The sequence below is a fragment of the Armatimonadota bacterium genome (genome assembly GCA_016789105.1).
In the GTDB taxonomy this organism is placed as follows: Bacteria; Armatimonadota; Fimbriimonadia; order Fimbriimonadales; family Fimbriimonadaceae; genus UphvI-Ar2.
This window is the reverse complement of the sequence record JAEURN010000004.1, coordinates 1-230,686: the sequence shown is the minus strand read 5'-3', so window position 1 is coordinate 230,686 and position 230,686 is coordinate 1. Positions and strand designations below refer to the sequence as shown.

General features: G+C 58.2%; 225 protein-coding genes, 4 tRNA genes and 1 CRISPR repeat array (1 of these 230 cut by a window edge). Of the genes, 102 read left to right on the top strand and 127 right to left on the bottom strand.

Annotation, left to right across the window (positions count from 1 at the left end):
• From atpF to JNM28_04005, 6 genes are all read left to right on the top strand, one after another.
• Positions 1–186, top strand: the final stretch of a protein-coding gene (atpF, locus tag JNM28_04030; protein MBL8067594.1) for a F0F1 ATP synthase subunit B. Its footprint begins 447 nt before the window's first position; only the last 186 of its 633 coding nucleotides appear in the window; the start codon falls outside the window, past its left edge; the stop codon is at positions 184–186.
• Positions 186–740, top strand: coding sequence for an ATP synthase F1 subunit delta (gene atpH / locus JNM28_04025; GenBank protein MBL8067593.1), 555 nt, complete (start codon positions 186–188; stop codon positions 738–740). Before atpF ends, atpH begins: the two co-directional genes overlap by 1 nt.
• 21 nt (positions 741–761) lie before the next feature.
• Entirely contained in the window at positions 762–2,309 is a 1,548-nt protein-coding gene (locus JNM28_04020; protein MBL8067592.1) for a F0F1 ATP synthase subunit alpha, read from the top strand.
• Between the two features lie 19 nt (positions 2,310–2,328).
• The gene (atpG, locus tag JNM28_04015; GenBank protein MBL8067591.1) at positions 2,329–3,195 is read left to right on the top strand and encodes an ATP synthase F1 subunit gamma; all 867 of its coding nucleotides are present in this window, start codon (positions 2,329–2,331) and stop codon (positions 3,193–3,195) included.
• Positions 3,196–3,248: 53 nt separating this feature from the next.
• Positions 3,249–3,650 (top strand): hypothetical protein, encoded by a 402-nt coding sequence (locus tag JNM28_04010; GenBank protein ID MBL8067590.1) that lies wholly within the window; start codon positions 3,249–3,251, stop codon positions 3,648–3,650.
• Positions 3,651–3,718: 68 nt separating this feature from the next.
• The gene (locus JNM28_04005; protein MBL8067589.1) at positions 3,719–4,624 is read left to right on the top strand and encodes a hypothetical protein; all 906 of its coding nucleotides are present in this window, start codon (positions 3,719–3,721) and stop codon (positions 4,622–4,624) included.
• Here the strand turns inward: JNM28_04005 and JNM28_04000 are convergent.
• The 3 genes from JNM28_04000 to JNM28_03990 form a co-directional block, all read right to left on the bottom strand.
• Positions 4,621–5,061, bottom strand: coding sequence for a hypothetical protein (locus JNM28_04000; GenBank protein MBL8067588.1), 441 nt, complete (start codon positions 5,059–5,061; stop codon positions 4,621–4,623). The genes JNM28_04005 and JNM28_04000 overlap by 4 nt on opposite strands.
• Before the next feature lie 89 nt (positions 5,062–5,150).
• Entirely contained in the window at positions 5,151–5,741 is a 591-nt protein-coding gene (locus tag JNM28_03995; protein MBL8067587.1) for an RNA polymerase sigma factor, read from the bottom strand.
• Between the two features lie 143 nt (positions 5,742–5,884).
• Positions 5,885–6,811 carry a serine hydrolase gene (locus JNM28_03990; protein MBL8067586.1) on the bottom strand — a complete coding sequence of 309 codons (927 nt, stop codon included), beginning with the start codon at positions 6,809–6,811 and terminating at the stop codon, positions 5,885–5,887.
• Between the two features lie 153 nt (positions 6,812–6,964).
• Here JNM28_03990 and JNM28_03985 point away from each other — a divergent pair, with 153 nt between their 5' ends.
• Positions 6,965–8,050 (top strand): DUF4623 domain-containing protein, encoded by a 1,086-nt coding sequence (locus JNM28_03985; GenBank protein MBL8067585.1) that lies wholly within the window; start codon positions 6,965–6,967, stop codon positions 8,048–8,050.
• Between the two features lie 58 nt (positions 8,051–8,108).
• Here JNM28_03985 and JNM28_03980 read toward each other — a convergent pair whose 3' ends face one another.
• The gene (locus JNM28_03980; protein MBL8067584.1) at positions 8,109–9,140 is read right to left on the bottom strand and encodes a beta-lactamase family protein; all 1,032 of its coding nucleotides are present in this window, start codon (positions 9,138–9,140) and stop codon (positions 8,109–8,111) included.
• Positions 9,141–9,222: 82 nt separating this feature from the next.
• Positions 9,223–10,953: a M61 family metallopeptidase gene (locus JNM28_03975; protein MBL8067583.1), complete on the bottom strand. Its 1,731-nt coding sequence runs from the start codon at positions 10,951–10,953 to the stop codon at positions 9,223–9,225.
• A 221-nt stretch (positions 10,954–11,174) separates the two neighbouring features.
• On the opposite strand from JNM28_03975, the gene JNM28_03970 reads away from it, so the two are divergent.
• The gene (locus JNM28_03970) at positions 11,175–11,954 is read left to right on the top strand and encodes a PAS domain-containing protein (protein ID MBL8067582.1); all 780 of its coding nucleotides are present in this window, start codon (positions 11,175–11,177) and stop codon (positions 11,952–11,954) included.
• Here JNM28_03970 and JNM28_03965 read toward each other — a convergent pair.
• Positions 11,951–12,859: a hypothetical protein gene (locus JNM28_03965; protein ID MBL8067581.1), complete on the bottom strand. Its 909-nt coding sequence runs from the start codon at positions 12,857–12,859 to the stop codon at positions 11,951–11,953. The two genes, JNM28_03970 and JNM28_03965, sit on opposite strands and share 4 nt — an antisense overlap.
• 803 nt (positions 12,860–13,662) lie before the next feature.
• On the opposite strand from JNM28_03965, the gene JNM28_03960 reads away from it, so the two are divergent.
• Entirely contained in the window at positions 13,663–14,496 is an 834-nt protein-coding gene (locus JNM28_03960) for a tryptophan 2,3-dioxygenase (protein ID MBL8067580.1), read from the top strand.
• Between the two features lie 34 nt (positions 14,497–14,530).
• The gene (locus tag JNM28_03955; GenBank protein ID MBL8067579.1) at positions 14,531–15,715 is read left to right on the top strand and encodes an aminotransferase class V-fold PLP-dependent enzyme; all 1,185 of its coding nucleotides are present in this window, start codon (positions 14,531–14,533) and stop codon (positions 15,713–15,715) included.
• Here the strand turns inward: JNM28_03955 and JNM28_03950 are convergent.
• The 7 genes from JNM28_03950 to JNM28_03920 are packed head-to-tail and all read right to left on the bottom strand — an operon-like array spanning position 15,712 to position 21,029.
• Positions 15,712–16,419: a GDSL family lipase gene (locus JNM28_03950; GenBank protein MBL8067578.1), complete on the bottom strand. Its 708-nt coding sequence runs from the start codon at positions 16,417–16,419 to the stop codon at positions 15,712–15,714. The genes JNM28_03955 and JNM28_03950 overlap by 4 nt on opposite strands.
• A gap of 17 nt (positions 16,420–16,436) precedes the next feature.
• Positions 16,437–17,171 carry a GDSL family lipase gene (locus JNM28_03945; GenBank protein ID MBL8067577.1) on the bottom strand — a complete coding sequence of 245 codons (735 nt, stop codon included), beginning with the start codon at positions 17,169–17,171 and terminating at the stop codon, positions 16,437–16,439.
• Entirely contained in the window at positions 17,168–18,100 is a 933-nt protein-coding gene (locus tag JNM28_03940) for a redoxin domain-containing protein (protein MBL8067576.1), read from the bottom strand. Before JNM28_03940 ends, JNM28_03945 begins: the two co-directional genes overlap by 4 nt.
• Positions 18,101–18,103: 3 nt before the next feature.
• On the bottom strand, positions 18,104–18,721 hold the full coding sequence (locus JNM28_03935) for an N-acetylmuramoyl-L-alanine amidase (protein MBL8067575.1): 618 nt from the start codon (positions 18,719–18,721) through the stop codon (positions 18,104–18,106).
• 4 nt (positions 18,722–18,725) lie between these two features.
• Positions 18,726–19,100 (bottom strand): DUF423 domain-containing protein, encoded by a 375-nt coding sequence (locus tag JNM28_03930; protein ID MBL8067574.1) that lies wholly within the window; start codon positions 19,098–19,100, stop codon positions 18,726–18,728.
• Positions 19,093–20,181, bottom strand: coding sequence for an aromatic ring-hydroxylating dioxygenase subunit alpha (locus tag JNM28_03925; protein ID MBL8067573.1), 1,089 nt, complete (start codon positions 20,179–20,181; stop codon positions 19,093–19,095). The genes JNM28_03930 and JNM28_03925 overlap by 8 nt, the downstream gene beginning before the upstream one ends.
• Before the next feature lie 2 nt (positions 20,182–20,183).
• A complete protein-coding gene (locus JNM28_03920) occupies positions 20,184–21,029 on the bottom strand; it encodes an alpha/beta fold hydrolase (protein MBL8067572.1) in 846 nt (281 codons plus the stop codon).
• A gap of 71 nt (positions 21,030–21,100) precedes the next feature.
• Between JNM28_03920 and clcA the strand changes: the two genes are divergently transcribed.
• Positions 21,101–22,666 carry a H(+)/Cl(-) exchange transporter ClcA gene (clcA, locus tag JNM28_03915; protein MBL8067571.1) on the top strand — a complete coding sequence of 522 codons (1,566 nt, stop codon included), beginning with the start codon at positions 21,101–21,103 and terminating at the stop codon, positions 22,664–22,666.
• Positions 22,666–23,700, top strand: a complete 1,035-nt coding sequence (locus tag JNM28_03910) for a DUF2156 domain-containing protein (GenBank protein MBL8067570.1) — start codon at positions 22,666–22,668, stop codon at positions 23,698–23,700. The genes clcA and JNM28_03910 overlap by 1 nt, the downstream gene beginning before the upstream one ends.
• Here the strand turns inward: JNM28_03910 and uvrB are convergent.
• Together uvrB and JNM28_03900 are read right to left on the bottom strand one after the other, a co-directional pair.
• On the bottom strand, positions 23,697–25,790 hold the full coding sequence (uvrB, locus tag JNM28_03905) for an excinuclease ABC subunit UvrB (protein MBL8067569.1): 2,094 nt from the start codon (positions 25,788–25,790) through the stop codon (positions 23,697–23,699). The two genes, JNM28_03910 and uvrB, sit on opposite strands and share 4 nt — an antisense overlap.
• Positions 25,791–25,866: 76 nt before the next feature.
• On the bottom strand, positions 25,867–27,954 hold the full coding sequence (locus JNM28_03900) for an EAL domain-containing protein (GenBank protein ID MBL8067568.1): 2,088 nt from the start codon (positions 27,952–27,954) through the stop codon (positions 25,867–25,869).
• A 149-nt stretch (positions 27,955–28,103) separates the two neighbouring features.
• Between JNM28_03900 and JNM28_03895 the strand changes: the two genes are divergently transcribed.
• The 5 genes from JNM28_03895 to JNM28_03875 all read left to right on the top strand — a co-directional run bounded on the left by JNM28_03895 (position 28,104) and on the right by JNM28_03875 (position 33,488).
• On the top strand, positions 28,104–28,973 hold the full coding sequence (locus JNM28_03895) for a sulfurtransferase (protein ID MBL8067567.1): 870 nt from the start codon (positions 28,104–28,106) through the stop codon (positions 28,971–28,973).
• Positions 28,973–29,389 (top strand): SufE family protein, encoded by a 417-nt coding sequence (locus JNM28_03890; protein ID MBL8067566.1) that lies wholly within the window; start codon positions 28,973–28,975, stop codon positions 29,387–29,389. The genes JNM28_03895 and JNM28_03890 overlap by 1 nt, the downstream gene beginning before the upstream one ends.
• 8 nt (positions 29,390–29,397) lie before the next feature.
• The gene (locus JNM28_03885; protein MBL8067565.1) at positions 29,398–31,173 is read left to right on the top strand and encodes a family 10 glycosylhydrolase; all 1,776 of its coding nucleotides are present in this window, start codon (positions 29,398–29,400) and stop codon (positions 31,171–31,173) included.
• A gap of 54 nt (positions 31,174–31,227) precedes the next feature.
• On the top strand, positions 31,228–31,650 hold the full coding sequence (locus JNM28_03880; GenBank protein MBL8067564.1) for an OsmC family protein: 423 nt from the start codon (positions 31,228–31,230) through the stop codon (positions 31,648–31,650).
• 80 nt (positions 31,651–31,730) lie between these two features.
• Positions 31,731–33,488 carry a serine/threonine protein kinase gene (locus JNM28_03875; protein ID MBL8067563.1) on the top strand — a complete coding sequence of 586 codons (1,758 nt, stop codon included), beginning with the start codon at positions 31,731–31,733 and terminating at the stop codon, positions 33,486–33,488.
• Between the two features lies 1 nt (position 33,489).
• Here JNM28_03875 and JNM28_03870 read toward each other — a convergent pair whose 3' ends face one another.
• Positions 33,490–34,740 (bottom strand): alpha-L-fucosidase, encoded by a 1,251-nt coding sequence (locus JNM28_03870; GenBank protein ID MBL8067562.1) that lies wholly within the window; start codon positions 34,738–34,740, stop codon positions 33,490–33,492.
• Between the two features lie 75 nt (positions 34,741–34,815).
• Between JNM28_03870 and JNM28_03865 the strand changes: the two genes are divergently transcribed.
• Positions 34,816–34,903, top strand: a tRNA-Ser gene (locus tag JNM28_03865).
• A gap of 160 nt (positions 34,904–35,063) precedes the next feature.
• Complete coding sequence (locus JNM28_03860) at positions 35,064–35,693, top strand: hypothetical protein (GenBank protein ID MBL8067561.1); 630 nt, start codon at positions 35,064–35,066, stop codon at positions 35,691–35,693.
• On the opposite strand, the gene lnt is transcribed toward JNM28_03860, so the two are convergent.
• The 8 genes from lnt to JNM28_03820 all read right to left on the bottom strand — a co-directional run bounded on the left by lnt (position 35,683) and on the right by JNM28_03820 (position 44,276).
• Positions 35,683–37,155: an apolipoprotein N-acyltransferase gene (gene lnt / locus JNM28_03855; protein ID MBL8067560.1), complete on the bottom strand. Its 1,473-nt coding sequence runs from the start codon at positions 37,153–37,155 to the stop codon at positions 35,683–35,685. The two genes, JNM28_03860 and lnt, sit on opposite strands and share 11 nt — an antisense overlap.
• A complete protein-coding gene (locus tag JNM28_03850; protein ID MBL8067559.1) occupies positions 37,136–37,756 on the bottom strand; it encodes a histidine phosphatase family protein in 621 nt (206 codons plus the stop codon). The genes lnt and JNM28_03850 overlap by 20 nt, the downstream gene beginning before the upstream one ends.
• A gap of 12 nt (positions 37,757–37,768) precedes the next feature.
• Positions 37,769–38,647 carry a hypothetical protein gene (locus JNM28_03845; GenBank protein ID MBL8067558.1) on the bottom strand — a complete coding sequence of 293 codons (879 nt, stop codon included), beginning with the start codon at positions 38,645–38,647 and terminating at the stop codon, positions 37,769–37,771.
• 2 nt (positions 38,648–38,649) lie between these two features.
• Positions 38,650–40,149 carry an AAA family ATPase gene (locus JNM28_03840; protein ID MBL8067557.1) on the bottom strand — a complete coding sequence of 500 codons (1,500 nt, stop codon included), beginning with the start codon at positions 40,147–40,149 and terminating at the stop codon, positions 38,650–38,652.
• A 128-nt stretch (positions 40,150–40,277) separates the two neighbouring features.
• Positions 40,278–41,132 (bottom strand): hypothetical protein, encoded by an 855-nt coding sequence (locus JNM28_03835; protein MBL8067556.1) that lies wholly within the window; start codon positions 41,130–41,132, stop codon positions 40,278–40,280.
• Positions 41,133–41,223: 91 nt separating this feature from the next.
• A complete protein-coding gene (locus JNM28_03830; protein ID MBL8067555.1) occupies positions 41,224–42,318 on the bottom strand; it encodes a dipeptide epimerase in 1,095 nt (364 codons plus the stop codon).
• Positions 42,319–42,324: 6 nt separating this feature from the next.
• Positions 42,325–43,041: a hypothetical protein gene (locus tag JNM28_03825; GenBank protein MBL8067554.1), complete on the bottom strand. Its 717-nt coding sequence runs from the start codon at positions 43,039–43,041 to the stop codon at positions 42,325–42,327.
• Between the two features lie 53 nt (positions 43,042–43,094).
• Positions 43,095–44,276, bottom strand: coding sequence for an amidohydrolase (locus JNM28_03820; GenBank protein MBL8067553.1), 1,182 nt, complete (start codon positions 44,274–44,276; stop codon positions 43,095–43,097).
• Between the two features lie 131 nt (positions 44,277–44,407).
• On the opposite strand from JNM28_03820, the gene JNM28_03815 reads away from it, so the two are divergent.
• The gene (locus JNM28_03815; GenBank protein MBL8067552.1) at positions 44,408–44,779 is read left to right on the top strand and encodes a TfoX/Sxy family protein; all 372 of its coding nucleotides are present in this window, start codon (positions 44,408–44,410) and stop codon (positions 44,777–44,779) included.
• Positions 44,776–45,219, top strand: coding sequence for a hypothetical protein (locus JNM28_03810; protein ID MBL8067551.1), 444 nt, complete (start codon positions 44,776–44,778; stop codon positions 45,217–45,219). The genes JNM28_03815 and JNM28_03810 overlap by 4 nt, the downstream gene beginning before the upstream one ends.
• A gap of 3 nt (positions 45,220–45,222) precedes the next feature.
• On the opposite strand, the gene sucC is transcribed toward JNM28_03810, so the two are convergent.
• Complete coding sequence (gene sucC, locus JNM28_03805; protein ID MBL8067550.1) at positions 45,223–46,374, bottom strand: ADP-forming succinate--CoA ligase subunit beta; 1,152 nt, start codon at positions 46,372–46,374, stop codon at positions 45,223–45,225.
• 153 nt (positions 46,375–46,527) lie between these two features.
• Between sucC and JNM28_03800 the strand changes: the two genes are divergently transcribed.
• Positions 46,528–46,992, top strand: coding sequence for a zinc-ribbon domain-containing protein (locus JNM28_03800; protein MBL8067549.1), 465 nt, complete (start codon positions 46,528–46,530; stop codon positions 46,990–46,992).
• Between the two features lie 3 nt (positions 46,993–46,995).
• On the opposite strand, the gene nuoI is transcribed toward JNM28_03800, so the two are convergent.
• The 3 genes from nuoI to JNM28_03785 all read right to left on the bottom strand — a co-directional run bounded on the left by nuoI (position 46,996) and on the right by JNM28_03785 (position 48,759).
• Positions 46,996–47,445: an NADH-quinone oxidoreductase subunit NuoI gene (nuoI, locus tag JNM28_03795; protein ID MBL8067548.1), complete on the bottom strand. Its 450-nt coding sequence runs from the start codon at positions 47,443–47,445 to the stop codon at positions 46,996–46,998.
• Positions 47,442–48,032 carry an NADH-quinone oxidoreductase subunit B gene (locus tag JNM28_03790; GenBank protein MBL8067547.1) on the bottom strand — a complete coding sequence of 197 codons (591 nt, stop codon included), beginning with the start codon at positions 48,030–48,032 and terminating at the stop codon, positions 47,442–47,444. The genes nuoI and JNM28_03790 overlap by 4 nt, the downstream gene beginning before the upstream one ends.
• A gap of 121 nt (positions 48,033–48,153) precedes the next feature.
• A complete protein-coding gene (locus JNM28_03785; GenBank protein MBL8067546.1) occupies positions 48,154–48,759 on the bottom strand; it encodes a PEP-CTERM sorting domain-containing protein in 606 nt (201 codons plus the stop codon).
• Between the two features lie 146 nt (positions 48,760–48,905).
• Here JNM28_03785 and JNM28_03780 point away from each other — a divergent pair, with 146 nt between their 5' ends.
• The 3 genes from JNM28_03780 to JNM28_03770 all read left to right on the top strand — a co-directional run bounded on the left by JNM28_03780 (position 48,906) and on the right by JNM28_03770 (position 51,374).
• Positions 48,906–49,631 (top strand): GNAT family N-acetyltransferase, encoded by a 726-nt coding sequence (locus JNM28_03780; protein MBL8067545.1) that lies wholly within the window; start codon positions 48,906–48,908, stop codon positions 49,629–49,631.
• Positions 49,632–49,756: 125 nt separating this feature from the next.
• Positions 49,757–50,554, top strand: a complete 798-nt coding sequence (locus JNM28_03775) for a helix-turn-helix transcriptional regulator (protein ID MBL8067544.1) — start codon at positions 49,757–49,759, stop codon at positions 50,552–50,554.
• Between the two features lie 133 nt (positions 50,555–50,687).
• Positions 50,688–51,374, top strand: a complete 687-nt coding sequence (locus JNM28_03770; protein MBL8067543.1) for a DNRLRE domain-containing protein — start codon at positions 50,688–50,690, stop codon at positions 51,372–51,374.
• Between the two features lie 11 nt (positions 51,375–51,385).
• Here the strand turns inward: JNM28_03770 and JNM28_03765 are convergent, their stop codons facing one another.
• Together JNM28_03765 and JNM28_03760 are read right to left on the bottom strand one after the other, a co-directional pair.
• A complete protein-coding gene (locus JNM28_03765) occupies positions 51,386–51,526 on the bottom strand; it encodes a hypothetical protein (protein MBL8067542.1) in 141 nt (46 codons plus the stop codon).
• Positions 51,527–51,688: 162 nt separating this feature from the next.
• Positions 51,689–51,895, bottom strand: a complete 207-nt coding sequence (locus tag JNM28_03760) for a hypothetical protein (protein ID MBL8067541.1) — start codon at positions 51,893–51,895, stop codon at positions 51,689–51,691.
• Positions 51,896–51,962: 67 nt separating this feature from the next.
• Here JNM28_03760 and mfd point away from each other — a divergent pair, with 67 nt between their 5' ends.
• The 7 genes from mfd to JNM28_03725 all read left to right on the top strand — a co-directional run bounded on the left by mfd (position 51,963) and on the right by JNM28_03725 (position 59,870).
• Positions 51,963–55,508: a transcription-repair coupling factor gene (gene mfd / locus JNM28_03755; GenBank protein MBL8067540.1), complete on the top strand. Its 3,546-nt coding sequence runs from the start codon at positions 51,963–51,965 to the stop codon at positions 55,506–55,508.
• Between the two features lie 176 nt (positions 55,509–55,684).
• Positions 55,685–56,485, top strand: a complete 801-nt coding sequence (locus JNM28_03750) for a PEP-CTERM sorting domain-containing protein (protein ID MBL8067539.1) — start codon at positions 55,685–55,687, stop codon at positions 56,483–56,485.
• Between the two features lie 143 nt (positions 56,486–56,628).
• Complete coding sequence (locus JNM28_03745) at positions 56,629–57,378, top strand: prepilin-type N-terminal cleavage/methylation domain-containing protein (GenBank protein MBL8067538.1); 750 nt, start codon at positions 56,629–56,631, stop codon at positions 57,376–57,378.
• A gap of 65 nt (positions 57,379–57,443) precedes the next feature.
• The gene (locus tag JNM28_03740; GenBank protein MBL8067537.1) at positions 57,444–57,734 is read left to right on the top strand and encodes a DUF1844 domain-containing protein; all 291 of its coding nucleotides are present in this window, start codon (positions 57,444–57,446) and stop codon (positions 57,732–57,734) included.
• Entirely contained in the window at positions 57,731–58,117 is a 387-nt protein-coding gene (locus tag JNM28_03735) for a hypothetical protein (protein ID MBL8067536.1), read from the top strand. The genes JNM28_03740 and JNM28_03735 overlap by 4 nt, the downstream gene beginning before the upstream one ends.
• The gene (locus JNM28_03730) at positions 58,114–59,025 is read left to right on the top strand and encodes a hypothetical protein (GenBank protein ID MBL8067535.1); all 912 of its coding nucleotides are present in this window, start codon (positions 58,114–58,116) and stop codon (positions 59,023–59,025) included. Before JNM28_03735 ends, JNM28_03730 begins: the two co-directional genes overlap by 4 nt.
• A 14-nt stretch (positions 59,026–59,039) precedes the next feature.
• Positions 59,040–59,870, top strand: a complete 831-nt coding sequence (locus tag JNM28_03725; protein MBL8067534.1) for a M48 family metalloprotease — start codon at positions 59,040–59,042, stop codon at positions 59,868–59,870.
• Positions 59,871–59,928: 58 nt separating this feature from the next.
• Here JNM28_03725 and JNM28_03720 read toward each other — a convergent pair.
• Positions 59,929–60,005, bottom strand: a tRNA-His gene (locus tag JNM28_03720).
• A gap of 150 nt (positions 60,006–60,155) precedes the next feature.
• Between JNM28_03720 and JNM28_03715 the strand changes: the two genes are divergently transcribed.
• Both JNM28_03715 and JNM28_03710 read left to right on the top strand, forming a co-directional pair.
• On the top strand, positions 60,156–60,719 hold the full coding sequence (locus tag JNM28_03715) for a ribonuclease HII (GenBank protein MBL8067533.1): 564 nt from the start codon (positions 60,156–60,158) through the stop codon (positions 60,717–60,719).
• Positions 60,716–61,048 carry a YraN family protein gene (locus JNM28_03710; GenBank protein MBL8067532.1) on the top strand — a complete coding sequence of 111 codons (333 nt, stop codon included), beginning with the start codon at positions 60,716–60,718 and terminating at the stop codon, positions 61,046–61,048. The genes JNM28_03715 and JNM28_03710 overlap by 4 nt, the downstream gene beginning before the upstream one ends.
• Here the strand turns inward: JNM28_03710 and metG are convergent.
• Positions 61,045–62,991, bottom strand: a complete 1,947-nt coding sequence (metG, locus tag JNM28_03705) for a methionine--tRNA ligase (protein MBL8067531.1) — start codon at positions 62,989–62,991, stop codon at positions 61,045–61,047. The two genes, JNM28_03710 and metG, sit on opposite strands and share 4 nt — an antisense overlap.
• Before the next feature lie 126 nt (positions 62,992–63,117).
• On the opposite strand from metG, the gene JNM28_03700 reads away from it, so the two are divergent.
• The 3 genes from JNM28_03700 to JNM28_03690 are packed head-to-tail and all read left to right on the top strand — an operon-like array spanning position 63,118 to position 66,063.
• The gene (locus JNM28_03700; protein ID MBL8067530.1) at positions 63,118–63,579 is read left to right on the top strand and encodes a hypothetical protein; all 462 of its coding nucleotides are present in this window, start codon (positions 63,118–63,120) and stop codon (positions 63,577–63,579) included.
• Positions 63,579–64,436: a hypothetical protein gene (locus tag JNM28_03695; GenBank protein ID MBL8067529.1), complete on the top strand. Its 858-nt coding sequence runs from the start codon at positions 63,579–63,581 to the stop codon at positions 64,434–64,436. The genes JNM28_03700 and JNM28_03695 overlap by 1 nt, the downstream gene beginning before the upstream one ends.
• Positions 64,426–66,063 carry a hypothetical protein gene (locus JNM28_03690; GenBank protein ID MBL8067528.1) on the top strand — a complete coding sequence of 546 codons (1,638 nt, stop codon included), beginning with the start codon at positions 64,426–64,428 and terminating at the stop codon, positions 66,061–66,063. Before JNM28_03695 ends, JNM28_03690 begins: the two co-directional genes overlap by 11 nt.
• On the opposite strand, the gene JNM28_03685 is transcribed toward JNM28_03690, so the two are convergent.
• From JNM28_03685 to JNM28_03660, 6 genes are all read right to left on the bottom strand, one after another.
• Positions 66,060–67,196 carry a DnaJ domain-containing protein gene (locus JNM28_03685; GenBank protein ID MBL8067527.1) on the bottom strand — a complete coding sequence of 379 codons (1,137 nt, stop codon included), beginning with the start codon at positions 67,194–67,196 and terminating at the stop codon, positions 66,060–66,062. The two genes, JNM28_03690 and JNM28_03685, sit on opposite strands and share 4 nt — an antisense overlap.
• Positions 67,189–68,445 carry a type II secretion system F family protein gene (locus JNM28_03680; GenBank protein ID MBL8067526.1) on the bottom strand — a complete coding sequence of 419 codons (1,257 nt, stop codon included), beginning with the start codon at positions 68,443–68,445 and terminating at the stop codon, positions 67,189–67,191. Before JNM28_03680 ends, JNM28_03685 begins: the two co-directional genes overlap by 8 nt.
• Positions 68,446–69,792 carry a type II secretion system F family protein gene (locus JNM28_03675; GenBank protein ID MBL8067525.1) on the bottom strand — a complete coding sequence of 449 codons (1,347 nt, stop codon included), beginning with the start codon at positions 69,790–69,792 and terminating at the stop codon, positions 68,446–68,448.
• A 72-nt stretch (positions 69,793–69,864) separates the two neighbouring features.
• Positions 69,865–71,049, bottom strand: coding sequence for a PD40 domain-containing protein (locus tag JNM28_03670; protein MBL8067524.1), 1,185 nt, complete (start codon positions 71,047–71,049; stop codon positions 69,865–69,867).
• A gap of 51 nt (positions 71,050–71,100) precedes the next feature.
• The gene (locus JNM28_03665; GenBank protein ID MBL8067523.1) at positions 71,101–72,090 is read right to left on the bottom strand and encodes an NAD(P)-dependent glycerol-3-phosphate dehydrogenase; all 990 of its coding nucleotides are present in this window, start codon (positions 72,088–72,090) and stop codon (positions 71,101–71,103) included.
• A 41-nt stretch (positions 72,091–72,131) separates the two neighbouring features.
• The gene (locus JNM28_03660; GenBank protein MBL8067522.1) at positions 72,132–73,160 is read right to left on the bottom strand and encodes a hypothetical protein; all 1,029 of its coding nucleotides are present in this window, start codon (positions 73,158–73,160) and stop codon (positions 72,132–72,134) included.
• A gap of 219 nt (positions 73,161–73,379) precedes the next feature.
• On the opposite strand from JNM28_03660, the gene rpsO reads away from it, so the two are divergent.
• From rpsO to JNM28_03610, 10 genes are all read left to right on the top strand, one after another.
• Positions 73,380–73,661, top strand: coding sequence for a 30S ribosomal protein S15 (rpsO, locus tag JNM28_03655; GenBank protein ID MBL8067521.1), 282 nt, complete (start codon positions 73,380–73,382; stop codon positions 73,659–73,661).
• Between the two features lie 26 nt (positions 73,662–73,687).
• Entirely contained in the window at positions 73,688–75,994 is a 2,307-nt protein-coding gene (locus JNM28_03650; GenBank protein ID MBL8067520.1) for a polyribonucleotide nucleotidyltransferase, read from the top strand.
• A 117-nt stretch (positions 75,995–76,111) separates the two neighbouring features.
• The gene (locus JNM28_03645; protein ID MBL8067519.1) at positions 76,112–76,588 is read left to right on the top strand and encodes a hypothetical protein; all 477 of its coding nucleotides are present in this window, start codon (positions 76,112–76,114) and stop codon (positions 76,586–76,588) included.
• Positions 76,524–77,624: a hypothetical protein gene (locus tag JNM28_03640; GenBank protein ID MBL8067518.1), complete on the top strand. Its 1,101-nt coding sequence runs from the start codon at positions 76,524–76,526 to the stop codon at positions 77,622–77,624. The genes JNM28_03645 and JNM28_03640 overlap by 65 nt, the downstream gene beginning before the upstream one ends.
• Positions 77,625–77,743: 119 nt before the next feature.
• On the top strand, positions 77,744–78,190 hold the full coding sequence (locus JNM28_03635; protein MBL8067517.1) for a hypothetical protein: 447 nt from the start codon (positions 77,744–77,746) through the stop codon (positions 78,188–78,190).
• Positions 78,187–79,218, top strand: coding sequence for a hypothetical protein (locus JNM28_03630; protein ID MBL8067516.1), 1,032 nt, complete (start codon positions 78,187–78,189; stop codon positions 79,216–79,218). Before JNM28_03635 ends, JNM28_03630 begins: the two co-directional genes overlap by 4 nt.
• A 196-nt stretch (positions 79,219–79,414) precedes the next feature.
• Positions 79,415–80,623 (top strand): NAD(P)/FAD-dependent oxidoreductase, encoded by a 1,209-nt coding sequence (locus JNM28_03625; protein ID MBL8067515.1) that lies wholly within the window; start codon positions 79,415–79,417, stop codon positions 80,621–80,623.
• Positions 80,624–80,712: 89 nt separating this feature from the next.
• Positions 80,713–81,189, top strand: coding sequence for a hypothetical protein (locus JNM28_03620; GenBank protein ID MBL8067514.1), 477 nt, complete (start codon positions 80,713–80,715; stop codon positions 81,187–81,189).
• 4 nt (positions 81,190–81,193) lie between these two features.
• Positions 81,194–82,219 (top strand): hypothetical protein, encoded by a 1,026-nt coding sequence (locus tag JNM28_03615; GenBank protein MBL8067513.1) that lies wholly within the window; start codon positions 81,194–81,196, stop codon positions 82,217–82,219.
• 52 nt (positions 82,220–82,271) lie between these two features.
• Positions 82,272–82,589, top strand: a complete 318-nt coding sequence (locus JNM28_03610) for a hypothetical protein (GenBank protein ID MBL8067512.1) — start codon at positions 82,272–82,274, stop codon at positions 82,587–82,589.
• A 387-nt stretch (positions 82,590–82,976) separates the two neighbouring features.
• On the opposite strand, the gene JNM28_03605 is transcribed toward JNM28_03610, so the two are convergent.
• Together JNM28_03605 and acs are read right to left on the bottom strand one after the other, a co-directional pair.
• Positions 82,977–83,762 (bottom strand): hypothetical protein, encoded by a 786-nt coding sequence (locus JNM28_03605; GenBank protein MBL8067511.1) that lies wholly within the window; start codon positions 83,760–83,762, stop codon positions 82,977–82,979.
• An 85-nt stretch (positions 83,763–83,847) separates the two neighbouring features.
• Complete coding sequence (acs, locus tag JNM28_03600; protein ID MBL8067510.1) at positions 83,848–85,818, bottom strand: acetate--CoA ligase; 1,971 nt, start codon at positions 85,816–85,818, stop codon at positions 83,848–83,850.
• 59 nt (positions 85,819–85,877) lie between these two features.
• On the opposite strand from acs, the gene JNM28_03595 reads away from it, so the two are divergent.
• From JNM28_03595 to JNM28_03585, 3 genes are read left to right on the top strand one after another with little or no spacing between them, the layout of a single operon-like run.
• Entirely contained in the window at positions 85,878–86,543 is a 666-nt protein-coding gene (locus JNM28_03595; GenBank protein MBL8067509.1) for a hypothetical protein, read from the top strand.
• Between the two features lie 9 nt (positions 86,544–86,552).
• A complete protein-coding gene (locus JNM28_03590; protein ID MBL8067508.1) occupies positions 86,553–87,080 on the top strand; it encodes a hypothetical protein in 528 nt (175 codons plus the stop codon).
• A complete protein-coding gene (locus tag JNM28_03585) occupies positions 87,061–87,564 on the top strand; it encodes a sigma-70 family RNA polymerase sigma factor (protein ID MBL8067507.1) in 504 nt (167 codons plus the stop codon). Before JNM28_03590 ends, JNM28_03585 begins: the two co-directional genes overlap by 20 nt.
• Here the strand turns inward: JNM28_03585 and JNM28_03580 are convergent.
• Positions 87,537–88,574 (bottom strand): beta-lactamase family protein, encoded by a 1,038-nt coding sequence (locus JNM28_03580; GenBank protein ID MBL8067506.1) that lies wholly within the window; start codon positions 88,572–88,574, stop codon positions 87,537–87,539. The genes JNM28_03585 and JNM28_03580 overlap by 28 nt on opposite strands.
• A gap of 106 nt (positions 88,575–88,680) precedes the next feature.
• On the opposite strand from JNM28_03580, the gene JNM28_03575 reads away from it, so the two are divergent.
• Genes JNM28_03575 through JNM28_03560 form a run of 4 tightly spaced genes read left to right on the top strand, consistent with a single transcriptional unit; the run spans position 88,681 to position 92,425 of the window.
• Complete coding sequence (locus JNM28_03575; GenBank protein ID MBL8067505.1) at positions 88,681–89,592, top strand: prepilin-type N-terminal cleavage/methylation domain-containing protein; 912 nt, start codon at positions 88,681–88,683, stop codon at positions 89,590–89,592.
• 43 nt (positions 89,593–89,635) lie between these two features.
• Positions 89,636–90,448, top strand: coding sequence for a sulfite exporter TauE/SafE family protein (locus tag JNM28_03570; protein MBL8067504.1), 813 nt, complete (start codon positions 89,636–89,638; stop codon positions 90,446–90,448).
• 40 nt (positions 90,449–90,488) lie between these two features.
• Positions 90,489–91,034, top strand: a complete 546-nt coding sequence (locus JNM28_03565; protein ID MBL8067503.1) for a rhodanese-like domain-containing protein — start codon at positions 90,489–90,491, stop codon at positions 91,032–91,034.
• Positions 91,031–92,425: an MBL fold metallo-hydrolase gene (locus tag JNM28_03560; protein MBL8067502.1), complete on the top strand. Its 1,395-nt coding sequence runs from the start codon at positions 91,031–91,033 to the stop codon at positions 92,423–92,425. Before JNM28_03565 ends, JNM28_03560 begins: the two co-directional genes overlap by 4 nt.
• Before the next feature lie 34 nt (positions 92,426–92,459).
• Here JNM28_03560 and JNM28_03555 read toward each other — a convergent pair whose 3' ends face one another.
• Positions 92,460–93,308 (bottom strand): polyphosphate kinase 2 family protein, encoded by an 849-nt coding sequence (locus JNM28_03555; protein ID MBL8067501.1) that lies wholly within the window; start codon positions 93,306–93,308, stop codon positions 92,460–92,462.
• An 80-nt stretch (positions 93,309–93,388) separates the two neighbouring features.
• Between JNM28_03555 and JNM28_03550 the strand changes: the two genes are divergently transcribed.
• The 3 genes from JNM28_03550 to JNM28_03540 all read left to right on the top strand — a co-directional run bounded on the left by JNM28_03550 (position 93,389) and on the right by JNM28_03540 (position 98,411).
• Positions 93,389–93,766 carry a DUF4870 domain-containing protein gene (locus JNM28_03550; GenBank protein MBL8067500.1) on the top strand — a complete coding sequence of 126 codons (378 nt, stop codon included), beginning with the start codon at positions 93,389–93,391 and terminating at the stop codon, positions 93,764–93,766.
• Between the two features lie 78 nt (positions 93,767–93,844).
• The gene (locus JNM28_03545) at positions 93,845–96,712 is read left to right on the top strand and encodes a S9 family peptidase (protein MBL8067499.1); all 2,868 of its coding nucleotides are present in this window, start codon (positions 93,845–93,847) and stop codon (positions 96,710–96,712) included.
• A 250-nt stretch (positions 96,713–96,962) separates the two neighbouring features.
• The gene (locus JNM28_03540) at positions 96,963–98,411 is read left to right on the top strand and encodes a hypothetical protein (protein ID MBL8067498.1); all 1,449 of its coding nucleotides are present in this window, start codon (positions 96,963–96,965) and stop codon (positions 98,409–98,411) included.
• 28 nt (positions 98,412–98,439) lie between these two features.
• On the opposite strand, the gene JNM28_03535 is transcribed toward JNM28_03540, so the two are convergent.
• Together JNM28_03535 and JNM28_03530 are read right to left on the bottom strand one after the other, a co-directional pair.
• A tRNA-Ser gene (locus tag JNM28_03535) sits at positions 98,440–98,528 on the bottom strand.
• 43 nt (positions 98,529–98,571) lie between these two features.
• Positions 98,572–100,545 carry a DUF255 domain-containing protein gene (locus JNM28_03530; GenBank protein ID MBL8067497.1) on the bottom strand — a complete coding sequence of 658 codons (1,974 nt, stop codon included), beginning with the start codon at positions 100,543–100,545 and terminating at the stop codon, positions 98,572–98,574.
• Positions 100,546–100,580: 35 nt separating this feature from the next.
• Here JNM28_03530 and gatC point away from each other — a divergent pair, with 35 nt between their 5' ends.
• Genes gatC through JNM28_03500 form a run of 6 tightly spaced genes read left to right on the top strand, consistent with a single transcriptional unit; the run spans position 100,581 to position 105,016 of the window.
• The gene (gene gatC, locus JNM28_03525; protein ID MBL8067496.1) at positions 100,581–100,871 is read left to right on the top strand and encodes an Asp-tRNA(Asn)/Glu-tRNA(Gln) amidotransferase subunit GatC; all 291 of its coding nucleotides are present in this window, start codon (positions 100,581–100,583) and stop codon (positions 100,869–100,871) included.
• Positions 100,816–102,327: an Asp-tRNA(Asn)/Glu-tRNA(Gln) amidotransferase subunit GatA gene (gatA, locus tag JNM28_03520; protein ID MBL8067495.1), complete on the top strand. Its 1,512-nt coding sequence runs from the start codon at positions 100,816–100,818 to the stop codon at positions 102,325–102,327. Before gatC ends, gatA begins: the two co-directional genes overlap by 56 nt.
• A gap of 12 nt (positions 102,328–102,339) precedes the next feature.
• Entirely contained in the window at positions 102,340–103,194 is an 855-nt protein-coding gene (locus tag JNM28_03515; protein ID MBL8067494.1) for a hypothetical protein, read from the top strand.
• Positions 103,191–104,024 carry a 4-(cytidine 5'-diphospho)-2-C-methyl-D-erythritol kinase gene (gene ispE, locus JNM28_03510; GenBank protein ID MBL8067493.1) on the top strand — a complete coding sequence of 278 codons (834 nt, stop codon included), beginning with the start codon at positions 103,191–103,193 and terminating at the stop codon, positions 104,022–104,024. Before JNM28_03515 ends, ispE begins: the two co-directional genes overlap by 4 nt.
• Positions 104,003–104,734 carry a nucleotidyltransferase family protein gene (locus tag JNM28_03505; protein ID MBL8067492.1) on the top strand — a complete coding sequence of 244 codons (732 nt, stop codon included), beginning with the start codon at positions 104,003–104,005 and terminating at the stop codon, positions 104,732–104,734. The genes ispE and JNM28_03505 overlap by 22 nt, the downstream gene beginning before the upstream one ends.
• A gap of 3 nt (positions 104,735–104,737) precedes the next feature.
• On the top strand, positions 104,738–105,016 hold the full coding sequence (locus JNM28_03500) for a hypothetical protein (protein MBL8067491.1): 279 nt from the start codon (positions 104,738–104,740) through the stop codon (positions 105,014–105,016).
• Positions 105,017–105,023: 7 nt separating this feature from the next.
• Here JNM28_03500 and JNM28_03495 read toward each other — a convergent pair whose 3' ends face one another.
• From JNM28_03495 to JNM28_03480, 4 genes are all read right to left on the bottom strand, one after another.
• Positions 105,024–105,191: a hypothetical protein gene (locus JNM28_03495; protein ID MBL8067490.1), complete on the bottom strand. Its 168-nt coding sequence runs from the start codon at positions 105,189–105,191 to the stop codon at positions 105,024–105,026.
• On the bottom strand, positions 105,184–105,498 hold the full coding sequence (locus JNM28_03490; protein ID MBL8067489.1) for a hypothetical protein: 315 nt from the start codon (positions 105,496–105,498) through the stop codon (positions 105,184–105,186). The genes JNM28_03495 and JNM28_03490 overlap by 8 nt, the downstream gene beginning before the upstream one ends.
• 22 nt (positions 105,499–105,520) lie before the next feature.
• Entirely contained in the window at positions 105,521–105,613 is a 93-nt protein-coding gene (locus JNM28_03485; GenBank protein MBL8067488.1) for a hypothetical protein, read from the bottom strand.
• A 131-nt stretch (positions 105,614–105,744) separates the two neighbouring features.
• Positions 105,745–106,344 carry a sigma-70 family RNA polymerase sigma factor gene (locus tag JNM28_03480; protein MBL8067487.1) on the bottom strand — a complete coding sequence of 200 codons (600 nt, stop codon included), beginning with the start codon at positions 106,342–106,344 and terminating at the stop codon, positions 105,745–105,747.
• Positions 106,345–106,457: 113 nt separating this feature from the next.
• Here JNM28_03480 and JNM28_03475 point away from each other — a divergent pair, with 113 nt between their 5' ends.
• Positions 106,458–106,823 (top strand): hypothetical protein, encoded by a 366-nt coding sequence (locus tag JNM28_03475; GenBank protein MBL8067486.1) that lies wholly within the window; start codon positions 106,458–106,460, stop codon positions 106,821–106,823.
• Between the two features lie 48 nt (positions 106,824–106,871).
• On the opposite strand, the gene JNM28_03470 is transcribed toward JNM28_03475, so the two are convergent.
• The 5 genes from JNM28_03470 to fabD form a co-directional block, all read right to left on the bottom strand.
• Positions 106,872–107,741: a tyrosine recombinase XerC gene (locus JNM28_03470; GenBank protein ID MBL8067485.1), complete on the bottom strand. Its 870-nt coding sequence runs from the start codon at positions 107,739–107,741 to the stop codon at positions 106,872–106,874.
• A gap of 4 nt (positions 107,742–107,745) precedes the next feature.
• Entirely contained in the window at positions 107,746–109,008 is a 1,263-nt protein-coding gene (fabF, locus tag JNM28_03465; GenBank protein MBL8067484.1) for a beta-ketoacyl-ACP synthase II, read from the bottom strand.
• A gap of 25 nt (positions 109,009–109,033) precedes the next feature.
• The gene (acpP, locus tag JNM28_03460; GenBank protein MBL8067483.1) at positions 109,034–109,267 is read right to left on the bottom strand and encodes an acyl carrier protein; all 234 of its coding nucleotides are present in this window, start codon (positions 109,265–109,267) and stop codon (positions 109,034–109,036) included.
• A 118-nt stretch (positions 109,268–109,385) separates the two neighbouring features.
• Positions 109,386–110,132 carry a 3-oxoacyl-[acyl-carrier-protein] reductase gene (fabG, locus tag JNM28_03455; GenBank protein MBL8067482.1) on the bottom strand — a complete coding sequence of 249 codons (747 nt, stop codon included), beginning with the start codon at positions 110,130–110,132 and terminating at the stop codon, positions 109,386–109,388.
• Positions 110,129–111,058: an ACP S-malonyltransferase gene (gene fabD / locus JNM28_03450; GenBank protein ID MBL8067481.1), complete on the bottom strand. Its 930-nt coding sequence runs from the start codon at positions 111,056–111,058 to the stop codon at positions 110,129–110,131. The genes fabG and fabD overlap by 4 nt, the downstream gene beginning before the upstream one ends.
• 87 nt (positions 111,059–111,145) lie before the next feature.
• Between fabD and queF the strand changes: the two genes are divergently transcribed.
• Entirely contained in the window at positions 111,146–111,493 is a 348-nt protein-coding gene (gene queF, locus JNM28_03445; GenBank protein ID MBL8067480.1) for an NADPH-dependent 7-cyano-7-deazaguanine reductase QueF, read from the top strand.
• Here the strand turns inward: queF and JNM28_03440 are convergent.
• Positions 111,490–112,671, bottom strand: coding sequence for a hypothetical protein (locus JNM28_03440; protein MBL8067479.1), 1,182 nt, complete (start codon positions 112,669–112,671; stop codon positions 111,490–111,492). The genes queF and JNM28_03440 overlap by 4 nt on opposite strands.
• 93 nt (positions 112,672–112,764) lie before the next feature.
• Here JNM28_03440 and JNM28_03435 point away from each other — a divergent pair, with 93 nt between their 5' ends.
• The 3 genes from JNM28_03435 to JNM28_03425 all read left to right on the top strand — a co-directional run bounded on the left by JNM28_03435 (position 112,765) and on the right by JNM28_03425 (position 116,974).
• Positions 112,765–114,156, top strand: a complete 1,392-nt coding sequence (locus JNM28_03435) for a hypothetical protein (GenBank protein ID MBL8067478.1) — start codon at positions 112,765–112,767, stop codon at positions 114,154–114,156.
• Between the two features lie 275 nt (positions 114,157–114,431).
• Positions 114,432–116,528 carry an HD domain-containing protein gene (locus JNM28_03430; protein MBL8067477.1) on the top strand — a complete coding sequence of 699 codons (2,097 nt, stop codon included), beginning with the start codon at positions 114,432–114,434 and terminating at the stop codon, positions 116,526–116,528.
• A gap of 74 nt (positions 116,529–116,602) precedes the next feature.
• Complete coding sequence (locus JNM28_03425) at positions 116,603–116,974, top strand: PilZ domain-containing protein (GenBank protein MBL8067476.1); 372 nt, start codon at positions 116,603–116,605, stop codon at positions 116,972–116,974.
• 82 nt (positions 116,975–117,056) lie between these two features.
• Here JNM28_03425 and erpA read toward each other — a convergent pair whose 3' ends face one another.
• Positions 117,057–117,431: an iron-sulfur cluster insertion protein ErpA gene (gene erpA, locus JNM28_03420; GenBank protein ID MBL8067475.1), complete on the bottom strand. Its 375-nt coding sequence runs from the start codon at positions 117,429–117,431 to the stop codon at positions 117,057–117,059.
• Between the two features lie 178 nt (positions 117,432–117,609).
• Here erpA and JNM28_03415 point away from each other — a divergent pair, with 178 nt between their 5' ends.
• The gene (locus JNM28_03415) at positions 117,610–117,858 is read left to right on the top strand and encodes a 4Fe-4S binding protein (GenBank protein MBL8067474.1); all 249 of its coding nucleotides are present in this window, start codon (positions 117,610–117,612) and stop codon (positions 117,856–117,858) included.
• Here the strand turns inward: JNM28_03415 and JNM28_03410 are convergent.
• Both JNM28_03410 and JNM28_03405 read right to left on the bottom strand, forming a co-directional pair.
• Positions 117,855–118,511, bottom strand: a complete 657-nt coding sequence (locus JNM28_03410; protein ID MBL8067473.1) for a hypothetical protein — start codon at positions 118,509–118,511, stop codon at positions 117,855–117,857. The genes JNM28_03415 and JNM28_03410 overlap by 4 nt on opposite strands.
• A 62-nt stretch (positions 118,512–118,573) precedes the next feature.
• Complete coding sequence (locus JNM28_03405; protein ID MBL8067472.1) at positions 118,574–119,230, bottom strand: PilZ domain-containing protein; 657 nt, start codon at positions 119,228–119,230, stop codon at positions 118,574–118,576.
• A gap of 89 nt (positions 119,231–119,319) precedes the next feature.
• On the opposite strand from JNM28_03405, the gene JNM28_03400 reads away from it, so the two are divergent.
• Together JNM28_03400 and lon are read left to right on the top strand one after the other, a co-directional pair.
• A complete protein-coding gene (locus tag JNM28_03400) occupies positions 119,320–119,892 on the top strand; it encodes a MarR family transcriptional regulator (GenBank protein ID MBL8067471.1) in 573 nt (190 codons plus the stop codon).
• Positions 119,893–119,922: 30 nt separating this feature from the next.
• Positions 119,923–122,268 carry an endopeptidase La gene (lon, locus tag JNM28_03395; protein ID MBL8067470.1) on the top strand — a complete coding sequence of 782 codons (2,346 nt, stop codon included), beginning with the start codon at positions 119,923–119,925 and terminating at the stop codon, positions 122,266–122,268.
• A 102-nt stretch (positions 122,269–122,370) separates the two neighbouring features.
• Here lon and nadA read toward each other — a convergent pair whose 3' ends face one another.
• Genes nadA through JNM28_03365 form a run of 6 tightly spaced genes read right to left on the bottom strand, consistent with a single transcriptional unit; the run spans position 122,371 to position 128,334 of the window.
• Entirely contained in the window at positions 122,371–123,543 is a 1,173-nt protein-coding gene (nadA, locus tag JNM28_03390) for a quinolinate synthase NadA (protein MBL8067469.1), read from the bottom strand.
• Positions 123,474–125,396 (bottom strand): 1-deoxy-D-xylulose-5-phosphate synthase, encoded by a 1,923-nt coding sequence (locus JNM28_03385; GenBank protein MBL8067468.1) that lies wholly within the window; start codon positions 125,394–125,396, stop codon positions 123,474–123,476. The genes nadA and JNM28_03385 overlap by 70 nt, the downstream gene beginning before the upstream one ends.
• 30 nt (positions 125,397–125,426) lie before the next feature.
• Positions 125,427–125,882: a GAF domain-containing protein gene (locus JNM28_03380; protein MBL8067467.1), complete on the bottom strand. Its 456-nt coding sequence runs from the start codon at positions 125,880–125,882 to the stop codon at positions 125,427–125,429.
• Positions 125,875–126,774 carry a hypothetical protein gene (locus JNM28_03375; GenBank protein MBL8067466.1) on the bottom strand — a complete coding sequence of 300 codons (900 nt, stop codon included), beginning with the start codon at positions 126,772–126,774 and terminating at the stop codon, positions 125,875–125,877. The genes JNM28_03380 and JNM28_03375 overlap by 8 nt, the downstream gene beginning before the upstream one ends.
• Complete coding sequence (locus JNM28_03370) at positions 126,767–127,696, bottom strand: HTTM domain-containing protein (GenBank protein MBL8067465.1); 930 nt, start codon at positions 127,694–127,696, stop codon at positions 126,767–126,769. The genes JNM28_03375 and JNM28_03370 overlap by 8 nt, the downstream gene beginning before the upstream one ends.
• Positions 127,693–128,334 (bottom strand): hypothetical protein, encoded by a 642-nt coding sequence (locus JNM28_03365; protein ID MBL8067464.1) that lies wholly within the window; start codon positions 128,332–128,334, stop codon positions 127,693–127,695. Before JNM28_03365 ends, JNM28_03370 begins: the two co-directional genes overlap by 4 nt.
• Before the next feature lie 59 nt (positions 128,335–128,393).
• Between JNM28_03365 and nadB the strand changes: the two genes are divergently transcribed.
• Positions 128,394–129,890, top strand: coding sequence for an L-aspartate oxidase (gene nadB, locus JNM28_03360; protein ID MBL8067463.1), 1,497 nt, complete (start codon positions 128,394–128,396; stop codon positions 129,888–129,890).
• Positions 129,891–129,902: 12 nt separating this feature from the next.
• Here nadB and JNM28_03355 read toward each other — a convergent pair whose 3' ends face one another.
• From JNM28_03355 to JNM28_03330, 6 genes are all read right to left on the bottom strand, one after another.
• On the bottom strand, positions 129,903–131,678 hold the full coding sequence (locus tag JNM28_03355) for a hypothetical protein (GenBank protein MBL8067462.1): 1,776 nt from the start codon (positions 131,676–131,678) through the stop codon (positions 129,903–129,905).
• Complete coding sequence (locus JNM28_03350) at positions 131,650–133,647, bottom strand: hypothetical protein (GenBank protein ID MBL8067461.1); 1,998 nt, start codon at positions 133,645–133,647, stop codon at positions 131,650–131,652. The genes JNM28_03355 and JNM28_03350 overlap by 29 nt, the downstream gene beginning before the upstream one ends.
• Before the next feature lie 121 nt (positions 133,648–133,768).
• Positions 133,769–136,576, bottom strand: a complete 2,808-nt coding sequence (locus JNM28_03345) for a hypothetical protein (GenBank protein MBL8067460.1) — start codon at positions 136,574–136,576, stop codon at positions 133,769–133,771.
• 97 nt (positions 136,577–136,673) lie between these two features.
• Entirely contained in the window at positions 136,674–138,611 is a 1,938-nt protein-coding gene (locus JNM28_03340; protein MBL8067459.1) for a hypothetical protein, read from the bottom strand.
• Positions 138,612–138,852: 241 nt separating this feature from the next.
• Positions 138,853–139,392 carry a dephospho-CoA kinase gene (locus JNM28_03335; protein MBL8067458.1) on the bottom strand — a complete coding sequence of 180 codons (540 nt, stop codon included), beginning with the start codon at positions 139,390–139,392 and terminating at the stop codon, positions 138,853–138,855.
• An 81-nt stretch (positions 139,393–139,473) separates the two neighbouring features.
• Positions 139,474–141,099 (bottom strand): S1 RNA-binding domain-containing protein, encoded by a 1,626-nt coding sequence (locus tag JNM28_03330; GenBank protein MBL8067457.1) that lies wholly within the window; start codon positions 141,097–141,099, stop codon positions 139,474–139,476.
• Between the two features lie 137 nt (positions 141,100–141,236).
• On the opposite strand from JNM28_03330, the gene JNM28_03325 reads away from it, so the two are divergent.
• Together JNM28_03325 and JNM28_03320 are read left to right on the top strand one after the other, a co-directional pair.
• Positions 141,237–142,154: a hypothetical protein gene (locus JNM28_03325; protein MBL8067456.1), complete on the top strand. Its 918-nt coding sequence runs from the start codon at positions 141,237–141,239 to the stop codon at positions 142,152–142,154.
• Positions 142,151–143,566 carry a glycosyltransferase family 39 protein gene (locus tag JNM28_03320; GenBank protein MBL8067455.1) on the top strand — a complete coding sequence of 472 codons (1,416 nt, stop codon included), beginning with the start codon at positions 142,151–142,153 and terminating at the stop codon, positions 143,564–143,566. Before JNM28_03325 ends, JNM28_03320 begins: the two co-directional genes overlap by 4 nt.
• On the opposite strand, the gene JNM28_03315 is transcribed toward JNM28_03320, so the two are convergent.
• From JNM28_03315 to purE, 4 genes are read right to left on the bottom strand one after another with little or no spacing between them, the layout of a single operon-like run.
• Positions 143,557–144,102, bottom strand: a complete 546-nt coding sequence (locus JNM28_03315; GenBank protein MBL8067454.1) for a ComEA family DNA-binding protein — start codon at positions 144,100–144,102, stop codon at positions 143,557–143,559. The two genes, JNM28_03320 and JNM28_03315, sit on opposite strands and share 10 nt — an antisense overlap.
• Positions 144,103–144,130: 28 nt before the next feature.
• Positions 144,131–144,946 carry an alpha/beta fold hydrolase gene (locus tag JNM28_03310; protein MBL8067453.1) on the bottom strand — a complete coding sequence of 272 codons (816 nt, stop codon included), beginning with the start codon at positions 144,944–144,946 and terminating at the stop codon, positions 144,131–144,133.
• A gap of 1 nt (position 144,947) precedes the next feature.
• A complete protein-coding gene (locus tag JNM28_03305; GenBank protein MBL8067452.1) occupies positions 144,948–145,805 on the bottom strand; it encodes a bifunctional 5,10-methylenetetrahydrofolate dehydrogenase/5,10-methenyltetrahydrofolate cyclohydrolase in 858 nt (285 codons plus the stop codon).
• Between the two features lie 9 nt (positions 145,806–145,814).
• Positions 145,815–146,306 carry a 5-(carboxyamino)imidazole ribonucleotide mutase gene (gene purE, locus JNM28_03300; GenBank protein ID MBL8067451.1) on the bottom strand — a complete coding sequence of 164 codons (492 nt, stop codon included), beginning with the start codon at positions 146,304–146,306 and terminating at the stop codon, positions 145,815–145,817.
• Positions 146,307–146,461: 155 nt separating this feature from the next.
• Between purE and ftsZ the strand changes: the two genes are divergently transcribed.
• Positions 146,462–147,592 carry a cell division protein FtsZ gene (gene ftsZ, locus JNM28_03295; protein ID MBL8067450.1) on the top strand — a complete coding sequence of 377 codons (1,131 nt, stop codon included), beginning with the start codon at positions 146,462–146,464 and terminating at the stop codon, positions 147,590–147,592.
• A 109-nt stretch (positions 147,593–147,701) separates the two neighbouring features.
• On the opposite strand, the gene JNM28_03290 is transcribed toward ftsZ, so the two are convergent.
• From JNM28_03290 to JNM28_03280, 3 genes are read right to left on the bottom strand one after another with little or no spacing between them, the layout of a single operon-like run.
• On the bottom strand, positions 147,702–148,511 hold the full coding sequence (locus JNM28_03290; protein MBL8067449.1) for an NADPH-dependent oxidoreductase: 810 nt from the start codon (positions 148,509–148,511) through the stop codon (positions 147,702–147,704).
• On the bottom strand, positions 148,511–149,098 hold the full coding sequence (locus JNM28_03285; GenBank protein MBL8067448.1) for a hypothetical protein: 588 nt from the start codon (positions 149,096–149,098) through the stop codon (positions 148,511–148,513). The genes JNM28_03290 and JNM28_03285 overlap by 1 nt, the downstream gene beginning before the upstream one ends.
• 8 nt (positions 149,099–149,106) lie before the next feature.
• Positions 149,107–149,436, bottom strand: coding sequence for a hypothetical protein (locus tag JNM28_03280; protein ID MBL8067447.1), 330 nt, complete (start codon positions 149,434–149,436; stop codon positions 149,107–149,109).
• Between the two features lie 47 nt (positions 149,437–149,483).
• Between JNM28_03280 and JNM28_03275 the strand changes: the two genes are divergently transcribed.
• Positions 149,484–150,407 carry a carbohydrate kinase family protein gene (locus tag JNM28_03275; protein MBL8067446.1) on the top strand — a complete coding sequence of 308 codons (924 nt, stop codon included), beginning with the start codon at positions 149,484–149,486 and terminating at the stop codon, positions 150,405–150,407.
• On the opposite strand, the gene dapF is transcribed toward JNM28_03275, so the two are convergent.
• Together dapF and JNM28_03265 are read right to left on the bottom strand one after the other, a co-directional pair.
• Positions 150,389–151,240, bottom strand: a complete 852-nt coding sequence (dapF, locus tag JNM28_03270; GenBank protein ID MBL8067445.1) for a diaminopimelate epimerase — start codon at positions 151,238–151,240, stop codon at positions 150,389–150,391. The genes JNM28_03275 and dapF overlap by 19 nt on opposite strands.
• Complete coding sequence (locus JNM28_03265) at positions 151,240–153,210, bottom strand: hypothetical protein (protein MBL8067444.1); 1,971 nt, start codon at positions 153,208–153,210, stop codon at positions 151,240–151,242. The genes dapF and JNM28_03265 overlap by 1 nt, the downstream gene beginning before the upstream one ends.
• 201 nt (positions 153,211–153,411) lie before the next feature.
• Here JNM28_03265 and JNM28_03260 point away from each other — a divergent pair, with 201 nt between their 5' ends.
• Positions 153,412–153,648: a MerR family transcriptional regulator gene (locus tag JNM28_03260; protein MBL8067443.1), complete on the top strand. Its 237-nt coding sequence runs from the start codon at positions 153,412–153,414 to the stop codon at positions 153,646–153,648.
• On the opposite strand, the gene JNM28_03255 is transcribed toward JNM28_03260, so the two are convergent.
• Positions 153,645–154,529 carry an FAD-dependent thymidylate synthase gene (locus JNM28_03255; protein MBL8067442.1) on the bottom strand — a complete coding sequence of 295 codons (885 nt, stop codon included), beginning with the start codon at positions 154,527–154,529 and terminating at the stop codon, positions 153,645–153,647. The genes JNM28_03260 and JNM28_03255 overlap by 4 nt on opposite strands.
• A gap of 95 nt (positions 154,530–154,624) precedes the next feature.
• On the opposite strand from JNM28_03255, the gene JNM28_03250 reads away from it, so the two are divergent.
• Positions 154,625–155,080: a hypothetical protein gene (locus JNM28_03250; protein ID MBL8067441.1), complete on the top strand. Its 456-nt coding sequence runs from the start codon at positions 154,625–154,627 to the stop codon at positions 155,078–155,080.
• Here the strand turns inward: JNM28_03250 and JNM28_03245 are convergent.
• From JNM28_03245 to JNM28_03230, 4 genes are all read right to left on the bottom strand, one after another.
• Entirely contained in the window at positions 155,077–155,673 is a 597-nt protein-coding gene (locus JNM28_03245; GenBank protein MBL8067440.1) for an aminodeoxychorismate/anthranilate synthase component II, read from the bottom strand. The two genes, JNM28_03250 and JNM28_03245, sit on opposite strands and share 4 nt — an antisense overlap.
• 293 nt (positions 155,674–155,966) lie before the next feature.
• A complete protein-coding gene (gene typA / locus JNM28_03240) occupies positions 155,967–157,790 on the bottom strand; it encodes a translational GTPase TypA (GenBank protein ID MBL8067439.1) in 1,824 nt (607 codons plus the stop codon).
• Between the two features lie 100 nt (positions 157,791–157,890).
• Positions 157,891–158,328 (bottom strand): nuclear transport factor 2 family protein, encoded by a 438-nt coding sequence (locus JNM28_03235; GenBank protein MBL8067438.1) that lies wholly within the window; start codon positions 158,326–158,328, stop codon positions 157,891–157,893.
• An 18-nt stretch (positions 158,329–158,346) separates the two neighbouring features.
• On the bottom strand, positions 158,347–158,772 hold the full coding sequence (locus JNM28_03230; protein ID MBL8067437.1) for a hypothetical protein: 426 nt from the start codon (positions 158,770–158,772) through the stop codon (positions 158,347–158,349).
• Positions 158,773–158,918: 146 nt separating this feature from the next.
• On the opposite strand from JNM28_03230, the gene JNM28_03225 reads away from it, so the two are divergent.
• Positions 158,919–160,154, top strand: a complete 1,236-nt coding sequence (locus JNM28_03225; GenBank protein ID MBL8067436.1) for a DUF1501 domain-containing protein — start codon at positions 158,919–158,921, stop codon at positions 160,152–160,154.
• A 74-nt stretch (positions 160,155–160,228) separates the two neighbouring features.
• Here JNM28_03225 and lipB read toward each other — a convergent pair whose 3' ends face one another.
• The 8 genes from lipB to pyrR form a co-directional block, all read right to left on the bottom strand.
• Positions 160,229–160,861: a lipoyl(octanoyl) transferase LipB gene (lipB, locus tag JNM28_03220; GenBank protein MBL8067435.1), complete on the bottom strand. Its 633-nt coding sequence runs from the start codon at positions 160,859–160,861 to the stop codon at positions 160,229–160,231.
• On the bottom strand, positions 160,858–162,666 hold the full coding sequence (locus tag JNM28_03215; protein ID MBL8067434.1) for an adenylate/guanylate cyclase domain-containing protein: 1,809 nt from the start codon (positions 162,664–162,666) through the stop codon (positions 160,858–160,860). Before JNM28_03215 ends, lipB begins: the two co-directional genes overlap by 4 nt.
• A 110-nt stretch (positions 162,667–162,776) precedes the next feature.
• Positions 162,777–163,046, bottom strand: coding sequence for a hypothetical protein (locus JNM28_03210; protein MBL8067433.1), 270 nt, complete (start codon positions 163,044–163,046; stop codon positions 162,777–162,779).
• Between the two features lie 62 nt (positions 163,047–163,108).
• Positions 163,109–164,077 (bottom strand): D-glycero-beta-D-manno-heptose-7-phosphate kinase, encoded by a 969-nt coding sequence (locus tag JNM28_03205; protein MBL8067432.1) that lies wholly within the window; start codon positions 164,075–164,077, stop codon positions 163,109–163,111.
• 5 nt (positions 164,078–164,082) lie between these two features.
• Positions 164,083–164,844, bottom strand: coding sequence for a hypothetical protein (locus tag JNM28_03200; protein ID MBL8067431.1), 762 nt, complete (start codon positions 164,842–164,844; stop codon positions 164,083–164,085).
• Positions 164,825–166,150: a dihydroorotase gene (locus JNM28_03195; GenBank protein MBL8067430.1), complete on the bottom strand. Its 1,326-nt coding sequence runs from the start codon at positions 166,148–166,150 to the stop codon at positions 164,825–164,827. Before JNM28_03195 ends, JNM28_03200 begins: the two co-directional genes overlap by 20 nt.
• A complete protein-coding gene (locus JNM28_03190) occupies positions 166,147–167,064 on the bottom strand; it encodes an aspartate carbamoyltransferase catalytic subunit (GenBank protein ID MBL8067429.1) in 918 nt (305 codons plus the stop codon). The genes JNM28_03195 and JNM28_03190 overlap by 4 nt, the downstream gene beginning before the upstream one ends.
• On the bottom strand, positions 167,061–167,603 hold the full coding sequence (gene pyrR / locus JNM28_03185; GenBank protein MBL8067428.1) for a bifunctional pyr operon transcriptional regulator/uracil phosphoribosyltransferase PyrR: 543 nt from the start codon (positions 167,601–167,603) through the stop codon (positions 167,061–167,063). Before pyrR ends, JNM28_03190 begins: the two co-directional genes overlap by 4 nt.
• 112 nt (positions 167,604–167,715) lie before the next feature.
• Between pyrR and JNM28_03180 the strand changes: the two genes are divergently transcribed.
• Positions 167,716–167,940, top strand: coding sequence for a hypothetical protein (locus tag JNM28_03180; GenBank protein MBL8067427.1), 225 nt, complete (start codon positions 167,716–167,718; stop codon positions 167,938–167,940).
• Positions 167,941–167,945: 5 nt separating this feature from the next.
• On the opposite strand, the gene JNM28_03175 is transcribed toward JNM28_03180, so the two are convergent.
• Together JNM28_03175 and rnhC are read right to left on the bottom strand one after the other, a co-directional pair.
• The gene (locus tag JNM28_03175; GenBank protein ID MBL8067426.1) at positions 167,946–169,433 is read right to left on the bottom strand and encodes a hypothetical protein; all 1,488 of its coding nucleotides are present in this window, start codon (positions 169,431–169,433) and stop codon (positions 167,946–167,948) included.
• A gap of 98 nt (positions 169,434–169,531) precedes the next feature.
• Complete coding sequence (rnhC, locus tag JNM28_03170) at positions 169,532–170,179, bottom strand: ribonuclease HIII (protein ID MBL8067425.1); 648 nt, start codon at positions 170,177–170,179, stop codon at positions 169,532–169,534.
• Positions 170,180–170,267: 88 nt separating this feature from the next.
• Here rnhC and JNM28_03165 point away from each other — a divergent pair, with 88 nt between their 5' ends.
• Positions 170,268–170,894, top strand: a complete 627-nt coding sequence (locus tag JNM28_03165) for a hemolysin III family protein (GenBank protein ID MBL8067424.1) — start codon at positions 170,268–170,270, stop codon at positions 170,892–170,894.
• On the opposite strand, the gene JNM28_03160 is transcribed toward JNM28_03165, so the two are convergent.
• A complete protein-coding gene (locus JNM28_03160) occupies positions 170,891–172,393 on the bottom strand; it encodes a hypothetical protein (protein MBL8067423.1) in 1,503 nt (500 codons plus the stop codon). The genes JNM28_03165 and JNM28_03160 overlap by 4 nt on opposite strands.
• Positions 172,394–172,529: 136 nt before the next feature.
• Here JNM28_03160 and JNM28_03155 point away from each other — a divergent pair, with 136 nt between their 5' ends.
• From JNM28_03155 to JNM28_03135, 5 genes are all read left to right on the top strand, one after another.
• Entirely contained in the window at positions 172,530–173,447 is a 918-nt protein-coding gene (locus tag JNM28_03155; protein ID MBL8067422.1) for a DM13 domain-containing protein, read from the top strand.
• A gap of 69 nt (positions 173,448–173,516) precedes the next feature.
• Positions 173,517–173,966 carry a hypothetical protein gene (locus JNM28_03150; protein MBL8067421.1) on the top strand — a complete coding sequence of 150 codons (450 nt, stop codon included), beginning with the start codon at positions 173,517–173,519 and terminating at the stop codon, positions 173,964–173,966.
• Between the two features lie 58 nt (positions 173,967–174,024).
• Positions 174,025–174,537: a sigma-70 family RNA polymerase sigma factor gene (locus JNM28_03145; protein ID MBL8067420.1), complete on the top strand. Its 513-nt coding sequence runs from the start codon at positions 174,025–174,027 to the stop codon at positions 174,535–174,537.
• 14 nt (positions 174,538–174,551) lie between these two features.
• Positions 174,552–174,815: a hypothetical protein gene (locus JNM28_03140; GenBank protein MBL8067419.1), complete on the top strand. Its 264-nt coding sequence runs from the start codon at positions 174,552–174,554 to the stop codon at positions 174,813–174,815.
• Entirely contained in the window at positions 174,815–175,243 is a 429-nt protein-coding gene (locus JNM28_03135) for a VOC family protein (protein ID MBL8067418.1), read from the top strand. Before JNM28_03140 ends, JNM28_03135 begins: the two co-directional genes overlap by 1 nt.
• Here JNM28_03135 and JNM28_03130 read toward each other — a convergent pair.
• The gene (locus JNM28_03130; GenBank protein MBL8067417.1) at positions 175,212–175,712 is read right to left on the bottom strand and encodes a winged helix-turn-helix transcriptional regulator; all 501 of its coding nucleotides are present in this window, start codon (positions 175,710–175,712) and stop codon (positions 175,212–175,214) included. The genes JNM28_03135 and JNM28_03130 overlap by 32 nt on opposite strands.
• A gap of 79 nt (positions 175,713–175,791) precedes the next feature.
• Here JNM28_03130 and JNM28_03125 point away from each other — a divergent pair, with 79 nt between their 5' ends.
• A complete protein-coding gene (locus JNM28_03125) occupies positions 175,792–176,259 on the top strand; it encodes a DoxX family protein (protein MBL8067416.1) in 468 nt (155 codons plus the stop codon).
• Positions 176,260–176,294: 35 nt separating this feature from the next.
• Here JNM28_03125 and JNM28_03120 read toward each other — a convergent pair whose 3' ends face one another.
• The 3 genes from JNM28_03120 to JNM28_03110 all read right to left on the bottom strand — a co-directional run bounded on the left by JNM28_03120 (position 176,295) and on the right by JNM28_03110 (position 178,657).
• Positions 176,295–177,698, bottom strand: a complete 1,404-nt coding sequence (locus tag JNM28_03120; GenBank protein ID MBL8067415.1) for a DEAD/DEAH box helicase — start codon at positions 177,696–177,698, stop codon at positions 176,295–176,297.
• A 136-nt stretch (positions 177,699–177,834) separates the two neighbouring features.
• Positions 177,835–177,911: transfer RNA gene (locus JNM28_03115), tRNA-Ile, on the bottom strand.
• Between the two features lie 56 nt (positions 177,912–177,967).
• Positions 177,968–178,657 (bottom strand): polysaccharide deacetylase family protein, encoded by a 690-nt coding sequence (locus JNM28_03110; protein MBL8067414.1) that lies wholly within the window; start codon positions 178,655–178,657, stop codon positions 177,968–177,970.
• A gap of 124 nt (positions 178,658–178,781) precedes the next feature.
• Between JNM28_03110 and JNM28_03105 the strand changes: the two genes are divergently transcribed.
• Genes JNM28_03105 through JNM28_03085 form a run of 5 tightly spaced genes read left to right on the top strand, consistent with a single transcriptional unit; the run spans position 178,782 to position 185,287 of the window.
• Entirely contained in the window at positions 178,782–180,446 is a 1,665-nt protein-coding gene (locus JNM28_03105; GenBank protein ID MBL8067413.1) for a PQQ-binding-like beta-propeller repeat protein, read from the top strand.
• A gap of 26 nt (positions 180,447–180,472) precedes the next feature.
• Positions 180,473–181,474 carry a DNA-protecting protein DprA gene (dprA, locus tag JNM28_03100; protein MBL8067412.1) on the top strand — a complete coding sequence of 334 codons (1,002 nt, stop codon included), beginning with the start codon at positions 180,473–180,475 and terminating at the stop codon, positions 181,472–181,474.
• A complete protein-coding gene (locus JNM28_03095; protein MBL8067411.1) occupies positions 181,471–182,508 on the top strand; it encodes an amidohydrolase family protein in 1,038 nt (345 codons plus the stop codon). Before dprA ends, JNM28_03095 begins: the two co-directional genes overlap by 4 nt.
• A gap of 46 nt (positions 182,509–182,554) precedes the next feature.
• Positions 182,555–184,477, top strand: coding sequence for an APC family permease (locus JNM28_03090; GenBank protein MBL8067410.1), 1,923 nt, complete (start codon positions 182,555–182,557; stop codon positions 184,475–184,477).
• Between the two features lie 3 nt (positions 184,478–184,480).
• The gene (locus JNM28_03085) at positions 184,481–185,287 is read left to right on the top strand and encodes a hypothetical protein (GenBank protein ID MBL8067409.1); all 807 of its coding nucleotides are present in this window, start codon (positions 184,481–184,483) and stop codon (positions 185,285–185,287) included.
• Here JNM28_03085 and JNM28_03080 read toward each other — a convergent pair.
• The 6 genes from JNM28_03080 to JNM28_03055 are packed head-to-tail and all read right to left on the bottom strand — an operon-like array spanning position 185,274 to position 190,249.
• On the bottom strand, positions 185,274–186,209 hold the full coding sequence (locus tag JNM28_03080) for a threonylcarbamoyl-AMP synthase (protein MBL8067408.1): 936 nt from the start codon (positions 186,207–186,209) through the stop codon (positions 185,274–185,276). The two genes, JNM28_03085 and JNM28_03080, sit on opposite strands and share 14 nt — an antisense overlap.
• The gene (locus JNM28_03075; GenBank protein ID MBL8067407.1) at positions 186,206–187,018 is read right to left on the bottom strand and encodes a shikimate dehydrogenase; all 813 of its coding nucleotides are present in this window, start codon (positions 187,016–187,018) and stop codon (positions 186,206–186,208) included. Before JNM28_03075 ends, JNM28_03080 begins: the two co-directional genes overlap by 4 nt.
• Complete coding sequence (locus JNM28_03070; GenBank protein ID MBL8067406.1) at positions 187,005–188,081, bottom strand: YqeG family HAD IIIA-type phosphatase; 1,077 nt, start codon at positions 188,079–188,081, stop codon at positions 187,005–187,007. Before JNM28_03070 ends, JNM28_03075 begins: the two co-directional genes overlap by 14 nt.
• A complete protein-coding gene (gene mltG / locus JNM28_03065) occupies positions 188,078–189,082 on the bottom strand; it encodes an endolytic transglycosylase MltG (GenBank protein MBL8067405.1) in 1,005 nt (334 codons plus the stop codon). The genes JNM28_03070 and mltG overlap by 4 nt, the downstream gene beginning before the upstream one ends.
• The gene (ruvX, locus tag JNM28_03060; GenBank protein MBL8067404.1) at positions 189,072–189,491 is read right to left on the bottom strand and encodes a Holliday junction resolvase RuvX; all 420 of its coding nucleotides are present in this window, start codon (positions 189,489–189,491) and stop codon (positions 189,072–189,074) included. Before ruvX ends, mltG begins: the two co-directional genes overlap by 11 nt.
• Positions 189,479–190,249 (bottom strand): histidinol-phosphatase, encoded by a 771-nt coding sequence (locus tag JNM28_03055; protein ID MBL8067403.1) that lies wholly within the window; start codon positions 190,247–190,249, stop codon positions 189,479–189,481. The genes ruvX and JNM28_03055 overlap by 13 nt, the downstream gene beginning before the upstream one ends.
• A 45-nt stretch (positions 190,250–190,294) precedes the next feature.
• Between JNM28_03055 and JNM28_03050 the strand changes: the two genes are divergently transcribed.
• A complete protein-coding gene (locus tag JNM28_03050; GenBank protein ID MBL8067402.1) occupies positions 190,295–191,176 on the top strand; it encodes a glycoside hydrolase family 43 protein in 882 nt (293 codons plus the stop codon).
• Positions 191,177–191,235: 59 nt separating this feature from the next.
• Here JNM28_03050 and JNM28_03045 read toward each other — a convergent pair whose 3' ends face one another.
• The 4 genes from JNM28_03045 to JNM28_03030 form a co-directional block, all read right to left on the bottom strand.
• Positions 191,236–191,829: a PEP-CTERM sorting domain-containing protein gene (locus tag JNM28_03045; protein ID MBL8067401.1), complete on the bottom strand. Its 594-nt coding sequence runs from the start codon at positions 191,827–191,829 to the stop codon at positions 191,236–191,238.
• A 196-nt stretch (positions 191,830–192,025) separates the two neighbouring features.
• On the bottom strand, positions 192,026–192,805 hold the full coding sequence (locus tag JNM28_03040; protein MBL8067400.1) for a sugar phosphate isomerase/epimerase: 780 nt from the start codon (positions 192,803–192,805) through the stop codon (positions 192,026–192,028).
• Complete coding sequence (locus JNM28_03035) at positions 192,805–194,220, bottom strand: DUF1501 domain-containing protein (protein ID MBL8067399.1); 1,416 nt, start codon at positions 194,218–194,220, stop codon at positions 192,805–192,807. Before JNM28_03035 ends, JNM28_03040 begins: the two co-directional genes overlap by 1 nt.
• A 2-nt stretch (positions 194,221–194,222) precedes the next feature.
• A complete protein-coding gene (locus JNM28_03030) occupies positions 194,223–197,432 on the bottom strand; it encodes a PSD1 domain-containing protein (GenBank protein MBL8067398.1) in 3,210 nt (1,069 codons plus the stop codon).
• Positions 197,433–197,821: 389 nt separating this feature from the next.
• On the opposite strand from JNM28_03030, the gene JNM28_03025 reads away from it, so the two are divergent.
• A complete protein-coding gene (locus JNM28_03025; protein ID MBL8067397.1) occupies positions 197,822–198,196 on the top strand; it encodes a hypothetical protein in 375 nt (124 codons plus the stop codon).
• Positions 198,197–198,332: 136 nt separating this feature from the next.
• Here the strand turns inward: JNM28_03025 and JNM28_03020 are convergent, their stop codons facing one another.
• Together JNM28_03020 and JNM28_03015 are read right to left on the bottom strand one after the other, a co-directional pair.
• Entirely contained in the window at positions 198,333–199,661 is a 1,329-nt protein-coding gene (locus JNM28_03020) for an aspartate aminotransferase family protein (protein MBL8067396.1), read from the bottom strand.
• Entirely contained in the window at positions 199,658–202,192 is a 2,535-nt protein-coding gene (locus tag JNM28_03015) for a bifunctional YncE family protein/alkaline phosphatase family protein (protein ID MBL8067395.1), read from the bottom strand. Before JNM28_03015 ends, JNM28_03020 begins: the two co-directional genes overlap by 4 nt.
• A gap of 75 nt (positions 202,193–202,267) precedes the next feature.
• Here JNM28_03015 and JNM28_03010 point away from each other — a divergent pair, with 75 nt between their 5' ends.
• The 8 genes from JNM28_03010 (at position 202,268) to JNM28_02975 (ending at position 211,154) form a co-directional block, all read left to right on the top strand.
• Positions 202,268–202,948: an HAD hydrolase-like protein gene (locus JNM28_03010; GenBank protein MBL8067394.1), complete on the top strand. Its 681-nt coding sequence runs from the start codon at positions 202,268–202,270 to the stop codon at positions 202,946–202,948.
• A complete protein-coding gene (gene phnD / locus JNM28_03005) occupies positions 202,945–203,862 on the top strand; it encodes a phosphonate ABC transporter substrate-binding protein (GenBank protein MBL8067393.1) in 918 nt (305 codons plus the stop codon). The genes JNM28_03010 and phnD overlap by 4 nt, the downstream gene beginning before the upstream one ends.
• Positions 203,862–204,593 carry a phosphonate ABC transporter ATP-binding protein gene (gene phnC / locus JNM28_03000; GenBank protein MBL8067392.1) on the top strand — a complete coding sequence of 244 codons (732 nt, stop codon included), beginning with the start codon at positions 203,862–203,864 and terminating at the stop codon, positions 204,591–204,593. The genes phnD and phnC overlap by 1 nt, the downstream gene beginning before the upstream one ends.
• Positions 204,590–205,372, top strand: a complete 783-nt coding sequence (gene phnE / locus JNM28_02995) for a phosphonate ABC transporter, permease protein PhnE (protein MBL8067391.1) — start codon at positions 204,590–204,592, stop codon at positions 205,370–205,372. The genes phnC and phnE (JNM28_02995) overlap by 4 nt, the downstream gene beginning before the upstream one ends.
• Complete coding sequence (phnE, locus tag JNM28_02990) at positions 205,369–206,130, top strand: phosphonate ABC transporter, permease protein PhnE (GenBank protein MBL8067390.1); 762 nt, start codon at positions 205,369–205,371, stop codon at positions 206,128–206,130. The genes phnE (JNM28_02995) and phnE (JNM28_02990) overlap by 4 nt, the downstream gene beginning before the upstream one ends.
• The gene (locus JNM28_02985) at positions 206,127–207,254 is read left to right on the top strand and encodes a TIGR03364 family FAD-dependent oxidoreductase (protein MBL8067389.1); all 1,128 of its coding nucleotides are present in this window, start codon (positions 206,127–206,129) and stop codon (positions 207,252–207,254) included. The genes phnE (JNM28_02990) and JNM28_02985 overlap by 4 nt, the downstream gene beginning before the upstream one ends.
• Before the next feature lie 201 nt (positions 207,255–207,455).
• Complete coding sequence (locus JNM28_02980) at positions 207,456–208,400, top strand: prepilin-type N-terminal cleavage/methylation domain-containing protein (GenBank protein MBL8067388.1); 945 nt, start codon at positions 207,456–207,458, stop codon at positions 208,398–208,400.
• 393 nt (positions 208,401–208,793) lie between these two features.
• Entirely contained in the window at positions 208,794–211,154 is a 2,361-nt protein-coding gene (locus tag JNM28_02975; GenBank protein ID MBL8067387.1) for a beta-propeller fold lactonase family protein, read from the top strand.
• A gap of 425 nt (positions 211,155–211,579) precedes the next feature.
• Positions 211,580–214,718: direct repeats of the CRISPR family, unit length 29 nt; unit sequence CGGTTCATCCCCACGGGTGTGGGGCGGTT.
• 42 nt (positions 214,719–214,760) lie between these two features.
• Here JNM28_02975 and cas2e read toward each other — a convergent pair.
• From cas2e to JNM28_02890, 17 genes are all read right to left on the bottom strand, one after another.
• Positions 214,761–215,048: a type I-E CRISPR-associated endoribonuclease Cas2 gene (gene cas2e / locus JNM28_02970; GenBank protein MBL8067386.1), complete on the bottom strand. Its 288-nt coding sequence runs from the start codon at positions 215,046–215,048 to the stop codon at positions 214,761–214,763.
• Entirely contained in the window at positions 215,048–215,986 is a 939-nt protein-coding gene (cas1e, locus tag JNM28_02965; GenBank protein ID MBL8067385.1) for a type I-E CRISPR-associated endonuclease Cas1, read from the bottom strand. The genes cas2e and cas1e overlap by 1 nt, the downstream gene beginning before the upstream one ends.
• Before the next feature lie 527 nt (positions 215,987–216,513).
• Positions 216,514–217,134, bottom strand: coding sequence for a type I-E CRISPR-associated protein Cas6/Cse3/CasE (gene cas6e, locus JNM28_02960; GenBank protein ID MBL8067384.1), 621 nt, complete (start codon positions 217,132–217,134; stop codon positions 216,514–216,516).
• A complete protein-coding gene (gene cas5e, locus JNM28_02955) occupies positions 217,116–217,808 on the bottom strand; it encodes a type I-E CRISPR-associated protein Cas5/CasD (protein ID MBL8067383.1) in 693 nt (230 codons plus the stop codon). The genes cas6e and cas5e overlap by 19 nt, the downstream gene beginning before the upstream one ends.
• Positions 217,809–217,815: 7 nt before the next feature.
• Positions 217,816–218,997 (bottom strand): type I-E CRISPR-associated protein Cas7/Cse4/CasC, encoded by a 1,182-nt coding sequence (gene cas7e, locus JNM28_02950; GenBank protein ID MBL8067382.1) that lies wholly within the window; start codon positions 218,995–218,997, stop codon positions 217,816–217,818.
• A gap of 46 nt (positions 218,998–219,043) precedes the next feature.
• On the bottom strand, positions 219,044–219,550 hold the full coding sequence (casB, locus tag JNM28_02945; protein MBL8067381.1) for a type I-E CRISPR-associated protein Cse2/CasB: 507 nt from the start codon (positions 219,548–219,550) through the stop codon (positions 219,044–219,046).
• The gene (casA, locus tag JNM28_02940; GenBank protein MBL8067380.1) at positions 219,547–221,037 is read right to left on the bottom strand and encodes a type I-E CRISPR-associated protein Cse1/CasA; all 1,491 of its coding nucleotides are present in this window, start codon (positions 221,035–221,037) and stop codon (positions 219,547–219,549) included. The genes casB and casA overlap by 4 nt, the downstream gene beginning before the upstream one ends.
• The gene (gene cas3 / locus JNM28_02935) at positions 221,034–223,508 is read right to left on the bottom strand and encodes a CRISPR-associated helicase Cas3' (GenBank protein MBL8067379.1); all 2,475 of its coding nucleotides are present in this window, start codon (positions 223,506–223,508) and stop codon (positions 221,034–221,036) included. Before cas3 ends, casA begins: the two co-directional genes overlap by 4 nt.
• A gap of 200 nt (positions 223,509–223,708) precedes the next feature.
• On the bottom strand, positions 223,709–224,008 hold the full coding sequence (locus JNM28_02930) for a hypothetical protein (protein ID MBL8067378.1): 300 nt from the start codon (positions 224,006–224,008) through the stop codon (positions 223,709–223,711).
• Positions 224,009–224,014: 6 nt separating this feature from the next.
• On the bottom strand, positions 224,015–224,347 hold the full coding sequence (locus JNM28_02925; GenBank protein ID MBL8067377.1) for a hypothetical protein: 333 nt from the start codon (positions 224,345–224,347) through the stop codon (positions 224,015–224,017).
• Positions 224,348–225,302: 955 nt separating this feature from the next.
• On the bottom strand, positions 225,303–225,620 hold the full coding sequence (locus JNM28_02920; GenBank protein MBL8067376.1) for a hypothetical protein: 318 nt from the start codon (positions 225,618–225,620) through the stop codon (positions 225,303–225,305).
• Between the two features lie 483 nt (positions 225,621–226,103).
• The gene (locus tag JNM28_02915; GenBank protein MBL8067375.1) at positions 226,104–226,979 is read right to left on the bottom strand and encodes a hypothetical protein; all 876 of its coding nucleotides are present in this window, start codon (positions 226,977–226,979) and stop codon (positions 226,104–226,106) included.
• A gap of 1 nt (position 226,980) precedes the next feature.
• Entirely contained in the window at positions 226,981–227,433 is a 453-nt protein-coding gene (locus JNM28_02910; GenBank protein MBL8067374.1) for a hypothetical protein, read from the bottom strand.
• A 111-nt stretch (positions 227,434–227,544) separates the two neighbouring features.
• On the bottom strand, positions 227,545–227,973 hold the full coding sequence (locus JNM28_02905) for a hypothetical protein (GenBank protein MBL8067373.1): 429 nt from the start codon (positions 227,971–227,973) through the stop codon (positions 227,545–227,547).
• Between the two features lie 5 nt (positions 227,974–227,978).
• A complete protein-coding gene (locus tag JNM28_02900) occupies positions 227,979–228,941 on the bottom strand; it encodes a hypothetical protein (protein MBL8067372.1) in 963 nt (320 codons plus the stop codon).
• 1 nt (position 228,942) lies between these two features.
• Entirely contained in the window at positions 228,943–229,212 is a 270-nt protein-coding gene (locus JNM28_02895) for an RHS repeat protein (protein ID MBL8067371.1), read from the bottom strand.
• Positions 229,212–229,724 (bottom strand): hypothetical protein, encoded by a 513-nt coding sequence (locus JNM28_02890; protein MBL8067370.1) that lies wholly within the window; start codon positions 229,722–229,724, stop codon positions 229,212–229,214. The genes JNM28_02895 and JNM28_02890 overlap by 1 nt, the downstream gene beginning before the upstream one ends.
• Positions 229,725–230,686 lie beyond the last annotated feature (962 nt).

The window sequence follows — 230,686 nt, the reverse complement described above, 5'->3', positions numbered from 1 at the left end:
GAATACAAGAACCAAGCGATGGCCGAAATTGACGCCGAAAAGCGCAAGGCCCTCACCGATCTGCGGCTTCACGTCACCAATCTTTCGCTCCAAGCCACCGAAAAACTGCTCGGCGAAAACGTGGACAGCGACCGCAACCGCAAAATCATCGACGACTTCCTCGCCACCGTCGAGGTGAAAAACTAATGTCCGATATGCGGGTCGCCAAACGGTATGCCAAAGCCCTGTTCAACACGGCGCTCGGGCAAAACACCGTCACCAGTGTCAGCGACGACTTGGCGGCGCTGACCGGCGCGATCCGCGACAACGACGGCTTCCGGGAATTCCTGAGCCGGCCCCAAACAGAAAAGAAGGACAAACTCGCCCTGTTCGAAAAGGTCTTCGGCGACAAAATCACCGCCACCAGCATGGCCTTTGTCCGGCTGCTGATCGAAAAAGGCCGGGATGACGAACTGACTGGCATCAAACTCGCTTTTGACGAAATGCGCCGGAACCACGAGCGCGTCGTTCGCGCCATCGTGGAATCTGCCGCGGAACTTGATGCCAGCCAACGCAAGGCCGTCATCACCAAAATCGAAGCCGAAACCGGCAACAAACTCGAACCCGAATTCGTCGTCAACCCCGAACTCATCATGGGCGTCAAAGTCACCTATGGCGACTACGTCCTCGATGGATCCGTCCGCGGACAGCTCAACCGCATGCGCGAACGACTTGTCTACGACCTGCTCAAACAAGCTTAAACAACCATCCCAGATACGACCATGGCCATCAAACCGGAAGAAATCACCTCGATCCTTGAACAGGAACTGAAAGCCTTTGACAAAAAGGCCGAAGTCGAACATGTCGGCACCGTCCTGCAGGTCGGAGACGGGATCGCCCGCGTCTATGGGCTCCCCGACTGCCAAGTCGGCGAAATGCTTGAATTCCCCGGCGGAGTCATCGGCCTGGCCCTCAACTTGGAAGAAGATTCCATTGGGGCCGTCCTCATCGGCGAATCCAACGACATCAAAGAAGGCGACCCTGTCAAAGAAACCGGGCGCATTATTGAAGTCCCCGTCGGTAAGGCCCTCCTCGGGCGCGTCGTCAACGCCCTCGGCCAACCCATCGACGATGCCGGCCCAATCGCCGCCGAAGAATTCAAACTCCTGGAAACCAATGCCCCGGGCGTTGTCGACCGGCAACCCGTCACCGAACCTCTGCAAACCGGAATCAAATCAGTCGACGCCATGATCCCCATCGGTCGGGGCCAACGCGAACTCATCATCGGCGACCGCCAAACCGGCAAAACCGCCATCTGCATCGACTGCATCATCAACCAAGCCAAACTCAATGAGACCTGCGACGAAAAAGACAAGGTCTACAGCATCTATGTCGCTATTGGGCAGAAAATGGCCAACGTCGCCCGCGTCGTCGAAACGCTCCGCGAACACGATGCCCTCAAATACACCATCGTCGTCGCCGCTTCGGCTTCCGACTCCAACGCCATGCAGTACCTGGCCCCGTTTGCCGGTGCCGCCATGGGCGAATATTTCCGCGACAACGGCATGCATGCCTTGGCTGTCTACGATGACCTTTCCAAGCACGCTGTCGCATACCGCGCCGTCTCGCTGCTGCTCCGCCGCCCGCCGGGCCGCGAAGCCTATCCTGGAGACGTTTTCTACCTCCACTCCCGCTTGCTGGAACGTGCGGCCAAGCTCTCCGATGAGCACGGTGCCGGTTCACTGACCGCACTCCCGGTCATCGAAACCCAATCGGGCGACGTTTCGGCCTATATCCCCACCAACGTCATCTCGATCACCGACGGGCAGATCTATCTTGAGCCGGATCTGTTCTTTGCCGGTGTCCGCCCCGCCATCAACGTCGGGATCTCGGTCAGCCGGGTCGGGGGGAACGCCCAAATCAAAGCAATGAAATCCGTTGCTGGGAAGATGAAGCTCGAAATGGCCAACTACCGCGAGGTTCAAGCCTTTGCCCAATTTGCCAGCGACCTCGACCGCTCGACCCAACTCCAGTTGCTCCGCGGCCAACGGCTCACCGAATTGCTCAAGCAATACCTCGCCGTCCCCTACCCGGTCGAAGACCAGGTCGTCGCCATCTATGCCGGCACCGGCGGAACCTTGGATGAAGTCCCCAACGACCATGTCCAAGCCTTTGAAAAGTTCCTCCTTGGCTATGTCCACGAAAAATTCCCCGATGTCATCGAAGGAATCCGGCAAAGCCGGGCCCTTTCCGACGACGCCCAAGAAACGTTGAAGAAAGCCAACGCCGAGGCCCTAGCCGCTTACAAATCCGCCAACAACCTGAGCTAACAACACACCAACACCCAGAATGGCCACGCTCAAACAAATTCGTCAACGCATCCGCGCCGCCAAAAACACCCAGGCCATCACCCGGGCGATGAAGCTGGTCGCGGCGGCCCGCCTCACCAAAGCCAAAAACAAGGTGGAAGAAGCGCGGCCCTACAGCGAAAAAATGTACGAATTCATCTCGAGCGTGGGCGGAGCCGGCGATCTGCCGCCGCACCCGCTGCTCACCCGGCGGAACGATGTCAAAAAGGTGGCCCTCGTCCTCATCACGGCAGACCGGGGACTCTGCGGCAGCTACAACACCAGCCTGCTGAAAACAGCAAAATCCTGGCTGGATTCGCAATCCGTCAAAACCTGCCTGGTTTGTGTGGGCAAAAAAGGCGCGCAGTTCTTTGGCAAGCGCGGCTACGAAGTCGCCCACACCATGAGCGTCCCCACCGCCGGAGCCGACCTCGCTGATGCCGTCGCCCTAACCAACCATATCGAACAAATGTTCGTTTCCGGTGAGGTCGATGCCGTCTACCTGTGCTACAGCAAATTCCTGAGTGCCATTCGCCAAGAACCCCGGACGATCCAGCTCCTGCCCATCGAGCCTCCCCAGGGAGAAGGTGCCGAATCCGGCACCAGCAAACAGTACGATTTTGAACCGGAGCCCGAGGAACTGCTTTCGCTGCTCTTGCCCAAGTACCTGCTCACGGTCACCTACCAGGCCCTCTTGGAATCGTCGGCTTCTGAGCACGGATCCCGCATGACCGCCATGAGCAACGCCACCGACAACGCAGGCAAAATGATCGGCGAACTCACGCTGACCGCCAACCGCGTCCGGCAAGCGGCAATCACCAAGGAAATCTTGGAAATCGTCGGCGGCGCTGAAGCTCTCAAAAACTGACGGGACTTTTACCCCCCCCCGTTGCCGAACAGCATTGAGTGTATCCTCAACAAATGTTCTCAATAGTTTGCCTCAGCACTTGGACGTTCGTCCTTCAACAATCCCTGTTTGGATCCGAAACACTTGGAATCCGCACTAACCGAAATCCGACAACGGAATCCATCACGGATGCGGTCTATCCAATTAAAGTTTCTACTGATTACACGCCCAGCTATGCCGTTGCGGCCAACACCGAGCGCATCCATAAAGTGGTCTGGAACATCGAGAACTATGGGGAGGTGTATGCCCAGAGAGAATTGATGGTTTCGCCATTAACGTCCAAAGGACAATTTATCGAATGGTGGAACGAACAAAACGGTGCAACCGTAGCCGTTAGGCTCGAGACGATTTATCGCGGAATCAACGATGTCAAAGAGCAAGCGATCGACCCAGACGATCCCGGAGGCGGATCGTGATCAGTGCGCTCATTTGTATTATTCAAGGACAGCAATCTCATCAAGGGCCGATATCCGAATTTCGGCCCTTGATCGTCCTTTCGACACAAAACTTGGCCACCGAAAAAGCAAAGCTGCTTGGCGAGCTTGATCTGGCTGCGATTCGGGCCAAATCGGAATCCGCGTGCCAGTTCCTCATTGAAAATGAAGACTATTGTGCTTACGACCAAGATGATGTGCTCGGAATCCAGTCACTTGAATTATCCGGGCATATGATGAAACTTATCCTGGGTAACCTTGGGAAAGGTTTAGTTTTTGAATTTTCAGACCTTTCTGCGGAACAGCGCAACCAAATTCAGAGCATTGTCGGGCGGTTCCAACCTCAACTCGCCCAAGCCCTTTCCGGTGACCGCAGTGCCCAGTTTGAACTCATCTGCGAGAACCAGCTGACCTTGGATATGAACGGCAAATCTCAGCGGTTCAGTATCGGAGAGATCGATAAGGCACAGTCACCGCGCCCGCTCCACCAACAAGTCCCCGCACCTGAGCCGCAACAAAAGTGGAACGGCATCAAACTCCTGGCCGGGATTCACTGCAATCCATGCGTTTTCACATTTATCGGATTCCCCAGCCGATTCGACCAAACGGTTGAAACTATCGCCCGTCTCACTGACCAACTGAGTCGCATCAAAGCCAACCGGTCAAGAGAAGTCCAAGAATTGTACGGCCTAGTCAAGCAAAAACTGCAAAATTCCCCCGGCTTCAACTACGGGCCCATCGGGATAGGGCAGAACTTTAGCGAGCTTGACCCATCTTTAAAGGAAAAACTCCTCAAGGATGTGGCAACAAATTATGCCTTCTACGGATTTAAGTCAGAGCAGGATGCGATCGTCGCCTTGGAATCCGCCAAGGTGCGGAGTTCGAGAATTGCGTTTGGCGTGCAGGTGAGCGACGGGCCCAACTCATTCCATAGCTCAATGTGGACCCCCGGCTAAAAGCCGTTCCACCCGTTGAAGTTCCCGTTGCGGTCGAACCACCCGATCCCAAGCTTTTGCCCGGCGTTAAGGGTCACATCTTGGTCAACAACCGTGTACCCGCCGGTTGTCACCGTCAAATGGATCGTCCCGGCCAGTGAGTCGCTGTTCTTCAGATAAAACTCATAGTAATCGTAATCAGTCGATTCGTCGTTGGACCAAATGCTCACTCCCTTTTCCGTGCTCAGGTGGGTGGTGCTGCACCATGTGGCTTGGTGGTCGTCGCGGCATTCTTCGTCCGGCGTGTTCTGCCCCGGCTTGAAGGCATCGATGCTCACTCCAAAGCTGGGGGTTAATGATCCGGTCAGGGTTGCCGTCACGGTGTGCCGGCGGTCTCCGGCCCCACCACAGCCGATCAGGATCATCCCGAGTGCGATCCCAAGGATCCCATAGCGCATGGTGTTATTATGCAAAACAATACAATTTTCTGTCTAGAGTCAAAGAAAAGAGCCCCCAGGTTCACCCTGGGGGCTCTTTTTGGATAGGTTCAGGCAAAGCCGCCGCAAACATGCGTCTTGTTCTGGACTTGTTCCAGAATTCGCCGCAGCTGCTTGTGGGCCCGGTGCAGGCGGCTCCGGATCGTCCCGACCGGGGCCGAGAACTTGACCGCGATTTCATCGTAGGGCAATCCTTCCACGTCGGCAAGCCAAACCAATTCCCGCTGGTCTTCGGTCAGGTGAGACAAGCCATGCTCCAACTCCTCGCTCAGCGTATCCCCAACCAACGCCTGCGATGGCGTCGGCCGGTCATCCGGGGCTTCAAAACTCACCGTGTCGTCGTACCCGTCGGCCCGCAGGGGGGCATCGCTGCTCACGGTTTGCACCCGACGGCTGCGCGCCCGCTTCATGTCCAAGAACAACCGCGTCACAATCCGGAAAATCCAGTTTTCAAAGGGGCGGTCACCTTGAAATGTGTCGAACTTGCGGAACGCCCGGTAAAAAGCTTCCTGAGTCAAGTCCTCAGCGTCACTCCGGTTTCCACTCAGCCGATACGCCAAGTTGAAAACCTTCTTGTAGCTCTTCTCCATCAGTTGTTGGAAGTCGAGCGGTTCGGAAGTTTCAAGATGGATGCTGGACATGTTTTCTTCGTCTCCTGGTTGAGATTCTGCAGGTAGGAACACCGTGCCAGGCACGGGAGTTCCTCGACTGGGACGTTTAGATACGTAACGTTTCGTATCTATCAAGACGCACTAGGAAAGAGGCCGGTTACAAGCCAGGGGATTCAGCTGTCTTCCACCCCGCCACCCGTCGGGGCCCACCGCTCATCCTCGGGCGACGGGTGGAACGGGCGTCCGGGATTCAATGCGTTCCAAACAATAGAACCGATTTTGCGGATGGCGTCGTGCCCTTCGTTGTGGAATCCCCAAGACCGGTCGGCGGCGTTATCGGTGTAGACCGTAAGAATGTAGGGGTGGGGCCCAAAAACGATGGCCGTATCGCTCCGGCTCCGTTCCAACGCCCCGACCTTAGCGGCAACCGATATGTCGTTCGGCACCGTGAAATCGATGAAGTCATCCCAGTATTGGCTTTCCATGATCCGGGTGATCTTGCGGCAGGCGGCAGGGCTAGCCGCCTTGCCGTCATAGATTTTTTTCAGAATCTGCGCCATCTCCAAAGGCGAGGTCACACCCATGTTTTTGAAACTTGTGTAGAGCCGGGACAGGCGCTGGTTCGATGCCGGCGGGCGGATCGTGCAGGCGGTGTCATGGAATCCCCATCCGAGAAGGCGCTTTTCGATGTTTTCCACCCCCAGCCGTTCCGCAAGCATCACGGTCGCCGTGTTGTCGCTCACGTTCATCATCAATTGGCAAAGGCCGTCGATGTTGATCTGCGTCCCTTCTATCATGTGGGCGGCCCACATGCTTTCGTTCCTTTTGCCTATCGGCGGAACGGTCAATTTCTCGTCCCACTTCAAACGGCCTTCTTCGATTTGATTGAACGCCTCGACCAGCAAAACGGTTTTGATCGTGCTGGCACTGGGGTACCTCTCACTGTCCCGGTACCCGATTGATTCTCCGGTGGTCAGATCGATCAGGTGATATCCCAACCTTCCCCGGAATGTTTTGGCGACACTGTCCAACTTTGGTTTCAAGGCCGTTTGCAGGGGGCTTGCCCCAATCAACGCGTAGGTGATGATGCTGGTCAACATGGGTGTGGTTTTGCCGGTGATCCGTTAGACTCATTCGGAAAGAACCCCGTATTCTTGCCGTACATCTCACCGCCCTCATTTGATAGACTGAAAGACGTCCTGCAATGTTGCGATACTCTCTGTGGTGAGGGTCGTGTAGGACTTGGAGATTCGATGCTGAGTAGGAAAAAAACAACCTTGTTGGGCGTTGCCGCCCTTTCTTTGGTGGCCACCGCCGCCCAAGCCCAAGTCACCCTGACCGCAAAGGCCGGCTTTGGAACCGGCGGTTGGATTGCGCCGGCCGCTGCCTCGACCTTGTTGGACACAGGCAACAACACCCGCGGTTTCGCCTATGACGGCGTCACCAACCAACTGATCATTGTCAACCGGACCGGCGGCAACAACGTGAACCTTGTCAACGCCAGCACCGGTGCCTTCAACGGCACAATGGACGGATCTGGGTTCACCGGCGGCACGTTCACTAACAACATGGTGGCTTCGGTCGGCGGCAAGGTCTTTGTGGCCAACCTCGCGACGTCGTCCACCGCGCCGTTCAAGATCTATCAATTCGCATCTGCCACCGTTGGCCAAACTTCCACCGAAATCTTCAACGCGACTTCCGGGCTCTTCCGGACCGGTGACGATTTTGATGCGATTTTGGACGCCAATGGCCGGGTCGCCTTTGCCGCCAGCGGCAGCATGGGCACCAACGCCCCGTTCGGTTACGCCTACATCTCAAGCAACGGCAGCAGCTACAGTTCCGCTGTTGTCAACGGCGGCATGACAAACGATGGCCTCCGGCTCGGCTTGACTTTCGGTGCAGATGAAAACACCGTCATGGGCACCAAAGGGCTGTTCACCGACGGCTTGTTCGTCATCCAAAACGGCGTGCAACTCGGCCAAGTCACTGGACTCGGCACCAACAGCGCCCGCCCGATGGACTTTGCTGTCGTCAACGGGGTTCCGCTCCTTGCCGTCATCGACACCGTCAGCAGCCAAGTGCAGGTCTACGACATGACCAGCCCGCTCGCCCCGGTTTTCGTCGCTCAAGGCAACAACACCACCGGCGCGCTCACCGCGAACGGCAACGGGGTTGGCCAAGTTAAGTTTGGGCAAGACGCTACCGGTGCCTGGAGCCTTTACGCCATGTCCACGAACCAAGGTCTGCAAGCCTTCGATGTCAGCGTCGTGCCGGAACCGGGAACCATGTTGATTCTCGCCGGTGCCGCCGCCATCGCCGCCCGACGCCGCCGCAAATAAGCTGCGGCGCAGAACCGAAAACGGGGCCGGCTCACGAAGCTGGCCCCGTTTTTCTACGTCAACCGCCTTGAACGAATTCGGATCGCCCGATTTGCAGAACCATCTGGTCGAACTCCTTTTGCACCGTCGCCGACCCGTTGTTTCCTACAAGCAGGATCGCCCGGTTTTTGGCGGGGGCAAGCCAAAGGATGCAGTAGTTCATGGTGTTGCTGCCGTTGTGCCAATAGGCCCGCCCTTTGGCCCACGGTTGTTCGGCTATCACCCAGCCCATTGCATAGTGGCCTCCCAAGGGGTTGTTGGTAATCCCATCGATATAGCTTTTTGGGAACCGGTCGGACTCGCCTTGGAGTGATTTCAACATCTGTTGGGCGAATTTCGACCAGTCCGGCAATGTCATATGGGCCAGCCCTGCCGCCGTCATCGAAGGGGCGTTGTCATTGTCCCAGTCTTTCATCGGAACCCCCTCCTTGTGGGGCCAGGCTCCGCCCGGGCCGGTTGGGCCGAAACCCAAACTCTTAATCCCCAACGCACCCAATTCCCCCGATATCGACTCCTCGATCAGCTTGCCGGTCACTTGTTCGGCGGCCACTCCGACCATAACAAAATTAATGTTTGAATAACCATACTTTCCTACTTCAGAACTCGGCGGCTGGGACAATGCTTCCGCCGCCGCCCGGCGGCGGGCCGAGATCTGATCCCCCGAAAAGCGCCACCAAGCCAAATTGGCCTTCAGTCCCGATTGGTGGGCCATGGCGTGCCTCAGGGTGACGGCGGCAAACCCGTCATCCACCTTGAAGTCGGGAAAGACCTGGGAAACCGGCTTGTCAAGGTCAAGTTTGCCCTGGTCGGCCAAGCGGCACACAACGAGAGCGGTCAAAGCCTTGGTGCAACTCCCAAGATGCCAAACCGTCGATTCGTCGACGGGGGTCTCCGTGCCGGACTTTTTGACCCCGTGGTAGTGCGTCCACAAAACCGAGTCGGCCGAAACGACCATGGCGCCTAAGCCCGGGATTTTGCCCCGGTCCGCAATCGAATCCAAAGCCGTCGCCAAATCTGGTTGAGCAGCAAGGCAAAAAAGAGCCGAAAACATGGCTCCTATTTACCATCTCAGGTTCCGGTTCCGGTGCCGGGCAAAACACAACAATCCCAAGGCCGCCGCAATGTTGCAGCGGTCATTGAGAGCCCAAATGCCACCCTTTCCGCAGGCGAACCGCATTCGGAGAGGCTGATTCATCCGGAATCACGGAATAGGATGTCGATGTCGTGGCCTTGACCTCCAAATCACGCTCCGCGGTCATGTCGCCTTGCTGGAACACAAAGTGCACCGTTTTGCCGGGCGCCATTGCTGCTTTCCACCGGGCCTGGACTTCCTTCTGAGCTTCAGTATCCGCGACTTTGGCGATCCCGTCAACCGAAATGACTTCGTCTCCGATGTTGATGCCTTCGGGCCGTGCCCCCCGGCCAACCATCAGCCGGCCGTCTGCCAACCAGCTCAATGCGAACCCGGGGTTGCCGAAAGTTTCCACTTTGGTTTGCAGCGTGTATCCGATTTTGGCCAACTGGGCTTCGACCGGGAGCTCTCCAGGCTCTCGAACCCATTTGTCATAAAGCGGCCCCATCTCTTTGCCGCCGACCTTGACCAATTCGTCGCGGATCGCCCCTTCGGCGAACCCCGGCTTGTTGTCCCGGCATTGCTCATAGAGCCCTTTGATCACATCGTCCAGACTCTTTTTGCCGTTTGTGCGAGACCGGATTTCGATGTCAAGGCAGATCCCGACCAGCCACCCCGTGTTGTAATAGTTGACGCCAAAACCGGCACTGTTCCCTTGCCCATTGGCGGCTTCGCCAACCCGGTAGCTCGAATCGTAGGGGCTGACCTGCATCCGCTGATCGTTGGCCCGGGTGGTCCGGACGTTTGAGACAATGCTCCCCAGCATATCAGTCTCCTCGTAAAGACCATACCGGTAGAGGATCACGTCGGCGTAATAGTCGGTCACGCCTTCAAGCCACCACAGCGCGCCGGTTTTGGGCAGTTTCGTGTAATCAAACGGCCCGAGAACCGATGAGCGGATCCGCTTGACGTTCCAGGCGTGGAAGAGTTCGTGGGCCAGGACAGAGACTGTGCCTTTTCCAAACCCCTGGGCCAAACCGATTGTTGTGGAGCTCAGGTGCTCCAGCCCCCAGCCGCCATCTTGGCTTTGCAAAACCGTGAAGTGCCAAACGTACTTTTTGAACGGCAACCCGCCCCAAAACGATGCTTCGGCTTCAGAAATCTTTTGGCACGTTTCTTTCACTTTTTGGCGGTCTACCTTGCTAGGGTCACCACCAAAATAGGCAATTTCGTGCTTTACCCCGCGGACTTCGTAAAAGTCGGATTCGAACACCCCGATCGTCGTTGGCGCGTCGGCCATCACATCGTAGCTTTCGGCCACAAACCGACCGTCCTTCTCCAACAAACCGTTGGTTGCCCGCCATCCTTCCGGGAGGGAAAAGTCGAGCGTGCAGGCCTCTTGGGTGCGGCCCACTGCATAAAGGTAATAAGAAGGGCCAGTCAAGTGCAACCGGTCGGTCAGCGGCCCGGTCTTTCGGGTGTAGGTGATCACGGCGTTGCCGCTCATTCCAGCCCCAACCTCCCACGTGTTGTCGTCGACTTTTGTGACCGAAACTTTTCGGCTCGACCGCTGGGCCGATATATCTGCCACGAATTGGGCGCTGTTGGCCAAACGGTAAGACCCCGGAGCCCAATTCGGCATTTGAACACGGAACGCCTTCCCGTCGCTCGGGACGGTCATTTCAACCTGCACGCCATCGCCGCCCTTCACAATCCGGACGGAATAATCAACGCGGGCAAACGCCGGGGAGACAAGCGCGGTTGTCAGTGCCATTAGGGCCACAAATCGCATAAAAGCGAGTATACAGAGGGAGCCGTTCTCAAGTCGAGTGCGAGACAATCGTGCCTCGATATTAAGAACTTGTTATGGCATCCCACCGCGACAGATTAGGAAAACCGGCATTCTTGCCAGGTTTTGGAACTTATCCCGTCGATTGGGAACCACTGTAGCAGAACTTAACAGACACGCCTGGCAACGGCTGTTATACTGGTTTTTGGAAGCTGACAAGCACAATGGCGGGTCGCGGAGAGGAACTGCTGCATCTTGCCGCTTTAGGGCTCACAGACAAAGACATCGCGGATCGCTTGTGCATCAGCGTCCGAACTGTCGAAGGGCACTGGAGAAGGCTGCGGGAGCAAACCGGAATTCCCAATCGGGCCGGTTTGGTCGCGGACGCGTTCCGGAAACAGGCCTCGGCGGCAAAGGCCGAAATGGCCGAACACAACGGCCGGCTTGCCGACCAGGTGGCCCAACTCCAAGGGGAAACTGCCCGACTCCGGGACTCCCACGCCCAGTTGGAAGGGGAGGCCCGGATCAGGTCGGCGCGGTTGCAACAAGAAATCAACGAACTCTACACCAAGGTGAACCAATTGAAGAGCCAGTCCGCACAACAGGCCGAACTCAACGCCATCGTCCTCAAAGGCAGCGTGCTGGCATTCAAAGTAGAGGCCGAAGCCCCGTTCCGGTGCCTGTTCATCAGCGATTCCGTCCGCGCCTTTGGCTATCGCCCCACCGAATTCACCGATGGCGAAATCCCGGTCACCACGCTGTTCCATCCCGAAGACTTTGAATCTGCGTGGGCTGCTGCGCTCGACCAAATCCAATCGGGCACCCACCGCATGGATCGCCGATACCGGCTGATAACGAAGCGAGGCGAAGAACGGCTGGTGCTTGACCGGTGCATCTACGAAGAAGCGGCCGAGGGTAGCCCGGCAACCCTATCCGTTTTCGCTTTCGACATCACCCACACCGAATATGCCGATCTCTCCCCATCTGGCATCCGGTTGGCCTAAGGTGTCGGCGGATCCAGGCGGACAAGGAACCGGCCGGTTTGAGTCACCGCGGTTCCGGCCAATGTGCCAGAACTCCCGATCGCGGAGACTTCTTTGATCGTCAAGCCAGGATGGATCTCCTGACCGCTCAGAACGGTCAACCCGAGCCGTGGGTCATAAAGCCAGTGTTGAACCAAACCCGTTTTGGCGACGCCAAAGCCCAAAATCGTTCCCGAAGCGGACCAACCGATCGCCGTGGCGCGGTCGTAACCACGGATAGGGACCGCTTCGATCCCACCGGATTCGCGCCAAACGGAAATGGAGCCGCCTGCGTTGACCAAGGCATCGCCAACTCCGTTGACAGAAATCGCGCACCCAGGCGTCGCGAAAGTCGAGCCCTTGGCAACGTGTGCCGGATGCCCGTTCCGGCTGATGGCCATGATCGCGCCACTTTCTCCAATGGCCGTGACACGCTTGAATTCCGGCATCACGTCCACCCCATCCGGGTACCAGACCGCCGCGCATTCGATTCCACGGATTTCTGCCGAACCCCCGACCATGCCAGAGCCGTTGACGCAATCGATGTCCATGCTTTCGGCTCCTGCAGGAAGGGGCAATATGTGTCTCCCCCCCTCTATCGTCAAGCGGAAGCCCCCTTTGCCAAAGCCCACCATGCCGACGACATAGGTTCCCGGTGCCCCCGCCGCGACATAAGTTCCCGTTTCGAGTTCAATGGTGACGGCGTCTCCCGAAACCAATACGGCCCGCGCCGAACCATCGCGAAGGGATGTCGCTGTTGCGGCAATCGTGTCGCCGACCACCGCAACCGGGGCGACCAGCTCCCCGGTTAAGCCCAACGGCACCGACCAAGACCAGCCTTCCAAGGCGCCTTGACCGATCCGATTCCAGCTTCGCTCGATGTTCATCCCAAAACTCATTGCATCCTTAATCAGAAAGGGCAAACGGGGCCGGTTTCCCAACCCACGCCTCGGCAGCCTGTCCCGCTGCCCCGGTTTTGCTCTTCTCTTTGCGCGGTCATGCCGCCGCCAGAACGAATGCCGTTCCAGCAATCCAACTTCTTTTGCTCAATCCCCGTACGATTACCGGCCCAACCCAACACTTGGCGGGGCAAGGGCCTGATATAATCGTACCGATGGACACAAGGATCCAACCTGACGTGCCATCGGTTTGAGTTTGTGCTCTTGCCGGGATCGATGAACCCGGCGTTTTGATTCGAGGTGGAGGGCGAAAGCCCACCAATCAGATGTTTCGCTTTTTTCCGGCCCAAACCGGGAAAAAGCGACCGGCGACGAGGAAAACAATCGCCGGCCATCGGAGAGGTTTGTGCTGTTTGCTCACGTCCTGTCTTGTGCAGGACTCCCCAGCGTCTAGCGCTGCGGATTCCTTTTCAATCCATTCCCGTTGAGCCACATGGGCTTTCGGTGAAGTCGACCGGCAAGGAGCGTTGGATGCCACAGTTGGCACCGCTCCTCTCGTCAATTGCGCTCCTGCCGGATCGACTGACTCCACTCTCTTTTCAAGGTTGCCGTCAAGCTCCTCCCAACGACAGGGATAGTATCACCCGGCCCCGCCGGAACTTCAATGCGGGATTTCCCTCGAAAATCGGGCAGTTTGCCCCCGGGGAGTGACCCAATCCAGGACGATCTGTCGCACCAGGTAAAAATACTAGCGTAATTCCACGGGCAAATCCGCAGGTAAAACCCCAGCCATGTCCCGGCCGTTCGAGCCCACCATCCATCAAGACTTTGCCGACCGGATGGATTACGGCGGTTACTTGCGGCTTGACCGCATCCTGGCCGCCCAAGAACCTCTCTCCAACCCCGTTCACCACGACGAGATGCTCTTCATCATCCAGCATCAGACTTCTGAGCTCTGGATGAAGCTCGTGATCCACGAATTGCGGGCCGCCATCGGCCACGTGCAGCGCGACGAACTCAGCCCATGCTTCAAAATCCTGGCCCGGGTCAAACATGTCCAGCGAATGCTGTTTGAACAGTGGGCCGTTTTGCAAACCCTCACCCCAAGCGAATACGTCCAGTTCCGAGGCGTTCTTGGGAGGGCTTCCGGATTCCAATCCCACCAGTTCCGCACCATCGAGTTCCTTTTGGGAAACAAAGACCCCCAATCCGTTTCCGTCTTTAAACACAACGCTGCCATATTCCAAGAACTGACGGAAACGTTGCACGCGCCGAGCCTTTACGACGAGTTCCTTTTGTTCCTCAAACGCAGGGGCTTTGCCATCCCCGATTCGGCCGCTAACCGGGATTTTTCCCAACCGTACCAAGCAAATCCCGAGATCACCCAAGTCTTCCGAGAGATTTATTCCGACCCCCCGGTGAATTGGGACTCCTATGAAATGGCGGAAAAACTGATTGACATCGAAGAGCAGTTCACGTTGTGGCGGGTCCGCCATATGCTCACTGTGGAACGCATTATTGGGTTCAAAACCGGCACCGGCGGATCATCCGGGGTGCCGTTCCTTCGGCAAGCTGTGAACATCAGGCTATTCCCCGAACTCTGGTCAGTCAGGACGGAACTGTGACGCCGGAAACAAACCCATCTGACGGAGGCCACCGGTGACCGATGCCATCCCATACACCCAACAAGAAATCCAGGAGCTGATCGCGCCGCTCTTTTCCCGGCACGACCCAAAGGGCATTTACCTGGCCAACCATTCCCTGGGCCGGCCCCTTGACGCCACCCAAACGCATATCGATGACTTCCTGACCCATTGGTATGGCGATCTGGACGCGGCATGGGAACCGTGGCTCAAGGCTTTGGAGGCTTTCCAATTAAAGGTCAAGGGCCTCCTCCACCTCCCCGATCCGGGCCATGTCGTCATGAAAACATCCGCCGGGCAGGGACTGAGAGCCGTTTTGAATAGCTTCCCGCCCGGGAAGAAAATCCGCATCCTGACCACCTCGATGGAGTTCGACAGCATCGACTTCATCTTGCGCACCTATTCCGACCAAGACCTTGTCGATGTCATTTTTTTGGAGCCGACCGGCCACGAGGGGTGTGTTCCCCTGTTCAGCGGCGCAGATTTGGCTTCCGCATTGGAACCGGGCACCGACCTTGTGGTTGCGAGCCTTGTGAACTTCACCACGGGCCAAATTCTGCCTGAGGCCGAGGCATTGGTGGAAGCAGCCCATCAGAACGGTACCGCCGTCCTTTTTGACACCTACCACTCATTCGGTGTGGTGGATCTCCCATGGACGGGGGCTGATTTTGCCATCGGCGGCAGCTACAAATATGTCCACGGGGGGCCGGGGGCCTGTTGGCTGGCCATCAGCCCCCAAGTGGCTGGCTCCAGCGAGTGGCAAACCCGGGACACTGGCTGGTTTGCCAAAAAGGAGTTGTTCGGCTACCAACGCGATGCCGACCGGGCCGAAGGCCCTCGCGCCTGGTGGGAATCGACCCCGCCGGTCATCGAGGCATACCAAGCCCTTGCCGGGCTTGAGTATTTGGAACGGTTCGAGGTCGGCCGGCTACTGGCCACCAACCTCCTGCAGCAGCAACAGATCCGGGCGGCATTCAGCCGTCAAGGCCTTCCCGTCTTCGACCCGGTGGATCCGACCCAGTTCGGCGCGTTCTCACTGTTGCCGGCAGCAAACCACAAGGAGGTTGTCGACCAGTTGAAAAAACAGGGCATCCGGGTTGATTCGCGCAACGGCTTTGTGCGGTTTGGCCCTCACCCTCTCAACACGCAAGAGGAATTCGAACAGGTTGCCCGGGCTTTGAAAGGAATCCGGCTGGATTAACCGCCCATCAGCCGTTTCAATGTCGGGCGGATCATGTCGGCCCACACTTCGTACCCTTTGTCGTTCGGGTGCAATTGGTCGGGCATGAGCCCCTCGATCATCCGGTTGTCTTCATTCAAAAAACCATCCCAACAGGGTGTGTAGGCCACATAATCGCCCCATTTTTGCTTTGCCAGAATCGCATTCGTCGCGGCCACTTTCTTGCGAATCTCGCCGTTTTCCCATTCCCGGGGCAGGATCGAGCAGAGGAGGACTTTGGCTTCCGGAGCCTTCGCGTGGATCTTATTGACCACGGCCGTCACGCCCTCGGCGATTTCTTCCGGGCTGTTGGATCCCATGTTGTTCGTGCCGATCATCACCATGCACACCTTGGGTTTGTAGCCGTCGAGTTCGCCGTTGTCCAACCGCCACAAAACATGCTGGGTGCGGTCTCCGCTAAACCCCAGGTTGATCGGGTTGTAGGGGCCAAAAAGCTTGTCGTAAAGATCGGGGGCCACCCCCTTCCAGGTTTCGTTCGGTTGCGGCAGGCCGCCCCAACCATGGGTAATGGAATCGCCGATCAAGGCCAGCTCGATCTTTCTTCCACTCTTGATCAAATCCAAGGCTTGTTGGTGCCGGGTAGTCCACCAGGCGTCACCACGGGGTTCCGGCTTGATGGCGGTGTTTTCGGCAAGGGCGATGAGGGCGGCAACGGCAGCGATCATGCCGCCATTCTACAACCCTATCTGCCCATCATATCGCGCAAAACCGGCTCAATGGCTTTACCCCACACCTCGTAACCGACGTGGTTAGGGTGCAAAAGATCGTCCATCAAGGCTTTCTTTGGTTGGCCGCTTTCATCCAAGAATCCAGCCCCCGTATCGGCGTACCGGATATCTTTGCCCCACTTTTTGTCCGCCAGCATCTTGTTGACCGCGCTGACCCTGGCCATGTCGTCTTTGTTGCCACCATAGGCGCGCGGCAAAATCCCGAGAACCAAAATCTTTGCCTTTGGCTGTTTGGCGCGGATGGCATCGACCACCGCAACAATCCCACCATACACCTGCTCGTTGGTGTGCCAACCCAGGTTATTGGTGCCGATGGCGAGCATCGCCCCCTTCAATGTGATGCCATCAAGTTCGCCATGTTGAATGCGCCACAGCACATGGCCGGTTTGATCCCAGCCAAAACCAAGGTTGATCGGGTGGTAGGGGCCAAACAGCTTGTCGTACCCTTCGGGGTCGCCGCCCGCCCAATCTTTGCCGGGCTTGGGAACGCCGCCCCAGCCGTGGGTGATGGAATCGCCGATTAGGGCGAACTCAAAGTTTTGGCCGGTTTTGATGAGGTCGAGAACCTCGTGATGCCGCGCCATCCAATCGTAGGAGCCTGCTTTGGTCGGAGCTTCATTCTCGACCGGCACGCAAGCCGGATTCTCTTGCATGCCAAACATCAATGCGGCCAGGGCGGTGGCGATCAATTCATTACCTCCGGTTGAGTGGCGTCGATCAAGCGTCTGATCATCACAGATGTCAGCGGGTCGCCATCGCCGGGACTGCCCTGCCATCGCACGACCCCATCCGCTGAGACCAACACCATTTGCGGAATGCTTTGCAACTGGAACAGATCCTGGAGCCTGTGCTCTTTGTCCGCAACCAGAGGATATTCGATGCCGTGGCGCGACGCAAAGTTTCGGACCTTTTCCGGCTCCTCATCGCTGACCCCCACCACGATCAAATCCCCGCCGAATTCTTTGTACCAGCGGTTCAACTTGGGCATTTCTTCAATGCACGGGCCGCACCATGTAGCCCAAAAATCGATCAACACGGTTTTGCCTTTGAGGCTTGCCGGCAAATTCCCGGTGGCCGGCTTCCCAAAATCCCAATCCGGGAACTGCGAGCCGCGCAAGTCGCGGGCTTTTAGTTCTTTTTGGGCAATCGCCGGAATTCCTTCGCATTCGGCTAGAATTCCCCGACCTTTTGCAATTTCGGTTTGGGCATGGTTGATCCACGTCACCGGGCCGGGGGTTTGCAGATAGCCGGATCGGCCCAAGATTTCCCCATCCCCGTTCAAGAACAAAATCGTCGGATAGGCCGAAACCGAGTATTCGGAATTGAGGAGGTCGTTCTGCTTCTTGAGGGCTTCCGGCAGATCCTTGCCCCTCGGGAAATCAGCTTCGAACAAGATGGCGTTGTCCAAGGCCCAGTCCTGGAACATTTGGGTGCGGAAAACCTCCTTCTCCAGCCGGATGCAATAGGGGCACCAATCTGAACCGGTGAAATTGGCGATGATCGGCCGGCCCGTGGCTTTGGCGTCGTGCTTTGCCCGCTCAAAATCGGTGAGCCACTTTCCCCGCTCCACTATCGGTTGGGGGATTGCCAGCACTGCTGCGATCAACGCCGTGAACATCACTTAATTCGAACTCCTTTGGCCTGGGATCGTTCCCTGGATGCCATGCAATTTTGCGACCGCTTTGCGGATTTCGGGCAAAAATGCCATCACTTTGTCGCCGGGGCAATCGGTTTCACCAGGAGCGTAATCCATGTGGCCCTTGATCCGATCGGCCGGTACATTGTACTTTGCCGCAAGCCAGAGCACGGTTTCCATCAAGGCTTGGCGCTGGCGGTCGTTGAAGTCTTCTGTCGAAAGCGTCCCTTCCACCACCACCAGCGCATGGCCGCGCACATCATAACTGGTGTTTGTATCCCCGGGGAACCCGATGGGCCGGCACTCTGCAATGTCGCCATGGCAGTCGATATAGTAATGATAGGGGATATCTGCCCATTGCGGCTTGGATTTTCCGCTGTCGAGCTTGTCTTCCCGCTGGCTCCACGCCTGCAATCCGCGTAATTTTTCGAAGAACGGACGCCGGAAATCTTGAGACACTCCCGTATGGTGAATCGTGATCCGATCGATTTTGTGCGGCTCGAGTTGGAGAACCATCGGCTTGGCCTTCCAATCTTCGCGAGAGTAAAGGAACATGGGCTTTTGTTGAGCCAAGACCACAGCGGCCAAAGTGGCAGCAAGCATCCAACTAATCTACCAAGAGCCGCCCTTTCACCGCCAGCATCCCCATCCAAGCCAATCCGCCAATCCATGCGACCCCGCCGAGTGGCGTGATGGCACCCAACACCTTGACCCCCGATAAGGCCAAGGCATAGAGGCTGCCGCAAAACAGAAACAATCCAACCGGAAACACCCCATTGACGGCCTTGCGGCCGCTTTCGCTGAGAGGCGAGAGGGATAGCGCCAACCAGGCAAGGCCAAGCCACATGTGATAATCCCGGGAAGTCTTGTAGACCTCAAAGGCATGGGGATCGAGCCTGGATTCCAACGCGTGCGCGCCGAATGCGCCCAGGGCTACCGCCAACGCCAAATTGAACAATGGCCACGCGACGGACTTACCCACGGTTCATGGCCTCAGCGATCATGCAATGGAACTGGTGCACGCCCTTTTCGCGCTCTGGCGCATACCGCCCCCGGTCGTAAAACCTGGACCTCACCCCGCGCTGCGTGAGCTCGACCACGGCTTCATCTTCCCGCTCCACTCGGTCTAAGTCGCCGCCAGCCCCATCGGCTCGCAGTTCCGGACGCCAGACAAACGGCCAAAAAGAAACTTTTGTTCGCGTTGGCCCCAACGGCTGCACCGTGTTGACACTGAGCCCCCACGGATAGAAATTGAGCATCAGGTTCGGGAAAAACCAATAGTAGTAAGCCCCGATCCGCTGGCCGTGATCTGGACTTGAACCGGGCAGGTCAAAGGCCGCTTCCCCGCCCCCGGCAAACCCCACCTGCAGGTTGCCGTGGCGGAGCAGTTCAGTGCGGTAAGCCCCGTAATCCAAAGTCGAGTTTAACGCGGCATGGATATAGGGGATATGGAACCCTTCCAGGTAGTTGTCCACGTACAACGCCCAATTGCCGTTAACCAAAAAGTCGCGCTTGCCATCCGGGTCAAACGTAAAATGCTCCACCGGGAGCCACCCGATCCGCTCCTCCATCTCGGCCAGCATCTCGTCTAACCCATACCCAGCGGGTTCGAGGTTGGCAAAATAGAACTGCCGCCAGCGGGAAAACCCCACTCTTGGCAAATCGTCTGCCGATGACGGAAAACCGCAAACCCCTTCGAATTCCGGCATGGACTGGAATGACCCGTCCAACCCAAAGCGGCGGCCATGGTAGCGGCACCGCAGGCTGTTTTCGACCCCCGGGCCTTCGCAAACCAGATTCCCCCGATGGGTGCACACGTTGCTCAAACAGCAAACTTCGTCATCCCGCGTGCGGGTGAACAGCACTGGTTCGTCCAGGCAACCCGGCAACACGGTGACCGGTAGGACGCTGCCGGGGACTTTGATCTGCTCCAACCAGGCACACCATTGCCAGCTCCGCGCAAAAATGCGCTCCTTGCCTATTTCGTAGACCCCGGGATCCGAGTAAAACGCGCTCGGGATCGTCGAAGCCCGGGTGACATCGGGATGCATCTCGAATTTCATCGTCACTTGCCTTCCTTAAAAAATCCGACTGCGCGGCTGACCACCTGGGGACTCCGGATCAGTCGGAAGTGGCCCAGGCCCGTGGTGCGGACCAATTCGCTCCGGCCCCAAGATTCAACGATTGCCTCCGACTGCATGATCCCGATCTCTTGGTCGCCCTCATCATGGAAGACGAGCCCTTGGCTTGAAAAAGCCCGGGCTGCCACATCACCGTGGCAACTTTCAATGTAGCCCGGCCCCAACACTTGGTCGCCGAACTCCCACATCGCCTGCTGGCCACCTTCATCCAAACCCAGGGCCGCGCCGAATTCAAAAAAGCGCTCTTTGATAAAGCACATTGTGCTCAGGTAAACGGCTCGCGAAACCCCCCATCCCTCTTTTTGGGCAACGGTTGCCGCACAGGTGCCAAACGAATGGGCAACAACGCCCTCAAAAGGGCCGGTCAATCGTTCCAGATCTAAGACCGCGCGGGCAAACCTCGGGGCATAGCAATAATCTCCACCGCTCTCCCCATGGGCGTGGGCGTCAAACGCCACGACGTCGAATCCGGCATCCACCAGGGGGTCGACGAAAGAGCTGAGGTTTAGGGCCCGGCCATTCCAGCCATGCATCAGCAAAATCCGCGGCCCGGCCCCCCACCGCCAACCGGTCAAGGTTGTCGCATCGCTTACAAATTCAAAACGGTCTCCGCGACCAGCCACTTCAGTTTCCTTGCGGGCCATGGCCGCGCGCGTGGGCGTCGCAAAAATCCGGAGTGCCTCTTCTGGCGTCGGCACGCGGCCCATGTTCAAAGCGAGCCCACGCATCGACTCCGGGATCCATCTGGGAGTGCCCGACCCTTGCGCCATATCACCACTCTACCGGCAGGGCGACCCGAGCCCTAACGGCTATGGCCGGTATCCTTGAGTAAACCTTCCTAATGAGTTCGCATGACCGGCGCTTGACGCAAATCCACCATGTCCGAAGGCAAAAACTCATCGGTCAGGCGGCGGTTGTCGGATGCGCGGCCGGGATCGCGGCCGTTTTGTTCGAACTCGCCGTTGCCAAGTCCGTCGAATTCAGCCATGGCATCACCCACCGGTTGGGAACCTCAGCCTGGTTCATTGTCCCCGTAGCTTCGGCCCTACTCGGAGGCTTGGCCGCATGGATCACCCAAAGAGTTGCACCGGAAGCCGCCGGATCGGGCATTCCCCACACCAAGCTTGCCTTGATGAACCTGAGGAAGATCGAACCGCAACGGCTTGTCCCCGTCAAAGTCGGGGCCGGTTTGATGGCCCTGGCCGCCGGATTTTCGCTTGGCAGAGAAGGGCCGACCGTCCAGATCGGGGCCGCAATCGGCCACAAGGCCGCAGAAATCCTCAAAGCCCCCAGGCGGAGTTATGCCCCCCTCATTGCGGCCGGGGCGGGTGCCGGCATTGCCGCCGCGTTCAATGCCCCTATCGCCGGATTCCTGTTCGTGATGGAGGAATTGAAGCGCGAAATGTCCCCCCTCACCTACGGGACAGCTTTAGTGGCATCGGTTTGTGCGGTGGCGGCAAAGAGGTTGCTGTTGGGGCAAGAGCCCGCGTTCAAACTCGTCCAGGCCAACTATGTCCCCATTCCCGCCCTCTTAGTCGTTGTGGTGTTGGGGGTCATGGGCGGATTGCTCGGCGTGGCGTTTAACAAAGGGATATTGGGTGCGTTGGAATTCCGTGACCGGATCAAGATTCCCCGGTTCGCTTATGGGGCCGCGGTCGGGCTCCTGGCCGGGTTCTGTTTGGTTGGAATACCGGCAGCGACAGGCGGCGGCCACGACACGGCTGAACGGCTCCTCAAGGGTTTGTTTGATTCGCCCCACCTGTTGAGCTTTTTGGCGGCCGTCCTCGTGGCCAAGTTCTTATTGACGATCTTAAGTTTCAGCAGCGGGGTTCCGGGAGGGATCTTTGCCCCCTTGTTGGTGCTGGGCGCCTTGTTGGGCTATGCCACGGGAACCGTTGCCGACGCTTGGTTCCCCAGCCTTGGGGTCGTCCCTTCTGTTTTTGCCGCCATCGGGATGGCGGCCGTGCTCAGTGCGGCCGTCCGGGCACCTCTGACCGGAGTCGTCCTCATCTTTGAGATGACCACCGAGTACCGGTTGCTCTATGCGCTCCTGGTTGCCGCGTTCGTCGCCTATTTGGTCGCCGAGTCGCTGCGGAACCACCCAATTTACGAGGCCCTGGTCGAACGGGAACTCCGGGTCAACAACCAGTCCCTTCCGAACTCCGAACCGCCCAAGGTCGTCGACCTTCTCATCGAACCGGACTCGGCCATGGATGGGCGCCGAATCCGGGAACTCGACTTGCCCAAGGGATGCCTGGTCGTCAACATCAGCCGCGGAAAACAATTCGTCGTCCCCCACGGAGGAACCCGGGTCAACGAGGGCGACATCGTCACCATCGTGTCTGAAGTCACCAACCAAGACGAATGGGGCCACGTTTTTGAAATGGCCCGGACGCCCCACCATTGATGGCACATACCTCGGATTCGCTGCGCGCTGCCCGGCTGGTCATGAGGTTTGGAAGGAACTCGGCCTGTTACCAGATCGTGAACGGCTCGATCCGCAAATGGTTCTCCGGCGATGGCCTCACCGTTATCGGATATGTTCGGTTTTTTGGCATCGAGGTCGTGGCAACTGAACCGGTCTCCCCATTCCCCATGCTGGCGGCAAAGAAGTTTGAACAAGGCCGATCCGTCTGCTACTTTGGCGCCGAAGAATATTTTGTGGCACGCCGCCGGGCCAGCAATCCCTGCGCCGTCGTCCCCATTGGATCGCAGCCGGTTTGGGAACTTGCCCGCTGGAAACAAACGGTGAGCGCCGTGCCCAGCCTGAGGGAACAGTTCCGGAGAGCAAAGGCCAAGCGCGTCCAAGTCCGGGAATTGCCGATCGAGGAATGCCAAACCCACACCCAGTTGCGGGCAGTTCTCGACGAATGGCTCAAAGACCGACGGTTCTCCCCGCTCCATTTCTTGGTTGAATCCGACACCCTCGATTTCCTCCCCGACCGGCGGATCTTTGTCGCCGAAATCGAGGGGCAGGTCGTTGCTTGGCTCAACCTGTGCCCGATCCCGAAAAGGAACGGGTGGCTCACCGAGCAGTTCCCCCGACGGAAAAGCGCCCCGAACGGGACCATGGAGCTCCTGATGAACACCGCCGCCGAAAAGCTGGCAGAAGAAGGGGCCGGACTGCTGACAATGGGGCTCGTCCCGCTTTCAACTAATTCGGTGGCCTCGCCAAAGCCCGCCTGGCTCCAAGCGGTGTTCCTGTGGACGCGCGCGCATGGGAATCGGTTTTACAACTTCGACGGGCTTGAACGGTTCAAATCCAAATTCCGGCCCCACCACTGGGAAGACCTCTATGCCGTCGTGAACGACGACCGCTTTCGAATTCGGCATTTGGCCGCCATTTCAAGGGCATTCACGGAACAGCCGCTGAGCATTGCCTTGGCCAAAGGCGCAGTTCGCTCTCTCCGGCAAGAGTTCAGGTGGATGTTCAGGCGCTAATGTTTGTACCGTGAGCGGCCCCGGGCCGCGGGCAACTTCCGTTTTTCTTGCCCAAGACGGCCGTCGCTCACCCCCATCATCTTGCGCAATGCCGAAATCTCGTCCCGGACGGCCGCGGCCTTTTCAAATTCCATCGATTTGGCCAATTCCTTCATGTTCTTTTCCAAGGCGGAAATCAGCACGGGGATTTCTTCGATCCGCACCGGTTGGCCGTCTGCCATAAGCTTGGAGGTGACCTCATCTGAATATTGGGCCGTAGTCTCGGCGACCGCGTCGTAGTTCCGTACGGTTTCCCTCACCGCCTTGGCGACGGTGACGGGCTCCAGGCCGAATTTCTCGTTGTGGGCGCGCTGGATCTCGCGGCGGCGGTCGGTTTCATCGATTGCCGCTTGCATGCTGCGCGTGATTTTGTCGGCGTACATGATCACCTTGCCACCCGCGTTGCGGGCCGCACGGCCGATGGTCTGGATCAGCGAGGTTTCCGACCGGAGGAACCCTTCCTTGTCGGCATCCAAAATCGCCACGAGCGTCACCTCGGGCAAGTCGAGTCCCTCCCGGAGCAAGTTGACGCCGACCACGACGTCGTAAACCCCCAGACGCAAGTCCTTCAGGATTTCCGGACGGTCCATCGAATGCACTTCCGAGTGGATGTAATTGACCTTCACCCCCAAATCTTCCAAATAGGCTGTCAGGTCTTCGGACATTTTTTTGGTCAGCGTTGTCACCAGGACGCGTTCCTTCTTTTCAACCCGCTTTTGGATTTCGCCAATCAGGTCGTCAATCTGGTGCCCCGTCGGACGGATCTCGATATCCGGGTCAATGACATAGGTGGGGCGGATGATCTGCTCGACGCGGTTTCCTTCCCTTTCCAATTCGAACGGCCCCGGCGTGGCGCTCACGTGGATGACTTGGGGTACCCGTTCCAAGAACTCCTCGAATTGGAGCGGGCGGTTATCCAGGGCGCTGGGCAGCCGGAACCCATAATCCACCAAAACGGATTTTCGTTGCCGGTCTCCGTTGAACATCGCCCGAATCTGAGGGATAGTCTGGTGGCTTTCGTCGATGAAGACCACGGCGTCCTTTGGCAAGAAGTCCAACAAGGTGTAGGGGGGGTCGCCGGGTTTGCGCCCATCAAAGTACCGGGAATAGTTTTCGATCCCGTTGCAAAACCCAACCTCCCGGATCATCTCCATATCGAACTCGGTGCGTTGCCGGATCCGTTGCGCTTCGATCAGCTTCCCTTCTGATTCGAATTGGGCGACCTGCGCAACCATTTCGGCCTCGATCAACCCAAGGACTTCGTCGATCCGTTCGAACGGGGTCACATAATGTGTTGCCGGGAACACCGAACACCGCTTCGGCTCGTCAATCACGTGCTGGGTCAGGGGGTCGATCAACCGGATCCGCTCCACCGTGTCACCAAAGTATTCCACCCGGGTCACGATCTCCTCATCCTTGGGCTGGATGTCCAAAATATCGCCCTTCACCTTGAACGTCCCCCGATCCAGGGCAAAGTCGTTGCGAGTGAACTGCATTTGGATCAACCGCTTCATCGCGTCGTCCATCGGGAAATCCACCCCGGATTCAAATGTGATCACGCTATCGGCATAGACATCCGGTGAACCAAGTCCATAGATGCAGCTCACGCTGGCAATGACAACGACGTCCCGCCGCTCCAGCATCGCCTGAGTAGCCGCATGCCGCAACCGCTCGATCTCCTCGTTTGTGCTGGAATCCTTTTCAATGTAAAGGTCAGAGCCCGGCACGTACGCTTCGGGTTGGTAATAGTCGTAGTAGCTGATGAAAAAATGAACCGCGTTATCGGGGAAAAATGCGCGGAATTCTTGGCAGAGCTGGGCCGCCAAGGTCTTGTTGTGGGCGATGATCAACGCCGGCCGTTGCGATTCCGCAATCACGCTGGCCATCGTGTAAGTCTTCCCCGTCCCCGTTGCCCCCAAAAGCGTCTGAAAACGGATCCCGCTGTCCAGCCCCTCCACCAATCCGGCGATCGCAGCCGCCTGATCCCCTTTTGGAGTGAAATCTTGGCTGAGCGCCAACGGCGTGTCAAACCGGACGATCGCAGAGGACATTCTTGAAGTATACGCCGGCTTGGCGATGGACCCCTAGCAAAATGTCTACGTGAATCAACGCTGAAGGCAGAACTTCTTAGGCAGCGCGTTGCCCTGCACGGCAATGGTCGACAAAGTCCGAAATCGGCACCGGCCGCGAGTAGTGGAACCCTTGGCCCCATTGGCAACCCATCGAACCCACAAGCTGGCCCTGCTCGGCGTGTTCGATCCCCTCGGCAACAACGTAAAGCCCGAACAGTTCGGACAACTTGAGGATCGTCTGCACAAGGGCCGCACTACTTTGGTCTTCGGTGACATTCCGGACGAAGGAACGGTCGATTTTCAGGCAGTCCAGAGGAAGGTGCATAAGCATGCTCAAAGAGGAATAGCCGGTGCCGAAATCATCCAATGCCACCATGATCCCCATTTCCCGGATCCGCCTGAGGTTGTCGATCGCTTCCGGGCCCTCGGAAATCAGTGAGCTCTCCGTGATCTCAAACCAGAGGCCGCCACGGTGGAACTCGTATCGCGCCAAAATCTCTCGCACTGTCTCAACAAAGCTCCCCCGATTCAGCTGTTTGGCCGACACATTCACCGAAAGGTGGATTCGTTGGCCGGGAAGCTCCCGTTCGAGCCTTTCAACATAGCGGCAGGCTTCCTCAATCGCCCACAGGCCCATCTCATGGATCAAGCCGGTCTCTTCGGCGGCAGGGACAAATTCCATCGGGGACACCGGCGTACCATCCGCCCGGTTCCACCGCATCAACAGCTCGCCCGCGACGACCATGCCGTTGCGGATTTCCACGATCGGTTGGATGGCCATCCAGAATTCGCCGGATTCCCACCCCAGCCGGAGTTCCCGCTCCAACTCGACCCGGCGTTCAAGCTCCCGACCCATGGAATCTTCATAAATCCGCAGTTGGCCCATCCCCGCCCGTTTGGCCTCGTACATCGCGATGTCGGCGTGCCGGATAAGCTCTTCCGGTTCCGTTGGAGTGACACCCGAAGCAATGCCGATGCTCGCGGTCGTCGACTGTGCGACCAGCCCCACGAAAATCACTTCCTCCGAGAGCTTTTTTTGGAACGCGGCCAGGTTTTCCTCCAGGATCTCCGTGGCATTGGGCCCGATCCGCACTACCATGAACTCGTCGCCACCCAGCCGACCGACGATGGCCCCTTGGATGAACAAAGACAGGGCCTCTGAAAAGGCAACCAGGTATTGGTCGCCATAAGCGTGCCCAAAGTGGTCGTTTGCCACTTTGAACCGATCCAAGTCCATCAAGGCGATGGCGATTTCTTGACCTTGCCCCTCGGCAATCGCCTCTTTTACCGCCAACATTGACCCTGTCCGGTTCAACAGCCCGGTGAGGGCGTCCGTCCGGTTCTGCCAATCCAATTTGATATTCAAGGATTCCAAATCAGAGTTGGCCGATTGCAGAACTTCTTTAGCCTGCAACAGCTCATTCAACCGGCCATAAACACGGCCGAGCATCCAAAGCGAAGCAATGCCGGCGCAAGTCGCAAGGATGAACGAGGCGAATACGGCAAACCTCCGGTACACGAAGACCGTCGCCAATTCATGCTGATACTCCGCGAGCGAAAGATCCACGCCAACGACGGATTCCAATTCCCCTTTGTCATCAAAAACGGGGGCATAGGCGCTAATGAACGTGCCCCATTCGTCGGATGAGGGCTTTCTTTCGACCTGCACCGTGTCCGTTTGCAGGGCTTTGAGCAGTTCCGGTGTCGGGTCGGCATAAGTTTCCCCAAGCTTCGATTGGTCTTCACGGCCATCGCCGTCGTGGTCGCCGGGTTCGGTCGGATCCAAACCAAACTTCACGGCTCCATTCTCAAAATAGCAGGTGTAGACGTACTTGATCTGCTCATTGGCGGCAAGAACTTTCCGGAGTCGGGAGTTGGCCGCCGCATAGTCATCCGACGCCATCGAACCCCCAAGCCGGATTTTCCGGTGCAAATCCCCATCGACGAATTGGGCTGCATTCTTGGCAATGTAGCGGAGTTGGCGGTTGAGCTCAATCTTCTTCCCGCTTTCCATCCTGTCGGTTATGGCGGAACCGAAGAGGAGCGAGGTCAAGAGCGTGATAAGGCCCACAACCACCGCAATCCAGCGGTGGTCGAGATTCAGGATCGGTTCAAACCTGGCCCATCCAGCAACCCGTGCCACACCCATAGATTTCGGCGCGTCCTACGCCAAACTTTGTGGATGCAACTGTTTTTCGCAAAAGCTGTACTCAATCAGGCGCGAATTCAAGTTGATTTACCAGGAAACTACGTCCCCAAGGACAAAGGCGGCCTTGAGCCATCATAAAATATATGGACACCGCATCGAACGAACAGGTCTACGCGCACCCCGAGCGGCTTGTCACAACCGATTGGGTGGAATGCCACCTCCAGGATCCCAACGTCATCATCGTTGAATCCAACGAGGATCCGCTGCTCTACGCCTCAGACCACATCCCCGGGGCCTTTGAAGTCGATTGGACGCTTGACCTCAACGACCAGATCGTGCGGGACTATTTGAGCGGGAAGGAGTTTACCAAACTCATGACCCGGATTGGGGCAACCCCGGAATCGCATATCGTTTTCTATGGCGATAAAGGAAACTGGTGGGCGTGCTACGCCCTGTGGGTGTTCGGCCTTTTTGGCCACCACAACTGCAGCATCATGGATGGCGGCCGCGCAAAGTGGTTCAAAGAGTTAAGGCCGGTCACCAACGAACTCCCCCACCGCGATCTCGGCAGCTATCCGGTGCGCGAAAGGAATGACGCAACCGACCGCGCCTTCCGGGATGAAGTTTTGGCCCATTGCCGCATGGGTGGCCAGATGGTGGACGTGCGGAGCCCGGAAGAATTCAGCGGCGCCCGGAACCACATGCCCGAATACCCCAACGAAGGTGCCCTGAGGGGAGGGCATATCCCAGGAGCCAAATCGATCCCATGGGCCACGTCGGTCAACGCCCACGATGGGACATTCAGATCCCGCGCCGAGCTTGTTGAACTCTATGAAGTCCAAAAGGACATCGAGCCGGGACTGCCCACCATCACCTATTGCCGGATCGGCGAACGCTCGGCCCACACCTGGTTTGTCCTCAAATTTCTTTTGGGGCACGAAAACGTTAAGAACTACGACGGCTCTTGGACTGAATGGGGCAACGGGGTCGGCCTTCCTATCGAAAAACCGTGATGCCTTACCCTCCGGCGATCCAACAATTCGTCGATTCCATTGGCTTGCTGGACCGGCCCGAACGAATCCAAGCCCTCATCGATCTCGGCAAATCGTTCAAACCACCCGCCCGTCCCCAACCCTATCCAGAAGACCAACGGGTCCCCGGGTGTGAATCTGAAGTCTTCACCTGGTGCACTCTGCAAAACGGCCGACTCAAAATCGAGGTTGCCGTCGAAAATCCCCAAGGCCTTTCCGCCATGGCCCTGGCTGCACTCTTGGAAGAAGGGCTTGAAGGACAGCCCCCCTCGGCCGCCGATTCGTTGGATGACGACCTGGTTTACGCCCTCTTTGGCCGGGAGCTGAGCATGGGCAAAGCGATGGGATTGGCCAACACGGTCCGCCAGATCCGGGCTCAAGCCGCAAAACTGACATAATGCCTGCCATGTTCGGCGCGATCGCGGCCACCGCACTGTTCCACCAAACAGCCGCACCCCAAAACATCCCCACCGACAGCCGGTTTGAATCCACAGCCCCGCTCAACCTTCCCCCAGTCCCCATCCACCAATACCTCGCCAAAACCGGGATTGCCCAATCAACTGCACGGCGCCTTGACCTGCAAGCCCGCATCCTTTGGATCGACGGCACTGCCAACCTGGGGCGGGTCAACAGCCAGGACAAGATTGCCGCACTTTGCCGCCGGATCGCAGAAACCGGATTCAACACCATCGTCTTTGATATCAAACCTATCAACGGGTACACGCTTTACCCCTCAAAAATCTCTGAGCAACTCACCAGTTGGCGGGACTCCCAAATGGAGCCCGGGTTCGACCCCCTCCGCCATATGGTGGAAGAAGGCCACAAGAACGGCCTTTCGGTTTTTGTCTCCATGAACGCGTTCAGCGAGGGGCATTCTTACGGAAAGCGTGACTTCGGCAAGCCGGGGAACCAATTCTTCAAACCCGGTTGGGGATATGGGCATCCGGAACTCCAATCCACCTGTTATGTCCCCGTGCCGACGATTGGAGGTATCCCGGTTCTAAAGGACTTGGATCCCAACGGCCCTGAAGCGATCCTCTACAGCTCCGACCCGTCCAAAGCCCCCGACAACGCCTATTACGTCACGGTCGATTCCGGATCGGTCGTCCGGTATGCCGGCCACCAGAAACCGGACCAATTGGACGGGCAGGCACTCTACTCCGGGGTTGCAGAAAGGTCTATCCGAGCCCTCAAAGCCCTCAGCGTCGGCAACACCATTGAATTTGGATGCCACCCCAAGTTTGTGCCAAGCGGTGTGGACCAGAACCAGATCCCCCTGATGATGAACCCGCACAGCCCGGAGATCCAGCGACGTGCCCTTTCGTTTGTGGATGAGGTGGCCGGGGAGTATGACGTCGATGGGCTGCTCTACGACGACCGTCTCCGATACGGCGGCATCGACACGGATTTCAGCGAGTCCACAAGAGCCCTGTTCGAACAATCCATCCACCAAAAGGTGGTAACTTGGCCGGAAGATATTTACACGTTCCGGTTCAGCCCCAGCCTTACGCCGAGACTCGTTCCCGGGCGGCTATACGATGCCTGGATGGCTTTCCGCGCCCAAAGCCTCACCAATTGGGTGGACCAGGCCGGCAAACACTTCCGCGCGCGCCGGAAAGGCGGGGTATTTGGTGTCTATGCTGGCTCTTGGTACGGCGATTACCAAAAATACGGCAACAACTATGCCAGCCCGGATTCCAATGCTGGGTTCCCATTCCTCACATCGGCCTACCGGAAGACTGGTTTCGCCAACAAAATCGACCTTTTGGTTACAGGGTGCTACTATCCGTTCGGCACAGTCTTTGAAGCAGTGGTGAACGGATCACCACCCGGTCGCACGGTCGAAGCTGGGGGAATCCTCACCAATCGGTTGGTACGAGACCAATCGTGGGCTGTCGCCGGAATCCAGGCCGCCGACTTCGCCAAGGATCCCTCGAGAATCGAGCCGGCACTCCAGGCGGCGGCCGCAACAACCCAAGGCGTGATGGTGTTCGACCTCTCCCATGATTTCGACACCTTCCAACCGATCTTTGCCCGTGCCTTCGCCCTGCGCAAAAAGGCCCCCTATCAATCCCCGGGATTGCTAACCCAAGTCCGGAACCAGCGGGCTGATTTCGACCGCCGCGGATTCAAAGACCCCCCCTTCCCATTCTTTGAAGGGGCCCCCGGAACCGGCTTTTGAGACTGGCCGAAAGGCTCGCCGACAAACTGGGCAAATCGGTAACCTCCTGCCACCATGGTCAAAACAGCCAGTGCAGTTTGGAACAACGGGATCAAGGACGGCAGCGGGACGATTTCAACCCAGTCGGGCGTGCTTCAAAACGTCCCCTATGGGGTCGCGACCCGGTTTGAAGGGGTCAACGGGGCAAATCCCGAAGAATTGGTGGCGGCGGCCCACGCCTCGTGCTTCAGCATGGCCCTCTCCCTCTTCCTCAACAACAACGGCATGAACCCGGTCAAGATTGAAACGACCTGTGAAATCACCCTTGAAAAGGGGGACACCGGTTTTTCCGTCACCAAGTCGCACCTCACGACCAAAGTGGATATGCCCGGAGCCGACCCGGCCAAGTTCCAAGAAGTCGCGGCGGAAGCCAAAGCTAACTGCCCGATTAGCAAACTCCTCAACGCCGAAATCAGCCTGGACGCAACACTCGCCTAACGGAAAGTTAAGAAACGCATCCGGCGGGGCCGCCATGGCGTCAAACTACTGGGAACCCAACCGATAATCCCTTTGACGGAATGAGCCAATCCCCGCCGGACACCCTGGGCAAATACCAGATCATCCGCGAGATCGCCCGGTCGAACGACATCGTTTACGAGGGCTACGATCCCGTGATGAACCGGCGCGTCGCCGTCAAAGAGCTGGCAGTTCCTGGCGGAGCGACCCAACAGCAAAAGGAAGACCGGATCAAGCGGTTCATGCGGGAGGCCAAAGCCGCCGGATCACTGGTTCACCCCAATATCGTCACGGTTTACGATGTGGCCGAACAATCTGGCCGCTACTACTTGGCCATGGAATTCCTTGATGGCCAAACCCTGCGCAAAACCATCGAGGAGCAGGGGACACTGACGGCCGATAACGCGATTGAAGTCGCCATCGAAATCGCCAAGGCCCTTACCTTTGCCCATGCCAACGGCGTGGTCCACCGCGACGTCAAGCCAGAGAACATCCAAATATTGGAAAACGGGGCGATCAAACTCACGGACTTTGGCATCGCCCGGCTGACGTTTGAACCCAACATCACCATGGATGGGCAAGTCTTTGGCACGCCCAGCTACATGTCGCCCGAACAAATCAATGGCAAAGACATCGATGCCCGGTCAGACATTTTCTCGCTCGGAATCATCCTCTATGAGATGGTCTCGGGGAAAAAGCCGTTCACCGGAGATAGCGTCGTCACGATCACCTATGCGATCATGAACGCGCAACCGGACCCGATCCCTGGTGTCAGCCAACCCCTTTGGCAAGTGATTTGCAAGGCACTGGACAAAACGCCTCACCTGAGGCACGCAAACTGCGAATCCTTTATCGCTGAACTCAAAGCAGCTCAGAGGGCCCTTTCGGCTCCGCCGCAAATCCAGGCCCACATCGCACCAGCGCAGCCATCATATGGCCAGTTGGCCAACAACCCGGTCACTCCATACGGGACGCCCAACCCGCTCTACAACGCTGCCCTTGCCGGCATGCCGGCCCAAGCCGCGCCCCCGCCGGCTCAACAATACAATTACGCCGGGGCGGCCCCCCAAACACCCATCTATGCGCCTTATCAGCCCGGAGGGACGGCCCAGGTGCCCCAATACTATGGCCAACCTTATGGTGGAGCGAGTCAGGCAGCGCCGCAGATCCCGGTCTACTATCCACCACCGCCGCGCCGTCCTTCCATTTCGATTTCGCCGGAAGCAAGTGCCAATTTGGCCCGGTTCTTTATGGCCGTGCTCATCATCGGCGGCATTTGCGGATTGCTCATCTTTGGGCTCAACACCATTGCCAAGTCGACTCAAGAAATGAACGGCCGAAAAGTCGCATCGGCCGGAACTGGCAAAACATCCCCCCTGCCCTCGGAGCCTCAACGTGTTTCGCCCGACTCGGGCCAGGCAAAACGAGCTGCACCAGACGCCACTAAGCCAGAATCCCCCGCCCAAGCACCCAAAGAAACCGTGAACGTCTCCAACCAACCCACCGGCAATCCTGAAACGATCATGCTCGACGCCGAAACCCTTGTGGATGAAGGCGCGCAAACCGACATTGCCCAAATCCGGGATGAAAAGTGGCGGAATGCCAACGAGAAATTCCGCGATGCCGGAATCATCTCACCCAATCGCAAGCAGGAATTCGAAGAGCGGGCACGGTCGAAATACATTCAAATCAGCGACTATCTCGCCCGGAACAACGATCGGCCCGCCGCCCGCGCGGCCCTTTATCAGGCCCAAGCCTTCAGTACCACCGACCTGCAACTTGCCGACATCAGGAACAAACTCAGCCAACTGGGTGGTTGAATTACTCGGCCCGGTACGCTGCCATTTTGACATCCGGCGATCGACCCTGTTTACCGGTAATTTGCAACAACACGCGGTCGGCCACCACCGGTGTGAACTGCACAATCCGTTGTGCCCCCACCGTCGTCCCCCGGGCAACCTCTTTGTATTCGCCGTTAACGCGGGCCGACAGGATCCACGTTGCGACACCTTGGCCGCGGGCGATGGCTTCCTCGATCGTGACTGCCGATACCGTTTGTGGCTTGAACTCAAGCTCCAGGGGAGCAACGTTCCGGGCTTGCATGATTTGCCGACTTTGGAAACCCTGGCGCAAGTCTCTGAACCCATTCAAAGCCTGGATGTCCACATCTGCTATGCGACCCCGGCGGTCTGGCGGCACATTGAGCAAAAGGTTGGCTCCCCGGCCCACAGATTTCAACCAAATGTCGAACAAGGTTTCTGGGGATTTCACAGTTGAATCCTCACTTGCCCGCCAAAACCACCCTTTGCGGATTGAAACATCGCATTCGGCCGGAACCCAATCCTTACCACCCATCTTTCCTTCAGTCAGCTCTGCAAAAAGCGGTGTGCCAGGCACATAACGGTCGCGGTCGATCGTACACCAATTGGTTTCTCCGGCAATGCCGGATTCGTTCCCAACCCAGCGGATATCTGGACCCGCATCGGAGAAAATCACCGCATTCGGCTGTAATTTCCTCACTGTTTGGTTGAACTTCGCGAAATCGTAAACCTGTTTCTTTCCGTTAGGGCCCTCACCGTTAGCACCGTCGAACCACACTTCGCTGATTTCCCCAAAGGCGCCCCCCAACACTTCTTCCAACATATGGATGAACACGCCGTTGTATTCAGGTGTCCCATATTTGGGATGGTTGCGATCCCATGGGGAAAGATAAACCCCAAGCTTCAAACCGTATTTTTTGCAACTCGCCGAAAGCAACTTAAGCACATCGGGTTGACCAGCTTCTCGCACCGTGTGCGTCGAAAACTTGCTGGGCCACAGGCAAAATCCATCATGGTGTTTGGCGGTCAAAATCACCATCGACATGCCCGCCTCCTTAAAGACCTGGCACCACTGGTCGGTATCCAAATCCGTTGGGGCAAACACCTTGGGGTCTTCCAGCCCCGTGCCCCACTCTTTGTCCGTAAATGTGTTGGGGCCAAAGTGGACAAAGGCGTAGTAGTGCAGGGCATGCCACGCCAGTTGCCGCTTGCTGGGTACCGGGCCAAAAGCCGTTTGAGCGGTTAATGCCATTGCTAATAGTCCAACCACCTCCCCAGTCTAGCCCAGTGCCGGCCTGATTGACGGTAGGTACAATCCGGCCCGACCGGAGGGATGGCAGAGTGGTCGATTGCGGCGGTCTTGAAAACCGCTAAGGTGAAAGCCTTCAGGGGTTCGAATCCCCTTCCCTCCTCCACGCGATCATTTTTTTCAACTTTATTCCCTTTTGGGCTTCCACATACTCGCAATCGGGTTCCATAATCCGGGGACACCATCTGGTGTCCGTCTGTCAAAAAGGTGCCCTCAAATCGAGCATGTCGGCCCCAATTTGGATGACCTGGCCGGAAGCTCCATTCATGAAAAAGATCCATCCCGACCAAGTGGAGAGCCTGTCGCTGGACTATGGCCACATCAGCGTGTTGGCTTCCTACGCCGCGTCCGAAGTCTATTCAGCATTTTCGCCCTACGAATCGCGGGCCATCCGGGAGGTTGCCATCGAAATCGGAAAGACGTCGGCCTCTGTTGGCGAGCACGTCAAAAAGCTGGTCGATTGTGGACTCCTCCTTCAAGTCGCATCCCGCAAGCGGCGGTCACGCATCGAAGCCCTCTATGCCCACCGGGCATTCGAATCCCATCTGCCGACCAGTGGACAACCGCTCAAATTCCGCGAAAAGTACGTCGACCGATTCAAAGGGATGATGCGGCTCCTCGACCGCCAACACGAGGCCATGCAGAATGCCGGGCAACTCGATCCCGGATTCTATAGCTACTTCAACCACCAGTGGCAGAATGTCTTCCTTTCCCCCGCGAACGCCAAAATCATCATCGACCGTATGAACGAGATCAGCACGCTAGCCAGGCAACTCAACGAAGGCGACCCCGAACGGCGGGAAGGCAAAGAGTTTGTCCGCGTGAGCGTCACAACCGTCATGATCCCAACGCAAGTGGAAAGCCGGCGGCGAATGGAAAAGGCAATTAAGAAATAGCTTGTTTCCGACGGGGCCAAACGCCCACGGCAACCGCCGACAGCCAAAAAACACCCAGGAACCCCATGCGGCCCCCAAAAGCGTCGCTCCCGGAGGGCACCATAACCATGGCTTCTTGGGCTGCCCGCACCCCAACCGGGACATCGGCAACCAAGTTGCCCCGGCTATCCGTTGCCAGGCTTTTCCCCCTGGCGCCCACGCGGAGCAACGGCAGTCCGCTTTCTATTGAGCGCCAAATGCTGCTCATCCACAACTGCTCATAGGCCGGGGTCGATTCATACCAGTCGTCAATGGACATTTGCACCAAAACTTGAGCGCCGTTATCACAATGCGAAGCCGCCAGGTCGGGGAAAACGCCCTCGAAACAGATCAATTGACCAATCTTCATGTCGTGGAACCGGAGCGTTTTCAGCTCTGGTGCCGCAGAAATATCGGCAGCCCCAATATTGAAATCCTTGAGGAACGGCAGCTGCTCGCGCAATGGCACATATTCGCCAAACACCACCAATCGCGTTTTGTCGGCATAGCTCCATTTTGAGCCGTCCCACAAAAAGGCCGTCTGGTAGCTGGATTCCGGCAACATCCGGTGAGCCCCCATCACAACGGGGATGAGCGGGGCGGGGCCGAGCGGCGTCACGGGTTCCGATCCGTAAACCTCTCCCGCGTAGCCTTCCGGCAAGATCAAAAGGCGAGTACCTTGCCGCTCGGCTTCTGGCAAAATTTGGGCGGTGGCGGCCGTCAGTTGCCGGTGCTCGTCGTCCGGTGTCGTAAAAGCCATGTCCACACCCGGCTGGCCCAAGGTGAACTTGGCCTCGCCCCCCCGCGATGGGAAGGAGTAACGCACCAGCGATACTCCCAATCCCACAAAGAACACGGCCAGGGCCGTTTGGGCATGCCTTTTCCAGCCTTCGTCCCAACCCTCCTTTTTCCAAAGGGCGGCCACCCCGATGTTGAACACCACAACCCAAGCGCTCACCAAGAACATCGTTCCAAAAGCCCCGAGTTGCGCAAGGGCCGGAAATTTCGCCAACGGCAGCGAGATGTTTGCCCACGGGAAGGCCAACCCCGGAATGTATGCCCGGAACGCCTCGATTGCCGCCCATGCCAAAGGCACCGCCCACGCCCATCCTCGGGACAGGCCCCGCGCCATCAGCCACGCACAAAGGGCATAAAACCAGCCCGCCAAAAACATGCACACAAACCAAGGGGCGAGCCCCAACCCCAGGCTCCCCGTCCACCGGCCCACAAACGGGATTAGCCAAAACATCTGATAGCCAAAGTAGACGAATCCAAACCCGTAGCCTTGCCAAAAAGCGTGCTTGGGGCTCGTGTGTTTCAAGGTGGCAAGCCACGGCACCAAGGCGACAAAAACGAGGGGCCACAGGTTAAAAGGCGGAAAAGCCAGCGTCAAGAGTGCCGCACTGGCCAGCCAGGGAACCCAACTAGCAGCAATCGTCTTCATGGCCGGAAAGGTGGCGGGTGTCGCTGAGCCGCAATACCTGCCAATAACCATCGGGCCGGCGGATGAGTTCCGTCACCGAAGCGTTTTCTAGCCGGAAACTCTTGGCGGTTTGAACCGTCCCGCGAATCAGCCGGGACATCAAGAGCCCGCCAGTCCCGCCGTGGGTCACAACCATCATGTTGTCACGCGACCGGTCGATCAACCGGTGGAACCGGCCCAACCGGTTCCAAACGTCTTTCATCGACTCGCCGCGTTCGGGGCGGATCTCATGTTCCCCAAGCCCTCGGGCCCGGGTTTCGGCGGCAAACCAGGTGCGGATGTCCGTATAGTGCGCGCCTTCGAGTTCCCCAAAAGTCCGTTCGCGCAAATCGCCGCGGGCTTCCAAATCGATGCCAAGACGGACAGCAACCGGGCCGGCAGTTTCGACGCACCGCTTCAGGTCGCTCGTGTAGACCTTGGAAACACGTTGGTTTTCAAATGCGGCCGCCAGCCGGAGGGACTGACGCCGTCCGACATCATCCAAATCGACATCGGAATGCCCTTGCGCAATGCCTTGGGTGTTCCACGTCGTTTGGCCGTGGCGGACGATATACAGCCGCATATAGGGAGAAGATCATACCGCCCACGGCGTGTGAGCCCCGATCTCTTTGCCCTTCGAATCGATGCGGAGTGTGCCGACTTTCAGCACCCGGACCGGGGCAGGGACAACCGCCGTGTTCAAAACCTCCATCAGGCCCCGGCCGGGGTCAAACCGCTTGATGACCCCCATGCCAAAGTCCTCGCCGTTTTCTAGCGCAAAGCTACATAGCGTCCCGTGATAGCTGCGGGGGTCGACCAAGTGGAGACGATGCGCATGCACATCGTCCAGTAGCCGGGAAACCACCGCGTCATCGGGCTTTTCCGCGGTCACCCAAAGGAGGTGCCCGCCCGATACCTCGCCGTGGCCCGAAGGTACTTCAACCCGCCTGCCTGTCCCCAGCCGGCAACCCTGGGTTTGGATATCGGCGATCCGGACTTCGTGCAAAGCGCAGTTTTCAAGCAGCTCCAGCCAACGCGCCCTGCGTTGGGCGTCCCGAACCAGCGGGGGAAATCCGGCGGATAGCGGGACTTCTTCCGGTCCGACGGGCCAGGGCCAACTCAGAGACAGGCATCCTTCTGCCGCCAGGATCCGTTCTGCCCGGCAAACTTGGGAAAAGGCCACCATCATCTGGCGGCAAACCGGTGATTCCGACGGTTCCGGGAGGATCACGCACGGCTCGCCCTCAGCTAAGTCGAGGGCCCCGGCCAACCACCCAACCGGATTGCGAAGGAAGTCGGTGGCACCAATGAACCTCCAGGCAACGGGGCGCCCGCCCTGTAAACGAACCAACCGGCCCGGCGGGCCGACTTCCGCTTGGCAGGGGTCAGCAACCAGCACATCGGAGTGGGTTCCGGCTTCGAACCAATCCCGCCAACTGTGGCCAGACGACCCAACCAACAGGGTCCGGCCCAAATTCAACCTTCCCCATATTTGGCGCTGGGGCGCGCCCGCATCCTGGCCCACTCGCGCAGTTCCGCGATGTCCTCGCTCATCATCCGACTCAACGGAACCTGGTTATCCGCTTCGAACTTGATGTCCTTAAAGGTGACCTCCCGGTCGGCAAAGAATGCCGCATTCAGCGCGCCGACGACCAACTGCTCGATTTCTGCCCCGCTGAACCCATCAGTGATGGATGCCAACTCGCCAACCTTGAACTTTTTGGGGTCGCGCTTGCGCTTGGCCAGGTGGATCCGGAAGATCTCCTCCCGCTCTTTCGTGTCCGGCAAATCCACAAAAAAGATCTCGTCGAACCGGCCCTTCCGCATCAATTCCGGCGGGAGCTGGGCCACGTTGTTCCCCGTCGCGATCAGGAATACCGGCTTGGTCTTTTCCTGCATCCACGTGAGGAATGTGCTGAAAACCCGGGCCGTTGTCCCGCTATCGCTGACCCCGCCGTTCATCCCGGCAAACCCTTTTTCCAACTCGTCAATCCACAGGACGCAAGGGGAAAGGCTTTCCGCAATCGATATGGCGCGCCGCATGTTCTGTTCGCTTTGGCCGACCAAGCTGCCAAAAATCCGCCCGACATCCATCTTGAGCATGGGCAGGTTGTAGGCGCTGCTGACCGCTTTGGCGACCAGCGACTTCCCGCACCCCTGAACCCCAATGATCAAAATCCCTTTGGGATACGGGATGCCAAAATCCCGGGCCGCATCGGTGAAACTCTTGCTCCGCTTGAGCAGCCAATCCTTCAGCAAGTCGTGCCCGCCGATGTCGTCCATCGAGTTGGAGCTGGGATAGAACTCAAGCATCCCCGTTTTGCGGACGATCTGCTTTTTCTCTTCGATGATCTTGTCGACGGTGAGCCGGCGGTCTTCCACCAGGGCCCGCGCCAAGGCGCTTTCAATCTCGTCCGTGGTCAATCCTTGGGCGCTCCGCACGATGGTCTCCCTCAATTCTGGACTCAACGCGGTATCAACATTCGGAGTGTCGGCCATCGCCTGGGTGACTTCGTCCAGCTGGCTGCTGATTTCGTCGCGGCCGGGGAGAGGGTATTCCAAAACGGTCACATCTTTTTCCAACTCGGTTGGCAAGGCGAGTTGGGGACTCAGCAGAATCAACGTCTGAGCCTTGCCCCGGAGCCGGGCCGCCAAATCGCGGAGGAGCCGCACCACCCGCGTATCTTTCATGTAAGGGTGGAAATCTTTCAGCAAAAACACCGTGAACTCGGCGCTTTCGTGGATTTGGGCCAATGCCTCCAGCTCACCGGGCAAGGTTGTCGCCTTGACCGGGCCGCTGGCCCGCCGCACCGTGGGAACCATGCCCTGGGTCACGCTCCATGTGTGCAGCTGGCGGTTCAACTTTTGCGCAATCTCTTTGATCGCCTCTTCAACCCGGCGCTCCTCCCAACTCGTCACCCAAAGAATCGGGTACTTGGCCCGAATAAGCACTTCGATCTCGCGCTTTGCATCCACAACCGGACTCTACCCTTGGACCGCAGGGGTGGTTGCACTTGCCGGACGGGTGGCTCACCCCGGACGGTCAACGGCGGTCTGGTGAGATGCCCCAGATTCGAATCCGCGCCTGAGAATGGCTCCCTTCACTAGTAGTAACTCAGGCTGTACAAATTGAGGCCGCCTGAATCCGTTGTGCAGTAATCCCCCACAATCACCCCGCCATAGCTCACCCACTCGGTGAAAATCAGGCTGGAAAGCGGCGGGCCTGCGCTCAGAGTCAGCGCATTGCCTGTGCCGTCGGCCAGCTGGACGCCGCTGACCACAAGCGACGCCCGCGACCCAGCGATTTTGAGGTTGATCGAGAATTCCTGTTGAAACGAAGGGAGGTTGAAAAAAGTCGTGTTGTTCGGGAGGTTGACCCAATCTGTCCCGGCACCGGTAAACGGGTTATTGATCAGCCGCACGTACTGCGAGCCGCCGCTCCACGCAAAACCGACCCCGAAGAACCTCCCATTCTTATCCTGAATTCCGATCATCGCGCCAGGCACGGGAGAAGTAGCAAGGCTCAAAATCGAAGAATTGATGTTGTTCAAAATATTGGCCTGCACCTCGGAACCCAGGCTGAAGTCGATGGTCGGGTCGCGGCGTTCAACAACTGCATATCCACCGACCCCAGAGGCACCTGAGCTAGTCAACGTCAGATAAGAACGGTGGAACGTGAGTTGAGTCTCCGTCGTGATTGCATAAGTCCTGAAGCCGGATGACAGGTTTGTCCGGAAATTCCATCCCCAATAAGTTCCCGCCAAACTCGGATGGCTGGGCAGAACATTATTGATCGTGTCCGTGATCGTGATGCCACCCGCGCAAAACGCCGAACAGGCAAAAGAAAGAAGACCGGCCGCAAGCAGGGTTCTCATGCAATTGAGACGGCAAAACGCCGCGGAATGGATCGGCCACACCACGTTGTAGTCGACCCCAAAGATGGAGCCTCGCAGAGTCAATTTTCCGTCATGCGCTTTGTCCGAGGAATCGAGGCAAAAGGTTTTGGGAACCTTTAGAATTGTTGCCGAAGCACCTGGTGGCCAAAAACATTCAGCGGGCTTCGGTCGGGTTCAGCGTGGATAAAAAGCCGTCCTTTGGACGGGCCCCCAGGCCCGCCCCATTTGGCAAAACAACCTCACCCTCCTCGATCCTGATCCCACCGTCGATCGGATCCTCGGCGTGGCCCACATGCGCATCCAGATCGAAAAACGTGAACGCAGGGTCGCTACACCCGACATGCGCTGATGCGGTCACACCGAGTCGCGTTTCCGCCATTCCACCAACCATGCACCGCCCAAACCCGTTGCGCACAACCGACGCGACTTCCAGCGCACCAGCAATGCCGGCCGTCTTGCAAAGCTTGACGTTCACCAAATTGCAGCAACCGTCCCGCAGTAGGCTGAACGCATCCTCGGCCGAAAAACAACTCTCGTCCGCCATGACGGGCACCGGGGCATGGTCGTGGAGCCATTTCAGCCCTGCCCAATCCCCACGTCGGACCGGCTGCTCACAAAACTCGATGCCCAACTCGGCAATCTCGCTCAAAAGTTCCAAAGCCGTCTCCCGGTCGTAGGCTTGGTTGGCATCGACCCGGATCGCCGATTCAGGAGCACCCTCGCGAACCGCCGCTACACGCCCAATGTCGCTTTCAAGGCCGTCGCCCAGTTTCACCTTGACCGCCCGGAATCCCGCTGAGGCGATTGCTTCGGCCTTTGACCGTGCCGTATCGGGATCAACGATGCCAATCGTCAAGTCGGTTGGCAAACGGCGCGGTTCACCGCCGAGTAATTGCCAGAGCGGAATCCCTAACGCTTGCGCTGCCAAATCGTGCATTGCCATGTCGAGGGCGCAGAGAGCCGTCGTCTGCGTGGGCAAAAGCGACTTCAGCCGATTTGCTTCGGTACCGGGGCCCCCTAGTTTCCGACCGGTTATGTGGGGGGCTAAGAATTTCAGGGCCTCAAGGCAAGTCCCTTGGGTTTCGCCGTTGATCGCGTGGAACGGCATCGCCTCGCCCCAGCCGGTCAGCCCACCCGACTCCACCGAGACGAAAACGCCATCCACGCTCTGCGAGACCATGGTTGCAATCCGGAAAGGAGATTCCCGTCGGATCGAATACGGGAACAGGCGGATGCGCTCGATTTCCATGGCCGGCTAGGGCACTTGGTATACCCGGTCGACCATCATCTGGACCGAATAGTGCTGATCGACACCGCTGATCGCCAGATGCTCCAACACATAGCCACCCGGGGAATTCAATATCGAGTTCCCCCCGGCGAAATTCAACACTTGCCCGGGGGCGGCAACCCCCTTGGGGATCGCCCCAAGGTCGAATTCGACGGTTTGCCAGACCCCCCCGACCAACAACTGGCCGTCGGGCTGTCCATTCAATCCGGTCAACCCGCCGTTGGCAACCCATTCGATGCTGCCCGTCGTGCCTCCGTTGGCCCCGATCGCGCCGAACCCCGAAACCTCCCGGAGACCCAACGCCACCCGGACCGGGGAACTCACATACAAATCGATCCGGAGCTTGCGGGATAGGTCGAGATAAGGATTCGGACGCCCTGCGGAATTGAATGTCGTCAACCGGCACCAGCGGCCAGCCCGCCGCCACATAAACTCAAACTGCGCCTCAAAAACCTGGCTGCCCGCTAAGGCGAGGTTGGAGGCCGGACTGGGCATTCTCACCACATGACCCGCATTGAATTTGGTTTCCAGCAAGCCGCTTGTTGAACCGCTGAACCGCGGCTTTTGGAACATCGTGCTACTATCCAAAGCCGCCGACTCAAAATCTTCCACCACGGTTTGGGCGCAAGCAGGGGCAACAAGTAGCACCGTTAAGGCACAAGTAACGAGGTGGGGGCCACGCATGCCCCTATCGTATCCCTAGCTGGCTTATCCGCGCAACCTGGCAATTGCGCCGGTCATTTTTCGGTGTCCAACGCCAACCGGCACATCAATTCGACGCAGTCTGGAATCACCGCATCATTAAAATCGAACCGGGGCGTGTGCACGCTGGCCATCTTCCCGCTTGAAGCATTCAAACCGACAAAGAAGAACGATGCCGGAACATGTGCTCCGTAATAGCTAAAGTCTTCACCTCCCATGACGGGGTTGGCGAGTTCCGCCACCCGACCCTCGCCAAGGACCTGCTCGGCAACGCGTCGGACGTTGGCCGTGGCCGATGCATCGTTCACGGTCACCGGATACCCCTCGGGAATGTCCACTTGCGCCGAACAACCCATGGCTGCGGCAACCCCTTGGGCAATCTCGAGAATCCTCTGCGACGCCATGTGCCGGGTCTCCTCTTTGAGGGTGCGCAAGGTCCCCCAAATCTCAACCGATTCCGGGATCACGTTGTGGGCCGAACCGCCATCGAGCTTGGTTGTGCTGACCACCACCGAATCGAGCGGGTCCACATTCCGGCTGGCAATCGATTGCAGCGCCGTCACAATGTGCGCGGCGGCAATGACTGGGTCGGCCGTCGTGTGGGGAGCGGCCGCGTGCCCTCCTTGCCCTCTCACGGTGATTGTCCACGAGTTTGTGGCCGCCATCATCGGGCCAACCTTCCACCGGATTTGGCCGGCCGCCTCATCTGGCCAACCGTGCAGCCCATAAATAATGTCTGCGGGCTTGCCGAGAACGCGGCCATCCAACGCTCCGTCTTCGCACATCGCTCGGCCCCCGGCACCACCTTCTTCAGCAGGCTGGAACAGGAGCAACACATCGTTTGGCCTGTTTTCTTCTTGGCTGAGTGCTCGCGCCACCCCCACGAGGATGGTTGTATGGCCATCGTGGCCGCAAGCGTGCATCTTGCCCGGGGTCTCGCTGGCATAAGGCAGCCCCGTTTCCTCCAGGATCGGCAAGGCATCCATGTCCGCCCGCAAGGCGACGCACTTTCCACCGGGCCGGGTCGCCGGGATGAAGCCCAAAACCCCGGTCCCCTTCGCCAATCCGTTCTTAAATGCAACCCCGGCTTTGGTCAACTCGGTCTGAACCCGCCCGCTCGTTTGGACTTCTTCGTACATCAACTCGGGGCACCGGTGGAAGTCATGGCGGAGGGCAGCCAGGTAGGCCGCGTCGGAATCGATCCGTTTGCGCAACATGCTTCCAATTTACCGGCATGGCCGGGATCTCGTTGATGCGATTCCGGAGCATGCTCGGCCTATCAACCCATGGTGCGGCCCGGTGGGGCCGCTGAGGACAAATCGAACAATCCAAACAGTAGACTCCACCCATGCCCAACCCGCTCAAAAACCCGGAGGCCCAAAAGTGCCTTGAACGGCTGGACGCCATATCGCCGACAACGGCCAAGGCAATGTTTGGAGGGTGGGGCTACTATTCCGAAGGGGGCCCGATCTACGCCATCTATGCCGTCGACCAAGGCTATTTCAAGGTGGATGACGAGAGCCGCCATCATTTTGAGGAGGCTGGCCAAGGCCCTTTTATCTTCAACGGGGGCGACAAACCCATGGCCATGCAGTACTACTCCATCCCGGAAGAGGATTGGCTGAGACCAGAATCCCTGGCCAGGTGGATCCAGCTCGGCCAGGAGGCGGCTGCACGGGCCGCCGCCAAAAAAACCGGCAAACGCAAGCCGTTGGCATGACCCTTGCCCGAAGGGCCCCTGGAGAATCTGCCATGAAGGTCTGCCTGCCCCTCGTCATCGCCTCCTGCCTGGCCCTGAGTGCCTGCGGTGGGGTCACTTCGGCTTCTAGCCGTAATCCAATCGCCCGCGTGGTGTTCGAAACCAGCTCCGGCAACGTCACCACCATGGCGGTGACCCGGAAGGGTCGCGACCTGGCGACGGAGACCGACCCCTGCAAGGCTGGCGCCGGGACTTGGTGCACATTCACCAATTCGCCGACCGAACAAGCCGCGGATTTTGAGCTCGATACAAACCAAACTGCCTTCATTGTTTGGCTCGTCAACACATCCGGCACCGACGAGACCGGCACGTTAAAGATCTATCTCGACGGCGACCTGCGGTTCAACAAGCCCAAAACGATCCTTGCCGGCGAAACATTTAACGCGGCGGAAATCAACTGATCGTTAGGCGTAAGCCAGTTCGACAACCTTTTGTGCAGCTTCCTGCATGGTCGCTGCCCCAACGATTTGGGATCCTTCCAGGATTTTCAATCCTTCTTCGGCCGCCGTGCCATCGATCCGGGCAACGACGGGGATTTTGACGTCTAGGTCAGCGAACGCGGCAAGCAGGCCCTTGGCGACTTCATCTCCCCGGGTGATGCCGCCAAAAATGTTGATGAGCAGGCCCTTGACATTGGGATCTTTCAGCACCAGGTTCACGCAGGTCTTGACCCTTTCTGCTCCAGCGCCACCCCCGACATCCAAGAAGTTTGCCGGCCGGCCACCGGCCCGGTTGACCTCGTCGAGCGAGCACATCACCAATCCGGCCCCATTGCCCATGATCCCGATGTCTCCCCCAAGGTTCACGTAGGCGATCCCCAGTTTGCCCGCCTCGGCATCAATCGGGTGATCTGCCGCGTCGTCCTTGGTCGCATCATATTCCGGATGCCGGTAAAGAGCATTTTCATCGATGCTCACTTTGGCATCGGCGGCAAGCAGCTTGCCCTCCGGTGTCCAAGCGACAGGGTTGATCTCGATGAGGTCGGCATCTTCCTTTTGGTACACCTGCACCAGCCCTTTGATCATCGCGACCATTTGGCGTTGGGCCGGGCCTGGGATATTGGCCCGCTTGACGGCATCCCGCACCTCAAAGTCGTCCAATCCCCAGGCCGGGTCTACATAAAGCCGGATGATCGCATCGGGATTTTCTTCCGCAACCTGTTCGATCTCCACGCCCCCCTCTTTGCTGACCATCACCACGAGCCGTTGTTCGGCGCGGTCGAGCAGGACGCTGAGGTAGTACTCCTCGGCAATGTCGACGAGTTCGCCGACGAGCACTTTTTCCACGACCATGCCATCTGGGTTTTGGATGCTGACGAGACGTTTCCCGATGAGGTCACCGGCAAATTGCGCAGCACTTTCACTATCCTGGAAAAGCTTGACGCCTCCTGCTTTGCCCCGGCCGCCCATCAAAACCTGCGCCTTCACCACGACTTTGCCGCCGAACCGATCTGCCGCCGCCTTGGCTTCGGAAGAATTGACCGCGACTTCCCCGCCCGGCACGGCAACCCCGTACTTGCTCAAGAGGTCTTTGGACTGGTACTCGTGCAGCTTCATCGTCGCCGGAGATTACCCGCGCCATCGCGGGGGAGCCTCCCCCGTCCGGCCCAAGGCCACGCCCTCGTCCCGGCCATGCCGGGACTCTGCCCCGGACGGGGGAGTCCCGGGGATGACTGGTAAGCAGGGGAAAGATATAATCACCCAAGGCCCATGAACTGCCCCCGCTGCGGCAAGCAAAACGAAGAAGAAGCCCGGTTTTGCGCCAAATGCGGACTTAATTTGGTCGAAGCACAACGGGCCCAAAGCCAAGCCGCCCCTCCTGGGGAAGAGACCCGTTACTGCTATCGCCACCCCAAGGAGGCCACCAACCTGAGCTGCGGGCGATGCGAACGGCCGATCTGCACCAAATGCGTGATCCTGGGGCCCGCCGGCCCCCGGTGCCCGGATTGTGCAAGGTCGAAGACCGAGTTCCGCCCGGCGGCCGTGGTCTATGGAGCCAAAAAAGGCTTGGGATCCCTCGTGGGGTCGGCGGGCCGAGGAGGGCCGTTTGCTTGGTACTACCTCATCATTTTGGTCATGATGCTCGGCGGATTCATCCGGGGATGCGCACCGATGTTCAACCAACCCGCCGGAAACCATCCGGCACAATCCCGGTCTGCTGATCCCGACCGATGACGCCTAACGCCGGATGGGCTCGAGCAACATCTCTTTGGTGTAGATGAAGTCCTCGCGCTCGTAATTGGCCAACTCAAAATCTTTGCGCAGAACGATAGCTCCGGTCGGGCAAGCATCCTGGCAGTACCCACAGAAAATACACCGCAACATATTGATTTCATAGCGTTCGGCGTACCGTTCGCCGGGCGAGCGGCGGTCTTCGTCGGTATTTTCCGCCGCTTGGACATAGATGCAGCGTGCGGGACACGCCCCAGCGCACAGGGAACACCCGATGCAACGCTCCAAACCGGAGTCGTAGCGGGTCAAGACATGGCGCCAACGGGTTCGGACGAACTGCTCCCGCCGCTCTTCGGGATATTGGACGGTGACTTTTTCGTGCAACAGGCGCTTGGCCGTAATCCCAAAACCCGTGATGATCGGCTTGGCGACATCCTTCAAAACTTCAAAACTCACACCGTCACCTTTTCCTGCGTGCTGGGGATGACTTCCAGGATCTTCATCTGCCGGTTTTTGCCCATGGCTTGTTGCTTGATTTTGTTTTGCAGTTTGATGATGCCGTACATGAGGGCATCGGGGCTCGGCGGGCAACCCGGGACATAGACATCGACCGGAACCACCTGGTCCGCGCCCTGGACGATGGCGTAGTTGTTGTAGACGCCGCCGCTGCTGGCACAGGCCCCCATGCTAATCACCCATTTGGGCTCGGGCATCTGGTCATAGATCTGCCGCAATACCGGGGCCATCTTTTTGCTAAGCCGCCCGGCAATGATCATGACGTCCGCCTGCCGGGGGGTCGCTCGGAATGCCTCGCTCCCGAATCGGGCTAAGTCAAACCGGCTCGCTACCGTCGCCATCATCTCGATGGCGCAACAGGCCAAACCGAATGTCAGCGGCCAGAGGGCATGCGCCCGCGCCTGGTTCATCCCAATATCCAGCAAGGTCTTTGAACTTGTCACAACCACGCTCCCACCTTTTTGGATATCCCCGAAAACCGGGGTGGAACTGTCGTGCAATACCAGGGTTTCGACTCTTTTGGGCATCGGCTCCCCCCGATTCTACTCGTTCGCCGACCGGGCCGTTGGCGGATCCCTGAGCCTGTTTTGTCAAAAATGGAAACGGGACGGCTCAAACCGCCCCGTCTCTCATCCGACGAACCCTTGATTACCTTTTGCGCCGGCGGGCCGCTGCCGCTCCAACCAATCCGAGCACAGCGAGGCTGGCCGGCTCCGGAACCGCTTGGTAGTTCACGTTGCCAGCGAAGGTCCGTGGCGTGAACTGCGTGCCACCGAATGGCACGGCTCCTGTTCGGGAAACATCGCTGAACAAAGTCAAATCGGCATTTGACCATGTGGTTTGAGGCGGAGCAGCCGACGTCCCGGTGTAACGGATCCCGTTGCCGGTTGTGACACTGTGCAGGTAAACCGATTTTCCGATCCCGGTTTGCAATGAGATCTGGTTGTTGAGCGTCACGGCGGCCAAGGTTGCCGTTCCGTTCGACGTGAAGGCAACCGTGTCAAACAAAGTCCAACCGACATTGCTGGCCGTGAATCCAGCATACGCGCCGTCCCGCACGTAGACTTCAATACTACCGGCCGTTCCCGCCGCGGCACCGAAGTAGGTGTCGAACGAAACCACACTTAAATCGCTGTTGGATGTCAGGGTCATGAAAATTCCCCCGGTTCCATTGTTTGAAAGGGCAGTCGAAAGGGTTTGGGAATAACCGGGCAACGCCACGGCAACAAGGATCAATACCGGCAATCTTTTCATAATTTCCTCAACTCGAATACCAAGTTGTTGTGCAGCATTGGCCGCAACTCTCATGAGCGTAACCGAAACATCCGTTCATCTTCGCCCGTAAAAATACTGGCAAATGGAATAAACTGCCTTTGCCCGATGCAAGCTAAAATCGACAGGTGGACGTCCCGCTAGAAGTCTTTGCCCGGGCGTTTTCGCAGATCCGATCCCGAGCCTATCCGGTCGTGCCCCGACTCCAAGATGGGGTTTGGATCCTGGCGGATACTCCCCACCGGCCAAAGGCCCGCGCCGCCGAGCTCATCACCGCCACCGCAGACCCCGAGCTGATTTTGAGAGTCGGGGAATCGATCCCGGCGAACCGGTGGAGCTTGGCACTAGCCGTCCCCGTCCACCAAAGTTTGGAATCCGCCGCCCGGCTCTTTAAAGGCCACGGTTGGCGCCGGTTTTCCACCGAACCGTTCTTCACGCTCGAACCGGCGCAAGCCACCCTCTGCTTTGGGCACGATGTGCGTCGTATTGACTCGCTGGACATGGTCCTCCACATCCAAAAGATCTCAAAGGCCAAGCACATCGAGCTGGAACACGTTGGGGTTCCCGATGCTCCCAACCGGCTTTATGCCTGCTTTCTGGAGGGGGAGCCGGTCGGCTGGGTGAGCTCTCTCCGGATCGGCGGATTGGGAACCTGGGTCAGCAACCTCTTTGTCCAACACCGCCACCGCAGTCAAGGGATTGGCGCCGCCCTCATGTCGGCGCTTTTGCAAGATAACCCAGACTCCCTAAGCGTTTTGGCTGCAAGCTCCGATGGTGCCCGACTCTATCCCAAACTCGGCTACCACCGCATTGCCGACCTGATCCTGTTCCGCCCCCCCGGCTATGGCCGGTGATTGCATCGGCAATTTTCAAGGCCACCCTTGTTTTTGTCGGCAATCGGGGCTATCATGACTTCATATGTTGAATGATTACCAGCTAGTGGTCTCCATTCAACATTAGTGGTACCAGGTCACCACAAATGGTCAAATCCGTTCCCTTCAAGCTCGACCTTCCGCCGACCATCGGGCAAGTCTCCGGCTACGACTTTAAAAAAACCCAACTCGCGTGGCAACAGAGCCCCCAGTGGCATGTCCTCATCCTCACGTTCTACAGCGGAGAAATCACGGTCAACGGCAGCGCCCAGAGGTTCAACGAAGGATCGGCGATCGTGGTCACACCAGGATCCCTCGCCAACATCCGCCGGGACGATTGCCCAAAGAACGGTCACTTTTTCCTTCATTTCACCGCCCACCCGGAAGCAACGCATCTGGTTTCGTTACCCACCATTTCCGATTTTGCCCCTTACCTGCCCGCGTTTGACAATTTGCTCGCCATGGCTTTCGACCGCTTCTTGTTCACCAAGTGCGCCGCCCAATCCGTCATCTGGACCCTCCTTTGGAGCCTCTCGACCGAACCCAACGCCTCGGCAGAAAATCCATCCCTTGCTAAGGTCCGGGATTTTGTCGACCAGAACCTCGCCAATGATTTCTCCGTTGCGGATCTCGCCCGGGTTGCCGGAATCTCCCACAACCACCTGATCCGCGTCATGCGAGAGGAATTGGGCGTCACCCCCCAACAATATGTCCGGCAAAAGCGGTTGGAAACGGCCTGCCAACTCCTTGTTTCCAGCCCCGAGCCCATCAAGTCCATCGCCCACAGCGTCGGGATTCCCGACCTCCAGAGGTTCAACAAGCTTGTCCGAGACGCCTTTGGGGCCTCCCCGCGGGAGCTGAGGTCCCAAAAACTCGTGAAAACATCGTTCCGGGATACACGCTGACGCGGCGGTCAGCGCTGGTCGGCATTCACCGTTTGTGGTTGTCGCTCACGCCGTTAACCAAAACCTAACGTTTGTGTTACACTCTTTTGCAATTCCCGTTGGTTTTGACGGGCTTCCGATTCGGAGAGAAAACATGCTCAAACGCTTTGCCTTGCCTCTTTTGTTCGCTTGCGCCGCCGCCGCCCATGCCGATATCCTGACCTTTGGGCCCTCGGCAGACACCCGGATCCTCTCGTTCTTCCCAACAAGCAACTTCGGCGCCGATATCCTTTCCACCTACAATGGCCCAGGGAATGTGCAACGGACGGCGATGAAATTCGACCTGTCCTCGCTCGCCACTTCCACCATCGTCACCAGTGCCAAGTTGCGACTGTTCGGCCAGACCTTCAACGGCGGGCAGGAAACCCAAACCGTCGACATCTTCCGCATCAACAGGGACTGGGTGGAAAACCAGGCCTCGTGGACCAACTCCGACTCCGTCACGCCGTGGGCCAATGCCGGCGGTGACTTCGTCGGAACCGGTGGCGGCCAAGGGGTCAACCCCTACTCAACAACGGCGATCAGCGGCAATGGGACTGGCCAATGGCACGAATTCGATGTGACCAGCCTGGTTGCCCAATGGGTCGCCGGGACGCAAGCCAACCAAGGGATGATGCTCGTTGGGAGCGAGAACAAGTCCTTTGTTTATGTCCAACGGGAAGCGACGACGAGTTCATTCCACCCCGAGCTGGTTATCGACACAAACGTCGTGCCTGAGCCGGCAACCACGGCCCTCTTCGGATTGGCGGCTATCGCCGCCTGGCGCAAACGACGCAAGTGAGGCTCTCCGGTCTACCGGGCGGTCAAAGCCCGGTTGACCGCATCTTCCAACGGTTGCCCGTCGCCAAATCCTACTTGCGTGTGAACAACGCGACCGTCGCGGCCGACAACCACAAAAAACGGGACGCTGTGCGAGCCGAACGCCCTGGCCACTTGCCGGATCCCCACTGCGGTCGGGACTCCGAGTTTTTTGGATAGCGCCGCCGCCCCGGCCCGGTCGTCATTCCAAGCGTCGCCGGCGATGACGGCAACCCGTTTTTCCGGGTAGCTGTCGAAAATCCTGGTAACCGCCGGACCGGCGGCTTCGCAAGCCCCTCACCCTTCGCCGCTGACATAAAACAACACAACGCGGCCCGCAACATCCTGGTTGGCGAGTTTTTCTCCGTCAACGGTCTGCATCGAAAATCGGGGCATCGGCCGACCGGGCCCATTCCCCAGGCCCGAGACAATACGGAACCCCAGTGCGAACACAAGCGCACCGGTGATCCAAATCCCTGCGGTGAGTGCCTTCCCGGAGTCCATCCCAACCGACTTTTTCCACGCCAGAGCGACCCGAGACCCCCACGCGCCCCACGCATAATAAGCAGGAATGCGCCTGCACCAACTGGCGCGCCGCCTCACGCAGCACCCAAATCTTTTTGAGGCAACCCAACCCGGGGGGGGGTCGGCAACTTGGTCGCACCTTTCGGCGGGAGCCCGACCCTGCCTGGCCGCCGGGCTCTATGCAAGCAACCCCCGCCAGACGCTGCTCGTCGTCCGCAATTACGAGGCTGCCCTTTCTTGGCAGGCAAAACTTATTTTGTTTGGTGTCCCCCAAGACCGGATCCGGCTATTGCCAAGTGGCCTGAGTGCCCTTTTCGAAGACGCCGCGCCGGAAACCGTCGCCCTCAGCGACCGACTTGGGTCGCTCAGGTTCCTCGCTTCTCAAGAACCCGGTTTCGTCATCGCCACACCTCAGGCGGCCCTCGAACGAACCCTACACACCCTCGACATCCTGGAAAACACGTTGGAATTCGCCCCAGGGCTCGAAATCGAATCGAAAGAGGCGGCCAGCCGACTCCTGGGACTGGGTTACGAAGCGTCCGATCCGGTCCGGGTTCCCGGACAATACTGCCGGAGGGGAGGAATCCTCGACATTTTCCCAGTTGGGCACGACCTCCCCGTCCGGGTCGAATTCTTTGGCGACACCATCGAATCGATCCGCCGGTTTGACCCCATGACCCAACGGTCAAGCGATCCGGCGCCTGCCTTTTCCATCGGCATCAGCCGCGAGACCGTGCTCCCTTCTCCCGAACTCGGATTAGACGACATGCTCCAGCGCGCCGTTGAAGTCGAATCCGCAAACCTTGGCGAGGATGCTGCCAAACGCCTTGAGGAACTGGTCAACGAAGACCGTCTCGCACTGGAGAACCAAACCTATTTCGACCGGCTCGACCTTTACCGGCCCCTCATCCAACCCGACGGGCCCTGCGCAATCGATTACCTCGGGGAAGAAGGGCTGCTCATCCTCGACGAACCGCTTGACCTCGAATCGACGGCTGTCCGCTTAGCGGAAGAACTCGGCGAAGCCCTTTCCCACCGGCATCAAAGGGGCGAAATCCTCGAATCCCACGCCAACGACTTCGTCCATTCGGCCGAGCATTTTGCCGACGCCCCCAACCTCATCAGCCTTACCGCGATGAACGCAGTCCCGGACTGGATTGGCCAATCAGAGGAGTTCGAGATTGGGGCCGCTCCGGTCGACAACTACCGGGGGCAGCCCGCTGCCCTCACCCGCAGCATCCAAAACTGGGTCAACCAGGGGCTTTGCGTTGTTTTTGCCACCGACCAGCCGAGCCGGACACGATCCGTGCTCGCCCAAGTCGAAATTTTTCCGACTGCGCTCGATAACGGGCACCCCTGGGATCAATCGGATGGCTTGCCACCGGGGCTCTACATCATAGACGGCAACCCAGCAGCGGGCTTTGCCATTCCAAAGGCAAACCTCGCCGTCATGACCGACCACGAGCTCTATGGGGTGGCCAGGCTCAAGTTGCCGCAACGCAAGTTCAGCGAAGGCATGCCGATCACCACCGTCCTCGACCTCAAACCGGGAGATTTTGTGGTGCATATCAACTTCGGCATCGGGGTTTTCCAGGGTCTGGTGCAGCGGACCCAAGATGGCATCCAAAAAGAGTATCTGCACATCAAATACAAAGCCCCCGACCAGCTCTTTGTCCCGGCCGACCAGCTCGACAGAATCCAAAAGTATGTGAGCCCAAGCGATGCCGAACCCAAGATAAACAGGCTTACGGGGGGGGAGTGGAAGAAAGCAGTCGCCAAGGCTCGCGAGGAAGCCCGGGAGTTCGCAAGGGATCTCATTAAGCTCTATGCCGAACGGAAAAAGGTCACCCGCGATGCCTACCGGTCAGATGCGGAGACCCTCCATGAAATGGAGAACACCTTTCCCTATGTCGAAACCCCCAGTCAACTTCAGGCAATCAACGACGTCAAGCAAGACCTGAAGTCCGGGTACCCCATGGACCGGCTCGTTTGCGGCGATGTCGGGTTCGGCAAAACCGAAGTCGCCGTCCGCGCCGCATTCCTGGTGGCGCAATCCGGCAAACAGGTGGCCATCCTTTGCCCCACAACCATCCTCAGCGAGCAACACTACCGCTCGTTCTCAGAGCGGTTGGCCGGATTCGATATTGAAATCGCCCTGCTCAACCGGTTTGTCACGGCCGGCGAACGGCGCCAGGCTCTAGAAAAATTGGAGTCTGGGGAACTCGATATCGTCATCGGAACCCATGCCCTCCTCAGCAGCGAGCTCAAATTCAAAGACCTCGGGTTGCTCGTCATCGATGAAGAGCAAAAATTCGGGGTCAAACACAAGGAATCGCTGAAGAAGCTCCGGGTGAATGTCGACGTCCTGAGCATGAGTGCCACCCCCATCCCCCGCACCCTGAGCATGGCCCTCATGAACATTCGGGAGATGTCGCTGATCAACGACCCGCCACCCGGACGCCTCCCCGTGCGGACGTTCGTCCGGCCGACCAGCAACGAGGTCGTCCGGGAGGCCGTGTTGAGGGAATTGGCCCGGGGGGGACAGGTCTTTTATGTTTACAACCGCGTCAGCGGCATCTACCATGTCGCCGACCGGCTCAAAAAGCTTGTCCCCCATGCCCGGGTCGCCGTTGGCCACGGCCAAATGACGGAGAAAGAACTCGAACCGGTCATGGTCGGGTTCGTCCAAGGGGAGATCGACGTCCTGGTTAGCACCACTATCGTCGAAGCTGGGCTGGACATCCCCAACGCCAACACCTTGATCGTTGAAAATGCCGACTACTTTGGACTCTCGCAACTCTATCAACTCCGTGGGCGGGTGGGCCGGTCCGACCGGCAAGCGTACGCCTACCTCCTCTATGCCCCCGATAAATCGCTGACGGAAACCGGTACCGAACGCCTGACGGCGCTTGCTGAGTTCAACCAACTCGGATCTGGCTATTCCCTAGCCTTCCGCGACCTCCAAATCAGGGGAGCCGGCGACATCCTTGGGGCAAAACAGTCCGGGCAGATGATGGCGATCGGATACGACCTTTACACCCAGCTCATAGAAAGCGAAGTCCAATTTCTCAAAACCTATGCCGATGGCGACCGGCCTTCCGGATACGAAGACCCCCTCGCCGGATTGGAGCCCCTCCCCGCCATCGATCTCCCCGTCCAAGCCCTCATCCCGGAACACTTTGTGGAAGACCCCGCCCAAAGGCTCTACTTCTACAAACAACTGATGACCGCACGCAACCCCCTTGCCCTTGCCGAAGTCGCCGCCGACCTCGAAGACCGGTATGGCCGGCTCCCGAAAGAAGTCAAAACCGCCGTCGACATCATGGCGGCCCGCATCACCGCTCGCGAACTGCATATCCAACAGATCGACGGGAACCAGGGCCGGCTCAAGGTCACATTTTCGGAAAACCACCCGCCCCATCCCCGCATCCCGGGAATCATTGCCCGGCACAAGGGCGATGCCTACATGAGCCAAGACGACCTCATCTGGCCGTTTGCCGGCTCCCCGCTGGAGGCCGTCCACAGCTTCCTCAAGGCTCTCGACAACGCCCAAACCGAACTCGCCGAGTCGCGTATCTACTCGGCAAACTAGGTCGGACGGGCACGGACACCCTGGCAAATTTGCTGGAAATTTTCGGGGGTTGACCGTCTCTTAACCGATTTGGGCCCGGTCGGCAACCCCTGCAAGCGGCAAACCGTTACACTTGGGCTGTCTCGGCGGGAACGGTGCTCCTCACTATTCCCGGCTGATCTGAGAGGAATAAAACCATGAACAAAACCATTGCTCTTGCGGCATTTGCCGCAGTAGCTGCTGGTGCCAACGCCAGCCTCATTTTGACCGCCCCGAACTCTGCCGTTGGTGAGAACTTCGACGGCCTTGGCTCCACCACTGTCACCGGCATGTTCTCGGCGACTGTTGGCGTCCAATCCGCCATCACCGGTTCCACCTTCGACGGCACCCGCATCGCCGGTACCACCACCGCGGCCACCGACCTGACCGCAAATGACGGCTCCTCCAACGCCGGCAGCATGTACTCCGACGGCGCGGTCGGCAGCGCGGAGCGCGCCCTCGGGATGCTCGCCTCGGGCAGCCGCATCATGGCCTTCGGTGTGGAAATCGTCAACAACACCGGTGTCGCCCTCGACTCCATCACCCTGCGGTTCCACCAAGAAAACTGGCGCTCCTCCACCTCGAGCAGCGGAACCCCGAACACGATGACTTTCGCATGGGGCGTTAACTCGACTTCGGCCACCTACCTGACTGATGCCGGCTTGACCAACGATGCCACCTTCAACCTGGTCGGCCCGACGCCGGTTGCCACCAACGGGGCCCTCGACGGCAACCTTGCCGCCAACCAAGTCAACTTCTTTGGCAACATCACGTTCGCCACGCCGCTCGCCAACGGTCAAAGCGTGTTCCTCCGCTGGTCCGACGTTGACGACCAAGGCAGCGACGCCAACATCGCCATCGACGACTTCAACGTCGTTGGAAATGCGGTGCCCGAACCGGCGACCCTCGCCGTCCTCGGCTTGGTGGCTGCTGCTGCCGCCCGCCGCAAGCGCAAGTAAATCGGGACTGCACCCATTCAAATCCGCCGCCTTCTTCAAAGGCGGCGGATTTGATTGTTTGGCATGAGTTCTATAAACTTTTTGGCCCGAGGCCCTCGTCACATTAACAGGAGTCGCCTATCATACGGTTAGGGCAGGGGCATATGCGCGCAAAAGGATTCACCCTCATTGAGCTGTTGGTCGTCATCGCCATCATTGCCATCTTGGCCGCCTTCATCTTCCCCGTCCTCGTCCAAGCCAAAGCCGCCGTTGAGACCATGGGGGTCGGGCGCAACGGGAAGCAGATCTACACCGCTGCCGCCCTTTACCAAGCCGACAGCGACGACACGTTCCCCTTGGCCATGTATGCCGACGGTCCGGTGATGCAAGCCTGGTTCGGCCGCCAGATCGACACCTACCGGTACGACAACTCTCTCGGCTTGCTCAGCCCCTACATCAAAGGCAAAGTCGGCCGCGACCCAACCCTCGTCGCCGAAGACTGGATGGGCGACGAAACTGGGATCGGCTACAACTGGGGCGTCATCGGCAGCGACATGCACGAACGCAACGACTACTCCCAGTTCCCGAACTGCACAGGGGCCGCCACCAGCACCTCCCTCGAAAACGCTTCCCGCACCGTCGTGTTTGCCACTTCGGCGTTCTACAACGTTTCCTGGATCCCCGGTGGAGACGGCAAAAAGCACCTCTTCAACTTCTTCGATCCCATGGAGTTTTGGAACAACGTGCCTAACGTAGATTTCCGCCATCAAGGCACCGTGACCGTCGACAACCAAGACCACGTCGTCCGCCATAACGGCCGGGCGATCTTCATCTTTGCTGACGGCAATACCCGGACTTACAAAAAAGGCGAACTTAAAAGAGATTGGTTCTGGCGCGAGCCGCTCGCTCAGTAACGCGCTTTTGCGACAATTCCATATTCTTGCCGCATTTTTAGATGCCGTACCGTCCGCATTATCAGATGTCCAACGATCCGCAAGGAACGCAACCCATCCACATCGACCAAGTCCTTGCCGTCATGATCGACCAACTGGCGGCCATCGCCTGGCAAAAACTTGGACTCCAAAACGACTTTGCCACCGGCAAGATCGAAAAGGACTTGGCTCAAGCAAAAACTGCCGTTGATGTCGTCGCCCAATTGGCCGAACACCTGATCCCGCAATTGGATGAAAGCGATAAGCGCCAAATGCAGAACCTGGTCAGCAACCTCAAAATCAACTATGTCCAAAAGTGTGCGGAGGAAGGGCAATGAGCCGCGAACTCCGCCAAGACCAACTGGCCGCCGCATTCTGCGACCACTTTGCCCACCTTGCCGCGGTCGTCGCCGACGCATCACGCTATGGCCAGTCCCCCGGGCTGGAGCACCAGTTTGTTGCCGAGCGGGCTTGGCTCATCCGCAACTACCCGCACGTTAAACGCCAATTGGCCCGCCACCTGGAGCCAACCCGCCCCACCGCCCAATCTTGGACCGCACCACCAGACTCGTTCGAAAGGCTGTTTTCTTCACCCAGTCTGCTCCACATCCTTTGCCAAGACCCCGCCACACTCAACCAATTATTGAACGCAACCGGCGAGGCCGTTGAAAAGGCGTTCCGGACGGCCGGCAAGAATTCCGGCAAAGCCACCGTCTCGTGAGCCGGGCCGAACTCTGGCTGGCAACCTACGGGCCGAAGTTCGCCGTCGAAGAACGGCTCTTCGAACTAAAGGTTTTCCAGCACAAAAACTACCTTCCTGACCTTTCGGTTGAAGACGGCAGCGGATTCCTTTTTGCCAAGAACGACCCTTACGGAACGCTGTTCGGCGAGCCCAACCTCAACCGGATCCACATCAACAGCTTCGCCTTCCAGACCCTGCAAGATGCAGATCGGATCTTGTCTCAGTTTTTGGAACGCGTGCCTCCCGGGAGGCCAGTTGTTTTTGGCCAGGACCAGGGCCACTTCTTTCCGGGCGTCCCCGAAGAGTGCCCCGAAATCGTCAGCCTTTTGGAGTGCCACGGGTTTAGCAAGCAGGGCGATTGTGCCAACGATTTGGAGCACGACCTAAGGGGATTTCAAAGCGAACCGGGATGGATCGCCCCGATGGAGAGCATGGGAATCCAAATGGGGCTCTGCAGCGAAGCCGACGTCCCGGCCCTTGATGAATTCCTCACCCGGGAGTTCCCCGGCAGGTGGCATTACGACACCGTCGTCGAAAAATGCCGGCAATGGCACGAAGCGCACGACATTGTGGCCCTCTGGGTTGGCGGGACGATCGAGGGTTTTGCCTACACCCAAAACTTCAAGACGACCGCCCACCCGGTCGCCGGGTGGAATTGGCATTTGGATCTTGGATCCCAGTCGGGGGCGCTCGGCCCCATCGGCGTCTCAAAACGGGTCAGGGGTCAAAAGCTGGGCGGAGCGCTTCTCTCGTACGGGCTGTCCCACCTCAAGGGGCTCGGCGTTGCCCAGTGCATCATCGACTGGACCAGCCTGGTCGACTTTTATGGCAAATATGGTTTCCGTGTCAACCGCCGGTACCAAGCCATGGCTAGGCCGCCGCAATGAGATAAATTATCGGCATGGGAAGACCAGGATACCGGCAAGGACCGCAACCCGTCCGCCAGGGCAGGGGTTCGTGCCTGATGGGGCTAATCGTTGCCGGGTTTGCGATCTTCGGCTATTTCGCCAGCAGCCAAACCAACCCGGTGACCGGCGAGTCCCAACATGTCAGCCTCTCGCCCGAACAGGAAATCACCCTCGGACTGCAGGCAGCCCCCGAAATGGCGGCCCAACACGGCGGCGAAGTCCTCACCGGGCCGGAAGCCGATGCCGTCCACCGAGTCGGAAACTTGATCGTCCACAACACGGTGGCCAAGAATTCCCCCTATCGGTTCGAATTCCACCTCCTCGCCGATAACCAAACCATCAATGCCTTTGCCTTGCCTGGCGGCCAGGTCTTCATCACCCGGGCCCTCTTGGGACGCCTGGAAACCGAAGGGCAACTGGCAGGGGTTTTGGGGCACGAGGTCGGGCACGTCATCGAACGGCACGGCGCCCAGCAAATGGCCAAGCAGCAGCTGAGCCAAGGCCTTTCCACCGCCGTTGCCGCAGCCAGCGACAACCCGAACTCGGCCGTCCTCGCCCAAGCGGTCGGCCAAATGCTCAACATGAAGTACGGACGCGAGGACGAACTGGAATCAGACCGTTGGGGAGTCCGGCTCACCGCAGAGGCAGGTTACGACCCCCGGGCCATGATCGGCGTGATGCAAATCCTCGAAAAGGCAACCGGTGGATCGCGCCAACCGGAATTCATGTCCACCCACCCTAATCCCGGCAACCGGATCGAGAAAATCGAGGACGAAATCAAGGCCCAATTCCCAGAAGGTCTTCCCCCAGGGCTCCGACCTTGAAGGATTTGCCGCCCGCGAAGCGACCGCATGATATGAAACCTTGCGGGAAAAAAAATTATGGGGCGAATAACCGGGCTTGAACCGGCGACCTCCTGAGTCACAGTCAGGCGCTCTAACCAACTGAGCTATACTCGCCACGCTTCGGCCCAAGTGTATCCCACGTTCGACCGCTTTTGGGGGACTGCCCATTTTGCGTTGGTTTTTGCTGTTCCCCGGCGAATGGTTGATCAGGGACGGGCAATCCGATAGAATGGCGGAATCGAACCCCTCCCCTTTGACCCGCAAATCGCCGGAGTCGACGAAGCCGGACGGGGGCCGATTGCCGGGCCCCTGGTGGTGGCCGCGGCCATCCTGCCCGAGGGGTTCGATGCAACCGGGCTGAACGATTCGAAAAAATTGACCGCCGGGCAAAGGGATTTCGTGTTTTGGCGCATTGTCGCCCAGTGCCGCTATTCCCTCGTCATCGTTCCCCCCCAAGAGGTGGATCGGCTCAACATCTTGAGGGCCACCCTTTTGGCGATGGGTCGGTCTATCGCGGAACTCGATCCCCCAGCTGCCGTCGTTGACGGGAACCAACCCCCAGTCGGCGCAAGCTGCCCAACTTCGACATTGATCAAAGGCGATGCAAAAAATGCCTCCATCGCCGCGGCTTCGATTCTTGCCAAAGTCACGCGCGACCGCCTGATGGCCGAAGCGGCGTCTGCCTTCCCCGGGTACGGCTTTGATACCCACTTTGGCTACTACAACCCCGCCCACCGGGAAGCCCTCGCCCGGCTCGGGCCCTGCGCTATCCACCGACGGTCGTTTGAACCCGTCAAGTCAATGCTGAACCAGCCGGGGCTGTTTTGAAGAGACCCGGAACCGATGCCGAAGACCAAGCCGCAGACCATTTGTTGGGACTGGGCTACACCATCGTCGCGCGGAGGGTCAAAACCCGGTCGGGGGAAATCGACATCGTGGCTTTGGATGGCGACACGTTGGTGTTCGTCGAGGTCAAATCGCGCGCCCGCGGTCCGGTTTCACCGGAAGAAGCCCTGACCCAGACCAAATCGCACCGGTTGAAGGCCGCCGCCGAAGAGTACTGCTACGCGGCTGGCGGCCCTGACCTCCTGGCCAGGTTCGACCTCATCGCCATCGATGCCGACGGCTTGCGCCACCACCAAAGCGCGTTGGGTTAGTGAACCCTACTTCCTTCAGGCGCTTCGGAATCGGGCTGAAGCAGAATCGCTTCCCCGGATTCATCGTCGGCCGCCAACAGCATCCCTTGGCTCTCCATCCCCATAAGCTTGGCGGGTTTGAGATTGGCGACGACTACCACTTGGCGGCCGATCAAATCTTCCGTCCCGTACTTCTTTTTGATCCCCGCCAAGATCTGCCGCATCTCGGCCCCGACCTTCACTTGGAGCTTCATCAGCTTTTCGCTTTTTTCAACCGGCTCGGCTTCGATGATCCGACCGACACGGAACTCAAACTTCATGAGGTCGGCGAATTCGACCTCAGCGGCCGGCTCGGGGAGGCCTTTGGTTTTCGGTTTGGCTTCCGGTTTGGGTTCGGGGTTTGCGGGTTTATCCTCGGGTTTGAGTTCTTCCATGACGGTTTTGTCCAATCGGGGGAAAATCGGATCAGGCTGGTTGAGGGCGGTGCCCGGCGGGATCAATCCGGCGCCCACCGCTTCCCACCGCTCCACTGGGGATACGCCGAGCTGGGTGAACATCTGGGCCGAGACATGGGGGATCACGGGTGAAAGGATCGCCGCTGCGTTGGCCACCACGTCTAGCATCGAAGCAACCACAGCGCCCAAAGCCGGATCGCCATTCTTTGCCAAAGCCCACGGGGCGCGGTCATCAATGTACTTGTTTAGCCAACGGATCAGGTCGATCCCGGCGGCCGCAAATTCGTCGAGGCGCAGGGTTTCCATGGCCGTCATCGCCAGACCCTTGGCCCGGAGAACTGCTTCTCTGGCGTCGCCTTCCACCGCCGCGTCCGGCATCGTTCCGCCGCTAAATTTGTGCGCCATGCTCAGGCTGCGGTTCAAAGCGTTGCCCAGGTCGTTAGCCAGATCGGCATTGTAGATCCGCCCGACTTCTTCCCAGGTGTAATTGGTGTCCCCTTCATAAGGCAACGACCGGATCAGGCTGAACCGGACGACGTCTCGCGCCACATGCGGCGAACACCCGCCTTTCTCGGCGAAGAATCCGGTCAAGTCGGCCGGAGCGATGACATTGCCCTTGCTCTTGCTCATTTTGCTTTCGCCAAAAACAAACCAACCATGGGCGATCACCGTCTTCGGCAAGGGTAGGTCGGCCGCCATCAACATCGCCGGCCAAAGCGTGGCATGGAACCGGGTGAAAATCTCCTTGGCCATCCAATGCACGTCGGCTGGCCACGTTTCTTGCCATCCCTCTTCTGGCCATCCGGTCGCCGCCAAATAGTTGATGAGGGCGTCGAACCAAACATAGATGACTTTGCCGTCGTCACCGGGCACCGGGATCCCCCAGCCCGGGTTGGCCCGCGTGATGCAAATATCACGCAACCCCTGCTTGATGAAACTGACGACCTCGTTCTTGCGCCCGGCCGGAAGAAGCCAATTCGGTTCCGACTCGATCTTTTCCAGGAGCCGATCCCCAAAAGCTGAAAGCTTGAAGAACCAGTTGTCCTCTTCCACCCAGCGGACTTCGTTCCCATCCGGGCTCTTCCCATCGACCAACTCGGATTCCCGAACAAATGTCTCGGCACTGACGTCGTACCACCCTTCGTATTTGTCCTGATAAATGTAGCCTTTGTCCCGGATCACCTCAAACAACCGCTGCACTGCCCGGCGGTGTTCATCGCACGTGGTGCGGAAAAACACATCGTACGACACGTCGAGCGAATCGGCGCAATCCCGGAAAGCCTGGCTGATCCGGTCCACAAACAACATCGGGTCTTCGCCCGCCGCTTCGGCCGCCTCTTTCACTTTCAGGCCGTTTTCATCCGTCCCGGTCAAAAAATAGGCGTCTTCGCCGTGCATCTGACGATACCGTTTGCACACGTCGCAAGCCAGCATCGTCAGCGCATGGCCCACATGGGGCACCGAATTCACGTAATAGATTGGCGTGGTGACGTAATAGCGCTTCGGCATGGAAGAAGCCAGTGTACCGACCGCCGAACGGCGCTCTCCGGCCCATCGGATTTTTCAAGTCCCGTATTTCGACGGTGTCCCATTTTGCGCAATATCCGACAACTGACGTAGCGGCAAGCTTAGACGATGAAACGATCCCCCACAAAGATTAGGGCCTTCACGTTGTTGGAAACAACGATGGCCATGTACATCACCCTCGTCGGAGTTCTTACCTTCGCCGGGATGGCGGTCTTTGCCAACAAAGTCGGGATGCAGGCCAAAATCCGGTCGGGCGCCTACCAAATTGCCAACCAACAGCTGGAAGTCTTGCGGACAACAAGTTTCGACAACCTGGCTGTCCAAAATGCGACGGCGTTCACCGTGCCCAGCGAGTTCACATCGTCACTCCCCGGGGCCAACAATTCCAAGTACCAGGTTGCCGGAACCTACACCATCGAAGACTTTTCGACAACCGCCAAACAAGTTTCCGTCCGGATCCAGTGGCGGTCTGCCGCAACGCCAGAGGGCCAAACCGCACCGTGGTCCGAAGTCCGCCTGACATCTATCCTCGCCAAACCCGGCTCCGTTACGGCAGGAGCAATTAACTAATGAAGAAGAACCGCGCCTTTTCAACTCCGGAATTGATGGTCTCTGGAGGGATCATGCTCGCCGTCACCGTCCTCTCCTTTGACGTCATGCTCACCGGGGCCAAACTCAGCACCGCCGGGGTGGCAGCATCATCGCACGAATCCGAGGCCCGCAACGGCGTCGACATCATCCAAAGAGACATCGCTGAATCGGATGGGGTCAAGTCCAAGCTCAACGACACCGGGGGCACCAAAGCCAATACCAACAAGACGTTGATCCTGAAAAAGTCGATCTACGATGCCAACGGCGACGTCGTGGTTGGCAAATGCTCCTATGTCGTCTATTCGGTTCAAAAGGTGGATGGCAAAGATTGCCTGGTCCGCTACACCGGGATCCAAGTCGGAACCAACCCCTTCACCCTGGTCAAAGACCGGTCGATCATCTCCGATCTCGTATCCATCAAGATCATCACGATGAGATCGTCAACGATCTCTCCGTTTCTGGGGATCTACACGCTGCCAGGCCCGACAACTTCAGGTACGCCAAGTGGGAACAAGATCCGGTTGAGGGGGGCGACGATTCCCGAGGCCAACGTCTCGGCCAGCGAATGTTCGGCAACTGCCGATGGAGGAGCCATCAACACTGCCCTATGCAATTTGACAAGCAAAGTCCTTTGCGTGGGCAACACCGTTTCCCTCAAACTCGGGATCGCCACCAAGCCGGCTGACTTCCTATTTGAAACCGATATGACCAACGCCATCACCGCGGACTACGATAGCGACGCCAGTCGCGTGGCGATTGCCATCACCACTGAAGGCCGCCATGGCCAGCCCGACAACACGATCCCGGTAGGAGGGAACTTGAAGAATGCCCAATAGGAACCGATTCGCCACCAAAAGGGCAGGATCCAGCCTTTCCATCTCCATGATGTTCTTCGCCGTCATCGCGATGGTGACCCTCACCGCAGTCGGGGTCAGCACCACCAACGACGCCATGGCCCAACGCTCGGTGGAAAAAACCCAGGCAACCGCCCTCTCCGAGAGCGGGATCCAAGTGCTCTACGACCAGATCTGCCGCGACACGGTGGCCCTGCAATTCCCAACCAAGGCCGTTTCCCAAAACACCGTGAACACCATGTTTTCCGGAAAAACCCGCCTTCAGGGAGGCTTTAGCGCCAAGGTCTTGAACGTCGACTCCGTCCGCACTTCCCCGGCCCCCGGATATTCCAAAGGCTCGGTGCAATATATCGACACATACCAGGTCGAGGGCACCGGAACAGCCAAGAATGGAACGACGTCTATCACCCGGGCGACCTTTCGGCTCAAACGGGTCTACAACAACGACGGCACACCGGGCGCTGGTGCCGTTTCCGTGGAATTCCCGGGGGTTATCAACTCCAACACGGACATTAAGATCGTCACCAATGCCGGTGTCCGAACCCAAGACCCCGCCGGAACCAACAAGTCGGCCAGCATCGTGGCCAACACCGGCATTACTTGGACTCCGTTTAGCGGGAGCAAAACCGCCTATGTGAACCCCAACATCATCGACATTCAAGGCCAGATCTTGGTGCCCAACCAACCTGATACGTCCATCGTCGATTACACAAAGGGGATCAGCGGGCTCGGCAACCCCAATGGCACAAAGAACTATCAATCCGCGTCATCCATGATCTCAGCCGGGGCCTCCTACGATGCCAATTCCAATGAGATCACGGGTATGGGGCAATCCAAGTATTACCTCGGTCTCAAAGAGTTGATCCAGCTTAAGGCGGATCTCCTCACCCAGGCTCAAACCGCCCCCGGTTCAACCACATACGGTTCGGTTTCCAGCAACTCGGTAGCCTTTGATTCAACCCTGGGCCGCAAGATCATCAAGGCTCCGGCTGTCATCGCCGGCAACCTAGACATTGCCGCCGGAGACCACATCCACTTCGTCCCACGTTCCACCAAGGTTGATGACAACGTCATCTATGTCACCGGCAACGTGACCAACCTGGGCGAACTTTCCAACATGGGGGTCAAATTCGTCGTGCTCGGGCAATACACCGACGGCCCCAACGCCGTATACCAGCTCGGCACGCAAAACAGCCCCTATGCCTCACTTTCCGAAGTGTATAAAAATGGCGGGTTCATCAGCTTCAACCAAAGGGTTGATGCCATCAAGATCACGAGCAACGCTTCGGCGCAGTATGGAAACGTCTATGCGGCGGCGGGGGGCATTTTGATCACCGGCAACTTGGAGATCAACGGGATCCTCACTTCGGGCGGGCCGGCAAAATATGCGACGAACGAGATCTGGGCCGACCAACCTTCCGGGCGGTCAACCAATGCCCAATATGGGGGCGGCGTGCAGATCTTGCCCAACAACGGCGGCTCGTTCGTCATGAACTACATCCGCGAGGCCAAGGAGTTCAAGATCGGGGCCGGGAACGGCAACATTGCGCAGACCCTCCTTGAACCGATCCGCGCCGACCGGCTCACTGATTGGCGGCGGATCCGCTAAACACGGCGGAGGCTATCCGCTAACAACCACCCGGCTAGTCCGGCGGGATACACGATCCCGCCGGACCATACCGCTGTTTGGGCCACTGCTTCCCACCCATAGCCAAACCGGGCCATCGACAAAGCCCCCACGGCCAGGGCCGAGCCCGCCAAAACTTTCGTGACCCCGGCGTGGAACGACTTTTGGGTCAGCCCAACCAAAACATAGAGCGCAGCCGCCAGCCAAAAATTGGCCAAGGAAACCAACAACACCACGATTCCCGGGTGGAGCCGGTACCCGGCCGCGCCACCCCCCAAATCGAAATGCTCGATTTGGCCCGCTGCCGAAAGCGATGACCCGATGGAGAATCCGGCAACGCCCGCCATCACGATTTGGCCCAAAGTCCACGTTGAAACCGGCGCAACACCGCTGGCGATCGCCGGCTCCCGGGCCACCGCCGTGTAGCACACCGCCGCCACAACAGAAATCAGCCCGAACAACAGCGCATAGCTGGGCGCCTTTTCCGACTGGTAGGCCGAAGGCTTGGGCTTCCGGGCCAGCGCTTCCATCATCGCAACGCTCAAATCCCGGTAACGATCGCTGGATGGGTCGTACTGCGCCGCATAGCCAAACTGCTTGGCCGCCTCGGCAAAATCGCCCTTGATCCGGGCCGCATCGCCCAAAACCCCATACACCGCCGCATTCCGGATCCCGAGGGAAGACAGCTGCTTGGCGACCGCTTCCGCCTCGGCCAACCTCCCTTGGCGGGAGAGCCTCTCCATCTCGGACACCATTTTCTGCCGCCGCAAGAACTCCTCTTTGCTGATATCGGCCGCCGGCTCGTCTTTCCAAGCTTGGCGGCCGCTGAAATAGCCGGCTGTCTGCACCCGTCCCGGATCGGGTTGCGCCTGGGGACGGCTTTCCGCAGCAACGGGGTCGCCGGAGCCCCGCTTCCGAAACCGGTCGTAGACCGCCTTCCGTTCCGGGTTGGAAAGGGTCTCGTAAGAATCCTTTATCGACAGAAACCGGGACTTGGCCGCATCCCCGGGGTTGAGATCCGGGTGGTACTGCCTGGCCAAGCGGCGGAATGCCGATTTGATCTCGGAGTCGGTGGCGTCGGGGGAAACGCCCAAATTGGAATAGTGGTCATTCACCCAGATTGCTCATCGCACCCGAGGCATACCCCGTGTAGAACTTGATCACGATATAGGCGACATAAATCCCGACGACGATCAGCATCCCGACTCCGTAAAGGCTTGCCGCCTGCCGCGCTTTGGTCGTCCCCTCATCTTCGTAATACTCGCTGACCTTGATCAGCATGTCGTGCATGTTCCCCGTCATCTCCCCGGTTTTGACCATGTCGAGGACGATCGGGGTGAACGCCCCGGATTCGGCAAACGTTTCATAAATGCCCTGTCCCTCGCCCAGTCGGTGGACAATCGGATAAACCCGGGCGCGGACCGCCTCGTTGGCACAGCTGTCGGCCCCAAGCAGCAATGCTTCGCGGGTTGGGACACCCGCTTCATAAAGTGCGCCGAAGGCCCGACCGAACATCGCCATGGCAAACCCGTGCACCATCGTCCCGATGTAAGGCACACCCAAAAGAAAGGCATCCCAGGAGTATTTGACCGCTGGATTTTTCAATGCGTATTTCCGGAAAAAGAATCCGGCGGCAACGAGTCCGGCCACCACAAACCAGATCAACGATTCCGCCGTGATGCCAGATTTGCCCGGGGCGACCATGTTGATGATGAGATTGGTTGCCAAAATGATCAGGATCGAGGCCCCAAAAACGAGTTTGGGATAAAACGTCTCGCGCCGGATGAGGTTGCGCAGTTCGATGTCCCGCTGGATGTAATCAGCCAGCCGGAGGGCCATATCCCCCTGCATCCCACCCTGTTCCCCCGCCCGGACCATGGCCATCATCAAGGGGCTAAACACCTCGGGATACCGTTGCATCCCCACGCTCATCGGGCGGCCGGCGGCCGTGTGGTCGCGGAGTTCGAATAGCACTTCCCGCAGCTTGCCTTGGCTTTGCGCCCCCAACGTCTCCAAGGCTTGGCGAATTTCGATCCCCGCATTCAGCATCGTCCCCAATTGCCGAAACATGAACTGGAGCTTGCTGAGCGCGACACCGCCGACCAAGGGGCCGAGGAGATCGGTTTCCAGACGGCTCCTCGGATCTGTCGGCGGGATCCGCGTCTCCGGGATGGCGCCCCTGGGGGACTCGGCGGGAGCAAAACCGGCAAGCGGGTCTCCGGCCGATTGGGCCATGCCGAGCTGGCTGACCTTTAACCCCTGTTCGGCCAACCGCCCGGCGACCAAATCTAAGGAATCCCCGATGATCGTCCCCCGCACCTGTTTGCCGACCGCGTCGGTTGCTTGGTATTCAAAAACCGGCATCTACCAGCCCGTCCCCTCGAAAATCGCCTTCCACATCACGTCATAAAAATCCCGCATCATTAGTGCCGCCACGATCGAGCTCACGCCAAAGACAAAAAGCCCGACCCAAACCCAGGCCTTGACCTTCAAGACGTTCTCCATCATCTTCTGGTCGCCGTGGGCGATCCGCTCCACCTGTTGCATGGCGTCGGGAGTGGTTCCCGTCAGCTCACCCGTGCGGATGAGGTCCACCAGCTCGTCGGGCATGAGTTTGCGCGGGATGATTTGCGAAAGCGGGGTGTCCTCCCGAAATGGCCGACCATATTCCACCATCCGGTCGCGGTATTCCTTGTTGGGGATGGCGGCGGCCGCCAAGCCGAACGCCCGGTAAGGGCTTACCCCCGCGATGCTGAGGCGCTGCAGGTGGTAACTCAACTCCCGGCTGCTTTCTGAGCGGGTCCTGCGGCCGATCAACGGCAATTTGGCGGCCAGAGCATGCCGCAACGGCAAAAACCAAATCCGGCCGAACAGATAGGGGCCGAAGAGGAACAACCCCGTGATCGCGAGCATCCCTACCAACGGCCAACCCACCAAAGCGCGAAACCAGGCGTCGAAGTACATCGAGACAGGGCTTCCCCCTTCTGGGTTGTTGGAATTGATGTACCGGCCCAAGGCATCGGATCCCGCATGCATCACCGGCATGAAGGGAACCAAAATCACCGTCGAAAAAATCGAAAGGCTGGTCCACAAGTAATGCCGCCGGACTTTCCAACTAGCCTGGATCTGCTCAGACGTATGCAGCAAAGCATCCGGCAAATACCCTCCGGCCTCACCGGCGCGGACCGAGCCGACGACCCCATCCGGGAAAATCTCCGGATACACCTCCATGGCATCGCTCAGCGACATCCCTTGGGCGGTCAGTTTGGCCATGTCCTCCATGGCCCGGCACGCTTTGGCCTTGATGCTCCGCCGGGTCGAGAGCTCTTTCAGCATCTCCGTGGCGCTGATCCCAGATCGAAGGATCACCCCCATCTGGTTCAACAACATCCACAGGTCGTAATCTTTGAAGAATCCGGTGAGCTTTTGTCCGGTTGCTTGAACCGGTCGGGCGGCCTGGCTGTAACTGTATTGTGGATCGGGCGCCGAATAAGGGACGGCCGCCGGATTACCTTGGACAATTGGGGCGATGCGCTGGCTGCCAACCGCCGCCGGGGCAACCCCGCCATGGCCAGCGACCATGTTCAGGCCCTGTACAGCCAATCCCTGTTGGCTGAGCCGCTGGACGACATCGTTCGCACTGGCCGCGGCCATCCGGCCCGAACTCAGTCGTCCCCCGGCATCCACCACCTGATAATCGAATTCCGGCATTCCCGAATCACCCTTGCTTGCGCGTGCCCGCCATTCTACTAATCAAGACGGCACAGGCGAGGTTCCCGGTTGCTACTTGCCGACGTATCCGGAAACCTTGAATTCATCGGTCGGTGAATTGGTCAGGTTTGTCGGAGACCCCCCGGAGGAAGTCACGGTAAAGATGTCCCAGCCAAAGTTGATCAAGGTCATGAACACAATCTTTGCCCCATCGGACGTGTAACTCGGGAATTCGATGTCGTTGGTTGCGTTGTAGACCAGGGTTTTGGGGCCGCCGCTCACGCTAACCCTGACCAAATCTCCATCGCGGGAAAACAGAACCGTTGTGCCATCGGGCGAAAAAACGGGTGTGATGTCAAAGAAATTCGTGTCGCTGGATAGGTTGGAGACACCTGTCCCATCCGAGTTGGCAATATAGATTTGCGGGACGGCGCTGGGGGCAGCCGTGAAGACCACCTTTGTCCCGTTCCCATTGAGGGCTTTACCTAACCCTTCCATACCCGCCAGGCTGGAAATTTGAACCACGCCGGTCCCATCCGAATTCATCACATAAAGCCGGGTCGATCCTGACCTCAAGCTCAAAAAGGCGATCTTTGTCCCATCCGCACTGATGACCGGTTCAAAATCGTCGGCCCCGTTATTGGTCAGGTTCACGGCACCCGTTCCATCAATGTTCGCGATGAAAATTTCCGAGTTCCCGGTCTCGTTCGATTCATAGACCATCTTGGCGAGCCCGGCAACGGTGGAACAGTTGATCCGGTTGGCGTCCGTCCCCGTGATCACCGTCGCTCCAGTTCCATCGATGTTCATCCGGTAAATCTGGTTGTTGCCGTTGATCCCTTCTTTCGAGTAAAAAATTTGATCCTGGGTGATTCCGCCAGTGGTGCCGGTTGTTCCGGTGGTGCCAGTTGTGCCAGTGGTTCCAGTCGTGCCCGTTGTTCCGGTTGTGCCGGTTGTGCCGGTGGTTCCCGTTGTTCCAGTGGTTCCGGTCGTGCCGGTTGTTCCGGTGGTGCCAGTTGTGCCAGTGGTTCCAGTCGTGCCCGTTGTTCCGGATGTTCCGGTTGTTCCGGTTGTCCCGGTGGTTCCCGTTGTTCCAGTGGTTCCGGTCGTGCCCGTTGTTCCAGTGGTCGCAGTGGTGCCGGTTGTGCCTGTTGAAGAACCGGTCGTCGACCCACCTCCGCCGCCGCCACAGCCGACAATCAAAATGCCGGCGGCAAAAAGCCCAAACGGCAACCAAGCCCGGTTCACAGATGCCATACCGCTATTCTCGGCACCCGCAAATTTACCTATAGGGTTCGAACCCGAACCTTAATGGGGTTTTTCACCCAATTCGAAACGAGTATCCCGCTCCATCAAGCGGGAAATCGCCTCTTCAAAGCCGAGGATGCCCATCAACACCTCGTTCAAAGTCTGCATCAGCGGAACCTCAATCCCCTTCTCGGCAGCAAGTTTCAAGGCGACTTTCAGTGTCGGAACCCCTTCCGCAGTTTGTCCGACCGATGCCACCGCGTCATCAACATAGGCGCCGCCTGCCACCGCCAGCCCGACCCGGTAGTTGCGCGAAAGCCGGCTGCTACACGTAGCAAAAAGGTCGCCAACCCCCGCCAATCCGAGGAATGTCTCCATCCGCGCACCCATCGCCACGCCGAGCCGCGTGATTTCCGCAAGTCCTCGGCAGACAAACGCCCCTTTCGTGTTGTCGCCAAATCCCAGCCCGTCGCAGACCCCGGCACCAATTGCGATCACGTTTTTTAGTGCCCCGGCAAGCTCAACCCCGCGGACATCGTCATTGATGTACACGCGGTAACCCTTGCCGTTGAAAGCCTTGCGAACCAACTCTGCCGCGTCTTCGTCGCCGCTGGCACAAACGGCGGCGGTCGGCACCCCCTTGGCAAGTTCCACCGCCAGGTTCGGGCCGCTCAACGCCACCGGGATCGACGCGGGCAACGCCTGCGCCAAAACGTCGCTGACCACCCCGCCGGTTTCCGGGTCGAGACCTTTGCTGGCCAGGCAGACGATCCCACCATCCGCCACATGGGCCAAAACGTCGCGGACCGCCCCCGTTGGCACAGCAATCACCGTGAAGTTCGCCGGTCCCCCCTGCTGACCCTGCGGAACCACTTGGATGGTCTCAGTGAACCGGAACCCCGGCAAGTACTCCCGGTTCTCGCGGTCTTGGTTGAGCTGCGCCGCCGAAAGCGCGTCGTGGGTTACCAACTCGACCATGTGGCCGTTCCGAACCAAAACCAAGCTGAGGGCCGTGCCCCAACTCCCTGCACCGATCACGCGGACTCGCATAACTCTTAACTCTGTATTTTGCCAAGTTCCCGGCAAATCTCTCAGGATTTCTTCACGACCCGTTGACCGTCAAACTCCCAGACGGTCTCTCCAAGCCTGATTTCCCATCGCCAGCCCCGAATCAAATACCCATGGCTGAGCACCAGCCGAAAACCTTCAGCACCGATTTGTCCAGATTCCAAATCGATGGCAAAACACCCCCTGGAATCCAGTCGTGGCCTGGTTGCGATCAGCTCGCTCTGTCGCACACCTGATTCAAACGACTGCCTCAGTCGCTCCTTAGCCCCCAGCTTTCCTGCCCGGCTAAGGGAGTCATCGTTCATGGCGTCGGCCAGTATTTCAGCATCATCCTGCTTGGGATAAGTTCTGATGTGCTGGCCATGCGACTGACCGACTAGACGCACAGGGATCGATGTGGTGATAGTGGCCTGGTTATCAAAGCAGAACACAGTTTCAAGCGGGTTATCCCGGATTTCGATAAGGGTCGATCCCCGGATGCAATCCAACGCCTCAGAGATCAGTCGCAAGTCGTGTTCTTCTAAATCCTTGGTTGCGTTCTGCTTCGAGTTGTAATAAAGTTGGTCGGTATACAAAGACCAGATTTCCTCCCGCCAACCAATCCACCAGCAGTTCACGATTTGCGTCTCTGCCAGGGCTAAGTCTGCATACGTAAAGGCCAAGAGCTCGATCAAAAGCCCGTCAGAAAGACGGACTCCAATCCGCCCATCGGGAAAAACTTCGCCCGATTCAAAAGTCCACTTCCCCGATTGGACTCCCGCCATAAACTCACGGGAAAGAGGGGTAAGGCAATCTTCGCCATCATAAAATGTCGATTCATCCAAGGCGCCACCTCTCAGGCCAAGGATTTTGAATCGGCTTTCGGCTTCCAGATAACAGCCAGAGCGTTTCAACTCCTCCCCGCCCCGGTCGATGAACGGCCTTTGTTCGCCAAACTCGAACCGCATTTCCTGCCACCGCCCCCAAGCGTCGGTCAGAGGCAGACCCACGAATCTATCGAGGACGGATTGAATCTGCGCCAACTCTTGGGGAGATAAGAATGCGCGATCCATGCGTCCAAAGTACCCCCGCCACTCTGCCGAGGGCCCTAGACCAACCGAAAACGGGTATAGTTCAATCCGAGCGGGCTACTTTGCGCGCCGTTGTCTGGAGCGTTTTCCTCCACAGGAGAACTTTGCAGAGAGCGGCACACAGATAGCCTGACAGCCCTGGGATGTCCGAACGCAGAACGGCGATCCCGGGATCTTAAGACGAGGCTGAAACACACAACCATGCCGCTGCACCCGACTACCAAGACCGACATCATTAAAAAGTACGCGACCAAAGAAGGCGACACTGGTTCGCCCGAGGTTCAAATCGCCCTCCTCCAGGCGCGCATCCTGCAGATCACCGATCACCTGCGCACCAACAAAAAAGACCGGCACTCGCGCCAAGGGCTACTCATGCTCGTTGGCAAACGGCGCCGCCTTGAGGGCTACCTGCGGAACAAAGATATCGTCCGGTACCGGGAGCTCATTGCAGACCTCGGCATCCGTGAAGTTCGGCCTCGCTAACCCTGCGTTAGTCAGAGGCTCAACACATGATCCATACACACACCTTTGAGGTGGGCGGCAAAACGTTCAACCTCGAGTCAGGCCGCGTTGCCAAGCAAGCCGGCGGCTCCGTCCTCTTCGGTATCGATGACACCGTCATCCTCGGCACCGCGACCATGTCCAACCAAGAACGGGAAGGCATCGACTTCCTTCCGCTTGTTTGCGATTTTGAAGAGCGCAAATACGCCATCGGCAAAATCCCCGGCGGCGTCATCAAGCGCGGCGGGCGACCCTCGACCAAGGCGACCCTCATCAGCCGACTGATGGACCGGCCGATCCGCCCCCTCTTCCACAAAGGCATCCGCAGCGAAATCCAAGTCATCGCGATGCCGTTCTCCATCGACAAGAACATCCCCAGCGACGTCATGGCCGTCAACGCGGCCGGCGCGGCCCTCTCCGTCTCCGATGTGCCGTTCAACGGACCCATCGCCTGCGTCCGCATCGGCATGATCGACGGCGAATTCATCGTCTTCCCCACCTTTGAAGAGCTGAAAACCTCCAAGCTCGACCTCATCGTCGCCGGACACAAAGGCGCCATCAGCATGGTCGAAGCAGGGGCCAAAGAAGTGACCGAAGAAGTCATGGTCAAGGCCCTGATCTTCGCCCACGAAAACATCCAGCTGATCTGCAAAGAATTCGAAGCCTTTGCCAAAATCGCCGGCAAAGAAAAGCGCACCGTCGCCGAATCTGGCCCAGACAAGAAGTTTGTCGAAGACCTGATGAAGAAAGAAGGCAAAGCCATTGCCGCCGCCCTCTTTCACAAAGACAAGGCCACCCGCGAAAACGCAGAAAACGACCTGAAGAAAGAGCTCAAAGCCAAGTATTCCGAAGGCAAGGAAGACGACAAAGCCTTCCTGCAAAACCTCGGCCCCGCGATTGATAAAGCGATCAAAGAAACCTTGCGCTCCACCGTCATCAAAGAAGGCAAGCGCCCGGATGGCCGCAAGCTCAACGAACTCCGCGATATCGAAGCCGTCGCCGGCATCCTGCCGCGCGTCCACGGTTCGGGCCTCTTCACCCGCGGCCAAACCCAAGTCATGACCGTGCTGACCCTGGGCATGCCCAAAGACGCCCAGTATGCCGACATCCTGGACCAGCTGGACGAAGAGCAGGAGCCCAAGCGCTTTATGCACTTCTACAACTTCCCGCCCTACTCGGTTGGCGAAGCCCGGCCGCTGCGCGGCCCCGGCCGACGCGAAGTCGGACACGGCGCCTTGGCTGAAAGGGCCATCGAAGCCGTCGTCCCCATGGACGACCCCGACTTCCCCTACACCGTCCACCTGATCAGCGAAGTGCTCGAATCCAACGGGTCGTCTTCCATGGCGTCCGTCTGCGGCTCGACCCTCGCGCTCATGGATGCCGGCGTCAAGATCAAAGCCCCCGTTGCAGGGATCGCCATGGGGCTCATGAGCGACGGCAAAAACTTCAGCATCCTTACCGACATTCAAGGCCTAGAAGACCACACCGGCGACATGGACTTTAAGGTGGCTGGAACCCGCGAAGGGATCACCGCTCTCCAGCTCGATACCAAGCTGGAAGGCATCCCCGAGCAAGTCCTCATCGACGCCCTGAGCCAAGCCAAAGACGCCCGGTACAAGATCCTCGACATCATTGAAGCCGAGATCCCCAAACCCAGGCCCCAACTCTCCGGAACCGCCCCGCGCATCCAAACCGTCCAGATCGACACCGAAAAGATCGGGGCGCTCATCGGACCCGGCGGCGCCAACATCCGCAAGATCACCGAAGAAACCGGCTGCGAAATCGACGTCCAAAAAGATGGCCGCGTCCTGATCGCCACCGACAGCGGTGAAAAGGCCGAAAAGGCGATCACTATGATCAAAATGTCCACTTCCAGCCTGGAAGTCGGATTCGCCTTCACCGGCACCGTCACCCGGCTCATGGGTCGGGGCGCCTTGGTCAGCATGCCCAATGGCAAAGATGGCATGGTCCCCACCGACCAACTCACCCACGCCAAAATCGGCCGACCAGACGACGTGCTCAGCGAAGGCGACGTCATCAACGTCAAAGTCCACGAAGTCGACAGCATGGGTCGCATCAACCTCACCGCGCTCGACCTCAACCCGGACAACGAACGGCTCAACGACCCCAACCCACCCGTCAGCGAACGCCCCGCGTTCAGCCGGGACCGCGATGGCGGCCGGGATCGCCGTGGTGGTGGTCGGGATCGAGGCGGATATGGCGACCGTGACCGCGGACCCCGCCGCGAGCGCACCGAAAGCAGCTCATCCGACGGCGACGGCGAAGGCGGTTCCCGCTTCCGCAAACGCCGCTGATGGTCTGAATTATCCGTGATTTTTCACCCCGGTTTCACGTTTTGTGGCCGGGGTGAAAATTTGACAATCTGACCTTGACTTTCATCCGGGGGGGGGGGGGGGGGTAGCGTCGGGCCTATGAAGCAACACCTTATTGCCGCAATTGCCTTTAACGCGGCATCTGCACAGGCGTCAGCAGAGAGCCCGAATACAGTTTGGGTACAAATTGCTTTCACCCAGCCGAGCGACCTCTATCACTACGAAGATGAACTCCTCTATAGTGGTCGCGATAACCTCTCCATCAACGGGAACACCTACTCAGTGAACACAACGCGTACGCTTTTCAAACGCGTCTGCACCGGTTCGCCCACCAACGATCCGCCATGGATGACCGATGTTTCAAGCCTGCAAATTCCCGAACTCAAAGAAACCCTCCCACTCGTTGGAAATGGTACATTCAATACAGGTGTGTATTGGGGAATCGAATTTTCCACTCGAAACACCTATCAGGCTTTTCAAACGTGGGATGTGGAGAACCAAACTTATGGAAATGAAGTCGCAGCGCGGTCGGCAGAAGAAAGGTTTGAACAACGTGTTTGGGCTTATGGCAAATAGGGCTGGTAAATCTCCCAATTTTCTGCAAGTTTTGTTTGTCAGTGCATTTCTCTGTTTTACTGCTCTGGGCCAAGCAACTTTCCACGAGAACCATCCAGTCTATTGGATTGTCGCCACTCAGCAAGCCCAAACAAAGGGGTTGGCCGATGTCACCAGCGATGCAACTGTTGAACAAGTACGCGAACAACTAAACATCGACTGCATGAAAATGCAACTCGAAGATGCAACCATCTTTGTAAGCGACATGGCGATTCCAATTGAGTCGTACGAAAAGTCAATTCGATGGCTCGCCAAGGTTGATGGCAGTTCTCGAATGAAGTTTGACCTAGGCTCGCCGGAAGGTCGCGAACTCAAGGAGTTTCTGGATTCCAAGTTCTTCTTCGATAAGTTTGATGTCCAACCTGGAACCAAGCCCATCGGATTGACAATGGGTATTGAGCTTGTTGACCCATCTTATGCCGGAAAAGGGAATTTTATTTGGAAGCCGGAACCAGAGCGCAACTCAGATTTGGCACTGGCAACTCCATTTTCCGGAGGAATAGACCGGGTTAAAGAGCACGCGGACGCCATATCAGGGCGATCATATCTGTTTCCTACCACGCGATCGACGGTTGGCCTGACATTCCTCAAGTTTTACTCTGGTATGCCGGAATCGCTCCACTCTCTGGACCTGGCCAACCTTGCAAAAGTAGTTTCCGATCTGGGGACTCGGCTGGCCGAACTGGAGTCTGTTTACAAGCAGTCCTTCGAATTTGCAGTGAAGAAGTTCGGAGTTGCGAGCATCGGTGATTTCGAGAAACTAAAAGAAGGGGACTACTCGCTAGAGAGCCTTCCTGCAGAAATTCGAGAAAAATATATTTACACTTTTGTATCTGGATGGGAGAGTCGAGGTTTTGCCTCTAAGGAGGAGGCCCAGACATACATGAGTTCGAATCCGACTTTGAAGTTTCAATTCACACTGATTGCCTACCAAGAGTGCAAGCAAGTGGGCTACGGCGATCAGCCGTTTGGATTTGCATTCATTATCAAACCATGATTTTGGATAAGGCACTCTCTTGTCAAATTTATTCCTCTCCGGTTTCACGTTTTGTGGCCGGGGTGAAAATTAAACAATCGGGCCTTGACTCTCATCCGGGGGGGGGTAGCGTCGGGCCTATGAAGCAACTCCTCATTGCCGCAATTGCCTTGATGACAGCTTCGGCAAATGCCGAATGGACGGACAACGGATATAGCCGCACCGACAACGGCACGCAGATCCTGACATTTGGACTTTCGCCCCGAAACGACTATACTGTGAGTGGATCGTCGATCACATTCCACGTCTCAAGGACGCTTGAAACAAAATTGGTCGAAGGCTCAACTGTGCAAAACCCTCCAACCTGGAACGCCAATATCGCCCTGACCCCAACGCCGAACACGAATGTTTTTACTGGCCATTACAACGATATCAAATATAATGTTCTCTACTGGAACTGCACCTGGGAGTATCATCATTTCCAGCTTGCGCAGAGTTTTACCAATTCAGCGACTTCCGAGACGATTTCAAGATCAGGCTACGAACTTGAAGATGTGCTATTTAGGATCGTGGTAGTGACCCAATGATCTTAAGCATCCCCATCCTAGCCTCCTTAATGATGGCCAATCATGGTCAAATACCAGGAATCCCTCTTGAACCTCGGACAAAGCCCGTGATTGTGGCGTTGGCCGAACAAGAGACCCTAAGCGAGCAACCCAGAGACACTAGTTTGACCGAAATTGAGTCTTTCTTGCACGTCAATGGGATCAAGTATTGGTCATTTCCAGATGACAATTTCACCATCATTGTTTCGAAGCAGATCGCTCCTATTGAAGATTATCTCGCCACGGCCAAGTGGGCCGATTCCGTCAGGAATTCCGGCCAAACCACCTTTTCATGCGATTCTCCCGAGGGTCAGCAGCTCTTCGATGCGCTATGCAAGCGACAAAACATGGAGAGAATCGAGGTTGCGCCACAGGAAAAATTCATGGCCCTCAGCGCCACCTTCTCAATAAGCGATCCTTCTGGCACGATTGGACGACCGGTTTTTGGATCTGTTTCCCTTCCAAAAAAGCCGTTAGCGACAGTCTACTGGCCTCCAGAAACCGACAATGATGCCGCTGCGGCGGAACACCTACGGGCCAAGAGGAGAGATGCCCCATTTCCACTGGTCATGGATCTTGGTACCTACAAAGTGACAGATTTTGGCACGCTGAAGGGAACGCTTCTTCAAGCACAGGCTCTTCAATCCATGTCTCACTTTTTGGAGCAACTCGGCAGAGAGTTGGAAGCAGCTCAACGTTCCGCGAAAGCCGCTGTGGATTCACTAGTTGTCCAACTGGCCGATTCCGCCTATGGACAAGAAGGCAGCAAGAACATCAAGAAGGCAAACTTCAATAATTTGCCGCCCGGGGTAAAAGACGAATTGGCGAAGATGGCTAAATCGAACCCGGAAATGCTTGGCTTTTCAAATACCGAAGATGCCACAAGGTTCCTTGACAGCAACCCGATGCTTGAAGTTAAATACCATTTGGCGATTTCCACGAAGTCAACAGCTTCAAAAGATGGTAAATCAGGCACAACGGTGACGAGCATTGTGCTTTATGGGAACTGAGATCTCTGAATTTCCCGTGATTTTTCACCCCGGTTTCACGTTTTGTGGCCGGGGTGGAATGGCTCCGCATACCTTTTGTTTGCAAACGCGAAGCACCCCAGCGTCTGCCGGAAAGATCCCGCAATTCGAGATCCTTTGAAAAAAGTGGAATCCTCAACCACAAAATCGGCCACTATGCGGTTTCAAGGCGATTCCAATGACGGATTCCACGACCAAGATTGCGATTGTCGGCGGAGGCACCGCTGGCATCGATGTTGCTGCCCGGCTCTCCCAACATTTCCCGGCGAGCCAGATCACACTCATCGACCCCACGGAGAAGCACTATTACCAGCCGCTCTGGACCTTGGTCGGCGGGGGCGAGGCAAAAAAGGAAGACACCTGTCGCAACGAATCAGATCTCATCCCCCCCGGGGTCAACTGGATCCAAGAATCGGTGACGCAACTCCTGCCCGGTGAAAATGCCCTGCTCACATCCGGTGGAATGCGCATCACTTACGAAGCCCTCGTCCTCTGTCCGGGGCTCCGGATCGAATGGGGCGCCATCAAAGGATTGCCCGAAGCGCTCCAGAGCGATCCACGGGTTGCCAGCAACTACGATTACAATACCGTCGACAAAACTTGGGCGGGCTTGCAAGCCCTCAAACAGGGGACGGCAATTTTCACCCAGCCCAGCACACCCATCAAGTGCGGCGGGGCCCCGCAAAAAATCATGTACTTGGCCCACGATTATTGGCAGCGGCACGGCGTCGCCGACAACATCTCAGTGAAGGGATACTTTGCCCCGGCCACCATTTTTGGCAACCCGCACTATGTGCCGGCCCTCAACAAGGTCGTCGAACGCAAACACATCGAGATGCACTATCGCCGCGACTTGGTGGCCATTGACCACTTGGCCGGGACGGCAACCTTCCAAAACCTGGATGCCCCAGAAGAGATGGAATCCGTTGCCTACGAGTTCATCCACGTGACACCCAAAATGTATCCGCCGGAATTTGTTGCCAAAAGCCCCTTGGCTATTGCCGATGGTCCAACGAAAGGGTGGGCCGAAGTCAATAAGAACACCTTGCAAAGCCCCATATTTTCCAATGTGTTTGCCCTCGGGGACGTGGCGGGGATCCCCACCAGCAAAACCGGGGCGGCAATCCGCAAACAGGCCATCGTTGTGGAACAGAACATGGTTGCCCACTTGGCGGGCAAGCCTTTGCCAAACCAATACGACGGGTACACCTCCTGCCCGCTGGTCACAGGCTATGGCAAACTTATCATGGCCGAATTCGGCTACGATGACAAAGTTTTGCCCAGCTTTCCCCTGGATCCGACAAAGGAACGGTGGTCGATGTACATGCTTAAAAAGCATTTCTTGCCTTGGATGTACTGGAATCTCATGCTCAAGGGCAAGGCATAATTGCACAGTGCACCTCAACAATTAACAAGTTGTTAAGATTCGGATGTGGGTTGACTTCCGTAAAAAGGGGGGGGCGGTAGCATATGTCCATGGCAAAAGAAATCCTCTCACTGTTCGCAGCCGGAATTTCGATATCAATTGCCTTCGCCCAGCATGGTGAGTGGGTGCAATACAGTTACACAGAATCAGATACTTGGCAAGGCGGCGCGCTAACATTAAACCCGGGTGAACTGAATGAATACTCCGAACAATGGTTTGCAATCAATTTGACGAGGACAATTCCGTTAAATGTTGTTTATGGAGCGGTGACTGAAGAGCCAGCCTGGGTGACAGAGCTAACCCCATTATGCTTCACGAATCAGACCCTCACCAATTATAAAGCGGGAATCTATGCTCCAAATGGTTTAACCGTGTCTAATATATGGCATCGATACGATCGTGAGCAGGTCTTTATCTTCTTGCCTCATATGCTGCTTTCTACAGATGGCATGCCCATGTCTTATGACTATGCAACAAGAAACGGATACATGAACGAGTCGTTCGAAATCTACCACACGGTTTCATAAGGCCATGATGCTCTCCATCGGAATCTATCTTTCCCTCATTGCTGCGGCCAAAATGGTCGAAGAACCGCGGTCGGTCATGCTTGTTCTGGCAGAAAACGAACGGAATGATGATTTCCGGATGATTGAACCAGCGCAATGTTCGGTCGAATCGCTCAAAGATAAAACCGGGATTGATTTTCATCTCTATTATGGCGAAAGCACCGATATCTACCTCTCTGAAAGCGTTGCCCCTCTCACGGCCCTGAGACAACTGACGATGCTGGTCGATGAAGCAACCAGGAATGGGGGGACAAAGTTTGCCATGGGCAGCCCGATCGGCAACATCTGTCAGTCCATTTGCGAAAACACAGCTCCCAGAAAAAACTCACAGGCAAAGCCAGGTGACGAGTGTTATGGGCTGGGGATCAGCGTGAAGTATTCCTTCGACGTCCCAGGTGCCAAGGCTTTCACCGAAGAGATTTGTCCCACAAAGAATGAGATCGCGCGACCGTTGCAAGAATCGCTTTCCCTGGAAGAAGCAAAGGAGTTTAGAAAGAAGCGAAATCGCCCGGTCGGCTATTCGCTCAGTTCATACGTGAACCAAAACTATTCGGTGCGGCCGCTTGTTCCTGGTTCCTTTTCGCAAGAAGATGCTGTTCTTGCCGGAATTGATCTCACAAGCGCTTTGACAAAGGCGGCTGTGGAGGTTCATTCTCTGTTTTTGGCTTACCGAAACAGCTACAGCACGCTGGTTGCTTCATATCGAGGACAATTCTGCCAACCGTTTGGAGGAATTCCTGACGGACAATTTGAGTTCAATGACCTATCACCGGAAATCAAGCAGAGAATCGTCGACCAGTCGAAGTTCAATTTTAAGGGGCTAGGATACGAAAGCGAGGAGGCAGTCGATCAATTTTTTGCTAGGAATCCAAAGATGAAGATCACTTTTTCGATTGCCGTTTTTGAGGGCAGTTCATTCATCAACCCATCCGATGGCCGAGTGATCCGGTCAGGGATGTTTATTGTGCTCGGAAATCCGACGGGCCCCTGAATACCCACTTATGTCTCAAGTTCTGAGTTCTTGGCTTAAACTCAAACGAAGCATGGTCGCGGAAATCGCTGCCCGGATCGCCAAGCGGCTTGCCGTTTGTTGCACGGTCATTGCCCTAATGGGCCCAATTGCCGCGGCTCCCCTTGCGCTGTGCCAGCAAGACCTATGCCGTTGTAACCCGTGCCACTGCGGGCCGGCGTGCCCATGCGGCCAAGCCGAAGTCCGGATTGCCAATGAAAGCGAGGCGCGCACTCTTGCAAGTCCCAATTCGCTGGCCCCGGCTACTTGCCGGACATCAACACCTACCAGCGTCGTTTATTGGGCCAAAAGTGTCGCCAAAGTCGGCGCACCCAGGGGGCCGCCGCTCTGACACCAGATCGGATTTCGCCCTGAAACCGGAGGGCCAAGACAGTTCACGATGAGAAAGAACAATGAACACAAACGAAACAAAAAACTGTTGCTGCAACCCTAATTGCACCTGCGAAAACTGCACTTGCACCTGCAATTGCACCGACCAAGACCATTGCGGTTGCAAAACTGGCGGCGAATGCACCTGCCAGTGCTGCTGCGCCTAAAGGGCCTCGGCCGGAAGTGCGGCGGGACGGCGGCGAACCAGGCCGCCGCCCGCCGTCTCTGTCGGAGTTGAGTTAAAGCTCTCCTGAGCCCACTTACTCTTAAGGCACGGCCTGTGCCAAAAAAGCCACCCGGAGGAAAAACCTCACGGGTGGCTCAAAGTTTTTGAATCTGGGAACCTGGGTCACCAGGGGCTAATGGTCGAAATCTGGCCCTTGTCGCGCAAGGTCGCTTCGCCGGATTTCACTTTGACCAGCTTGACGTCATCCGTCAAAAAGTCGCCAGGCTGCGCATAAAGCACTTCCTTTTCTTTGACGAAGACTGCGGTCGCACCCTCTTCTGATTCCACCGATCCGACAAACTTCCATCCGCCGAAAGGAGCATCGGGTTCTTTGGGGGTGCCTTCCGATGTCGGCGTCGCAGACAAGCCTTGCGAGGAGGCGACATAGACGTCCACCGGGATCCCTTCTACCCGCGTCCGACCTTCAAACTTGCCTTCGAGGGAAACGACTTTGCCTAGCTCGAAAACCGGGTTCCCCGGCACTCGGAAGGCGAAAATGGGTGACTTGGCATTTGCATTGGGTGCACCAAGGAACACCGTCACAAAGCCGTTGCCGGGCTCTGTTTTGACCACAACCCCTTCGGCCTTGACCAAAGACCCTTTGAACGGGGTGTCGCCCTTGCTGGAAACACCGACGATCAGTTCTGCCGCAGAATAGACTTTGTCCGGCAAATTGCTGAGGTCGGGGCCCTTGGACTTGTCTTCGTCGTCCATGAGGCCGTTCAGCTCCTTGGTTTTGGCGTCGGCTTCCTTCTTATCCGATTTGGCCGTGTCAATCGCCCGGCGCGCGCCCGGCATAAATCCGGTGTTGGATTGGGGTGCAATCCCGACGCCCGTCGCCATTGTCAGTTGCGGCGAGGCTTTGGCCCCCGCCGGGTAAGCCAACAGGATCCCGATCACGCCGACCATGGCCAGACCCGCTAAAACTTGTGTCCCTCGCATGGAAGGTTTGTTCCGTACCATGCCATGGCGGGGCCCCGCAATCCAGCCGGGATTATCCTTCCTTCTCGTCGTGTTGCTCTTTTAAAGCGGCCACAACCGCCGGATCGGCCAGAGTGGTGACATCCCCCAGGACACGGCCTTCCGCAATGTCCCGCAGCAACCGGCGCATGATTTTCCCACTCCGAGTCTTTGGGAGATCGGCTGTGAAGTAAAGGTCGTCGGGCCGGGCCAGCGACCCGATCTTTTCGGCCACGTGGGCCCGGAGTTCCATGTTCAGGGCATCGCTGGCCTCAACGTGCGATTTGAGGATCACGAAGGCCGCAACCGATTGCCCCTTGATCTCGTGGGCCTTGCCGATCACCGCGCTTTCGGCCACCGCATGGTGGTCAACCAGGGCGCTCTCGACCTCCATTGTCGAGATATTGTGGCCGCTCACGAGCATGATGTCGTCCACGCGCCCCAAAAGCCAAAAGTCGCCATCAGCGTCGACCTTGGCCCCGTCGCCCGCAAAGTAAGCATCGGAGAATTTGCTCCAATAGACTTGGCGGTAACGCTCGTTGTCCCCCCAAATCCCACGCAACATGCTGGGCCACGGCCTTTTCAAAACCAGGAATCCTCCCACCGGCGCCCCGTGGGTGGCCAAGAGGTCGTCTCCCGCCTCGTTGTAAATGGAAGCGGAAATTCCAGGAAAGGGCCGGCCTGCACTCCCGGGTTTGGTCACCGTGATCCCCGGCAAGGGTGTGATCATGATCGCCCCCGTCTCGGTTTGCCACCATGTGTCCACGATGGGGCACCGGCCGCCACCGATGAACTCGTGGTACCAAATCCATGCTTCTGGGTTGATCGGTTCCCCGACCGAACCCAACAAACGCAGCGAGCCCAGGTCGCACCGTTGGGGGAACTCCTCGCCCCATTTCATGAATGTCCGGATCGCAGTCGGTGCCGTGTAAAGAATGGTGGCCCTGTGGCGTTCCACGATCCGCCAAAACCGGTCTTTGTCAGGCGTGTCAGGCGCTCCTTCGTAGAGGATTTGGGTCACCCCGTTGCACATGGGGCCATAAACCACATAGCTGTGCCCCGTGATCCAACCGCAATCGGCCGTGCACCAGTAGACATCGGAATCTTTGTAATCAAAAACTAGCTTGCTGGTCGCCATCGTCCCGGTCAGGTATCCGCCTGTGGTGTGCACGATTCCCTTGGGTTTGCCCGTCGATCCGCTGGTGTAGAGGATGAAAAGAACATCCTCAGAATCCATAGGCTCGCAGGGGCAGTCGGCAGGTTGGGGGTCGACAGCTTCTCCCCAACGGATGTCCCGGCCCTCCTTCCAATTGGATTGTTCCGGGCCCTCCGCGCCGACCCGTTGGTGGACCAGCACCTTTTCAACCGTGGGGCAACCCATTTCCAGCGCCTCATCGACAATTTTCTTAAGGCCGATTACCTTGCCCCGGCGCCACAGGCCATCGGCCGTGACAATCGCCTTGGCTTGGGCGTCGTTGGCGCGCTCGCAAATCGACTTGGCGCTGAATCCGCCAAAGATCACCGAGTGGATTGCGCCAATGCGGGCGCAGGCAAGCATCGCCAAACACAATTCCGGGCCCTGACCCATGTAAATGCAAACGCGATCCCCCTTGCCGATCCCCAGCGCCTTCAAGGCATTGGCGACCTTCTGGACTTCGCGGTGCACATCGGCATAGGTGAAAACCCGGATGTCGCCCGGTTCGCCTTCGGCGATCCAAGCTGTTTTGCCCCCATTGCCCCTGAGCACATGGCGGTCGACCGCGTTGTGGCAGGCGTTGACCTTGCCCCCGACAAACCATTGCGAGAACGGTTGATCCCAAACGCAAACGGTTTCCCACTTGGAAAACCAGTCCAGCTTTTCTGCCCAACCGGTCCACCAACCCTGCCAGTCAGAATCCGCCTCCCCATAGATTCCGGGGTCGCTGGCGTTGGCGGCCGCGGCAAATTCAGGTGGCGGCGGGAATTTTCGGCTCTCGGTCAGCAGGCTGTCTATCGTCTCAGACATCAGGTTCTCACTCCCAATTGTTTTACCAGCATGCCGATTTGGATATCATCGAACCCAGGATGGCTTTCTGCATCAGTCCTTGCATCGGCTTGACCACCCCCAGCCCGGGGGAGATGGTCGCCGAATACGCGAGGCTGTTCGGAATGCAGCAGACAGCCGATGCCGAAGGACTCCGGCTCGAAGCCGGGTTCCTCTCGTTTTATGTTGACCCGGGCCAACGTCAACCGCCCATTCTCGAACTCCTCACCAAAGACCTTGCTTCGGCAAGGGCCCTGCTCAGGGCATTCGGATGCCAAGAGCAAGCCTGGAACGGGGAATCCAAACTCAACCTCGTCACCGATCGGTTCGGCATCGCCTGGAACATCCACCAAGGCCAACCCACCAAGGATTGGATCGACCAGATGGACAGGGTGGCGGCCGTCCCTGCCAAAATCGCGCTGCACTTGCACGAGGGTGCCAAAGCCGCCGCCTACTATGCCGAACTTTTGGGAGAACCGGCGACTCACACCCCCGGGGGGTGGACCATCGATTCGAACCATGTCCGAATCGTCATCGAAGCGGGGCTCCCCCATGGCCCTGCCTTCTTTGCCGATGCCGCCGCCGCCCCGGATCCCGATGCGCTCGCCGCGTTCTTTGCTGGCCGGACTTGCCATGTTGACCGTTTCGGCATTACCTGGAAAGCCGCCCTTCGCGATGGTCCGGCCAACGCTGTTGTCGAGGCATAATCAACCAGGATGCAACTCCTAACCGACTGGGACGGATTCCTTGCCGAACTCCAAGACCGCTGGCCCCGGGGAACAAGGGTTTATTTGGCCCGTGAAGGCAAATCCACCGTCCTCACCGTGCGGGACGAAGAATCAAAAGCAATCTACTGTTGCCGCCACAATGCCCCCATCGGCGAAGTGGCCGCAGCCCTGCAGGCCCTTGGGCACAGCTGCCACAACGGCGCGTGGAGCACCGCCTCGGAAAACCGGCCGCCTGATGAGATCTTTGTTTCCGCCGTCGCCTATTTCAGCGATGGGAAGCAACCGGGACTGTGGGTTGATGTCGGCACCCACTATCCAACTCCGTCTTCCGTCATCGCCAAGCTGCTGGCCGAATTCCATGCCGACGGTACCTTGTCCGACACCGACCACGACACCTTTCACAAAGTCGCCCGACCCAATGTGGTGATCCTCACGCCAGACCACATTCAAAATTTCTTGGCCGCGAACGCGAACATCGATGCACCTGGGAATCCCGATGACGGACGAAAAGTTTGAATCCCAGCTGCGCCGGCACAAAGATGCCGTTTACCGGCAAATGCTGCGCGTTTGCGGCAACCGGGAAGATGCCGAGGACGTCTTGGTCGAGGCCATCCTCAATGCCTACCGGCACTACGAAAACCTTGAGGATAAAGAGCGGTTCCAGGCCTGGCTTGCCGTCATTGGCCGCCGAGTGTGCGGCCGTATCAAAAAGAAAGAATCCCTCCTTCCGCTCGTCGAACTTGCCGACCGCCATCCCGCTGTTTCGGAAGAACCCGACTTTGAAACCAACGAACTGGTGGCAAAAGTCCACAATGCCCTCAATGTTCTCTCACCCGATGAACGACCCGTCTTTGAACTGCGGGATCTTCAAGGGATGTCCGGAGAGGAGACTGCCCAGCGACTTGGGATATCGGTTGCCGCCATGAAATCCCGGCTCCACCGGGCCCGGGCAAGAATCCGCAAGGCCCTCGATCACTGTTTGGACTGTGCGGAAACTTGAGCCTTCCAAAGGTCTAAAACCGCCAACGCCATCTCCATTTGGCTGCCCGTATCCGAATTTCGGAACAGGATCACTGCCCAACCGTCCGGCCGCTCCCGGTAATAGGCGGATGTGTAACCAAACGTCGTCCCGGTGTGGCGGAGCGCTCCGGGATCCACATACCAGCCGAATCCATAGTTGCCCGCATTGGGGAATGATGGCGTCCATTGTTGGTCCAAGATCGACCGGTCTAGCCTTCCAGATCGTAAAGCCAACTCATATTTGACCATGTCGCCCAGAGTGGAATGCACGCCGCCGCTCCCGTTGAACATCTGGGGGCGTTCACGGGTCGGGATGACGAACCGACCGTCCTGCCAACGATATCCAATGACTTCGTGGGGGTAGGCCGTGCCTTTGGTGTAATAGCCCGTCCCCGTCATGCCAACCGGGTCGAAGATCAGTTTCTTTGCCAGCACGGGCAACGGCGAACCCCCAGCCTTTTCCACCAGGGCCCCCAAAAGCCCATAGGCGTAATTGTTGTATCGGAACTTCGTTCCGGGAGCCGTCTCTAGCGGGTCTTTGCCAACCAAGGCGACATAGGCGTCAAGCGTGTATTCCTTGGCATAGTCGAACCCCTCGGGATCGGGGATGCCGCTCGTGTGGCCCATCAAGTGCCGGACCCGCATCCCACGCCAGCTTTCCGGCCCTTGGGGGAACCACTTCAGCACTTCGTCATCCAGGCTCAACTTCCCCTCCTTTTCCAAGCAGAGCGCCACATAGCTGCACATCTGCTTGCTCAGGCTTGCAATCCGGTGAACGCTGTTGACGGTGAACTTTTCCTGCTTTTCCAAATTCGCAAAGCCGTATTCCCGCGTTGCCACATTGCCTTTGGGGTCAATGACGGCAAAAACAACTCCCGGCAGATGGTCTGCGGCCATCCTTTGGGCCACAAAGTCGTCGACAGGATCCGCGAGAGCCAGGGCGGAACCTATCGCCAAGACGAAGGCAAAAACCATGTGCAAGCGGGGCATCAGCCCCCATTTTGACCGGGAATTCACTCCATTGCCCGGCATTCTCAACTCAGTTTCACATTGGCCGGCCAAGTTCGGCTATATTGGATCGTATCAGTCTCCGACAATGAATAGCCGCTCCGCCTTTACCCTGATTGAACTGTTGGTTGTGATCGCGATCATCGCGATCCTTGCCGCCATCCTTTTCCCCGTCTTTGCCCAAGCAAAGGCGGCGGCCAAAAAAATCACGAGCGTCAGCAACCTCAAGCAGATCGCCACCGCCGTGCACATCTACATTTCTGATTACGACGATGTCTTGCCGATCACCTATGCGCCGAACCCGGCGAACCCGGCGCAATACAACCACGGCGTCCTCAATCCCGCGGGATCTTGGTACACGCCAACTAATGCCTTGACAAGGGCGGCTTTTGAAAGCTCTTGGGCAACCAACACCTACCCCTACACCAAGAACTACCAGCTGCTCTACGATTCCAACAGCGTGCCGGTGGCGGTGACCTCCAGCCCCTATCCGGGAGCAGTCCCCCCAAGCTCGGCCCCTAACATCAGTTACACTTACAACGGCAACCTCAACGGCTACAGCCACACCGCCGTGACCGCCCCCTCGCAACTCCCCGTGCTGTGGAACGGGCGGGGCCGTGCCTCTTTGACCGGGTGGGCCTTTGCAAATCCCCCGATGTTCTGTTACGACACGACCCAAGTTTGCAGCTACCGTCCCCCAACCCCTGGGTGCCCCATCAACAGCGGCAACGGGAACTCCTCGTTCCTTAGCCTCAATTCGCGCAATCTTGGCTACGACCTACACATGGGGGGAATCATCTTCACCTATGCCGATTCCCATGCCAAATGGGTCAAAATCGGCGTGTATTCGACCGGCAACACCAATCGGCTCAAAGACCCGTTTGCCAGTTACAACGGGACCAACCAACCGGTTAGCCGATGGTCGGATCAGTACCAGTGCCACAGCTACCTGTTCCGGCCCGATTTCGATTTCGGGAACGAACCGGGAGTCATCGAATAGGCCCCGCTGAATCGAATCACCGGCATTCCGGCTCTTAGGGTTTATGCTCAACGCCTCCGGGTGGGCGGCCACCTTTGCCGTCGGGTTTGTGCTCGGCCTCCTGGGCGGCGGCGGCTCCATCCTCATCGTCCCTGTGCTCGTCTACCTGTTCCTGTTCTCAGCCGAACAATCCACCGGCCTCTCCCTCCTCGTCGTGGGCCTTTCCACATTGATCGGCCTCTTTGCCTCGGGTGCCTTCAAGAGCGTTCAGATAAAGACGGCCCTCACCTTCGCCCTTCCGAGCTCCCTGGGGGCGTTCCTGGCCCGCAAGGTGTTGCTGCCCGCCACGCCACACATGGTTGGGCCCCTGAGCCGCGACACGTTCCTCCTTGTGCTATTTGCGGCTTTGATGCTGGTTGTCGCCTACCGCATGGTCCGGCCAGAAAAGGCCGGCTTGGCCGGTGATTCTAAACCAAATGGTTCACTAACTTTGGCAGAACTGGCAAAGACTTCCATGATCGGGTTGTTTGTCGGCATGGTCGCCGGATATTTGGGGGCCGGAGGGGGGTTCCTCATCGTCCCCGCCCTTAACCAAACCCTTGGCTTGCCGATGCCGTTAGCCATCCCAACGTCACTCGCCATCATTGCCGCACAGTCGCTGATCGGTTTCACGGGGGCCATTGGCAACACCCATGTCGATTGGCCTTTCTCAATCGGGCTGACTGCTGTCGCCGTGGCCGGCCTGGTCACGGGAACGCAGTTCAAATCAAAAGTCAACCCGGCCAAACTCAAACCGGCATTTGGCTATTTCGTGCTGGTGACCGGGGTGTTCATACTCGTGCAAGAACTCGTGGTCAAGAAGGCCCACACCGGCTGAATCCTTTCCAAAGCCGACGCCTCTCCCCAGATAAGACGCCATGAACATTTCATTGGAACAACTCGACACTCTTGCCCAAGGAAACGCAAAGCCGACACTGATCGACGTGCGGAGCCCAGGCGAATTTGCCGCCGGGCACATCCCGGGAGCAGTGAACATCCCCATGGATCAAATCGAATCCCGGCTTGCCGATTTGGGAGAAACCAGTGTCGTCCTCGTCTGTCAATCCGGGCAGCGCGCGGGCATCACCTGCGAGCTGATCCAAGATCGACACCCTGACCTTAAAGTTTTGGACGGCGGCACCAACGCATGGGTTCAGGCGAACCGGCCCGTCGTCTCCAGCACCCAAACCCGGTGGTCTCTCGACCGCCAAGTCCGGTTGGGGGCCGGTGTCCTCGTACTCACCGGCGTTTCGCTCGGATTCGCCGTCCACCCCGGCTGGTTCGGACTTGCCGCGTTTGTCGGGGCCGGACTCACGTTCGCCGGACTCACCGATATCTGCGGCATGGCTTTCATCCTCGCCAAAATGCCTTGGAACAAACCCGCAAGATCAGACAAATTTAACCAAAAGGTACAACAATCATGATCCTCAAACGCTTCTACGACGAAAAACTCGCCCATGCCAGCTACCTCGTCGGGTGCCCTGGCGCCGGCGAAGCCTGCATCATCGATGCCAACCGCGACCTTGACCAATACATCCAAGCCGCCCAGGCCGAAGGGTTGCGCATCACCAAAGTCACGGAAACCCACATCCACGCCGATTACCTCAGCGGTTCCCAAGAATTGGCCGAAGTCACAGGTGCCGAGCTCCTGTTCAGCGATGAAGGGGATGCCGATTGGAAGTACGACCCGGCCATCAAGGCGACGTTGCTCAAAGAAGGCGACTCCTTCCGAATCGGCGCCCTCCGCTTCGATATCTGGCACACGCCGGGCCACACCCCAGAACACATCACCCACATCCTGACCGACGAAGCCACATCATCCGAACCCGTGGCAGCCTTCACGGGGGACCTCGTTTTTGTCGGCGACGTCGGAAGGCCCGACCTCCTGGAAGAGGCTGCCGGGATCATGGGGACGGCCGAACCGGGTGCCCGCCGGTTGTTCCACACCTTGGAGCGGTTCAAAAGCCTGCCCGACAGCATCCTGATTTGGCCCGCACACGGCGCCGGGTCGGCCTGCGGCAAATCGTTGGGGGGTTCGCCAGTCAGCAGCCTCGGCTACGAAAAACTTTCGAACTGGGGCCTGCGGCACAACACCGAAGAAGAGTTCGTCAAAGACGTCCTTGCCGGCCAACCGGAACCCCCGGTCTACTTTGCACAAATGAAGATGCGGAACAAAATGAAGGCCGCCAGCTTCCGCAACCGGGTCGTCCCCGCGCAACTCACCGACCCAACTTTGGCCAAAGATGCCGTCATCCTCGATGTCCGGCCGAGCATCAACTATCTGGGCAACCACGTCACGGGTTCCCTGCATGCCCCTGTCGCCGCCCAGGGCTTTACCACTTGGGCCGGGTGGTTTGTGCCTTATGACAGCCCCATCGTCTTGATCGCCTTGGATGCAGACGATGCCCGCCAAGCCGTCAAAGACCTGAGAATGATCGGCCTCGACCATGTGGTTGGATTTTTTACTGAAAAGGCATTGGCCGCGTTCCCCGGTGCAGGAATGGAACTCAGATCCACACCAAGTGTCCCTGCAGGCAGTTGCGCTATCGAAGAAGGCTCCCTGCTCGACATCCGCGGCCTTGGGGAATATGTACTCCACCACCACCCGGAAAGCACCCACATCCCGATGGGGTACATGGCAAAGAACAAGGACAAAATCCGCTTCGACGCAAAAACTTTCGTCCATTGCCAAGGCGGCACCCGGTCGCCGGTGGCTATCAGTGTGCTCGAGCGGATGGGCCACCAGAACCTGGTGAATGTCCAAGATGGGTTCCTTGGATTCAACTTGGCCTTACCCGAAACCGCCTGCGTCTAAACGATCTGGCCAGCAAGCCCCCGCGCCCAAACGATCAAGGGCCGGGGGCTTGCCCGGCTCGGAATTCAGCCAATTCGGCCTTGGCTTTGGCCCCGACCTCCTCCAGGCGGGACCGCCACCCCCTTTCAAAGGGCTCCAAGAGTTTAACGATCGCTTCGGTGACGATCCGGTCGCGCCACCATTTCTTATCAGCCGGAACGACAAGCCAGGGAGCCTCTTTGGAGCAGCACCGGCCGATCGCCTCGCTGTAAGCGTGCTGGTAGCCATCCCAGTGTTCCCGCTCTTTCCAATCGCCGACGCTAAGCTTCCAGGACGCATTCGGGTCGTTCTCCCGTTCGAGCAGCCTCGTTTCCTGTTCCTCTTTGCTCACATGCAAAAACACTTTGAGGATAATCGTGCCATTTTCGGCGAGCATCTTCTCGAAGTCATTGATATGGCCATACCGCTTGCGCCAAACCTCTTCGGGGACAAGGTTGTGAACCCGTACAACCCCGACATCTTCATAGTGCGAGCGGTTGAAGATCGTGATCTCGCCCTTCCCGGGAGTTTGCGCATGGCACCGCCACAAAAAGTCGTGCGCCAGCTCCGGGGGGGTCGGCACCTTGAAACTTGCCACCCGGCAACTCTGGGCATGGCAAAAGCTCAGGATATGCCGGATCGTCCCATCTTTGCCCGCCGCATCCATCCCCTGCAAAACAATCAAAAGCGAGTTCGTCCCGGCAAAGAACATCAGGTCGAACAGTTCTTCCATCCGCTCGCCGAGCTTTTGGGTCTCGGCACGCACATCAATCTTCACCGCCGAATCCGGCGCGGTTGTGGGCGAACCCGACAGCTTAAAGCCGGGATCGGGCTTGACAACCCACTCCCCATTGTGATTGGACATTGCACGATATTTTGCCACTAGAGGACAGATCGCCACCGAATCCTGTCACACTCTCATTCCGTAAGGATTCAAGAAGCACTATGGAACCGACCGCAGAAGAAAGACAAATGGCGATGATCGCGCACATCGGGGGTGCCGTGTTGGCCCTCTTCACTGGGCTTGGATTTATCGTCCCCCTCGTGCTCTACCTCACCAAAAAGGACCAATCTAAATTCATCGGGTTCCACGCTCTCCAGTCTCTGATCCTCCACGGCGTGGTTTGGGCCGTTGGGATCGTGCTGGGAATCATCACCGCCATCTCGTGCGGGATTGGGGCCTTGGTAACCGTCCCCATCGGCCTGATCGCGGGGATCGGCGCTCTTGTGCTCATGATCATGGCTGGGATCAAAGCCAACGAAGGCCAGTGGTACATGCTCCCGGTTGCCGGCGATTACGCCCGCAAATCGATCGGCGTCTAAGCGGCATCTAAACAATCTGCTGTCCTGGCACAGGGTTTTGGTAAGATCGGAAAACCGCCGATTTGGCGGTCAACCGCTATGCGTCTGTCAACCCTTCCCCTCATCGCCGCACTCCTGGTCGCGGCATCGCTCCCCGCCGTTGCACAAAAAAAGGTTCTCACCCACGATGTGTACGACTCGTGGAAGTCGCTGGTCGGAACCCGCCTGTCTGATAACGGGGCTTGGATCGCATTCACAATCAGCCCGCAAGAAGGCGACAACACCTTTGAAATCAAAGCCACCAACGGCTCCAAGTCCTACAAGTTCGAGCGTGGCCAAAACATCCAGTTCTCAGCCGATTCGCAATACGCCATCGCCACCATTACCCCCACAGCCAAAGAACTCAAAGAAGCAACCGAAAAGAAAGTCCCGACCGAAGACCGTCCCAAAAACTCTCTGCTTATCCTCAACCTGGCGACGGGGCAAGAAACCCGACTTGAAAAAATCACCTCGTTCTCCCTCGCACCCAAGGGAGGCGACTGGATCCTTTACCGGCCCGAGCCGCCCAAGAAGGAAGAGCCGAAGCCAGCCGCCAAACCGGAAACCGATTCCCAACAACCGCCGGCCGCTCCGCAAAAGCCTGAAGACAAAAAAGTCGCCGGGCACGGCAACGGGGCCACAATCGTCCTGCGCAACCTCAAATCTGGCAAAGAGATCAAGTTGGACAACATCGGGCTCAGCCAGTTCAACGAAACGGGTACGCGGCTTTACTACACGTCAACGCCCGAAGGGCTGACCGGCCACGGCGTGTTTGCCCTGGATCTTGGCAATGAAAAATCGACACCGGTCATGGAGGGTCTGGCCCAATACCGCCGCATCGCCGTCTCCGAAGACGACAAGCAGGTCGCCATCCTCTGCGATATCGACGACTATCGGGGAAAGGAGCCTTCCCACTCAATTTTTGTGGCCGGCACCGATGGCAAGAACCTCCACAAAGTGGCAACAGCCGGGGATGCCGGAATGCCCGAAGGATGGATGATCAACAAATCTTCAACCTTGCGCTGGAGCAAAGCTGGGGATCGAATTGAATTCAGCACTGTGCCCAAACCCAAAACCGATGAGAAGCCGGCCCCGGCCGACACATCCGACAAAGCCGAACTCGACGTGTGGAGCTGGACGGACAAGGCCCTGCAACCCGAGCAGTTGCTGCGGGTGAACGCCGAGAAAAATCGCACCTACTCCGCCATCTACGATCTCAAAGACAAACGGGTGTACCAGATTGAAACCTTGGCCCATCCCGATGTCACGATGCCCCGCAACCTCAACGGGGATTACGGCTTGGTCAACGAAGACAAGTTCTCCGGGGCTGGCGCCGTGCCGGCTTATGTCGGCCGGCTCAACATCAAAACCGGGCAACTCTTCCAAATCGCCGACGACAGCTACCTCTCCGCCTCATTCTCACCCACCGGACGTTGGATTATGCTCTTTGACCTGCAATCCAAACTTTCCATGGTCATGGATCCGGCAACTGGGGACTCAAGAGCCTACAGCGACCGTGTCCCGTTCCCGATTTTCGACATCAACGATGACCACCCGACCGGGGGAGGGCCCTACGGCGTTGCCGGATACACCAAAGACGACAGCATCGCCTTTGTCTACGACGAGTTCGACATCTGGGCTGTCAACCTGACCAACGGCGACCAAGCCAAATGCGTCACCGGCGGATATGGGCGCAACTGGCGGAGGGTCGTCCGGTTCGATGCCGTTGACCCGGAACTGGAATACATCGATCCGTCCGTGATGCGCTACTTCTCGGTTTTTGACACCACTTCCAAACAGGACGGCATAGCCCGTGGGACATTCGATGCCTTCAAGTCGCCAAGGGTGCTTTTCATGGAAGATGCCCTCTTTGGCAACCTGCAAAGGGCGCGCAATGCCGAAGTCTTCTTCTTCCAACGCGAGACGGTCAAAGACTACCGCGACGTCTATGTGAGCTCAGACGCTGACCTGGCCAATGCCAAACGGTTCAGCGACGCCAACCCGCAAACCGCCGATTACGTTTGGCCGACAGTCCAACTCGTCAACTGGACCAGCCTTGATGGCCAACGGCTGCAAGGCAAACTCTACCGGCCCGACAATTTCGACCCCACAAAAGAGTATCCGATGATCACCTACTTCTATGAGTTGGAATCGGATTCGCTCAACCAATACCAAACCCCCGGTCCCAGTGCCAGCGTCATCAACATTGCCTGGTTTGTCAGCAACGGCTACTTCGTGTTCGTCCCCGATGTGACCTATAAGACTGGGTATCCCGGCGAAGGGGCCATGAGTTGTATCGTCAGTGGGGTCAACCATGTGGTGGAAATGGGAAATGTCGACCGTAAAAAACTTGGCATCCAAGGCCAATCTTGGGGCGGCTACCAAGTTGCCTATTTGGTAACCGAAACCAATATGTTTGCCGCCGCCGGTGCCGGTGCCGCGGTCAGCAACATGGTCAGTGCCTATGGCGGCATCCGCTACGGAAGCGGACTGGTGCGGCAGATGCAATACGAAGGGGGGCAGTCGCGCATCGGAGGGACGCCGTGGGAATATCCTCTCCGCTACATTGAAAACTCGCCGATCTTCTTTGCCGACAAGGTCCAAACCCCGTTGCTGATGATGAACAACGACAAAGACGGTTCGGTGCCCTACACCCAAGGCATCGAGTTTTTCACCGCCCTCTGGAGACTCAAAAAGCCCGTGTGGATGCTGGTCTACAACAACGAAGACCACAACCTCATCCAGCGCAAAAACCGCAAAGACCTTTCCGTGCGGCTCGGTCAATTCTTCGGCTACTACCTCAAAGGTGAGCCCATGCCCGTGTGGATGAAAGAAGGAATCCCAGCCACCAAGAAGGGGACTTACGGATTTGAACCGGCAGGATCCGGTTCTGGTGCCCCCGCACCCGAGCCAACCGTGGTTCCTTAGCCGGCAACGGGTTTCCCATTTTCGGCAACGGAAATGGGAAACCCGGATAGTTGTCAAGTTCCGACACCTGGGAATGACGGCGCCGTTTACAGGCCTTAATTAGCCAAGCGCGGTGGCCCACGAACGTCCACAACTCCACTCTGGGCGCATCCGCGCCTCAGCGGAAGCATTGAATTCCCAGAAACTGGCGGCGATATGGGCCGTCTACTACACGGGCGGTTTGGGTTGCCGCACAAGGGCATGGTCAGTGATGGGCACTGGGCTCAGCAAAGCGCTAACAGAAATCGCAACAGATCTCCTGGACTTTTTCAGCCGTGTCTCCCTCCCCGGATCAATCGTTGCTGCAGCCATTATCATCGGATGGATCTGGATCAACTCCCAAAGGCAAGAAGTTGCAGAACGGCTGAAGGCTTCAATCGCGCCATGGACTCAATGGGCTGGCACATTCGTCGCCATTGCCCTGACAGTCATGGTGTCGTGCCGGATCCTTGACTCCGTCAATGACATCTTTGAAGCGCGATCACAAGCTGAGCTGTCTCAATCATCCCAAGGTCGCATCGCTCAAGACGTTGGGCCACTCTACCAGTCGGGCCCGACCATCGTAAATCGCGTTCAAAAGTCGTATTCTCGGACTCTGCGCCTCCCCAGCGATGTCTTTGATCAAATCGGACAATACGGGACTTCGATTCTTGCCCCTTACTTAGGCGATCCCTCGGCAGACAATGTCAAAGAGCTTAAAGATGAATTCAAACGAAGCGGAAACGAGCTCTTTGTCACTCGGACAGTTGTGCGCGATGACGAAGAGCCATTGCCATTTGAGTCAGCAACTGTTACCATCCGCGCCAATCGGCTCCCAGACTCCAAACCGGCCGTCCGCGCATTCAATATGGATTTTGATGCGACGTACACATTCAAGAACAACCAGTCCCAAACGCAGAGGATGCGGTTCACTTTTCCCCAGCCAGACCAGCAAGGGCCCCTTTCGGATTTCAGCCTGACCGTGGGCAACGAAAAAGTGATCGAGCCCGACGAAAACGGCTGGCTAGTTTGGGAAGGTGACGTGCCCGGTGGGCAAGAATTAGATGCCCGCGTTGCCTACCGCACTCAAGGTTCGCGGAAACTTGTCTACGGCCTAGCTAGCGACCGACGCCTCATTAGAGACTTCAAGCTGAGCTTCATCTCCAATATGACTTACAAGGTGACTGAAGGGGCGTCTTTGCCGCAAGGTGGAACGGGATCAACAAAAACCTGGCAGCTACAAAATGTACTCAGTGCATCTAGCCTTGGCATCTCATTCCCTGCGAATGATGGAACCGGATTTCTTGTTGCAAAAGTGCTCGGTTTTTCGCCAATAATGATTGTCGTTCTAGCCGGAATATTGCTCTACCAAAGACTTCCGCTTGCTACCATTTTAGGGGTTTTGCTTTTTCAATCCCTTGGCTTTGCCGTCATCCCGGCCCTCACTCCCTACATGTCTTTGTTAGTGGCCGCCCTGCTTGGTGTCGGGATAGCGATTTTGTTAAGCGCAAGAATTTTGAAGTCCAAGATCATCCCTCTTCCCATCATCGTTCTCGCCATGCCAATGGCATTCTTAACCTGGATCCACGGAGGGGTGATTTTTGCGGGCGCCTTCACCCTCGTCGCGGCATTGATTGCATCTGATCTGCGGAAAAGTCCCAACACGGAAACCGTTGCCTGATTTCCAGAAACGCTAACCTAGAAAAAAATGGCGGAGAGGGTGGGATTCGAACCCACGGTAGGTTGCCCTACACCGCATTTCGAGTGCGGCGCACTAGACCAACTATGCGACCTCTCCGGGCCTCGGTAGTCTAACCCAAAAGATCGGGATGACAGGGACCTTACCTCAGGTGAGGTTCCAACTCATCTTGCCGGTAAGGGCCCGTCCAAATGCCGTTGGAAAAGAGCCGCAAGCCTGGTGCCCCACCCTCCAAGCGGACCAAGGGCAAGCCCGGGTGCCGGCCCTCCCAGTCGGCAAAATCCACTTCCCCGCTAAACCCAATGATTTGCCCGCGGTGCATCCGCAAAATCGCAACGGCCAACCCACCAAGATTTCGGGGGGATTCGCTCAACACCCAGCTAGATTGAGCCACTGCAGAATCTCGGGCCCGGATCAAGCTCCCCCGGTGCGATTTGCAGCCCGGCCACGCGGAATAAACCGTGCACAGCCGGATCAATTCCCCGACCGGGGAACGCGACACGCCGTCGAAAACCGGCGGAGCGATGACGGGCCGCCAATTCTCATCAAAAGCCGATTGGTCGCCACACCACAACGACTTGCCAGAATCTCGGTAAAGGAAAATGGCGCGATCCAGCACCTGAACCCCGTCCCAGGCATCGTCCACCTCCCCCCCAACCAGATAGGCCTCCCAAGCTGCTGCCGCATAGGCCAAATAGGTCGGCAGCCCAACCGTGAGGCCATCCTGGGAAGGCGGACCTGCCACCACGTCGTCGATCCCGGCCCGCATCCGCGACCTCAACTGCCGGAAGGCGTTTAATGCAACGTCCCGCCGATCTTCGTCGCCCATGATCCGAGCCGAATAAAGCAGAGACTGCACCGCGTCGGCTTGTGCCTCAAAGGAGACCATCTCGCCGCGGGGGCCCTCGGGTTTCTCAACTTGCGCTCGGAGCTTTTCAAGCACGCCCGCCAACCGCTGACCGCCATCGGCCCAATCGTCGATGTCAACCATCCGCGGCAAACCTTGGATGGGCATGCCATACCGGATTCCCAACCCCTTTTCGGCCAGTTTCAGCTCCTCTTGCGTCAAAAACCCTTCCACCCGCCGCCGGGGGAACGAGTAATAGGGCGACCGAAACGCATCTTCCCATTGGACATAATCGCCGGCCGACGAGTCTTCGCGGCAAAAGCGGTCGGCAACGTAGTCAAACTGCCACTTGGCGGCCCCCAAGTGCCGGGGCTGAGACCCGGCCACCCAAAGCCGGGCCAAAACACGGAGCATGCCCGCATTTGAAAATGAAGACTTGGAAAACCGGGTTGTTCCGGTTTCCTCCACCCAAGTCTCAAAGAATCCCCCCCAAGTAACGTCGCACCGGGTCGAGCCCAACAGGGAGTCCACCCATTCAGCAACCCGGTCGGAGTGGCCGGTATCGATCAAAAAGTCCGCCTCGTATGGCACCAAACGGGAATAGGCAGCCAACGCGTTCTCCGCCTTGGCCGCATAATCGTCGGTTTCGGTGCCCCCAGATTCAATGGCTCCCCGCAAGCTCAAGACTTCTTGCCGGGCGGCATCGTCCAGGTTCTGATCCGTGTCGACCGCTGCCCGCAGAATGCGGTTCATCGTGGCGATGAAAACAGCTTGACTCATCGTTGAAAGCTCCCTTTGGCCTATTGAAGAGACGACCCGCCCATCTCCCGTCACCACACCGACAAAAAAGTCCGGGGCATCTCCCCGATTGGCCCGCGCAATCGCCAACGGAGCCGCACGCCACGCCGGGTCAGCCAACAGGTCGACCCGGACACAGACATATTTCTGACTGAGGAATTCGGCGGCTTCCACGGTTGAAAGCAACTCGTCGATGCGTTGTCCCGCCGCCGACCAAGGGGCAGCGGCAACCAGAAAGATCGGCCGGTCGCGACGCTTCGATTCGGCAACCGTTTCCGGCCCCCAAGCGCGCCACAGAACCTTCTGCTCCCGGGCCATCCGGATAAAATCCGCCGGCGAGGAATCCAAGTCGCGGTTCACCTCCGGCTCGACAAACGGGGCGGCAACATGCCCGACCGTGGAAACCACGACAAAAAATGTCGCAACAAAGGCGGTGGCGGCATAGCTTCCCCGGCGACCCCAAACGGACATGCCCCTCCATTCTATCTGAGGCTATAATCACCGCCATGTCGATTTCGTTGGACGAGGTGCGCCATGTGGCACAACTGGCCCGTTTGGAACTCTCGGAACCCGAGCTCATGAGCTTCCAAACCCAGCTCAACGCCCTCCTCGGCCACTTTGAAGATATTCAATCCCTCGATGTGGAAGGGCTCGCGCCCAAACCCCATGCGGTCGCCATGCGCAACGTCTTTTCCAGCGACCAAGTGCGCCCCTGCCTCCCCCGCGATGCGGCCCTGGCCAATGCGGCCGAAACCAAGGCGGGGCTGTTCATCGTCCCCACCATCATCGAGGAGTGACCTGGATTTGCTAACCGACCTGACGGCCACCGAGATTGCGGCCCTGATCCAAGGCCGGAAGGCCTCCTGCCGTGAAGTCGCACAAGAATTCATAGACCGGATCAACCGCGAAAACGCCAATTACAACGCCTATCTCACCCTCGATGCCGAAGGGGCAATGGCCGCTGCCGATTCGGCCCAAGCCATGATCGATTCCGGCCATGCCGCCCCGCTTTGCGGCGTGCCGGTTGCCCTAAAAGATAACCTTTCGACCATTGGACTCAAAACCACCTGCGCAAGCCGCATCCTTGAAAACTACGTCCCCCCATTCGATGCAACCGTCGTCTCCCAACTGAAGAGCCAGGGACTCGTCCCGTTGGGAAAGACAAACCTGGACGAGTTTGCAATGGGGACGACCAACGAAAACAGTGCGTTCGGGCCCGTGTGCAATCCCTGGGACACGGAAAGGGCAGCCGGCGGATCCTCAGGAGGTTCGGCGGCTGCGGTCAGTGCCGAACTCGCCCCCATCTCACTTGGCAGCGATACCGGCGGGTCGATCCGGTTCCCCGCCGCACTCTGCGGCCTCGTTGGGTTCAAACCGACGTACGGGAGGGTTTCCCGCTACGGGCTCGTCGCCTTTGCCTCAAGTCTCGACCAGATTGGCCCGTTTGGGAAGTGCGTCGAGGATGTCGCCTTGCTTAGCCAAGCCATCTCTGGCCACGATCCCCTCGATTCCACTTCTTTGCCGGATTCAAAGATCGACATCTCCGCGCTCAAATCCGGGTCGGTCAAGGGACTCAAACTCGGGCTTCCCGATGAACTCTTCGGGACGGAAATTGACCCAGAAGTCAAAGATGTCTTCGAACTCGCCCTCGATAACCTGGTCAGGCAAGGGGCCGAACTCAAAAGGATCAGCTTGCCCAGCATCGGATTCGGGGTCACGACCTATTACATCATCGCCCCTGCGGAGGCCAGCTCCAATCTCGCTCGGTTCGATGGCGTCCGTTTTGGCCCCCGGATTGTCGGCGAAGGCCATATCGGCAACTTCTCCAAAACCCGCGGCGAACTCTTCGGACCTGAAGTCAAGCTCCGGATCATGGTGGGAACCTATGCCCTCAGCAGCGGATATTACGACGCCTACTACCACCGCGCCCAACAAGTGCGCGGGCTCATGGCCGCCGAGTTTGAGCGCGCCTATCAAGACGTCGATTACGTCGTTAGCCCGACCAGCCCCATCGTCGCGCCGAAACTGGGAGGGATCAAAGACCAAATGGCGTTGAAGGCATTGGATATGTGCACCATCCCCGCCAACATGGGCGGATTCCCCAGCATCAGCATCCCGTGCGGCCTGGCCCACGACCTTCCCGTCGGATTCTTGCTGACCGGCCCCGTCATGGGCGACGAAGTCATGCTCCGCGACGCCTATGCAATCGAACAGGCATTCGGTCGGGATTACCGCCGCCCGCCGATCCTTTAGGATCCGACACCAATGGACGATATCCGCCGCCGCGACTGGAAGGCATTCTTGGTGGAAGCGTCCAGCTTCAGGACGATATCTGCTGTCGGGATGACCGTCCTCGTCACTTGGCTCTTTCTTTCCAACCCGTTCGCCCGGGATAACCCCATCGCCTATGCCGCCGGATCGCTCGCTATGGCGTGGATTTTCTACAGTGCCTTCCTCCGGTCCATCCCAAAACGGTTCCACCACGAACGGTTTCGATACCTCTGGAAGGAATGCCGGCAAAGGCGGGACAAACTCGGCGAGGCCCTGGGCAAACTCCGGCGGAGCCGGATCGCCGACCTCCATGAACTTGAACGCACCATCTCCACGACTATGCCGGATATCTACCGGGCCCTCCGCCGGGCCGACGTGGCCCTTCGGGAAATCCACCAGTCCGAAAGCCTGAACAACCCGAAGCTCTTGGCCGGCGAAAGGCTTGTGAACGACCCGCAAGCCCAAGAACTCTACAAAGTCGCCGACCGCAATGTCGCCGAATACACCCAGCAATACAAACTTGCCATCGCCGGAGTCGAAAGGGCCGAAGCCCAATGCGTCGTGTTTTCCACGACCCTCGACACGCTCCGCATCCGAATGCTCAACTACACCCTGGCGGGGCGGTCGCCAGAAAACGAAACCAAGGAATTCCTGAACATCGTCGCGGAAGCGAAAATGCAGTTCTCCGCCATCGACAAGGCCCTGGATGAAATCGAGTTGATGCCTTTCACCCAAACCATCCACACACTGCCCGGGGAAACGGTCGGGCCCCGTCAAGAACTTTCTCAGGCGCCACCACCTGTCCCGCCGATCACAAACGGGAATGAAGACCAAGCGGTGGAACCATGATCTGCTCAACCTTGTGCCCGGCAAAAATCAATTTGTTCCTAGCTGTCGATCCGCCCGACCACAGCGGCTACCACCCCATCCGATCCCTGTTCCAATCCATCTCCCTGGCCGACCAGATTTCAGTCGGCGATTCCCCCACGGGAGAAGACCTCATCGAATGCAATTGGCCGGGTTTGCCGGCCAACAACACGTTGACCAAGGCGCTCCGCCTCGTTCGAGAGTTGGTGCCCGTCGCCCCGCTCCACATCACCTTGGATAAGCAGATCCCCAATGAGGCGGGACTGGGCGGGGGATCCAGCGATGCCGCCGGACTTTTGAGGTGCCTGATGCGCGTGATGCCCCATATGGTCTCCGCACATTTCGCCCGGGAAGTTGCCTTCGCCGTCGGAGCCGATGTCCCCTATTTCCTGGTGGGCGGGTTCGCCAAGGTCGAAGGCTACGGCGAAATCGTCACACCCAATGAGGATCTTGGCGAGGATTCCCTCCTGGTCGTCAAACCCGGGATCGGCATGCCCACCGGCGAGGCTTACCGGAAACTAGATGCCGCGCCCCGGCCACAAAAGGGGTTTCCTGACAACTGGCAAGACCTCTACAACGACTTTGAGCGGGTGGCCCCATGCGAATGCGGGGACATCGCCGAGCGGCTTTTGGCCAACGGGGCCAAGGTCGCCTCGCTAACCGGTTCCGGAACCGCCGTCTTCGGGATTTTTCCGGACGGTGTTGCCGCCCAACGCGCCAAACTTTTACTGGAACAAGAACGACTGGGCGAAATCTTCTCGGCCCGATTCCTCTCCCGCAAAGAATCCCTATGCACGACATTGTCATCCTAGCTGCTGGGCAATCTGATGCTGAAACGGCCGCCCAAACCGGGGCCGCGACCCGCTCGGCCCTGCCGTGGAAGGGCGCAACCTTGGCCGACCATGTCCATTCCGTCTGCCGGGAGTTTGCCGACCCGATCGTTGTGGGGGGGCCATCCCGGACTGAGTGGAGGCAAACCCACGGTGGCGGCTCGTTTGTCGAATCCATCGAAATCGGCGCCGGGCTCGTCACCACCAAAAAATTCCTGCTCGTCACCGCCGACCTGCCGTACCTCAAAGCCGAGTCAATCAGAACCTTCCTTGCCGACTGCAACGATGACGCCGGATGGAATTGGCCGATCATCCCCATGGAAGATTGCCGCCGGGATCACCCCGGACTCCACCGCACCAGCCTGAAACTCCGGGAAGGCGAATTCACCGGCGGAAACATTTGCCTCATCGACATCCAGGCGTTCCAAGAAGCCAAACCGGTCATCCAAGCGGCCTACAACGCCCGCAAGTCGCCGCTCCAATTAGGGCAAATCGCCGGGCTGCGGACCCTCCTCCTGATAGCCGCCACCAAACTGTTCCCCTACATGGTTCCCGTGTCGGCCGTCGAATCAGCGGTGGGGGCGTTCCTCAGGTCAGGAGTCCAGGCCGTAGTCACCCATGCTTCGGACATCGGCACTGATATCGATACGTTCGCACAATATCAGGCAATCATCAGGGGTTCAGAATCTTGATCTTTGCCCGATAAACCTGATGTGCACCTTAAAGTCGTTCGGAATATGCCGCCCGACCCGATCGACGTCCAAGACTTTCTTGCGACGATCGAAGGCGTTCACCAGGCCACCGTCTGGTGGGCGGGCCAAAACCTTTTGGCGCGGGTCACCGTCAACGATTGGTCGCTCTTGACTGAAATCGACTTGCGCCAGGCCTGTATCGATAAACTCGGCCCGGAATATGCCCCGTCTCTGCTTATGCTGGAACGCATTTCCGGCGACTCTGCCGAACGCGCCGCCTGAATCAGCCTTACTTTTTGGGGTCTTTGATCTCGTTCCCGTTTTCGTCCAAACGGATCTCGCTGATGTTGCGGATATCGCGGTTGGGACAATTGTTGCAGATCAACACCACGTTGACCGAATCAAACCAATTCGGGACGTGCTCAATCTCTTTGCCGCAGGCAGTGCACTTAACCATTCTCTTCTTCTCCTGCCCCTGAATCCGACCCTACGGCAACTGATTTGCCCGGGCCATCTCCCTGGAGCTCGTGATATTCGTGGAAGGCTTGAACCGACTGGGCGTGCGTCAGCCAACCATTGACCAACATCGCAACCCCGCCGACAAAATAAAAAATAACCAAACCCGTCTCAAACTTTTGCCCCGGATCGCGGATGGTCGATTCGCCACGGAAGATGCCCACGACCGCCACGGCGAGCAACATGAAGCCGAATAGGAAAAACGTATTCTTCCACCAAACGGGCGAAACGGGCGCCTTCTTGCTCAAACCACCCCGAAAGATACCCGTGCTAAGCGCGGATATCCAAAAGTGTGCCCTTTGGCTCTATCATGTCCATCAATTGTTGGGCTGATTCCTTTTGGCTCTCCAACGCTTTTTTCAATACCGAAGCCTGGTGTTGTAGCCTGGCCACGTCCTCCGTGGGGCGGATTACCGGTTGGGCGGGGTTAGAACCGATTCGCATCGCATTCTTGGTATCGGTCGGCGGGCGAAAAGGATTAGGGCCTTAGCGGCCTAAAATCCAGGCCGCACACCCCGATCCGACAAAATCTTGCGCAAGAGCTTTCGGCCGCGGTGGATCCGCGAGCGGACGGTTCCAACCGTCGTGTTCTGACGGTCGGCAATTTGCTGATACCCGACCCCCGCCAAGTCGCAGAGCTCGATGGCTTCGCGGTAGCTGTGCGGCAATTCGGCCAACGCGGAACGGACTTGGGCGGCCAACTCGTTCCGGATCAAGCCCGAATCCGGTCCTTCATGCGGGTCGACAACCGACAACTCGTGCGAGGCATATCCGAACTCGGCACCCGCTTCAAGTGACTCGGCCCGCCGCACCGGGTTGTCCCGGCGCCTCTCATCCAGATACGCCCGCTGCATGATCCGCAAAATCCAATTCAAAAACGGACGGTCCGGCAAATAGCCGCCAAAGCCGCGCCACGCCTTGCAATAGGTCTCCTGCAACAAATCCTGGGCGTCGGAAACGTTGCGGGTGAGCTGGAGCGCCATGGAATAGGCCTTCCGCTCGGTCTCCCGGCGCAGCCGCTCAAAATCGCCCGTCCGGTCGGATGCCAAATCGAAGTCGATGCTGACCACAATAAATCCTCGAATGCAGAACATATCACCAATGTCCCACGAATATGAATGATATATCATTTTTTAGTAATGTTTACCTATCAGCCTTTCCCCGAGCACCCTTGCACACCCCCTGCCACGTCTTCTATAGTCGAACCATGAAGTTCGTTCTGATCTCCAAAGACGCGGATCTGGTTGGGAACACCGAAGGGGCATTCCAACCAACGGACGAACTCCATGTCTTCGCAGACTGGCCAGAGGCCTTGGACGCGTGCGATGGGGCCGACATCCTTTTTGTGGATCTCCTGGCCACCCTGGAAAAGCCCCACAAGATCTCCGGGTACGAAAAGTTTGCCGAATCAAAAATGGATCACCCCATCGCCGCCGGGGTGCCCCTTGTCCTCATCGCCCCGCCCGACGATTATGAATTGGACTTTATGGCCGGCTACCCCAATTTCGTTTTTGCCCACATCCGCCGGCCAGTCACATACAAGATCTTCCGCCGGGCTAGCACTTGGGTGTGAGGGCGACGCACGAACAATCTGCCCTCGAGCCCGCTCCCCACAACGACCTCAATCCGGATCCTTTCCCCGGGGGTGCGCCTTGGCAACGCTATCCCGCAGACGGTCGATGCTGATGTGGGTGTAGATCTGCGTGGTGGCCAAATTTTCGTGGCCCAATAGCTGTTGCACCGATTTCAAGTCCGCCCCCCCGTCCAAAAGGTGCGTTGCAAAGCTGTGCCGCAAGGTGTGCGGAGAGACGTCGCCGGGCAAACCGGCGGCGGCCGCCCAACGGCTCACGATGTTTTGGAACGTCCGGGCTGTCAGGCGCCGGCCCTTCCCGTTGGTGAACAGCGCGGATTCCCCTTCAGAAGCCTTCCGCTCCTTATGAATGTAGTCCTCCAACGCGGCCGAGCACGTTTCGCCAAAGAGCACAATCCGCTCTTTGTCGCCCTTGCCCACCACGGAGATGCGGCGGTTGCGGAAATCGATATCGGTGACATCCAAGCCGACGGCCTCCGCCGCCCGCAAGCCTGTGGCATAGGCCAGTTCCAGTAGCGCGCGGTCGCGCCTCGGCGTTTGGGATCCGGCCACGGCCTCCATCAACCCTTCCGCTTGGACTTGGCTCAGACTCTTGGGGAGTTCGCGCCGGCGGTAAGGGGCCTCGAGTGCCTCGGTGGGGTCGTGATCGATCCACCCGGCGGTCCGGCAGAACTTGATGAAACTGCGCAGGCAACTTAGTTTCCGGGCCCGTGTCACCGGGGATTTGCCAAATTCGCGCAAATACCGGCGCAAAGTCGCCTCCGAAAGGTCAAATGCGCCGTTTGTGGTTTGGGCGAGTTGGGCCAAATCGGAACCGTAACCCTTGGCGGTCAGTGCGCTGCCCCGGGCACCCGCGTGGTCGACAAAAGCCTGAATCGCCTCGTCGAGGGTGCGGGCCATGACGTCAAGACACCGTTTTCTTGAAGATTAGCGTGCCGTTGTGCCCGCCAAAACCGAACGAATTGGTCATCGCATATTCGACGGTGGCTTCTCTCGCCACGTTCGGGATGACGTCCAAGTCGCACTCCGGGTCAGGCGTTTCGTAGTTGATCGTCGGCGGCAAAACCCCGGTCCTCAGGGCTTGGACGCAGATCACGCTTTCCACAGCGCCGGCCGCACCAAGCAAGTGACCGATGGCACTCTTGGTGCTGCTCACGGGGACGTGGTAAGCATGGTCGCCAAAGGCCCGTTTGATCCCAATCGTCTCAAACTTATCGTTGTAGGGGGTTGAAGTCCCATGGGCATTGATGTAGCCGATATCCTCCGGTGCCAATCCGGCTGATTTCAAGGCCTTGAGCATGCTGCGGCGGGCCCCATCCCCATCAGGATCCGGCATCGTGATGTGGTGGGCATCCCCACTCATGCCATATCCCACGACCTCGCCCAGTATTTGCGCACCGCGGGATTTGGCAAACGCGTAGTCTTCCAAAATAAAGACTCCGGCCCCTTCGCCCATGACAAAGCCGTCTCGGTTCGCATCGAACGGCCGGCTTGCCTTTGGCCCGGCTTCGTTGTTGGTGGTCATGGCCCGGGCGGCGCAGAATCCCGCCAAGCCGATTGGAGAAATCGGCGCTTCGGAACCGCCGGCGACCATCGCCACCGCGTCACCGCGTCGAATGATGTGATAGGCGTCCCCAATCGCATTGACCCCAGTGGCACACGCCGTCACCACGCAAGTGTTGGGGCCCCGGAACCCATGCAAAATCGACGTGTATCCGCTGGCCATGTCCGGGATCATGTACGGCACCAAAAACGGCGAAACCCGGCTCGGCCCGCTCTCCCAAAGCCGTTTGGTCTGGTCGGACATCATGATGAGCCCGCCGATCCCCGAACCGATCAAGACCCCGGTTTCCAGTTTCAGTTCATCATCATCCGTCGGGAAGTTGGCATCTTCCAATGCCTGGGCGGTTGCCGCCGCGGCAAACGCAATGAACCGGTCGACTTTCCGGGCCTCCTTTTTGTCCAGGTAAAGCTCAGGGTCGAACCCCTTGGCCTCACCGGCAATACGCGTCGGGTAGTCGGTGGCATCCATCAGGGTGATGTCGCCAATCCCGCTCTCCCCCGCGATCAAGCGGGGCCAAAATTCTCCGACCGTGTTTCCAAGGGGCGTGACCGCCCCCATCCCAGTAATGACGACCCGTCCTGACGGTTCGGGGGGAAATCCCATTGCTCAAAAAGGCGCCGTGGCCGGCTCAGTCCTTCTTTTCGATGTATGAGGTCACATCGCCGACCGTCTTCATGTTCGCCACGTCGTCGTCGGGGATTTCAATCCCAAACTCTTCTTCCAGGGCCATGATGAGCTCCACGACGTCAAGCGAGTCCGCGTTCAAATCCTCTTGGAAGCGCTTGTCCTCCGCCACCTCGGATTCGGTGACGCTCAACTGTTCGCAGATGACCTTGCGGACGCGCTCAAAAACTTCAGCCATGTTTCGTTTTTCCTTCCAGGGTCGGGCTGACCCCTTCCCCGACGCTATATTACTCCGAATCCCCCGGGTCGGTTGCTAGGGCTTCCCCACCCTTTCGACCCGGGTCCGCGCGGATTGGTTAGAGGAACAATCCGCCATCCACCGTCAAACATTGGCCCGTCACGTACCCGGCCCCTTCGCCCGCCAAGAACAACACGGCCCCTGCAATGTCACCGGGGAGCCCCAAGCGGCCGGCCGGAGCAGTTTTTTCCACATGGGCCCGGAAATCTTCGGGCAACTCGCTGGTCATATCGGTTTCAATAAACCCGGGCGCAACGGCGTTGCAGGTGATGCCGCGGGAACCGAGTTCTTTGGCCGTTGACATCGTCAAGCCCAGCAACCCGGCTTTGCTCGCGGCATAGTTCGCCTGGCCCGAAGCGCCGTGCAACCCAATCACGCTGGTAATGTTCACGATCCGGCCCCAGCGCGCCTTCATCATCCCTTTCATCACCGCCTGAGTGCACAAATAGGCCCCTTTCAGATTTACGCCCAACACAGAATCCCAGTCCTCGGCCTTCATTCGCATCATCAGGCCGTCTCGGGTGATCCCGGCATTGTTCACGAGGATCGACACCGACCCGAGCTCCGACTCGACAGATCCAAACGCCTTTTGGACACTGGATTGATCCGCCACATCCACGGCATAGGCGGCCGCATGGCCGCCGGATTCCAAAATCCTGTCCCGCGTCCGAGCCGCATTGTCCAACGTGGTCGCCAAACACGCCACCGATGCCCCCGAAGCGGCAAAGGCTTCCGCGATTGCCGCCCCGATCCCCCGGCTGGCGCCCGTCACCGCCACGACTTTGCCGGAAAAGGAACCTGTCATGCCGCACCCCCAAAGGCCAAAGCCGTCTCATCCAACGTCGCCGAATCCATCACCCGCAAACCCGTTTTGTCTTTGTCCACCCGGCGCAACAACCCGAGCAACACTTCACCCGCGCCGCACTCGATAAAGGTTTCAAAACCGTCGGAAATCATTTGCTCCATCGTACCGGTCCACTGCACCGGCGATTTCAATTGACGTTCCAAAAGTTCCGGCCAATCGGAACCCGGACGCGACGTCACATTGCTGTAGACCGGGATTGCCGACGGGTGGAACGGCGTTTCGTCGAGGGCTACCCTCATCGCTTCCGCGCTTTCCGCCATCAACGGCGAGTGGAACGCCCCGCTCACGTTGAGGGGGAGGACCCTCCTTGCCCCCCTTTCGTTCAACAGGGCGGTCGCTTCGGCGATGGCATCCAAGTCGCCGCTAATGACCAACTGTCCAGGGCAATTGTCGTTGGCGACGACCGCCACCCCGTTTGAAACTGCCGCAAGCGCCGATTCGATCTCGGCCCGGTCCAAACCCAAAACGGCGGCCATACCCCCCGGCCTCAGCTGGCCCGCCCGAGCCATGATGTCTCCCCGCCGCTGAACCAGCCGCGCGCCGGATTCCAAGCTGATGATCCCCGCGGCGGCCAACGCCGCATATTCGCCGACGCTGTGCCCCGCCATCCCCTTGACCTCGACTTCGGGGCACCGGTCTTTCAGGGCGAAGTAAGCGGCCAGGCTGCACGTGTAAAGGGCAAGTTGCGCATTCTGCGTTTGGCGCAGCGTTTGCTCGTCGCTATTGAAACAAAGGTTCGCCACGTTGACCCCCGTCGCTGTTTCAACCTGGTCGAATACTTGGCGGGCAAAGGTGTTGTGGTGATACAGTTCTTCACCCATTCCGGGCTTTTGGGATCCCTGCCCCGGGAAAACGACGGCGACCATGGGTTTTCTTATACCCGCGCCACCCAGTTCCTCCCCGTCCTGCCGGACTGCCAGGCCAGCAGTCCACAGTGCCAGTAAACTCAGCCAATGAGCGAACAGATCTTGGAGACATTCCCCAACCCGGCCCCCCACCGAGACTACACGATCACCCACAGTTGCCCGGAATTCACCAGCGTGTGCCCCAAAACCGGACTGCCCGATTTCGCGGTCATCGACCTGGAATACATCCCCGACCAAACCTGCATCGAACTCAAATCGCTTAAGTACTACTACCACTCGTTCCGGGATCAGGGAATTTTTTACGAAGCGGTCACAAACCGCCTGCTCGATGAACTTTCAGCGGCATGCAACCCCCGGTGGATGCGCATCACCGGAAGGTTCGCCGTCCGTGGCGGCATCAGCAGCGTGATCGTGGCCGAAACCGGCCCGCGCTAAGCCAACCGGGGGACGATGCCAACCGGGCTTGTGAGGCGAATCGGCCCCAAATCGCCAGAAAATTCCATTTCCATCCAAACCGCCTGGTTGTAAGAGCTCCGGCGGGGGATGTGGACGCGGGGCTCGGAAAGAAGGTCGACAAAAAACTCTGAGCCCACGAACACTTGGGATTCGCTGACCCCGCCCCACACCCGAACCGCTTGGGGTTCCAGGTTGGAGGATCCCGTGATCGTCAGGCCCTCGGCCTGGTCGGAAAGTTCGAACCGCACTTGGGGGAACACGCCCGTGCCGGCGCACCGGGCACAAAAGTTGGCAACGGTCGAAAGCCGGTAATCGCGGGCACCGGTCGAATGACCCATGTTCCCAATGACCTGCAAAGCCGAACCTTGCGGCATCATGTCCACATAAACTCGGGCCGCGTCGACCGTCCAGAAGGGGTCGTTGCTACCATTGACCACCAGGGCCGGGGCGTGCTGGAGCCGGATGCCCGTCCACGGGTCGACCATGCGGATCAAAGCAAGGCCTTCTTGGGTGTGGGACATCTCGTGCAGTTTGCGGCGCGTGTAATCCTCCAGCATTGGGCTCATTTCGCCCCAAACCCGGCGTTGGTTCGTCATTTGCAACTGCATGTTGAGGTTGTCGAACACAACCGGAACGATGCCCACGATTCGCGGGTCTTCCAATTGCGCAGCAAGCCAACAAGCCCAGCCCCGCTTGCTCGCCCCCCCGATGATGAACTTCCGGTAACGCTCCAGGCTGCGCTCGGCCACAACGTCGATCGCGCAACTCACGCTTCGCACCATCGGCACCAGCAGCGGCCATTCCGGGTCACCGGTCTCGATGTACTGCTCAAAGGTGTGTGCAATCAGGTCGTCTTCCCTCATCGCACCCCAGAGCGGTTGGTTAGGAATCCCAAAAAGCACCGCCACCGGCAACTTCAAAGCGTCGGCCAGTGCCTGGCCATAACTGTCGTCAGGCTCGCCGGCATCGTCGCCCGTGACCTCCAAGTAGCAGGTGTCGGCCGCCGCATAGATGCCATCTGAAGGCTCAAAGAGCCGGATCTCGTGCTCCCAGACCCCGTTTTTCCACTCATGCGCCCGTAGCCGGATCACTTTGCCGTCTGCCCGCCAATCGGCGAGCCGCTCAAAGTCCAATGCCACATCTGCGAACCGGTGCACCATCCCTATTCAACCTGACTTTAACGCCGAATTAACCTTTCTCCATGCGCAAACCTAAGCAAAAGACCAAAGGGACCGGATATAGTAGCGGTGGTGCGTGGGATCATCGTGTTCCAACGCATCGGGAACAAGTGGCTGGCGATGGCGCCCGCCGCAAAACGGGATAACGGGATGAGGAACGGAATCAAATCCAAAATCTTGCTCTTCGTGGCTTTGGTGATGGGCGCAGCAGTCGCACAGGCTGGCTTCGTCGACGCCTCTATCATGATTGATCGGGCGGCGAACAATAAAACGCTCACTGTCAAATATGATGGAGCTCGCGCATCCACGGTCGAACTCCGCATCAATGGGCAGAGCATCGCCTCAAAAAAGGTCTCAGACCAATTCAACACCGGGGAGACCACGTTCGACATCGATGTGGCCGCCCTTGAATCGGGCAACAACAAGGTCGAAATCCGACTTTACGACGCCGGAGGCAAACTCCTGGGGACGGAAAACTCGGAAATCAAAATCGACCGCTCCGGGGAAGGGCCTGTCTACTTCACCTCGCCCAAGCCCAACTCGACCGCCCAAGGCACCATCGACATCCAGGTCGGTTTCAAATCCCAGCTCAAGAACATCTATGTGAGCTTCTTCGTCAACGACGAATTCAAAATTCTTAAAAACTATGCGCCGTACACCTACCACTGGGACACCATGACCGTCCCGAACGGTTGGCACGAAGTCCAGGCTTGGGTCGTCGATGACGCCAACGCCACATTCAAAACGGAAAAGCTCCGAATCTTCGTCGACAACCCCGGTGGGCGCACCAAACGCCAAGACCCCCCGGCAACCCCGGATAAGCCGGTCAAACCGACCGATGCCACGGCACCGGTCACGGCGCCCATCAAAGCCGACATCACAAAGCCGGCCGTATCCGGCAACGGCATGGCAGGCAGCGGCCAGGCAACCGGCGCCCAAGCGGCAGAGCCCCACAAAGGACAAGCCGTCACCATTTCCAACGATCCGGCCCGGCCCGGCGATCTTGTTGTCGAAAACATCAAACCCACCAAACCGGCCGATCCGGTCAAACCGGCAGAAGCTAAGCCGATCGCCATCGTCCCGGGTGTCCGGCTCCCCGACACCGACCGGTTCGACATCTACCTCGGCGGCGAAAAAATCAACTTCGATGTTGCCCCCCGGGTCACCGACGGCATCCCGCTCTCACCGTTCCGCCACCTGATTGAAAGCTACGGCGGCGAAGTCAAGTGGACCCACGCGACCAAGGAAGTAGACGGCGACGCCGATGGCCAGACGATCTGGTTCAAAATCGGAGACCCCAACGCCAAAGTCAACGGGCAAACCGTGCAGTTGGAACGCGCGCCATTCATCGAAAATGGCCGGAGCATCGTCCCGCTAAGCTTCATGACGACCGCCCTCCACCTGGACATCTCGTATGATCCGGCGACCGGCCACGTCCTGATCCAAACCGCTTCAAAAAAATAACCGCCCGCTAACCAGCTCTAGTGCCCCCGGCCTGTGGCCGGGGGCACTTTAACTTTTCGGCCCCGCAACCTCAACCCTCTTGTTAATTGTCAGGAAGCCGATCATCCTTGTGAGGACGAGTGGAAGGGCCGATTTCTGAAAAGCAGGGACCGACAAGACTTGTTGTCTTTTTGACCCTGGCCATCTCATTTCTAACGGCGTTTGCGGCGGCCGGCTCGATCTTTTTCCAGGCGGCTCTCGAAGCAAAGCGTAACGAGACCGCAAACCACCTTCGAGTGGTTGCGCAACTCCTGGCTGACCGCATCGACCCTGCCACCGTCGCGGCGCTTCAATCTCCGGACCAGGCCGACTCCGAGCCGTTTAAAATCCAAACAAAGGTTCTGAAGCAGGTGGTTGCGGCCGACAAGTCAATCACGCACGCCGCCGTGCTCAAAGAAGTCGGTCCGACCTATTGCTTCCTTGCCGACGCGAGTTCGCTGGGTGATCAAAAGTCCAAATCCAATCTGCTCGATCCCGATGGGTTTGTCCCCAACGGGCTCATCCAATCCGTGGCGGATAAAGTCGCGGTTGCCGACACTTCCTTGGTCGAAGACCGTTGGGGAACCTGGTACTCGGCCTTTGCCCCGGTCGTCGATGAATCCGGTGCCGTCGTTGCCGCAGTGCAAGTCGACTCAGATTCTGCCCTCGTCGAAAGCTCTATTCAAGCTGGGTTGTCGGGATTCAAGTGGATCGCTGCCGCCATTGCCGCCGCCCTGGTCGGGTTGGCTTGGATCGTTTCCTTGTCCGTTCAACGCGGATTGGCTCAGCCTCAAGCCCAAACCGTGGCCGCAAAGGCAAAGCGGTTTGCTCAATTCCTTTTGCTGGCCGCCGTCCTCGGGATCGGCGTCGAAGCCGTTCGGATCCTTCACCGGCAAGAGAATTTGCGGACAATTCAAGAAAGCGCCGCCAATTGGGAGATCGCACGAGATGCCACCCGCCAGGCCTACTCTGATGCCGTTGCCGGCAAACAAATTTCAGATGAGGAATTGCAGACCCTGAAGTCCGCGCTTGGGGGAATCAACCAAGCCACAGTTTTTGACGACTTTGCCCAATTCAATGGGCGTAATGACCGATCAGCAGGATCGGCCCAGATGCAAAGCCAAATCGGTCGTATGGACAGGCAGCTGGCAGAATTCAGTTCCGAACAAAGCCAAATCATGGATGACCAGAATGCGGCTCAATTCCGGCTTCTTCTCGGCATCGCTGCCCTGAGCCTCATCGCAATCGGACTTTCCCAAAACGCCGCCAACCTCGACCGCCGGGTCCGAGAAACCGTCAGTGATTCCAATAATCTCCAAGCCCAACTTTCCAGCTTGGTTGAAAACCTGCCTGTCGGGATGTTTGTTTTGCGTAATGGCGAAGTGACATTCGCCAACGCTGAGTGGCGGTTCCAAACCGGAGCCAACGAGTCTGCCCCGACTTTGCAAACATTGGCTCAGTGCATCCATCCCGATGACCGAGATGAGACGATTCGCGTGATTTCAGAATCCTCGCGGACGGCGACCCCCTTCCAGACCGCCTACCGTATTCGGACCCAGCGCGGCCCTGCCCTCCATGTTGAAACCCGGGGCGTCCCCGTCTATGACCCGGACGGCGTCTGCCGCCAAATGATCGCATTCACCGTTGACCTCACCGCCACTGTCGAAGCCACCAATGCCATGGAATCGGCCTTTGAAGAGGTCGCCAACAAAAACAGGCTCCTTGGTGACGCCATGGCCGAGTTGGAACGCAACTTGGAAAACGTCGTCCGCGCCTTGGTTAAAGCCGTTGAAGCCAAGGATCCTTATACCGCTGGCCACTCCGAACGCGTCATGCAATACAGCGTTTGGCTAGGCGAGGCCATTGGGCTCGGCCCCTATGAGCTAAGGATCTTGGAATTGGGAACCCTGGTCCATGACGTCGGGAAAATCGGCATCCCCGATGCCATTCTCACCAAACCGGACCGATTGACGGAAGAAGAGTACGCCATCATCAAAAAGCACCCCGAATACGGTGTCAACATCATTGGCAACATCGACCTCTTCCGGGAATGCCTCCCTATCGTCAGGTGGCACCATGAAAGGCTGGATGGCAAAGGCTATCCCGATGGTTTGAAAGGGGACGAAATCCCGCTACTTGTCAGAATTTCGGCCATCGCCGACATTTTTGATGCCATGACCTCCACCCGGGCCTACCGCCGCGGGATGGATCTTGAAAAGGTTCTGGAAATCATGAACTCCGTATCGGAAAAGGGTGAAATCGATTCCAATCTGTTTGCAACATTTTGCCAAGTCATCCACAAAAAAGGCATCATCCCCCAACAACTCCAGCAAGAACCTTGGAAAGCCGCCTAATGCACTAAAGAGTTGCTACTTTCCTGCCAAAGATCAACACAGCAGTTCATTCGATACGCCAGGAACTACAGCCAATGAACATGGAACACAACCTCGCAGACCGACGCAAACATGCCCGATTCGAGCTGATGGACTACGCCATCCTCACCAAAGACGGCGAAACAGAAAGCACACGGTCGGTCATCGTCGATATCAGCCTTGGGGGACTCCAAGTCCGCTCCCGGGTTCCCTTTATCGCTGGGGCCAAATACAAACTGGAAATCGGCCGCGGCAACACCAACCCCATCTCTGTCCACGCGGAATCGCTCCATTCCAAGCCGATCGAGGATTCTGACCTGTTCAGCACCGGCTTCCGGCTCACGCCAAGCACCGCCATGGAACGGATCGAATGGGTGGAGTACGTCCACTGCGTCTTCAAGGCGCAGGGCGAGATGCTCACCGGCTGACCTAGATAAACTGGCGTTCAAAGATGATTTGGCCCCGGGTGTTCGCACCCGGGGCCAAAATTCTTTTCAAGTTTCGGTTTTGTTAGCTGGCGCAACCGCAGCCGCCGCAGCCGCTGCCCTGACCATCTTCTGTTTTGAAGCTGGAACCGCAACCACAGCTTGCAACCGCATTGGGATTTTCAATCTTGAAACCCCCGCCCATCATGTCGTCGACATAGTCCACGGTCGCCCCGTCCATGTATTGCAGGCTCAAGCCGTCGATCACGATGCGGATGCCGCCGTTGTCAAATACTTGATCGCCATCCTCGGCTTCGCCATCGTCAAGGGCCATGCCATAGGTCAATCCCGAGCAGCCGCCTCCGGCTACCCACACCCGGAGCGCGGAATCCAGTTTCTCCTGGCTGGCCATGAGATCTTTCAATTCGGTCGCGGCGCGTTCTGTAAGAGTGATGGACATCGGTTGTAGGAGGTCTCCTAATCTGTATTGTAGGCGAACAATTGGCCCAGCGTTGCCGGCGAATGGGCCAGACCTACCAACTTCCCGCGCCAAACATGACCATAGACCCCCTATTTCTCATGCGGGCGGCCTCTGACCGGATAGGGCCCCGCCCCGTGCGACATAATGAGGCGAACAAATGCCCTACGTCGTGACTGAACCCTGTATCGGGGTCAAAGACAAATCCTGCATGCAAGTCTGCCCGGTGGACTGCATTTATGAAACGGACGACATGGTGGTGATCAACCCGGACGAGTGCATCGATTGCGGACTCTGCGAACCGGAATGCCCCGTTTCGGCCATCTTTGTGGACACCGATGTGCCCGACAACTGGCGCGAATTCATTGAAAAGAACGCCGAGCAAGGCCGCAAGCTCGCAGATTCTTAAAGCGAGCCGCGCAAGAGCATTTCCCAACGGGGAGCCATGCGACGCTCCATCGAAAGGATTTTGACGCCGGTTCGGTACATCCCTTCCCGATCCCGATCCTCCAAGCTGTAGCGCACTTCCCCCGCGCAACTCACCACGCCGTTAGGGGTAACAATATCGGCCGTTACCGCTTCGCCCGGGCAAAGCCGCCCGCTGGAAACCATCCCAAAACCCTGTGGGCCGATATCGACGCAATAGCCCTCGGTGGTTGTTCCACCTTGGATGGTTTTGACCGGGAACAGGGGCACCTTGATCCGCAAGCTTTCCTCAGTCGCCGCAAACCGGGTTGGGGCGCACACCACCATCTTCAAGCGGATCCGCTTGGCTTCGACGATTTTTGCCGTTGTGCCTTCAATCCCGCAAATCCGCGCTTCGGTGGCCAAGTCGAGTTTGCCGATCTCCTTCAATCGTGCCATGACCGTCATCGACACCTTGTGGCCGAACCCCTCGATTCGAAACTCATCGCCTGGAGTTACGGCAGAATTGGTGAGTGTGCTCACTTCCAAGTCGTTGCCTTCGGCTGACTCGATCCATCCCGTGAAGAGCTTGGCATCGCTCAGCCGTTGAAACCGAGTGCGGGTTCCAACAAAATTTTCGATGCTGATCTTTCTCAATTCCGGGTTGCTCCAAACACACGGGTTGGCAACAGCTTGATGGCTGGTTGCCCGTCACACATTTAGGCGGCCTCGGAGAGGTACCGATCCCAACGGGGGCGGTGAACCCGGTCCATGTCGGTGAACATGATGCCGATCCGGTTCATCCCGTCGCGATCCTTGTCAGGCAGGCAGTACCGCACCTGACCCAGCGCCTCGATTGGTCCTAGCCGCGTATCCATCACAACCCGGACGCTGGCCCGTGCGTTGAGCTTGAATTGGCTCACGAGACCGATTCCCTGCTGGCCCACATCAATCACAAAACCCGTGTAGTCGCGCTCAGATTCGGAAATCTGGACGAAAACCTCGTTCGTTTGCATCCTGAGGCTTTCTTGGCTGGCCGCCAACCGGACGGGCGAACTCACGGAAAGTTCCAACTTGGATCGCCTCGCTTCGACGATCTTTACGTTTGTCCCGTCAACGCTCGTCACCTTGGCTTCTGCCATCGAGTCGAGCTGACCCACCGTCTGAAGCTTTGCGTTGAACACAATCGAGACTTTGTTGCCAAACCCTTCGAACCGGAACTCGTCGCCGATCTCCACCGCAAAGTTTGTATTCGTGGAAATTGTCACCAAATTGCCGTAAAAGTCTTCGATCCACCCAGCAAAGAGCTTCGCGTCTCGGAGCCGCTGGAAGCGGGCCCGAGTCCCCACAAAGTCTTTGGCTGAGATGCGTCCCATGCAAGTCCCTTAACTTACAATCGGGACAACGCCACCCCCCGCTCATCCATCCGGGTCAAAGCTGACTCAAAACCCGTAAAATGAACAGAGTGAGTGAAGCCACCCCCAGCCAGCAGACCCAAATCGCCCAGGAAAGGTTCATCATGGAATGGGGCCGCATGAGCTCAAGCTGGGGCATCAACCGGACTATGGCCCAGCTCCATGCCCTCTTGCTCGTTTCTGGCGAAGACCTCACGATGGATGAAATGATCGATCGGCTTCATATCTCAAGGGGCAACGCCAGCATGAACCTGCGAGACCTCACCGAATGGGGCGTCATCCAACGGTACCGCCGACCGGGGGATCGCAAAGACATCTACCGGACAGATGGCGACATCGTCCAAATGTTCACCCGTGTCGTCCGAGAACGGAAGAGGCGCGAAATCGACCCGACCGTGGCGGCAATCCGGGACTGCCTCGCCATGATCCCGGAAAGCGATGCCAGTGAGCAAGCCGAAATCGTTAGGAAACGATTGACTATTCTCATCGAAATATTCGAGATCATCGACCACGTTTTTGCCGAAGTGTTCCGGAGCGACGAAACCATTCGCCACTCCATGCAAACCCTCACCCTCCCCCAGAATTCCGATGGGGTGCAAAACCTCAAAGACCCACCAGGTTGAAAATGGGCCGGCCTGCGGTAACGTAAAGTCATGGCGCGCCCTGCCCGAACCGATCAATCGCCGCAGATCCCCGTCCGGCTGCCGGTTCTCCCCGTAAGGGACACGGTGCACTTCCCAGGCGTCATCCAAACTTTGCTCGTCGGGCGGGATATGTCCGTCCGGGCCCTCCAAGACGCCCTGAGCAAAGACCGCGAAGTCATCGTGGTCGGTCAGCGCGATCAAACGGTTGACGAACCCAAGGCCGCCGACCTCTACCCCGTCGGCACCCTTTCTGAAATCCTCCATGTCCTCCCCCTTCCGGACGGGAACATGCGCGTCGTCATGAGGGGGATGGTCAGGGTTCAGCTACGCCAACTTAAATTCCGGAACAAGTCTTTCTCCTCTGGGTACCAAGTCGTTGAAGCCGCCCCCGCCATCACCGCCAACACCGAAGCCCTTGTCCGAGAAGCTGTTGCCGTATTCCAGCAAGCCGCCTCGCTCGGTCTACAAATCCCGCCGGAAGTCAGCGAAACGATCACGGCTATCGAAGACCCGGGCCAACTCGCCGACACCGTGGCCCACCATATGCCGGCCCCCTCGGCGGTCAAGCAATCTCTGCTTGAACTGTTCGAAGCAGAAGAACGGCTCACCGAACTCGTCCGGTTCCTCACCCGCGAGCAACAAGTGCTCGAACTCCAATCCCAACTCCGATCCAAAGTCGAACGCGAGGTCGGTCAGACCCAACGCGAATTCTATTTGCGCGAGCAGTTGCGGGCCATCCAACAAGAGCTTGGGGCAGGCGACCACTTCAGCGAAGAAGGCGACGCCTACCGGGCAAAACTCGAAGCCCTTGGGCTGGAAGAAGAAACTTTGGACCGGGCCATGCAAGAAGTCCGCCGGCTTGACCGAGCCCCGTCCAGTTCGCCAGAAGGAATGGTCATCCGGAATTATCTGGACTGGCTCCTCGCCCTCCCCTGGAATACAATCACCGAAGACTCCATCAACGTCAACCAAGCCGTCTCCGTCCTCGACCGCGACCACTACGGGTTGGCGCTCGTCAAAGACCGGATCGCCGACTTCCTCGCCGTCCGGCAAGTCAGTAACTCGCTGCGGGGGCCCATTCTTTGCTTTGTCGGCCCCCCAGGCGTGGGGAAAACGTCGCTGGGCCGCTCGATTGCCGAAGCCCTGGGAAGGAGATTCCAGCGGGTCTCCCTGGGAGGCGTCCGGGACGAAGCAGAAATCAGGGGGCACCGGCGCACCTACATCGGTTCGATGCCGGGGCGGATCATCCAGGCGCTCAAACAAGCCGGAACACGGAACCCCGTTTTACTCCTCGACGAAATCGACAAGATGACATCGGATTTCCGGGGCGACCCCACCTCCGCCCTCCTGGAAGTCTTGGATCCCGAACAGAACAGCACCTTCAGCGACCACTATATCGAAGCCCCGTTCGACCTCAGTGCCGTCATGTTCATCTGCACGGCCAACTTGCTCGACAACATCCCGGCCCCCCTCCGCGACCGAATGGAAATCATCCGGTTCCCAAGCTACACCGAAAAGGAAAAGCTCGAAATCGCCAAGAAGTACCTCCTTCCCGAGAAGATCGCCGAACACGGATTAAAGAAAAACCACCTCAAAGTGGAAACGAAGGCCATTGAAGCGATTGTCAGGGAATACACCCGCGAAGCCGGAGTCCGGCAGCTCAACCGCGAAATTGCCACCATTTGCCGCAAAACCGCCCGGCGCATCGCCGCCGAACAAGCCACCTCTGTCCACGTTGCACCCGGCGACGTACGGGAGTTCCTGGGAAGGCCAAAGTTCCGCTACGGCCTCAAAGGCAAAAAGGATGAAGTCGGCATGGCGACCGGATTGGTCTACAGCGAATACGGCGGGGACATCATCAGCATCGAAACAGCCCTTGCCGCCCCATTCAGCGACCAGCCGACCATCCAGTTGACCGGTTCGCTCGGCGATGTCATGAAGGAGTCCGCCCACGCGGCCATGAGCTACCTAAGGCAAAACCAGGCGCACCTCAGCGGACATGAGTTCCGTTACGACATTCACATCCACGTTCCCGAGGGCGCCGTGCCCAAAGACGGCCCTTCGGCCGGTGTCACCATCCTCACCGCCATAGCCAGTGCCTACACCGGCCGGCCCGTTCGGTGCGACATTGCCATGACCGGCGAAATCACCTTGCGCGGACACGTCTTGCCCGTCGGCGGCATCCGCGAAAAGGTTTTGGCCGCCCACCGGGCCGGCATCCGCAAAGTCATCCTTCCGGCCGAAAACGAGCGCGACCTCGACGATTTGCCAGATGCTGTGCGCCAACAAATGGAATTCACATTCGTTAACACGGCGGACCAAGTCCTCGAATTGGCCTTAAGAGACCGGCCATGAACTCCTCCACCTGAGATGTGGTCACCCGGCATTCGCACCGTCGTGCGTTCTGGGCCCCCCAGTGGCCTGCCGCGCAACCAACGCCCTGGTTCAAAAAAGCGGTCAGTCACGGACACGGGGTTCCAAGGAGAGCATTTGCTGCAACGCCAACCGCGCCGGAATTGCAACTTCATCCGGGACAACCACTTGGTTGACAACGCGCCCGGCCACCAACTCCTCTAACACCCAGCAAAGGAAACTCGGGTGGATCCGATACATGGTCGAACAAGGGCAAATCTCAGGATCCAAGCAGAAAACTGTCCGATCCGGCAGCTCCTTGGCCAATCGCTGCACCAAATTCACCTCCGTACCCACAGCCCAAACAGAGCCCGGATCAGAATCCGAAACCAACTTGATGATGTGTTCCGTCGACCCGTTGTAGTCTGCGGCCCGCACCACGTCAAGCGGGCATTCTGGATGGACCACAACCTGAACACCCGGATGCTCGGCCCTGGCTTGGGAAATCTGCTCAACCGTAAACCGCTTGTGAACTGAGCAATGCCCTTTCCACAAAATGAACTTGGACGCCTTCAACTTTTCGGCGCTGTTTCCACCTAAAGGTTTAAAGGGATCCCAGAGGGCCATATCCGAGTCTGAATCGAAGCCGAGCTTGACCCCCGTGTTCCTGCCCAGATGTTGGTCGGGAAAGAACAAAACCTTTTCTCCCTGGCCCAGCGCCCATTCCACGGCGACCGGTGCATTCGTCGATGTGCAAACCGTGCCGTGATGCTCACCGACAAACGCCTTTAAGTTCGCCGCCGAGTTGATGTAAGTCACCGGGATGATCCCGGTTATCCCCAACTCCTCCAGTTGCCGCCAGCAAGATCGGACTTGGAAGATCCCGGCCATGTCGGCCATGCTGCAGCCCGCTGCCATGTTGGGCAGAATAACCTTTTGGTTGGCCGACGTCAGAATGTCTGCCGACTCTGCCATAAAGTGCACGCCGCAAAAAACAATAAACTCGGCCCCCGGGTGCGCCCCCGCGTCTTTGGCAAGTTTGTAGCTATCGCCCCGGTAATCGGCAAACTCGATGATCTCGTCGCGCTGATAGTGGTGGCCCAGAACCACCAACCGCGAACCCAAAGCTTGCTTTGCCGCAAAAATCCGCGCTCTCAGCTCATCGGCCGTTGCCGACGCATAATCTGCCGGCAGCGGGGCTTGACGTGTCATGCCAGGCCCCGGCCCAAAACTCCCGCCTGGACTGCCGCGACAATGCCCACTGCATCCAGCCCCCATTCGCCGCGGATGATCGGTTGCTTGCCATGCGTTACCCAAGCATCGGGAAGGGACATGATCGTCACACGCCGGGGCAATCTCTCGTTTTCAACCAAAAGGTCGGTCAGCTGTTGGCCAAATCCGCCGGCCCGGACGTTTTCTTCCACTGTCACCAAAAGGGTCGATGGTTTCAGCCAATCCGCAACCGTTTCCCAATCGATGGGTTTGCACCAACGGGCATTGATCACAAGGGCGCGGAGACCGGTTTCTGCCAACTGGGAAGCGGCCGCCCAGGCTTCTGTCACCATGGAACCGGCCGCAACCACCACCGCATCGACCCGATCTTCCGCCCCACGGGGGGTTCCCGGCACACCCAAAACCTCGCATTTGCCGAATTCGATCGCCGTGCGGCTTTCCGGGAGGTTCTCCGGCGCTTCCCCGCGCGGGTACCGGATGGCAACCGGGCCGGAATCGAATCCGGCCATGAACCGCAACATTTCACGGAGTTCGGTAGTGTCCCTTGGAGCGCAAAGGGCCATGTTCGGGATGTGGGTTAAAAAGGAAATGTCGAAGGCCCCATGGTGCGTTGGGCCATCGTCTCCCACCAATCCCGCCCGGTCCATCGCAAACCGCACCGGCAGGTTCTGAATGCACACATCGTGCAAAACCTGGTCGTACCCGCGTTGCAAAAAGGTCGAATAGATCGCGCAGAAGGGCTTGTCCCCGGCGGCGGCCAAACCGGCGGCAAAGGTCACCGCATGCTGTTCGGCAATCCCCACATCGTAATACTGACCGGGGAGCTTGGCCTTGAACGCGTTCAAACCCGTCCCATCGGGCATTGCAGCCGTAATCGCCACAACTTTGGACTCCGCCTCACCCAGTTCCACCATCGCGTCTCCAAAAACACTGGTGTAGGTCGGGCGGCCTGCTTTCAGTGGCATTTCACACTCCGAAAGGTCAAACGGCGTGACACCGTGCCATTTGGTCGCATTCTCTTCCGCAACCTCATAGCCCTTGCCTTTGACCGTGATCGCATGCACGAACACCGGGTAGCGCGCTTCTTGGATGTTCCGGAAAATCTCAAGCAAAGTCGGCAGGTCGTGGCCATCCACCGGGCCAATGTATTCGAAACCCATTTCTTCAAAAATTGTCCCGGTTTCTTCCGGAGCAAAGTAGTGGGTCACGCCATGGCGCAATCCGGCGGCAATCCGGGGTGCCGGGCCAGGGATCTTTTCGATTACCTTTTTGGCGTGTCGGGCCAAACCCTGCACATAGGGCCGTGACCGGAGCCGGTTGAAATAGGTAGTCAACGCGCCCACGTTCGGGGCGATGCTCATGCGGTTGTCATTCAAAATCACGCAAATGTCGGTCTGCAGTTCCCCAGCGTGGTTGAGCGCTTCCCAACTCATCCCGGCGCAAATCGCGGCATCACCGGTAACGGCAACGACCTTTTCTTTGCCGTTTTTGCGATCCCGCGCGGCCGCAAAACCCAATGCCGCCGAAATGGCTGTGCCAGCGTGCCCGGCTCCGAAAACATCCAACTCGTGTTCATCCCGCTTGAGGAAGCCGCTCAGGCCCTTGTATTGCCTCAAGGTCTCAAACCGCGGCAGCCGGCCCGTCAACAGCTTGTGGGGATAGGCCTGGTGGCCCGTATCCCAAACCACTTTGTCCGGGGGCATGTTGTATGCCGCATACATCGCAACGGTCAGTTCCACCGTGCCGAGGTTGGAACTGAAGTGCCCGCCTGTCCGGCTCACGTTGTCCAAAATCGCCTGGCGCACTTCGGCCGCAACTTCCAGCAGCTCCTTGTCCGTCATGGACTTCAAATCTGCGGGGCTGACGATTCGCTCAAGGTGCGGGTAGACCGGATCCATCTGTTCTCCTTCAACACTTCCTACGGGGATTCAATCCCATCGGCCCGCCAATTGGGCCGCGAGTTCCTTCAAAAACTGTTCGTCGTCGTCGTCGAAGGCGCCGATTTGGTGCCCATCGATGTCGATCTGGCCCAGGATGCCGCCTTGGCCATGGATCAGGACGACAATCTCGCTCCGCGTGAAAGCGGAGCAACTCAAATAGTTGTCCAAGCTGCGGACGTCATCAATCACCTGGTTCGCATTCTCGGCCACCGCCGTCCCGCACACGCCCCGCCCCACTGGAATCTCGGTATGGTCGGTCGGGGCCCCGCAAAAAGCGTCCAAATGCAGCATGTCACCCTGCAGGGCATAAATACCGCTCCAGTCGTAAGTGGAAAAACCGTCGAGCAAGCCCATAGCAAATTGCCTCAACTCCTTGCCATGCAAAGGGCTTTCTTTGACTTTGTCCAAAACCGCTTCGAACTCAGACCTGGTCGGCTTAGCCATGTTCCATCTCCCAACGCGCCAAAACGGCGTTTACATCCTCGGATTCTTCAGGGATGGCCTCAAGCACTGGGATGCCTTCCCACTTCCCACGGTCAAGGCCGCCAACTGCAATCCGGAACGGCGACCGCCGGCTCCCCACCGTGTCCCCGGCCGAAACCCGTTTGCCCTTGAGCACCCCCTGGCAAATCCCCAACAAAAGGCGCTCCGCCACCCCAAGGAACCGCTCTTCAACCCCAGAAATCTCAAACTCCTCCAAACCATATTTGCGCATCCCGAGGGTGTTCAAGGAATAGGTGCCTCCTTCCGGGTGACTGTGCACGGCGACGCTGTCTTGCACGGCAAAGCCATCGGGGACGGCCGCATGCAACGATTCGCCGGGGAGCCGGTAGACCTCGCTGACCGGATCCGCCACTAGTCCCCCGGTCAGCAGTGCCAGACGGTCGGCAACTTCCACCAAAAGCCGGACCGCCGGATGCACAAGGGGGTCATAGCTTTCAAAGGTCAACTGCACCAACATCCAGGTCGCCGCCATGCGCGACCGGGCATCCTCTGACAATGAGGCGGAACGCGGGTTGCGAAGAAACGAATCAGGGTTGAAGCCGGCCTCTTCTTTGCTCACAACCAGGCAACGAATCAAGGTCTTGCGGTCCAGGCTGGCAATCGCATAAGCCCCCCGCTCCATCGGGCGGCCAAGGTCTTCTTTGTCCCCTTTCATCGGGACACCAAAACCCACCACGGCCCCTTCCAATCCTTTGGGCTCAACCACCTGCCGGATGGCCGGCAACGGCATCTGGGCCGCCATCACGCTTAGATAAAATCCCGCATCGATCCCAAAACCCGGCCCCTTGGGCTTGGAGAACTTGAGCAACTCACCCAGCTTGGCCTTACGCACTGGCCACCGATTCCTCCGGCACCCGGCCGAACCTCGTCTGCAAACGGGCCCACCAAGCCGCTATCTCTTCTCCCGAGTAATGGCAAACAAATGCGCTCACAATCACCCATTGGAACAGCGGCACATTCATAGAATATTCGATATACCCGTGCATCAGCAAAGCCAAGGGGATGATGTACTTGCGCATCGGTTTGCTGAAAACCAATGTTGCCATGCCCAGTTCAACCACCAGCGTGCCGTAAGTGGCCAGCGTCACCAAAATCGGGGAGTAGATGAAATCGGGAACCGGGAATTTCTCAAACTCTTTGAGGTGGCCCGCATAGTAGGTCGCCGTCCCGTTCTGCCAAAGGTCGCCGCCCCATTTCAACCACACGGTCATGAAATAAACCACCGCCAGTTGGAACTGCACAAGCTTCTGTGGCCAAAGTGACACCTCTTCTACCGGCTTCCCTCGACCGAAAAACTTGCGGTCTAAGCTCAACACGGCCCCGCTCGGCCCAACCGCTACCGCAAAAACCCACATGCGCAACAGCCAGTCCCCAGCCATCAGGATGTCGGCATTGCGGTTGTGGATCGTGAGCATCAGCACGAACAGGGCGATGCTCGAAACACGGGTGAACAGCCCCAAAGCCGTCATCGCCGCCGCAACCATCCCAAGAATCAAGAACACCAAGGTGACGCGACTGTCCGTCACTCCTGCCAAGAGGTTGAAATGCGGGATGCCTTCAGAAAAACGCTCGCTCATCCAAACCGGATAAAGCCCCTTTTCCGTGAAAAAATCTTGGAATGAGACGAGAAGGACAGCAAAATCCGCCAGGCTCAACACCCCAATGATGATGCGGAATACGCCCATGGGCAACGGCGAGCCGTAACCAAATATCCCGTCGTCGATGCTTTTCCAAACCGACTTGAGCTTGGTCATGGTCGCATCCCCGCAATCGCCGTTCGGTCGATGAGCGCCGTGTAAAATCCGTTGGTCGAATAGTTGAAATCCGGCTTGGCGGGGGGTGCCGGAACGCGGTAAGAGTGCCACCGCAATGTCACGCGGACCGGCGGGTTGGATTCATCGGTCCATGCCTTGGCCGCGAACCAATTGGCCGTGTGCGGCCACTTCCATGAATATTGGGACTCCGTGATGCGTTCGCGGTATTTGCGATATCGCTCGTAAAGGAATTTGCGCGTCAGGGGCATTTCTGCCATCCGCGGGTACGGCTCCACCTTTTCGGAGCCGTCTGCGAATTCGACGACCGCGTCAATCCAGACGTCTTCTTGTGCCGGGTTGGGGGCAAACATGTCCCAGTACTGCCAAAACCCAAGCGTCTCGGTGTAGTAAGGGACTAACCACTCCTTTTGTCGCCAAGATTTCAAGTTGGCGATCTTGACTTCCGAATTCAGCTTGACCGGAGTCACGCCCGGCTTGGCAGCCCGGTTGAAATCCTCTTCGGTCGGAATGGGGATCGTCCGTGTGACAATCGCAAAACAGTGGAAGAATAACCAGGCTTTGATCGCCCAGTGCACGCCGCGCTTGCGGCCAGAACCTTGGCCAGTGTCATCCGACACGGCAATATTATAGAACATCCCCGCCGCGGCCCCCCGGCTTCGATTAAACTATCGCCCGCGTGAAGACCCACAAGACCGACTTTCTCGCCATCGGCAGCGGACTCGCCGGACTGGCATTTGCCCTCAAAGCGGCAGAACATGGGCAGGTGACCGTCCTCACCAAGGCCCAAATGCAGGATTCCAACACCTCTTGGGCGCAAGGTGGCATCGCCGCTGCCGTCGGGGAATCCGACTCGTGGGAACTCCATGAACAAGACACCCTCATCGCCGGTGCCGGGCTCTGCAACCCCGATGCCGTCAGGATGCTTGTTCAAAATGCCCCGGCGGCGATCGAGTGGCTTGCCGAGTTGGGAACCCGGTTCGACCTCTCGGCAAGTAATGCCCTCGACCTGGGGCGCGAAGGCGGCCATTCCCGCCACCGGATTGTCCACCATGCCGACAAAACCGGTTGGGAAGTGGAACGGGCGGTCAGCGAGGCCGTTCGCAAGCACCCGGCCATCCAAGTCTACGAAAACTGCTTTGTCACCGGACTGATCGTTGCCGATGGACAATGCATCGGGGCCGAGGCGATAGTCAACGACCTTGGACCAGTACAGTTTGCCGCCCGGGCCACTATGCTGGCCACCGGAGGGTGCGGCAAAGTCTATGCCCACACAACCAACCCCCGCGTCGCAACCGGAGATGGCGTTGCCCTAGCCCACCGGGCCGGGGCAGCCATTGCCAACATGGAATTTCAACAGTTCCACCCGACCACGCTCAAACATTCTCAATTGAGCGGTTTCCTGATCACCGAAGCGATGCGGGGGGCCGGGGCAACCCTCCGCAACCACAACGGACGCCGCTTCATGTACGATTACGACGACCGGCTGGAACTGGCCCCCCGCGACGTCGTCGCCCGTTCCATTGAGCGGGAGATCCAAAAACTCAAAACATGGTGCGTCTATCTGGATCCCACCCACCTGGATGCCGCCGATCTCCAGCACGAATTCCCGACAATCTGGAATCGGCTCCGTGAGATCGGGATTGAAATCGAGAAAGACTGGATCCCCGTCGTCCCCGCCCAACATTATTCCTGTGGAGGTGTTGTCACCGACCTGCAGGGGCGTACCGATATCCCACGGCTCTATGCCAGCGGCGAAGTCGCGTGCACCGGTGTCCACGGGGCCAACCGCCTGGCCAGCAATTCGCTTCTGGAAGCGATCGTCTTCTCCTTTGCCGCTTCCCAGGCCGTCGGCCATGAATCGCCGAATCTCCCGGCCAGCCCCGCTTACCGGGCGCCCCATTGCATCCCAGAAAGCGACGCCATCCATATCCGCCACGCCCTCCAAAAGCAGATGTCAACCCACGCCGGGATCTTCCGGACCGATGCCGGGCTCAGTTCGCTCCGTTCGTTCATTGCCGGAGCTTTAGATGATGTTGCCGCCCCGCCGAGCGCGCCGTTCAGCGCCTATTCGGCCGAGGCCCAGAACCTCCTGGAAGTTGCCGCCCTCATCGTCGATGGTGCCGCATCCCGAAAGGAAAACGTGGGGTTGCACTACAACGCCGACCTGGCCTGAACAACCGGATCCCTATTCGCTGTACCGCGGGGGTTCCACCGCATCGGGGATCCCGAGCGCCCAGGGAGGCAACCGGAGGATTGCCCGGCAAACCCCTTCTCCTTTTGGAACCAAATGCAACCGGGTTTCCGCCAAAAACGAGGACGGCGTGATTTCGGCCAGGTTGTCCAGGGCCTCGATCTCCACCGGGTAGGCCGTCGCCAGATCGAGGGTGGTTGCCGAGCCCCTTTGATGGCGCCAACTGAGAATATAGGCTTCCCCGTTCCGTTCTACGGTCACTGCCGGGCCATCGACGATCCGAACCGGGCTGGTTAGCATGTCGATAAACCCGAAACCAGGCTTGGCCAGGGCAATGTCCCCAAAAACTTGGTCGCGCAACGGCTTCATCGGCTGAACGGGGGAAAGACCAAGGCTGGGGAAATCCCGCCGCTTGGCATAATCATCCATCACCGACGCCGCCCGACACGAGGCTTCGGCCATGGCTCCCCGGGCGCGGACTGTGACATCCGAGGAAAAAGAGGCCGCCAAAGCAAACAGCGCGGTCGCCCTCGCCCGGGTTTTCGGGTCTTGGGCCACAAGGCTCCAATCCCAATGGTCTTGGCACTCCATGGCCTTGTCCAACAGATCCCGCCGGCCAGACCCCCCGCACTGCTGCAACAGCGCTTGACCCGCAAGCAGATCCAGGCCCGAGCCGTCGCCAGGGGTTGCGAAATGGCCGCCCGTCACGAGATCGGTGATGTTCGGCAACGCTCGACGGTATTCGTCGGAACAACTGGCGTAAAGTTCCGTGCTCAACTCGTCCCGCTCGCCAGAAAGCAGGCTGATTGCCAATTCGGTAATGCTGGGGACGTCGAACCCGCTTGCTGCGCTAAGTCCTTGGGACGGCTTGCCCACCGCAAGGGCGCGGCCCCCGGGGATCCGGCGCATGGGGAACCGCACGGCGATCCGGGGCTCTAAACTGAACGAGACCGGGCCTTCGGCCTGTTGGGCCAAAATCGGCGTGGAACCCGTCAAAATTCGCGTTTCGAATCCACCGGCCTTGCACAAGTGCAACGGCGTCGGGATCTGCGCCCCGATTCCGTCGAACTTCCAGATGGCCGTAAGGTAACCGGCATCCGACCGGGATTCGAAAGAAACCAGGTTTGGCCGTGGACGCATCAGCCAACCCGCCAGGGGGCCGACATCTTTGGCCAAGGCCCCGAGCGAAGCCACGTTTGCGGCCACCCTCTTGGGGCCAATCGGCGCCAAAACGCGCACCCAGCCCTTGTATTTTTGAAGGCCGGTAAGGGTCCAATTGGCCGAATCGCCAGTCACGATCAGCTGCACCGGCTCTTCGAAAACAAACATCAATGGTGCTTGCCCATCGCGAAAATTCAGCAAGTACCACCGGCTCGGCGCGCCGGGCACATCGGCACCGACACTCCCTTCAGCCCACGTTAGATAGGGTCCAAGGTCGGTTTTGAGCGTGAACTTAAAATCCAACGGGAAGTAGAGCTCGAGCCCCGGACGCCAAGGCGAATACCGAACCGCCCCGGGAGCAAAGGCATAATCCCGGCTTTGGAACACCGCCTCGCCCTCGTCGATCCGCTTTGCCTTAAGATCGCCCAAAGGGGCCGCGAAGTACAAGGAATCGGCCGGGGCATGGGCTACGCGCAACCGGTTCTGTTCCAAAACAAGACCGGGCACCTGCGGGATTTGGGCAAACGCATAGCGGCCAAACGAGCCGTAACCCGCCGCCGCTAACGCCAACCCCAGAGCGCTAATCGATGCTCGTGCCCAAAATTTCAATGCCCAGTCTCTTCGTCCGGCGCGAATAGCTGAGCCCCACTTCCCGATACCCCAGCCGATAGCTGAGGATGTACGATTGATCCAAGAACGAATCCGACCCAAATTGGTCGAAGAAGTAGCCGTAGCTCACTCGCCACAACGAGCCTAGTTTGTACCTCAAACGGGCGCTCATGCTCATCGTGTCCGCATCCAAACTTTGACACAAAAAAGCATTGAACCCAAGATTGCCGACATTGTAAAAGCCGTCCATCGACAACTTGTGGTGTCCAATCAAATCTGAGGAGAACCCATCGTCCAAATATTCGTAGGTCAGGTTAACAAACGCCCCGTTTGTCGGATTGAGGGCTAGATTCAGCGTGCCAACCTGCACCAAACCTTGGTTGACGTTGTGGCCGCTGACTTGCTCTAATGAATAGGAGTAGTTGAAAAGGCTCGTCCCGATCCGCACCGGGGTTCCGACGAAGCGCATTCTTCCGCCCGTAGCCTGTTGGTAATTGGATCCGCCATCGGTCCGGATGCGGGAATCCCGAGCCGTCACCCCAAAAAAGATCTTGCCTGGGATCAGCAGAGACTTGATGGGATCCTTTTCAATCACCAGCTGGGTCGAATCGGTTCGGAAGTGGTTGCCCGCCAAACTCTGACCGTATGTCGATGTGACATTGGCACTGAACCCGTCGAAATTCCGACTCAGATTGGCCGATCCAAACACATCGCGGTGGGCCGGGAAGTTCACTTGCATCGAAAGGGTTGTTGAATCAGTGCTGGACCACGTTTGCCTCAAACTAGCCCCCCAATCGTCGCGGCCAATCCCCCCGACGTTCATCCCACCATCGAAATGGATCCCCTTGTTCCAATTCAACTCGTAATCCAAGAACGTGCCGCCACCCGCACCGGTCCCTGTGCCGTAATTCGCCCCGTAGCGCAACCGGAGGGCGCTGGTCTCGCCAGGCTTGAGTGTCAGGTAATAGGGGTAGTTCAGCGCAAAATTGTTGTTGGAGATGTTCACCCACTGTTCGGTGATGACGGGAGTTGCCGTGTTGACATTCACCGTGAACAGGGGGACTTGCATGATCCTTTGCCCGGCCATGCGCACATCGGCCCGGTGGAACTGCACTTCCTTCCGCGGATAGGCGACCGCTTTTTTTGCCGAAATCATCGAAACCGAATCGGCAATGGTCTGGAAACGCAGGCTGCGGGTATCCAAACCGGAGGTTGGGAACCGGAGGAACCGGTTGCCAACTTCCATCAACCCTGAGTAGGCCCGCATCGGCAGGTCAGCCGGACCCACCTCGGTGGGAAGCCCATCGGCTGAAGGATCCCCTTCTTCGGCCGGGATCAACAAAGTTGTCGTACCGAAACCCTCTTTCTTGTTCAAGCGGAAATAGAGCGATTCGAATTCCTGTTCCCAGTTGCCTATTTTGAGCCTGGCCTTGCGCGCCCTCACTTCGTAGGTCTGCACCTGGACTTGCAGGTCGTTTGCGGAAATTTCGATGTTCTGATACTTTAGGGTTGCCCCCTGCCCGGATCCCGACGCCTCCAAAACCCGGTCCTGGACGCTGTACCATAGGGTCTCGCTGCCAACCACCTCAATAAAATCTTGGGCCGAGCTGAGCAACGTGCGATCAGCAACGAACTCAAGATCCAGTTCTGCTGCCGCGCTGAATTTCAACGCCGAGGCACGAATTCGGGCCGTTCCCGGCAGATCCCCGGCAACAAGGATCGCCCGGGCAAAACCATTGGATGTTTGGACGATTCGCTCTCGGAAAGACCCCAGGTTTGTATCGAAAACGACCTGAGTTCCATTGGGAACCAGATTGCCGGAGCTATCCCGAATTTGCGCGGTGACGGTAATGGTACTGCGGCCATCGGCTACCGCCATCGCCGGGTAGGAATCGATTTGGATCGTCCCGTTTTGCCCAATGGCCAGCGCTGCAAAGGCAACCAACACAAAGAGGATGGCAATCCTCAACCGGGATATTGTGGCTGGAAGCGTCCCCATGGCTTATTGATCAGACGGTCAGGCTGCGCAAAAAATGCGGCCGCCGGCTCATTATGAACCGGCGGCCGTCCTATTTGTTCAGTTTTCCTGATTAACGGATCACGTTGACGGGGACGACCTTGCGAACCCGTTCCCCGTTCGGCGTTTCAGCGAGGATTTCCACTTTGTAGCTGCCAGGGGCAACGGCCCGGTTGGCATTGTCGCGGAGAGTCCACGTGGCCGAGTTTTCACCGGCGTTGTCGCTGCGGCTGCGGGTGACCGTGAAGACCTCTTTCCCCGTTGAGGAGAGGACTCGCACGGTGACCAAGGCGTCAGCCGAGAGCGAGTAGTTGACCGTGATCGGGCTACCTGGGGCGCGGCCATCTGCGCTGACCACGACGTTGCCGATGACCGGGCGGGCTGAACCGCCGGCTTCCACCGTCACCGTCAAGGAGCGCGTTCCGGCTTGATCCATGTGGAACGTGTAGCCGCTGGTGGCGCGGAGATCTCGCTTTTCACCCGTTGCATCGTCGGTGATCTTGACGCGCAGGTTGCGGGGCAGGCTCGGCAGGTTCGGCCAAGTCACGGTCACGTCGCCAGGCTCTTCGGCGCTGACTTGCACCTTGTACTCTTGCCGTCCGGCCCGGGCCGAGACCGACTGGGCCATGCGCGTGGGTTGGCCGTTGAATTCACCGAGAACCGCCATTTCCAGCTTTTGACCAGGGGCTTGCGGCGCCTTGGGCACTTGCAGAGTTTGTGCTTTCTTGGAATCGGTGACAACCCCGATGTAGTTTTGGGTATCGACGCCGGCCGTTGACCGAGCCGAGAGTTGCAATCGCCATTCCCGATCACTTTGGGCAAAGGAATCGCTAACGGAGCGACCGGAGTTCGGAACACCGAGTTCAAACAGCGGCGGCCAAATCAGGCGGACATCCTTGGAAGCGCTCACAAAGATCCAATAGGCTTTGTGCGGCTGCATCTCACCCGAGTCGGATTGCAGCGCATAGCTGCCGCCGCCCGGGAGCGAAGAGTTCGGCACGAAGTAGGTCAGGTTGCTGGCGACATACCGGCGGGTAACCAGTTCGGTCCAGGTCAGGGACTCCGTGTTGTCGTCTTCGGCAACGCCAAGGAGTTGCTTGATGGGCACCGCGTAGTTGTAGGGGTTGCTCACCAAGTTCCAACCTGGCTTCAAGTTGACCAAGAGGCCACCGGTGCTGATATCGGCCGGAATGTTGGCGTTGTTGAGTTGGAGCGACGGATGGGCCGCATTGGGAACAACCCAGTAGCCGACGCCACGTTGGCTGCTGGTCGTTGGCACGTAGGCCCGGAGCGTCGGATCCCACTGATAGGCGACAAAGTCGACACCGGATGTGAGACCAAGGACCCCGTCAAAGCTCGAATCACCGAACGTGTAGGGGAAACCAACCATGTTCGGACCCGCGGCAAGGCTCATGACCGGCGACGCGCCGACCCGAACCGTCTGGGTGAGAACCTTGGTCGGACCTGGCACCGTTTTGATCGTGACTGAAACCGGGAGCGTGCCAAAGGTTTCGCCATCGCTGACCACCTGCCACTCCAGGGAGCGGATTTGGTTCGGGTTGATCAGGGCGATGTTCTTGACCTGTTGCTCGCCAGGAGCCAAAGTGAACCCAGCCGGGAGATCGATTTGGGCGCTCACATTGTGGAGGGCAACCTCTTCGTCGATCGTTGCATATTGGTTGTCGATCCAAACCCGGATCGTCATCGGGTTCGGCGAACTACCGGCACCCGGACCATCATAGTTGATGGTGTGCGGCGCATCCAAGACCGCGGTGTACGGATCGTCATAGAACCCGGTGCTCCAGTTGGTGTGGATGTACTGGACGATTTTGGCCTGGCCATTTGCACCCGTGCTTTGCGGGATGAAGTGCTGGATGACCGCAATGCCGCTTCCTGCGAAAAAGACGTCATTGTCATCCAACTGCCCCGTGGGATCGCCGAAAAGGTTGAGGCTCGGCGCGTTGTCTTGTGCCGATTCGAACCAGCTGCCGACCTTGATGTAGTCGGTTTGCGAAGCTTTGGGGAAGCTGGAACTAGACCCTGTATCGTATTGGATACCGTAAGGCTCGCTTTGGCCCCAAAGAACCTGGAGCTTTTTCGGGAAGTTGGAATCGCTCAACTCGCGCTTCTTCGATGTCCGCATGGGGAAGCTGTCGTCGAAAGCTGCGTAGCCCAGGTAGTTCTCCGGAGTCACTTTGGCAAAACCAGAGAGCGAACCAATTGCCGTGTTTGCCTGGTTAAAGCCCAGATAGTCGAAGCCGCCAATCCGCATCCACGGAGAGGTCACCCAGTAAACGCCGAACCCGCCGACTGAAGCCGTGTCGATGAAATTCCAAGTCATGCGGACTGCATCGGCAATCACGCGGACTTCAAGCTGCACCTGGCTGCCCGAAGCCAAAACCATGCCAAGAATGGCATACCGATCGCTGGCCCCGACGAATGTCGTCGTGATGCCGGCACCATCAGCCCCGCCGAAAATCTCGGCCCCATTGAGTGCGCCGTCCGGGCCTGTAATCAAAGCATAGTTGTAGTCGCCAACCGGTTCATCGGGCCAGCCCATCGTCAAGGCCATGCCGTCATCAAAAGTCGATTGCGCTGAACCGGCACCCGGAACCCCGAAGGCGAATCGCCCACCCAATTGCAACTGGCGAGCCGTGGCGAAGCACGGACCCGTCGTGCCGCCCTGGGTGACGGTTCCGCTAATCCCATAAGCAACACCGATCAACTGCGTCGCAAGGATGTTGTAGATGTACGGGGTCGAATAGGCGCTGGTGTTTGCAGGATCCACGCATTCGCCCGTCCAAGACCCTTGGGCGTGGGCGACCCCGAATGCCAACGCGGCCAGGCCCAGAGTCAGTGTGCTTCGATTCATCGATTTCATGGCAAAACTTTTTTGTTTGGTTTGTTTGGATTTAGGTGGGCTTAGCCTTTGCCAAGCCCACCTGTGGGACGTGTCAGAGGGGTTGTTTCGTTCCCCGTTAGCGCGTCAAGCGGCGCGCACCGCTCCAGATGTACCGGCGGCCGGTGCCGTCTGCCGCTGGGCCCGGCACGTCCTGGATGTTCCGCACGCCGATACGCCAGTAGAGCGTCGTCGCCGTCGGGAACAGGGTTCCCGTCGCCACCGGTTGGGTGGAGAGCGTCGTCCCTGTCGGTGTGGATGTGTCGATGAACTCACCCAACGTCACCGAATTGGAGCCGAAGATCGGGTCGGGTGAGATTTGCACCACGTATTCCAGCGAGACCGTCAGGTCGATGCCGCGGACGGAGCCGAAGCTGAAGACCGTGTTGCCAGTGTCGTTCGAGGGGTCGCTCGGCGAGTTCAGGGTCGGGCGGTTCAAAGCCGTCGCCTGGCCGGAAGCGGGGACCCGGACGGAGACAAAGTAGCAGTATTGCGCGTTTGTGCCCGTGGTGCCGGTGGTACCCGTCGTCCCGGTCGTGCCGGTGGTACCCGTGGTACCGGTCGTTGTCCCCGTCGTACCCGTCGTCGTACCGGTAGTACCGGTGGTGCCGGTGGTACCGGTGGTACCGGTCGTCCCCGTGGTACCCGTTGTGGAGCCGGACGAGTTGTTCGGCGGGAACGGCAGGGAGTTCGCATCGACGCGGTAGACCATTTCAACGCTATAGCGCTGCGGCGTACCCACGGTCAGCGGCGTCACGGTCGGATCGGCACCGCCCGGAGGGGAACCGTTAGTGCAGCTGTTGCCGCCGGTGATCCCACCGAAGTCATCCCACTGGCTTCCGCTTGTGGGGGCATAGGTCAAGGCTGTGTCGTCGACGATTGCTGTGCTCGGGGCGAGGACGGTCGCAACCGGGTTTGTGTTGACGCCTTCGCGCCAGACTTGCCACCGGAACGGCCCTTCATTGTTGCCACGGGCGAACGAATCCAAGGTCCAGCTGACGCGGACACCTGGGTTGAGCCCATTGGAGATGGCCTCGGCTTTCACATTGCCGACAACCGTGTTGTCGCCGCCGCGCCCGCCAAGGAACAGGAACCCGAGGATGACCAGCAGCAGCAACAGGGAGAACAAAGCTTGGTTGCCAGCACTGGAGCGCCGAGGGTTAGAAGTCTTCGGGTCGCCGTCGCCACCCCAGCCCGGACGGATGACCGGAACATCGACAATCGTTTGGAATTTGTCGCCAGGGCGCACACCTTTGGTAGCCCGGGTCACGCGGACAAACGCAGAATCAACATCCGCGTTGCTGACGGTGCCTTCGGCAACCTGCTCGCTCCCGCGCATGAAAATCGCCCGCATTCCGTTCTGAAGGCCAGAACGGGTGCCGTGGTTGATCAAAACTGTGTCGCCGGTCGTGCTCAAAACCGTCGCGGTCGGCAAGATGTTGCCTTCCATCGAAGAAACTGCTTTGAAAGCAGCATCGGTCAAGGCGTCCCCAAGCAAAGTCGCTTCAGTGGTGTCGGCACCGCGCGGGGCCGATTTCCCAGTCACAGCCGCAGCATTGACCGGAATCCCACCCGAAACATTGCGAACCTGCACCGAAACAATGATCTGGGCCTGTTTCATCCCGTTCACCGGAACGACGCGCCAGTTTTCAACTGTCCCCGTCACGATGTATTGCGCATCGAGCGCATCGCCGAGCCGCAGGAGGTCTGCCGCACGGGTCACCGGGGGCATCAACCCCAAGTCGCGCATTGCACGGGAAACCTGGTCGGTCGGAACCGTTTCGCGGTCACGCTGGAACACCTGCGAGAGCGCGTCCCGCACCTTGTCCCGGGTTTCCGCACCCAAGTCGATGTCCGGGGCCGTCACCTTCACCGCGAAATCCGTCACCGCATAGCGGTTCGTTTCCTGGATCTGGGCAGACGCCGGAATGGCAATGCCTAACGTCGCGGCGGCCACCAACAGGGCGCCCAAACGGACGAACCGTCCGCCAAATCGAGTTTTCGTTCTCAGTTCCACTGTGACCCGTCCTCCTCGTACAACTTCGTCTTCTGCATGTTCACGTTCCCAAAACCGGCTCGTCCCATGAGTCCGCTTCATTGGGCCATTCACCCAATGTTAGCCGATAACAAGCCCGCCACGCAACACCGCGCATAGATGCGCAACGCTGCCGGCAAGGAAGCTATCGCTCGCGGGGAGTATAGCACGGCTCCTTCCGCAAAAATCCCGCCAAATGCGCTCAGAAATCGAATTTCTTCGCTCAACGCAAGGACTTTGCGATGGTTTGAACCATCTGTCGGACGGAATCCAACGGTAGATCGGTTCGAACCAGGTAGTCAGCAAACATGCGGCGGGCCGTCGGGACGGCTTGCGATGCCAGCAATCCTTCGGCCGCCCCACGGCCACCCAAACGGATTTCCAGCCGGCGACGCGCCACATCCAGGGGGCAATCGCAAACCAAAACCGGCCCGAATGCGCTGGCCAAGCCGGATTCGACAAGAAGAGGAATTTCTAGGGCGTCTCCGCTATATTCTCGGAGCCGCCCATATATATAGGGATGGGTTAACCGGTTCAACCCGGCGCGGAACTCCCGGTCGCCTAACCGGTTGCGTGCTGCCGTCCGCAAGTCAGCGCGTTCGCCCAATTGGCTTCGGAGCCAATCCTGAACAGGTACCGATTCAAACGCTTCGCGGGCCACCGCATCAGAATCCAAAACATCCCAGCCGCATTCTCTTAGGAACCCGGCGACGGTGCTTTTGCCACTTGCCACCCCGCCCGTGACGACTAATGGGCCGCGCATGGCAACCAGTCTATCCACAAGCAATGCGCCCCAGGGATCCAATTGGGAATTCCCTGGGGCGCGTGCCGACTCGAATATGGGTTATTCGCCCGGTTCTTCGGTTTCGCCCGATGCCTCGGGCCGCACCAGGCCTTTCAACAAGCCAAGCCGTTCGCCGATCGTCGCGCCACCCGTGGCAACACGCTGCGAAGGAGCCGTGTCCTCGGCCGGTTGGCGGAACTTGGTGCCACCTCGGCGCTTTCCTCCGCCGTCGCGGAAATCCCGGCCGCCGTGGCCGCCCTGGCCGCCTTGGCCACCCTGGCCCCCGCGCATGGCCGCGCCCACACTCGGATCCATGCGGTATCCGCCGATTTGCGGGTTGGATCGCAGACTCAAAACCATCCGGCGCTCATCCGGCCGCAAGTCGATGATCGTCGGTTCGATCTCTTGCTGCTCTTCCAAGGCGTCTTGCGGTTTTTGGATCCGCTCGTCGCTGATCTCGCCAACCGGCAAAAATGCCTCGGCCCCTTCCGGCAATCGCACGAATGCGCCGGCCTGAACCATGCGGTTGACGACCACCTTGATTTTTTCGCCTTGCTTGTAATGCTCGCGGATCAGATTCCACGGGTCGGGGAGAACTTGGCGAAGACCAAGGCTGATCCGACCGCCGCCCTCGTCGAGCCGCAACACCATCACTTTAATATCTTCGCCTTCTTTGAGGACTTCACGCGGGTGGTCGATGCGCATCCAGCTCATTTCGCTGATGTGCAACAGGCCGTCCACGCCACCAAGATCCACAAATGCCCCGTAGTCGGTCAAACGGCGCACCGTCCCTTCCATCACTTCGCCCGGTTTGACCCGCTCGAAAATGTTGGCCCGGACTTCGTCCCGCCGCTCGTCTTCGGCAGCCTTGTTGCTCAAAACCACCTTCTTCCGTTCGCGGTCGACTTCGATGATCTTGACCGGCAAAATTTGCCCGACGTACTTCTCGATGTTCCGCAGTTTGCCGTTGCCGACATGGGTCGCCGGAACAAAACCCCGAACGCCAATGTCGACGACCAACCCACCTTTCACGCGGTCCACAACGTTGGCATCGAACAGCTCGCCCGATTCGAAGGAATCCAAAATGCGTTGCCACTGAACGTCGAAATCCGCCTTGCGCTTGCTGACAACCGGGTTGCCTTCCGCACTGTGGGTCTTCAACACGATGACTTGGAACGTGTCGCCCGGTTTCACATGCCCAATGGCCGATTCCAACTTCTCGTTGGCCAGCTCCGCCAAAGGCACGATCCCCTCGGCTTTGGTGCCGAGGTCGACAAAGACCCGGTCGTTCTCAACCTGGATGACCTTTGCTTCGATGCGCTCTCCCTTGCTGAGCGTCGGACCCGAATCCGTGTCCTCGCCGCCGAGGATGGCCATCGCTTCTTCAAACAGGCGTTCGTCCTCGGTCATCCCGGGCTTCCCGCTGCTCGCTGTGGCCGGTTCAGCGACCGTTTCGGCTGGCACTTGCGGGGCGGGGTCGGCGGCCGGCGTTGCCTCTGCTTGGGCTTCCGGCGCGGGGGCCTCATCGGCCGCAGCTTCGACCGCCGGGGCGGCCGCAGATTCTGCGGGTTCACTGGTCGTGACTTCGGTTTCGGCCGTAACCGCATCGGTTGCGGCCGTCTCTTCAGCCGCGGCGGTTTCGATAACTGCCGACTCTTCCGGAGTCTGCTTCTCGTCGGTTGTCATAGGGTTCCTGAATCGTGGCCCCGCCAACCCCAATACGGGTGGAGGAGGGGGGCGCGAAATTTTCGAAGCCTATTGTAGCCTAACCCTTGGGCCGCATCAGGACGTTTTGAGCCGCCGCCAGTAAACTCCGCAAGCCAATGACCAAAGCCGTCGTCGATGTCGGGTCGAACTCCGTCCTCCTGGCAATCGCCAAGCAAGAAACCGGACGATGGGAGCCCCTTTGCGAGACGAGTGAGGTCACCGGGCTGGGCAGCGGGGTCAAACAATCCGGACAAATTGGGGAACAAGGGGCTGCGCAAACCCTAGAGGCCCTCAAAAGGGCCTTTGAATGCGCTCGATCCCACGGCGTAGACGAAATCTTGGCGGCCGGAACCATGGCTCTCCGCATCGCCCAAAACGCCGATGGATTCTTGCGGGACGCAAAAGCGCAAGGAACCCCCGTCTCCATCCTCAGCGGCGAAGATGAGGCCCGCCTCGGATTCCTTGCCGTTGCCGATGACCCGGAATTCAGCCGGCTCGACCGCATCACAGTCTTGGATCCCGGCGGACACAGCACGGAACTCGTCACCGCCTGCCGGACCGACGGCGATTGGCAAACCCTGTTCAGGAGGTCATTCCCAGTCGGCGCGCTCGGACTGCTTGAAACTGCCTTGAAATCGGAGTGCCCTGGCCCGTCGGAACTCCTCGAGGCCGTGAGCCAACTGGATCAAACCGTGGGGCTCTGTTACCTGCCCGGACAGTGCGGCGAAGTTTTCGTCCTCGGGGCAACCGGGACGAACCTCGCATCGATCCGGGAAGGGCTCACAACCTGGCAGCCCGAGAAAATCCATGGGCAAGTTTTGGACTTTGAAGAAGTTTCCCGCGCCGTCGGCTGGCTGTGCGGCTTGACTGAATCCGAAAGGCGCACCGTCCCCGGGCTCGAAAAAGGGCGTGAACGAACCATCCACGCCGGCGCACTCATTTTGGAGCGGTTCATGAACGCGGTCGGAGCAACCACCTGCCGGGTCTCTGTCCGTGGTTGGCGGCACGCCCTCTTCGACCACCCACTCCCATGAGAGACCTCCTGCAACGGTACTGGTTCCTGATCTGCGCAGTCCCCTATCTCGGCTTCTGGACTTATGGACTGAGTGATCTCGACGAGGGGTTCTACGGGGCTGTCACCATGGACATGCTCCGGAGGGGGGACTGGATCACACCAACCCTCAACGGCACGCCGTGGTTTGAAAAACCGATTTTGGCGTACTGGCTCTCCATGCCCCTGTGTGCGGTTTTGCCCAACGAATTCATGGCCCGCCTGCCATCGTTCCTCTGCACAATGGCCACCGCATGGGTTCTTTACCGGTTCGTCAAAAAACACGTTTCTGTTGATGCCGCCATCCTTACCGCCTTGGTCTACAGCACCTCGATTCTGGTGGTAGGCATCGGCCGAATGATGATGACCGACGCCCCGTTGGTCCTTTGCCTCACCATTGCTTTCACCACGTTCTACGAAAGCATCCTCGGCGATCAAAAGTTGAGGCTCGCGACCGCCGCGGCGCTTGGTCTCGCCGTTTTAGCTAAGGGGCCGGTTGCCTTGGTTCTTTTTGGATTGATTGGTATCTTTTCGTTTTGGCTGCTCCCGGATTCCCGTCGCAATTGGGGGAAGCATTGGGTTGGGGGAACTGTTTTGGTGGCGGGCATCGTCGCACTCTGGTACGTGCCCTGTTACTTGGCGAACGGCCAGGTCTTCATCCAAAAGTTCCTGATCGAACAAAACATCGGTCGGTTCCGTGGCGGGGACAAAGCCCACACCTTGCCGGTTTGGGCCAACCCGGTCTTCTTCCCGGCGACCCTGGCCGTCAGCTTCCTCCCTTGGATCGTCGGGGCGTTCCGGTCCAAGTTTTGGAAACCGCAAAACCCGCTCGACACCTACCTCCTCATCTGGGCCTGCGCCGTTACCGGCTTTTTCACCTTGTCCGGTTCAAAGCTGGTGCATTACGTCCTGCCGGCCATTCCGCCGCTTGCGGCCCTTGTTGCACAATCCCTTTTGACGCGCCATCCCCGGCCTAAACCCGTTTCCGGTTGGGTCGCCTACGCGGCCGTGGTTTCGGTACTCCTTTGCGCCGTGGCGAACTATGTCTTTTATACCGATTGGTCTAGACGATTCAAGGATGTCCAGTCGTTTGCTGTTGAGGCCCGCGAAAAGAACCTTAAGCTGTACCAGTCCCGGCTGGGCGAAGATACCGCGAGCCCCTCGGGTTCCCCGTTCAAGATCAACGACTCCGGACACCCGTCCCTCGGATTCTATTACCGGGGCCCCGTCCTCGAAAACGACAACAACGGGGAATCGAATGCAATTTTCGTCGGAAGGCGGGATGCGTTCCTCAATGCGGTTGCTCCGGTCCGGTCTGACCAATATTCCCACATCGAAACCCGGGGCAATTACTCGGCAAGGATCAACGAACCCCGCGCGCCCGGTCAAAAATAGCGGATGTAGCCTTCCATTTGCCGGACGGTCTCCGGCCCGAACCCCGGGATACGTTCCAAATCCTCCCGATTCTGGATCGGCCCGTTCTCGCTGCGCCAGCGAACGATGTCGTGCGCCATTCCCTCCCCGATGCCGGGGATTTGGACAAGGTCTTCGACCGGGGCGGTGTTGATGTCGATCGGAAACTGGGCGGGAGCCGGGAGTGGGGCCTTTTTGGCCTTAAGGACCACCTGGTCACCATCTTTGAGGATTTTGGCCAGATTGACACTGTCCCAATCCGCCGATTCGAGTCCACCTCCCGCCGACCTGACAGCATCTTCCACCCGGGCGCCTTCTTCGAATTCGTAAACGCCCGGATTGCGGACCTCGCCCTTCACGTCGACCCTGACCTTCGCTTTGACCGCCGGATCCACCGGTGCCGCACCTGGCCCCAGGTTCGGACTGGATGACGCGGGCAAGGGCGCAACCGTTTTTGTGGCGCTAGACCGGCCGATCCAATAACCGGCTGTCAGGGCTGCGCAAAGGGCAATTCCCACCAATCCAACCTTTTGCCGGTCCGAAAGTTCACCCCACACCGCCCACCTCCAACATCGTACGGGCCACTTCCGGCGCCCGTTCCAAAAATATCTCGCCGTGCTTGAGCCCCTCGAACCACCAAACCGGTTGGCTGGTGGCTTGCGAGAGCGCTTCCGCGTGGCGGGGGCTAAACATCCCGTCGTCTCGGCTTTGCAGGATCAGGCATGGCCCCTTCCAGGATGCCGCCGCGTCGGCCGGGCGGACTTCGTGGCCCCGGATGCCTTTGCTGCGCTCAGCCATCAGAATGATCGGTCTAAATATAGTCGCTCCAAATGGCACGCTCACACTCAAAAACTCCTCGCTTGCCCAGTCCAGACGGGCAAATGCCGCTTCGGTCGTCACCGAGGCAAACAGGTCGGGCCGGGAGCCAGCCGCGATCCAACAAGCGGCTCCACCCATGCTGACCCCGGCCAAATGGATCCTCTTACCTTCGGCAGCCAATGCCTCGGCGACGGCGATGACTTCGATCGCCTCTCCCTCACCAAATCCAACCCCTTTCGCCGGGCTCCGAGTTTGCCCCATCGTGGCGATGGCGACCACTTCGGCCCAAGGCACCAACTCGGTCGAAAGGGCGTTCCACGACGATTGGCAGCCGCCGTATCCGTGGACACATAAATAGACATCTTGACCGGATCCGCCCCGCCATGCCGGAATGGAGTAGCCGTCGCCCGCAAACAAGACCTCCCGCATGTAGCTTGGAACCGGCCCCGGGCTCAGTCGAACCGGCGAGACGTAAGCCCGAGCCATGACCCAGCATCCACCCAAATAAAGCAAGACGCCGCCAGGGAGCGCCAACCACCACATGTCACACCAAACGGGCTTCTGCCGCCAGAACCGTGTTTTCCAGCAAACTGGCCACCGTCATCGGCCCCACACCGCCGGGAACTGGCGTGATCGCCCCCGCCACCGCAGCACAGGCCTCGTAATCGCAATCGCCAACATCGTGGCCCCGGCCTTCGACCTTGTTATATCCCGCATCAATGACCGTCGCCCCCGGCCTGATCCAATCCCCTTTGACCATTTCCGGGCGCCCGACGGCCGCCACGACGATATCCATGGTCCGGCAGAGCGAAGCTAAGTCTTGTGTTTTGGAATGGGCGACCGTCACCGTCGCGTTCAGCTCCAACAGCATCAGGGCCATCGGCTTTCCCAAAATATTTGACCGACCGATCACCAAAGCGTTTTTGCCAGCACACTCGATCCCATGCCGGGCCAACAGTTTGGTGATCCCCAGGGGAGTGGCGCATCGGAATCCCGGCAACCCGGCTGTCAGCCGGCCCAGGCTCGCGCTGGTGATGCCGTCCACGTCCTTTTCCGGGCCCAGCGATTCCAGCACGCGGTCCTCGTCGATGTGCGGGGGCAATGGGTGCTGGATCAAGACGCCGTGGACGTCCGAATCCTCGTTCAGCTGGGCGACGTGATCCATCAGCGCCCTTTCCGAAACCGAGGAATCCACCATGAAGCTGCCGGATTCCACGCCGACCCACCCGGCCCATTTGCGTTTCATCTCCACATAGGCCAAACTCGCCGGATCTTGGGCTGCCACAACGGCTTCCAGCTTTGGCGAAATCCCACTCGCTTTGAGAGCCGCAACCCGGCGTTTGAGGTCTTCCCTTACCTCTCGAGCCAAAGCCCGGCCATCCAGAATCACCGGATCCGACATGGGGCCAGTTTAGTCGGAGCCCCGGGCGGTCAACCGGTCCCTTTCTTGGATCATGGCCGTCTGGTCCTCGCGGAACATCTGCAACCGGTCAGCCAAATCATCGTCCGAAGTTGCAAGGATCTGAACCGCCAAAAGCCCAGCATTGCGGGCGTTGCCAATTGCGACAGTCGCTACCGGCACACCCTTGGGCATCTGCACAATGCTCAACAGGCTATCCAGCCCGTCCAGCCCGGTTGCCGCGACCGGGACCCCCACCACCGGCAGTGTCGTCAGACTGGCCACCATGCCCGGCAGGTGGGCCGCCCCCCCGGCACCTGCAATGATGACTTTCAATCCCCGGTCTTTCGCCGATTTGGCGTAGTCGAACATCGCATCCGGCGTGCGGTGGGCACTGATGACCCGGAGTTCATAGGGCACGCCGAATTCGTGCATCACCGCCTCAGCGGCTTCCATGACGGGAAGGTCGCTGTCGGACCCCATGATGATCCCTACCTGTGCCATTTCCAACGAGTCTACTCGGCTCTAAATGTGGAAAACCCGGTCAAAAAAGTGCGATTCTGAGGTGCCACCCGCTCCTTTTCACCCCCCCTTGGCGTCCACAACCACAAGACCAATCGGTCTTTTGACAATTGCCCGTGGATAACTGGATGGACGACATGACGCCAATCAACCTCTTCGAATCCCAAGCCGTGATCAAGGTCATCGGCGTGGGAGGCGGTGGATGCAATGCGGTCAACCGCATGATCGAAGCCGGGGTCTCCGGTGTGACGTTCGTCGCGTTGAACACCGACACCCAGGCCCTCAATTCCAGCCTGGCCGACGTCCGGATCGCCATTGGCGAGATCGGAACCCGCGGGCTCGGGACCGGTGGTGACCCGAAGAAGGGAGAAGCGGCAGCTCGAGAATCCGAACGGCTCATCACAGACCTCCTCGACGGTAGCGACATGGTCTTCATCACCGCCGGGATGGGGGGTGGAACGGGAACCGGGGCCGCCCCCGTCGTCGCCGAATTGGCACGCCGGCTCGGCATCCTCACCGTTGGCGTTATCACCAAGCCGTTTGTTTTTGAAGGCCCCCGGAGAAAGCAATTGGCCAACGCCGGGGCCGAAGCCCTCAAGGATCAAGTCGACACCCTGATCCTCGTCCCTAACGACAAGATCTTGGAAGTCGTCGACAAAAACTCCCCAATGTCTGCCGCATTCCGGGCCGCCGACGATGTTCTTCGCCAAGGAGTTCAAGGCATCAGCGACATCATCACGAAGCCTGGGCTAATCAACGTCGATTTTGCTGACGTCAAATCCGTCATGCAAAACGCCGGGGTCGCCCTCATGGGCATGGGCCGCGGTGTGGGCGAATCCAGAGCCAGGCTCGCCGCCGAATCGGCAGCCAATTCGCCGCTTCTGGAAACAAAAGTCCAAGGAGCCAAAAAGCTGTTGGTCAACATCACGGCCGGCTCTGCATTCAGCATCGGCGAAGTCCGCGAGGCTATGGAGTACATCAACCACCTTGCCGATGCCGACGATGCGGAAATCTTTATGGGCCAGGTCTTGGACGAAGCCATGGGAGACGAAGTCATCGTCACCCTCCTCGCCGCCGGAATGGATCCGACGGCGCGCCGTGCTCCAGAACGGGCCGTGTTCGAAACTGCGGCAACCCCTTCGCCCCGCCATTCCGAACCCGAACCCATCGAAGTGGCCAGCCCTCGCGCAACCATGCAACACAAGCCGATCGAACTCGCGGAGATCGACCTCGATATCCCGAGTTTCCTGCGTCGGCAAAAGAAATAGACGACTTACACGAGCAACGTACTGGTCCAACGAATGGCCCGGTTCCTTAGGGAGCCGGGCATTTTTTTGCAAACGTGGCGATAGGTGCTGACGGCCGATTTGGCCGGGATCAACGCAGATCCAATCCCTGCTCGGTCAAAAACGGTTTGACGGCCTCTCGACCCGTCATCTGCGTGCCGTTGACCCGTCGGCCACTCCGCATCGACCAGTTCACGCCCGGGTTCATTCCTTGAGATTCATAAAAGGCCACCGCCCGGGCATCAAAGTCGCCGATCCCCTTTTCGCGGTCGTAACGTTCCTCAAACCACACCGCTTGGTTGGACAAACGCGGCTTTATTTCGGCGGTGGACTCTTCGGCCGGGTATCCAAGGCACAACCCAAAAACTCCGAATGTCAAGGGCGGCAAACCTAAAAGCTCCTTCACCCCAAAGACATCGTTGCGGAGGGCCCCAATGTAGCAAGTCCCGATCCCGATGGATTCGGCGGCGCAGACCATCCGTTCGGCCGCGAGGGCGGCATCCACAACCCCCATGGTAAAAAATTCGGCGGTGTCCAGGGCCGCCGGATCTTCACCAACCGACCGTGCTGCCTCGGCTAACCGGTGCAAATCCACGATGAAAGCCAAAAACCATGACGCGGCTCGGATCTGATCTTGGTCGCCCGCCAATTTGGCGATGGCTTCCCGCCGTTCCGCATCCTGGATGCTGACAACACTCCACATCTGCAGGTTGGAACTGGTTGCGGCACTCTGAGCCGCCCCCACAAGCTCCTGGATGACTTCCCGGGGTATCGCCCGGTTTGAGAAATGCCGGACGCTCCGATGGGCAAAAAAATTCGCCGGAACGGATGCGCCCCCGGTTCCTGGGGTGGACTTTCCGAATCGCTGCTGCCAGGCCTCGCTGGCTGTTTCGCCGAACATCACCGGCTCATATCAACCAAAACGTCATAGGAAGCGCGGTCGAGAAGCACGTTCCGGATCCACAGGATGATCTTTTGGTCGCTCGTGAACGATTCAGGGTCTTTTTCCCCCATCGCCTTGGGATCCAGAGCCTTTTCCGCCGCCTTGAGCTGCCCATCGTTGCACACTTCCTTCATCTTCTTCAAAACGGCGAAAGCGGAAAGGTCCACAAGCAGGCGGCGCTTGACGGTGAATTCGCCCACCATTTTGTTGAATTTGGCCGTGAACTCGTCGGTCGGGGTCTTCCGTTCCTTGATCGCAGCGTCGAGCTCTTTGTCCAATTCCGGTTCGATCGCCTTGAGTTGTTCAAGCTCCTTTTTTTCCACATCAATCTCGTCTTGGCGAGCTTTTTCGATGACGGGCAGCAGGGCCTTGACTTGTTCCTTCGTCAGCAAGACCGGCAACAGTTGATCCATGATCAGCAGCCTTTGAATTTTGTAGTTGATACGATCCGCATCGGGGTTCGTCTTGCGCGGCTGTTGGACAGGCGCCAACGCCACGGTCGTCCCAAACACCATCGCCACCATGCAAAACACTGCCAATCTCATTTGAATCCTCATGTTTTCGACGCGCCCCCATTATCCCCCGTTTCTGGGCCTGCGACGCTGCGCAAGATCCACACGGAGCCAAATCCTTGCGCCGATGTGAAAAGACAACCTAAAACCGTGGCGGCCAGCCACCCCGGCCAACTCAGGGCCGTCCCCGAGAGTCCGCCAAGATTTGAAAGCACCGCCATCCCCAAAAACATGGCCGCCGCTCCGCCGACCATCAATGCGACCCCCAGCCACGGACGGCGGGGCAAAGTCATCGCCCCCGCAAGGCGCGAAGCCCAGATCCCGGCCGAAATCCACGGAACAAGGCTCAAAATGCCTTGGAGCCACATCATGGCAAGGAATCTACCACCCGCCCCGCGCTACACTCCGCCAAGGAACATTGATCACCGTCTTCGGAACCCTTTGCCTTGACCGGCTCCACAAGGTGCCCAACCTGCCAAAGCCGGGAGGCTATGTCGAGATCGGATCCACCGCGCTTGCGGTGGGGGGTGAAGGATACAACACCGCCTTCGCCCTTCAAAAGTGGGGCCACCCCCACACCTTTTTGGCCAATTCCATCGGTACGGGAATGGACTTCGAGGTGCTGCGTGGATTGCTCGAATCCCAGGGATTGCACTCGGCCGTGGTGGCCGACCCTGGGCAAACGACCCCGGTTTGCGACATCTATGTGACTCCGGATGGGGAGCGGACGATGTTTGGAATCGGATTTGCCGAACTCGGCCAATTCGTCCCCTCCGCCCATTGGGGTCGGCTTGAAGGACAGTGGTTCACCGCCGACCCGAACGTCGGGTCCGCTTCGTTGGAACTGGCCCTGGTTGCCGCCGAAAAACGGATGGGCCGCTATTTTATGGATTTTGAACTGGATGGGCCATGCGCGCCCGTCTACCAACCAGGGGACATTTGGCAATCGTCAACCGACCGGTTCGGCAAACGGGGCGACCTGCAGGGCAACTTGTCAGCAATCGAACAAGCAGGGTCAAAAACGGGTTGCCTTTCCATTTTGACCGATGGGCGGAACGGGTTCGTCGTTTGCTCGCCGGGAGGACGGGGTTGCCACTTCCCCCCGTTCCGGGCTCCGGGTCAAGTGGATTCGACCGGGGCGGGAGACTGCTTCCGGGCCGGTTTGTTGCATGGACTCGACTCCGGGATGGGCCGGGCCGATGCTCTGGCCTATGCCGCTGCCGCCGCGTGTTTGGCCTGCCAAGGGTTTGGGGCGACAGCGTCTATCCCCACCGAGCAAGCAGTCCATGACTTGGTGGCGGGCCAGCCCCAAACGCAGGCGGCTTACCGCTCACTCATTTGAGCGCATGTCCCAAGGGCCGCCCCCGAGACTTCTGCCAACCCGGTGAACAGCTCTTCGGGATCGCATTCGACCCGGATTGGCGATCGCCAGTCTTCCATTTCAATTTCCAAAACTCCCCCCTGGCTTTCCAACTCGACGCTTCCGGAGAGCCCTTGCTTGCGGAACCAGACGCAGGCGCTAGCGGTGGCCCCGGTTCCGCAGCCCATGGTCTCGCCCACTCCCCGCTCCCAAATCCTCATCGAAAGGTGCCGCTGGCTGTCTGGCCTCACCCACATCACGCTTGTCCGTTCCGGGAACAGCGGGTGGTTTTCGATTTCCGGCCCGAGCCGCAAGAACTCACCGTCTGCGGGCAGTTCGTCGCACAAGATGACGAAGTGGGCGCTGCCAGTGGAGACCGCGGTTCCGACAACGCCACAGACTTCTGCTTCCCATAGTTCTCCCGGTGCTGTTGTCGGAATGGCCGGGGGGTCGAATCGGGCTGGGGGCATCACCGCTGTCACCCGGCCCGCCGGATCCACCACCATCTCGACGGTCTCTCCGAGTTGATGGATGGCGAATGCCTCGCCCACCCAATTTCGCCGGAAGGCATACCAGGCGGCGCACCGCAAGCCGTTGCCACAAAAATCTTCTGTTCCGTCCGGATTGAAAAACCGGAGGTGGACTTCTGCTGATTCCACCCAAATGACGAGCAAACCGTCCGATCCCACGGAATAACGGCGCGCACACAGCTCGACTGCCAATTGCGCCCAATCCGCCGTCGGGGCGGCCGATCGTTCCACCAAGACGAAGTCGTTGCCTACCGTTTCCAATTTGGTGAACGGGATGGTCGCCACTAGGCGCTCACCCCTGTGCGCACCACCAGCGGCTCGACGCGACACTCGGCCTTCATCATCGTCGATCGAAACCAGGTCCCGTCTGGGCACACCAGGGGGAACCACCAGGCAGCAGGACGGTGGCCGGCATGAACCAGCCCGTCAGAGCAGACAACCGCTTCGCGGATCAGGCGGACGCGCATCAGCTCGGCTTCAAGGGCGATGTCGAACCGCCGCCGCCGCAGCCGGGTAACCGCCTTGGCCCCGACGGCCTCTTGCTGTTCGCGCTCCAATTCTTTGAACTCATGTCGGATGGCGGCGATCTCAATATCCACTTGGCGGATTTGCCGGTCAAAGCCCTGCCGGGCCTCCCAGTCTTCCTTTGCCGGGTGCCTTTCAAAAATGCAGGCGCGCCAGTGGGCACCCTTCTCGTGTTCAAGCCGGTTCCGCGTTGCCTTGGCGGCCCGCAGCCGATCCAGAACCCCCCTCTTTTGGAACTTGAGCCGAGCGATTTCGCCTCCCAGCTTGCCGAATTCGGCTTGCAGGGATCGGTATTCATCGGCCAAGACTTCCCACTGGCCCCCCAGCCTTTCTTGCAAATAGCCCAAAAGCGCCAACGGCCGGCGCACGTCGCCAAGCTCCCGGAGTGCTTGCCGCTGGGCCTTGGCGACCTCGCGCCACCGGAGGGCGAACGTGGGGGCGCTCAATTCTTCGGTGCCGAAGGCCCTTTGCATTGGCTCTGGCAAATGCAACCAAGCGCAACAGTCGTCCATTGCGCCCCATGGGTCGTGCTTTACACGCAAAATCGGGTTCCAACCCAGGTCATGCCCGGCATCGGCAAGGATCCGGGCCATTTTCGCCGACCGCCAAACATAGCCGCTCGCCCCTTCGTGGAAGACGAACACATATTCGGCAGAGAGCATCAGGATCAAGCTGACCGCCTTGCCGACCAAAACACAATCCGATCCAAATCGATCCTCCAAGACCGCCGCCAATTGCTCCCGGTTCACGATTGGCGTTTTGAAGCTGAATCCAACCGGGCTATCGGCCATGACGACCCCGCCCCGGCGGCCGAGTCTGAGAGTGCCCCGGCCGACGCCGGGGATGTACAGGTCGAACGGGATGGCGCAACTGCCAAACCGGTCCAAAGTGTAGATCTCACTCCCGCGCACGGCGTCGTCATAGGCCCCCCGGGCCAAAGCCGCCGTCGCCGGATTGAGGAATAAATCCAAGACCGCGAACCGATCCAATCCGGCGGTTTGGCGGTTGAATCGAAGCAGGCGAGTCGTTCTGGTGGTTTCAAGCCCAACTGCCCCGCCAGCGACCAAATTGTAAAGTTCGGGAAGCATGCGCTCGTAAAAAGCGGCTAGACCCTCCCCTTGGGACTGCTCTCGGATATCGCAGACGAGCTTGAGCAACCGATCCCGCATTGCCAGGGAATCCCGGTGGTGGTTGCCCGATACGAGGTTCAAACTTTCATCCAATGCCCACTGGAAGGCGTCGAACAGATGGGGGAACAATTTGTCCAGCGTCTTTTCGGCCGTAATCATTGAATCAGGGCTGAGGGAGACGACACCCTTCCACCCATAGGCCTCGGTTTTGGCATCCAACAATCCCGGCCGGTACTGTTCGATCATTCCAACCTTGGCCCCAGCCTCGGTGAGGGCCTCCTTGGTCACAACCGTCTCGGACCCGAACAAGTGGCTGAACTCGCCTGCCGCACTCCAAAGGCCCTTCGTCGTCGTGTCGTTGTGGGGCAGGGCCGCATAGCCGCCAGAACCCCGGACATGGAATTTGGCGAAATAATCCGTATCGTGCACGCCGGCCACAAAGCGGCGGTTCCCACCCAAGGCCGAAAATGCGCGGAACACCCCCGCTTTCATGGGTTCGTCCCAAAAAACCGTTTGCCCAAGGGCCATCAAAGGAACACCTGGCGCAACCGCATCGAGTTCTGTCACTACCGAACGGAATACCGGACAATCGCTATTCATCCGCCATCCCCAGAACCCCTCCTGTCGCTTTCAAGTTCCCACCCAACCCTGTGTCCTACGCCGTCATGCCCGAAAATCGTTGGGAAAACCCTGGATTTTTTGCCGGGATTCGCCGAACATACCACCTGGGAGCAATCCCTGCGAAAGGAAGAAGGCGACTTGCACACCATGAGTCTAAGGAAAAAGAAAGCGGGAAAAGGAGTGAGCATCAGCATGGCCAGTCAGATCACTGGTGTGGAAGTGCACACCCTCCGCTATTGGGAAAAGGAGTTTGAAGGATTCCTCAACCCAATCCGGACACCGGGGGGACAGCGCCGTTACCGGGCTGAAGACATCCAGACCGTTTTGATGCTCCATAAACTTCTGCGGGAAGAAATGTTCAGTATCGCCGGTGCCCGGCGCCACCTTGAGCGCACGTTCCGACGCGACGCGGCTTAGACCGGTGTTGCTTCGCCGACGGCCAAGGCAGAATCCCCATCTTCCGGCAATCTAATCGAACCCAATTTCTCCAATTTTTGCCCGAAAATCGCCAAGGCCCTGCCTTCCAACGGGTTTTCCCCGCCGGCCAAGATCCGGCTCAGGGCCACGCATTCCTGCCTTGAAAACCGCACGGAATTGAGGATGTGCTCTTCAAACGCGTCATAGGCCAGAGGGGCCACCGCTTTGGCGCACTTGGCCATCGCTTCGGCATAAACCCGGATTTCGTACTGCGCATGGCTGTCCATCCGCAGGGCCAAGAATCGGAACAAGTTATGCAGGTCGATCTGCCAATACCATTCGGTGTAGAGCGAGAGAGGCAAATTAGCTCGAGCGATCTCGCGGGCCAATCCCTGCTCGACCATGCCCGAATAGTGGTCGTAAACTTGCCGCTGGTCTGCTTGCATTTCTGCGACCATGGATTCCGCCTCTTGTAGGATTTCGTCGCTTCGGGCCTGTTTGTTGTCTTCGCTTTGGCCGCGCATCTGGCTCAGGTCGGGGACATAGAATTCATCTTTCATCACCGAATAGCGGCCGCTGATCTCATTGAGCCGCGCCGTCCGGTGCCGCACCCACTGCCGGGCGACGAAAATTGGCATCTTGGTATGGAATGTCAACACCACTTGCTCGAATGGGCTGGTGTGCTCATTCCGGATCAAGTAGTTGATCAATCCCTTGTCTTGCCGGAAACTCTTGGTCCCGGCGCCATAGCTCACCCGCGCGGCCTGGACGATCCGCTCATCCCCCCCAAGGTAATCCACCAGGCGGACAAACCCCTTGTCCAACACGGGGATCTCTTGGTCGAGCAACTCTTCGGCAGCTGGGACGGTCGTACGCGGCATCATCCTATTCTGCCCGGTCGGGAGGCTGCGGACGCGCCTCTTTCCCCATCCCCTGACCATCGGCCCGGCCTAGGCCGATAATCCCACTAAGTCGGATGAACAGCGGGTTCAAATTCGGGATCGTGGTCTTTGCAGCGGTGATGCTTGCCTGTTGCGGCGGCTTCATGCTCCTGCTTTCCCCCATCACCTCCGCCGTGAACAAAAAGGAAAAAGAAGCCAAAGGGTTCGGGGACGCCTACACCCGGCAAATCTTGCGCGGGTTCGATGCCGGGGTCCTCACAAGCCTCGCCACCAAAGAGTACCGGGCCGAATTTTCCAAAGAAGCATTCCAAAAATCGCTGGACGCCAACAAATCGGCCCTCGGTGATTTCGTCTCAGGCAAGGGGAGCGCTTCTATCAAAAGCGCCAAAAAGGAAGGCAAAGACCCGGTGATCCACGCCGTCTACCAAAACCGAGCGACATTTGAACGCGGCAAGGCCAAAGTCCGAATCGACCTGGTCTTCCAAGATGATAAGTGGTCGATCGAGCAGTTTGCCATCGAGCCCAACTAGGGCTGCCGGCACATAGCCACAAAGTTGGCGATCATCTTTTTGCCGTGCTCGGTGAGGATGGATTCCGGGTGGAACTGGACTCCTTCAATCGGGAGTTCGCGGTGTCGGAAACCTTGGATCTCGCCGTCATCCGCACTCCGGGCCGTCACGGCAAAACCCGGAGGCAAATCCGATTCTTCGACCACCAAAGAGTGGTAGCGCACCGCGTTGAACGGGCTGGGCACGCCCGCAAATAGCCCCTTTCCGTCGTGCTCTACCAAGCTGGTTTTGCCGTGCATGACCCGTTTTGCCCGGCGAACCGTCCCTCCGGCCATTTCGCCAAGGGTCTGGTGGCCAAGGCAAACGCCAAAAACCGGTGCTTGCCGGGCGGCGAAACGGCCGGCAAGCGCGGCGGTGCTGATATCGCGGCAAACGCCTGCCTCTTTAGGGGTGCAGGGGCCGGGGCTCATCAGGATCCCCGCTGGATCCAACTCCTCCACTCCGGCAATGTCGATCTCGTTGTTGCGGCGAACCGCCACCACGGCACCCAACTCGCCCAAGTATTGGACAAGGTTGTAAGTGAAGCTGTCGAAATTGTCGATGACCAGGATCATGGAGCCAGTCCGATTCTGCTCGGTCCAGACAAAACAGCCGGGTGCCCGGCCCAATCGGGGGCCAGTTTCCCGCCGCAAGTCCCGATTTCCACCTTTTTTGCCGCGGGAGTCCCAATCGCCCTGTGTTTCTTAACAATTCGGCCGAAGAATGAATCAGTCGCGTCGGGCAGCGTCCTTTTGGGGAAAAAAGGCAGGGGGCGGATCAAAAGAATCCGCTGGTACGACGATGATCACGAAAGCAGTTCGATGGCGGGGATAGGATCCCCGCCCTTTTTTTGTCAGAACCCGAGCCGTCAGGCTTCCGCCCGGCGTTCGGCAACCCGCCGTTCCGAGTGATCCAGAAGCTTCTTGCGGAATCGTAAGTATTTCGGGGTCACTTCCAGCAGCTCGTCATCCCGCAGCCAAGCCAGCGCCTGCTCCAAGCTGAAATCGCGGTGGCTGTCCAAAACGACCGTGCTATCTGAGGTCGCCGAGCGCATATTGTTGGCCGCCTTGACTTTGGTCACGTTGACCACCATGTCGTCCTCGCGGGCGTTGGCACCAATAATCATCCCCCCATAGGTCTCGGTTCCCACCGGATAAAAGAATGTGCCCCGCTCCTGGACATCTTCATAGGCGTAGCGCGTGATCTTGCCCGGATCTTTTGAAATCAGACTCCCGTTGGTGCGGCTCTCGATGGGGCCCTTGTACTCTTGGTACCCTTCGAAAATGCTTGCCATGATCCCCGTTCCCCGCGTCATGGTCAGGTAAACGCTCCGGAGTCCGATGAGCCCGCGGGTCGGGATGGTTGCAACCACTCGGCTCCGGCCGTTGCCCAAGGTTTCCATCCCGGTAATCAGGGCCTTTCGCCGGCTAAGTTCTTCCATCACGTCGCCCATCGCGTCGTCATCGAATTCGCACGTGAGTTCCTCGACGGGCTCAGTCCGTTTCCCGTCCTCACCTTCTTTCAAAATGACTTCTGGGCGGGCAATCGCCATCTCGTATCCTTCGCGCCGCATCGTTTCGATCAAGACCGAGAGCTGCATTTCACCCCGAGCGGCGACCCGGACAGTATCGGCGGGAGCGGATTTATCCAGCTTGAGCGTGACGGAGACTTTTTCTTCCTTCTCTAGGCGTTCTCGGATCTTGTGGATCGTTAGGAACTTTCCCCCATCCTTGCCGGCAAGCGGCGAGGTGTTGGCATAGAAGTTCATGGTGAGTGTGCTCGGTTCGACTTCGATCCGGGGCAGAACCTCCACATGCTGCGCGTCGCAAACGGTGTCGCCGATCAGCACTTCGTCGTAGCCGCTCAGCATCACGATTTCGCCCGGTTCGCCCATTTCGACCTCCTTCAACTTCAGGCCTTCGTAAATCCAAACCTTGGTCACGTTGAAGCTGCCGGTTTTGTGGTTTTCACCCACGATGGTCATGCGGTCGCCGACCCGCACCCGGCCACGCAGCAGCTTGCCGCCAAAAATCCGGCCCAGGTAATCGGAATAATCCAAATTGTTGATCTGCAGCTGGGCGGGGCCCTCTTCAACGACTTTGGGTGCCGGGATCTCTTTCACGATGGCCTCCAACAACGCCTGCATGTCTTGTTCTGCCCCATCCGGGCTGGTCCGGGCAAACCCTCCGGCGCCGCTGGTGTACAGCACCGGGAAGAACAGGTCGTCTTCGTCCGCGCCGAGGTCGATGAACAGGTCGATCGTCTTGTCGTAGGCTTCTTGGGGCCGCGCGCCTTCCCGATCGATTTTGTTCACACAACAAATGACCTTGAGATTGTTTTCAAATGCCTTCTTGAGCACGAACCGGGTTTGGGGCATCGGCCCTTCGCAGGCGTCCACAATCAGCAAAACCCCATCGACCATGCTGAGAACCCGCTCCACTTCACCGCCGAAATCAGCATGGCCGGGGGTATCGACAATATTGATCTTCGTCCCGCCATAAAGGCAGCTGGCGACCTTGCTCAAAATTGTGATACCGCGTTCCCGCTCCAAGTCGTTGGAGTCCATGACCCGGTCGCTCACGTGCTCGTTCACGCGGAATAAGCCGGCCTGTTTGAAAATCGCATCGACCAGAGTTGTTTTGCCGTGGTCGACGTGCGCGATGATGCCGAGGTTGCGGACATTGGCTGACATGAGGGGATCCCGGCCCGCGTGCCTGGGCCAGTCCGAAGGTACCGCCTAGACGGAAACCGGGCAAGGGCCTGTCCGGCATTCGACCCGCAGAAGCGTGCGCCTAGAACCGGGGCATGAACGGGTACATCTCCCGGCTCAACCCGTTCAAGCGCACTTTCCACTTGCCGTCAACCTTTTTTAGATCCAGCTGGAAGTTTTCGTCATAACCCCCGCCCGAAATGGGGCTCCGGTTGACGAGCATCCGCGCCTGCGCCGTGTCGCCGCTTTGTTGGACCCCGGTGATCTTGTAAGTGAACCGGAAATATTCGGCATCCTTCACAGACTGCTGCCAGGCCTTGAGGATGTCCTCTTGGGACACGCCTTCCATCACGCAACTCTCAGCCAACGTTTTGGCGTCACCGCGTGCAAGGGCGGCCATGAAAATGTTCGCCCGGACTTGCGGGTCGTCGCCGCCGGCCATGAAAACGGCACCCAAAACCACCAAACCAACCGGCACCGCGATCGTCAGCCAATGCACTTTTCCGGAAATTCTCGCCATCTTCATCCTTATTAAACCTCACTCGAAGCGGTTCATCCGGTTCAGCAGACTCACCGTTTCATCCAAGTCCACACGCCATTTCAGGTCGGGTTTGACAACGACATAACGAACCGCAACGATCCCCCGCCCGCGTGAGAGCCGGTAGATCACATCGACTGTCGCCTTGCGCCCATCCGGTCTGATCCGCCCAAGCGAAACCGATTCCGAATTGGCCAGCAAAGTCCTGACATAGCCCGCCATTTGGTCGGAATAGGCTCCCGAGCCCGATTCCAAAGCCTTGGCCGCACTCCGGTCGCCATCCGATACGGCCACATGGTAGCGCCGGACCGCACTTTCAGGGCCCTGGTCCTTGGAATAGGCAAAAACGGCCAACGTCAACAACGTTAAGATCGCCGAGGAACCATATGTCGCCAACTTGGGCGGGATCAAAGGCCGGTTTGCCATTCCGCAGACTGTCGCCCATATTAACGCTTCTGCATCAGAATTCGCTCCAAACCCATGCCGTTTGCGGGGTTCCAACCGTAAAAATGAACAAATTCCGGTCGCTTCCGTCCGGACATTGCATAGAATCAAGGTTGGAAGACAGCGAAATGGAAAACGATCTCACTAGAAGGCAACTCTTCGTTAAAGGCGGCGTCCTCGCAGTTGGACTGATGGCCCCATCTTGGCTCAGCGCCATCGCCCGGGCCGACGTCGTCAAATTGGCAAGCGGCAAAAAGGTGAACCCCGACAATGTCCTGGTCGTCTGCCAGTTTTCGGGCGGGAACGACGGCCTCAACACGGTCATCCCCTACCTTGACCCGGAATACCACCGGCTAAGGCCAACGCTCGGATTCCAAAGCGACCAGGTGATCCCGCTTTCCGATGGGCTTGGTTTCCACCCCGCCATGACCGGGATGGCCGACCTGTTCAAAAAAGGCCAGGTCGCCGTCATCAACAATGTCGGCTACCCCAACCCCAACCGGTCGCACTTCAAATCGATGGACATTTGGCAATCCGCCAGCCCTGATGGCTCGCTCAAATATGGGTGGATCGGCCGCGCCTTCGACCGCAACTGCGAAAGTGGAAAAAAGCCTGACCCGATCGAAGCCATCGGACTTTCGACCGAGAGGCCCCTCGCCCTCAGCGCCCAGGAGGCAAGCATCCCCTGTTTTGCCAGCCTTGGGGACGTCCAACAAATGGTTGGCGACCCGGATGCCGAAAGAATGCTCCGCGACATCCAGGGCATGGCCGCTCAAGAAGGGTCGGCGGTTCGCCAAATCCAAATGGCCAACAACACGGCATTGGATGCCATCAGCGCCCTGAAATCAAACCTCGGTAAGTACGAACCAAAGAACGACTATGGCGACCATCCGTTCGGCCGCGGGTTCAAACAGATCGCCCAAATCATCGCCACTTCGCCCCAAACCCGCGTGATCTACTTCAGCGTCGGGGGATTCGATACCCATGCTCGGCAAAAGGATGCCCAAGAAAAGCTCCTGAAAGGCTTTAGCGATGCCATGGCCGCATTCCAAAGCGAATTGGAGGCGATCGGCAAAGCCGACAAAGTGATGACTTTGGTCTTCTCGGAATTCGGCCGGCGCAGCTATGAAAACGGCTCCGAAGGCACCGACCACGGCAAGGCGGCCCCGATGTTCCTTGTCGGCAAAAACGTCAAAGGCGGGTTCCACGGTCCAAAGCCCGACCTTGCCGACCTCAACGATGGCGATGTCCAATTCAAAATCGACTTTCGCCAGGTTTATGCGACGGCGCTAGACGATTGGATGGGCAACGATTCCAAAGTCGTCCTCGGTGGCAGTTTCCAAACCGTCGACGTTTTGAAGTAAGTCCGCATGGAAGCAAATGGGTGCCAGGCGCAAGCCTGGCACCCATTTGTATTTCTGGGCCAGGCGAAACAAGGCTATGGGCTAAATACCTTGGCGAACGCTTCCACCACCGCCGGCTTGGCTTCGTCAATTGGCACCGGCCGGCCACTCTCGCGGCTCAAGCTCGTCACACCATGCCCGACCACACCGCACGGGACAATCAGGTCGAAAACCGACAGGTCGGTTTCACAATTCAGGGCGATGCCATGCAAATTGACCCAGCGGCGCACCTTTACGCCGATCGCCGCGATCTTCCGTCCGCGGACCCAGGCGCCGGTGTTCACCAAGGGCAACCGCCCCGCTTCAATGCCAAACGACGCACAGGTGGCGATCATGGTCTCCTCCAAATCGCGCATCCACCGGTGCAGGTCTTTGCCGTGGCGCGAGATGTCGAAAATCGGATAAATCACCAGCTGGCCCGGCCCATGGTAAGTCACGTCGCCGCCCCGGTCGGTCTTGATGACGTCGATGCCCCGATCCCGGTATTGGGCAGGGGAATGCAGCAGGTTTTGTTCGTGGAAGTCGGCACCCAGGGTCAAGACAGGGTCGTGTTCGACCAAGATCAAGGTATCTGGCCCGCCCGCCCGGACTTCGTCGTGGATTTCGAGCTGGCGGTCCCACGCCGCTTGGTAAGGCATGCGGCCAAGGTCGAGGATTTTGGCCATCATCGTTCCAAGGTCGGGTTCAAAACAACGGAAACGGCTTGGCCATCAACCGGCCGCGCCATTTCTGCCAACTGGATCCCATCATCCAGAGCTTCGGCAACCGCCTGGCTGACGGCGATGCCCCCCACAGGTGAAACTGCCTCGATATGCGCGGCAATGTCGATGACCTCGTTGAACGGGGCGTCGGCCAAACTCGATTCCGTTTGACCGGCATGGATGCCGATGCGGATGCGGAACGGCTGATCCAACCGGTTCTTCGACATGTTGAATTTGGGCATCATCGTTTGCAGTTCGCGGGCGGCAAGCATGGCCAAATCGGGCCGATCGAAGCCGACAACCGCCCCGTCGCCGGCCGTTGACAACACGTGCCCGCCGTGGCTCCGACTCACCTCGTCCACCATGGCCTGGAACTCCCGGAAGCTCCACTCCACTTTCAAGGGCTCGGCGTTGGCCTTCATCACCGTGGATTTGGCGACATCAACGACCATGACCGTGGTTGCCTGCTGCCCGAGCCCAAGCCGCCAATGCAATTGAACCTGTTCGGCCAACAGGGTTGGGATGTCGTCTTCGCCCAGACGGCTTTGGCGATAGTTGCGGTCTTCAATCTCCGCCGCATAACCGATCAACGATCCGAACACCAAGATCAATAGAGAATCTTGGATCACGGTGCCCGGATTCAGCATCCCCATCGCGAATTTTGGGCCGTAGTTGCCCAGCGGAAACCAATATGAGATCCAAATTCCGAACATCAGGGCCGCAATCGCGCTCATGGAACGACCAGGACGGCCAGCCACAAACCCGTAGATCAACGCCAGGGCGCATTTGGCCGCCAGGATCGTCAAAGTGAAAAGGATCAGGGGGATGGACATCTGCGGGAGCTCCATCGGGCGTCCCGTGAACTTGGTCAACGTGCCGATCACCGCGACTTCGAACATCCCCACCGCCACCCCAGAAATGACCACGTTTAGATAAAAAGTCCGCGCCGTTCTCAGGCGGTCAACCCAACGGACACGCCGCAAACCCCGGGTCGGATCTGCCGAGGCCAACCGGCTTTCGACATGGAAGAGGCGATCCAAAAGCTCCTGTCGCGTCACCTCGACTTCCTGGCGGGAATCTTTGCGGTACTGCGAATAACTCCCAGCTAGGGTCGAAATAACGGCAAACACAAAGTAGAACAGGGCCAACAAGCCAGCTGCCAAAATCAACACCGGATTAGCAGGGATGTCCCGCTCTTCCAATGTGCTCCGGCCTGCTTCATTAACCAGCGCGAACATCAAACCAGTCCAACACAAAAACACGAAGGCCGTCATCACAACGGCATATCGGATTTGGGCATGCCGGTAATAGGCGACGGCTTGCATCATCACGCCCAGAACCGTCACTGATCCGAGCAAGGCCCCCGCAGCCCCCGTATAGACGAAATTGGTGCCCAGCCCCCAAGCCGTCCGGAAAATCGTGAGAAGGGCGATCACCCCGAAAATGGCCAGAATCGTCCCAAAATGGCACAGCCAGGGCTTGGCCGTGAGTTCGCGAAATGTGTTACCGACCGCCCGGCCAACCGCCCGGAACGATTCCCGGACCGCCCGGGCACCCACTTCCAAAAACGACTCTTGCTGAACCGGGGCCCGCATGGCCGCCAAAAAGCTGCCGATGAACTCTTCGGGCAACCCAAACTCGCGCGAGAGCTCTCCGGCCGATTTGGCCAGACTGGACGGGTGGGAGCGGATGTGGGCGGCAAACCCCGACCATTCTGCGGGACCGGCCAAATCCGCAACCTCGCCCTGCGCGGGCGCGGCGACTTCAGACACTTTTACCTTCCTTCCAATTTACCGAACGCATCGCCCTTGTCAATCAAAAAACCCCAGCCACATTGTTAAACGTGCCCGGGGTTTTCAGGTTTAGGGATTGAGGCTCTTTTTTATTCGGCAGCCGGCTCAGCGGCGGCCTTCTTTGCCGGCTTTTTTGCTGCCGGTTTTTTGGCCGGTTTCTTGGCTTCGGTTGCCTCGGTGGTTTCCACCTCTTTTTTGGGCGCAGCCTTCTTGGGTGCCGGTTCTTTTTTTGCGGCCGGCTTGGCGACCGCCTTCTTTCCACCCGATTTCTTTTCGGCGATGGCCTCTTGGATCAATTCTTTGATGCGCTGCTCTTTGCGGTGCCGCCGGGCGCGCATTTCTTTGTTGCGAACTCTCATAAAGGGGATTTTCTCCGTCCGTCTGGTCTGGCGCACTATGATACCGGTTTGGGCTTCCTCCGCTAAAGGGACCGGATCGCATCCAAGTCTTTGGAGGACGGGACCGCGACCCCAATGTGCTGGACGACCTTGGCCCCGACCTCCGCCGCCAGTTCGAATACCTCGCGGTCGTAACCCTTTTTTGCAAGGCCGAGCGAAACGGTGGCCAAAACCGTGTCCCCCGCCCCCGCCACATCATAAGCTTCCACTTGGGGTGCCGGGATTTCAAAAACTCCAGAGGCCGACCACGAAACCAACCCCTCTTCACCCATCGTCACCAAAACAGCGTCGGACTGCGTAGCCGTCGCCAGGTCGCGTCCCATGGCCGACGCCTCGTTCCGGCTGGTTGGCCGGCGCCCCACAACCTCCCCGGCTTCGCCCCGGTTCAGGCTCACCAATTGCGCCCCGGCAAAGCAACCGACAGATCCTGGTTTGGCATTGGCCAAAGCCGGAATCCCTTTTTGCCTGGCAGCACCGATGAGGACGGAACAGACTTTGGGGGTCAGCAGACCTTTGCGGTAATCGCTCAGAACCAAAACGTCGGCCGTGTCCAGCCATTTCAGCCAAGATTCCAGCACCCGGTCTTCCAAAACCGGGCTGATCGGCGACGTCTCTTCCTCGTCGATGCGCAAAACCTGGTGCGAGTGGTTGGCCACAACCCGGGTTTTTCGGGTGGTGACCCGGCTTTTGTCCACCACCAGGTTGCAGTTCACCCCCTGATCCGTCTCAAACTTCCCGGCCAGGAGTTCTCCGGCCGAATCATCCCCCACCACGCCCAACACGATCGCAAACCCGCCCAAGGCGGAAATGTTCTTGGCGACGTTAGCGGCACCGCCAGGAACCCAGCGGGAACTTCGCTTTTTGACGACCATGACGGGTGCCTCGGGGGAAACGCGATCCACTGTGCCCACGATGTACTCGTCCAGCATCACATCGCCGACGACGACGGCACGCAGGCCGCGCATTCCATCCAACAGCTTCCGGTAGGCCATGGCGACTAAACCTTCCCCGCCTTGTCGGCCATTTTGTCGCGCCGCTCAATCGCCTTGCGGAGGAGGTCGTCTCGGCCCGCCTTCGCATAGATCTGCATGACCCGCTCCCACGCCTTGCCGATGTGGATCGGCGATGTTTCCAAGAACGTGCGCCCGGCGGCAGAACCCGGATCTACCTGCACTTGCATGTGCTGGGAGATCGATTTTTCAAGCAAATCCGCCAATTCGATGTCGTGCCCCTTGCCAAGGCCCGCTGGGACAATTTCATAGAGGCAGGCCATCATGATGGGTGCCTTTTCCTTTGGAGGGGCATCAAATGTCGAGACGGCCTTGGCCACCGCACCGGGTACATCGCCGGCAAGGGCCAAAACCCGGGCGTACTGCAAAGTGTCGTTCACCCGCCGGTCTTCGGTTTTAGCAACCTTGATTGCCCGTTCGTAGAATTTTTTGGCATTGTCAAGATCCCCGGCCTGACGGTAGATATCGGCCACCCGCCACGCTTCAGCATCCCGGACATCATCCGGCTTGATGTACCCGGCAATGCGGTCGACTAGCTCTTTGATGTGCCGATCCCGGTCTTGCGGTGTCATCTCGCCCCGTTGCACGCGGAGATCCAGCGTGGAATAGGCCGTGGCGATGTTCCGTTGCATGATCTCGGCATCGAACCGCTGGGCCCCCTGAACATCGTTCGGATCTGGCAATTGGGAGATGTAACACCCGCCCAAACCCAGCAACAGCGGCGACAGGCTAAGCCAGCGACAGCGCATAGCGCTCCTCGGCGAACAACGGATCGCGGTACACCTCCACCCCACAGTACGTCACAACCGCCTTGCCGCGGAGCGCCCAGCCGTGGAACGGGGAGTTTTTGCCCAGCGAAAAAGTGCGGGTCGCATCAAAAACCCATTCCACATTCGGATCGATCACCGTGATTTGGGCAACCGGAGTTTTTCCGGGCACAAGGCTCCCGGCATCCAGATTCAAAATCTCGGCCGGGGCGGTGCTGAGTTTACGGATCGTCTCGAGCGGGCTGAGGATCCCTTTGTGTGTGACGTGGGTGAGCACGATGCCAAGGGTGGATTCCAACGTGGACATGCCCATCGGCGCATCTTCAAACGGCACTTCGACTTCAAATGGGGCATAGGGCGAGTGGTCGCTGGCAATCGCATCGATCGTCCCATCGGCCAGGCCTTGCATCAAGATGTCGATATCCACTTCTGTGCGCAGCGGCGGAGTTGTTTTGAAGATCGGGTCGAATTCGCCGACGTGCTCATCCGTCAGCGTCAGGTGCGGAGGGCAGACTTCGCAAGTCACCGGAGCCCCCAAATACTTGAATTGGCGAACCATTTCGACCCCGCCCCAAGTGCTCAGCCGCATAAAGTGAACCCGGCACCCGGTGTTGAGCGCCAGCACCCCATTGCGCATGATCATGATTTCTTCGGCACTGCGAGGGATGCCGGTTAAGCCGAGCATCGCGCTTGTGGGGCCGTCGTTCATGCTGCCGCCCTCGCTGAGCGTCAGGTCTTCGGAATGCACCATGATCGGCAGGTCGAGCTGCAGGCAGAATTCCATCGCCCGCATCATCACGCTGGCATCTTGGATGGGGCCGCCTTCGTCGCTTACCGCCGCGACACCAGCCTTCTTCAAGGCAGCGAGGTCAGCGAGTTCTCGGCCTTCCAATCCTTTCGTGAGCGCGCCGATGGGCTGGACGAACGTGCCCCCCGCTTCCGGGCTGGCCGCTTTGTCCATGATGAAATCCACCAGGCTGGGGGCGTCCAGGGGCGGTGACGTGTTTGGCATGCAACAGATCGTCGTGAAACCGCCCGCCGCAGCGGCCTGTGTGCCGGTTTTGATCGTCTCCCGGCGCTCTTCGCCCGGTTCGCGGAGGTGGGCATGGAGATCGACAAGACCCGGAACGATCCAAAGGCCCTCGCAGTCGTAAAGCTCGTCAAAATCCCCGACTTCGATGTCTTCGCCCAAATCCAAGACTTGGCCGTCTTCGACGACTACCGTGCCGACGACATCAAGTTCTTGCGACGGATCCAATATCCGACCGTTGCGGAAAACCGTCCTCATCCGTTCATCCCTCCTTCAAAAACCCATTTCAAGGCGGCCATCCTCACAAAGACCCCATTCGTCACCTGGTTGGAAATCACACTCATCGGCCCGTCGGCGGTCAGGTCGTCCACCTCGACCCCCCGGTTCAAGGGGCCTGGGTGCATCACGATGGCGTCGTCGGCGGCCCACTTCAGAGTTTGCCGGTTGACTTGGTAAAGCCGCCGGAATTCGCCGATGGAGCTCAGGCGGCCATCGGTCATCCGTTCCCGCTGCAGGCGCAGGCACATGACCACATCCGCTCCGCTGATCCCGGTCCTCAAGTCATAGAACACTTCCCCGGGGAGTTTGGACATCGCGGTTGGCATCAAGGTGCGGGGGCCGACATAGCGCACATCGCAGCCCAATTTTGAAAAAAGCCAGCCGTTACTGCGGGCCACTCGGCTGTGCATCACATCGCCGACAATTGCGATTTTCAGACCGTTCAGACGGCCCTTGCGCTCCAAAACCGTCATCGCGTCGCCCAGGGCCTGGGTCGGGTGCTCGTGCTGGCCATCGCCCGCATTGATCAGCGGCCCGCCAAAGTACCCTTGGCCCAACTGCGCGCTCCCGCTGGACCGGTGGCGCATCACCACGGCCTCCAACCGCTCGTGCTTAAGCGTTAGGATCGTGTCCTTCAGACTCTCGCCCTTGTTCATCGAGGATCCGCTGCCCCCAAAGTTCACATAGCGGAAATCCAGATAGTTGCACGCTTGCTCAAAGCTCACACGGGTTCGCGTGGAATTTTCGAAGAACAGCAGTCCCACTGTCCGGCGTCGACCTGCATCGACCGGCCGACCCGATTCCACTGCCTCTTTGAAGCTGCGGCCCAGCTCCACTAATCCCAAGATCTCGGAGGGATCCATATGCCGGATCGCGATCAAACTCCGGCTCATCGCATTGCCCCCATCTCGGATTCCCGCATCAAAATCACGCTGTCCTCTCCATCGAACTCATTCAGTTTGACCGCAATGAAGTCCCCCCGCTCCGTCTCGACCCGCCGTCCGATGTAATCGGCCTGGATGGGGAGTTCCCGGTGGCCCCGGTCGATCAAGGTTGCGAATTGGACGGTCTTGGGCCGCCCGTAATGCATCACGCCTTCCAAAGCCGCCCGAACCGTCCGGCCCGTGAACAACACCTCATCAACCAAGACAACCCTCCGGCCGTTCACTTGGAACGGGATTTCGGTCTGGTCACCCTCGATGGATTCGGTGAGGTCGTCGCGGTAAGGGCGGGCGTCGAGCTTGCCGCAGGGGATGGTCACCCCTTCGGCTTGGGTCATCAAAAAAGCCAACTGCTTGGCAACCGGGTAACCCCGGCGGAGGATCCCAACCACGGCCAACTCTTCGGCGCCGCCGTTCCCATCCAAGATCTCGTGCGCCAACCGGGACAGGGTGCGGCGCATCCCCGCGGCATCCAGCAATTCCTCCGGCATCGACCCATTATGACCGCAACCTGTAAACCTTCTGGCCTATTGCGCGTTTAACCTTTCAAGAGGCGGGAACCAAGGGCTGCTTAGCACCGGTACCCGCATAAAAGAGAAGACTATGGGCAACCTCCTTCATTACACAATTAAAATCCTCAGCCTGGCCGCCCAAGCCGTTATTGTTTCGTTGAACAACCAACCGGCGCAGGGGCCAGCCATCGCCAAAATCCCCGACCCGATCCTCTCGCAACCGGTCTGCCAGAGCGGAGACCCGGAAATCCAATGCTTTGAAACCAGCCACGGGACGGTTTACCTCTTCAAATCGTCCCGTGACATTTGGCTTTAACCAGTCTAGCTTTGGCCCGGCATTGTGTGGTTAATCCGATAGGTGACCTCGCGGCGGTTGCGGTCAAGGGTCACCGTCCGCGCCAGATCCATTCCTATCGTCAAGTAATTGTGGATGAGGGCCTGGGAAAAGGCGCCGCCGCTGTTGCCCTGCATGCCGTAGGGAGTGCCGATGTTCCCTTGGGCACCGAGCCATATTCCCCGGATCGACACCGACCGGCTGCCTGAGTACGGTTGCGAAACGACCCCACCCGGCCGCGGGCCATCGTAGACGGCGAGTTTGACTTCTTCAATCGGGTTGGCCGAATCGCGCCAAGGCGCGAAATCGCACAGCATGTTCTGCTGAGCCTCATAGACTGGGCTCGGGCGTCCTTGTGAGATGTAACTGGCTTGGCCTGTCCAGACCGCGCCCCGACCGCCGATGTAGGCCTGGTTTGCTGCGCTCCGGCCAGCAACCCGCACAAAATCGCGTTCCCCCCGCCGCCGGATGAAGGCGTGGATTTCCGGCACCTCTTGACCATCCTGCGGATAACTGCCGGTCAAAAGCACACCCAACCGTACGCCGATCCCGGCTGGGGATTGGCGGCTCGGCAATGGATGGAAATCGCTTGCCATCACAGCCTGCTTGATGCCTTCGGTGATCGTGCCTTGCAAACTGCGAAGGTTGGTTTGCACAGAATCGCGGTCTCCCAATTCGGCAAAAGCGGTCAACTCCCGGACGTCCCATGTGTCGGCATTTAAATCACGCGACCCCAACGCGCGGAATTTGTTCTGGAAGCCAAAGAAGAGCGCATCCGTCGACTTAACCAAGTACGCCTGGATCAGATCGTTGACACTTTGCTCGGTATTGCCGAGGTTGACATTGATCAACGAAGTCGAATTTGCTTTCAAGCCCTTGGCGTAGCCGATATCTACCCGCGCACTGGTGCCATCGCGGAACACGAGCAACAAACCTGCCGAAGAGTCGTCGCGCAGGTCGTCTCCCCCCGTTGCGACTCGGATCGACCATTTTTTTGTCTTCGTTGCCCGGCCATCGACATCATAGGTTGCCCAATTGGCGGAAGTCTTGGTTGTGTTCCGCGCATCGAATGTCCAGCCAAGAGAAGTAGCGTTCCACATGACCCGTCGGTTTTCCAGGTTCTCAATCCGCAACCCGTTGAGATCCCAAGGGCTCGTGATGTCTTGCCCCGGGCGATCTCCTTGGATGCGCAATCTCACGCTTTTCACCATTCGGGGGTTCAAGCGCGGCGAAAGGTTAACGACCACATGGCTGGTCTTGTTGGCCGGGAAACCGGCGGTTTCAGGAGGGTCGATGGTGCCTCTGCTGACCACCGAGTTGCCATCACGCCCGCCGACAAACTCCATTGTGATGCGGTAAGTGTGGGGGCACCCCCGGTTACCCTGGGCGAAATCGACTGATACTTTGTCGAGGTCCGCAAAAACTGCGGACGAAACCACCGACAGCGCAGCCAGCGCCACCCATCTGATTTTCATTCTCTTTATGCCCGTCCCTTTTGATGCCGCTTTCAGCGGTCGTTATGCATTCGACGAAGACAGGCTTTGATTGTTTCCACACCTGGCAAAGTGATCCATCAATCACCCGTCCGACCCAGCACTTTTTCCGTGGTTTTGAAGTGGAGCTTGGCAATCTTTGCCAAAACCGTTGCCCCTTGTTGCTGCACGATGTTCTTGGCGAGCTGATCCACCCCTGGACCGGCGCCCTTCAATAGCGGGACGCCGATCCCTTCCCCCAGGGTTTCAAGCCGCTTCAAGAATTCGGCCCGGGCCAACACACTTGCCGCCGCCACCGCAAGGTCCGATTCGGCCCGCACCCGGCTTTCCAGCTTAATGGCAAGCCCTTTGAGAGCCAAAACTCGCTTGAGCCCGGCAGGGTTGGCAAATTGGTCGCTGATCGCCAAGTCGGCTTCGACCCCCTCCAACCCCAGCACGTTTTCTATCGCTTTGGCATGGCCCCACTCCAGAATCCGGTTGAGGTTGCGCATTTTGGCGTGCATCTCGTTGTATCGTTCTGGCCCGACCGCGATTACCGAATGCGGGCAGTTGGCTTTGATGGTTTCCGCCAGGGAAAGGGCCTTTTTGTCCGTTAACTTTTTGGAGTCCATGACCCCATCCAAAACGGCTTCGTGCCATGGCGCCACAAAGCAAGCGGCAATGACGAGAGGGCCAAAGTAGTCTCCCTTCCCACTTTCATCGACCCCGATCCGTGCGCCCGACCCCATCCCAACCCAGTATGCCCCCCGGCAACCGGCGACCGCTCGACTCCGATGGGGCTCGGACCACCGCCAATGTAAAATCTGCTTGAAAGCCATGGCCCGCATCCGTGAACCGTTCAACGCCATTTCCCATCTTGTCGGGGCGGTGCTGATGGGAATTGGAACCGTGGTGCTCGTCTTTGGGGCTGTGCCGAACCCGGTCGCGATCGCCGCGTTCGCCGTTTTTGGGTTGGCGGGCATTTTCATGTTCACCTCCAGTGCGCTCTACCACTGGCTGCGCCTAGACCATCAATGGCTCCAGCGCATGGATCACAGCGCGATTTATGTGATGATCGCCGGATCCTACACGCCGATCTGCCTTTTGGCATTGCCCAAACCCCAAGGTTACATCGTGATTGCTTTGCAATGGAGCCTTGCACTCTTCGGAGTGGTTGTTTCCGCCGTCCGCGACAGAACTCCGACGTGGCTCCGGCTCACGCTCTATCTCGTGATGGGATGGATGCTGGTTGCGGTTTTTGGCCCCCTCGTCCAATCCGTTACGCCGGCCGCCGTCGCATGGGTCGTCGCCGGAGGGCTTTGCTACACGGCTGGGGCCGTGGTCTATGGCACCAAGCGCCCCAAGCTTTGGCCCGGCAGATTTTCGTCTCACGAGCTGTGGCACCTGTTTGTGCTCGGCGGGGCCGGGTGCCACTTCGCGACGATGGTTTGTCTGGCCCGCTAGCGCCCAGGGTTCGGCGGCAAATTGTGGATGGCGTCAACCAAGACTTCGGGCCTCCGCGCAGAGAGAGTGACCGGCGGATCCAGCACCGTTACCGCCAATGTCTTCACCCCTTGCCAGGGCCAGAAATCCCCTACTAGCGGCGTTCCATCATAAAAGCCCACGTAAACGGCTTTGATCGTCACCGTCCTGCGACCTTGATACGGCCCTCCAAACGTGCCATCAGCCTGAGGTGATTTTGCGATATTGACTTTCAAGGCCTGCAGCGGTTCGTGGGGAAGGACTCGCCAAAACCGGCCCTCGGCCCTCATGGCCGAGTTCTTGTGGGCACCGCCATATTCGTTGTTGTGCATGTAAATGGTGTCCCCAAACCACATCGCCGGAGGATGGGCGGCAAAGAATGGGGTGGACGCCTCGACCCGGCGGATGAGCGGGAATTCGGTCCGCTGGCCGATTACGTACCCCGAAACGTTCAATTCGGGCAAATCCGCGCTGTTTGCAACCTCAAAGGTGTTGTCATCCAACAGGAGTTCGACCACCGTCCGCGCTTCGAAGAATGATTGTCGGCCCGGGAGAGCGAAGGGCGTGATCCGCCGCCCGCTCGACCAAGACCGCATCGCTTCGGTGTACCGGCCTTCGAGTTCGGGGATCCGTTTTGAGATGACTTCGCCGTCCGAAGTTGCCCCGGTCAACGTGAACCCCGCCAGATCCCAATCGTCGGCGTTGGTGAATTTCTGCAACGGCGCCAAGTGCCGGTATTCGAAACGAGTGAACGAATAGTAGATCGACTTGAAGACCTGGATCCGGGCCACGCTGTCGATGGCTGCGGATCCCACCGGGATCGTGAACTCCGCTGTGGAATTGCTCCCCAACCCGAGGCTGCGGCCAAAGTTGATCCTGAACGTCCGGCCATCCTGCATGACGACCAATGCCCCGCAAGAACTGTCGTGCCGCAGGTCATCGCCCCCGGTGTTGATCTTGATCTTCAAAGACCGCAAAACCTGTTTGGTGCCGTCCGGGTCATACGTCCGTTCCCACATCGGCGTCTCCCAGGTCGGGTGATCCCGGTCAATGGTCACCACTTGGCCGGCCGGCATCCGGAAAGAGAAGATAACAGCATTGCTATCTGTCCGGTTGATGACATCAAAACTTGGAAAGTCAAATGATGTCGTGATGTCTTGGCCCGGTCGGTCGCCCCGAACGCTGAAACGCAACCGCTGGATGTCGCGGAGCTTGACTGGGCGGTTGAGGACAATTCGGGCTTGACGCCTCCCGTCATGAGCCAGGCCGTCCGGCTCTGGTGGGTTGAATTCGCCAAATGCCAGAACTTGGTCTAGCCTGGGGCCTCCCATCGCCTCCACTTTGAAAATCAATGTGTGGGCAAGTCCATGGCGGGACACATCGAAGGCGATGTCGAATGTTTGAACCGTTTGGCACCAGCCAACCGCCGACAATAGGATTGCCATCAAGACCCCCGAAGCCTTCCGGGCAGAGCGCAACATCGCCTGAGTATATCGGCATTGCCCGCCAAACCGGAAAGAACTGGGTTGGCACCCTTTGGAGAGAAGGGGGGAGGGCCCCCGGTTGGGACCAAAAAACTTTTTTGAAACAAAGCCCGCCGGGATTCCTTCCCCTACCATGCCCACGCGCAAACAAACAATCGCCCTCATCGCTGCCGTCCCCCTGGCCATCGCCGGGTGGGCCGCCTTCCGGCCCGAACTGCTGTTTGTCAATCAAACAGTGAGCGAAAAACTCCCGGTCTCCACCTCCGGGGCCGCAAACATCATCGCCAGCGGCACTTTTGAAAGTTATGCCCACGAAACCAAAGGCATTGCCGAACTGGTCTCTGCCGAAGGCAAAACATTTGTCAACCTCAAAGACTTCCACACTTCCAACGGCCCCGACGTCCACGTCTACTTGGTTAAAGCCGACAACGGCACCCCGGACGCGGTAAACAAGAACGGGTTCATCGACCTGGGCAGCATCAAAGGGAACATCGGGGACCAGCATTACGAAATCCCCAGCGGCACCGACCTCAGCCAATACCGGGGAGTCTCGATCTGGTGCAAGCGATTCTTCGTCGGATTTGGCGGTGCCGGCTTAAAGGAATTGGCCCCTGCCGACTCTGGCAAACGCCGCACCAGCCTCCAGGTTTCCAGCCAGTTGATCGGCCTCCCTGCCACGATCACCGTCACGTCCGGCAAAGTCCAGGGCACCAGCTCGTTTGCCGGCAAGGCCGCGATCATCGAAGTCGACAACAAGCGCTACCTGCAAACCGACTTTTCCAAAGCCGCCGCCGGGAACTTTGAACTCCGGCTGGTCAAAAAGGAAACGCTTAGCGTCGGCCCCTTCCCCAAAGACACGCCATTTGAAGCCCTTGGGGCCCCGAAAAAGGGCAAATCCAAAGTCGGGATTTCCAAGTCGCTCGACGCCTGGCTCTACCGCTCGGTCGCGATTGTGGACACCAAAGCCAACAAGGTCGTCGGCTTTGTCCTGCTCCGATCGGAACAAGAGCAGAAGCACACATCCATCGATTCGTTCCTCAACCTCGCCTAAACCCGTGCCGGGCCAACATCCAGCACCACGACCGCACCGCAACCAAATCAAAACACGAAAACCAAAACTATGAAAAACCTCAGCTCATTCGCCGCCGCCCTTATTCTGATGGGCATCGCTACAACCACCGCACCCCACGCCGCCTACGCCCAAAACAAACCCATAAACGACCATATGGGCCAAATGCAAATGATGGAACTCGGCAAGACCGGCAAGTTCAAAGGTGTCGAAGTCAACGGAGGGTTCGCAACCCTTTACAAGATGGACAACAAGTTCCACCTCAAATGGAGCGACGACTTCAAAATCCCCGGCACCCCCGCCCCCTCATGGCAAGTTGTGGATGCGCAAGGAAACACCTATTTGCTGCAACAACTCAAAATCGCCGGCGACAAGCAAAACCGGGACATCGTCCTCCCCAGCTACATCAAATCCGTCGCGAAAGTGCAAATCTGGTGCTCGTTCGCCGAAGTCAACCTCGGCGAAGCAAGCTTCGCCAAAGCGATGACACTCGCCCGGTAAGTCAGAATGGGGGTGGCCCTGCTGCCCCCAAACCACCCTTTTTGAGAGGATCCGCAACATGCCGAATAACCGCCCCGAAAAGCCCAAAGTTGGCGACGCCCTGCAGCAGAACCTGGAGATCCTTTACCGAATCGCCCGACGGTTGGCCGGGAACGATGCCGACGCCGAAGACCTGGTCAGCCAAACCATTGGGATCGCCTTTGCCAATTGGGACAAATTCGATGGACGCCACCCCAAAAGTTGGCTCATCACAATCCTCCGCAACGAATTCTTCCAATCCGTCCGCAAACAAAAACGGCGCGGTGAATCCCAGCTCGATGATGCCGCCGAACCCGCCACCGAAAATTTCTGGCAAGCCGTGGACCACAAATTCGAAGTCGAAAGGATCTTTGAAGCCGTCGACTCCCTTGCCGACGATTACCGCGAAGTCATCACCCTTTGCGATATCGAAGAAGTCAACTATGATGAAGCCGCAGACATCCTCGGAGTCCCGATTGGCACCATCAAAAGCCGCTTGTTCCGCGCTCGCAAACAGGTCCGCGCCAAGCTCTATTCACTCAGCCTACTTTAAGGAGACACACCACCATGAAACGTCACGACTCTGATTCAGCCCCTTGCAAAAACATGGAAGCCATCTTGCAACAAGTGGCCGACGGATCCGCCACCGGGATCAAGAAGTTCTATGCCATCGCCCATGCTAGTCAATGCCACCGGTGCGGCAACTTTTTGAACCGCCTGAAAGTGACCCTGGAAGTGTTGCGGGAATCGAAGCGGCGGCAAGACGCCGCTCCTGAAGACGCCATGGCCCGGCTCCGCAACAAAATCAGCCAGCTCGAAAGCAACTCCTGATGCCCGCTCCCAAACTTTCCCACGTCCACCTCAAAGTCAACAAACTCGAAGGAATGGCTGCGTTCTATCAGGAGGTGTTTGATATGAATGTCACCGAGGACTTGGGCGCCTTCCTGTTTTTGAGCAACGACACAGCCCACCACCGGCTTGCCCTGCAAGAAAGCGCCACCGGCTTCAACCCTTCGGCTCAGAAGCTCTACCACGTGGCTTTTGAAGTCGAGGGCGAATCCGAGTTTTTTGCCTTCGCCAAACGCTTGGATTCACTGGGGATTGAATGCCACCCAGTTGACCACGGCATCAGCTGGGCCCTCTACTTTGCTGACCCGGAAGGCAACGGCTTGGAACTGTTTTTGGATCGGAGAGCCGCTCCGGGCGGTTCGGAAACATGGGCAGGCGTCAGCCGCCGCCTTGTCCTTCCTGGCACTTGATCTGTGGTTTGGGGCCGCTCCACCCAACCAAAGCGCAGGACGGCACCACTCGTCCCAAAATTTGCGCGACTTGCTCGGCTTCTCTGTCGTCAATCACCAAACCCACATGCTGGTCGATCAACCCCCGGTACACCTCCCAAGCCGCAACGCGAGCTTGCAATCCCTTCTCGGTGGCCCTCACTAGCTTGACGCGGTGGTTCTCTGCCGAGCGGCAGACTGATACCAAGCCATCTCGTTCCAACCTCGCCACCAGGCGCGAAACTCCGCTAATCGACAGGAGAACCCGGTCGGACAACGTGCCCATATCCACGCCTGATGAACCGGCCTCTTCTAAATGGAGCAAGGCGTCGTAAGTGGCGAGGTCGACGCACCCAGCGGCAACCATGGATTTGTTGATCTCCTTGTAGAGCACCTCATAGGCGCAGAGGATCGAGATCCAAGCGTTTTTGCGCCAGTCGATTGGGGGCATGGGACTTTTTATACCTCACTTGACAACGCAAGTGACAGGGCGATATTATCACTTGCGTACGCAAATTAGGAACAGAACCATGCGCGAACTCGTCCACAAACTCACTCAAACCTCTGCCCGTGCCGACCTCGCCATTGCCCGCCTCGGACTCGGCATCGTCATCTTGCCCCACGGCCTGCAAAAACTTACCGGCGCGTTTGGCGGTTACGGTTTCCAGGCCACGGTGCAGACCTTTAACGACAAAATGGGCATCCCGCCTTTGCTCGCTATCCTGGCGATCTTGGCCGAAAGCTTTGGCGCGCTCTTCCTCGTTCTCGGGCTCTTTGGGCGGTTGAGCGCGCTAGCCATTGGATTCACGATGCTTGTTGCCGCATTGACCGTCCACGCGCAGAACGGGTTCTTTATGAACTGGTTTGGCACTCAAAAGGGCGAAGGGCTGGAATACTTTGTCCTTGCCATCGCTTTGGCCGCCGCAGTCGTCGCAGGTGGTTCCGGGGCGTGGTCGGCGGACCGGGTCATCGCCGAAAAGACAGACCCGTCAAAGTAATAGAAATATCTGGGGCGGCTATTGGCCGCCCCGTCTTAACGCTTCTTAGCCTTTTTGCGGCCCTTAACCTTGACTTTTTCGCCTAGCCATGCCGGGCGGCTGCCTCGGGTCTTTTTCTTGAACGGATCAGCCATCACCCCGCCTTTGCGGTGCGGCTTCCGGCTGGATGTTCGACTTGGTTGCGGTTCGGCGGGAGCCTCGACGATCCTTTCCGAAATCTGGATCGGCTTGACATCCACTTTTTTGAATAGTCGCTTTTGGGAGACGACTTTCTCAACGACGAGCGGCTCTTTGACCGGCAAGGCTTTCTCGGCTTTTGGCTTGGGGCTCGGTCGCCGGCGGATTTCCCCCCCCTGCGCCATTTCTTGGCCCATAAGCTTTTCGATGTTGCGGATGAGCCTCTTTTGTGCCGGCAGGGCCAGGGTGACGGCTCGGCCGCGGGCGCCGGCCCGACCAGTTCGCCCGATGCGGTGGATGTAGTCCTCCGCGTTTTCAGGGACATCGTAGTTCACAACCGTCGAGATTTCTTTGACATCAATCCCTCGGGCGGCGATGTCGGTGGCAACCAAAATTCGGTAACGCCCTTCCTTGAACCCGCCTAAGGCTTCGCGGCGTTGGGCTAGCGTCCGGTCGGCGTGGATTTCAGCGGCGGCGTGGCCCTCATCCCGCAAAGCTTTGGCCAGTTTGCGCGCTCCGTGGCGGGTGCGGGCAAACACGAGTGCGGTGCCTGGCTCCTCGTCCAGCAGGTCGTTGAGTTTTGCGAATTTCTCCTCGTGCTTCAAATAGACCAGTTCCTGGTCGACCAACTCGCTGGCGGTGCCTTGGGGAGCGACTTCAATCCGTTCCGGAGACCTCAAAAAGTCCATCGCCAACTCTTCGATACCGGACGGCATCGTCGCCGAAAACAGCATCGTCTGCCGCTCGGCCGGACATTGGGCCAAGATCGCCTTGATATCGGGGGCGAACCCCATATCCAGCATCCGGTCGGCCTCGTCGAGCACGGCGATGGCGACCCGGTTGAGCCGGTAGGTGCGCTGGCGCAAGTGATCCATCAACCGCCCCGGCGTCGCGACAACGACTTCGTGCGGCATGCGGAGTTCTTTGACTTGCCGGTTCATTGCGGCGCCACCGACCACCAATACCGCCTGGACATCAACCTTCTGCAACGATTCGGCAATCTGCTGGGCCAGTTCGCGGGTGGGGGCCAGCACCAATCCAACCTGTCCCTTTTGGAGTTGCAGGGCCATTGGGATGCCAAAGGCCAAGGTTTTGCCGGTTCCGGTTTGGGCAAGGCCAATCACGTCTCGGCATTCAAGGGCAACCGGAATCGCGCCGGTTTGGATGGGGGTGGGCTCTGTAATGCCGTGCTGCTCCAGGCGCCAGCACATGTTTTTGTGCACGCCCAGGGCGGCAAAGCCCGAAACGGTCTTCTGCTTCATGGATTCTCTTGTTGTTCGATTGCCGGTTCAAGTCCGCAACACGTTGACCGGGGCAATGTCCGGAACATGTCGGGCGCAAGCCCATCCTCAAACCTGACCTTTGAGATCCTCGCGCAGGGGTGGAGATATGTATCTATGGTGGGCCCAGCTGGATTCGAACCAGCGACCTCACCCTTATCAGGGGTGCGCTCTAACCAACTGAGCTATGGGCCCGTTCAGAGAGGAAGAATATACCCCGCCCAAATCATCGGGTTCCCCAAGGACCCGCATCAGCGCTTTGAACTGGAAATCATAGGCCGGATAAACAATTTGTAAAGCAAGCCGGGCACCTTGTCTCCAAAGCTCATGGCGAACCTCGGCAGCAACCGCGGGTCGTCGGAATCCCGTACCCACCGCTTTTCAACGGTGAACCCGATGTCGTAGCCCGACTCTCGAATTGCCTCCGAAGTCTCAGCTGAATAATGCCCGTACGGCAAACAAAATGTCAGCGGGTTCAATCCCTCTTCGCGGAGCCGGGAATCGCACCGTTTGATTTCTTCGACCTGCGCCGCATAGTCCAAGGATTTGAAACTCGCATGGGTCGCGGTGTGGTTGCCAATCTCCATGCCCGCCGATTGTGCTTCGCGGAGCCGCTCCCAACTGGCGAGTGGTTCCCCGTGGCACCCTTCCCAATCTGCAGAAGCACCGACTTTTTCGGAAACCGCATAGATCGTCGCCTTCACCCCGCACGATTGCAGGACTGGCACCCCGTTATCCAACATCGAAAGGAATGCGTCGTCGAACGTCAAGGCCACAGCCCGATCCAACCCCTTTCGGGCGACTTCCGCTGGCATCACAACGGCGTAGCCTCGCCGCTGGAAAAACCGGATATGCGCCGCCAAGGTCTCCGGTGAAACGTTGATCCACCGGCCCTCCGCCGCTTCGGTTCCCACTTTGTGGTAGCAAAGCACTGCACGCATGCCGCCATCTTATCCCCCATGCGCCCATGCCCGTGACCTTGCCCGCTTTCAACTCGTCTCAAAATGTGTGGCATCCTGCCGTGACATTGGGGTGCCCGGGCCGCTATACTGGCGGAGGCCCGCCATGCGGCCGCACCAGGAAGGACAGTTGAAGATGCGTTTGATTCTGAGAGCACTCCCCGCCCTAGGCTTGCTCGCCTGCGGCGGATTTGCCGCTGCCGATATCACCGGCCCTACCCCGCTTGCCTGGCGCTGGGCCGAGTCCGCCAAACTCTCCCCAAGCGGGACCCCCCAATTCTATGGCGACAACGTCATCGTCGCGGTCGGAGGGCGCATCTACAGTTTGAATAAGGAAACCGGCAACCTGAATTGGCGCTATCCTTCCGGCGAGGCCATTGCCGGGACGTTCATCGGCGGATGCACCCTCGCGGGGGACACCGTTTATGCCGCCGGCGACGAAAAATCCGTTTATGCCGTGGATGCCAAAACCGGTGGGCTCAAATGGCAATTCCTGGCGACCCAACCCATCACCAGCAACGTGGTCGTGGCGGGCAAAACGGTTGCTTTTGTTGGCAACAAGCAAGAACTCACCCTTGTCAATTCTGCCGATGGTACGGCGATCGGCAATCCTTACAAAGATCAATCGCTCATCCACGATTTCATTGCCGCCTATGGCGACCAAGTCATCTTTTCCACCCAACGGGGCCGCATCGTTTCGTTCGACACGTCGAGCAACCGGCCCAAGTGGGACCAACAGTTGGCTTCGCTCAAGCCCAGCGGCAACTTCACGGTCTTTAATGACCGGATCTATGTGAACTCGAGTTCCTACCTGATCGCCCTGCGCGCCAGCTCTGGTAGTTCCATCTGGCAGCAAAACGTCGGCCGCGAGCTGACGGGGATGCCGGCGGCAAACGATTCGGCAATTGCATCCGTTTCGGCAAACGGCGAGCTCTACATCTTCAACACGAACGGCCGCCAGGCCTTTGGCAAGCCCACGCCGATCGGGGTTCCCGTCGGTTCGCCCTCTTTCATCGGCGGGATGGTTAACATCTCGACCGCCAACGGGGCCATCAACCTCGTCGACCCCAAATCTGGCACGCTGGCATGGAGCTATGTCATCGCTCCCATCGTCTCTGGGCAGACCGTAAACAATGCCGCGGCGCCGAGTGGCGGAAATGACAAGGACGGCGGCGGAGGCGGAGACGCTGGTTTCGGTGGCGGGGCTGCCGGGCTCGGCGGGGCCCAAAACGCGGCCACCACCACCCCACAAAAGGTCGATTACACCTTGGTCGCCGGAATGCCCGCGATGAGTGGCAACTCCCTTTTCGTCCTGACCCGGGACGCCAGCCTCCTCATGTTCGACAAGGATCTGGGGGTCGACCTGACCCCGCCGACCGTCGAACTCCTCTGGCCCACCCCAGGCAACATCATCGCTGGCAAAGCCCCGATGGAAATGATCTTCAAACTCGAAGACCTCGGGATCGGCATCAACCCCGACAGCGTCAAGGTCACAGTCAACGGCAAGGAATATGTCAGCAAACTCAGCAATGACAATTACCTGAGCGTGCTAATCGTCACGCGCGGCGTCAATCCGCAAATCCCCAATGGCCGGGCAACCATCACCGTTGCCGCTTCCGACTGGCTGGGCAACGCCATGACCCGAACCTTCTCGGTCAAGATCGACAACGCCCTCGAACCTGTCGGCAGCCCACCGACCAACTCCAACACCCAAGGTGGGAGCGGGCGTTCGAACGGGCCAACCGGCGGCGGTCGCGCTGGCGGCGGCTAGCCGTGTACCCAGAGCGGTTCTGGCAAGTGTTCCTTGCTGCCTCGCTCAACGAAAAGAGAGCCGGAGAGTTTTTTCAAACCCTCCGGCCTTCTGATTCTGACCCGACGGAAATCTTTGTTTCTTGGCCAAAACTCACTGAAGAAGAAAAGGCCCGCGTCCGGCTGGCCTCTTCAAACAAGATTTCGCAGTTTCGCGTCCTCACCCCGGACGATTACCCTGAAACCCTCAAAAGGGTGCCCAAGGTGCCGCAGGCGCTCTTCACGCATGGCGACCCCGACTGCCTGCACCGGCCGACAATCGGCATTGTTGGGACGCGCAGGGCCACTACCCAAGGCAAAGCGATCGCCCAAAAATTTGCCGAGCACCTGGCCCTCGCCGGATTTACCATCGTGAGCGGGGGAGCCTTCGGCATCGACGCCGCCGCCCATGCCGGAGCCCTTGCCGTTGGCCGGCCGACCGCCTGCATTCTGCCATGCGGGGTCGATGTCGCCCAACCGCCGCGCCATGCCGATCTTTTTAAAAAAATTGCGGAAACCGGATGCCTGGTCAGCCAGTTTGCCTGCGGCATGCCCAGCCGCAACGACACCCCGCTTCTGCGGAACGCCGTGATCGCCGGCCTCAGCGACGCCGTGCTCGTGGTCGAAGCCCCTTTGCCATCAGGTTCGCTCAACACCGCCACCCATGCCGCCCACCTCAACCGGCCGCTCTACGTTGTGCCGGGCAGCATTTCAGTTGAAAATTACCGTGGATCCCACCAACTTATCCGCGAAGGCGCGACGCTGGTCGACCACCCGGGGCAGATCATCGAAGACTTCAACCTGCCGACCATGGAATCGCCAGTCGAAACACAGGCCGCGCCCGTCCAGGCCCAGATTTTGGAGATGCTCGATTCAGAAGCGATCCCCCTTGAACTGATCTCCGAGGAGACCGGGCTCGCCGTGCATGACTTGCTTTCGGAACTCACAATGATGGAAATGGACGGCTTGGTCGTCAAGCATGCCGGAGGGTATGCCCGGAGGATCCGGTGACCGGGGTCTACACCGCTCCCGGGCCGCAGGGCTGGGGGGTTTACGAAGTGGCATTTAGGGACGGCCAACCCGAGTTCCGTCCGGCAAACCGAGAGCCGGAGGGATATTGCATCCCCGGCTTTGTCGATCTCCACATCCACGGGGCCTATGGCATCGATTTCATGTCGGCGGACCCTGGGGATATGGTCAAAATGGCGGATCGCCTTGGCGAAGAAGGCTACGCCGGATTCCTACCCACAACAATCACGGCCAGCGCCAGCGATATTCGGTCGGCCTTGGATAACCTCCCGCAGCACCCCCTGATCTGGGGTTTCCACCTGGAAGGCCCATTCCTGTCGCCGCAGTTCCCCGGTGCCCAACCGCCGGCGTCCATCGTCCCCCCGCCAACCGGCCCCTCGGAGTGGGATGCCATTTTGGACGACCCAAGGCTCCGCCTCCTCACCTTGGCTCCCGAAATCCCAGGGGCTTTGGACCTCACCGCCCGACTCGCGGTGCGCGGGGTCATTGTGAGTGCCGGGCATACCGATGCCACGGCCAACCAGATCTCACAGGCCGTTTCGGCAGGGCTCAGCCATGCCACCCACACGTTCAACGCGATGCGGGGTCTGCACCACCGCGAAGCGGGCACGGTTGGGGCCGTCCTCACCCAAGACTCCATTACGGCCGAGTTGATCTACGACGGACACCATGTCTCGCGGGCCGCCGCCGACGTGCTGCTCCGGTGCAAACCGGGCAACCGGGTGGTCGCCGTCAGCGACTGCACAAAGGCCAAGGGGTTGCCGGTAGGCGCGGAGTTCGACATGTGGGGCCATAGTGCCATTAAAGGCGAATCCGATGTCCGATTGAAAGACAACGGGGCGTTGGCAGGGAGTTGTGCCACGTTGGCCGACTGCTTCCGCAACATCGCCGCCGATTTTGGGGTCGAAACCGCCACCCGGATTTGTTGCCTCAACCCGCTATCAGAACTGAAAATGAGTCTTCCGACAAAATGGATCGTGTTAGACAACGACTTGGACCTCCAGCATCTTGCATAAAGCCATATAATGACGGTGGCCTGAGATCCCGAACCTCTGGCCCCTGATGAGTAAGAAGCCGCTCAAACACATCCTCTTCGGAAAACCGATCCACCGGGAACACGCCCACCATGAGCGGCTATCTGTGCCGTTTGGGCTTGCGGTTTTCGCATCCGATGCGCTTTCCAGCGTTGCCTATGCGACAGAAGAAGTGCTTCTGGTCCTTATCCTAGCCGGTTCGATCCTGGCCTACAACATCTTGCCTTGGATTGCCGTGGCCCTAGCGGTGCTCCTGGTCATCATCGCCTTCAGCTACTACCAAACTATCAATTCGTACCCCGAATCCGGCGGGACCTACATCGTCAGTTCTGACAACCTGGGGCCCGGAGCCGGACAGGTGGCCGCCGCCGCAATCTTGATCGACTACGTCCTCACGGTAGCCGTCTCAGTGTCGTCCGGCGTCCAGGCCGTAGTCTCGCTGGCCCCTCACATCCAGCCCTATGCAACCGGAATCGCTGTGGCGGCTGTTGGCGTGCTCTGCATCATGAACTTGCGAGGGGCCAAAGAATCCGGGGTCATCTTTGCCATCCCGACCTATGGTTTTGTTTTCCTCATCCTTTGTTTGGTTGCGGTTTCTATCAAAGATGTGATTGCCGGCGTTCCCCCGACGCCCCCCAAGCTGCCGCCCTGGGACGGCAACCCACACCACGAGTTCGGGCTCTTTTTGATCGCCCGCGCCTTTGCCGCATCGTGTACCGCCTTGACGGGAACCGAGGCCCTGGCCGACGGGGTCAAAGCGTTCAAAGCCCCAGAACAACGGAACGCCTCCCGGGCCCTGATGCTTATGGTTGGGCTCCTTGTTTTGATGTTCTTGGGAATATCTGTCGCGGCTTGGCACAACGGGATCGTCCCGGCGGAAAGCTCTTCAACCGATTACCGAACAGTGGTCGCTCAAATCGCTTTCATGAAGTTCGGCAACTCGCCGATGACTTTTGCCATCATGGGCATGACGGCGGGGATCCTCTTTTTGGCAGCCAACACGGCCTTTGCCGATTTCCCCCGGCTTTGCAGTTTTGTCGCCCGCGACGGCTACCTGCCCCGGCAACTCATGTCGGTTGGCGACAGGATGGTCTACCAAAACGGAATCTTGGTGCTCACCGCCGCCGCGATGTTCCTCATCGTGATCTTCAAGGCCGACACCCATTCCTTGATCCCCTTGTATGCGCTCGGCGTCTTTATCGCCTTCACGCTTTCGCAGGCGGGCATGTTCCAATTTTTCCGCAAGCGAAGGTGGCTCATCCGCACCCGAGGCAAGCTGGCGGCTGGCGACCCTGACGGTTCGCATGCCCCAAAAGACCGGAACCGGGCCATCCGCAAAACCTACATCCAGGGTTCGATCTCGGGTTTTGGCACCCTCGTCACGTTCTTCGTCGGGTGCATCCTTTTCTACACCAAGTTGGAAGAGAAAATCTGGATCGTCGTCATTGCCATGGCGATCCTGGTGACGATTTTTCAACTTATCAACCGCTATTACAAGCGGTTGGCCAGCCAGCTCACGGTGGACGACACCGACAAAATCGAAGATGTCACCTCCACAACCCTGCTCCTCGTCCCGCGGCTCCACAAAGGCGTGATCCAGGCCATCGAATATGCCCGGGCGTCAAGCCCAGACTGCCGGGCCCTGCACGTTTCCATCAACGAAAAATCAGCGGCGAAAATCAAACAGGATTGGGTTGATTTCAACATCGAAATGCCCCTGATCATTCTCGATTCCCCGTATCGGTCCATTTCGGAACCCATCATCGACTATGTTGACCAACTGCTTGCCATGGATAGCAAGCGCATGGTCACCGTCATCGTCCCCGAGGCCGTCGCCAGCCACTGGTGGCAGGGACTTTTGCATAACAACGCCGCCATTCCGCTCAAATTGTTACTCGGCAGGCGGCGAAATGTCGTCATAACAAACATCCGCTACTACTTAGAGCCGTAAGACATGATCGTCGAAGCAAGCGAAGAAGTCATCACCCTTTCGGGGGCCCTCACCCAGCCCTTTTGGGAGTCTGTCGAAACCGCCATCGCCCTGGCCCTCAAACGGCACCCGAGCGGGGTCATCGTCGATTGCTCCAAAATCACCCAGATCACCGAGGAAGGGGCCAATACCTTCCAATATGCCATCGATTACGTCGTTGGCCGAGACGCCCGGATCATCTTTGCCGCAATCCCAGACGCCGTCATGGAAGTCCTGAGGGCGACCCCCCACGTCAAATCGCAACTTGCCACGGCGCCAACCGTCCACGAAGCCCGGGAATCCCTTGACCGACTCGATCAATCCATCGACGAAAAGAAAGCGAAACGCGTCAGCGAATCCGTGAAATCACGGCACATCCTTGCCGTTGTCAGCCCGCACGAGTGCCAAGAACACTTCATCCACCAGGTGGAGCATTTGGTCAGTACGTCCCCATCCCACCTCGTCTTCCTCTTGCCGATCGTCGTCCCCAGGGAACTCCCCCTGCAAGCCCCGGTTCCGGAGGCGGAAACCAAGATGTGCCAATACGGCGACCGGCTGCGCGATGCCTTTGCAAAAGGGGATAACTTAACGGAAATTCGACTGGAGAGGACGCGGGACATCCCAACCCTCGTTGCCGAAGTCGCCGACGAAATCGGGGCAGAACAAGTCCTCGTCGCCGTCGACGCCGATCCGGCCTTGGCCGACGACGCCGGCAAAACCGTGGCCGCCCTCATGACTAAGGTGGAAAGACCGCTCATGTTCATCCGGGGCGCGGCCGCTACAGCAGGCTAGCGCTTGCCTTGCGGAGCCGATCCCAGACTGCTTCCCACTCTGGGGTTTCTGGCGGCTCTTCCACCAAAATCGCCTTTGGCTTTTTTAGGTCGAGCTGCTTGAGTGCCCCATAAAGCACTGCGCCATAGGCCCGGGGTTCTTTGGGCATCTTGACCTGGAGGGCATTGGTGCTTGGGGCAAAAGTCAAGCCGCATTCGTCCGATTGCAGCGGGCGATCCACAAGGCGCACCGGCGAATTTGGCGCATAGTGCCGCCGGTACATCCCCGGTGCTTTGCGGACTTCGCTGGGTGGCATGTGGCCCAGCGGTCGGCCGACCAGAGTCTGGATATCGGCCCGGCTCACTGCCCCCGGGCGCAGGATCCGGGGCGGATCCTGGGTCATGTCGATCACGGTGCTCTCCAGGCCATATTCGCACCGGCCGCCGTCGATGACTAAGTCGACGTCGATGATCACTTCGGGATCCACATCCTCAACTTGGGTTGGGCTGAGAGCCATGAACACGTTTGCGCTCGGTGCTGCCACCGGGCAACCGGCTGCCTCGATGATTTCCCGGGCTACGGGGTGGGCGGGGACACGGACGGCCACCGTGTCGAGCCCCCCGGTTGTGACGCTGGGGACATCGTCTGCCCGGTTCAAAACCATTGTCAGGGGGCCCGGCCAATACCGGGCGGCGAGTTTGCGGGCCAGTTCGGGGACGTCCGCTGCCACGTCATCCAATTGTTCGGCATCGGAGAGGTGGATGATGAGCGGGTTTTCGGCCGGGCGGCCCTTGATTTCAAATACCCGGCGCACCGCCGAGGCATCCATGGCGTTGCACGCCAGGCCATATACCGTTTCGGTTGGGATGACCACCACGCCGCCATCCAAAAGGATGTCGCCTGCTAGTGCGATGATTTCCGGGGTGGGTTGAGAAATCGTCATAGTCCTATGCTGGCTAGCATAGCCCTTCGCGGGGCTTCCCGGCCCAACCACCACTCAAACGCCAATGCCCCCTGCTCCACCAACATCGGCAGGCCGTCGCATGTCGCGATGCCAAATTTTTGCGCCTCAGCCAAAAATGGAGTCGGGCCACCTTCCCGGTACGCCAAATCGAACGCCTGACAGCCGGCCGGTGCCGAAGACCAATCCAATCCAAGACCCTCACCCGACCAACTGGCCGATGTCGCGTTCACAACCACATCGGCCCCTGTGACATCCGGGGAATCCAGGATTTCGGCATCGATCGCCAGGTCGTGGACGAGTTCTCCCAACCGGCCCGGAGTCCGATTCCAAGCCGCCAGCCGGTAACCAGAGTCCCAACAAGCCGCCATCAATGACCGTGCTGAGCCCCCGGCACCCAAAAAAAGCAAGCGGCTTCCATGGGCGACCCCGCGGGATTCCAGCATGGCCATGAACCCGGGCACATCCGTGTTGATCCCCGTCCGGTCGGCCAACCGAATCGTATTGACGGCCGAAAAACGCCACGCGCCTGATTCCACCGATTCGCACCACTCGAATGCCGCCAGCTTGTGGGGCAGCGTTGCATTGAGCCCGACGTAGCCAAGCTCCCGCAAGTTCTCGGCCGCTTGAGGAAACTCACCTTCCGGAACCCGGATCGCCACATATCGGAGGCTCAGACCGACAGCTGAATAGGCCGCCTGGTGCATTCTGGGGGAAAGGCTGTGCCCAACCGGATCCCCCACCACGGCAAAATCGGCGGCGGGGGCATCGCGCCATTCAAACGGCTCCATTTCTCCTAAACGTCCAGAGACGCTGGCCTGCGAAGTTGAAGAATACGCCCGCGGCCATCCCGGTCACGCTGGCAACCGTCCACTGGAACCGGTCGCTGCCATGGATCAAACCGATGGCCAAGGTCCCCACCGACGTGTTGATGACCATAGCTGCCAGGGCGACAGTGAAAAACTTTCCGACTTGCCTCAGATTTGCCTTTTCATGGGTGGCCTGGAAGGTGAACCAACGGTTGAGAAGGTAAGAAACCACCGTTGCCAAAAGCACCGTCACCACCTTTAAAACCGGATAGGCGGCATGGGTCACGCTATCGAACGTGTTTGCCAATGCAGGCTGCGACAAAACCCACCGGCCAACGGAATCCCGCAAACCAGGGACGCCAAACATCAGCAAAAAGTGCAAGCCCAGATCCACCACGGTTGCAACGGCCCCGACCATCGCAAACTTCAGGAATTGCCGAACGATCTCGTGCTTGAAAACCCCGGGCCCAACCGCCATATCGCCCGACGGCGTTTGGAAGTGGTTGTGCAACACGCGGCCGATGACCCGCTCGACATTGCGGGAAATGTACCGGGTGCCCACAAACTCTTTGCGGCCAATCGGCTTAACCCAAATTGCGTCGATATCGGCCCGGTTTGCACCCCAGATGTCGGTTAGCAACTGGTCGCCCACCATGATGGCGGACTCGGGGCCGACTTGATACTTCTCCAGGGCCAATTCGTACATCCGCGGGCTTGGTTTGAACTTGTCGCGGATGAATTCCACCCCCATCTTCCCGCTCAGACGGCTGAGCCGTTCCGGGTTGCGGGTGTTGCTGAGGATGCAAAGCCGAAACCCCAACCCCCGGGCTTTTTCCAGCCAGGCCGTTGTGGATTCTGGGATGTCTTCGGATCGCCAGGGCAACAGCGTGTTGTCCACATCCAGCAGGATCAACGACTTTCCCGCCGCCCTGAGTGCTTCTAAGTTGACCTCTTCCAGCGAATGCAGGGCCTCGACAGGCGAAAATCGTTGGAAATGCTTCGGCACGCGGTGGCGCTCGATTGTCCCGGCCCGGAAGTGCCTCACAAGTTATCCGGCTCCTTGGCCGTCCGCCACTCGCCCCTTGCTTTGGCGATGGCCTTGAGGTGCGATCCGTAATCGGAGGTGAAGTAGTGCGACCGGTCGGGCCGGGCCACATAGAACAAATAGTTGTGCGCTTCCGGTTTCAACGCGGCTTCGATACTTTTGATCGACGGCGAGCCGATGGGCCCCGGCGGGAGCCCAGCATGGAGGTAGGTGTTGTAAGGCGATTGGACTGTGTTCACAACCCCGGGGCCGAGTTCTTTCCACTCTCCAAGCGCGTAAAGGACCGTTGCGTCGATCTGCAAGCGCATCCCCTTCTTGATGCGGTTTTCGATCACGCCGGCAACACGGGGTCGCTCGTCATCTTTGGCCACCTCCAATTCCACCATCGAGCCCAAAACGACCGCCCGCGCCAAACCCTCTTCCCCGACCTTATCGACGACCTTCTTCTTGAAGGTTTGGAGCTGGCGCAAGATGACGGCCCGGGCCCCCATCATCGGCGGAAGGTCGTAGGTGTCCGGGTAGAGGTAGCCCTCCAACGACCCTTTTGGAAGCGGAAAATCGACCGAATCTTGAAACGCCTGGGGCTGGGCGGCAAGCTCTTCATATTCCTTGGCCGTGCAGACATTTTTGCTCTCCAGCCGTTCGGCCACCCGTTTGATCCACCACCCTTCCGGAATGCGCACGTTTTGGCGAAGGGGGGTTTTCAGACTCTGCACGATCTGCGCCATCGACATTCCCGGCCGGAACGCATACGTCCCTCCCTGCACGGCGACCGCTTTCCTTTCCAACCGGGCATACCGGCTGAAGACCCACGCGTTGCGGACTACGCCCCTTTCTTCCAAAATCGCAACGGCCCGGTCAAAGGGCATCGCATCCCACCGCACCAAGAATTCGGCGCCGGGTGGCATCTCTTTGATTTGGCCGTTGAACCATGTCAAACCGCCGAGGCCGAGGATGCACCCAAGCACAAGTCCGATTAGGAGTTTGCGGCTATTCTCCATGGGACTCCTTGAACCGAAGCAAGATTTGACAGGCCGATTCGCTGTCCAGCCGCTTTTTCCTTTCGCTCGATTTGAGGCCGGCGGCGAACATCGCCGATTCAGCCGCGGCACTGGTCAGGCTTTCATCCACATAACGGACCGGGAACCCCAGGGCTTCCACTTCGGCTCCAAACCGGCGGACGACGCTGCTCATGCGCGTCTCTTCCCCTTCCATCAGCGGCAAACCCAGGACAACGGCAGAAGCCTGCTCGATCCGGGCTAGATGGGCTACTTGGGCCGCATCTTTGGCCAGAGACCCCAACGCATTGATTGCGGGCAGTGGGCGGGGTAGCCCGATCTCCAAATCCATCACAGCAGCACCGATCCTCTTCTTACCCAAATCGACCCCGAAGACCCTCAACTGAAGCACTCCAACACCCGCGATTTCAAACCAGGGGCCAGGCTCACCAGTTCCAAACCCCCATCTGGTTTGTGGCCATCCAGGACGGGGGACCCATCGAACCCCATGCATATCCCGCCCGCTTCTTCGACAATCGGGATCACGGCCGATACATCCCACCGGGAAACGACCGGGTCAAACATCGCCTGAATGTTCCCAGCTGCCACCAACATGTGGCCGTAGGCGTCGCCCCAAGTCCTATGGGCCATCATTGGTTCGGCAAGCCTCATCAACCCGTCCAAGCGGCCGTGCTTCTTCAATGAGGTGAAACTTCCGCTGCAGATGGCTTGTCTTTTGGAGTCGGGCTCGTCCCGAACATGGATTACTTGGCCATTCCGGTAGGCACCTGACCCCCGCTCAGCCCAATAGGTTTCGCCAAGGGCCGGAAAGTTGACAACGCCGAGGACGGGTTGTCCTCCAATTTCATAGGCGATCAGGTTGCCGAAAAGCGGGACGCCACACACGAAGCTCTTGGTGCCATCGATCGGATCGACAACCCACCTGTCCGGGCTGTCGGAGCCCCCGCCTTCTTCCTCCCCCAAAACCGGTTCGCCCGGAAAGGCCGTCTGCAATCGCGCCCTGATGAGGGCTTCGGCTTCCAAGTCGGCCCGGGTGACTGGGGATTCATCGCCCTTGAGTTCGACGTGGATCCCTGAGCGGAAGTGCGCCAATGTCAGCTGCCCGGCTTCTTGGGCAATGGCAATGGCCTTCTCCAGCCTCGAGGTCATAGCGATATTGTGACAGACCGGAAAGAAGGGCATACTGAGCGTGGTTTGGCCCGCTTTTCCGGAAACCCGATCTTCCCCGGCTGGTATGCCGACCCCGAAATCCATTGGTTCGACGAACAATTCGTTGTCTACCCGACCTTTTCGGCCCGATACGAAGACCAAACATTCTTCGACTGCTTCACGTCGCCCGATTTGACCAATTGGCAAAGGCATGGCCGCATCCTCGATTTCAAAGACATTCCCTGGTCGACAAACCGGGCGGCGTGGGCTCCTTCAGTCGCCGAACGGGATGGCCGCTACTTTATGTACTTTTCGGCCGGCGACGGGGCGGGGATCGGGGTCGCAGTTGCCGAATCGCCAACCGGGCCGTTCCAAGACGCCCTGGGCAGACCCCTTGTTTCGGAATACATCAACGGCGCGCAGCCCATCGATGCCCACGCCTTTGTGGATGATGATGGCCAAGCCTATCTCTTTTACGGCGGCTGGAAACATTGCAACGTCGTCCAGCTTGCGCCGGATATGACTTCTACCGAAGGCAAATTCTTGGAAATCACTCCGGAGCATTACGTCGAAGGCCCGTTCATGCTCAAACGCAACGGGCTGTACTATTTCATGTGGTCCGAAGGGGGCTGGACCGATTCGAGCTATGGCGTCGCCTATGCGGTTGCCGATTCGCCATTAGGCCCCTTTGAGCGCATCGGATCAATCCTCAGTTCAGATCCGGCTGTCGGCAACGGCACCGGGCACCACTCGGTTCTCCGGTTGCCCGGTTCCGAAGAGCATGTGATCTGTTACCACCGTCGCCCCCCAGGGACTACCGAACGCGATCACCGGGTCACTTGCCTTGACCAGCTGGTCTTTGAACCCGATGGGACGATCCGTCCCGTTTCCCCCACCGTGACGGGGGTGCCCGCATGGACTGGCTGAAAAACAAAACTGGGCGGGGGCACAAGGCCCCCGCCCGCCAGACAGGATCTCGATTCTGACTAGGCTTTCTTGAATTTCTTGCGGAGCAGGGCCGCGCCGGCAACCGCCAGGCCGAACATCGAAGCCGGTTCGGGAACGGTTTCGGTGTAGACCTTCAGCTTGACGCCATCGTTGAAGTAGTGGCAGTCCGGGTCGAAAGTGAGGGCAAAGAACCCATCCTTGGCAAAGTTCTGAAGGTCGTCCAGAACGCCTTGTTGCGCAAAGTCGAACTTCAGGTTGAAGTTGCGGGCATAGCCGCCAACCGGATCGCTCCAGGTACCGACGCGGACGCCTTGACCTTGGAAGTAGTCGCCCGATGCCTGGTTGTCGTAGAACGACTTGACGCCCACTTGATTGGCATCGGTGGGCTTAAGGTCCAACAGATCCACATAAAGGATGTCCTGCTCAACCGTCCAGTCCCAAATATTCTTGATTTCCAGCGAAGCACCCGTGATGCGTTCGTTGGCGCCCAAATTGATGTTGATCCCCCACTTGTAGGCGTCGTAGTGATCCAGGTTGCTGAGGTTGCTGTTTCCCGGAGGGGTGAAGGTATAGGTTGCTGCGCTTGCCACGCCCGCAAGCGTCATGAGTGCCAGAGCCGAAATGAATTTCATGGTGTGATTCCCGTCCGCCCTCTCGTGGCGGTGCCGCAAACCACTTTTCAAATCCGATGCCAAAAGGTCGGAGGAAAAGAAAGCCCGCAATTTTCACAGCTAAACCGGCCGCAGATCACGTGAAGGCTTGACCCTTTGAACTATCGGCCCCTGCCCAGAAGTGCAGATCGAGCACGGTCTCCCCACCACAGGAGAACTAATCTTTGAGGAGTTCTTTGACGCTGTCCCGAGTCCAGAGGCAAACATCCCACAGGTCTGAGAGCGCCGCCCCGTCCGCAGGATTGGTCCACATATAGTTCGGAGGGCCGTATTCCGGATCGAACGTCAGGACTTTTTCACCCCGGGCTAGATGGGCCGCTTTGATGCGTTCCCACCACCCTTCGAAAACTTTCACATGCCCTTGCCACTGCTGCGCGCGCGGATCGGGCACCTGCGGCCCTTCCTCATGCCCCACCCGAGAGTGGGTGTGTCGCGTGCGGCTGATGGCCAATTCCAAAGCCGGGCCAAACCCCTGGAGCATGGATTCGGTTACGACGGTCCAGTGGCTGAGATCGGCGACCAGCCACAGGTCGGGCAATTCCTTGAGGTAACGGGCGGTGGAAAGCGGTTCGAATAGTAACCGGCCGCGGTGGGTTTCAAAATTCACGGGGAACGGGAGAGTCTTCGCAATTTCAACGAGCTTCCCCAGGTGGTCTAGCCCTTCTTGAAACTCCATGTTCGCCCGGCCAACATGGACGGTGCAGCCAATGGCACCCGCATCATGGGCTTCATCCAAATCTCGCCGGAACTGTTCGGCTTCGCCGCCCTGCACCATCGCCATGTATTCCAGGCCGTGACGCCCGGCCAGGGCTCGGACTTCAAAGTGCGGTTTGATCCAATCTTCCCACCCTTCGTAACCCGCGGACTTGATTTTCGCTAAGACTTCGTCGGGAGTCCCCGGCATGCCCCACGTTGTTTTGTATGCCCGAATATCCATCAACTTTTTAGCCCCTCGATGACTTTGCCATACACGTCGGTCAATCGAAAATCCCGGCCTTGGGACCGGTAGGTCAGTTCGGTATGGTCCACTCCCATCAAATTGAGGATGGTGGCGTGCAAATCGTGCACGTGAACAGGATTTTCAACGACGTTGTAGCCAAACTCGTCGGTCATGCCATAGGCGGATCCCGCTTTGATCCCGCCCCCGGCCAGCCACATCGTAAAAGCCCGGGGGTGGTGGTCGCGTCCCTGGAACGGTGAGCCACCCCGGCCTTCGTTCATTGGCGTCCGGCCGAATTCCCCGCCCCAAATGACGAGAGTCTCATCAAGCAGTCCCCGGCGCTTGAGGTCCTTGACCAAGGCCGCCGCGGGCTGGTCGGTTTGCTTGCACATGCGGCCCAATCCATTTTTGAGGTCGTTTCCCTCGCTTTCGCCATGATTATCCCAACCCCGGTGGTAGAGCTGGACAAAGCGAACCCCCCGTTCAACCAGCCTTCGGGCCAGCAGGCAATTGTTGGCAAAACTGCGTTTACCGGGCTCTGTCCCATAAAGGGCGTGGACTTCGGGCGGTTCCGTTTCCAGGGCGACAAGTTCAGGGACACTGGTTTGCATCCGGAAGGCCAGCTCATATTGGGCGATCCGGGCTTCTATTTCGGGGTCAAGGACATCATTCTGCCGCAATCGGTTGAGGTCGCCAATGACATCCAGCGAGTCTCGACGCAATTCCTCGGTCACGCCATCCGGATTGGTGATGAACAAAATCGGTTCGCCATTGGATCGGAATTCAACTCCCTGGTGCTGGCTGGGCAAAAATCCGCTGCCCCAGCAGGCTTTGCCCCCGTCGGGATTGTTGTCGCCGCTGACCAAGACGACAAAGGCGGGCAGGTTCTCGTTTTCCGTTCCCAATCCGTAGCTCATCCAGGCCCCAAAACTCGGCCGACCCGGAATCTGGAATCCCGTGTTCATGAAAATCTGGCCAGGAGCGTGGTTGAATTGGTCGGTCTGCATCGACCGGATGACCACCACGTCGTCGACGATCTCTTTGAAATGGGGCAACAGGCCGCTGACCCATTGGCCCGACTGCCCAACCTGCTCAAACTGGTGCGGCGACGCCAGCAGCTTGGGCCGTCCCTTGATGAAAGCAAAGCGTTCGCCAGCCACCAACTCTTCGGGACACTCCTCGCCGTTGCGTTTGTTCAACTCAGGTTTGTAGTCGAACATGTCCAGTTGGGATGGCGCCCCGGCCATGAACAGGAACACGACTTGTTTGGCTTTGGGAGCGATCCGCTTTACGATCGGCGAACCCAAAACCGAATTGGCCAAGATGTGGTTGAGGGCCAGCGAACCGATCCCGTAGCTCGCATCGCGGAGGAGCGTGCGCCTGGTCAATGTCTTGTGATCAAAAAATCCCATGGCTATTCCTTTGTGAGTGCTTCGTCGAGATTGAGGAGGACATTGGCGACGAGCGTCCAGGCCATTTCATCGCCCTGGGTCGCCTTTGTCCGGTCAAAGTAATCACGCACCGACCTTGATTCCAATTTGGACGGCCGCCGTGAAGTCACTGTCCGGAAAATCCAAGCAATTCGGTCATCCAAGGAACCGGGCGACTTGTCAGCCCTGGATCCGAGCGCTTTGGCCGCAAGGAACAACCCAGGGTCGTTGAGGGTCGCCAAAGCCTGTAGCGGGGTGTTTGTGCGGCTCCGCCGGACGGTGCACTGCTCCCGGGACGTGGCATCGAACGCCATGAACGTCGGGAAGGGTGCCGTCCGTTTCCAAAACGTGTAGAGCGAACGCCTTGTCGCATCCCCGCCGGTGCTGGGAATCCACTGCTCGCCGCTATAGGGGCTGTCCCACACCCCCTCGGGCTGGAATGGGAACACCGGCGGGCCGCCCACCCGGGAATCCAAGAGTCCCGAAACAGCCAATGCTTGATCCCGGACGAATTCTGCCGTCAGTCGGAAACGCGGACCACGCGACAGCCACATGTTGGTGGGGTCTTTTTCCAGCTTCTCTTTGGTCGCCGCCGAGCCCTGTTGGTAAGTGGCAGAGCTCAAGATCAGCTTGAGCATGGCTTTGGTATCCCAACCTGACTCCATGTACGTTGCGGCCAGCCAATCCAGCAGTTCTGGGTGGCTGGGAGCGGATCCCTGAGTCCCGAAATTTTCGCTTGTTTCAACTAACCCGCGGCCAAACACCATCTCCCACAACCGGTTCACTTGCACGCGGGCGGTTAATGGGTTTTTGCGGTTCACAATCCATTGGGCCAGATCCAGTCTTGAACCGGATGCCGGGTTGCCGAACGCCTTGGGAGTGCCGGATGCCACGATTTCGGTCGGTGAAAGGAATTCGCCCCGGTGCCGGATCGGGGCCTCGGGTTTGCCGTCGGCCTCGGCCATCACCAGGGTTGTCGGGATCTCAGATTCCAACTTTTGAATCTCTGACTTGATTCTTTCCGTAGCCTCCCGTTCTGTGCGGCCGTGCAGAGCGATCCTTTCATAGTGCTTGGCGAGGGCCGCCGATTCCTCCGTCGTCCGGTTGGGCTTGGCGATGATGGCCCGGATGGGTTCCGGGATGGCGAAACGGGTCGCCCCCAATTCCGAAGTGGCCTCGATCTCGAACTTGCCAAGGGTGTGCTTTGCCCACCGGGCAGACTCGCAATGGAGCCCCAACCGGACTTGTCCCGAAATGGGATTGGAAAGTTCGATCACGAGTTCGTGTGCCCGGCCTGCCGCTCCATAGATGGCCCACCCCGTTTCAGGGTCATCATCCAAGACACCATCAGGCGCATAGCCGTTTTGGACGAAGTCGGCGGCCACAGATATGATTTGTGCCCCGGAGAGCGAAATCCGACTCAGCACGAAGTTGCCCCCATCCGACCGGCCCGGACCGCCATTGGCGCGAGTCGGGTCCGGGAGCACGTGTAGCCTGAGGGCCCGCGTCCGGTCCGGGACGGTTACAACAAGGTCATAGCTCATCGTGTTTGGGCTTTCACCGGGAGTTGAGACGAGGTTTCCCTGCACGGCCATCCGAGGGTCATCGGTGCCCAGCACGACCGGCCGCCAAACTTGCCCCGACTTCACAGCGCTCTCCCAGGCGACTTGTTCCACCGTCAGGTCACCGGAAGCGGCCTTTAACCTAGCTTCAGCAGAAGCCAGATCAGACCTCAAGGCTACCAATCGCTTGATTTGGTCTTCTGACGGCACTTTGATCGACGGTTCGTAATACTTTTGCTCGCTAATATCCGCATTGCCGACCTTGTCGAACTTGTTGTTGGCAAAAAATGCGTAGAAACGGTAATAGTCTTCCTGCGAGACCGGGTCATATTTGTGGTCGTGGCACCTGGCACACGCCATAGTTTGTCCTAACCAAACGGTGGAAGTCGTGTCAGTCCGATCCGACCGGATCTGGTACATCGCCTCGTCCTGATCGACCCCGCCCTCCAGGTTGTGCATCGTGTTCCGGTTGAACCCGGTGGCAACCAAGTCGTTGATGGTCGCATGGGGCAGCAAGTCGCCGGCCAGCTGCTTGATCGTGAATTCATCATAAGGCATGTTCTGGTTGAAGGCTTGCACCACCCAATCCCGGTACTTCCAAATCGACCGTTTATTGTCCTTTTCGTAGCCGTTTGAATCGGCATACCGCGCCAGGTCGAGCCACGGTGTTGCCATGCGTTCGCCAAACCGGGGGCTTGCAAGGAGCCGGTCGATGGCCTGTGACGCCGTTTCTTGACTGCTTTCGAATGCATCTAGTTCTGCCAAGGTTGGGGGCAAGCCGGTCAGATCTTGGGTGAGCCGCCGCAAGAGCTTCTCTTTTGAGGCAGGCGGCGACGGGGTCAACCCTTCTTGGTTGAGTTTCTCCAAAACGAAGGCGTCAATCGGGTTTTCCACCCAATTCGAACCAACCTTGGGAACTGGCGGTTTGACGACGGGTCGGTAAGACCAGTGCAACCGGGGAGCCTCACCCTGGACGGCACCTTGGGAGATCCAATCTTCAACCACCCTGAGCTCTGCCGACTCGATGGCCTTGAACCCTTTGGGCATCTGCTCCAACCCATCCAGCCCCTTCAGGCGGCGGATGAGGACGGATTTTTCCGGGCGGCCAGAATCCACGACCCCCAAAACGCTTTTCCAACTGTTCAGGTCGAGCCCAGCAGCAGGCGTTTGGCCCTGGTGGCAGGTGCTGCACCGGCGGACGAAAATGGGTTTGACGTCACGCTCAAATGTCCGTAGATTGAATATTGCCCCTTGGGCAATCCAATCCTCGAACAGCTTGATCTGCTCCTTGGGTAATGCGGGCATGCTTTGGGGCATCCGCATGTCCTTGTCCTGCGTTTTCAGTCGCTCGATCAAGAGCGAAGAGGCGGGATTGCCCCGCTCGAACAGCGGCCCCGAGTCCCCCCCTTTTGCCCACCCAGCCGGAGCGCTGAGGTCGAGCCCGCCTTTCGCATCGGGACCTGTATGACAGCTCATGCACTTGGCCCGGACGACCGGCATAAGGTCTTCAGAAAAATCAACTTGGCGGGTTTGGGGGGACTGGCCAGAAACCGCCAACACAACATAAGGGACAGCCGCCAAAAGGGCAATTCCCACCGATATCGTCTTCCGGAAAACCTGCCGTCCAGACATCTAGAATCACTTTACCAAGAGAACCTATAGACACCGTCAAACATCTGCACGGTGAGGGGCAATTCATAGCCAGGATCCATCGACGGGCGTATCCGGTGGCATCTCGGTGAAGAGACGCTTTGAATCCGGTTCCTCCACCATGAGGTTTATGGAACATCCTGTTCGACAAGTACAAAAGTGTCTCGCTTGCGACTTGGCGGTAAGTCCGCACTCTGGCGTCGAGTCGGCGGCCATGGTGGACGCGCCGCTTCCGCCCGTGTCCACCGGTCTCTTGGGATATGCTTTGGGACGGCATGAGATGGTTACAAAAGCTTTTTGCACCGTCTTTTCCAGACGAAGTCAAGATAGTCGCCCGGTTTCAAAATCGTCTAAATGGAGAAAGCGATCCAGTGGGAGCGGCCGTCTCGGGCGACTATCTCCCGGGTGAAGCAGAGGGCATCACAAAGATTGTCACCTTTTCAGATGGATCCACTTTGGCTGACCGCTTGTTGGCCGCAGACACCCCCCAAATGAACGCGTGGATCCAAGGACAACACGAAGACCCAGTGCCACGGGCGTTGCTCCGCTTGCTTGCCGATGCGGTTGCCCGAGGAGAGGCGTTGGATGCCCAGGATGCAATTGTGTTCTACTGGCTTCCGGGTCGCCCACCAACAAGGGTTTATGACGGCCCTGCGACATTTGCCCAAATCCTGGGACTCCAAATCAAGATGTATTTTTCCGACCCAGAAACGCAAATGGACATGGTCGTTGATTTTGCCCCTTGATCATGTGGCAGGTCGGGGACACTCTTAGACACATTTCGCAATGGAGCGCCCGCAAGTTTGCCGTGACGGCCCGACGGCTTGAATTGTTTGCACATTCGAATCAAACTGTTTGGCACCGATTCATGCCAATCCCTTCTTAACCCTGCCGGATGGCGTCGCAGACGATTTGCACGGCATGAGAAAGGTCATCCTGGGCAATGTTGAGCGGAGGAGCAAGTGTCAAAACAGTTCCCATCGAAACCTTGAAGTTTAGGCCCGCCGAAAGGCACCGGTAGAGGATCCTTTCGGCTGCGGCACGGTCATCAAGTTCGATCCCAAACAGAAGGCCAACCCCCCGGACCTCCCGCACACACCGAACGTCTTTCAGCAGTTGTTCGAATTCTGAGAGCGTTTGTTTTCCGAGCCATTTGCTCCGCTCAGCCAATCCTTCCTGCTCGATCACGTCCAGAGTTGCTAGCCCAGCCGCACACAGTACGGGATTCTTTTCGTGGGTGTAGTGCCCGATCGAGCGGGGCTTGGCGACGTCTAACCTTGCATCGGCAACGACCGCTGCTAATGGCAGAACCCCTCCCCCCAACCCTTTACCCAGAACCAAAATGTCCGGGACGACACCCGTGTGGGCAGTGGCGAACATCTCACCGGTGCGGCCCAGGCAGGTTGGGATTTCATCGAAAATGAGCAACGCGCCGTGGCGCTGGCAGGCGGCCTTAACCCGTTCCCAATAGCCGGGGGGCGGAACGGCGACGGTTGTGCACCGGATCGGCTCGGCAATGACGGCGCCCACGTCGCCTTCCCTATCCAATACGTATTCCAAATAGTTCGCACAGGCCATCGAACACGAGCCTCCGCACCCCAGAGGGCACCGCAAAGGGTCTGGAGGCGGAACGTGTTCCGAACCTGGCAGCAGCGGGCCAATCCCCCACCGGAATCCGGACTCCCCCCCGACGGAACAGGCATCCATCGAAGCCCCATGGAACGAATCCCACATCGAAACCGTTTTGTGCCGGCCAGTTACGATCCGTGCGAGCTTGAGCGCGATGCCGATAGCAGCACTCCCGCCAGGAGCGAACAAGACTTTCGACAGCCTTGCCGGCGACGCGGCGGCAAGCCTTTCGGCTAGCTCGATCGCCCGAGAATTCGTGTAGCGACGTGGCGCAAAACACAGCTCGTCGATTTGTGACTTGACCGCCTCAACCACATGAGGGTGGGCGTAGCCCACCTGGTGAACCATATTGCCGTGGAAATCCAAATACCGGCGCCCTTGCGTGTCTTCGATCCACGACCCATCGGCGCAGGCCAGGGCATTGAGGCACGGCGTGGACAGATCTTGGTGGAGAAAAGCCCCGGCATCCCTTTGGAGGAGTTCGGCCGCCGCCGGTGAGATGTTTTCGCGTTGCCATTCCAGGCGGAGCGGCGAGGCGTTGACGTCCCCTTCCGCCTCACTTGCCCGCCGATCTGGACTCATTCGTCTTCGCCGCCTGGCTGGCCGGGGTACGGCTGGGTTCCGCGGACGCTGTACCAAATCGCCCGGTTGAGCGTGTCGTTGTCGGGCGCGTCAGGTTCGCTCCAGTCGAGGTTGAGGGTCTGGTTTGTCCAGTACCGGTCCAATTGCGACATCCGCGACGGATCTCGTCCCGGATTCGGCTCATCTAACCGCACACGGTTGGGCCGCGCCGTGAACGGGGTGAAATCGGGTTTGTCTGTAAAGCAGCCTGTGATGGGATCTGCCATATAGTCGAACCGGTTCATCGGGGGGATCCCGAGGATCGCCTCTATGGACTTGACCATGCTGACCGTGGTGTAAAACGTGCTGTCGACGGTGCGACGGCGGTTGTATGGGCTAACCACCATGAATACAGACCGGTGGCCATCGACATGATCAGGGCCGTTTTGCGCATCGTCCTCAATGACAAAAATGCAAGTATTTTTCAATTGCGGGCTCCGGCTGACCGCTTCTACAACACGTCCCAAAGCGAGGTCGTTATCGGCCACCATGGCGCGGGGCGAAGGGTAGGCCGGATCGAGTCCTTCAGTATGGTCGTTAGGCAGTGTGAGGATGCTCAGGTCTGGTGTTTTGCCAGCCTTCCCAAACTCGGTCCACTCGCGGATGAATTCGTCGGCCCGGGCTTGGTCGCTTTGGATGAGCGGCCAATAGTGGACGCGGGGGTTTGTGACCGGCTTTAGGCTCGGCACCAGGGTAACGGGCTCAAACGTAAATTTGCGCGTCCCTTGTTCTCGATCTTCCCATGCTTCGAACCAGTCTTTGGGCGGCCTCGGCGAAAACTTGGCCATGCCCGCATAGCAGAATTCGCCGTAATTCCGGACGGATTTGCCTTTAGCAAGGGCCGCATCCCAAATCGCCCCCGTTGAACTAAGGGACATCGCGCAGTTGCCGTCGTCGTTATAAGTCCGTGAATATCCGACATAGAAGCGCTCTATATATTCGTTTGCCAGCGCCTGAGTGCTCCAGGCATGTCCGTCACAACTGTTGGTGCCGCTCACATAGCCGTTGTCAAACAGGGTGAATTCCCTAGCGATGGCCTGGTGGTTCGGCGCAATGTCCCGGCCGAGGATTGCGAGTTTTGGGTCGCCGTTGCCTTCCGGCATATCCCCAAAGACCTCGTCATACGTCCGGTTTTCCTTGATGATATAGATGACATGTTTTATCGCCCCGTTGTAAACAGCCAAGGACGGCCAGGAAGGTTTCTGCTCCCATCGGTTGCCCTGGGCATCCAAGGCCGTCTCCTTTGCCCGGTCAGCCCCTAGGTTGATCCATGAAACCGTCCCTTCGAAATCATGGGCATTCCCAAAGCCAAGGCCATGGCCGGTTTTTGCCACCGAACCATTGCCCTTGCTGTTGAGCACAACTGCATTCTTGCCGTCCAAGCAAATGGCTATGGGAAAGAACCCGGACGGGCGGTACCCCAGGATTTGGCCCGATGCAAGGTCGATTTCGGCAACCGCGTTGTCACCCCCGTTGCAGACATACAGCGTGCTTCCAGATTGAGCGAGAGCGACGGGCATCGATCCGACGAGCTTCGTTCCATTCCAATGCAATGGGATTGTTCGTCTCACGCCTTTTGTTCGAAGGTCGATTTCGCTCACCGAATCGCTCATGGAGTTGGCGACATAGGCCCGGGTGCTGCTGACGGCTACATCGGTTGGATGCAGGCCAACTTCGACCTCGCTTGTTGATCCGGTTTGGAGGTCGATTAGGGTGGCGGAGCCAGTCGAGGCCGTGCCCCGGTTGTCCACAGCGATCTCCGAAACGCCGGTTTTGGACTTGCGATCCGTGGGTTTGGGGATCCGCCCACCCCAATTCGTCACGACCAGCATTTTTTCGTCCGCGGATAGTCGGATTCCATAAGGCAGCATCCCGGTGGGGAATTTCCTGTTTCGCCTGCCGGTTGCGGTGTCGATCTCTACCACGGCGTTCAGGTCGGTTGCGGCGACGTAGAGCCTCGATCCGTCCCCATTGAGGCAAAGACCCCCCGGGACGGGGTTGCCAGGTTCCCCGGGGAGTCCAACGATGATGGGCTCCATGGGTGTGAGTTTTCCGTTACTATAGGCGAAGGTTTCGATCACGCCATCGTGTCGACCTTGTTGGGCGTCATCGGTCTGTTCGCCGCATGAAAGATAGAGTCTGGTGCCGTCCGGGCTCCACTCGATTCCATGGTAGCCCGGAGCATGCCGTAGCGGGACGGCCGATCCGGCGACGATCCCCTGGCGGTTGAACAAGAGGATCTGCCGGGCGTTGCTGGGCTGATCCCTCAGGCTCACCGCGTAGACGTTGCCTTGAGGGCGTCGAGCCATATCCGCGGGGCGTCCGACAAACCGCAAGTCGCCGGCAGCGACCAACTGGCCGGTAGCCACCAGAAACCGCCCATCAGGCTGCTCTCCCAGCATGCGGCCATTGGCCAGAGCGGCCAATGTCGCGATCGCTACCCCACCAATCCCGATCGCCATGGCCATGAAAAAGAACGCGCGGCGCATCATCATTTGAACCTGTGCGGAAGAGTCAACCCGAGGAACCTTAACAGCAGGTTAAAGTACTTGGTCGACAATACTGACGTGCCCCTCGTTGATCTCGCCGTCTTCGATATTGCGGGCACCACGGTTAAAGACCGCGACCATGTCAACCAGTGTGTGAGGGATGCCTTGCTTGCGGCGGGCGTTGACGTCCCCATTGCCGAAATCAACGGCACAATGGGACTGCCCAAGCCGGTAGCGATTGCCCAGCTCATGTCTGCCCATCGAGCGACTGGATGCCTTGAGTCGATCCACGATGACTTTGTCGAACGGATGAAGGCCCATTACCGGACGAGCTTGGAAGTTGGGCCGATAGACGGCGCCGAATCCGCCTTTGCCCAACTCCGGTCGGCCGGGGTCAAAGTCGCCCTCGACACCGGGTTCAGTAGCGGCATCACCGCTGTCATCTTGGAAAGGCTGGGCTGGGACGGATCCCACATCGATGGCGCCATCTCTTCAGACGAAGTGGAGCATGGTCGCCCATTCCCCGACATGATTTTGAACCATATGTGCCGATTCGGCATCGCCGACCCCGGCCGGGTCGCCAAAATCGGCGATGCCCCGGCCGATATGGGTGAAGGCACCAACGCCGGCTGCCGGTTCGTTATTGGAGTGCTGGGCGGAACCCACTCCCGCGAGCAGCTGGCGGCCTGCCCCCACACGCACATTGTGGAATCGATCCTCGACGTGCCGGCCCTTTTGCTCGCAGACACCACCCCATGAGACGACTTTCCATTTTTTTGGCGGCCTTAGGGTTGGCATTTCTCTTTGGCTGCAGCGCCCCCTCGGGATCGGCTTCAAACGGAACCTCGGCCAAAAACGGCGGCTCTCCCGGTGTTTTGCACATCGCCCTCTCCCCATCGGAAGACTCTGAAAAAATGGCCGTTGGGTTTGAACCTATCCGGGCCCAACTCGCTAAAGATTTAGAGATGGATGTCAAGGTCGACCGTGTCACCGATTACTCCAGCGTTATTGAAGCGCAAAGAGCAGGGAAAGTCGACGTGGCGTGGTACGGCCCCCTTTCCATGATCCTCGCCAACCAAGAAGCCGGCGCCGAGCCAATCCTGATTGGCCAAGAAGAAGGGAAATCGACAACCTACTTCTCCATGATCATCGTTCCTGCCAACTCCCCGGCTAAGGAACTCAAGGACTTGAAAGGGAAAAAAATCGCTCTGGTCGACCCAGGCTCCACGAGTGGCAACCTGGTGCCACGGATGGCGGTGTTGAAGGCGACGAATGCCACGGCTGAAGAGTTTTTTGGCAACGTCGCTTATGCCGGTTCTCATGATGCCGCTCTCCTTTCACTGGTCAACGGGAACGTCGACGCCTGCGCAATCCAAGATATCACGTTCAACGCCAAGTGCGCGAGCAAAGAAATCGATGAAAGCAAGTTCCGCGTCCTCTGGAAATCGGATCCAATCCCGCAGTCGCCGATCGCTGTCCGCAAAGACCTTGATCCGCAATTGAAAGAAAAAATCGTCCAAAGCTTCCTTGCCATGGATTCCAAAGGGGTCAAGATGGACGTGCCCGGCGTCGGGGATTTTCAAAAGTTCCATCGGGTGACAATGGACGACTACCAGGTGATTGCCGAAATGGCATCGGCCTTGGGGTTATCCAAAAATGATATGGGCAAGTGATGGGTTCGCCTGTTCGATTGCAAGGCGTGACCAAAAGATTCCCCAATGGGGTCGAAGCCGTCCGCGGCATCGACCTGGCCTTTGAGCCGGGCAAAGTCACCGTCGTGCTTGGGCCCAGCGGGGCGGGAAAAAGCACACTGTTGCGCCTGATCAATGGCTTGGAATCGGCGACATCGGGAACCGTTTCTGTCGGCGGGCGCGCTGTCCAACCCGGCAACTTGCGAGAAATCCGCAAAGAGGTGGGAATGGTGTTCCAGCAGTTCAACCTTGTTCCCCGGCTGAGCGTGATGGCCAACGTCTTGTGCGGCAGACTGGCCTACCGCTCATGGGTCACAAGCCTGTTTTTCACGTTTCCCGACTCCGACTTCGACCTTGCCCATAAGGCACTGGAGCAAGTCGGTCTCCAAGACCGTGCATGGGATCGGGTCGACAAGCTCAGCGGCGGGCAACAGCAGCGCGTGGCCATTGCACGCACGCTCGTCCAACAGGCTGACGTGATTCTGGCCGATGAACCCGTTGCTTCCTTGGATCCGGCAACGAGCGAGGAGATCTTGCACCTCCTTGTTTCAGCTGCCCGATCCCGAGAGGCGACTCTGGTCGTTAATCTCCACCAAGTCGACTTGGCAGTCAAACACGCTGACCGCATTGTGGGGGTGAAAAACGGAGCCATCATCTTTGAAAGGAACCCCGGTGAGTGGACCGAAGAAGACCACAAGGCACTTTACCAATGAGGTGTGTCACACCCAACGGAAAGCCTTCCGCCCCGACGTGGTGGATGTCGGCATCCATTGGTCTGGTCTTTGCCCTATCGGGGATGATGATCCAGGTCGACCTGCCGGGCTTGGCGCGATCTCCAGGGCCGTTGGCGACATTTGTCGGCCGGATGTGGGTCGCCCCCGATTTTAGCTACCTGCCTCGGCTTGCGGCCTTGACCTTGGAAACAGTGGTGATCGCATTCGTTGCGACCGTGGCATCTTGCCTCCTTTCGTTCCCCATCTCCTTGTTGGCCGCCCGCAACTGCACGCCCCATCCTGTAGTAGGATGGTTGCTCAAAGCCGTCGCCAGCATTTTTCGGGCGGTTCCGGATTTGTTGGTTGCCCTTGTGCTTGCCTCGGCACTTGGGCTTGGGAACGTCCCCGGTGTTTTGGCCCTGGTTACCGCCAGTGTTGCCTACTTGGTCAAAGCCTACGCAGACGCGCTGGAAGTCACCGGAAAGAATCCCGTCGAAGGTGTTGCTGCCTCTGGGGGCGGTTGGCTGGCCCAGCGCACGGTTGGGGTCGTGCCGCAGGCGGCACCAGATTTGCTCGGGCTCTCGCTCTATGCCATGGATTCGAACCTCCGGTCGGCTTCCTTCCTGGGGGCGGTCGGCGCCGGGGGGATCGGGTTTGACCTGGCCGCCGCCGTGAGGCATTTCCAGTTCGACCGGCTGGGCGCGATGATCTTGTCAATCTTTCTCTCCGTCTCCCTTGTCGATGCCCTTTCATCCCATTTGCGGCGGAGGATCGGGTGAGGCGGCCATCGAAGGCGGCCTGGTGGGCCGTTGCCGGGTTGACCACTTCGGCATTGGTTGGTGCCAAATGGCTGGGATTTGACCAAACCACCTTGAACAGTCTGCTCGTCGACGGGGTTCCGGCCCTGGCCAAATATTGTCACCCGGCCTGGCAGGAGATGCCGCGGTTGCTCCGGCTCCTTGGGGAAACAGTGGGGATGGGGGTGGTCGGCACCAGTATCGCCATGGCCCTTGCTATTCCGAGCCCTTACTTTGCCGCTGCAAGCATCGCCCCAAACCGGGGTGTCTTTGCCGTCAGTCGGCAAGTCTTGAATTTCTTCCGGTCCATGCCAGACGCCTTGATTGCCCTCATCCTCGTCCAAGGAATGGGATTGGGTCCGGTTCCCGGGGCAATCGCGCTCGGGTTGCACTCATTTGGCTATGTTGGGAAAAACCTCTCCGAAAAAGTGGAGCGAATCGAGCGTGGGGTTCTGGACGGCCTCAGATCCTGCGGCGCTGACGGGTTCCAATCATTCCGCTTCGGTGTCCTACCGACCGTGGAGCGGGAAATTCTGTCGGACGCTTTATATATCCTTGACCGGAACATTCGAACTGCGGCAACCCTCGGTTTGGTCGGTGCCGGCGGCATCGGCGTCGAACTCCTTTCTGCCCTCAGGACATTCCACGAAGACCAGGCATCGACAATCATCGTCCTGGTTGTCGTTCTGGTCATCGTGATCGACATGGCCTCAACCCATGCCAGGAAGAGGCTTGCATGAAGCATGACGCCGCCATTATCGGGGCCGGGATCGCCGGACTCTCCTTGGCCCACACCCTCCACCGGCAAGGCAAACGCATCGTCGTCCTCGAGAAATCGGCGATTGCGCAAGGCGCAAGCGTCCGGAACTTTGGAATGGTCTGGCCCCTTGGCCACCCTGTCGGCCACGTGCGCACCTTGGCAATGCGGAGCCGGGAGATTTGGCTCGAAGTCGCCCGGGAAGCAGGTTTTTGGGCAAACCCGAGGGGTTCGCTCACTCTTGCCTACGAAGAAGTTGAAGAGCAAGTTTTGCACGAATTCATGGACATTGCCGAACATAACCCTTCGGTGGGCCGACTGATCTCTGCCGAACAAGCCCAAAAAATCAGTCCGGCGGTGAAATCCGACGGACTGAAGTTGGCCCTCCACAGCACTCAGGAGGTTTGTGTCGACCCCAGAGAAGCCGTGCATGTATTGGCACGGCACCTTGCAGCAAAAGGGATCGAAATCCGTTTCGGCACTCCCGTCTCCTCAGTCGGACCCGGGGCCGTCAAGCTTGCCGGCGGCGGGTGCGTCGAAGCAGAGAATGTAATCGTGGCGGCCGGGCCGGATCTCCGGGATCTGCTCCCATCTGTCGGGCCACAGGACGGTTTGCGTCGATGCACACTGCAAATGATGCGGTTTGCCCCCAAAAGCCGGAATTGGCCGACAATGGGGGCGCACCTTTGCGCAGGGTTGACTTTGGGGCATTACGCCAACTTTGCCGATTGCCCGTCGATCGGCGCGCTCCGTGCCTTCCACCAAGAGCGTTGGCCGCTTCAAGTTGAGCACGGCATCCATGTTTTGGTCTCCCAACATGCCGATGGCAGTTTGACGGTCGGCGATTCCCACGACTACGGAGAGTCGGCATCCCCTTACCTCTCGGCGAAAGTTGAATCGGCAATCTTAGAAGCACTAGACCAGTTCTTGGATTGGTCGGAGTTTTCCGTTGCCGAGCGTTGGTTTGGGCATTACAACACGTCCCCGGGCCGGTTCTATTCGTGGAGGCAGGTTGATCACGGTGTTTGGTCACTCAACCTCTTTGGAACGGGAATGACCCTCTCATTTGGAGTCGCCGAGTTGGTTGTCAGTTCACTGGCGCAATAAATCCTCGGATTTGCTTAACCAACAATTCTTCCAATCGCAATTACTCTTGCAAATATTACTGAGATTTCCGCACATACGCTAATTTAGCGACCTTTGTTGCACAATAGGTATAAAGTCCTTGGCAAGATTTCGCCTAACAGTTCGTTAATAACAGCCCCGGATGCTGGTGCTCCGGCATGTCTTGTCATGTCTGGAGCCATCATGAAAACCAAAGCGTTTACACTCATCGAGCTCCTTGTGGTTATCGCGATCATCGCGATCCTCGCAGCCATCCTCTTCCCCGTTTTCGCCAAAGCGAAACTGGCTGCCAAAAAGACCCAAGACTTGTCCAACATCAAGCAGATCGGTACGGCAACCGCCATCTACATGGCGGACAATGACGACCTGTTCCCGCTCCAAGCCGGCCGGGATTGCACTTTTGGCCAAAGCCCGCTCGGCCAATACAACTTCAACTCGCGGGTTCTGACCCCAGCCAACTGGAGCAAAGCTCACAACGTCCAAGCATGCACCAGCCGGGTGAAAGGGGCCTTGGCGTTGCCGGTCAATACGGTTTATCCCTACATGAAGAATTCGGATCTTTTTGCGATCCCGGTCGCCACGCCAGAAACATCGAGTTCTTTCGACTACAGTGCCGCTAACAAGGAAGTCGAACCATGGGCCGTCGGGTTCAGCATGAACGGTCTTCTTTCGGAATTCTCGGGCACGGCCGTGACCTCCATCGCCACGACTCCTCTGTGGTGGCCCGGTTTCGGGACGACCAACCGCGTTGGCAACACCTATACCAACCCGTTTATCATCTGTGCTGACCCCACCGGATCGTGCGTGTTCAACGGCAATGGCCCGACATTTGCTTCGGCCGCAAGCTGCAACAACCAAGACAACCACAACACGCTTGGGTTCCTCAATGGATCGCAGTCCAAGCTCGGTAACGTGGCCTACGGCACGGTGTGGCCTTATGGGAAATCCCAAAACTGGGCCTACGCCGACACCCACGCCAAAACCCGCAACACTGGTACCGGCGATCCCAAAACTGACCCGTTCGTCGCCGACCCGACCTATTTGGCCACCGGTTACCCCAGCCAGGCGCTTACCTATGTCGACAGCCAGTGCCACGTTCCTGTTTTCCGGCCGGACTACCAGCCGTGAGAAAGCAGTTGCCTTGGCTAGCCGTCGCTGCTATGGTCGCACTTGCGGGGTGCGACCAATCAGTGCCGCCCCCTCCGCAATCGGCCCAACCGCCAGCTGAGCAAAAGGTGGTGATGGTTCCGAGCTGGAAAGAAGGGCAGGCTCAAAAACAGGATGGGAAAGCGGCCGAAGCCCCGAAACAGGCGCCGGGCTCTACTCCCGATACAGCTCCCCAACCAGGAGACAAAAACTGACCGGACGGTTGTCTGAAAGGGATCCCCTTCAGGCAACCCCGTTTTTGAATCCTTGCCGAAACAAGGATTCTATCGATTTACCGACCTGGCGCGGCGGAATGGGTGCTCTCGAATTTGCCGCCCCGCGTGCGCTGTGATTATTCGAACAAGCCCACACCAAATGAAATCAGTATCAAGACCGCTCTTTGTGGCCTCCATCCTCTCAGCAACGATCGCCGCAGCTATCGTCGGTCAGGTTGCCCAGCGGCCCGACGTTGGCTGGAATGAAGGAAAGACCCGATTCAAACTTTACAACGGCTGGTCTCTGTCGCCTGCTGGGAACCGAATCACATTGAATGGGGACATGCCCGGCAAAATCGTTTTCTCGCCAGATGGGAACCATGCCCTGGTGGCGACCAGCGGCTATAACGACCACTCGCTAACCGTGTTTGATTGGCGGACTGGGGAAATCACGGATTCCAAGGTCGTGGCGCGCAGTTCTTTTGGAATCTCGGCGGAGGGTGACGCCATCTACACGTCAGGTGGACGCAGCGGAGGCAAGACAGAAGACATCCGCAAATGGCAACTGGCAGGGGGAAAACTCATGCCTATCGGGGCTGTCACGCTCACCGATATCGCGCCTGATTTGCGGTTTGTCACGTCACTCTTGAACTACAAAGGGGATCTGTACGTTGTCAACGCCCAATCCAACGAAATTTTACGGCTGGACTCATTGGGAAAAGTTGTTGCCAAAACACAAGTCGGCTACCGTCCGCGGGCGGTGGCGATGTCGCCAAATAAACGGTTTGTCGCCGTTTCCGACTGGGGCGGATCCGGGGTCGTCCTGCTGGAAGCACAGACACTGAGGCCCATCAAAAGAATCAAGACCCTTCCCCACCCAACGGCGCTTGCCTACCACCCGGATGGCCGGTACTTCGTCGCTGAATCGGGGGCGAACACGATCCTACAAAATCGGGGAGGGGTTCTTACCCGCATCACAGTTTCTGTCGACAAGCTGCACCGTGTTGGCCCAACTCCCACCGATCTGTGCGTCTCGCCAGATGGGAAACGGTTGTTTGTGACCTTGGCGGGCGAAAACGCCGTGGCCGTGCTTGATGTGACCGGAGAGCGCCCGAAAGTGCTGGGGCATATCCCGACCGAGCGGTGGCCGAGCTCGGTTGCGGTTACCCCGGACGGCAAACGCTTGTTGGTGGCAACTGCCAAAGGTTTTTATGGGCCCTCGCAGGCAGGTGGAAAGGAGATCCCCAATGCCGGAAGTGCCAAACGACAAATGACCGCCCGGGTCGCATTCATCGACATGCCTAACCAGATGCAATTGAATGCGATGTCCGTCCAAGTTGCCGAGAACATGCCTGAAGGCGACCGTTCGACCGGCCTGACCAGCGGTCAGAAAAGCATGGCTTTGGCGAACCTGAAGAAGATCAAACATGTGATCTACGTCATCAAAGAGAATAAATCGTATGACCAGGTTTTCGGTGACATCAGCGGAGCCAACGGTGACCCTTCCGTCACGATTTTTGGGGAACGCATCACACCCAACCAGCATGCCTTGGCGCGGGATTTTGTCATTTTCGACAATCTTTACTGCGATGGCGAGTCCTCGCAGGTTGGCCACCAATGGACCACTTCTGCCTATGCAAATGAGTACACAGAATCGCAATGGAGCAGCAACTACGGCGACAAAGGAGAATTGACGAGTGACAAACGGCTCACTGCATCCCCCGGCGAATACCTCTGGAGCATCGCTCGGGAGAAGAAGCTTTCGGCCCGGGTGTATGGGGAGTATGTTGACGTCCAAGAAGGCCATGGTTCTTTGGAGGATCAATCGATCCGCGAAAACCCTGAAAAGTGGGGCTATTCCGAGGCATGGGAACGGGTCTTTGCCCGTGGAGGCCGGGACACTGAGAAACTTGCCACATTCCTAGAAGAACTAAAAGGTTTTGAACGAACCGGGAAAATGCCTTCCTTAATGGTTATGGCATTGCCGGATGACCACACCCATGGCTACTCGGCTGGCAGCTATTCGCCCAAAGCCATGGTTGGGGACAACGACCTCGCCGTTGGACAATTAGTCGAAGCGATCAGCAAGTCGCGATTTTGGAATGACACAGCTATTTTTGTCATTCAAGACGACACCCAAGGATCATTGGACCACGTTGATTCGCACCGGACCTATGGGTTGGTGGTTTCGCCGTGGACCATGAGGGGTGTTGTGGATTCCACCCATTACACAACGGCCTCCATGTTGAGGACAATGGAACTCATCCTCGGTCTTCCGCCGATGTCGAGCTACGATGCGATGGCCACCCCGATGTTGCGCCCATTCATTGGGAACATTCGCGTCAATGCCTGGAAAAGCCTGCCGCCTTGCCAGGAGATCAACGACAAAAACCCTGGAGGGGTGCTTTCCCTCAGATCTGGCAAATTGGATTGGACCGACATCGACCGGGCTGACCCCGAGGAATGGGGCCGGCTTCTTTGGGACGGCGAGCGTCCCGGGCAGCCGTTCCCAGCCAAGTGACCGGGCGGAATACCCCCGCCGAGCGGGCTGGTTTGCCGTCTCCGCCAAGTGAACCCTTTTCGTGGCCCGTTGCAGGGGTACGGTTGGCCGCTACGCTCCTTGTCTTGAAATTTTCAAAATGGCCTCAACGGCTCATCTTATGTTCAAAAACGCCGATTCCAACCAAAGGCACGAACTCTCGGTTACACGTGTTCGAACTCCGTTTGGAAGGATGGAAAACTCGAAGTCGAGCTCAATGAGTTCTTCGATTTGATGCTAAATACCGTGATTTCGGAGCTTCCGAAAGAAGAGCCGGAGGAGGAAAAACGGCTCGTTTTTGTCAAATCTGTAGAGTGGTGGAGATTCCTGGACGCGAATTGCAACGTCACTTGCAGGAAATCGGGTGATTAGACAGTCTGAGTTGCCCTTCTTGCTGGCAAGTTCTGAGGTTTATCCCCACGGGTGTGGGGCGGTTAGATGCGCCCCCAAGTGAATGTGATCTTCATTCGGTTCATCCACACGGGTGTGGGGCGGTTGCGAGGCCCGGCTTGACGCGGCACCGTTCAAGCGGTTCATCCCCACGGGTGTGGGGCGGTTGATGCAAGAGCATCGGGCGGTTGCGGGGCAGGCGGTTCATCCCCACGGGTGTGGGGCGGTTAAGCGGATGGCTCGCTGGATCGGTACAGGAATCGGTTCATCCCCACGGGTGTGGGGCGGTTTCAATAACCTCAGTAACGGACGGTGGGATTTTCGGTTCATCCCCACGGGTGTGGGGCGGTTCGTCGTCTGGTCGTTCGCTGGCACGTCATAGGCGGTTCATCCCCACGGGTGTGGGGCGGTTCGCCCAGTTTCCGGTCGTGGTACCGGCAGACACGGTTCATCCCCACGGGTGTGGGGCGGTTAATCATGTCCTCCTTGGCCATTTCCGCAAGCTCGGTTCATCCCCACGGGTGTGGGGCGGTTACGTGCTTGCGCCATTTTGGCATCCCAATCACCGGTTCATCCCCACGGGTGTGGGGCGGTTTGGAGTCGCCAAGCCCAGAGATTTTAACCGGCCGGTTCATCCCCACGGGTGTGGGGCGGTTCTTGCCTTGTTTCGGTTTCAACAACCTGGGCTCGGTTCATCCCCACGGGTGTGGGGCGGTTATCCCGTCATACCAGGGGCGAGATGCAATGTACGGTTCATCCCCACGGGTGTGGGGCGGTTTGAAAGATTTGCAAACATACAGAGCACACCAACGGTTCATCCCCACGGGTGTGGGGCGGTTAAGGATCGGCCCTGTTTGAAGGGCACCGGCTCCGGTTCATCCCCACGGGTGTGGGGCGGTTGTTACTCGAACACAGTTATAATTACAATCCGACGGTTCATCCCCACGGGTGTGGGGCGGTTGGTGTATGAGTTCATCGACATTGTGAAGGATGCGGTTCATCCCCACGGGTGTGGGGCGGTTAAACATGGCTTCGGTGTTGCGCTGACCGAGGACGGTTCATCCCCACGGGTGTGGGGCGGTTCAGCATGGCCGCCGTTGGGGTTCTTGGCCTGGCGGTTCATCCCCACGGGTGTGGGGCGGTTCGCTCGTTCTCGCAACGGCAACACGGGCATAGCGGTTCATCCCCACGGGTGTGGGGCGGTTGGCGGTCTGACATTTGTTATAGGCTTTATCGTCGGTTCATCCCCACGGGTGTGGGGCGGTTCCGTCTACTTGGGTGGTTTTGAGTATCTGCTACGGTTCATCCCCACGGGTGTGGGGCGGTTGTCACGCTTTCCTCGGTTGGTTCGTACACGAGCGGTTCATCCCCACGGGTGTGGGGCGGTTTGATGAGGTTGTAATCGTAACAATTGGGGCACCGGTTCATCCCCACGGGTGTGGGGCGGTTACCCTGTCGATATGCTCGTGAAACTCATTCAGCGGTTCATCCCCACGGGTGTGGGGCGGTTTGGGGTTGTATCCAACATCGGCGGGCCTAGTACGGTTCATCCCCACGGGTGTGGGGCGGTTTTGCTGTAATCCTGTCTTTTGTATCTCCTCTGCGGTTCATCCCCACGGGTGTGGGGCGGTTATGCCGTGTTGGTAGCCGGTTGTGATCTCAGTCGGTTCATCCCCACGGGTGTGGGGCGGTTCCAAAAGCAAACTTCAATATCATAACTGACATCGGTTCATCCCCACGGGTGTGGGGCGGTTGTCGGAAAACGTTTTGAACATGTCCACCTCCCCGGTTCATCCCCACGGGTGTGGGGCGGTTGTACCGTTCCCATTCAGGATTTGGTACTCGGCCGGTTCATCCCCACGGGTGTGGGGCGGTTCTTGATTGACGAGGCTGGGATGGCTCCGAATCGGTTCATCCCCACGGGTGTGGGGCGGTTCGGTTGTGTGGTGGCTTTGTGATGCGGCCCTACGGTTCATCCCCACGGGTGTGGGGCGGTTTTGCGGTCACTCCGATCAACGCCGTTGCCGGGCGGTTCATCCCCACGGGTGTGGGGCGGTTTGTAGTAGGTGATTGTTTTTTCGTAGTTGCCGCGGTTCATCCCCACGGGTGTGGGGCGGTTTGGCCAGCTCTTTCAAGCTAAATGGCCCTGAACGGTTCATCCCCACGGGTGTGGGGCGGTTACGTGTACCGGCGGTTCGGAGTCCGTCACTCACGGTTCATCCCCACGGGTGTGGGGCGGTTGCTCGGGCGGCTCGGCCCGGCTGATCCCCGACCGGTTCATCCCCACGGGTGTGGGGCGGTTATTCACAAACCCAAATTCTTGGTCTTCCCACGCGGTTCATCCCCACGGGTGTGGGGCGGTTCAAATCGGACTGGTTCGCGTACTCCGCCGGGTCGGTTCATCCCCACGGGTGTGGGGCGGTTATGATGTTGCAAAACTTTTGGCCTCGCTGAACCGGTTCATCCCCACGGGTGTGGGGCGGTTGCTGGTCGAAGTGTTTGGTGATGAGCCGCCACCGGTTCATCCCCACGGGTGTGGGGCGGTTGTGCAACTCCTTTGCCATGTCAAGATCAACGGCGGTTCATCCCCACGGGTGTGGGGCGGTTACCATGTGGCAATCGGTTGTCAAACCATTTGCCGGTTCATCCCCACGGGTGTGGGGCGGTTTTGAGAGACTCTTCCCCATCCATCATGCGGAACGGTTCATCCCCACGGGTGTGGGGCGGTTCTGATGCCGCATCTCCAACTCGTGTCATTGAGCGGTTCATCCCCACGGGTGTGGGGCGGTTGCATTTTGCCAATACGCGCGAGATGGTGAACGCGGTTCATCCCCACGGGTGTGGGGCGGTTCCCGTTTGTTCCGCCGCTTCCTGCACAATGCCCGGTTCATCCCCACGGGTGTGGGGCGGTTACAACCACGCGCAGGCGCGAGGCATACACGTTCGGTTCATCCCCACGGGTGTGGGGCGGTTCATGATGGCCATTACCTGCTTGCCGGCTTCTTCGGTTCATCCCCACGGGTGTGGGGCGGTTTTTCCGGCACTCGCAACGCCGATCAAGCTCGACGGTTCATCCCCACGGGTGTGGGGCGGTTGAGCGCGACGGCGGGAAAGTCGAGAGCGGGTACGGTTCATCCCCACGGGTGTGGGGCGGTTACTACGAACTTCCAGAATCTTATACAAAACGCTATGCGACTGTCAAGTTGCTCTTGCCGTCCGGCGAGCGATGAGTACCAGCCCATCGTAATCCATAGGCAGACGCGCACGGTCGCCGTGGCACCGCACCGCGAATCCTTGCTCTGACCTTGCCGAATGAATCATCATGGCGGATCCCGATTTCACCTCCGCCACAACTTTTTCCCAGAGCTTATCTCGGACCCTTCCCGAGAGGTGGCCCACAAAAACGCCCGCCTGAGGCTCAAGCATCCAGCGTGACAGCTCCCCCCTGAGGCCCGGCTTTACGGCGGTGACGATGAGGACGACCACTAGTTGCCTTCCTCGTCGTAGGCCACACCACCTTCCACTCCGCCCACCAATTCACCCGGCCGCGCGGGATCATCGTCAAAGCGGTCTTCTTCTTCATCGGGTCCAAAGAGCTCCATCAGATCCGCCGACACACGCTCCAAAAACCGAGTTTCTCGAAACCGATCCCGAAGTCCAAGTCGGACTCGGCGCTCGATCGGTACATCCGACACTTCTGCCGCCGCGGCAAAGGAGATTGGCAAGCTAAATTCAAGCTTGTAAAGGTCGGCCAGGTCATACACGAAGCTCAGTTGCTTGCCGGTATGAATGAATCCGAGTGCCGGACTGAAGCCCATGCTGAGGCAGGCGGCGTGGCAGACCCCATAGAGGCAGGCGTTTGCGGCGCTCAACGCGGTGTTAACGGGGTCGCCCCCTTGCCACTTGTTGCGATCGTAGCTTCGCCCCTGCCACTCGATGCCATAACGCTCGGCTTGAGCCGCATAGGCTTGCCTGACGCGGTGTCCCTCCTTGCCGCGCAATTGCTCAATTGAGACTTGCAAGTCGAGCGCTTCGGGGAATCGCTTTGCGTAGAGCTTTCGCACGACATCTAGGCGCGATTGTGGGTTGCTGACAAGCGCTGCTTGCCGCAGGAGCCGTGCACTGGAGTGCGTCCCACCGGTTGCGAAAGCGTACATGCGGACGCCCTCTTCGCCGACCCAAGCGACCAAGCAGTTGTTTCTGGCAAGGATATCCATCGCCCTATGGCTGAGTTTGGTGCCGGGACCGAGCATTAGCAGGGCGATGTCACAGACCGGCACGTGCGTTTCGATGAGTTCCTCGGACTGTGGGTCTACGGCATGCAGGGCGATGCTGTTTTGCTCGCGCTCAATGGCGGCATGCTCCACGTAGAGGTAGCTGAGGCGGTCGCGAAACTTGGGGATGAGGGTTAAGTCTTGGGGCATGCTATCCTCCTGGAGGATGGGGGGCCAAAAAGAACACTGGCAAGTTGGGCAATGCCGATGTTCTTGTGGTTAGCATTTCTTGTTTTAACATGGACGCATCCGTCGCGCGCCATCCATTCGACATTCTTATGCATTTGGGCCCGAGATGAGGGGATATGAGTTCCCAGAGGCTCCCCCGGTGCACCGGCCAAAAAGTGGTCGTTCGTTCGTTTAAAGCTCTCATTGTCGTAACAGAGCCAGAGTTCGCAACCTTCGAGAAGATTGGCAGATGATGCCTTTATGGCGTAGTTGACGGGCGACGCGCGACGTCCCAACGTTTTGACCTGGATACACTGCAGGGCCGGGCCGCAGGAGAGAACCAGGTCGCACCCTTCGGAATCGACTTCGGCCTTTAGAACCGTCAGTCCTGGAGTGTGATCCGTCATTAGGAACTTAAGCATTAGTTCCGGAAGCAAGAGTTGCGTGAAATAGCGGTCAAAGCAGAGCAAGTGTTCGGACAGCCATGTCTTCGGGTACATCGGTCACTTCTACTTCGCCGGTGCCAGGCTAAGCAGACCGAATCCATATGCCTTCTGCGGCCCGATGCCTTTTCGAACTGCTTCGCGCAATCTCTCGGGATCGGTGACGATTAGGACGCCATCGAACTGGACGGCCCCCAGCGGCTTCTGGTCCTTGCCGCTTTTGGACTCATACCAATAGACGCGGTCGAAGGCGACGTTTGGGACGTCGAAGCCGCTCTCGTCTGCCTTTCGTTGAAGCCATGCAAAGATCTCCTCGCGATTCTTGAGCGACTTGCGCTTTCCTTCCTCGGGATGCCCGGCTTCGGCTATCCGCATGCTCGGTCGGCACCGGAGGCGGAATCGCAGGGGCATACCGTGTTGGAGTCCGGCAAGTTCAACTGGCTTTGGGTCGTCCGCGCTTTTCACGTAGAGCTTTTCACCGTCCAAGCAGCCCCAGTCGGGCGCGACGAGGCTCTGGACGAGCACGTGCACCTCTCCGGGACGCTCCGTGTCGGCCCGGAATAGGATACGGGCCTCGTCCGGGTTGTCGAACGCCTTGCAGATGGTGCGGTGGAGCTCGTACGGGTGATCGACCTCGCTCCGGACTCGCGGGTGCTTGGCATTCAGAATCAGGCGGGAGAGAAACATGGGGGATCCACCTCCAGGTGTCGGCAGTTTCGGAAGTCGTAGAATCGAAGCCGATTGATGCGCAGTGCGTCTTGGCGCTCAAGATTCCCTGTTTCATCCTCGATATAGGCTTCGAGTAGCCCCTCGGCGGACTTCGGATGACGAGGATGGCTCTTCACCGCATCTGCGATGCTTGCGTAGGCGCATTCAGCACAATCTTCAAGGATGGGACGTATTGGAGGGCAGCTCTTGCGACCAAGGAATAGCGGCCACCGCGGGGCGCGAAGGGCTTGCTTCAAGTGTGCCGCAAGTTCCCCTTCCACAGCTAAGGCCACCAAGAAGGCAGCGTCATGAAGATAGCTTCGAGGCGAGACGATCGTAGCTGGCCCATGGGTTCGCGCTGATTGAAGGGTCTTCGCAACGCCGCCACTGTGCTTGAAGCCTCCAGCCGCAGTCCGATGGTATCCCGTCACGGTGTGATAGTCCGTTGAGATGATCCCGGGCCGGTCGATCCGGACGCCGAAGCGAATGCTACGGTCAAGGCTCTCAAGTCTTTGGTTGCCCCGCTCAAGCCCGAGGGCGCAGCCAATAAGGCCAACGACTCCGGACTTGGTGGGTTCCGGCCGCGTATCGCGGACGTCCCATCGAGAGCGCGTTCCCCATGACTGCATCGGTCCCTCAAGCCAAAGAATCAAGATTTCCTCAGCCACTGCGCACGACCGTCTCGAGTTCGTCGAGGATCACCTTGAGAGATTCAGCCGAGCGAGTTCCAAGAATATCCAGCTCTCCGCGTTTGGCCAACAACCATCGATTGCGCGCTTCCAAACCATACATCTTGGCCAGGGTCTCGGCCTCTTCCTTCAGCTTGGTGGCGGAGTTGCCTTCGAGCCCTATATCCTTTTTGGGATCAACGGGGACGGAGAAGGCGTTGGCATAGCTCACCGGAAGATTCTGGTCGCGGACTTCAATCCAGACGAGGGAGGGTGGTTGGTGGGCGGCAAACGAGTTTTGCTTCCCGCTTGGCGTGACCCGGCAGGCGGCTTCGATCAAGGCCTTCGTTGCTTTCGCGGCCGTTTCCCTGGCATTCCTCCTGTCCTCGTCCGTCGCAGGTCGCTTGAAAGCCTCACCGGTGAGGTTCTCAATCAGCCCTTCCACGTGGACGTTGAAGTACTTGTAGTAACACGCGGAGTTGAACTCGACATCACCAATCATGTCTGCACCTGCACCGGCTCGGTCGTCGGCCGTGCGCTCAAGGTCGTCGACGGCGGTGAAGTAGTCAAACTCGTGATCGACCTTGTGGGTGCTGATGGCGTGAGCAAATTGGGACGACGCCTCGACATTAACGAATGCTTCGCTGGTGACCATTCTGCCGAACAGGGCGAGGTCCACTGTGACGGGTCGAAATCCCTTGTCTTCCGCCTCGTTCTGCAAGTCTTTCGAGGCAACTTTTTCGAATGACGGCACATCCTTAGCCTTCAAAGCTTCATCGGCAATAACTTGGGCGACCGCATCGACGTCTTGCTCACTCAGAAACATCGTTTGAGCCGTGCGGAAATGCCCGCTGTCGTTGGGCTTGGTTTCTGTTCCTTTTTCGGTGCCAAAGCCGCTCGCTTTCTTCGCTCCGATCGCGGCTAGATCGTCCGAGAGCCCCAATGCCTTTAGCTTGCTGCGGACCAGTTCAGGGAGGCTCCGCGTTCTTGTAGCCAGGCTCTCCCCGAGGATCGTCGCGAAAACCTCGGATCTCCGGATCGAGCGTTTGATGCACTGGCTCGAGATGCGTGCTCGCTTAAAGCCACCGAACACGGCTTCCTTTGGACTCCCTGTGTCGTCGCGGTTGAGATTGCTGGGGGCATGGTTCTGCAGAATGTGGATTTCAATCAGCATGGTTTGTTGTTTCTCCTTTGGTTTTGGTCGCGGCGCTGTCGGGGCGCTAGTCGGCGAAAAAGTCTCGTGCCCACCTTTTTTGTGAGTGCTTCTCGGGGTGGCTCCAGAATTTGAGATCAACCAAGAGTTGGGGCCAATCGACGCCGACCCCCTTGGAGGCGGCGTACTTGACCATCTGCCTTAGGCGATAGGGTAGGTCACCGTCGCCGGTACATGGGTCGTAGTCGGCGTCGAGGAGGATGTGGAACCGCCGTTTGATCGATTCGCTCTCTGTTCCGGCAATTGCCCTTCTCCACGTGACTCCGAAGTTGCCTTCAAGGCGATGCCCTTTGGCACGGATAGTCGCGGTGGAGTATTGGGCCAGCAAGCTCGCAACCAGAAAGGCGACCGGCTCCGGGGCAACTCCGTGGATAATGGCGTGAAGCCATGGGCACCGACCTTCCACGGGGTCGCGTTTCCCGCATCCTCGGCGCAATTCCGCCAATTCTCCGGGATCGAGTTGCTCGACCCGCTCGATAAACGCTTGCTCGCGTGTCTTCTCTTCGGTTTTCATTCTAGGATCTTCCTAAGGTCTTTGGTCAGCATGGCTCGAGCGCGGACGTGGCGTTCAAGGGCGTCGGAGTCGGCGTCCATGTCCTTTGCGGCCGACTCGAACTGTTCCTCAGCAATCTTCCGGATGGCCTCTCGCCAGGGGTTGCGGGCACCTTCGATCATGCTCGGGGTATCCGGTGCGTTTTCGGGCAACTCGGCTAACCGCGACATTAATGGGCCAAATTCTCTTTCCAGACGCAGCCAGAACATGCGTTCACAGCGGCTTGTCGTGCAACCTAGCGGGTCTTTTTTGCCCTTGGCCCCCCGAGGGTAAAGGGCTCTTAGCCCGTCTCGTAATGCTCCCGAACTAGAATTCGCCTTTCCCAATTCCTCCATCAAAACCGCAGCGAGGCGAACATGCAACGCAAGTTTGACTGGAATATGCAGTACGGATCGTTGCCACTCGTAGACCTTAGCCTGGTCAGTGCGCCAGCCATAGTAGCGGATGACGCAAATTGGTGCTTTAAGGGTCTCTAGGGCGGTTGAAACAACTTCAGGACGTACGAACTTCCAATTCCGGGAATCTCGAGAAGTACCCTTCCCCATGACTCCAAGGGGGCCAGCATCAACCCACAGAGGTAATCGTTCCTCAAGGCGATAGTGTCGAACCTTGTCGTCTCCGAAAAAAACTGCGCACGAAGGGTCAACCCATGTACGAAGACTCTTTAAGCCCTTTACGTTGTGCATCTGCTGTATACGTTCGTCGCTAGGTACCAACCTAACAAATCTACATGGCCAAGTAAACGATTGAGTTGGAGTCGTTCTTATGGGCTCGGCGCATAATGGCGTTCGCCAGATAGGGCCAATGTTACGCTCATCCTGATCTGTAAACTGATTGCTGGGCATTGGAAGGTTCAGCACAACGCTCTCAAAGAGGCTGTGGCCAATGGGCAGAGAGTAAAGTGGTGGGTCACCGACGATTGTTCGCGGGCTCCCGGTCTTGACCTTGACATTAAACGGGCTTATTGCCACAAGAAGTCGTGCTGCCTCGTCGTTTGAAAGCCCATGTTGGTCTTGGTCTCCGTGTGCAAAGTGAGTGACATTAGCACCCGTCGGCAGAAGAGGGTACGGATCGAAGACCGACTTCTCCTCGCCCGACGCTTCACCGGATTGCATGAACGGCCGATCCGGGTGAAACAGGTCGAACACTTCGCCACAGTCGTTCGCGTACCTACCCAGCAAGTCACAGTCGAACTTGCCAGCCGCGATTAACTCGTTCAAATCAATTGGATCCTCAGGTCTTTTGTCCGCCATCACCAGCGCGTCCAATACGAACGCAACAAGCAACCGGTAGAGTCCGAATTCGATGATCGGGGAGGGGTCGCGAATCTCTCGAATCTCATGGGCTTGCCCGAGGCATGGAAGAATCCCGAGATTTTCCCTCTTCCCGTCTAGTCGAATGACGGGAATCCACGGCTCCGCAAGAACGTTAAACGTGGGTCGGTTCATCTCTCCCTTCCGGCCAATAGGCCAAGTTCCGCGTCATAGGAGACGCAATAAACGTTGCCATTCTTGTCGCTGCCCTTCCAGACTCCGGTAGCGTCCAGGGGAAGCAAGAGAACACCTCTCATTCGTTCATTTCCCTCCACCGCTCCACCATGTCCATCGCACGGAGAATGGAGGGGCAGATATCGAGCAGTTTTCACTGCCCTTCGGTAAGCCTCCTTAACTTCGCAGACACGCAACTTACCAGCCTCCAAGCGGGGCAACTCATCCAGGCTTGCGAGGATGGTTGTTCGGTCGCTCGCGCCAAGGCGTGTCCTGGCTCGCCAGCCATTTCCATCGTCGCTATCATCCCCGGCGGGCGTGTTGTCAATGGGGCGAAAAAATCTGCGGCTTGGTTCTTTCAGGGTTGCCGTTGCACCATCAGCTTCTTCCATCGCCGTTTCTTTGTCCCAAGCAAGATCCGCACGTTGCACCTCGGGCCAGTCTGTATATGGACAGTCCCATATTTCGCTGCCGTAGGTTCGTTCCACTAGTTGCCGAAAGTCCCTTGGAAGTTCCGCTTGACAAGTTCCCGAGAGGATCGCGACAGTTCTCAAGAGCGGCTTCTCAGCGTATACATAACCCGTACCCCCGAAGTCTTGCAAGTCGGGGGAAGGGGTCAGAACGTGGAGAAGCGGTTCATCCTTCCTCATTCGATGTCGATGTAACCGCCCACTCCTTTGTAGCAAAAGATCCATCGGTGCGATTTCGGAGATCATATGGTCGAAGTCCACGTCGAGGCTTTGCTCAACCACCTGTGTAGCCACGAGGATGAACTTTTCAGGGCGGTTGCTCCTTTCCTTCCCAAAGAGCTGGATGACTTTGCTGGCAATCCTCTCCCGATCCTCGGCAGTGAACCGAGCGTGAAACAGGAGTTTGGGAACCTCGGTATCGAGGGCCGCGTACACCGCCTGCGCTTGCTTGACCGTGTTGAGAATCACGCAACAACAGCCGCCGCTTTGAACCAGCGACTTCGCCAAAGTGGCCGTTGCCTTTGCATCATTCAGCTGGCCAGAGTGCGTCACAAAATTGAGCGTGCGCAACGACGAAGCCCGCGGCTCAATCGTCTTCACGCTTTCGCCGGGCTGCGCAATGGTAATGAGCGGATACGGAGCCTCCGGCCAGATACCTCCGCCCATCGCGCCATAAGCTTTGATCATCGCATTACGTTGCTTTGTCGAAAGCGTTGCGGAAAGCAGCACAACCGGGATCTTGAGACAGGCGCACCACTGCAAAAGGCGACAGATGATCGCGCTCATGTATGCGTCGTAGGCATGAACTTCGTCGATGACCAACACCCGGTCGGCCAACCCGAACAGCCTGAGGAAGCCGAACTTGACGTGCATTCCCGCCAGCATCGCCTGATCTACCGTACCTACGCCGTGCGCGGCAAGTATGGCCCTTCGTGTAGGTCGGAACCAAGCTGCCGCAAGAGAGCGATCATCGCCCGGTTCCCCGACGTTGGGAGGGTTCTCAGGCTCGACATCGTCACGTAACCACGCCATCCCGTGGATGAGGTGCGTGCCTTCGTCACGGCCAAGGTTCTTGAGATAGTCGTCTTTGTATCGCCTAAAGAGAGAGTCGCTGGTGGCCATCGTCGGCAGTGCCATGAAAACACCATGGTAACCGTACTTTCGCCACTTCTCCGCTAAGATCCAAGCGGCTTCGGTCTTGCCTTCCCCCATGGGCGCTTCAATGATGACGAGGCTGGGTGGAATATCCGAATCAACCAGTGCTTTCTGGAGGGGGCGTGGTGTACCCACAACGTCGGAAGGCTTTCCATCTTCCTGCTTGCGGACCAAGTCCAATTGCAGGACCCAAGCTGCAGCTACCTCTCTGGCTTTCATAAGATATTCAACAGGGTTGTCAATCTCCTTGAGTTGGTCGTCTAAGTAGAACTGCTCATTGCTCGCGATCCAGTCGCAGAGGACAATGTGCCCGGCGAGACGCGTGCCGAAAGCGCTATGGCCATCTCCTTCGATCACTGGCAAGTGGAGCTCATTGAGACCGAGGGTGCCCTTCAGCAGCTGATACAGCTCGTGTTGAGCATCCTTATACGGCGCTCCGACTCCCACCTCTTCCCAATAGCCGTGGTGGGCGAGGATGGCCCGCCCGATCGTATCAGCATCTCGCTCAGAGCACCCCGATTCCTTCAAATTGGAGCGGACAAACTTTGCCGACAACTTCTCGTGTCGGCAGCGAACGTCAGCCGTGGCTGGGAAACCTGCTTGTGTTAATCCCCCCGACAGTTCGGCGACCTGGTGTTGGAAACCAGCGTCCGCCTTGCCAATATCATGCAGGCCCACGATCAAAGCCACCTGCTCTGGAGTCCACCCCCATTTTGACAATGGATTAGCAAGGCACAGGCTCACCGCCGCCGCATCTAGGAGGTGTTTCCAAAGCGGATGGTATGGCTTGCTCTTGGCCCAGAGCAAGTCGATCTTCCCTGGAAGCCCAGCCGGTACTTCCCCGATACCTATCCAATCTCCCATATTAGGATGAGCTCCAAAACTTGACCATCGTATCATGGCCTAAGATGGTTCTACCAGAAATGGAAGAGTGGAGGGACTTATTTGCAACCACATACCCAAAAAGTTTTTCACGCCCTGCTTAAGTACAAAGTCGGAAGAGCAAATTAAAGGCTGGTAGAATCGTCAACGTTTGGGAGATCGGTCACATCGCAACTAGGGAACTGTCTTGTTTGCGTCTTCCCGGCGGCATCGCAAGTGTAGGTTGCTCGGTGGCCGAGGGCGTTTTGCTTGGCGACCTTCCGGCCGGCGGCATCGTAGGCGGACATCGAAACATAGCCCCGCGCATCCATGGCCGTGACCCACTGTCCCCGAGCGTTGTAGCCCTGCGTCGTCCGGTAGCAGAATTGGCCCTGGTAGGCGATGGGCCGCGAAGCCGCATCATAGATTATCTCAGATACCGGCAATGACAGCTACTTGCCAATTGCAGAGTATTGGTAAACATTACCGTCAAACGTGCTTATCTGAACATCGATTACTTCACTTTGCCTATATTCTTTTACAGTAAAAATAGTTATTTTTTTCAAAAATAATATTTTGCAATCAACTACTTTATATGATTGAATGGCTCCATAAATTGTATCTATTTGATCAATTTTCTTTCCCAGGCTGACGGGAATGTCGGCTGAGTTGATTTTTGAATCATTATAAAATGACACAAGTGAGATAAAGTCGCGCTTAGTTTGAATTGACTTGACATTACTAGTGTAGATTAATAGCATGGCAATCACGAGAAGTCCCGCCATGCAGAAGAGAACGTAAATGCGAAACTCACTTTTCACTTCTAACCTCTGTAGAAGCCTGATGTCCAGCCATTTGCGCAACGTTCTCCAAGAAGCCCTCCATACGGCCCCCCCTCGACGCATGCAGACTCCAGCACCCAGTAAGTGAAATCCACACAATTATTCCCGAGCGCGGCGTAAGTATTAGAAGATCTGTCTGCCTTATCGATACAATTACAAACTGCTGACGCAAAACGACAAGCATCAGCACTGTTTCGCCCCCAGACTGCTCGAGCGCAATGTACCCCCGGTATATCCGATGGCAACGAAATGTAACCCTTATCGCTAATGTATCCTTGCCCTACAATTACATTTCCTCGAGGTTTGTCAAAAGTGGGCATTAAGCCGCCGCTGCAACTGTGAGTTGTCCAATATCTATTTTCAATGCTGGCATATATAAACCTATGACCTGGACGAACGCCGAACCATTTGCCAGGTTCAGTCTCGCATATGTATACAGAGCACTCTGGATCACTCAATGTAGGACCCTTCAGGGGCATTGTAAGAGCGACTGATGCTGAGGTCATCATCCCGCTCGGATCGACCGCTCCCATCGCCCTGCCGTCAACATACCCGTATGCCGGCTCAGAAGGCCAGAGGGGATCCACGGTTGTCCAAGCCCCGGAGTTGTGGGAGTAGTGCCGAGCGCGGACGTAGTGCGAGTTCCACGAGTTGCCGGTTTGCCGGTACCCCCAGGTGCCACACCAGAGGAAGCGCGGATCCGGGGCGGAGCCCGCTTTCTGCCACACCGCACCCGAGGGTTTGTACATATAGGTATTGAGCACATTGCCTTTGCTGTCGGCGGTGGCCACCACGCTCCCCAGCCCATCCCGGATGTACATGATGCGCTCCTTTTCGGTGGTGCCAGATTCCATCAATACCTCACCGCCAATGCTCAAATATTGCTTTGCAAGTGCCACTAGTCGGTTTCTCCTAAGTATTCGCTACCATCCCAAACCAGGGTCGCCACTCCCGAGGCGGTGGATTCGCTGCGCTTCAGACCATCGCCACTAAAAGTATACGTCGCTATCTGGTTGTTGTGGTCCACAATACTTGCCATCCTGTTCTCTTTGTCGTAGGACATCGTCACTATGCCGAAGTCCGCACCGCCGTCGATCCGGCCCTCGATCTCCACCAGATTGCCGTTGTCGTCGCAGGTGTCGGTCGTCTGAACCGAGATGGTTGTACGCTGGCCGTCCAAAGACAATATTCCTAAATGGCATGAAATCGTTGCCATTGCGGCGAGATTGTCTATATTTGGATAAATATCTGCGTGGTGATATCTATTGACAAGATAGTCGAACAATTATGTCATAGAACTAAATCATTCAATTCATTTCCTATTGATTAAGTCCGAATTATTCATGGTTTATCCATTCATCAGCTGCCTCCTTAATTTCATGACCTAGGACCCCTTTATCTTTGGCAATATCGTATATTCTAACAGCCTGTGATCTAGCCCCTAAAATGCTATACCATCGAATCAACAATGCAAAGTCGTGGGAGGAATACCGACCAGATTCAATATTTTCCTCAGCCAATTGCATAATCAACAATATGTCCGAACGAGGGATAGTGCTTAACTCATACGATTCCGACATCCGCTCTTCGATATCCGAGATCCTGGCTGCTCTCGTGAAGTGATTAGCTGTAGTAATTCCCAAAATAAATGAGAACAACGATAGAATAATTATCGCTATACAATTCTTAATATTCACGACTATCGACCTCTGCAATCTAGCCATACAAGAGGGTCGCAATTATCGAGGTAGGGAAACTCAGGCTTAAATTTGGGAATAATCACTCCTTTCTTATTTCGAGCAAGCAGCTTATCGCATTCCGATCTGGGGTTTGGCTTCTTATAGGGGCACTTCTCTAGGCATGCATTACTGCACTGTTTTTGGGAATCAACAGCATTTTTAATTGTTTTGGCAATTGCTTGCCCGAATTTACAATACTTATTTCTTGCATCTATGTACTGTTGCTTTCCGGGATTCTTTAGAGTATTTTGTAGATCTTGCATGGCCTGTGCGCAACCTCCTTTGGCAAGTACATCCAATACACAGCAGGCTGTGCAATGTGCGTAGCAGGCATTGCATTTGTGAGGCAAAAGAGGAAACCATTCATTAAATATGCCAAAAGCGCAGCCACGGCACGCCTCCGGAAAGCTGTGTGGAGCTACATATTTTTGCTTTTGCTGTTTTTGTAAACCCGTAGCATCCACCGCGCTGGTGACCCTCCCCCCGGCGTAGCCATAAGCCATCTCTCCAGGGAACAGCGGATCCACGGTTGTCCAAGCCCCGGAGTTGTGGGAGTAGTGCCTTGCCCTCACATAGTGCGAATTCCAAGAGTTGCTGCTTGCCCGGTAGCCCCAGGTGCCACACCAGAGGAAGCGCGGATCCGGGGCGGAGCCCGTTTTCTGCCAGACTGCACCCGAGGGTTTGTACATATAGGTATTGAGCACGTTGCCTTTGCTGTCGGCGGTGGCCACAACGCTCCCCAGCCCATCCCGGATGTACATGATGCGCTCCTCTTCGGTGGTGCCAGACTCCATCAGAACCTCACCGTCAATGCTCAAATAGTTTGTGACCGCCATGTTAGTCTCTCCCTTGCAGGTATTCGCTGCCATCCCAAACGATTGTTGTCCGCCCGGAACCCGTGGCCTCGCTCCGCTTCAAACCATCGCCCGAGTAAGTGTACGTTGTCCTTGCCCCAGAATCCAAATCCAAATCCAGGCGGTTTTCTTTGTCATAGCTCATCGTGATGCTTTTGCCCCCGCCTGGCCAATCGCCCCAAACCCGGATGAGGTTGCCGTTGTCATCAAAAGTCTGGGTGGCCAGCCCTGCATCGGTAGAAATGGTGACGGCCTGGCCCGCCAGGTTGTACGAATAATGCGTGCTCCCCTGCTCGGTGGAGAAGGTCCGGTTGCCCGCCGCATCGTATTCCCAGAAGTAGTCGAACGTCGCCGGGCCGCTGGTGTTTTGCTCGGTGAGCCGGTCCACAGCGTCGTAGGTGAACGTCCGCAAAACCCCTGATCCCGTCCTCCACAACCTGGTTGCCCAACACTTTGTAAACGAACCCCTGCGTTTTGGCAGAGAATCCCATGCCATGCCATGCATTGAAATGGTTAGCTATTGTTCACCAAAAAATAGTCTAAAAAACTATTTTTTCTTAAATTCAACCAATCGTTTTCCGTCTCTAGAAATTTGAAATACACGTCCATGAATCCGATAAAATGTCACTAAGTATTCGCCTTCCTTATTACCTCTCGAAACCCCGCCGATTTTCTCCATTAACTTAAGTTTTAAGCCCGTGCCACGGACAACAAGTTGATCTGCAGTTGCAACCGTTATTTCCAGTCGGTCACCAAAAAAAATGCACTCTTTAGTTTTGGTGTTAAATGAAATGGCATAGTCTGAACGGCTAGCTTGCCCGGGCACGGGTGCTAATCCTGATGCACTTTCAGTAACGACATATTCGCCGTCCCAGTTGTTCGGATTTGGTTGACAGCCAGAGGCGGCAAAGAGAAAGAGCAAGATCAGCGAGGGCAAGATGTTTGAATCAAAGTCCCTTTCATATTGAGTATCCATTTGATTTACTCCTTCAAAGGATCTCCAAGTTTTCCAAGATCATCCAAGTTGGAGCCGACCCAGAGAGAACCTAAATACGATGCGAAAAACCTGCATTCATTTACACAGCCTTCGCCCAAAGATGACTTCTTACAACAACTTATACAACTAGATAGGACAATTGAGATTACGTACGGCGGAACAACTCCGTCTGGAAAAGTCGCCAAATAATCAAGCCCGCTCTGCGACCCCTCTTCCAGACAATCGTCCGTTGTTCTTTTTTCTATGTAAGGGGATATTTCAGGTCGCTCCACCCATCCTTTTGGAAGTTGAGGTTTCCTTCTTGGAGCAATAACCCCACCGCCTGGAGGAGGTGCAAAAATTCCTGGGCCTGGAATTCCCTTGCATTTTACATAATAGTCTCTGGCTAGTTCATCACAACGGCTTGCACAATTTATTTGTAAATACATTCCACCATCGTAGCACCAATTGCAGTAGAGAAATATATACCTGTTCCATTCATCTGTACATTTTGTGCCGCACTCATCAGGTATGCGGAAATTTCCCCCTAGCCAAGGTTTTCCTCTGGGCCTAACATTCATCCCACTCGGATCCGCGGCTCCCATCGCCCTGCCGCCGACATACCGGTAAGCCGGCTCAGAGGGCCAGAGCGGATCCACCGTTGTCCAAGCCCCGGAGTTGTGGGAATAGTGCCGAGCGCGGACGTAGTGCGAGTTCCACGCTGAACCGCCTGCCCGGTACCCCCAGGTGCCGCACCAGAGGAACCGCGGATCCGGGGCGGAGCACGTTTTCTGCCAGACTGCACCGGAGGGTTTGTACATATAGGTATTGAGCACGTTGCCTTGGCTGTCGGCGGTGGCCACAACGCTCCCCAGCCCATCCCGGATGTACATGATGCGCTCCTCTTCGGTGGTGCCAGATTCCATCAAAACCTCACCGTCAATGCTCAAATAGTTTGTGACCGCCATGTTAGTCTCGCCCTTGCAGGTATTCGCTGCCATCCCAAACGATTGTTGTCTGCCCGGAACCGGTGACCTCGCTCCGCTTCAGACCATCGCCTGAGTAAGTGTACGTTGTCCTCTGCCCGTTGTGGTCCACTATGCCCGCCAATCTGTTCTCCTTGTCGTAAGCCATGGTCACCACCCCGAAGTCTGCGCCCCCGTCGATGCGCCCGTCTATCTTCACGAGGTTCCCGTTGTCGTCGTAGGGGTATGTCGTCGGGGTCGAATACCAGTGCATCAAAATGCAGTGTCTGAAGGTGTGGCAATAGCAACAGGAAACAATTGATAACCAGATTCGTCCACTCCGATTTCCAACGAGACATTGATTGCTTCATCAAGTGAATCTATCAAGGATAAACCGAATTCTGACTGCTGATATTTGTTTAGAAAGGTATTTACTAATTCATACCCAACGATAGACCAAGAAGTCCAGCTTACTACTTCGGAGGTATCTGGTAACTTGTAATTTTCTGGAAGTGCATCCCACTGGCTCTGATTAATCTCTCGGTCTTCTCTCAGCGCAAGGATGAACTTTTCGCGTTCTATAGCTAAAACTGCTATTATTTGAATTTCAAGACTGGTAATTTTCGCGCTGAGACGAGCTGTGTTTTCCCAAGTATTTATCAAGCCAACGAGGTTATTTTCTACAAGTGAATTAACATAGGCTTTCGGCATGATGTTATCATCGCTCGTAAAGCTAGCAGTTTCTGCGCCAAGCCTTAGCAATGGTTGACCAAGGGGGCGCTTCAACCTAACATCATAGCCTATTAATTTCACGCAATTAATCCTCCCAAGTAGCTGGGTCATATATGGGCACAAAATCCCCAAAACAGTCGAGCGGATCTCTACGTACTGGTTGACATTTGCAGTCGGGTGGGAACGCCTTTCTATGAATAACATGTGTATGAAGTCCAAAACAAGTCCCCGGTCCTTGCCGCCAAAACATTGAAAAGTGGCCCTTGTCAGAAGGATTATTAAATTGGACTAAGCTTGGACAATCAACCCAGGCGCACTCTCTCGGGGCTTTGTCCGGAGACGGTGTGGGCCATGGGAAATTATGAGGATAAAAATCGTTTGGGTCACCGGGAGCCAAATTCGGCGAGACTGGTTTACGAATGCACTCTACTTTGCGAGCAGTTTGGTACTGCACAACCCAAGGGTCTGCGGGAAGTTCTTGTGGGAAAATCGCCTGCCACCATGGCGTTTTGGAGGCAGCACCTGCTAAATTCTCACCCAATTGAGTAAGTGGCCCGCAAGGCTTTCCTACTCTATAGTTGCAGATTTCATAACAGGACCAAGCTATAACGACTAATGAGCATGCACCAACTGCAAAGCCACCTGCAGACAGGCCCGAGACACCCGAACTAGTGCCACCAGGGAGAACCTCCCAACCTGGCGGAATCAGGCTTCCACCAGGAACTGGAGGTCCTATTGGCGTCGGCATTGGAAGAGCCATCCCACTCGGATCGACCGCGCCCATCGTCTTGCCACCCACATACCCATATGCCGGCTCAGAAGGCCAGAGGGGGTCCACGGTTGTCCAACTCCCCGAAAGCGGGGCATAGTGCCGCGCCCGGACATAGACCTTGGGCCAGGTGCGGCCGGTTTGCCGGTAACCCCATGCCCCCAGCCAAGTGAACTTGTAGCCATCGCTATTAATGGCCCAGCCAGAATACAAACCCCCATAAGGCGAATAGCAGCCATCCGCGCAG

Coding starts and splice junctions, on each gene's coding strand:
- atpH (MBL8067593.1), top strand. CDS start 186: ATGTCCGATATGCGGGTCGCCAAACGGTATGCCAAAGCCCTGTTCAAC.
- JNM28_04020 (MBL8067592.1), top strand. CDS start 762: ATGGCCATCAAACCGGAAGAAATCACCTCGATCCTTGAACAGGAACTG.
- atpG (MBL8067591.1), top strand. CDS start 2,329: ATGGCCACGCTCAAACAAATTCGTCAACGCATCCGCGCCGCCAAAAAC.
- JNM28_04010 (MBL8067590.1), top strand. CDS start 3,249: ATGTTCTCAATAGTTTGCCTCAGCACTTGGACGTTCGTCCTTCAACAA.
- JNM28_04000 (MBL8067588.1), bottom strand. CDS start 5,061: ATGCGCTATGGGATCCTTGGGATCGCACTCGGGATGATCCTGATCGGC.
- JNM28_03995 (MBL8067587.1), bottom strand. CDS start 5,741: ATGTCCAGCATCCATCTTGAAACTTCCGAACCGCTCGACTTCCAACAA.
- JNM28_03990 (MBL8067586.1), bottom strand. CDS start 6,811: ATGTTGACCAGCATCATCACCTACGCGTTGATTGGGGCAAGCCCCCTG.
- JNM28_03985 (MBL8067585.1), top strand. CDS start 6,965: ATGCTGAGTAGGAAAAAAACAACCTTGTTGGGCGTTGCCGCCCTTTCT.
- JNM28_03980 (MBL8067584.1), bottom strand. CDS start 9,140: ATGTTTTCGGCTCTTTTTTGCCTTGCTGCTCAACCAGATTTGGCGACG.
- JNM28_03975 (MBL8067583.1), bottom strand. CDS start 10,953: ATGCGATTTGTGGCCCTAATGGCACTGACAACCGCGCTTGTCTCCCCG.
- JNM28_03970 (MBL8067582.1), top strand. CDS start 11,175: ATGGCGGGTCGCGGAGAGGAACTGCTGCATCTTGCCGCTTTAGGGCTC.
- JNM28_03965 (MBL8067581.1), bottom strand. CDS start 12,859: ATGAACATCGAGCGAAGCTGGAATCGGATCGGTCAAGGCGCCTTGGAA.
- JNM28_03960 (MBL8067580.1), top strand. CDS start 13,663: ATGTCCCGGCCGTTCGAGCCCACCATCCATCAAGACTTTGCCGACCGG.
- JNM28_03950 (MBL8067578.1), bottom strand. CDS start 16,419: ATGATCGCTGCCGTTGCCGCCCTCATCGCCCTTGCCGAAAACACCGCC.
- JNM28_03940 (MBL8067576.1), bottom strand. CDS start 18,100: ATGTTCACGGCGTTGATCGCAGCAGTGCTGGCAATCCCCCAACCGATA.
- JNM28_03935 (MBL8067575.1), bottom strand. CDS start 18,721: ATGCTTGCTGCCACTTTGGCCGCTGTGGTCTTGGCTCAACAAAAGCCC.
- JNM28_03925 (MBL8067573.1), bottom strand. CDS start 20,181: ATGAAATTCGAGATGCATCCCGATGTCACCCGGGCTTCGACGATCCCG.
- JNM28_03920 (MBL8067572.1), bottom strand. CDS start 21,029: ATGGCGCAAGGGTCGGGCACTCCCAGATGGATCCCGGAGTCGATGCGT.
- clcA (MBL8067571.1), top strand. CDS start 21,101: ATGAGTTCGCATGACCGGCGCTTGACGCAAATCCACCATGTCCGAAGG.
- JNM28_03910 (MBL8067570.1), top strand. CDS start 22,666: ATGGCACATACCTCGGATTCGCTGCGCGCTGCCCGGCTGGTCATGAGG.
- uvrB (MBL8067569.1), bottom strand. CDS start 25,790: ATGTCCTCTGCGATCGTCCGGTTTGACACGCCGTTGGCGCTCAGCCAA.
- JNM28_03895 (MBL8067567.1), top strand. CDS start 28,104: ATGGACACCGCATCGAACGAACAGGTCTACGCGCACCCCGAGCGGCTT.
- JNM28_03890 (MBL8067566.1), top strand. CDS start 28,973: ATGCCTTACCCTCCGGCGATCCAACAATTCGTCGATTCCATTGGCTTG.
- JNM28_03885 (MBL8067565.1), top strand. CDS start 29,398: ATGTTCGGCGCGATCGCGGCCACCGCACTGTTCCACCAAACAGCCGCA.
- JNM28_03880 (MBL8067564.1), top strand. CDS start 31,228: ATGGTCAAAACAGCCAGTGCAGTTTGGAACAACGGGATCAAGGACGGC.
- JNM28_03875 (MBL8067563.1), top strand. CDS start 31,731: ATGAGCCAATCCCCGCCGGACACCCTGGGCAAATACCAGATCATCCGC.
- JNM28_03870 (MBL8067562.1), bottom strand. CDS start 34,740: ATGGCATTAACCGCTCAAACGGCTTTTGGCCCGGTACCCAGCAAGCGG.
- JNM28_03860 (MBL8067561.1), top strand. CDS start 35,064: ATGAAAAAGATCCATCCCGACCAAGTGGAGAGCCTGTCGCTGGACTAT.
- lnt (MBL8067560.1), bottom strand. CDS start 37,155: ATGAAGACGATTGCTGCTAGTTGGGTTCCCTGGCTGGCCAGTGCGGCA.
- JNM28_03850 (MBL8067559.1), bottom strand. CDS start 37,756: ATGCGGCTGTATATCGTCCGCCACGGCCAAACGACGTGGAACACCCAA.
- JNM28_03830 (MBL8067555.1), bottom strand. CDS start 42,318: ATGGAAATCGAGCGCATCCGCCTGTTCCCGTATTCGATCCGACGGGAA.
- JNM28_03825 (MBL8067554.1), bottom strand. CDS start 43,041: ATGCGTGGCCCCCACCTCGTTACTTGTGCCTTAACGGTGCTACTTGTT.
- JNM28_03820 (MBL8067553.1), bottom strand. CDS start 44,276: ATGTTGCGCAAACGGATCGATTCCGACGCGGCCTACCTGGCTGCCCTC.
- JNM28_03815 (MBL8067552.1), top strand. CDS start 44,408: ATGCCCAACCCGCTCAAAAACCCGGAGGCCCAAAAGTGCCTTGAACGG.
- JNM28_03810 (MBL8067551.1), top strand. CDS start 44,776: ATGACCCTTGCCCGAAGGGCCCCTGGAGAATCTGCCATGAAGGTCTGC.
- sucC (MBL8067550.1), bottom strand. CDS start 46,374: ATGAAGCTGCACGAGTACCAGTCCAAAGACCTCTTGAGCAAGTACGGG.
- JNM28_03800 (MBL8067549.1), top strand. CDS start 46,528: ATGAACTGCCCCCGCTGCGGCAAGCAAAACGAAGAAGAAGCCCGGTTT.
- JNM28_03790 (MBL8067547.1), bottom strand. CDS start 48,032: ATGCCCAAAAGAGTCGAAACCCTGGTATTGCACGACAGTTCCACCCCG.
- JNM28_03785 (MBL8067546.1), bottom strand. CDS start 48,759: ATGAAAAGATTGCCGGTATTGATCCTTGTTGCCGTGGCGTTGCCCGGT.
- JNM28_03775 (MBL8067544.1), top strand. CDS start 49,757: ATGGTCAAATCCGTTCCCTTCAAGCTCGACCTTCCGCCGACCATCGGG.
- JNM28_03770 (MBL8067543.1), top strand. CDS start 50,688: ATGCTCAAACGCTTTGCCTTGCCTCTTTTGTTCGCTTGCGCCGCCGCC.
- JNM28_03760 (MBL8067541.1), bottom strand. CDS start 51,895: ATGGACTCCGGGAAGGCACTCACCGCAGGGATTTGGATCACCGGTGCG.
- mfd (MBL8067540.1), top strand. CDS start 51,963: ATGCGCCTGCACCAACTGGCGCGCCGCCTCACGCAGCACCCAAATCTT.
- JNM28_03750 (MBL8067539.1), top strand. CDS start 55,685: ATGAACAAAACCATTGCTCTTGCGGCATTTGCCGCAGTAGCTGCTGGT.
- JNM28_03745 (MBL8067538.1), top strand. CDS start 56,629: ATGCGCGCAAAAGGATTCACCCTCATTGAGCTGTTGGTCGTCATCGCC.
- JNM28_03740 (MBL8067537.1), top strand. CDS start 57,444: ATGTCCAACGATCCGCAAGGAACGCAACCCATCCACATCGACCAAGTC.
- JNM28_03735 (MBL8067536.1), top strand. CDS start 57,731: ATGAGCCGCGAACTCCGCCAAGACCAACTGGCCGCCGCATTCTGCGAC.
- JNM28_03725 (MBL8067534.1), top strand. CDS start 59,040: ATGGGAAGACCAGGATACCGGCAAGGACCGCAACCCGTCCGCCAGGGC.
- metG (MBL8067531.1), bottom strand. CDS start 62,991: ATGCCGAAGCGCTATTACGTCACCACGCCAATCTATTACGTGAATTCG.
- JNM28_03700 (MBL8067530.1), top strand. CDS start 63,118: ATGAAACGATCCCCCACAAAGATTAGGGCCTTCACGTTGTTGGAAACA.
- JNM28_03695 (MBL8067529.1), top strand. CDS start 63,579: ATGAAGAAGAACCGCGCCTTTTCAACTCCGGAATTGATGGTCTCTGGA.
- JNM28_03690 (MBL8067528.1), top strand. CDS start 64,426: ATGCCCAATAGGAACCGATTCGCCACCAAAAGGGCAGGATCCAGCCTT.
- JNM28_03680 (MBL8067526.1), bottom strand. CDS start 68,445: ATGCCGGTTTTTGAATACCAAGCAACCGACGCGGTCGGCAAACAGGTG.
- JNM28_03675 (MBL8067525.1), bottom strand. CDS start 69,792: ATGCCGGAATTCGATTATCAGGTGGTGGATGCCGGGGGACGACTGAGT.
- JNM28_03670 (MBL8067524.1), bottom strand. CDS start 71,049: ATGGCATCTGTGAACCGGGCTTGGTTGCCGTTTGGGCTTTTTGCCGCC.
- JNM28_03665 (MBL8067523.1), bottom strand. CDS start 72,090: ATGCGAGTCCGCGTGATCGGTGCAGGGAGTTGGGGCACGGCCCTCAGC.
- JNM28_03660 (MBL8067522.1), bottom strand. CDS start 73,160: ATGGATCGCGCATTCTTATCTCCCCAAGAGTTGGCGCAGATTCAATCC.
- rpsO (MBL8067521.1), top strand. CDS start 73,380: ATGCCGCTGCACCCGACTACCAAGACCGACATCATTAAAAAGTACGCG.
- JNM28_03650 (MBL8067520.1), top strand. CDS start 73,688: ATGATCCATACACACACCTTTGAGGTGGGCGGCAAAACGTTCAACCTC.
- JNM28_03645 (MBL8067519.1), top strand. CDS start 76,112: ATGAAGCAACACCTTATTGCCGCAATTGCCTTTAACGCGGCATCTGCA.
- JNM28_03640 (MBL8067518.1), top strand. CDS start 76,524: ATGAAGTCGCAGCGCGGTCGGCAGAAGAAAGGTTTGAACAACGTGTTT.
- JNM28_03635 (MBL8067517.1), top strand. CDS start 77,744: ATGAAGCAACTCCTCATTGCCGCAATTGCCTTGATGACAGCTTCGGCA.
- JNM28_03630 (MBL8067516.1), top strand. CDS start 78,187: ATGATCTTAAGCATCCCCATCCTAGCCTCCTTAATGATGGCCAATCAT.
- JNM28_03625 (MBL8067515.1), top strand. CDS start 79,415: ATGACGGATTCCACGACCAAGATTGCGATTGTCGGCGGAGGCACCGCT.
- JNM28_03620 (MBL8067514.1), top strand. CDS start 80,713: ATGGCAAAAGAAATCCTCTCACTGTTCGCAGCCGGAATTTCGATATCA.
- JNM28_03615 (MBL8067513.1), top strand. CDS start 81,194: ATGATGCTCTCCATCGGAATCTATCTTTCCCTCATTGCTGCGGCCAAA.
- JNM28_03610 (MBL8067512.1), top strand. CDS start 82,272: ATGGTCGCGGAAATCGCTGCCCGGATCGCCAAGCGGCTTGCCGTTTGT.
- JNM28_03605 (MBL8067511.1), bottom strand. CDS start 83,762: ATGGTCGGCGTGATCGGGATCCTGTTGGCTTACCCGGCGGGGGCCAAA.
- acs (MBL8067510.1), bottom strand. CDS start 85,818: ATGTCTGAGACGATAGACAGCCTGCTGACCGAGAGCCGAAAATTCCCG.
- JNM28_03595 (MBL8067509.1), top strand. CDS start 85,878: ATGGCTTTCTGCATCAGTCCTTGCATCGGCTTGACCACCCCCAGCCCG.
- JNM28_03590 (MBL8067508.1), top strand. CDS start 86,553: ATGCAACTCCTAACCGACTGGGACGGATTCCTTGCCGAACTCCAAGAC.
- JNM28_03585 (MBL8067507.1), top strand. CDS start 87,061: ATGACGGACGAAAAGTTTGAATCCCAGCTGCGCCGGCACAAAGATGCC.
- JNM28_03580 (MBL8067506.1), bottom strand. CDS start 88,574: ATGCCCCGCTTGCACATGGTTTTTGCCTTCGTCTTGGCGATAGGTTCC.
- JNM28_03575 (MBL8067505.1), top strand. CDS start 88,681: ATGAATAGCCGCTCCGCCTTTACCCTGATTGAACTGTTGGTTGTGATC.
- JNM28_03570 (MBL8067504.1), top strand. CDS start 89,636: ATGCTCAACGCCTCCGGGTGGGCGGCCACCTTTGCCGTCGGGTTTGTG.
- JNM28_03565 (MBL8067503.1), top strand. CDS start 90,489: ATGAACATTTCATTGGAACAACTCGACACTCTTGCCCAAGGAAACGCA.
- JNM28_03560 (MBL8067502.1), top strand. CDS start 91,031: ATGATCCTCAAACGCTTCTACGACGAAAAACTCGCCCATGCCAGCTAC.
- JNM28_03555 (MBL8067501.1), bottom strand. CDS start 93,308: ATGTCCAATCACAATGGGGAGTGGGTTGTCAAGCCCGATCCCGGCTTT.
- JNM28_03550 (MBL8067500.1), top strand. CDS start 93,389: ATGGAACCGACCGCAGAAGAAAGACAAATGGCGATGATCGCGCACATC.
- JNM28_03545 (MBL8067499.1), top strand. CDS start 93,845: ATGCGTCTGTCAACCCTTCCCCTCATCGCCGCACTCCTGGTCGCGGCA.
- JNM28_03540 (MBL8067498.1), top strand. CDS start 96,963: ATGGGCACTGGGCTCAGCAAAGCGCTAACAGAAATCGCAACAGATCTC.
- JNM28_03530 (MBL8067497.1), bottom strand. CDS start 100,545: ATGTCCGTTTGGGGTCGCCGGGGAAGCTATGCCGCCACCGCCTTTGTT.
- gatC (MBL8067496.1), top strand. CDS start 100,581: ATGTCGATTTCGTTGGACGAGGTGCGCCATGTGGCACAACTGGCCCGT.
- gatA (MBL8067495.1), top strand. CDS start 100,816: ATGCGGCCGAAACCAAGGCGGGGCTGTTCATCGTCCCCACCATCATCG.
- JNM28_03515 (MBL8067494.1), top strand. CDS start 102,340: ATGGACGATATCCGCCGCCGCGACTGGAAGGCATTCTTGGTGGAAGCG.
- ispE (MBL8067493.1), top strand. CDS start 103,191: ATGATCTGCTCAACCTTGTGCCCGGCAAAAATCAATTTGTTCCTAGCT.
- JNM28_03505 (MBL8067492.1), top strand. CDS start 104,003: ATGCACGACATTGTCATCCTAGCTGCTGGGCAATCTGATGCTGAAACG.
- JNM28_03495 (MBL8067490.1), bottom strand. CDS start 105,191: ATGGTTAAGTGCACTGCCTGCGGCAAAGAGATTGAGCACGTCCCGAAT.
- JNM28_03480 (MBL8067487.1), bottom strand. CDS start 106,344: ATGTTCTGCATTCGAGGATTTATTGTGGTCAGCATCGACTTCGATTTG.
- JNM28_03475 (MBL8067486.1), top strand. CDS start 106,458: ATGAAGTTCGTTCTGATCTCCAAAGACGCGGATCTGGTTGGGAACACC.
- JNM28_03470 (MBL8067485.1), bottom strand. CDS start 107,741: ATGGCCCGCACCCTCGACGAGGCGATTCAGGCTTTTGTCGACCACGCG.
- fabF (MBL8067484.1), bottom strand. CDS start 109,008: ATGGGATTTCCCCCCGAACCGTCAGGACGGGTCGTCATTACTGGGATG.
- acpP (MBL8067483.1), bottom strand. CDS start 109,267: ATGGCTGAAGTTTTTGAGCGCGTCCGCAAGGTCATCTGCGAACAGTTG.
- fabG (MBL8067482.1), bottom strand. CDS start 110,132: ATGACAGGTTCCTTTTCCGGCAAAGTCGTGGCGGTGACGGGCGCCAGC.
- fabD (MBL8067481.1), bottom strand. CDS start 111,058: ATGGTCGCCGTCGTTTTCCCGGGGCAGGGATCCCAAAAGCCCGGAATG.
- queF (MBL8067480.1), top strand. CDS start 111,146: ATGAGCGAACAGATCTTGGAGACATTCCCCAACCCGGCCCCCCACCGA.
- JNM28_03425 (MBL8067476.1), top strand. CDS start 116,603: ATGAACATGGAACACAACCTCGCAGACCGACGCAAACATGCCCGATTC.
- erpA (MBL8067475.1), bottom strand. CDS start 117,431: ATGTCCATCACTCTTACAGAACGCGCCGCGACCGAATTGAAAGATCTC.
- JNM28_03415 (MBL8067474.1), top strand. CDS start 117,610: ATGCCCTACGTCGTGACTGAACCCTGTATCGGGGTCAAAGACAAATCC.
- JNM28_03405 (MBL8067472.1), bottom strand. CDS start 119,230: ATGGGACGCATCTCAGCCAAAGACTTTGTGGGGACTCGGGCCCGCTTC.
- lon (MBL8067470.1), top strand. CDS start 119,923: ATGGCGCGCCCTGCCCGAACCGATCAATCGCCGCAGATCCCCGTCCGG.
- nadA (MBL8067469.1), bottom strand. CDS start 123,543: ATGGGGGCTGGATGCAGTGGGCATTGTCGCGGCAGTCCAGGCGGGAGT.
- JNM28_03385 (MBL8067468.1), bottom strand. CDS start 125,396: ATGGATCCGGTCTACCCGCACCTTGAGCGAATCGTCAGCCCCGCAGAT.
- JNM28_03380 (MBL8067467.1), bottom strand. CDS start 125,882: ATGGCTAAGCCGACCAGGTCTGAGTTCGAAGCGGTTTTGGACAAAGTC.
- JNM28_03370 (MBL8067465.1), bottom strand. CDS start 127,696: ATGACCAAGCTCAAGTCGGTTTGGAAAAGCATCGACGACGGGATATTT.
- JNM28_03345 (MBL8067460.1), bottom strand. CDS start 136,576: ATGAAATCGATGAATCGAAGCACACTGACTCTGGGCCTGGCCGCGTTG.
- JNM28_03335 (MBL8067458.1), bottom strand. CDS start 139,392: ATGCGCGGCCCATTAGTCGTCACGGGCGGGGTGGCAAGTGGCAAAAGC.
- JNM28_03330 (MBL8067457.1), bottom strand. CDS start 141,099: ATGACAACCGACGAGAAGCAGACTCCGGAAGAGTCGGCAGTTATCGAA.
- JNM28_03325 (MBL8067456.1), top strand. CDS start 141,237: ATGACCAAAGCCGTCGTCGATGTCGGGTCGAACTCCGTCCTCCTGGCA.
- JNM28_03320 (MBL8067455.1), top strand. CDS start 142,151: ATGAGAGACCTCCTGCAACGGTACTGGTTCCTGATCTGCGCAGTCCCC.
- JNM28_03310 (MBL8067453.1), bottom strand. CDS start 144,946: ATGTGGTGGTTGGCGCTCCCTGGCGGCGTCTTGCTTTATTTGGGTGGA.
- JNM28_03305 (MBL8067452.1), bottom strand. CDS start 145,805: ATGTCGGATCCGGTGATTCTGGATGGCCGGGCTTTGGCTCGAGAGGTA.
- purE (MBL8067451.1), bottom strand. CDS start 146,306: ATGGCACAGGTAGGGATCATCATGGGGTCCGACAGCGACCTTCCCGTC.
- ftsZ (MBL8067450.1), top strand. CDS start 146,462: ATGACGCCAATCAACCTCTTCGAATCCCAAGCCGTGATCAAGGTCATC.
- JNM28_03290 (MBL8067449.1), bottom strand. CDS start 148,511: ATGTTCGGCGAAACAGCCAGCGAGGCCTGGCAGCAGCGATTCGGAAAG.
- JNM28_03285 (MBL8067448.1), bottom strand. CDS start 149,098: ATGAGATTGGCAGTGTTTTGCATGGTGGCGATGGTGTTTGGGACGACC.
- JNM28_03280 (MBL8067447.1), bottom strand. CDS start 149,436: ATGATGTGGCTCCAAGGCATTTTGAGCCTTGTTCCGTGGATTTCGGCC.
- JNM28_03265 (MBL8067444.1), bottom strand. CDS start 153,210: ATGAATAGCGATTGTCCGGTATTCCGTTCGGTAGTGACAGAACTCGAT.
- JNM28_03255 (MBL8067442.1), bottom strand. CDS start 154,529: ATGCCGCGTACGACCGTCCCAGCTGCCGAAGAGTTGCTCGACCAAGAG.
- JNM28_03250 (MBL8067441.1), top strand. CDS start 154,625: ATGAACAGCGGGTTCAAATTCGGGATCGTGGTCTTTGCAGCGGTGATG.
- JNM28_03245 (MBL8067440.1), bottom strand. CDS start 155,673: ATGATCCTGGTCATCGACAATTTCGACAGCTTCACTTACAACCTTGTC.
- typA (MBL8067439.1), bottom strand. CDS start 157,790: ATGTCAGCCAATGTCCGCAACCTCGGCATCATCGCGCACGTCGACCAC.
- JNM28_03235 (MBL8067438.1), bottom strand. CDS start 158,328: ATGGCGAGAATTTCCGGAAAAGTGCATTGGCTGACGATCGCGGTGCCG.
- JNM28_03230 (MBL8067437.1), bottom strand. CDS start 158,772: ATGGCAAACCGGCCTTTGATCCCGCCCAAGTTGGCGACATATGGTTCC.
- JNM28_03225 (MBL8067436.1), top strand. CDS start 158,919: ATGGAAAACGATCTCACTAGAAGGCAACTCTTCGTTAAAGGCGGCGTC.
- lipB (MBL8067435.1), bottom strand. CDS start 160,861: ATGATGGCCAAAATCCTCGACCTTGGCCGCATGCCTTACCAAGCGGCG.
- JNM28_03210 (MBL8067433.1), bottom strand. CDS start 163,046: ATGAGAGTTCGCAACAAAGAAATGCGCGCCCGGCGGCACCGCAAAGAG.
- JNM28_03205 (MBL8067432.1), bottom strand. CDS start 164,077: ATGGCCTACCGGAAGCTGTTGGATGGAATGCGCGGCCTGCGTGCCGTC.
- JNM28_03200 (MBL8067431.1), bottom strand. CDS start 164,844: ATGCGCTGTCGCTGGCTTAGCCTGTCGCCGCTGTTGCTGGGTTTGGGC.
- JNM28_03195 (MBL8067430.1), bottom strand. CDS start 166,150: ATGAGGACGGTTTTCCGCAACGGTCGGATATTGGATCCGTCGCAAGAA.
- JNM28_03190 (MBL8067429.1), bottom strand. CDS start 167,064: ATGAGCCGGAGTTTGATCGCGATCCGGCATATGGATCCCTCCGAGATC.
- pyrR (MBL8067428.1), bottom strand. CDS start 167,603: ATGCCGGAGGAATTGCTGGATGCCGCGGGGATGCGCCGCACCCTGTCC.
- JNM28_03180 (MBL8067427.1), top strand. CDS start 167,716: ATGGGCAACCTCCTTCATTACACAATTAAAATCCTCAGCCTGGCCGCC.
- JNM28_03175 (MBL8067426.1), bottom strand. CDS start 169,433: ATGAAAATCAGATGGGTGGCGCTGGCTGCGCTGTCGGTGGTTTCGTCC.
- rnhC (MBL8067425.1), bottom strand. CDS start 170,179: ATGGGGTCGGGCGCACGGATCGGGGTCGATGAAAGTGGGAAGGGAGAC.
- JNM28_03165 (MBL8067424.1), top strand. CDS start 170,268: ATGGCCCGCATCCGTGAACCGTTCAACGCCATTTCCCATCTTGTCGGG.
- JNM28_03160 (MBL8067423.1), bottom strand. CDS start 172,393: ATGTTGCGCTCTGCCCGGAAGGCTTCGGGGGTCTTGATGGCAATCCTA.
- JNM28_03155 (MBL8067422.1), top strand. CDS start 172,530: ATGCCCACGCGCAAACAAACAATCGCCCTCATCGCTGCCGTCCCCCTG.
- JNM28_03150 (MBL8067421.1), top strand. CDS start 173,517: ATGAAAAACCTCAGCTCATTCGCCGCCGCCCTTATTCTGATGGGCATC.
- JNM28_03145 (MBL8067420.1), top strand. CDS start 174,025: ATGCCGAATAACCGCCCCGAAAAGCCCAAAGTTGGCGACGCCCTGCAG.
- JNM28_03140 (MBL8067419.1), top strand. CDS start 174,552: ATGAAACGTCACGACTCTGATTCAGCCCCTTGCAAAAACATGGAAGCC.
- JNM28_03135 (MBL8067418.1), top strand. CDS start 174,815: ATGCCCGCTCCCAAACTTTCCCACGTCCACCTCAAAGTCAACAAACTC.
- JNM28_03130 (MBL8067417.1), bottom strand. CDS start 175,712: ATGCCCCCAATCGACTGGCGCAAAAACGCTTGGATCTCGATCCTCTGC.
- JNM28_03125 (MBL8067416.1), top strand. CDS start 175,792: ATGCGCGAACTCGTCCACAAACTCACTCAAACCTCTGCCCGTGCCGAC.
- JNM28_03120 (MBL8067415.1), bottom strand. CDS start 177,698: ATGAAGCAGAAGACCGTTTCGGGCTTTGCCGCCCTGGGCGTGCACAAA.
- JNM28_03110 (MBL8067414.1), bottom strand. CDS start 178,657: ATGCGTGCAGTGCTTTGCTACCACAAAGTGGGAACCGAAGCGGCGGAG.
- JNM28_03105 (MBL8067413.1), top strand. CDS start 178,782: ATGCGGCCGCACCAGGAAGGACAGTTGAAGATGCGTTTGATTCTGAGA.
- JNM28_03090 (MBL8067410.1), top strand. CDS start 182,555: ATGAGTAAGAAGCCGCTCAAACACATCCTCTTCGGAAAACCGATCCAC.
- JNM28_03085 (MBL8067409.1), top strand. CDS start 184,481: ATGATCGTCGAAGCAAGCGAAGAAGTCATCACCCTTTCGGGGGCCCTC.
- JNM28_03080 (MBL8067408.1), bottom strand. CDS start 186,209: ATGACGATTTCTCAACCCACCCCGGAAATCATCGCACTAGCAGGCGAC.
- JNM28_03075 (MBL8067407.1), bottom strand. CDS start 187,018: ATGGAGCCGTTTGAATGGCGCGATGCCCCCGCCGCCGATTTTGCCGTG.
- mltG (MBL8067405.1), bottom strand. CDS start 189,082: ATGGAGAATAGCCGCAAACTCCTAATCGGACTTGTGCTTGGGTGCATC.
- JNM28_03055 (MBL8067403.1), bottom strand. CDS start 190,249: ATGACCTCGAGGCTGGAGAAGGCCATTGCCATTGCCCAAGAAGCCGGG.
- JNM28_03045 (MBL8067401.1), bottom strand. CDS start 191,829: ATGAAATTCATTTCGGCTCTGGCACTCATGACGCTTGCGGGCGTGGCA.
- JNM28_03040 (MBL8067400.1), bottom strand. CDS start 192,805: ATGGATATTCGGGCATACAAAACAACGTGGGGCATGCCGGGGACTCCC.
- JNM28_03035 (MBL8067399.1), bottom strand. CDS start 194,220: ATGGGATTTTTTGATCACAAGACATTGACCAGGCGCACGCTCCTCCGC.
- JNM28_03030 (MBL8067398.1), bottom strand. CDS start 197,432: ATGTCTGGACGGCAGGTTTTCCGGAAGACGATATCGGTGGGAATTGCC.
- JNM28_03020 (MBL8067396.1), bottom strand. CDS start 199,661: ATGAGTCCAGATCGGCGGGCAAGTGAGGCGGAAGGGGACGTCAACGCC.
- JNM28_03015 (MBL8067395.1), bottom strand. CDS start 202,192: ATGATGCGCCGCGCGTTCTTTTTCATGGCCATGGCGATCGGGATTGGT.
- phnD (MBL8067393.1), top strand. CDS start 202,945: ATGAGACGACTTTCCATTTTTTTGGCGGCCTTAGGGTTGGCATTTCTC.
- phnC (MBL8067392.1), top strand. CDS start 203,862: ATGGGTTCGCCTGTTCGATTGCAAGGCGTGACCAAAAGATTCCCCAAT.
- phnE (MBL8067391.1), top strand. CDS start 204,590: ATGAGGTGTGTCACACCCAACGGAAAGCCTTCCGCCCCGACGTGGTGG.
- JNM28_02985 (MBL8067389.1), top strand. CDS start 206,127: ATGAAGCATGACGCCGCCATTATCGGGGCCGGGATCGCCGGACTCTCC.
- JNM28_02980 (MBL8067388.1), top strand. CDS start 207,456: ATGAAAACCAAAGCGTTTACACTCATCGAGCTCCTTGTGGTTATCGCG.
- JNM28_02975 (MBL8067387.1), top strand. CDS start 208,794: ATGAAATCAGTATCAAGACCGCTCTTTGTGGCCTCCATCCTCTCAGCA.
- cas1e (MBL8067385.1), bottom strand. CDS start 215,986: ATGCCCCAAGACTTAACCCTCATCCCCAAGTTTCGCGACCGCCTCAGC.
- cas6e (MBL8067384.1), bottom strand. CDS start 217,134: ATGTTTCTCTCCCGCCTGATTCTGAATGCCAAGCACCCGCGAGTCCGG.
- cas7e (MBL8067382.1), bottom strand. CDS start 218,997: ATGCTGATTGAAATCCACATTCTGCAGAACCATGCCCCCAGCAATCTC.
- casB (MBL8067381.1), bottom strand. CDS start 219,550: ATGAAAACCGAAGAGAAGACACGCGAGCAAGCGTTTATCGAGCGGGTC.
- casA (MBL8067380.1), bottom strand. CDS start 221,037: ATGAACCGACCCACGTTTAACGTTCTTGCGGAGCCGTGGATTCCCGTC.
- JNM28_02925 (MBL8067377.1), bottom strand. CDS start 224,347: ATGGCGGGACTTCTCGTGATTGCCATGCTATTAATCTACACTAGTAAT.
- JNM28_02920 (MBL8067376.1), bottom strand. CDS start 225,620: ATGGCAACGATTTCATGCCATTTAGGAATATTGTCTTTGGACGGCCAG.
- JNM28_02915 (MBL8067375.1), bottom strand. CDS start 226,979: ATGGCGGTCACAAACTATTTGAGCATTGACGGTGAGGTTCTGATGGAG.
- JNM28_02905 (MBL8067373.1), bottom strand. CDS start 227,973: ATGGATACTCAATATGAAAGGGACTTTGATTCAAACATCTTGCCCTCG.
- JNM28_02900 (MBL8067372.1), bottom strand. CDS start 228,941: ATGGCGGTCACAAACTATTTGAGCATTGACGGTGAGGTTTTGATGGAA.
- JNM28_02895 (MBL8067371.1), bottom strand. CDS start 229,212: ATGCACTGGTATTCGACCCCGACGACATACCCCTACGACGACAACGGG.